Origin of the sequence: Alkalicoccobacillus plakortidis (assembly GCF_023703085.1) — a bacterium.
GTDB lineage: Bacteria > Bacillota > Bacilli > Bacillales > Bacillaceae_D > Alkalicoccobacillus > Alkalicoccobacillus plakortidis.
Genome location: NZ_JAMQJY010000001.1, coordinates 115,344 through 346,029 on the forward strand (window position 1 = coordinate 115,344; position 230,686 = coordinate 346,029).

At 38.8% G+C, this 230,686-nt stretch carries 235 protein-coding genes, 33 pseudogenes, 3 riboswitches and 1 other annotated feature (1 of these 272 running past the window's edge); of the genes and pseudogenes, 210 read left to right on the forward strand and 58 right to left on the reverse strand.

The window, feature by feature from the left end; translation table 11 throughout:
• From NDM98_RS00705 to NDM98_RS00720, 4 genes and pseudogenes are all read left to right on the forward strand, one after another.
• Positions 1-327 (forward strand): annotated as a pseudogene (locus NDM98_RS00705) (ABC transporter permease) (it extends 635 nt beyond the left edge of the window).
• 16 nt (positions 328-343) lie between these two features.
• Complete coding sequence (locus tag NDM98_RS00710) at positions 344-1,258, forward strand: carbohydrate ABC transporter permease (RefSeq protein WP_251603318.1); 915 nt, start codon at positions 344-346, stop codon at positions 1,256-1,258.
• Positions 1,259-1,274: 16 nt separating this feature from the next.
• On the forward strand, positions 1,275-2,939 hold the full coding sequence (locus NDM98_RS00715; RefSeq protein WP_251603333.1) for an ABC transporter substrate-binding protein: 1,665 nt from the start codon (positions 1,275-1,277) through the stop codon (positions 2,937-2,939).
• Between the two features lie 71 nt (positions 2,940-3,010).
• Entirely contained in the window at positions 3,011-4,672 is a 1,662-nt protein-coding gene (locus NDM98_RS00720; protein ID WP_251603336.1) for an ABC transporter substrate-binding protein, read from the forward strand.
• 54 nt (positions 4,673-4,726) lie between these two features.
• Here the strand turns inward: NDM98_RS00720 and NDM98_RS00725 are convergent, their stop codons facing one another.
• The 3 genes from NDM98_RS00725 to NDM98_RS00735 are packed head-to-tail and all read right to left on the reverse strand — an operon-like array spanning position 4,727 to position 7,494.
• Positions 4,727-5,161 (reverse strand): hypothetical protein, encoded by a 435-nt coding sequence (locus NDM98_RS00725; RefSeq protein WP_251603340.1) that lies wholly within the window; start codon positions 5,159-5,161, stop codon positions 4,727-4,729.
• Positions 5,161-6,741, reverse strand: a complete 1,581-nt coding sequence (locus NDM98_RS00730; RefSeq protein ID WP_251603344.1) for a glutathione ABC transporter substrate-binding protein — start codon at positions 6,739-6,741, stop codon at positions 5,161-5,163. Before NDM98_RS00730 ends, NDM98_RS00725 begins: the two co-directional genes overlap by 1 nt.
• Positions 6,742-6,771: 30 nt before the next feature.
• Positions 6,772-7,494 carry a FadR/GntR family transcriptional regulator gene (locus NDM98_RS00735; protein ID WP_251608835.1) on the reverse strand — a complete coding sequence of 241 codons (723 nt, stop codon included), beginning with the start codon at positions 7,492-7,494 and terminating at the stop codon, positions 6,772-6,774.
• Between the two features lie 271 nt (positions 7,495-7,765).
• Here NDM98_RS00735 and NDM98_RS00740 point away from each other — a divergent pair, with 271 nt between their 5' ends.
• From NDM98_RS00740 to NDM98_RS00765, 6 genes are all read left to right on the forward strand, one after another.
• Complete coding sequence (locus tag NDM98_RS00740) at positions 7,766-9,346, forward strand: GGDEF domain-containing response regulator (protein ID WP_251603346.1); 1,581 nt, start codon at positions 7,766-7,768, stop codon at positions 9,344-9,346.
• Between the two features lie 24 nt (positions 9,347-9,370).
• Entirely contained in the window at positions 9,371-9,733 is a 363-nt protein-coding gene (locus NDM98_RS00745; protein ID WP_251603349.1) for a response regulator, read from the forward strand.
• Entirely contained in the window at positions 9,730-12,588 is a 2,859-nt protein-coding gene (locus NDM98_RS00750) for an ATP-binding protein (RefSeq protein WP_251603354.1), read from the forward strand. Before NDM98_RS00745 ends, NDM98_RS00750 begins: the two co-directional genes overlap by 4 nt.
• A gap of 100 nt (positions 12,589-12,688) precedes the next feature.
• Complete coding sequence (locus tag NDM98_RS00755; protein ID WP_251603368.1) at positions 12,689-14,185, forward strand: phytoene desaturase family protein; 1,497 nt, start codon at positions 12,689-12,691, stop codon at positions 14,183-14,185.
• Positions 14,182-15,651: a phytoene desaturase family protein gene (locus tag NDM98_RS00760; protein WP_251603371.1), complete on the forward strand. Its 1,470-nt coding sequence runs from the start codon at positions 14,182-14,184 to the stop codon at positions 15,649-15,651. Before NDM98_RS00755 ends, NDM98_RS00760 begins: the two co-directional genes overlap by 4 nt.
• Complete coding sequence (locus NDM98_RS00765; protein ID WP_285803862.1) at positions 15,648-16,481, forward strand: phytoene/squalene synthase family protein; 834 nt, start codon at positions 15,648-15,650, stop codon at positions 16,479-16,481. The genes NDM98_RS00760 and NDM98_RS00765 overlap by 4 nt, the downstream gene beginning before the upstream one ends.
• A 59-nt stretch (positions 16,482-16,540) precedes the next feature.
• Here the strand turns inward: NDM98_RS00765 and NDM98_RS00770 are convergent, their stop codons facing one another.
• From NDM98_RS00770 to NDM98_RS00790, 6 genes are read right to left on the reverse strand one after another with little or no spacing between them, the layout of a single operon-like run.
• Positions 16,541-17,956, reverse strand: a complete 1,416-nt coding sequence (locus tag NDM98_RS00770) for a phytoene desaturase family protein (protein ID WP_308807726.1) — start codon at positions 17,954-17,956, stop codon at positions 16,541-16,543.
• A gap of 48 nt (positions 17,957-18,004) precedes the next feature.
• Complete coding sequence (locus NDM98_RS00775; protein ID WP_251603374.1) at positions 18,005-18,817, reverse strand: glycosyltransferase family 2 protein; 813 nt, start codon at positions 18,815-18,817, stop codon at positions 18,005-18,007.
• Positions 18,717-19,115: a glycosyltransferase family 2 protein gene (locus NDM98_RS24495; protein ID WP_373370342.1), complete on the reverse strand. Its 399-nt coding sequence runs from the start codon at positions 19,113-19,115 to the stop codon at positions 18,717-18,719. The genes NDM98_RS00775 and NDM98_RS24495 overlap by 101 nt, the downstream gene beginning before the upstream one ends.
• Positions 19,112-19,615: a lysophospholipid acyltransferase family protein gene (locus tag NDM98_RS00780; RefSeq protein WP_251603377.1), complete on the reverse strand. Its 504-nt coding sequence runs from the start codon at positions 19,613-19,615 to the stop codon at positions 19,112-19,114. The genes NDM98_RS24495 and NDM98_RS00780 overlap by 4 nt, the downstream gene beginning before the upstream one ends.
• Before the next feature lie 32 nt (positions 19,616-19,647).
• Positions 19,648-19,830, reverse strand: a complete 183-nt coding sequence (locus NDM98_RS00785; protein WP_251603380.1) for a lysophospholipid acyltransferase family protein — start codon at positions 19,828-19,830, stop codon at positions 19,648-19,650.
• The gene (locus tag NDM98_RS00790) at positions 19,827-20,618 is read right to left on the reverse strand and encodes a carotenoid biosynthesis protein (RefSeq protein ID WP_251603383.1); all 792 of its coding nucleotides are present in this window, start codon (positions 20,616-20,618) and stop codon (positions 19,827-19,829) included. The genes NDM98_RS00785 and NDM98_RS00790 overlap by 4 nt, the downstream gene beginning before the upstream one ends.
• Before the next feature lie 69 nt (positions 20,619-20,687).
• Between NDM98_RS00790 and NDM98_RS00795 the strand changes: the two genes are divergently transcribed.
• Both NDM98_RS00795 and NDM98_RS00800 read left to right on the forward strand, forming a co-directional pair.
• Positions 20,688-21,437, forward strand: a complete 750-nt coding sequence (locus NDM98_RS00795; RefSeq protein ID WP_251603385.1) for an SDR family NAD(P)-dependent oxidoreductase — start codon at positions 20,688-20,690, stop codon at positions 21,435-21,437.
• 96 nt (positions 21,438-21,533) lie between these two features.
• Positions 21,534-21,830: a metal-sulfur cluster assembly factor gene (locus tag NDM98_RS00800; RefSeq protein WP_251608840.1), complete on the forward strand. Its 297-nt coding sequence runs from the start codon at positions 21,534-21,536 to the stop codon at positions 21,828-21,830.
• A 46-nt stretch (positions 21,831-21,876) separates the two neighbouring features.
• Here NDM98_RS00800 and NDM98_RS00805 read toward each other — a convergent pair.
• Positions 21,877-22,417 (reverse strand): annotated as a pseudogene (locus NDM98_RS00805) (GbsR/MarR family transcriptional regulator).
• Between the two features lie 169 nt (positions 22,418-22,586).
• Here NDM98_RS00805 and NDM98_RS00810 point away from each other — a divergent pair.
• The 4 genes and pseudogenes from NDM98_RS00810 to NDM98_RS00825 all read left to right on the forward strand — a co-directional run bounded on the left by NDM98_RS00810 (position 22,587) and on the right by NDM98_RS00825 (position 25,999).
• A complete protein-coding gene (locus NDM98_RS00810) occupies positions 22,587-23,732 on the forward strand; it encodes an ABC transporter ATP-binding protein (RefSeq protein ID WP_251603388.1) in 1,146 nt (381 codons plus the stop codon).
• A gap of 3 nt (positions 23,733-23,735) precedes the next feature.
• A pseudogene (locus NDM98_RS00815) lies at positions 23,736-24,390 on the forward strand (ABC transporter permease).
• 19 nt (positions 24,391-24,409) lie between these two features.
• Positions 24,410-25,324 carry an osmoprotectant ABC transporter substrate-binding protein gene (locus tag NDM98_RS00820; protein WP_251603391.1) on the forward strand — a complete coding sequence of 305 codons (915 nt, stop codon included), beginning with the start codon at positions 24,410-24,412 and terminating at the stop codon, positions 25,322-25,324.
• Entirely contained in the window at positions 25,325-25,999 is a 675-nt protein-coding gene (locus NDM98_RS00825) for an ABC transporter permease (RefSeq protein ID WP_251603394.1), read from the forward strand. It abuts the gene before it with no gap.
• 108 nt (positions 26,000-26,107) lie between these two features.
• Here NDM98_RS00825 and NDM98_RS00830 read toward each other — a convergent pair whose 3' ends face one another.
• A complete protein-coding gene (locus tag NDM98_RS00830) occupies positions 26,108-26,194 on the reverse strand; it encodes a YjcZ family sporulation protein (protein WP_251608843.1) in 87 nt (28 codons plus the stop codon).
• Between the two features lie 181 nt (positions 26,195-26,375).
• Between NDM98_RS00830 and NDM98_RS00835 the strand changes: the two genes are divergently transcribed.
• Together NDM98_RS00835 and NDM98_RS00840 are read left to right on the forward strand one after the other, a co-directional pair.
• Complete coding sequence (locus NDM98_RS00835) at positions 26,376-26,900, forward strand: PTS sugar transporter subunit IIA (protein ID WP_251603398.1); 525 nt, start codon at positions 26,376-26,378, stop codon at positions 26,898-26,900.
• A gap of 116 nt (positions 26,901-27,016) precedes the next feature.
• Entirely contained in the window at positions 27,017-27,571 is a 555-nt protein-coding gene (locus NDM98_RS00840; RefSeq protein WP_251603401.1) for a DUF2179 domain-containing protein, read from the forward strand.
• Between the two features lie 53 nt (positions 27,572-27,624).
• Here the strand turns inward: NDM98_RS00840 and uppP are convergent, their stop codons facing one another.
• Positions 27,625-28,458: an undecaprenyl-diphosphatase UppP gene (gene uppP / locus NDM98_RS00845; RefSeq protein ID WP_251603404.1), complete on the reverse strand. Its 834-nt coding sequence runs from the start codon at positions 28,456-28,458 to the stop codon at positions 27,625-27,627.
• A 186-nt stretch (positions 28,459-28,644) separates the two neighbouring features.
• Here uppP and NDM98_RS00850 point away from each other — a divergent pair, with 186 nt between their 5' ends.
• Together NDM98_RS00850 and NDM98_RS00855 are read left to right on the forward strand one after the other, a co-directional pair.
• Positions 28,645-29,178: a TlpA disulfide reductase family protein gene (locus NDM98_RS00850; protein WP_251603407.1), complete on the forward strand. Its 534-nt coding sequence runs from the start codon at positions 28,645-28,647 to the stop codon at positions 29,176-29,178.
• 293 nt (positions 29,179-29,471) lie between these two features.
• Complete coding sequence (locus NDM98_RS00855) at positions 29,472-30,545, forward strand: DUF3866 family protein (protein ID WP_251603410.1); 1,074 nt, start codon at positions 29,472-29,474, stop codon at positions 30,543-30,545.
• An 11-nt stretch (positions 30,546-30,556) separates the two neighbouring features.
• On the opposite strand, the pseudogene mciZ reads toward NDM98_RS00855, so the two are convergent.
• Positions 30,557-30,655 (reverse strand): annotated as a pseudogene (mciZ, locus tag NDM98_RS23380) (Z-ring formation inhibitor MciZ); the annotation flags it as partial.
• A gap of 76 nt (positions 30,656-30,731) precedes the next feature.
• Between mciZ and NDM98_RS00860 the strand changes: the two are divergent.
• The 9 genes and pseudogenes from NDM98_RS00860 (at position 30,732) to NDM98_RS00900 (ending at position 38,229) form a co-directional block, all read left to right on the forward strand.
• Positions 30,732-31,268 carry an NUDIX hydrolase gene (locus tag NDM98_RS00860; RefSeq protein ID WP_251603412.1) on the forward strand — a complete coding sequence of 179 codons (537 nt, stop codon included), beginning with the start codon at positions 30,732-30,734 and terminating at the stop codon, positions 31,266-31,268.
• Positions 31,269-31,334: 66 nt separating this feature from the next.
• Positions 31,335-31,967, forward strand: a complete 633-nt coding sequence (spoIIM, locus tag NDM98_RS00865) for a stage II sporulation protein M (protein WP_251603415.1) — start codon at positions 31,335-31,337, stop codon at positions 31,965-31,967.
• Between the two features lie 127 nt (positions 31,968-32,094).
• Entirely contained in the window at positions 32,095-32,583 is a 489-nt protein-coding gene (fur, locus tag NDM98_RS00870; RefSeq protein ID WP_251603418.1) for a ferric iron uptake transcriptional regulator, read from the forward strand.
• 220 nt (positions 32,584-32,803) lie between these two features.
• Entirely contained in the window at positions 32,804-33,037 is a 234-nt protein-coding gene (locus tag NDM98_RS00875; protein WP_251603421.1) for a YqzK family protein, read from the forward strand.
• A 29-nt stretch (positions 33,038-33,066) separates the two neighbouring features.
• Positions 33,067-33,956 (forward strand): annotated as a pseudogene (xerD, locus tag NDM98_RS00880) (site-specific tyrosine recombinase XerD).
• A gap of 50 nt (positions 33,957-34,006) precedes the next feature.
• Positions 34,007-35,203 carry a phosphopentomutase gene (gene deoB, locus NDM98_RS00885; protein WP_251603424.1) on the forward strand — a complete coding sequence of 399 codons (1,197 nt, stop codon included), beginning with the start codon at positions 34,007-34,009 and terminating at the stop codon, positions 35,201-35,203.
• Positions 35,204-35,223: 20 nt separating this feature from the next.
• Positions 35,224-36,036 carry a purine-nucleoside phosphorylase gene (locus tag NDM98_RS00890; RefSeq protein WP_251603425.1) on the forward strand — a complete coding sequence of 271 codons (813 nt, stop codon included), beginning with the start codon at positions 35,224-35,226 and terminating at the stop codon, positions 36,034-36,036.
• An 18-nt stretch (positions 36,037-36,054) separates the two neighbouring features.
• Complete coding sequence (locus NDM98_RS00895) at positions 36,055-36,882, forward strand: purine-nucleoside phosphorylase (RefSeq protein ID WP_251603428.1); 828 nt, start codon at positions 36,055-36,057, stop codon at positions 36,880-36,882.
• 18 nt (positions 36,883-36,900) lie between these two features.
• Positions 36,901-38,229: a pyrimidine-nucleoside phosphorylase gene (locus NDM98_RS00900; RefSeq protein ID WP_251603431.1), complete on the forward strand. Its 1,329-nt coding sequence runs from the start codon at positions 36,901-36,903 to the stop codon at positions 38,227-38,229.
• Between the two features lie 66 nt (positions 38,230-38,295).
• On the opposite strand, the gene NDM98_RS00905 is transcribed toward NDM98_RS00900, so the two are convergent.
• From NDM98_RS00905 to phaQ, 3 genes are all read right to left on the reverse strand, one after another.
• The gene (locus tag NDM98_RS00905; protein WP_251603434.1) at positions 38,296-39,036 is read right to left on the reverse strand and encodes an SDR family NAD(P)-dependent oxidoreductase; all 741 of its coding nucleotides are present in this window, start codon (positions 39,034-39,036) and stop codon (positions 38,296-38,298) included.
• Positions 39,037-39,118: 82 nt separating this feature from the next.
• The gene (phaP, locus tag NDM98_RS00910; RefSeq protein WP_251603437.1) at positions 39,119-39,673 is read right to left on the reverse strand and encodes a polyhydroxyalkanoic acid inclusion protein PhaP; all 555 of its coding nucleotides are present in this window, start codon (positions 39,671-39,673) and stop codon (positions 39,119-39,121) included.
• 60 nt (positions 39,674-39,733) lie between these two features.
• Positions 39,734-40,132, reverse strand: coding sequence for a poly-beta-hydroxybutyrate-responsive repressor (gene phaQ, locus NDM98_RS00915; RefSeq protein ID WP_251603440.1), 399 nt, complete (start codon positions 40,130-40,132; stop codon positions 39,734-39,736).
• A gap of 289 nt (positions 40,133-40,421) precedes the next feature.
• On the opposite strand from phaQ, the gene phaR reads away from it, so the two are divergent.
• From phaR to NDM98_RS00935, 4 genes and pseudogenes are all read left to right on the forward strand, one after another.
• The gene (gene phaR, locus NDM98_RS00920) at positions 40,422-40,886 is read left to right on the forward strand and encodes a polyhydroxyalkanoic acid synthase subunit PhaR (RefSeq protein WP_251603443.1); all 465 of its coding nucleotides are present in this window, start codon (positions 40,422-40,424) and stop codon (positions 40,884-40,886) included.
• A 51-nt stretch (positions 40,887-40,937) separates the two neighbouring features.
• A complete protein-coding gene (locus NDM98_RS00925; protein ID WP_251603446.1) occupies positions 40,938-41,681 on the forward strand; it encodes a 3-oxoacyl-ACP reductase in 744 nt (247 codons plus the stop codon).
• 99 nt (positions 41,682-41,780) lie between these two features.
• Positions 41,781-42,849, forward strand: a pseudogene (gene phaC / locus NDM98_RS00930) (class III poly(R)-hydroxyalkanoic acid synthase subunit PhaC).
• 48 nt (positions 42,850-42,897) lie between these two features.
• Positions 42,898-44,085 carry an acetyl-CoA C-acetyltransferase gene (locus NDM98_RS00935; protein WP_251603449.1) on the forward strand — a complete coding sequence of 396 codons (1,188 nt, stop codon included), beginning with the start codon at positions 42,898-42,900 and terminating at the stop codon, positions 44,083-44,085.
• Between the two features lie 48 nt (positions 44,086-44,133).
• Here the strand turns inward: NDM98_RS00935 and NDM98_RS00940 are convergent, their stop codons facing one another.
• Positions 44,134-44,910 carry an alpha/beta fold hydrolase gene (locus tag NDM98_RS00940; protein WP_251603464.1) on the reverse strand — a complete coding sequence of 259 codons (777 nt, stop codon included), beginning with the start codon at positions 44,908-44,910 and terminating at the stop codon, positions 44,134-44,136.
• 305 nt (positions 44,911-45,215) lie between these two features.
• Positions 45,216-45,638 carry a pyridoxamine 5'-phosphate oxidase family protein gene (locus NDM98_RS00945; protein WP_251603467.1) on the reverse strand — a complete coding sequence of 141 codons (423 nt, stop codon included), beginning with the start codon at positions 45,636-45,638 and terminating at the stop codon, positions 45,216-45,218.
• 144 nt (positions 45,639-45,782) lie between these two features.
• Here NDM98_RS00945 and NDM98_RS00950 point away from each other — a divergent pair, with 144 nt between their 5' ends.
• From NDM98_RS00950 to NDM98_RS00975, 6 genes and pseudogenes are all read left to right on the forward strand, one after another.
• Positions 45,783-46,193: an organic hydroperoxide resistance protein gene (locus NDM98_RS00950; protein WP_251603470.1), complete on the forward strand. Its 411-nt coding sequence runs from the start codon at positions 45,783-45,785 to the stop codon at positions 46,191-46,193.
• A gap of 255 nt (positions 46,194-46,448) precedes the next feature.
• Positions 46,449-47,231: a VLRF1 family aeRF1-type release factor gene (locus NDM98_RS00955; protein WP_251603473.1), complete on the forward strand. Its 783-nt coding sequence runs from the start codon at positions 46,449-46,451 to the stop codon at positions 47,229-47,231.
• A gap of 156 nt (positions 47,232-47,387) precedes the next feature.
• Positions 47,388-48,278: a TetR/AcrR family transcriptional regulator gene (locus NDM98_RS00960; RefSeq protein ID WP_251603476.1), complete on the forward strand. Its 891-nt coding sequence runs from the start codon at positions 47,388-47,390 to the stop codon at positions 48,276-48,278.
• A pseudogene (locus tag NDM98_RS00965) lies at positions 48,275-49,751 on the forward strand (MDR family MFS transporter). Before NDM98_RS00960 ends, NDM98_RS00965 begins: the two are co-directional and overlap by 4 nt.
• A gap of 83 nt (positions 49,752-49,834) precedes the next feature.
• A complete protein-coding gene (locus NDM98_RS00970; RefSeq protein WP_251603478.1) occupies positions 49,835-50,035 on the forward strand; it encodes a DUF2188 domain-containing protein in 201 nt (66 codons plus the stop codon).
• A 174-nt stretch (positions 50,036-50,209) separates the two neighbouring features.
• Entirely contained in the window at positions 50,210-50,698 is a 489-nt protein-coding gene (locus tag NDM98_RS00975; RefSeq protein ID WP_251603481.1) for a metal-dependent hydrolase, read from the forward strand.
• 47 nt (positions 50,699-50,745) lie between these two features.
• Here NDM98_RS00975 and NDM98_RS00980 read toward each other — a convergent pair whose 3' ends face one another.
• Positions 50,746-51,546 carry an alpha/beta hydrolase family protein gene (locus NDM98_RS00980; protein WP_251603484.1) on the reverse strand — a complete coding sequence of 267 codons (801 nt, stop codon included), beginning with the start codon at positions 51,544-51,546 and terminating at the stop codon, positions 50,746-50,748.
• Between the two features lie 163 nt (positions 51,547-51,709).
• Between NDM98_RS00980 and NDM98_RS00985 the strand changes: the two genes are divergently transcribed.
• The 18 genes and pseudogenes from NDM98_RS00985 to NDM98_RS01070 all read left to right on the forward strand — a co-directional run bounded on the left by NDM98_RS00985 (position 51,710) and on the right by NDM98_RS01070 (position 65,618).
• Complete coding sequence (locus tag NDM98_RS00985; protein ID WP_251603487.1) at positions 51,710-52,498, forward strand: polysaccharide deacetylase family protein; 789 nt, start codon at positions 51,710-51,712, stop codon at positions 52,496-52,498.
• A 118-nt stretch (positions 52,499-52,616) separates the two neighbouring features.
• On the forward strand, positions 52,617-53,789 hold the full coding sequence (locus NDM98_RS00990) for a D-alanyl-D-alanine carboxypeptidase family protein (protein ID WP_251603490.1): 1,173 nt from the start codon (positions 52,617-52,619) through the stop codon (positions 53,787-53,789).
• 131 nt (positions 53,790-53,920) lie between these two features.
• Entirely contained in the window at positions 53,921-54,271 is a 351-nt protein-coding gene (spoIIAA, locus tag NDM98_RS00995; protein ID WP_251603493.1) for an anti-sigma F factor antagonist, read from the forward strand.
• A gap of 1 nt (position 54,272) precedes the next feature.
• Complete coding sequence (gene spoIIAB / locus NDM98_RS01000; protein ID WP_251603512.1) at positions 54,273-54,713, forward strand: anti-sigma F factor; 441 nt, start codon at positions 54,273-54,275, stop codon at positions 54,711-54,713.
• A gap of 12 nt (positions 54,714-54,725) precedes the next feature.
• Positions 54,726-55,494: pseudogene (sigF, locus tag NDM98_RS01005) on the forward strand (RNA polymerase sporulation sigma factor SigF).
• 227 nt (positions 55,495-55,721) lie between these two features.
• Entirely contained in the window at positions 55,722-56,345 is a 624-nt protein-coding gene (locus NDM98_RS01010) for a TetR/AcrR family transcriptional regulator (RefSeq protein ID WP_251603516.1), read from the forward strand.
• Positions 56,346-56,397: 52 nt separating this feature from the next.
• A complete protein-coding gene (locus NDM98_RS01015) occupies positions 56,398-57,138 on the forward strand; it encodes a TspO-related membrane protein (RefSeq protein ID WP_251603519.1) in 741 nt (246 codons plus the stop codon).
• Between the two features lie 9 nt (positions 57,139-57,147).
• A complete protein-coding gene (locus tag NDM98_RS01020; protein WP_251603522.1) occupies positions 57,148-57,855 on the forward strand; it encodes an alpha/beta hydrolase in 708 nt (235 codons plus the stop codon).
• A 139-nt stretch (positions 57,856-57,994) separates the two neighbouring features.
• Positions 57,995-58,576, forward strand: a complete 582-nt coding sequence (locus tag NDM98_RS01025) for a stage V sporulation protein AA (protein WP_307728583.1) — start codon at positions 57,995-57,997, stop codon at positions 58,574-58,576.
• Positions 58,566-58,984: pseudogene (locus NDM98_RS01030) on the forward strand (stage V sporulation protein AB). The gene NDM98_RS01025 and the pseudogene NDM98_RS01030 overlap by 11 nt, the downstream one beginning before the upstream one ends.
• Positions 58,985-59,000: 16 nt before the next feature.
• A complete protein-coding gene (locus NDM98_RS01035; protein WP_251603524.1) occupies positions 59,001-59,429 on the forward strand; it encodes a SpoVA/SpoVAEb family sporulation membrane protein in 429 nt (142 codons plus the stop codon).
• 55 nt (positions 59,430-59,484) lie between these two features.
• The gene (gene spoVAD, locus NDM98_RS01040) at positions 59,485-60,495 is read left to right on the forward strand and encodes a stage V sporulation protein AD (RefSeq protein ID WP_251603526.1); all 1,011 of its coding nucleotides are present in this window, start codon (positions 59,485-59,487) and stop codon (positions 60,493-60,495) included.
• Positions 60,496-60,497: 2 nt separating this feature from the next.
• Positions 60,498-60,848 carry a SpoVA/SpoVAEb family sporulation membrane protein gene (locus NDM98_RS01045; protein WP_251603528.1) on the forward strand — a complete coding sequence of 117 codons (351 nt, stop codon included), beginning with the start codon at positions 60,498-60,500 and terminating at the stop codon, positions 60,846-60,848.
• A gap of 4 nt (positions 60,849-60,852) precedes the next feature.
• On the forward strand, positions 60,853-61,431 hold the full coding sequence (gene spoVAEA, locus NDM98_RS01050) for a stage V sporulation protein SpoVABEA (protein ID WP_251603530.1): 579 nt from the start codon (positions 60,853-60,855) through the stop codon (positions 61,429-61,431).
• Positions 61,415-62,905: a spore germination protein gene (locus tag NDM98_RS01055; RefSeq protein WP_251603533.1), complete on the forward strand. Its 1,491-nt coding sequence runs from the start codon at positions 61,415-61,417 to the stop codon at positions 62,903-62,905. Before spoVAEA ends, NDM98_RS01055 begins: the two co-directional genes overlap by 17 nt.
• Before the next feature lie 122 nt (positions 62,906-63,027).
• Positions 63,028-64,349, forward strand: a pseudogene (gene lysA / locus NDM98_RS01060) (diaminopimelate decarboxylase).
• Positions 64,350-64,460: 111 nt separating this feature from the next.
• Positions 64,461-64,895 carry a peptidylprolyl isomerase gene (locus NDM98_RS01065; RefSeq protein ID WP_251603536.1) on the forward strand — a complete coding sequence of 145 codons (435 nt, stop codon included), beginning with the start codon at positions 64,461-64,463 and terminating at the stop codon, positions 64,893-64,895.
• 486 nt (positions 64,896-65,381) lie between these two features.
• Entirely contained in the window at positions 65,382-65,618 is a 237-nt protein-coding gene (locus NDM98_RS01070; RefSeq protein WP_251603539.1) for a hypothetical protein, read from the forward strand.
• 61 nt (positions 65,619-65,679) lie between these two features.
• Here NDM98_RS01070 and NDM98_RS01075 read toward each other — a convergent pair whose 3' ends face one another.
• Complete coding sequence (locus tag NDM98_RS01075; RefSeq protein ID WP_251603541.1) at positions 65,680-66,219, reverse strand: hypothetical protein; 540 nt, start codon at positions 66,217-66,219, stop codon at positions 65,680-65,682.
• A gap of 998 nt (positions 66,220-67,217) precedes the next feature.
• Between NDM98_RS01075 and NDM98_RS01080 the strand changes: the two genes are divergently transcribed.
• The 3 genes from NDM98_RS01080 to NDM98_RS01090 all read left to right on the forward strand — a co-directional run bounded on the left by NDM98_RS01080 (position 67,218) and on the right by NDM98_RS01090 (position 68,348).
• The gene (locus NDM98_RS01080) at positions 67,218-67,364 is read left to right on the forward strand and encodes a hypothetical protein (protein ID WP_251603544.1); all 147 of its coding nucleotides are present in this window, start codon (positions 67,218-67,220) and stop codon (positions 67,362-67,364) included.
• Positions 67,365-67,555: 191 nt separating this feature from the next.
• Complete coding sequence (locus tag NDM98_RS01085; protein ID WP_251608849.1) at positions 67,556-67,966, forward strand: GNAT family N-acetyltransferase; 411 nt, start codon at positions 67,556-67,558, stop codon at positions 67,964-67,966.
• Between the two features lie 136 nt (positions 67,967-68,102).
• A complete protein-coding gene (locus NDM98_RS01090) occupies positions 68,103-68,348 on the forward strand; it encodes a hypothetical protein (protein WP_251603547.1) in 246 nt (81 codons plus the stop codon).
• Between the two features lie 34 nt (positions 68,349-68,382).
• Here the strand turns inward: NDM98_RS01090 and NDM98_RS01095 are convergent, their stop codons facing one another.
• The 7 genes from NDM98_RS01095 to tlp all read right to left on the reverse strand — a co-directional run bounded on the left by NDM98_RS01095 (position 68,383) and on the right by tlp (position 70,672).
• Positions 68,383-68,586, reverse strand: a complete 204-nt coding sequence (locus NDM98_RS01095) for a hypothetical protein (protein WP_251603550.1) — start codon at positions 68,584-68,586, stop codon at positions 68,383-68,385.
• A gap of 14 nt (positions 68,587-68,600) precedes the next feature.
• Positions 68,601-68,771, reverse strand: coding sequence for a hypothetical protein (locus NDM98_RS01100; protein WP_251603553.1), 171 nt, complete (start codon positions 68,769-68,771; stop codon positions 68,601-68,603).
• A gap of 197 nt (positions 68,772-68,968) precedes the next feature.
• Complete coding sequence (locus tag NDM98_RS23385) at positions 68,969-69,100, reverse strand: hypothetical protein (protein ID WP_285803864.1); 132 nt, start codon at positions 69,098-69,100, stop codon at positions 68,969-68,971.
• Between the two features lie 20 nt (positions 69,101-69,120).
• Positions 69,121-69,294 carry a hypothetical protein gene (locus NDM98_RS01105; RefSeq protein WP_251603556.1) on the reverse strand — a complete coding sequence of 58 codons (174 nt, stop codon included), beginning with the start codon at positions 69,292-69,294 and terminating at the stop codon, positions 69,121-69,123.
• A gap of 37 nt (positions 69,295-69,331) precedes the next feature.
• Entirely contained in the window at positions 69,332-69,862 is a 531-nt protein-coding gene (locus NDM98_RS01110) for an RDD family protein (RefSeq protein ID WP_251603560.1), read from the reverse strand.
• Positions 69,863-69,885: 23 nt separating this feature from the next.
• Positions 69,886-70,311 carry a cytidine deaminase gene (locus NDM98_RS01115; RefSeq protein ID WP_251603563.1) on the reverse strand — a complete coding sequence of 142 codons (426 nt, stop codon included), beginning with the start codon at positions 70,309-70,311 and terminating at the stop codon, positions 69,886-69,888.
• 151 nt (positions 70,312-70,462) lie between these two features.
• A complete protein-coding gene (tlp, locus tag NDM98_RS01120; RefSeq protein ID WP_251603566.1) occupies positions 70,463-70,672 on the reverse strand; it encodes a small acid-soluble spore protein Tlp in 210 nt (69 codons plus the stop codon).
• A gap of 152 nt (positions 70,673-70,824) precedes the next feature.
• Between tlp and NDM98_RS01125 the strand changes: the two genes are divergently transcribed.
• From NDM98_RS01125 to NDM98_RS01155, 7 genes and pseudogenes are all read left to right on the forward strand, one after another.
• Positions 70,825-71,940, forward strand: coding sequence for an amidase (locus NDM98_RS01125; RefSeq protein ID WP_307728584.1), 1,116 nt, complete (start codon positions 70,825-70,827; stop codon positions 71,938-71,940).
• Between the two features lie 138 nt (positions 71,941-72,078).
• Positions 72,079-72,351: a holin gene (locus tag NDM98_RS01130; RefSeq protein ID WP_251603569.1), complete on the forward strand. Its 273-nt coding sequence runs from the start codon at positions 72,079-72,081 to the stop codon at positions 72,349-72,351.
• Positions 72,352-72,520: 169 nt separating this feature from the next.
• Positions 72,521-73,147, forward strand: coding sequence for a class I SAM-dependent methyltransferase (locus NDM98_RS01135; RefSeq protein WP_251608852.1), 627 nt, complete (start codon positions 72,521-72,523; stop codon positions 73,145-73,147).
• 179 nt (positions 73,148-73,326) lie between these two features.
• Positions 73,327-74,463: a citrate synthase gene (gene mmgD, locus NDM98_RS01140; RefSeq protein ID WP_251608855.1), complete on the forward strand. Its 1,137-nt coding sequence runs from the start codon at positions 73,327-73,329 to the stop codon at positions 74,461-74,463.
• A gap of 18 nt (positions 74,464-74,481) precedes the next feature.
• A pseudogene (locus NDM98_RS01145) lies at positions 74,482-75,922 on the forward strand (bifunctional 2-methylcitrate dehydratase/aconitate hydratase).
• Positions 75,923-75,945: 23 nt separating this feature from the next.
• Entirely contained in the window at positions 75,946-76,854 is a 909-nt protein-coding gene (prpB, locus tag NDM98_RS01150; protein ID WP_251603572.1) for a methylisocitrate lyase, read from the forward strand.
• Between the two features lie 238 nt (positions 76,855-77,092).
• Positions 77,093-77,257, forward strand: coding sequence for a hypothetical protein (locus tag NDM98_RS01155; RefSeq protein ID WP_251603575.1), 165 nt, complete (start codon positions 77,093-77,095; stop codon positions 77,255-77,257).
• A gap of 385 nt (positions 77,258-77,642) precedes the next feature.
• Here NDM98_RS01155 and NDM98_RS01160 read toward each other — a convergent pair whose 3' ends face one another.
• From NDM98_RS01160 to NDM98_RS24500, 3 genes are all read right to left on the reverse strand, one after another.
• Entirely contained in the window at positions 77,643-78,431 is a 789-nt protein-coding gene (locus tag NDM98_RS01160; protein ID WP_251603578.1) for a hypothetical protein, read from the reverse strand.
• Entirely contained in the window at positions 78,421-78,948 is a 528-nt protein-coding gene (locus tag NDM98_RS01165; protein WP_251603581.1) for a sigma-70 family RNA polymerase sigma factor, read from the reverse strand. Before NDM98_RS01165 ends, NDM98_RS01160 begins: the two co-directional genes overlap by 11 nt.
• 154 nt (positions 78,949-79,102) lie before the next feature.
• The gene (locus NDM98_RS24500) at positions 79,103-79,264 is read right to left on the reverse strand and encodes an IS3 family transposase (RefSeq protein WP_373370343.1); all 162 of its coding nucleotides are present in this window, start codon (positions 79,262-79,264) and stop codon (positions 79,103-79,105) included.
• Between the two features lie 222 nt (positions 79,265-79,486).
• Positions 79,487-79,638: riboswitch (FMN riboswitch) on the forward strand.
• A 172-nt stretch (positions 79,639-79,810) separates the two neighbouring features.
• On the opposite strand from NDM98_RS24500, the pseudogene ribD reads away from it, so the two are divergent.
• The 4 genes and pseudogenes from ribD to ribH all read left to right on the forward strand — a co-directional run bounded on the left by ribD (position 79,811) and on the right by ribH (position 83,267).
• Positions 79,811-80,897: pseudogene (ribD, locus tag NDM98_RS01170) on the forward strand (bifunctional diaminohydroxyphosphoribosylaminopyrimidine deaminase/5-amino-6-(5-phosphoribosylamino)uracil reductase RibD).
• A 1-nt stretch (position 80,898) separates the two neighbouring features.
• Positions 80,899-81,540 (forward strand): riboflavin synthase, encoded by a 642-nt coding sequence (gene ribE, locus NDM98_RS01175; protein WP_251603584.1) that lies wholly within the window; start codon positions 80,899-80,901, stop codon positions 81,538-81,540.
• Between the two features lie 23 nt (positions 81,541-81,563).
• Positions 81,564-82,769: a bifunctional 3,4-dihydroxy-2-butanone-4-phosphate synthase/GTP cyclohydrolase II gene (locus tag NDM98_RS01180; protein ID WP_251603587.1), complete on the forward strand. Its 1,206-nt coding sequence runs from the start codon at positions 81,564-81,566 to the stop codon at positions 82,767-82,769.
• 27 nt (positions 82,770-82,796) lie between these two features.
• Positions 82,797-83,267 (forward strand): 6,7-dimethyl-8-ribityllumazine synthase, encoded by a 471-nt coding sequence (gene ribH, locus NDM98_RS01185; protein ID WP_251603590.1) that lies wholly within the window; start codon positions 82,797-82,799, stop codon positions 83,265-83,267.
• 28 nt (positions 83,268-83,295) lie between these two features.
• On the opposite strand, the gene NDM98_RS01190 is transcribed toward ribH, so the two are convergent.
• Entirely contained in the window at positions 83,296-83,835 is a 540-nt protein-coding gene (locus NDM98_RS01190; RefSeq protein WP_251603593.1) for a DUF309 domain-containing protein, read from the reverse strand.
• 146 nt (positions 83,836-83,981) lie between these two features.
• Between NDM98_RS01190 and NDM98_RS01195 the strand changes: the two genes are divergently transcribed.
• The 3 genes from NDM98_RS01195 to NDM98_RS01205 all read left to right on the forward strand — a co-directional run bounded on the left by NDM98_RS01195 (position 83,982) and on the right by NDM98_RS01205 (position 86,333).
• Entirely contained in the window at positions 83,982-84,746 is a 765-nt protein-coding gene (locus tag NDM98_RS01195) for a segregation/condensation protein A (RefSeq protein WP_251603596.1), read from the forward strand.
• Positions 84,743-85,333, forward strand: a complete 591-nt coding sequence (scpB, locus tag NDM98_RS01200) for an SMC-Scp complex subunit ScpB (RefSeq protein WP_251603599.1) — start codon at positions 84,743-84,745, stop codon at positions 85,331-85,333. The genes NDM98_RS01195 and scpB overlap by 4 nt, the downstream gene beginning before the upstream one ends.
• 121 nt (positions 85,334-85,454) lie before the next feature.
• A complete protein-coding gene (locus tag NDM98_RS01205; protein ID WP_307728585.1) occupies positions 85,455-86,333 on the forward strand; it encodes a superoxide dismutase in 879 nt (292 codons plus the stop codon).
• A 46-nt stretch (positions 86,334-86,379) separates the two neighbouring features.
• On the opposite strand, the pseudogene NDM98_RS01210 reads toward NDM98_RS01205, so the two are convergent.
• Positions 86,380-87,343: pseudogene (locus tag NDM98_RS01210) on the reverse strand (DMT family transporter).
• An 83-nt stretch (positions 87,344-87,426) separates the two neighbouring features.
• On the opposite strand from NDM98_RS01210, the gene NDM98_RS01215 reads away from it, so the two are divergent.
• Positions 87,427-87,996 carry a helix-turn-helix domain-containing protein gene (locus NDM98_RS01215; protein WP_251603601.1) on the forward strand — a complete coding sequence of 190 codons (570 nt, stop codon included), beginning with the start codon at positions 87,427-87,429 and terminating at the stop codon, positions 87,994-87,996.
• Positions 87,997-88,585: 589 nt separating this feature from the next.
• Here NDM98_RS01215 and cls read toward each other — a convergent pair.
• The 6 genes and pseudogenes from cls to NDM98_RS23730 all read right to left on the reverse strand — a co-directional run bounded on the left by cls (position 88,586) and on the right by NDM98_RS23730 (position 92,967).
• Positions 88,586-90,052 carry a cardiolipin synthase gene (gene cls / locus NDM98_RS01220; protein ID WP_373370344.1) on the reverse strand — a complete coding sequence of 489 codons (1,467 nt, stop codon included), beginning with the start codon at positions 90,050-90,052 and terminating at the stop codon, positions 88,586-88,588.
• 30 nt (positions 90,053-90,082) lie between these two features.
• The gene (locus NDM98_RS24865) at positions 90,083-90,811 is read right to left on the reverse strand and encodes an AarF/ABC1/UbiB kinase family protein (RefSeq protein ID WP_506324399.1); all 729 of its coding nucleotides are present in this window, start codon (positions 90,809-90,811) and stop codon (positions 90,083-90,085) included.
• Positions 90,806-91,743 (reverse strand): annotated as a pseudogene (locus tag NDM98_RS24870) (ABC1 kinase family protein); the annotation flags it as partial. The pseudogene NDM98_RS24870 and the gene NDM98_RS24865, both read right to left, overlap by 6 nt.
• A 102-nt stretch (positions 91,744-91,845) precedes the next feature.
• On the reverse strand, positions 91,846-92,148 hold the full coding sequence (locus tag NDM98_RS01235; protein ID WP_251603610.1) for a phasin family protein: 303 nt from the start codon (positions 92,146-92,148) through the stop codon (positions 91,846-91,848).
• Between the two features lie 119 nt (positions 92,149-92,267).
• Positions 92,268-92,651, reverse strand: a complete 384-nt coding sequence (locus NDM98_RS23725) for a DUF421 domain-containing protein (RefSeq protein WP_307728586.1) — start codon at positions 92,649-92,651, stop codon at positions 92,268-92,270.
• A complete protein-coding gene (locus NDM98_RS23730; protein ID WP_307728587.1) occupies positions 92,593-92,967 on the reverse strand; it encodes a DUF421 domain-containing protein in 375 nt (124 codons plus the stop codon). The genes NDM98_RS23725 and NDM98_RS23730 overlap by 59 nt, the downstream gene beginning before the upstream one ends.
• A gap of 159 nt (positions 92,968-93,126) precedes the next feature.
• Here NDM98_RS23730 and NDM98_RS01245 point away from each other — a divergent pair, with 159 nt between their 5' ends.
• Genes NDM98_RS01245 through spoVAE form a run of 4 tightly spaced genes read left to right on the forward strand, consistent with a single transcriptional unit; the run spans position 93,127 to position 95,398 of the window.
• Positions 93,127-93,558: a hypothetical protein gene (locus NDM98_RS01245; protein WP_251603613.1), complete on the forward strand. Its 432-nt coding sequence runs from the start codon at positions 93,127-93,129 to the stop codon at positions 93,556-93,558.
• An 8-nt stretch (positions 93,559-93,566) separates the two neighbouring features.
• Entirely contained in the window at positions 93,567-94,034 is a 468-nt protein-coding gene (gene spoVAC / locus NDM98_RS01250; RefSeq protein WP_251603629.1) for a stage V sporulation protein AC, read from the forward strand.
• Positions 94,035-95,051 carry a stage V sporulation protein AD gene (gene spoVAD, locus NDM98_RS01255; RefSeq protein ID WP_251603632.1) on the forward strand — a complete coding sequence of 339 codons (1,017 nt, stop codon included), beginning with the start codon at positions 94,035-94,037 and terminating at the stop codon, positions 95,049-95,051. It begins immediately after the preceding gene.
• Positions 95,048-95,398, forward strand: a complete 351-nt coding sequence (spoVAE, locus tag NDM98_RS01260) for a stage V sporulation protein AE (RefSeq protein ID WP_251603650.1) — start codon at positions 95,048-95,050, stop codon at positions 95,396-95,398. The genes spoVAD (NDM98_RS01255) and spoVAE overlap by 4 nt, the downstream gene beginning before the upstream one ends.
• Here spoVAE and NDM98_RS01265 read toward each other — a convergent pair.
• Complete coding sequence (locus NDM98_RS01265) at positions 95,395-96,117, reverse strand: DUF421 domain-containing protein (RefSeq protein ID WP_251603654.1); 723 nt, start codon at positions 96,115-96,117, stop codon at positions 95,395-95,397. The two genes, spoVAE and NDM98_RS01265, sit on opposite strands and share 4 nt — an antisense overlap.
• Before the next feature lie 160 nt (positions 96,118-96,277).
• Here NDM98_RS01265 and NDM98_RS01270 point away from each other — a divergent pair.
• The 16 genes and pseudogenes from NDM98_RS01270 (at position 96,278) to NDM98_RS01340 (ending at position 109,812) form a co-directional block, all read left to right on the forward strand.
• Positions 96,278-97,413 (forward strand): annotated as a pseudogene (locus NDM98_RS01270) (D-alanyl-D-alanine carboxypeptidase family protein).
• Entirely contained in the window at positions 97,406-98,002 is a 597-nt protein-coding gene (locus NDM98_RS01275) for a nucleoside recognition domain-containing protein (RefSeq protein WP_251603657.1), read from the forward strand. Before NDM98_RS01270 ends, NDM98_RS01275 begins: the two are co-directional and overlap by 8 nt.
• A complete protein-coding gene (locus tag NDM98_RS01280) occupies positions 97,999-98,532 on the forward strand; it encodes a spore maturation protein (RefSeq protein ID WP_251603660.1) in 534 nt (177 codons plus the stop codon). Before NDM98_RS01275 ends, NDM98_RS01280 begins: the two co-directional genes overlap by 4 nt.
• Before the next feature lie 365 nt (positions 98,533-98,897).
• Complete coding sequence (locus NDM98_RS01285) at positions 98,898-99,626, forward strand: pseudouridine synthase (protein WP_251603662.1); 729 nt, start codon at positions 98,898-98,900, stop codon at positions 99,624-99,626.
• Positions 99,627-99,748: 122 nt separating this feature from the next.
• A complete protein-coding gene (locus NDM98_RS23735) occupies positions 99,749-99,877 on the forward strand; it encodes a thioredoxin domain-containing protein (protein ID WP_307728588.1) in 129 nt (42 codons plus the stop codon).
• A complete protein-coding gene (resA, locus tag NDM98_RS01290; protein WP_307728589.1) occupies positions 99,849-100,277 on the forward strand; it encodes a thiol-disulfide oxidoreductase ResA in 429 nt (142 codons plus the stop codon). Before NDM98_RS23735 ends, resA begins: the two co-directional genes overlap by 29 nt.
• A gap of 14 nt (positions 100,278-100,291) precedes the next feature.
• Positions 100,292-101,941, forward strand: a complete 1,650-nt coding sequence (resB, locus tag NDM98_RS01295) for a cytochrome c biogenesis protein ResB (RefSeq protein WP_251603664.1) — start codon at positions 100,292-100,294, stop codon at positions 101,939-101,941.
• Between the two features lie 2 nt (positions 101,942-101,943).
• Positions 101,944-103,131, forward strand: a complete 1,188-nt coding sequence (ccsB, locus tag NDM98_RS01300; protein ID WP_251603667.1) for a c-type cytochrome biogenesis protein CcsB — start codon at positions 101,944-101,946, stop codon at positions 103,129-103,131.
• Positions 103,132-103,216: 85 nt separating this feature from the next.
• A complete protein-coding gene (locus tag NDM98_RS01305) occupies positions 103,217-103,936 on the forward strand; it encodes a response regulator transcription factor (RefSeq protein WP_251603670.1) in 720 nt (239 codons plus the stop codon).
• Complete coding sequence (locus NDM98_RS01310; protein ID WP_251603673.1) at positions 103,936-105,714, forward strand: ATP-binding protein; 1,779 nt, start codon at positions 103,936-103,938, stop codon at positions 105,712-105,714. The genes NDM98_RS01305 and NDM98_RS01310 overlap by 1 nt, the downstream gene beginning before the upstream one ends.
• Before the next feature lie 45 nt (positions 105,715-105,759).
• Positions 105,760-106,713 carry an ABC transporter substrate-binding protein gene (locus NDM98_RS01315; RefSeq protein WP_251603676.1) on the forward strand — a complete coding sequence of 318 codons (954 nt, stop codon included), beginning with the start codon at positions 105,760-105,762 and terminating at the stop codon, positions 106,711-106,713.
• A 69-nt stretch (positions 106,714-106,782) separates the two neighbouring features.
• On the forward strand, positions 106,783-107,364 hold the full coding sequence (locus tag NDM98_RS01320; RefSeq protein WP_251603694.1) for a cob(I)yrinic acid a,c-diamide adenosyltransferase: 582 nt from the start codon (positions 106,783-106,785) through the stop codon (positions 107,362-107,364).
• Positions 107,365-107,421: 57 nt separating this feature from the next.
• Positions 107,422-108,348, forward strand: coding sequence for a VanW family protein (locus NDM98_RS01325; protein WP_251603697.1), 927 nt, complete (start codon positions 107,422-107,424; stop codon positions 108,346-108,348).
• Between the two features lie 22 nt (positions 108,349-108,370).
• Positions 108,371-108,532 carry a hypothetical protein gene (locus tag NDM98_RS01330; protein WP_251603700.1) on the forward strand — a complete coding sequence of 54 codons (162 nt, stop codon included), beginning with the start codon at positions 108,371-108,373 and terminating at the stop codon, positions 108,530-108,532.
• A gap of 28 nt (positions 108,533-108,560) precedes the next feature.
• Positions 108,561-108,944: a hypothetical protein gene (locus tag NDM98_RS01335; RefSeq protein ID WP_251603703.1), complete on the forward strand. Its 384-nt coding sequence runs from the start codon at positions 108,561-108,563 to the stop codon at positions 108,942-108,944.
• 94 nt (positions 108,945-109,038) lie between these two features.
• Positions 109,039-109,812, forward strand: a complete 774-nt coding sequence (locus NDM98_RS01340; RefSeq protein WP_251603706.1) for a MeeY/MeeF family manganese export membrane protein — start codon at positions 109,039-109,041, stop codon at positions 109,810-109,812.
• Between the two features lie 141 nt (positions 109,813-109,953).
• Here NDM98_RS01340 and serA read toward each other — a convergent pair.
• Positions 109,954-111,575: pseudogene (gene serA, locus NDM98_RS01345) on the reverse strand (phosphoglycerate dehydrogenase).
• 98 nt (positions 111,576-111,673) lie between these two features.
• Positions 111,674-111,897: a binding site (T-box leader), on the reverse strand.
• 119 nt (positions 111,898-112,016) lie between these two features.
• Between serA and NDM98_RS01350 the strand changes: the two are divergent.
• A complete protein-coding gene (locus tag NDM98_RS01350; RefSeq protein ID WP_251603709.1) occupies positions 112,017-113,072 on the forward strand; it encodes a M14 family metallopeptidase in 1,056 nt (351 codons plus the stop codon).
• A 43-nt stretch (positions 113,073-113,115) separates the two neighbouring features.
• On the opposite strand, the gene NDM98_RS01355 is transcribed toward NDM98_RS01350, so the two are convergent.
• Positions 113,116-113,364, reverse strand: coding sequence for a ferredoxin (locus NDM98_RS01355; protein ID WP_251603712.1), 249 nt, complete (start codon positions 113,362-113,364; stop codon positions 113,116-113,118).
• A 240-nt stretch (positions 113,365-113,604) separates the two neighbouring features.
• Here NDM98_RS01355 and NDM98_RS01360 point away from each other — a divergent pair, with 240 nt between their 5' ends.
• The 68 genes and pseudogenes from NDM98_RS01360 (at position 113,605) to NDM98_RS01690 (ending at position 174,262) form a co-directional block, all read left to right on the forward strand.
• Positions 113,605-114,657, forward strand: coding sequence for a YpbB family protein (locus NDM98_RS01360; RefSeq protein WP_251603715.1), 1,053 nt, complete (start codon positions 113,605-113,607; stop codon positions 114,655-114,657).
• Positions 114,644-116,155, forward strand: a complete 1,512-nt coding sequence (locus NDM98_RS01365; RefSeq protein ID WP_251603718.1) for a RecQ family ATP-dependent DNA helicase — start codon at positions 114,644-114,646, stop codon at positions 116,153-116,155. The genes NDM98_RS01360 and NDM98_RS01365 overlap by 14 nt, the downstream gene beginning before the upstream one ends.
• On the forward strand, positions 116,152-116,739 hold the full coding sequence (locus NDM98_RS01370; RefSeq protein ID WP_251603720.1) for a CPBP family intramembrane glutamic endopeptidase: 588 nt from the start codon (positions 116,152-116,154) through the stop codon (positions 116,737-116,739). Before NDM98_RS01365 ends, NDM98_RS01370 begins: the two co-directional genes overlap by 4 nt.
• A 5-nt stretch (positions 116,740-116,744) precedes the next feature.
• On the forward strand, positions 116,745-116,945 hold the full coding sequence (locus NDM98_RS01375) for a hypothetical protein (protein ID WP_251603723.1): 201 nt from the start codon (positions 116,745-116,747) through the stop codon (positions 116,943-116,945).
• 45 nt (positions 116,946-116,990) lie between these two features.
• Positions 116,991-117,419 carry a DUF2663 family protein gene (locus NDM98_RS01380; RefSeq protein ID WP_251603726.1) on the forward strand — a complete coding sequence of 143 codons (429 nt, stop codon included), beginning with the start codon at positions 116,991-116,993 and terminating at the stop codon, positions 117,417-117,419.
• A gap of 270 nt (positions 117,420-117,689) precedes the next feature.
• Positions 117,690-118,862 (forward strand): M20 family metallopeptidase, encoded by a 1,173-nt coding sequence (locus NDM98_RS01385; RefSeq protein WP_251603729.1) that lies wholly within the window; start codon positions 117,690-117,692, stop codon positions 118,860-118,862.
• Between the two features lie 73 nt (positions 118,863-118,935).
• Positions 118,936-119,319 carry a metallophosphoesterase family protein gene (locus NDM98_RS01390; protein WP_251603732.1) on the forward strand — a complete coding sequence of 128 codons (384 nt, stop codon included), beginning with the start codon at positions 118,936-118,938 and terminating at the stop codon, positions 119,317-119,319.
• A gap of 87 nt (positions 119,320-119,406) precedes the next feature.
• Entirely contained in the window at positions 119,407-119,736 is a 330-nt protein-coding gene (locus tag NDM98_RS01395) for a metallophosphoesterase family protein (RefSeq protein ID WP_251603735.1), read from the forward strand.
• Between the two features lie 44 nt (positions 119,737-119,780).
• Positions 119,781-120,680, forward strand: coding sequence for a MerR family transcriptional regulator (locus tag NDM98_RS01400; RefSeq protein WP_251603737.1), 900 nt, complete (start codon positions 119,781-119,783; stop codon positions 120,678-120,680).
• A 117-nt stretch (positions 120,681-120,797) separates the two neighbouring features.
• Positions 120,798-121,397, forward strand: coding sequence for a genetic competence negative regulator (locus NDM98_RS01405; RefSeq protein ID WP_251603740.1), 600 nt, complete (start codon positions 120,798-120,800; stop codon positions 121,395-121,397).
• 594 nt (positions 121,398-121,991) lie between these two features.
• Positions 121,992-122,618: a response regulator transcription factor gene (locus NDM98_RS24425; RefSeq protein WP_251603743.1), complete on the forward strand. Its 627-nt coding sequence runs from the start codon at positions 121,992-121,994 to the stop codon at positions 122,616-122,618.
• Positions 122,546-122,707, forward strand: a complete 162-nt coding sequence (locus NDM98_RS01415) for a winged helix-turn-helix domain-containing protein (protein ID WP_251608864.1) — start codon at positions 122,546-122,548, stop codon at positions 122,705-122,707. The genes NDM98_RS24425 and NDM98_RS01415 overlap by 73 nt, the downstream gene beginning before the upstream one ends.
• Positions 122,691-124,142: a sensor histidine kinase gene (locus NDM98_RS01420; RefSeq protein ID WP_251603746.1), complete on the forward strand. Its 1,452-nt coding sequence runs from the start codon at positions 122,691-122,693 to the stop codon at positions 124,140-124,142. Before NDM98_RS01415 ends, NDM98_RS01420 begins: the two co-directional genes overlap by 17 nt.
• Positions 124,139-125,182, forward strand: coding sequence for a LolA family protein (locus tag NDM98_RS01425; RefSeq protein ID WP_251603748.1), 1,044 nt, complete (start codon positions 124,139-124,141; stop codon positions 125,180-125,182). Before NDM98_RS01420 ends, NDM98_RS01425 begins: the two co-directional genes overlap by 4 nt.
• A gap of 95 nt (positions 125,183-125,277) precedes the next feature.
• Positions 125,278-126,204 carry a D-alanine--D-alanine ligase gene (locus tag NDM98_RS01430; RefSeq protein WP_251603751.1) on the forward strand — a complete coding sequence of 309 codons (927 nt, stop codon included), beginning with the start codon at positions 125,278-125,280 and terminating at the stop codon, positions 126,202-126,204.
• 537 nt (positions 126,205-126,741) lie between these two features.
• Positions 126,742-128,004, forward strand: a complete 1,263-nt coding sequence (locus NDM98_RS01435) for a Glu/Leu/Phe/Val family dehydrogenase (RefSeq protein ID WP_251603754.1) — start codon at positions 126,742-126,744, stop codon at positions 128,002-128,004.
• Positions 128,005-128,191: 187 nt separating this feature from the next.
• Positions 128,192-129,184: a YpdA family putative bacillithiol disulfide reductase gene (locus NDM98_RS01440; protein ID WP_251608868.1), complete on the forward strand. Its 993-nt coding sequence runs from the start codon at positions 128,192-128,194 to the stop codon at positions 129,182-129,184.
• On the forward strand, positions 129,181-130,140 hold the full coding sequence (locus NDM98_RS01445) for an asparaginase (protein ID WP_251603757.1): 960 nt from the start codon (positions 129,181-129,183) through the stop codon (positions 130,138-130,140). The genes NDM98_RS01440 and NDM98_RS01445 overlap by 4 nt, the downstream gene beginning before the upstream one ends.
• A 145-nt stretch (positions 130,141-130,285) precedes the next feature.
• Positions 130,286-130,426, forward strand: a complete 141-nt coding sequence (locus tag NDM98_RS01450) for a hypothetical protein (RefSeq protein WP_251603760.1) — start codon at positions 130,286-130,288, stop codon at positions 130,424-130,426.
• 69 nt (positions 130,427-130,495) lie between these two features.
• Positions 130,496-130,957, forward strand: a complete 462-nt coding sequence (locus NDM98_RS01455; RefSeq protein ID WP_285803868.1) for a PrsW family glutamic-type intramembrane protease — start codon at positions 130,496-130,498, stop codon at positions 130,955-130,957.
• Between the two features lie 3 nt (positions 130,958-130,960).
• Positions 130,961-131,125: a hypothetical protein gene (locus NDM98_RS01460; RefSeq protein WP_251603765.1), complete on the forward strand. Its 165-nt coding sequence runs from the start codon at positions 130,961-130,963 to the stop codon at positions 131,123-131,125.
• 68 nt (positions 131,126-131,193) lie between these two features.
• A riboswitch (SAM riboswitch) is annotated at positions 131,194-131,297 on the forward strand.
• Between the two features lie 84 nt (positions 131,298-131,381).
• Positions 131,382-132,486 (forward strand): annotated as a pseudogene (locus tag NDM98_RS01465) (methionine biosynthesis PLP-dependent protein).
• A gap of 34 nt (positions 132,487-132,520) precedes the next feature.
• Positions 132,521-134,357: pseudogene (locus NDM98_RS01470) on the forward strand (bifunctional homocysteine S-methyltransferase/methylenetetrahydrofolate reductase).
• A gap of 134 nt (positions 134,358-134,491) precedes the next feature.
• Positions 134,492-135,430: a spore cortex-lytic enzyme gene (gene sleB, locus NDM98_RS01475; protein ID WP_373370345.1), complete on the forward strand. Its 939-nt coding sequence runs from the start codon at positions 134,492-134,494 to the stop codon at positions 135,428-135,430.
• Between the two features lie 20 nt (positions 135,431-135,450).
• Positions 135,451-136,791, forward strand: a complete 1,341-nt coding sequence (gene ypeB / locus NDM98_RS01480) for a germination protein YpeB (RefSeq protein WP_251603768.1) — start codon at positions 135,451-135,453, stop codon at positions 136,789-136,791.
• A gap of 146 nt (positions 136,792-136,937) precedes the next feature.
• Complete coding sequence (locus NDM98_RS01485; protein WP_251603771.1) at positions 136,938-137,606, forward strand: flagellar brake protein; 669 nt, start codon at positions 136,938-136,940, stop codon at positions 137,604-137,606.
• 153 nt (positions 137,607-137,759) lie between these two features.
• A complete protein-coding gene (gene cmk, locus NDM98_RS01490; protein WP_251603774.1) occupies positions 137,760-138,434 on the forward strand; it encodes a (d)CMP kinase in 675 nt (224 codons plus the stop codon).
• A 1-nt stretch (position 138,435) separates the two neighbouring features.
• Positions 138,436-139,030 (forward strand): annotated as a pseudogene (locus tag NDM98_RS01495) (lysophospholipid acyltransferase family protein).
• A gap of 86 nt (positions 139,031-139,116) precedes the next feature.
• A complete protein-coding gene (gene rpsA, locus NDM98_RS01500) occupies positions 139,117-140,271 on the forward strand; it encodes a 30S ribosomal protein S1 (RefSeq protein ID WP_251603778.1) in 1,155 nt (384 codons plus the stop codon).
• 496 nt (positions 140,272-140,767) lie between these two features.
• The gene (locus tag NDM98_RS01505; RefSeq protein ID WP_251603781.1) at positions 140,768-141,370 is read left to right on the forward strand and encodes a YphA family membrane protein; all 603 of its coding nucleotides are present in this window, start codon (positions 140,768-140,770) and stop codon (positions 141,368-141,370) included.
• Between the two features lie 177 nt (positions 141,371-141,547).
• Positions 141,548-142,864 (forward strand): ribosome biogenesis GTPase Der, encoded by a 1,317-nt coding sequence (gene der, locus NDM98_RS01510; protein WP_251603784.1) that lies wholly within the window; start codon positions 141,548-141,550, stop codon positions 142,862-142,864.
• A gap of 30 nt (positions 142,865-142,894) precedes the next feature.
• A complete protein-coding gene (gene plsY, locus NDM98_RS01515; protein ID WP_251603787.1) occupies positions 142,895-143,512 on the forward strand; it encodes a glycerol-3-phosphate 1-O-acyltransferase PlsY in 618 nt (205 codons plus the stop codon).
• A 27-nt stretch (positions 143,513-143,539) separates the two neighbouring features.
• The gene (locus NDM98_RS01520; RefSeq protein ID WP_251603791.1) at positions 143,540-144,559 is read left to right on the forward strand and encodes an NAD(P)H-dependent glycerol-3-phosphate dehydrogenase; all 1,020 of its coding nucleotides are present in this window, start codon (positions 143,540-143,542) and stop codon (positions 144,557-144,559) included.
• A gap of 81 nt (positions 144,560-144,640) precedes the next feature.
• Entirely contained in the window at positions 144,641-144,907 is a 267-nt protein-coding gene (locus NDM98_RS01525; RefSeq protein ID WP_251603794.1) for a stage VI sporulation protein F, read from the forward strand.
• Between the two features lie 190 nt (positions 144,908-145,097).
• Positions 145,098-145,304, forward strand: coding sequence for a DUF2768 domain-containing protein (locus NDM98_RS01530; protein ID WP_251603796.1), 207 nt, complete (start codon positions 145,098-145,100; stop codon positions 145,302-145,304).
• A 15-nt stretch (positions 145,305-145,319) separates the two neighbouring features.
• Positions 145,320-146,054, forward strand: coding sequence for a YphF family lipoprotein (locus tag NDM98_RS01535; protein ID WP_251603799.1), 735 nt, complete (start codon positions 145,320-145,322; stop codon positions 146,052-146,054).
• A gap of 226 nt (positions 146,055-146,280) precedes the next feature.
• Positions 146,281-147,759 (forward strand): stage IV sporulation protein A, encoded by a 1,479-nt coding sequence (gene spoIVA, locus NDM98_RS01540; protein WP_251603801.1) that lies wholly within the window; start codon positions 146,281-146,283, stop codon positions 147,757-147,759.
• A gap of 118 nt (positions 147,760-147,877) precedes the next feature.
• On the forward strand, positions 147,878-148,102 hold the full coding sequence (gene mtrB, locus NDM98_RS01545) for a trp RNA-binding attenuation protein MtrB (protein ID WP_251603805.1): 225 nt from the start codon (positions 147,878-147,880) through the stop codon (positions 148,100-148,102).
• Positions 148,103-148,204: 102 nt separating this feature from the next.
• Positions 148,205-148,990, forward strand: coding sequence for a heptaprenyl diphosphate synthase component 1 (locus NDM98_RS01550; protein ID WP_251603808.1), 786 nt, complete (start codon positions 148,205-148,207; stop codon positions 148,988-148,990).
• Positions 148,991-149,704: a demethylmenaquinone methyltransferase gene (locus NDM98_RS01555; protein ID WP_251603810.1), complete on the forward strand. Its 714-nt coding sequence runs from the start codon at positions 148,991-148,993 to the stop codon at positions 149,702-149,704.
• Positions 149,705-149,764: 60 nt separating this feature from the next.
• Positions 149,765-150,632: pseudogene (locus NDM98_RS01560) on the forward strand (UbiA-like polyprenyltransferase).
• A complete protein-coding gene (locus tag NDM98_RS01565) occupies positions 150,629-151,231 on the forward strand; it encodes a UbiX family flavin prenyltransferase (RefSeq protein WP_251603813.1) in 603 nt (200 codons plus the stop codon). The pseudogene NDM98_RS01560 and the gene NDM98_RS01565 overlap by 4 nt, the downstream one beginning before the upstream one ends.
• A complete protein-coding gene (locus NDM98_RS01570) occupies positions 151,228-152,070 on the forward strand; it encodes a menaquinone biosynthesis protein (RefSeq protein WP_251603816.1) in 843 nt (280 codons plus the stop codon). Before NDM98_RS01565 ends, NDM98_RS01570 begins: the two co-directional genes overlap by 4 nt.
• Before the next feature lie 26 nt (positions 152,071-152,096).
• Positions 152,097-153,064: pseudogene (gene hepT, locus NDM98_RS01575) on the forward strand (heptaprenyl diphosphate synthase component II).
• A gap of 108 nt (positions 153,065-153,172) precedes the next feature.
• A complete protein-coding gene (ndk, locus tag NDM98_RS01580) occupies positions 153,173-153,616 on the forward strand; it encodes a nucleoside-diphosphate kinase (protein WP_251603819.1) in 444 nt (147 codons plus the stop codon).
• A 115-nt stretch (positions 153,617-153,731) separates the two neighbouring features.
• Positions 153,732-154,511 carry a CheR family methyltransferase gene (locus NDM98_RS01585; protein ID WP_251603823.1) on the forward strand — a complete coding sequence of 260 codons (780 nt, stop codon included), beginning with the start codon at positions 153,732-153,734 and terminating at the stop codon, positions 154,509-154,511.
• A gap of 115 nt (positions 154,512-154,626) precedes the next feature.
• Positions 154,627-155,800: pseudogene (gene aroC, locus NDM98_RS01590) on the forward strand (chorismate synthase).
• Positions 155,801-156,899 (forward strand): annotated as a pseudogene (gene aroB, locus NDM98_RS01595) (3-dehydroquinate synthase).
• Positions 156,892-157,269, forward strand: a complete 378-nt coding sequence (gene aroH, locus NDM98_RS01600; RefSeq protein ID WP_251603829.1) for a chorismate mutase — start codon at positions 156,892-156,894, stop codon at positions 157,267-157,269. The pseudogene aroB and the gene aroH overlap by 8 nt, the downstream one beginning before the upstream one ends.
• A gap of 259 nt (positions 157,270-157,528) precedes the next feature.
• A complete protein-coding gene (gene trpE, locus NDM98_RS01605) occupies positions 157,529-159,040 on the forward strand; it encodes an anthranilate synthase component I (RefSeq protein ID WP_251603833.1) in 1,512 nt (503 codons plus the stop codon).
• The gene (gene trpD, locus NDM98_RS01610) at positions 159,033-160,058 is read left to right on the forward strand and encodes an anthranilate phosphoribosyltransferase (RefSeq protein ID WP_251603836.1); all 1,026 of its coding nucleotides are present in this window, start codon (positions 159,033-159,035) and stop codon (positions 160,056-160,058) included. The genes trpE and trpD overlap by 8 nt, the downstream gene beginning before the upstream one ends.
• Entirely contained in the window at positions 160,051-160,824 is a 774-nt protein-coding gene (gene trpC, locus NDM98_RS01615) for an indole-3-glycerol phosphate synthase TrpC (protein ID WP_251603839.1), read from the forward strand. Before trpD ends, trpC begins: the two co-directional genes overlap by 8 nt.
• Entirely contained in the window at positions 160,808-161,464 is a 657-nt protein-coding gene (locus NDM98_RS01620) for a phosphoribosylanthranilate isomerase (RefSeq protein WP_251603842.1), read from the forward strand. The genes trpC and NDM98_RS01620 overlap by 17 nt, the downstream gene beginning before the upstream one ends.
• Positions 161,445-162,644 carry a tryptophan synthase subunit beta gene (gene trpB, locus NDM98_RS01625; RefSeq protein ID WP_251603845.1) on the forward strand — a complete coding sequence of 400 codons (1,200 nt, stop codon included), beginning with the start codon at positions 161,445-161,447 and terminating at the stop codon, positions 162,642-162,644. The genes NDM98_RS01620 and trpB overlap by 20 nt, the downstream gene beginning before the upstream one ends.
• Positions 162,641-163,445, forward strand: a pseudogene (gene trpA, locus NDM98_RS01630) (tryptophan synthase subunit alpha). The gene trpB and the pseudogene trpA overlap by 4 nt, the downstream one beginning before the upstream one ends.
• Positions 163,446-163,486: 41 nt before the next feature.
• Complete coding sequence (gene hisC / locus NDM98_RS01635) at positions 163,487-164,596, forward strand: histidinol-phosphate transaminase (RefSeq protein WP_251603860.1); 1,110 nt, start codon at positions 163,487-163,489, stop codon at positions 164,594-164,596.
• A 26-nt stretch (positions 164,597-164,622) separates the two neighbouring features.
• Positions 164,623-165,716 (forward strand): annotated as a pseudogene (locus tag NDM98_RS01640) (prephenate dehydrogenase).
• Positions 165,717-166,321: 605 nt separating this feature from the next.
• Positions 166,322-167,164: a hypothetical protein gene (locus tag NDM98_RS01645; RefSeq protein ID WP_251603863.1), complete on the forward strand. Its 843-nt coding sequence runs from the start codon at positions 166,322-166,324 to the stop codon at positions 167,162-167,164.
• Positions 167,165-167,269: 105 nt separating this feature from the next.
• On the forward strand, positions 167,270-168,544 hold the full coding sequence (locus NDM98_RS01650) for a tetratricopeptide repeat protein (protein ID WP_444546309.1): 1,275 nt from the start codon (positions 167,270-167,272) through the stop codon (positions 168,542-168,544).
• 116 nt (positions 168,545-168,660) lie between these two features.
• On the forward strand, positions 168,661-169,119 hold the full coding sequence (locus NDM98_RS01655; protein ID WP_307728593.1) for a ReoY family proteolytic degradation factor: 459 nt from the start codon (positions 168,661-168,663) through the stop codon (positions 169,117-169,119).
• 5 nt (positions 169,120-169,124) lie between these two features.
• Complete coding sequence (locus NDM98_RS23740) at positions 169,125-169,217, forward strand: IDEAL domain-containing protein (protein ID WP_308807728.1); 93 nt, start codon at positions 169,125-169,127, stop codon at positions 169,215-169,217.
• Positions 169,218-169,271: 54 nt separating this feature from the next.
• Entirely contained in the window at positions 169,272-169,727 is a 456-nt protein-coding gene (locus NDM98_RS01660) for a DUF2487 family protein (protein WP_251603869.1), read from the forward strand.
• A gap of 148 nt (positions 169,728-169,875) precedes the next feature.
• Positions 169,876-170,367 (forward strand): Rieske (2Fe-2S) protein, encoded by a 492-nt coding sequence (locus NDM98_RS01665; RefSeq protein ID WP_251603872.1) that lies wholly within the window; start codon positions 169,876-169,878, stop codon positions 170,365-170,367.
• A gap of 15 nt (positions 170,368-170,382) precedes the next feature.
• Positions 170,383-171,054 (forward strand): menaquinol-cytochrome c reductase cytochrome b subunit, encoded by a 672-nt coding sequence (gene qcrB / locus NDM98_RS01670; protein WP_203086765.1) that lies wholly within the window; start codon positions 170,383-170,385, stop codon positions 171,052-171,054.
• Between the two features lie 41 nt (positions 171,055-171,095).
• Positions 171,096-171,882 (forward strand): annotated as a pseudogene (locus NDM98_RS01675) (c-type cytochrome).
• Positions 171,883-172,004: 122 nt separating this feature from the next.
• Positions 172,005-172,600, forward strand: a pseudogene (locus NDM98_RS01680) (DUF1405 domain-containing protein).
• A gap of 77 nt (positions 172,601-172,677) precedes the next feature.
• The gene (locus NDM98_RS01685) at positions 172,678-173,469 is read left to right on the forward strand and encodes a sporulation protein YpjB (RefSeq protein WP_251603875.1); all 792 of its coding nucleotides are present in this window, start codon (positions 172,678-172,680) and stop codon (positions 173,467-173,469) included.
• Between the two features lie 118 nt (positions 173,470-173,587).
• On the forward strand, positions 173,588-174,262 hold the full coding sequence (locus NDM98_RS01690) for a zinc metallopeptidase (protein ID WP_251608873.1): 675 nt from the start codon (positions 173,588-173,590) through the stop codon (positions 174,260-174,262).
• A gap of 45 nt (positions 174,263-174,307) precedes the next feature.
• Here NDM98_RS01690 and NDM98_RS24875 read toward each other — a convergent pair whose 3' ends face one another.
• From NDM98_RS24875 to NDM98_RS24885, 3 genes are read right to left on the reverse strand one after another with little or no spacing between them, the layout of a single operon-like run.
• Positions 174,308-174,805, reverse strand: coding sequence for a YitT family protein (locus NDM98_RS24875; protein ID WP_506324393.1), 498 nt, complete (start codon positions 174,803-174,805; stop codon positions 174,308-174,310).
• Positions 174,705-174,983 carry a YitT family protein gene (locus NDM98_RS24880; protein WP_506324401.1) on the reverse strand — a complete coding sequence of 93 codons (279 nt, stop codon included), beginning with the start codon at positions 174,981-174,983 and terminating at the stop codon, positions 174,705-174,707. The genes NDM98_RS24875 and NDM98_RS24880 overlap by 101 nt, the downstream gene beginning before the upstream one ends.
• Positions 174,865-175,176 (reverse strand): YitT family protein, encoded by a 312-nt coding sequence (locus NDM98_RS24885; RefSeq protein WP_506324400.1) that lies wholly within the window; start codon positions 175,174-175,176, stop codon positions 174,865-174,867. Before NDM98_RS24885 ends, NDM98_RS24880 begins: the two co-directional genes overlap by 119 nt.
• Positions 175,177-175,312: 136 nt before the next feature.
• Here NDM98_RS24885 and NDM98_RS01700 point away from each other — a divergent pair, with 136 nt between their 5' ends.
• The 16 genes and pseudogenes from NDM98_RS01700 (at position 175,313) to NDM98_RS01775 (ending at position 189,338) form a co-directional block, all read left to right on the forward strand.
• Positions 175,313-175,513 carry a hypothetical protein gene (locus tag NDM98_RS01700; RefSeq protein ID WP_251603877.1) on the forward strand — a complete coding sequence of 67 codons (201 nt, stop codon included), beginning with the start codon at positions 175,313-175,315 and terminating at the stop codon, positions 175,511-175,513.
• Between the two features lie 120 nt (positions 175,514-175,633).
• Entirely contained in the window at positions 175,634-175,807 is a 174-nt protein-coding gene (gene sda, locus NDM98_RS01705; protein WP_251603891.1) for a sporulation histidine kinase inhibitor Sda, read from the forward strand.
• A gap of 804 nt (positions 175,808-176,611) precedes the next feature.
• A complete protein-coding gene (dapB, locus tag NDM98_RS01710; RefSeq protein WP_251603909.1) occupies positions 176,612-177,412 on the forward strand; it encodes a 4-hydroxy-tetrahydrodipicolinate reductase in 801 nt (266 codons plus the stop codon).
• A gap of 13 nt (positions 177,413-177,425) precedes the next feature.
• Positions 177,426-177,830, forward strand: a complete 405-nt coding sequence (gene mgsA / locus NDM98_RS01715; RefSeq protein WP_251603912.1) for a methylglyoxal synthase — start codon at positions 177,426-177,428, stop codon at positions 177,828-177,830.
• Complete coding sequence (gene bshB1, locus NDM98_RS01720; protein WP_251603916.1) at positions 177,817-178,545, forward strand: bacillithiol biosynthesis deacetylase BshB1; 729 nt, start codon at positions 177,817-177,819, stop codon at positions 178,543-178,545. Before mgsA ends, bshB1 begins: the two co-directional genes overlap by 14 nt.
• A 5-nt stretch (positions 178,546-178,550) precedes the next feature.
• Entirely contained in the window at positions 178,551-179,693 is a 1,143-nt protein-coding gene (gene bshA / locus NDM98_RS01725) for an N-acetyl-alpha-D-glucosaminyl L-malate synthase BshA (RefSeq protein WP_251603919.1), read from the forward strand.
• Positions 179,694-179,695: 2 nt separating this feature from the next.
• A complete protein-coding gene (locus NDM98_RS01730; RefSeq protein ID WP_251608875.1) occupies positions 179,696-180,835 on the forward strand; it encodes a CCA tRNA nucleotidyltransferase in 1,140 nt (379 codons plus the stop codon).
• Positions 180,825-181,787, forward strand: a complete 963-nt coding sequence (locus tag NDM98_RS01735; RefSeq protein ID WP_251603922.1) for a biotin--[acetyl-CoA-carboxylase] ligase — start codon at positions 180,825-180,827, stop codon at positions 181,785-181,787. Before NDM98_RS01730 ends, NDM98_RS01735 begins: the two co-directional genes overlap by 11 nt.
• A 248-nt stretch (positions 181,788-182,035) precedes the next feature.
• Positions 182,036-182,872, forward strand: a pseudogene (panB, locus tag NDM98_RS01740) (3-methyl-2-oxobutanoate hydroxymethyltransferase).
• Positions 182,869-183,712 (forward strand): annotated as a pseudogene (panC, locus tag NDM98_RS01745) (pantoate--beta-alanine ligase). The pseudogenes panB and panC overlap by 4 nt, the downstream one beginning before the upstream one ends.
• Positions 183,713-183,725: 13 nt before the next feature.
• Positions 183,726-184,109 (forward strand): aspartate 1-decarboxylase, encoded by a 384-nt coding sequence (gene panD / locus NDM98_RS01750; protein WP_251603925.1) that lies wholly within the window; start codon positions 183,726-183,728, stop codon positions 184,107-184,109.
• A 61-nt stretch (positions 184,110-184,170) separates the two neighbouring features.
• Positions 184,171-184,407 carry a hypothetical protein gene (locus NDM98_RS01755; protein ID WP_251603928.1) on the forward strand — a complete coding sequence of 79 codons (237 nt, stop codon included), beginning with the start codon at positions 184,171-184,173 and terminating at the stop codon, positions 184,405-184,407.
• On the forward strand, positions 184,334-185,152 hold the full coding sequence (locus NDM98_RS01760) for a tetratricopeptide repeat protein (protein WP_251603930.1): 819 nt from the start codon (positions 184,334-184,336) through the stop codon (positions 185,150-185,152). Before NDM98_RS01755 ends, NDM98_RS01760 begins: the two co-directional genes overlap by 74 nt.
• A gap of 58 nt (positions 185,153-185,210) precedes the next feature.
• On the forward strand, positions 185,211-187,997 hold the full coding sequence (dinG, locus tag NDM98_RS01765) for an ATP-dependent DNA helicase DinG, 3'-5' exoribonuclease type (RefSeq protein ID WP_251603933.1): 2,787 nt from the start codon (positions 185,211-185,213) through the stop codon (positions 187,995-187,997).
• 23 nt (positions 187,998-188,020) lie between these two features.
• Positions 188,021-188,308: an amidohydrolase family protein gene (locus NDM98_RS01770; RefSeq protein ID WP_251603936.1), complete on the forward strand. Its 288-nt coding sequence runs from the start codon at positions 188,021-188,023 to the stop codon at positions 188,306-188,308.
• A 46-nt stretch (positions 188,309-188,354) separates the two neighbouring features.
• A complete protein-coding gene (locus tag NDM98_RS01775) occupies positions 188,355-189,338 on the forward strand; it encodes an amidohydrolase (protein WP_251603939.1) in 984 nt (327 codons plus the stop codon).
• Positions 189,339-189,413: 75 nt separating this feature from the next.
• Here the strand turns inward: NDM98_RS01775 and NDM98_RS01780 are convergent, their stop codons facing one another.
• Positions 189,414-189,593, reverse strand: coding sequence for a hypothetical protein (locus NDM98_RS01780; RefSeq protein ID WP_251603942.1), 180 nt, complete (start codon positions 189,591-189,593; stop codon positions 189,414-189,416).
• A 113-nt stretch (positions 189,594-189,706) separates the two neighbouring features.
• Here NDM98_RS01780 and NDM98_RS01785 point away from each other — a divergent pair, with 113 nt between their 5' ends.
• The 8 genes from NDM98_RS01785 (at position 189,707) to NDM98_RS01820 (ending at position 198,556) form a co-directional block, all read left to right on the forward strand.
• Positions 189,707-189,877 carry a YpmA family protein gene (locus tag NDM98_RS01785; RefSeq protein ID WP_143848178.1) on the forward strand — a complete coding sequence of 57 codons (171 nt, stop codon included), beginning with the start codon at positions 189,707-189,709 and terminating at the stop codon, positions 189,875-189,877.
• A gap of 12 nt (positions 189,878-189,889) precedes the next feature.
• Positions 189,890-190,375 (forward strand): cell wall elongation regulator TseB-like domain-containing protein, encoded by a 486-nt coding sequence (locus NDM98_RS01790; RefSeq protein ID WP_251603945.1) that lies wholly within the window; start codon positions 189,890-189,892, stop codon positions 190,373-190,375.
• Between the two features lie 59 nt (positions 190,376-190,434).
• Positions 190,435-191,622, forward strand: coding sequence for a pyridoxal phosphate-dependent aminotransferase (locus NDM98_RS01795; protein WP_251603948.1), 1,188 nt, complete (start codon positions 190,435-190,437; stop codon positions 191,620-191,622).
• 58 nt (positions 191,623-191,680) lie between these two features.
• Positions 191,681-192,973 (forward strand): asparagine--tRNA ligase, encoded by a 1,293-nt coding sequence (asnS, locus tag NDM98_RS01800; RefSeq protein ID WP_251603951.1) that lies wholly within the window; start codon positions 191,681-191,683, stop codon positions 192,971-192,973.
• A 112-nt stretch (positions 192,974-193,085) separates the two neighbouring features.
• The gene (locus NDM98_RS01805; RefSeq protein ID WP_251603954.1) at positions 193,086-193,778 is read left to right on the forward strand and encodes a DnaD domain-containing protein; all 693 of its coding nucleotides are present in this window, start codon (positions 193,086-193,088) and stop codon (positions 193,776-193,778) included.
• Positions 193,779-193,806: 28 nt separating this feature from the next.
• Positions 193,807-194,463 carry an endonuclease III gene (gene nth / locus NDM98_RS01810; protein ID WP_251603957.1) on the forward strand — a complete coding sequence of 219 codons (657 nt, stop codon included), beginning with the start codon at positions 193,807-193,809 and terminating at the stop codon, positions 194,461-194,463.
• Positions 194,460-194,966: a YpoC family protein gene (locus tag NDM98_RS01815; protein ID WP_251603960.1), complete on the forward strand. Its 507-nt coding sequence runs from the start codon at positions 194,460-194,462 to the stop codon at positions 194,964-194,966. The genes nth and NDM98_RS01815 overlap by 4 nt, the downstream gene beginning before the upstream one ends.
• Before the next feature lie 20 nt (positions 194,967-194,986).
• Positions 194,987-198,556 (forward strand): dynamin family protein, encoded by a 3,570-nt coding sequence (locus tag NDM98_RS01820; RefSeq protein ID WP_251603963.1) that lies wholly within the window; start codon positions 194,987-194,989, stop codon positions 198,554-198,556.
• Positions 198,557-198,701: 145 nt separating this feature from the next.
• On the opposite strand, the gene NDM98_RS01825 is transcribed toward NDM98_RS01820, so the two are convergent.
• The 4 genes from NDM98_RS01825 to recU are packed head-to-tail and all read right to left on the reverse strand — an operon-like array spanning position 198,702 to position 202,086.
• Positions 198,702-199,238, reverse strand: a complete 537-nt coding sequence (locus NDM98_RS01825) for a hypothetical protein (protein ID WP_251603965.1) — start codon at positions 199,236-199,238, stop codon at positions 198,702-198,704.
• Between the two features lie 14 nt (positions 199,239-199,252).
• The gene (locus NDM98_RS01830) at positions 199,253-201,094 is read right to left on the reverse strand and encodes a transglycosylase domain-containing protein (protein ID WP_251603968.1); all 1,842 of its coding nucleotides are present in this window, start codon (positions 201,092-201,094) and stop codon (positions 199,253-199,255) included.
• Complete coding sequence (locus NDM98_RS01835) at positions 201,018-201,455, reverse strand: transglycosylase domain-containing protein (protein WP_251603971.1); 438 nt, start codon at positions 201,453-201,455, stop codon at positions 201,018-201,020. The genes NDM98_RS01830 and NDM98_RS01835 overlap by 77 nt, the downstream gene beginning before the upstream one ends.
• 25 nt (positions 201,456-201,480) lie before the next feature.
• Positions 201,481-202,086, reverse strand: coding sequence for a Holliday junction resolvase RecU (gene recU, locus NDM98_RS01840; RefSeq protein WP_251603974.1), 606 nt, complete (start codon positions 202,084-202,086; stop codon positions 201,481-201,483).
• Positions 202,087-202,242: 156 nt separating this feature from the next.
• Here recU and NDM98_RS01845 point away from each other — a divergent pair, with 156 nt between their 5' ends.
• A complete protein-coding gene (locus tag NDM98_RS01845; RefSeq protein ID WP_251603977.1) occupies positions 202,243-203,250 on the forward strand; it encodes a DUF2515 family protein in 1,008 nt (335 codons plus the stop codon).
• A gap of 21 nt (positions 203,251-203,271) precedes the next feature.
• Here the strand turns inward: NDM98_RS01845 and NDM98_RS01850 are convergent, their stop codons facing one another.
• Complete coding sequence (locus tag NDM98_RS01850; RefSeq protein WP_251603980.1) at positions 203,272-203,385, reverse strand: spore protein; 114 nt, start codon at positions 203,383-203,385, stop codon at positions 203,272-203,274.
• A gap of 214 nt (positions 203,386-203,599) precedes the next feature.
• Between NDM98_RS01850 and racA the strand changes: the two genes are divergently transcribed.
• Complete coding sequence (gene racA, locus NDM98_RS01855; RefSeq protein ID WP_251603983.1) at positions 203,600-204,139, forward strand: chromosome-anchoring protein RacA; 540 nt, start codon at positions 203,600-203,602, stop codon at positions 204,137-204,139.
• 42 nt (positions 204,140-204,181) lie between these two features.
• On the forward strand, positions 204,182-204,556 hold the full coding sequence (locus tag NDM98_RS01860) for a YppE family protein (RefSeq protein ID WP_251603986.1): 375 nt from the start codon (positions 204,182-204,184) through the stop codon (positions 204,554-204,556).
• A 307-nt stretch (positions 204,557-204,863) separates the two neighbouring features.
• On the opposite strand, the gene NDM98_RS01865 is transcribed toward NDM98_RS01860, so the two are convergent.
• Complete coding sequence (locus tag NDM98_RS01865; RefSeq protein WP_251603989.1) at positions 204,864-205,052, reverse strand: hypothetical protein; 189 nt, start codon at positions 205,050-205,052, stop codon at positions 204,864-204,866.
• Positions 205,053-205,279: 227 nt separating this feature from the next.
• Between NDM98_RS01865 and ilvA the strand changes: the two are divergent.
• The 6 genes and pseudogenes from ilvA to NDM98_RS01895 all read left to right on the forward strand — a co-directional run bounded on the left by ilvA (position 205,280) and on the right by NDM98_RS01895 (position 209,393).
• A pseudogene (ilvA, locus tag NDM98_RS01870) lies at positions 205,280-206,528 on the forward strand (threonine ammonia-lyase IlvA).
• 138 nt (positions 206,529-206,666) lie between these two features.
• A complete protein-coding gene (locus tag NDM98_RS01875) occupies positions 206,667-207,191 on the forward strand; it encodes a type 1 glutamine amidotransferase domain-containing protein (RefSeq protein WP_251604002.1) in 525 nt (174 codons plus the stop codon).
• 25 nt (positions 207,192-207,216) lie between these two features.
• Positions 207,217-208,144, forward strand: a pseudogene (rnz, locus tag NDM98_RS01880) (ribonuclease Z).
• A gap of 24 nt (positions 208,145-208,168) precedes the next feature.
• Positions 208,169-208,492: a thioredoxin family protein gene (locus NDM98_RS01885; RefSeq protein WP_251604005.1), complete on the forward strand. Its 324-nt coding sequence runs from the start codon at positions 208,169-208,171 to the stop codon at positions 208,490-208,492.
• 35 nt (positions 208,493-208,527) lie between these two features.
• Positions 208,528-208,971, forward strand: a complete 444-nt coding sequence (locus tag NDM98_RS01890) for a BrxA/BrxB family bacilliredoxin (protein ID WP_251604008.1) — start codon at positions 208,528-208,530, stop codon at positions 208,969-208,971.
• Between the two features lie 2 nt (positions 208,972-208,973).
• Positions 208,974-209,393 carry a TlpA family protein disulfide reductase gene (locus NDM98_RS01895; protein ID WP_251604011.1) on the forward strand — a complete coding sequence of 140 codons (420 nt, stop codon included), beginning with the start codon at positions 208,974-208,976 and terminating at the stop codon, positions 209,391-209,393.
• A gap of 57 nt (positions 209,394-209,450) precedes the next feature.
• On the opposite strand, the gene NDM98_RS01900 is transcribed toward NDM98_RS01895, so the two are convergent.
• Positions 209,451-210,173, reverse strand: a complete 723-nt coding sequence (locus NDM98_RS01900; RefSeq protein ID WP_251604014.1) for a metallophosphoesterase family protein — start codon at positions 210,171-210,173, stop codon at positions 209,451-209,453.
• A gap of 148 nt (positions 210,174-210,321) precedes the next feature.
• Between NDM98_RS01900 and NDM98_RS01905 the strand changes: the two genes are divergently transcribed.
• Genes NDM98_RS01905 through NDM98_RS01920 form a run of 4 tightly spaced genes read left to right on the forward strand, consistent with a single transcriptional unit; the run spans position 210,322 to position 213,617 of the window.
• Positions 210,322-211,455: a conserved virulence factor C family protein gene (locus NDM98_RS01905; protein WP_251604017.1), complete on the forward strand. Its 1,134-nt coding sequence runs from the start codon at positions 210,322-210,324 to the stop codon at positions 211,453-211,455.
• Positions 211,455-211,679 carry a hypothetical protein gene (locus tag NDM98_RS01910; RefSeq protein ID WP_251604020.1) on the forward strand — a complete coding sequence of 75 codons (225 nt, stop codon included), beginning with the start codon at positions 211,455-211,457 and terminating at the stop codon, positions 211,677-211,679. The genes NDM98_RS01905 and NDM98_RS01910 overlap by 1 nt, the downstream gene beginning before the upstream one ends.
• Complete coding sequence (locus NDM98_RS01915) at positions 211,679-212,155, forward strand: PH domain-containing protein (RefSeq protein WP_251604023.1); 477 nt, start codon at positions 211,679-211,681, stop codon at positions 212,153-212,155. Before NDM98_RS01910 ends, NDM98_RS01915 begins: the two co-directional genes overlap by 1 nt.
• Positions 212,148-213,617: a PH domain-containing protein gene (locus NDM98_RS01920; protein ID WP_251604026.1), complete on the forward strand. Its 1,470-nt coding sequence runs from the start codon at positions 212,148-212,150 to the stop codon at positions 213,615-213,617. The genes NDM98_RS01915 and NDM98_RS01920 overlap by 8 nt, the downstream gene beginning before the upstream one ends.
• Positions 213,618-213,639: 22 nt before the next feature.
• Here the strand turns inward: NDM98_RS01920 and NDM98_RS01925 are convergent, their stop codons facing one another.
• From NDM98_RS01925 to NDM98_RS24510, 4 genes are all read right to left on the reverse strand, one after another.
• Positions 213,640-214,638 (reverse strand): DUF2777 family protein, encoded by a 999-nt coding sequence (locus NDM98_RS01925; protein WP_251604029.1) that lies wholly within the window; start codon positions 214,636-214,638, stop codon positions 213,640-213,642.
• Between the two features lie 148 nt (positions 214,639-214,786).
• Positions 214,787-215,701, reverse strand: coding sequence for a hypothetical protein (locus NDM98_RS01930; protein ID WP_251604031.1), 915 nt, complete (start codon positions 215,699-215,701; stop codon positions 214,787-214,789).
• Between the two features lie 37 nt (positions 215,702-215,738).
• Complete coding sequence (locus NDM98_RS01935) at positions 215,739-216,581, reverse strand: toxic anion resistance protein (protein ID WP_373370386.1); 843 nt, start codon at positions 216,579-216,581, stop codon at positions 215,739-215,741.
• On the reverse strand, positions 216,547-216,753 hold the full coding sequence (locus NDM98_RS24510; RefSeq protein WP_373370346.1) for a hypothetical protein: 207 nt from the start codon (positions 216,751-216,753) through the stop codon (positions 216,547-216,549). The genes NDM98_RS01935 and NDM98_RS24510 overlap by 35 nt, the downstream gene beginning before the upstream one ends.
• A gap of 581 nt (positions 216,754-217,334) precedes the next feature.
• On the opposite strand from NDM98_RS24510, the pseudogene gltB reads away from it, so the two are divergent.
• The 6 genes and pseudogenes from gltB (at position 217,335) to NDM98_RS01965 (ending at position 225,972) form a co-directional block, all read left to right on the forward strand.
• Positions 217,335-221,932 (forward strand): annotated as a pseudogene (gene gltB, locus NDM98_RS01940) (glutamate synthase large subunit).
• Positions 221,933-222,005: 73 nt separating this feature from the next.
• Positions 222,006-223,493, forward strand: coding sequence for a glutamate synthase subunit beta (locus NDM98_RS01945; protein ID WP_251604034.1), 1,488 nt, complete (start codon positions 222,006-222,008; stop codon positions 223,491-223,493).
• Positions 223,494-223,539: 46 nt separating this feature from the next.
• Positions 223,540-224,178, forward strand: coding sequence for a YpjP family protein (locus NDM98_RS01950; protein ID WP_251604037.1), 639 nt, complete (start codon positions 223,540-223,542; stop codon positions 224,176-224,178).
• 152 nt (positions 224,179-224,330) lie between these two features.
• Entirely contained in the window at positions 224,331-224,600 is a 270-nt protein-coding gene (locus NDM98_RS01955; RefSeq protein WP_251604040.1) for a hypothetical protein, read from the forward strand.
• Between the two features lie 39 nt (positions 224,601-224,639).
• Positions 224,640-225,014, forward strand: a complete 375-nt coding sequence (gene kapB, locus NDM98_RS01960; protein WP_251604043.1) for a kinase-associated lipoprotein KapB — start codon at positions 224,640-224,642, stop codon at positions 225,012-225,014.
• Between the two features lie 37 nt (positions 225,015-225,051).
• The gene (locus tag NDM98_RS01965) at positions 225,052-225,972 is read left to right on the forward strand and encodes a DMT family transporter (protein WP_251604045.1); all 921 of its coding nucleotides are present in this window, start codon (positions 225,052-225,054) and stop codon (positions 225,970-225,972) included.
• 49 nt (positions 225,973-226,021) lie between these two features.
• Here NDM98_RS01965 and dapA read toward each other — a convergent pair.
• Positions 226,022-226,914: pseudogene (dapA, locus tag NDM98_RS01970) on the reverse strand (4-hydroxy-tetrahydrodipicolinate synthase).
• A gap of 117 nt (positions 226,915-227,031) precedes the next feature.
• Positions 227,032-227,211, reverse strand: a riboswitch (Lysine riboswitch).
• A 71-nt stretch (positions 227,212-227,282) separates the two neighbouring features.
• A complete protein-coding gene (locus NDM98_RS01975; protein WP_251608877.1) occupies positions 227,283-227,465 on the reverse strand; it encodes an aspartyl-phosphate phosphatase Spo0E family protein in 183 nt (60 codons plus the stop codon).
• A gap of 198 nt (positions 227,466-227,663) precedes the next feature.
• On the opposite strand from NDM98_RS01975, the gene NDM98_RS01980 reads away from it, so the two are divergent.
• The 3 genes from NDM98_RS01980 (at position 227,664) to NDM98_RS01990 (ending at position 230,649) form a co-directional block, all read left to right on the forward strand.
• Positions 227,664-228,545, forward strand: coding sequence for an HAD family hydrolase (locus tag NDM98_RS01980; RefSeq protein ID WP_251604048.1), 882 nt, complete (start codon positions 227,664-227,666; stop codon positions 228,543-228,545).
• A 1,142-nt stretch (positions 228,546-229,687) separates the two neighbouring features.
• Positions 229,688-229,846 (forward strand): hypothetical protein, encoded by a 159-nt coding sequence (locus NDM98_RS01985; RefSeq protein WP_251604051.1) that lies wholly within the window; start codon positions 229,688-229,690, stop codon positions 229,844-229,846.
• 218 nt (positions 229,847-230,064) lie between these two features.
• Positions 230,065-230,649, forward strand: coding sequence for a ThuA domain-containing protein (locus NDM98_RS01990; RefSeq protein ID WP_251604054.1), 585 nt, complete (start codon positions 230,065-230,067; stop codon positions 230,647-230,649).
• Positions 230,650-230,686: the final 37 nt, after the last annotated feature.

A 230,686-nucleotide genomic window follows, 5' to 3' on the forward strand; every position in this document is an offset into this window, starting at 1 on the left:
GAAGCAGCAAAAGTGGACGGGGCAAGTCGTTTTAGACAGATTTGGCATATTACTTTAACAGGGATTAGACCAACGATTTTAGTTGTATTAATTCTTTCTATAGGAAATCTAATTACAATTGGTTTTGAGAAGCAATTTTTACTTGGAAATCCAACAGTTGTTAATTTCTCGGAAGTATTAGAACTTTATGCATTGAATTACGGAATTGGTTTAGGTAGATTCTCATATGGTACAGCCATAGGGATCTTTAATTCATTAGTCAGTATTATGCTGTTGTTCTTAGCTAATGGAATCTTTAAACGATTCGCGAATCAAAGTGTTATGTAGAAGGGAGGGTGAACCTATGAAAAAGCTACTAGCAAGTAATAGAACAACGGTTAATGATCGATTGTTTGACATCTTTAATTATACATTTTTAACCATCGTTTTTGTGGTTACATTGTATCCATTTCTTAATGTACTGGCTATTTCATTAAACGATTCTACAGATACGGTACGAGGCGGCATTCATATTTGGCCGAGGGCTTTTACTCTTGAAAATTACAAAACAATCTTTGAATATGACAACCTAGTAACGGGATTAATCAATTCAGTGCTCCGTACTGTTATTGGAACTATATTAGGTGTTCTTTCCTCAGCTATGGTGGCGTTTACATTAAGTCGAGCAGACTTTCAAGGTAGAAAGTTTGTCTCTATCTTTATTGTCTTAACTCTCTATTTCTCTGGTGGGTTAATTCCAGGTTATATGTTAATGAGAGAATTGAACTTAATTAATACCTTTTGGGTGTATATCTTACCAGGTATGGTAAATGCCTTTAACATCATCATTGTAAGGTCGTTTATGGATGGGCTTCCATATTCGCTTCAAGAGTCAGCAAAAATTGATGGTGCTAGTGACTTCACTATTTTTTGGCGAATTGTTATGCCTCTTTGTATGCCTGTTTTAGCAACAATTGCATTATTTGTGGCAGTAGGGCAGTGGAATGCTTGGTTTGACACCTATCTCTATAACAGTTCAAATCCTGCGTTAACGACCCTTCAGTATGAATTGATGAAGATTCTACAGAACACAAATATGGGAGCATCGGATCCTAATGCTTTCAGGGGAGTGGTTGGAGAAGAAGCGGCTAAGCAAGTTTCTCCAGAGTCGATTAAAATGGCGATTTCTATGGTCACCATCATCCCTATCTTATTAGTCTATCCATTCTTACAAAAGTACTTTGTTCAAGGAATGACGTTGGGTGCAGTGAAAAGCTAACGATAGGAGGCAGAAGATGAACAAATATTTGAGGAATGGGTTGTTCTTCACTTCAATTGTTTTAATAGCTGGTGTAACAGGATGTAGCAAAGATTCAGCGAATGTAGAGGATGAGGATCCTGATGGTGATATTACACTGAGTTTATTTGGTGCAGACATGCATTCTCAGTGGGATAACATGGAGAGCCCTGTAAGTCAGATTGTTAAAGAAGAGACTGGCGTCACATTGAACGCTGAATTTGATGTTAATGGAGGAGACCAAAAAATCTCCTTGATGGCAGCAAGCGGTGATTATCCAGACTTAATTTTACCAAAGGGAAATGCTAGCACACTTGTTGATTCAGGAGCGTTGCTAGATTTGACTGATCTAATTGATGAGCATGCTCCTAATCTTAAAAAAATCTACGGAGAATACTATGACCGGTTGAAATGGAGTAATGAGGATGAGTCCATCTATATCCTTGCGACCCCTCCGGTGGATCAAACGTATTGGCAGCCTGGGACCGGATTTATGCTGCAGCATGATGTAGTTGAAGAACTTGGCTATCCTGATATTCGAACTGTGCAAGACTTTGAAGATGCAATAAAAGAATATAAGGATATTAATCCGACGATTGATGGGCAGCCAACAATTGGGTTATCCCTGCTTGCTGATGATTGGAGAATAATGATTTCCACGACAGATCCTGCTGCCTTTGCTACAGGCTCAACAGGAGATGGAGAGTTTTACGTTGATCCAGAAACATATGAAGCTAAATTACATTATCGTAGAAGTGAAGAAAAAGACTATTTTCGTTGGTTAAACCACATGAATGATATCGATTTGTTAGATCCTGAGAGTTTTGTACAAAAGTATGATCAGTACCTTGCGAAAATATCTTCAGGTCGTATATTAGGACTAATTGATTCAGATTGGCAAGTAGGAGAAGCGCAAAGGGCTTTGAGAGAAGCAGGAATGGAAAACCGGATGCATGGTATGTATCCTGTCACATTAACAGAAGAATTTAAACACCCTAATTTTCAAGATACAGGATATCTTGGAGGGTGGGGAATCGGTATTTCCGTTGATTGTGAAAATCCTGTTAGAGCTATTAAATTCTTAGATTATCTTGCATCAGATGAAGCTCAGATTCTTCAAAACTGGGGGATTGAAGGCGAACATTATACGATTGAAGACGGAAAACGTGTGATTAGTGAAGAAGAAATGGATGAACGTGATAATAATGCAAACTACCAAAAACAAACGGGAATCGGTGTTTTGAAAGGGTTTGCACCTGCTTACGGTGATGGAGTTGAAGATTCAACAGGTCAGACTTACACCATAGCTAGTCCTGAACAGATTAAAGACTCGTATACGGATAAAGAAAAAGAGGTTCTTGGTGAATATGGAGCTGAATTGTGGAAGGATCTTTACCCGCAAGAAGATGAATTTCCAGCTAAACCATGGGGCGCAGCTTATAATATGGCCGTTCCGTCAGGATCTAGTTTAGAACTAACGTTGCAAAGATGTTTAGACATTATGAAACGTAAAGTTCCAGAAGCGATCTTGGCAGACCCGAACGATTTTGACAAGGTTTGGGATGAGTTTATGAGTGAACTTGAAGCAGCGGGAGTAGAAGAGGCAGAGAAAGAATACACTGAACTGATTAAAAATAGAGTTGAGCTTTGGGGAGGGAGTTAATAGCTGAACGTTCATAATGATAGGTACTAATTATTCCAATAGATTAAATCTAATCATAAGGGGAGAGTTGAATGAACAAACATTGGAGAAGAGGCATGTTCCTAAGTTCAGTCATATTGGTTGGGGGGATTTTGGGATGTAGTAAGGATACAGCCAATCTGGAGGATGAAGATCCAGATGGTGAGATAACTTTAAATTTGTTCAGTGGTGACATGCATTCCCAGTGGGATAACATGGAGAGTCCGGTTAGTCAAAAAGTTAAAGAAGCAACAGGAGTGACCATCAATGGCGAGTTTGATGTCAACGGTGGAGATCAAAAGATTGCTCTGATGGCAGCAAGTGGAGATTATCCAGATTTAATCTGGCCAAAAGGTAATGCAGGTACACTAGTTGATGCAGGAGCATTTCTAGATTTAACGGATTTAATTGAAGAACATGCACCAAACTTAAAGGAAATCTATGGTGATTATTTTGACCGTCTTAAATGGAGTAATGATGACGAATCGATTTATATCTTGCCAACTGCTGAAGTTGATCACACTTATTGGGAACCAGGAACAGGCTTCATGCTGCAGCATGCAGTAGTAGAAGAGCTTGGTTACCCTGAGATTAGAACCGTTGATGATTTTGAAAACGCAATCAGAGAATATAAAGAAAAAAATCCCACCATTGATGGTCAACCAACAGTTGGATTATCGCTTTTAGCAGATGACTGGAGAATCATGATCTCCACAACAAACCCTGCATTCTTTGCAACGGGCGCTCCGGATGATGGAGAATTTTATATTGACCCTGATACCTATGAAGCGAAATTCCATTATCGTCGTGCCGAAGAAAAAGAGTACTTCCGTTGGTTAAACCATATGAATGATGAAGAATTGTTAGATCCAGAGAGTTTTGTTCAAAAATATGATCAATACCTTGCAAAAATATCATCTGGTCGTGTTCTAGGTTTAATTGACGCTGACTGGGAAGTAGATGAAGCGCAAAGAGCATTAAGAGAAGCAGGAATGTCAGAACGTATGCATGGCATGTATCCTGTTACGTTAACAGAAGAATTTAAACACCCTAATTTCCAAGATACAGGTTATTTAGGTGGCTTGGGAATCGGCATTACAGTTGATTGTGAAAATCCTGTTCGAGCTATTAAGTTCCTAGATTATCTTGCTTCAGAAGAGGGTCAAATCTTGCAGAACTGGGGTATTGAAGGAGAACACTATACAATTGAGGATGGGAAACGTGTCATTAGTGAAGAGCAGATGGATGAGCGTAATAACAATGCGAATCATTCCAAACAAACAGGTATCGGTGTCTTAAGAGGATTTGCTCCTGTTTATGGTAATGGCGTTGAAGATTCAACAGGTCAAACGTTTACTGTTGCTAGTCCTGATCAAATCAAAGATTCTTATACAGATGTAGAAAAAGAAGTTTTAGATGCGTATGGAGCAGAGTTCTGGAAGGATTTATATCCTCAAGAAGATGAGTTCCCGGTAAAACCTTGGGGAGCTGCATATAATATGGCTGTTCCAGCAGGATCTAATCTAGAGCTAGTTATGCAAAGATGCCTTGACATCATGAAACGTAAAATTCCAGAAGCTATCTTGGCCGATCCAGAAAAATTTGACGTCGTTTGGGATGAATTCCAAGACGAACTACTTGCTGCAGGTGCTGAAGAAGCAGAGGCAGAATATACAGAACTGATCAAGGACCGCATTGAATTATGGGGTGAATAATTATTGACATCAAAAAAGCCGTGAGAGGTAACACTTCTCACGGCTTTTTCTTCATTAAAATTTTGATTGAATCATTACTGAATCCCTATTACTATTCGAAACCACATTCCATCGACTTTGTATGAGAGTAGCTAATTCAACCTTCTCTGCTGTTGTTAGGATCAAGTTAGAAAGAACAAAATTTTGCTCTTTGTAATGGATATCTTCTAGCTTGTTGAAACGTAGCTTTAAAAGCTTTTTGACGCCATTCATGTGAAGAAATTTAAATTGATAACCATCTAGCAGTGCCTTCTCCCAGGGCTCATTAAGATCTTCAGCTGTTTGAATACGTTCAATAAAATCCATGTTTGGTTCAATAACGAGATCAGCGATGGGTTCGAAGTCTCGTTTTTTTATTAAAGTCACAAGTTCTTGATCTGTCAAACCACTTGTCCTGCAATTCTCAATTAAAAAAGCAATCGGCATAGAAAGTTGTACAGTGGATGTCATTATTGATCAACTACCTTAACATCTTTTAATAGAACTACACCAGATGGTAGTGTTTTGACTCCAGTAATTTGATCAGACACACCTAATAAATCTACTGGATAGTACAAAAAGTCAAACGGCACATCATTTGCTACGATATCCTGAGCCTCTTGGAATAATGCATTTCTTTCAGCTTCGTCCTCTGTTTGAATCGACTGATCAACGAGTTGATCGAATTCAGGATTTGCGTAGGTATAACGTAACTGGTTACTGCTTTGCTTATTTGAGTGAAGGATGGTGAATAACGCATTATAACCATCACCTGTAGGACTAGAACGACCTAATAGGAATAAATCAGCTTCACCTTGACCAGTATACTCAACAAAAGAAGCAAACTCCATTTGACTGATTTCAACTGTAACTCCAATATCCTGTAACGCTTGTTGGATGTACGTTGCGATATCTACACGGGTACGGTCATCATTAACAGATAGCTCAAGAGTAAGATTACTTTGTCCGGCTTCTTCTAGCAACTCTTTTGCAGCGTCTGGATCAAATGGCAATGCGTCGACATCTGCAAAGCCAAAATCATTTGGCGAAAGTGGACTGTTTGCGACTGTGCCGATTCCGTTTAAAATGGAATCCACAATCACATCCTTATCAATGGCCATTGAGATGGCTTGTCTTACACGAATATCATCAAATGGTTTTTTGTTTGTGTTAAAGCCCAGGAAATTCACATAGGTTGAATCGGTTTCGATGATTGAAGCTGCATCACTATTCTCAATTTGTTCCATACTATTTGGGTTGATTGAATCAATGATATCAGAAGCTTGTGTTTCTAAATCAGCCACTCGAGTAAGCTCTTCTGGAACAATTTTATAAGTGACCCCTTCAATATCGGGAGCACCACCCCAATAGTCTTCATTTCGTACCAATTTTATTTCTGAACCTGGACTCCAAGATTCAAATTTAAATGGGCCAGTTCCAATTGGTTTCTCTGCTACTATACTGCCTGGGTCAGCACCGTTTGCGACTGCTTCGTTATCTTCTTTAATTACTTCAGGGCTAAGCATAGAACCTCCATACTGAGCTAAATGAGCCGGTAAGGAAGCAAAGGGTTCACTTAAATGGAATCGAACAGTATATGGATCAACGACCTCAACTTCTTCAATTCGATCATATAAATAAGCTGTTGGAGAAATGGTTTCTTCTGCTAGGCTCCGATCTAAATTAGCTTTTACAGCATCGGCATTAAATTCAGTACCATCATGGAACGTCACATCATCGCGAAGTTTAAACTCCCAAGTGGTAGGGTCGATTGTCTGCCATTCCGTTGCTAGTCCTGGTTCAAGATCCATGGACTCATTTTGTGTAACTAGTCGATCATATACGTTAAAACCAACCTTCCAGTTTACAACAACATTTTCGGTATGTGGGTCAAGCTTTTGAATATCTGTTGCCAAGGAGTAGTTAATTGTGCGACCAGGTTCGTTTGATTCTGCTTCTGGTGATTGAGCTGTATCGTCATTACTATCACTTGAGCAAGCACTTAAGAGCAGGGTAAAGGTCAATAGAGTTAACGTTAAGTATTTTTTCAAATAGAAAACCTTCTTTCATATTATGTTTTTTCATAGATGGTTTTGTTGAGAGATTCTTTTTGCAATGGCCAAAGAGGTTCCACTAATGTGTGCATACATGGTTTCTTTTGCGAGCCTTGAATCCTTTTTAATGAAGGCTTCTACAAGTTGTTTATGGTGATTGATTGTATTTAACTTAACCTCATCACTATATGGCATTAGATCAAGCGCAGGATTAATACTCGTTCTTATTTTGCGTATTGCATTTGCAATATATGCGTTTTGGGAAGCAGCTCCAATCAAGAGGTGAAACTTAACATCAATAGAACGGAATTCTTCACGCATTATTGACTCACTTTGACTTTGGTGAAGTAGTTGTTCTAATTGTTGCAGGTCTCTTGGTAAGATTCGGTCCGCTGCAAGGCGTGCCGCTTCAGGTTCTACCATTAGCCTGTATTCAAAAATCTCGAGTAAATCTTGCCAAGAGGATTCAATGTCCTCTTTTGTTCTTGTATTTGAACGTTGTGTGACGGGTAGAACAAATGTACCGCCTTTTGCTCCTAATCGCTTTTCTATTAAGCCTTGAGTCTCTAAAGTAGATAGAGCTTCACGAAGGGCTAAGCGACTGCAATTAAAAGCGGCAGCAAGCTCTCTTTCAGACGGAAGCTGTTCATTAGATAAAAACTCTTTTAGTATGATGGCTTCTTCTAGCTGTTCGAGAATAAAATCACTTACTTTTTTAGATTGAACCTGTCTAAAGAATGGATGACTAATAGAGTTGCCCCTCCTTTTGTTTAAGGTTTAAACCTTAAACCATTCAAAATAAAAACAACAATTCCCACAAAAATACCCGGGTTTGAATAAGCAAATCCTAGCATACCACTAAAGAGCTGTCAATAAACTTATTTTTTAAAATCAGGCAAACTCACCAGTAAAAATCTAAGTAAACCATGATTTCTTACTCAATTTTTACTATAATAGGGACTATCAATGGATAATACATCCATTATATAGTTCTTGTGAAATGGTTATAAGGGAGTTGGCTATGAAGAAATATCAATATAAATTCCAAATGAAAATAGAGCGTACACTAGAAGAGTGGAAAGAACATAATAGGGTTTCGTATGATGAACTTTATCGATTTCTACATTCAATAGCCGGTACTGGATCATCCATCGGCCTTCCACAACATTCAGTTGAAGCAAGGGAACGTCTTGAAAGGCTTGATCCTAATAAAAAAATCTGGTTATATGAAGACATTTATACATACTTATCAGATACAATTCTACTAGTAAAAAAAGCAGGGGTTACTCGAAGTGAGAATCAAGAACTCTCATTAATTTTAGTAATCTCTGAACATGCGGAGTATTTAGCTTATCTAAAGGATCATTTAGAGAAGTATCAGTTTATGGTTACTGGTGCGATTACGCTAGAAAAGGGAAATCAATTGTTTAACGATCAAAAACCTGATTGCGTTCTCTTAGACTACCCCTATGAATATGAACATGCACCAGCAGAGTTAGATGCTCTAGCTCAAAAAGCATTCTCAGAGATTGTTCCGGTCATGATTTTAAGTGAACTATCTAATCGGAGGATTCAGAATCAAGCCTATAAAAAAGGAGTGACTGATTACTTTGTTAAACCAGTTCATTTTGAAGAGTTATCTATTCGTATAACAAATCGGATTAAGCTCAGAAGTATTTTCGAAAATTCAATTATGTATGATGAATTGACAGGTGTATTTACAAGAAGATATTTACGTTTGGAAGGAACAAGACAATTAGAATTATACCATCGTTATGGAACGGTATTTTCACTTGTATTAATGGATTTAGATTTCTTTAAGAAGATTAATGATACGTATGGTCATCAAACTGGCGATGATGTTCTAAGGGGATTTGCTGATTTTCTCACTAGTGTAAAAAGAGAAGGTGATCTAGTCATTCGATTAGGAGGAGAGGAGTTTGTCTTGCTACTGCCTAATACAAATGCAGAACAGGCTCTCATCATGACTGAACGATTTAGAGAAGGCTTTCAAAAGGTTCAATTTCCATATCAACATGATTCTTTTCGCGTAACGTTTTCAGCTGGAATCTCAGAAGTATCAAAGTCTATTAGTAAAGTGGAAGAATTAAGTGATCAGGCAGATAAAGCGTTATATGCGGCAAAACGTACTGGGAGAAATAAGACCCTAATGTACGATCCATTAGAGGTCTATGAGGCTGAACAAGTTGTTACTATTTGTATTGTTGATGACGATGAAATATTAAGACAGTTGGTAGAGGAACAACTTCAAAAAATAAGTGTAAGTGGATTCAGATTTCAAATATTAACGTTTGAAAGTGGCAAAGCGTTCCTTGATACAGATTGGTATCAACCAAGGCAAAAGTTTTTAGTGATTCTTGATCGAATGATGCCAGGAATAAATGGCCTTGACGTTTTAAATCAGATTCGAACAAATTACCCGGAATTAGATATTATGGTTGTGATGTTAACGGGACAATCAAACGAAACAGAAATTGTTCAAGCGCTAAATGCAGGGGCGGATGACTATATTACTAAACCATTCCAACCAGATGAATTACGTGCTCGCATACAGAGATTACTTCAACGAACTTTATTATAAAAGGTATAGGAATGAGGGATTGGTATGAAAAAGGTATTAGTTGCAGACGATGAAGAAGTTCTAAGAATGTTAATTACAGATACATTAGAAGACTTAGATTTAGATGTGTATGAAGCAACAGATGGTAAAGAAGCACTAGATCTAATACAAGAGCATGATTTTGATCTTCTTGTATTAGATTATATGATGCCTGAGATGACAGGAATTGAGGTTATAGAGAAAGTAAGAACGATTGAGAATAAGAAGCAGGTCTTAATTATGATGCTAACGGCAAAAAGTCAGCAAGCGGACCAAGAGGAAATTTTAAAAAAGGGTGCAGATTTCTTCTTGGCAAAACCCTTTAGTCCAATAACCTTAATGGATCGTGTGCAGGAGATATTAAAATGAAGGAGTATTTTCAAAAAAGCTTAAATCGACAATTAGTGTCATTTATGGCCATTATTATATTTGTCACATTAATTCTTGGTACAGGTTTAATCTATTATGTTAGTGCAAATCAAACGAGCTACATTGATAATAGACAGGAATTAGTTGAAAAACAAGATCTTGCTTTTCAGATAGATACGAAAGTCAATCAGATGTTAATCCATTTAAGAGGCTATTTTGCATTTCAATCTGATAAAGAGTATTCACTTTTAATAAGTGATTTAGAATCTATAAGTCAATCTATAGATGAGTTCTCATATATGAACCTGGAGTCAGAAGAGGTTGAATTTATTGATGCGGTGGATATATTAATCGAACAAGTAGAAAGTTTTATTCCTACAGCAGTAGAACTAATAAATAATGAGAACTTAGAAGAATTAAGGGAAATCGGAAACTCAAGTGGAGGAGAAGTTGTTAATCAATTAACAGCACTAACTACTGAAAATCTAAAACAAACAAATGACAAGCTTGCTAATCTGAGCTCAGATTATACGAAAGCAAACAATACCGTCTTATGGCTACTATTTGGCTTTATAGTCATCTTTATAGCGGCATTGTTTTTAATTATTCGTCGGATTTTCACAAAAATTGGTAAGCCACTAGGTGATTTAACGTTAGCAAGTCAACAACTTGCAGCTGGTAAGGATGTTAACCTTATTGAGAGTAATAGGGAAGACGAGGTAGGAATTCTTTCGCGTACATTTAATGGGATGGTGTACACCTTACAAGAAAAAGAAGAAGAATTAATTGCTCAAAATGAAGAATTAATTAGCCAACAGGAAGAACTCGAACATCAGCAATTTAAGCTCCGTTCATCTTTAGAAGAAACGGAATCAGTTAGGCAAGTATTAGAAAAATACAATCGATTAAACCACTCTATTTCAGTTACCTTAAATGAACAAGAGCTTCTTGAACAAATTATTGATCATATGGGTGAACTATATCCTGTTGAACGAATGGGATTTGTTTTATTAAAAGGAAGTAAGAGAGTCGCGGTACGTGGGATTAGTGACAATCTTATGAAAGTATTATCTGAGACCTTTCACGATGGAATGGGTGTCTTGCTTAACGAGAAAAAAACATGTCATCAAGTGAAACGAAAATCATCGAAATATGAGCAAGGTATTGCAGAAGAACCAATTGATGTGTATGACCTGTATGTACCTGTCTACTCTTCTTCTAAAGATCTTACTGCAGTGTTTTGTGCAACTAGAGTTGGTACTAGTTTTTCTGGCAAGGAGCAGAAGGAACTACAGGGAGTTATGGGACATATAGCAATAGCCGTTGAACGAGTTATGTTATATGAACAAACTGAACAGGATCGACAACTAAATCAAGATATCATTGATAATGTTAATGAAGGCATTCAATTTATGGATCGTGAGGGGATGCTACTAAGATCTAATGAACTATTTAGAGAGATGGTCAATCTACCGCAGGATGGTTTTGAATTAGAATATAAGCAGTACGATTCCTGGAAACATCAGTGGTTAGATCATGTAGAAGAGGCGGATAAATTAGCGTCATTTTTGGATCAAGTATTGCTCGCAGAAACGGATGAAATCCTTTCAATGAAATACAAATTAATTGAAGGGTCACGGATGATTGAAGTATATGCTGAACCTGTTTATCAAGATGAAGTACGAAAAGGAACAATTCTTGTACATCGTGATATTACAAAAGAGCATGAAGTCGATCAAATGAAGTCCGAACTCGTAAGTACTGTAAGTCACGAGCTTCGAACACCTTTATCGAGTATTCTTGGCTTTACCGAATTAATGATTGAGCGCGAATTAAAACAAGCTCGTCAAGAAAAATATCTGAAAACCATTCATAAAGAAGCAAACAGATTAACAAATCTAATTAATGATTTTTTGGATTTGCAGCGAATGGAATCCAATGTTCAAACGTATAACAAAAATTCAGTAGACCTTAAGGAACTTCTTGTACAAGTGATTGCAAAATATGAGCCGACCTACAAAGATCATCAATTTATGATTCGAGACTTGGCGAATCAAACAGTTGTATGGGCAGATGCAGATCGAATGGAGCAGGTGTTCATTAACATCATCAGTAATGCCGTTAAGTTCTCTCCAAATGGTGGGCATGTAGAGGTTGTACTTTTAAATAAAGTGGATTCTTTATATATTCATATAAATGACGAAGGACTTGGTATTCCTGAAGCGGAATTAGGAAAAATGTTTACAAAGTTTCATCGAATTGATAATTCTGATAGAAGAAAAATCGGAGGAACAGGACTGGGACTACCAATTACAAAAGAAATTTTAGAAGCACACGGTGGGTCTATTTCAGTTAAATCTGAACTTGGAGTTGGTAGTACCTTTATTTTAGCCCTCCCATATGAAATTCAGTCATCACTGCTTCCAATCTCAACAATTAATGCTGATGATATGAATCGATTCAGAGTGGCTATTATTGAAGATGACCAAAGTCTTGCTTTACTACTTGCAGAGGAACTGAAGCAAAGTGGCTTTGAGGTTCAACATTTCCTTAATCCTCAAAAAGCTCTTGATCAAATTAAAACCCAACAGATTGATGCAGTTGTTGTAGATTTAATGCTAGGTGATGAAATGGATGGTTGGGAATTTATAAAGGCACTCAAGCAATCCGATGAAACTAAGAATCTACCTGTATTCATCTCATCTGCACTTAACGAAATTAGCGGACGAGCAGCAGAATTTGACGTAAGTAAATATTTAACAAAGCCTTATCCACCGCATGAATTATCTACTGTAATTAAAAATACCTTATCAAGTGATAAAAAAATTGGTCAAATCGTTATGCCAGAGGAGTAAAAAGGTTTATTATATAAAATAAGAGGGAAATTTTAAGACATGCTCTTGCATGTCTTTTTTTCTTAATATGATCTTCTATACACAGACAGGGTGAAAATGAATGACTAAACATATAGCAGTAGTTGGGGCAGGGCCAGGTGGATTAGCTTGTGCAATGCTACTAGCCGGTCGAGGATATCACGTGGATGTCTATGAAAAGCAGCCATACCTTGGTGGTCGTACGTCCGCATTTAAGAAAGATGGATATACCTTTGATCGCGGCCCAACATTTCTAAGCATGCCGTACATATTGGAAGAGTTATTTGATTTTGTTGGTAGAAAACTAGATGACTATCTTGATCTATTAAAAGTTGAGCCAATGTATGAATTACGGTTTAAAGACCTAGTATTTAGTCCTTCTGCTACCTTCCAATCGACCTTTGAACAAATCCAGTCCTTGTTCCCCGGAGATGAGCTTGGATATAAGCGGTTTATGGAAGATACAAGACGGAAAATGAATGCACTTCTTCCGGTCTTGCAGAATCGTCATAGCTCCTTACTCGATTACGCCAGATGGAGAACCATTAAAGCTCTACCGGAGTTATCATTAAATCAGTCTTTATATGAGGTATTAGATTCATATTTTACAGATGAGCGTTTAAAGCTATCTTTCACCTTTCAGTCGAAGTATCTGGGAATGTCCCCGTGGGAGTGCCCAGGTGCGTTTAGTATCCTGTCTTATATGGAACATGAGTATGGGGTCTGGCATCCAAGAGGTGGATTAAACCAGATCTCAGAGGCAATGGCCAAAGTTGTTCAAGAGTATGGTGGACGTATTCACCTGAACACACCAATTAAACAAATCCTTACCAAAAATAAATCAGTCTATGGCCTTGAACTAGAAAATGGTGAAGCGTATCAATACGATGATGTCGTTATAAATGCAGATTTTGCTTATGCGATGACTGAGTTATTTTCAGAAACGAAGCTAAAACAGCATACAAAAGCAAAGCTAGATAAAAAGAACTATTCTTGTTCGTCGTTTATGATTTATATTGGCTTAGACAAGCAATATGACCAAACGCACCATACCGTCGTTTTCTCAGAGGATTACAAAAAAAATGTAGAAGAAATCACTAAAAGTAAAACGTTATCCGCGGATCCATCTATCTATATTCAAAACCCTGTTGTGACTGATTCAAGTTTGGCACCTTCAGGAAAGTCAGGTCTCTATATTCTTGCACCAGTCCCGAATAACTTTAGTCTATTAGATTGGGAAAGACATAAATACGAGTTTAGAGACTTGATTTACGATATTATTGAGCAACGAACGGAATTTGAAAATCTAAGAGATCATGTAGTATTTGAAGAACTACTAACGCCAGATGATTGGCAAAATCATCATAATATTTATCAAGGTGCGACATTTAACCTTGCTCATAATTTAGGACAAATGATGTACTTTAGGCCTCATAATCAATTTCAGGAGCTTAATAACTGCTGGTTAGTAGGAGGCGGAACACATCCAGGAAGCGGTTTGCCGACCATTTTTGAATCGGCTCGAATTACTGCCAACTCGTTAATGGATGCAGACAAAAAGGGGTTATACAAACAATGAAAACCATTATAGTTGGCGGAGGAATTGGTGGTTTAATTACTGCCCTTTACTTAACAAAACGAGGCGAACAAGTAGCCATAATTGAAAAAGAAGAAATGCTCGGTGGGCGATTGGCTTTTATTCAAAAAGATGGGTTCACGATTGATAAAGGACCTACCATCGTTTTGCTTCCTGAGATGATCAGGTCCATATTGGAAGAAGTAGGGGTTGACCCTAACAGTTTGGAAATGGTTCGAATAGACCCACTTTATTCGTTGACCTATTCTGATGGCACAACATTTATGAAGTGGAGTAACAAAGAGAAGCAGCTTGCTGAAATAAATCGGGTTTTTCCAGGGGAAGAGCAATCTTTTTTATCGTACCTTGATACGATGAATAAGCGCTTTACACTTGGAAAATCAGTTTTTTTAGATCGTCAATTTATAAAAAAGCGTGATTTTTTCAGTTTTCCATCTTTAGTGGCTTTAATGAAGTTGAAGGCTTATCAATCCGTAGAAAAACAGACAGCACAATTCTTTAAGGATCAACGTCTTCAAGAGGCTTTTTCTTTACAGACTTTGTATATTGGTGGGGCACCGTCTACGTCTCCTGCCTTATATTCACTTGTATCATTTAGTGAGCACTATCATGGTATTTGGTATGTGAAGGGTGGATACGGAAGTCTAATTCCAATTCTTGAAAAAGAATTAAAAATGCGTGGTGTAGAGATCTACCTAAATACAACAATTAACCGGATTGAAGAAAAAGATAATAGAGTATCTGCTGTTCATTCTGAAGATCAGTGCTTTGAAGCAGATCGCTTTGTCATGAATGGAGAAATTCCACTTGTAAAAGCAATGCTTCCCGAGAAACAGCCTAAAAGACCAGCATATATCTCTTCGTCATCTTGTCTATTGCTTTATTTTGGCCTAAATAAAACGTATGAAGAAGCAAACGTACATCAATTTTATATGTCAGAGGATTTCAAAAAGAATATGAAAGAGATTTTTGCGGATAAAAGGTTACCGTCGAATCCATCTCTTTATGCGTTTCACCCATCTAAAATAGATGACACTTTGGCACCATCAGGGAAAGCTGTGCTATACGTTCTAATTCCAGTGCCTTCTGGTTCTGAAATTGATTGGAAGGACGTGGATGCGTTTATAGATTCTTGTATCGAAACATTAGAATCATGGCATTTCCCTAACCTGCGAGAGCATATGGAATGGATGGAGGTTCGAACTCCACAAGATGCAGAAGAAGACGGACTGTTTCAGGGTGGAAGCTTTGGGCTCGCACCAGTTTTAAAACAGTCTGGAGTTTTTAGGCCACAGATAAAACCGTTTGGCAGAGATAATTTATATGCCGTTGGAGCGTCTGTTCATCCTGGAGGAGGCATTCCAATAGTGATGCAGGGAGCAAAGCTTTTGTCTGATTATCTTGCTAATGAGACAGAACCAGCTATAAGGAAGGAGAAATCTGTTTGAAGACGTTAGAAGACGCCTATCAGGATTGCCACAAGATTATAAATCGTCATTCGAAAACCTTTTCTAAAGCCTTTAGCTTGCTGCCTGCAGCAAAAAGAAAAGCTGTATGGGCAATCTATGCCTTTTGTCGAAGTGTTGATGATATTGTGGATGAGGGAGCAAATCCTCATGAGGAACTGGCTGAATTCGAAAAACAATTTGAACTGTTTTTGAATCAGGAATTACCACTTGAGCAATCGATGTGGTTAGCTTTAGATGATGTATTTAAGAAATTTGACGTTAATAAACAAGCTTTTACCGATATGATTAAAGGACAACAAATGGACCTTGTCAAAAATCGCTATTATACAATGGAGGAAGTGGAAGAGTATTCGTATTATGTTGCAGGAACAGTAGGGTTAATGCTATTACCTGTTCTTGCTCCAAATAACCATAAGCAGCTTGAAGCGGGTGGTAAGTCTCTAGGGACGGCTATGCAGATTACGAATATCCTGCGAGATATTGGTGAAGATATCCAGCGAGGTAGAATTTATTTGCCCTCAGATCTAATGGATTTATTCGGAGTCACAGAAGAGCAAATCAAGGCTAGTGAGGTAACGGACTCCTTCATAGAGTTGTGGGAACACATGGCTACACGTGCTGAAGATCTGTACAAGCTTGCATTAGAATCTATTGAATACTATCCAATAGATGCACGTATGCCAGTAAAGGGTGCTGCGTACATGTATCGAGCCATATTAAATTCTGTAAGAAGAAATCAATATCAAGTATTCACTACTCGATCATTCATTACTCAAGAAGAGAAACAAAATATTCTTTCGCAATTATAAACGTTTAAAAACGATTGATTCTCAAATGAGATTCAATCGTTTTTTGTTGGCGATGTATATTAATTTTGATTACTTAACAATTTAGCTACATTCAGTCCACTTAACACTACCATTGGAGAGCCTCCACCTGGGTGCGTAGAACCACCTACAAAATAGATATTCTCTAAGTCACGCGCTTTATTAGCAGGACGGAGAAAAGCGTTCTTTTTTGTATTGGCAGATACACCGTAAAGAGCGCCACGATAGGCATGATAATCTTGATGAATCTGGTCAGGTGAGATTATTTGGTCTTCAATGATATGAGGCCCCAAATTCAGACCGTAGGAAGTTAAAAGTGTATAAATGTGTTGCTTATAATCCTCAAGACTAATCTGATTATCGTGCTTGTTTAGGGCGGGTGCATTAACCAGGATAAATAAATTGTCTCCATCAGGTGAAGCAGTTGGGTCAGTGTAAGACGAGTTGCTAATATAGATAGTCGGGTGTTCACTGTATGTTTTCTTTGAGAATAGGTCATCAAACTCCTGCTGATAATTAGAGCTAAAATAAACCTGGTGATGAACCAATTCAGGCAATCGCTTGTCTAAGGCAGCAAGGATAACAAAAGCTGAGATTGATGGTTCAAGCTTGTCTCTTTGTAGATTTGTAAAAGATGGTCTATCTTTTTCTTCAATAAGATCAGGAAATACCTTTAATAAATCACCATTAATGATCACATCATCACAGCAGACAAAGGAACCGTCCGAGAATTCAACACCTTCTGCTCTCTGATCAGCTACTTGAATACGAACAGCTTCCATACTCGGGTACAGCTCTACACCTAATTCGTTTGCTCTCCTCGTAAAACCTTCTGCAATACTAGGATTACCGCCCTCAGCATAATAAACTCCTTGTATCAACTCAAGATAGGCAATCATTGAAAAGGTCGCCGGTGTTAAATACGGGGATGAACCAATGTAGGTCGCATATCGGTTTAACATTTGTACAACATTAGGGTGCTTAAAAAAACGACGATGAAAGGAGTCTAGAGTTGTGAATGGATACACTTTGAACAAGGCCTTAGATAACGATGGAGACAGATAGTCCTTCCAGCTTGTGAAGGTCCGTGGAAAAAAATAATCAGTAGATAATTTATACAGATCATTTACTTCTTTTAGATAGCGATCATAGGCTGCTTCAGTTACGCCAAATGAGGCAAGGTTTTGTTTCATTTTCTCTGAATCGGCTGTCATATCTAAATACGTACCGTCAGCAAAGTGATTTCTTGTATGTATATCTAAGCGTTTGAATGTGAAATAATCCCTTGGTTCGGCGCCTGACTCACTAATGACTCGATTGAAGACTTCTGGCATGGTCATCGTGTTAGGACCAAAATCAAAAGAAGCCATTCCGAGCCGATACCTGCGCATCTTGCCACCCATATGGCTGTTTTTTTCAAAAAGTTTAACCTTAAATCCTTTAGACGCAAGTGAAATAGCCGAACTAAGTCCAAGCTAAGCCACCTCCAATTATGACAATGGTTTTCATGAATATGTGCGTCCTTTCCAGGTGAATCCTGATTTGTTTAGAGAAAGATACATGGAGCGTATGAGAATGATGATAAAAGATAGTGCTGAAAAAGGCATAAATAACCCAATCCATATTTTCTGATTCGATAACCAATCAATAAGTAGACGAATCATAAGACTAATGACCAAAGGCAGTGCCCATAGCCAGTGCAGTGTAAAAGCAAACCAAAGCAGAAGCAATGGTAGCACAAACGCAAGACTGTAGAAGCTAATTACAATAACGGCTAACAAGAAGGAGCGACCAATACCTGGGAAAGCATTTTTGGAGAACCCATTCCACACTTCACGGTTACTGTGATACATATAACACGTAGCATGACTTGTCATGTTAGCGAGACATGTTCGTTCACCAGATTGTTTCACCGCTCTTGTAAGGTGAACATCTTCCACAAGTGAACTTTTAACTGCTTGATGCCCACCAAATGATCGATAGATTTTAGAATCAAAAAACATAAAACTCCCATGTGCGGCACTTGCTGCAGCATATGTTGTATAGTTCGCTAGATACAGAGGTAGGTGCAAATAAATTAAGACATGCTGCATTGGGACAAGTAAACTAGCTAAAAACCCATCGACCGGAAATTTCGGAAATCCTGAGAGTAGGCCAACACGTTTCTTATCTAATAACTCGAGCGATAGTTCAATTGTATTAGGTTCTAATCTGACATCAGCATCTAGAAAAAGCAAGTATTCTCCTGATGCTTGTTGACTTAGCTGATGACAAGCATACACTTTGCCAACCCAAGCCTTTTGGGAGTGACTTTCCATTGATTAGTTTGCTGTTTGCAAGTTGATGACTTTGTTGTCTCAGTAACTCTTGTGTACGATCCGATGATTGATCATCTAAAAAAATGAATTCCAAGTTGGGATATGTTAGCTTTTTAAGATTTTTTACTAAAGCTTCAACGTTCTTCTGCTCGTTCCGTAACGGAACCAGCACCGATACGAGTGAAGTTTTTTTAGTGGGAAACACGTTTTTAAGCCTAGGCATAAATGATTGATTAATCATAACCCAGATTAGAAGACCAACAAGAAAAAAGATAAGAAAATAAAGGAGCATAATCATTTCTTAGGACCAAACAGTAGTCCAAACCAATCACTAACAGATCGATTTCCGGATAATAGGAGGGAGTAATCTGATAAAGCAGAGTTTGCAATTGCTAAACGCTGTTGATCAAGTTGTTCAGTCATTTTACGTTCCAACAAAATGTTCACTTCCTTACGTGTCTGCGTGGTATAGTCATCTGGATTTATAGGTGAGCTGATCTCAATATACAGACGAGGTTTTTGTTCATGTAACAGTGTGTAGTAATAGGTTACGATATATATAGGTACATGAGGAGCTTTTAATGCTAAGTATGCTGAACCAGGTTGAAAATGGAGTGGTCTTTTTTCCAGAGGTTGCTCAGACCCTTGTGGAAACATCCAAACCGCTTTTTTGTTTATTAATAAATCTGTTGAATAACTAAGCGTTTCAATCACTGAGCGAGGTTTTGTGACATCTACAGAAAAAGCTCCAATACGTCTAAAAAAAGGGAAATCCTTTATACCAGCTTCACTCATCATTGCATAGCTCTCAAGGTGACAAGCTGTCTGAGTTAAAAAAAGGTAACTAAGCCATCCCACCAGCTTGAATGATTCACTAAAATTAAAGCGGATGTATCTCTTTTACTAAATGATCCTTTTATATAAATGCTTGAAAAGGACCGTTTTAAAAGCCAGTACGTATTATATAGGTGAAAGCCTTTGCTGAAGCTCCGACTTTTTTTTGCAGTAATCATAAAGTCGGATTCTCCTTCCATTTAAAATAACCAATAAACAAAATGATACTAAGAAGAACGGATATACCTACAGCTAGCCATAATCCATGTGTAACAGCTAGAACAAGAAACATGACTAAGACCATGACATAGAGCCATACCATCCTTGGCTGCCAATATCGATGAACAAAACCAGTCCATCTTTTAGTGAGATGAAGCGTAAGGAAAACAACCGTATGCAAAATAAATGCTAAGACAAACCAACCCACAAAATTAGACAGTGGAATGTCATAATAAAAGCCACCGGCTGTCCATACCCAGTACTCTTTTACTTGAAAAGCGACGGGGTCGAGTACGATATCCATGATTACTGCTGCAACAGAGCCCACGATAGTATAGACAAACCACTCTAACATCTTATTTGGAACTCTAAACGAAAAAGCTCTTGCTATGACATGAGTTGTTGAGATAACCATTAACCAAGCGGACCCAATTGTAAAAGGGACTTCAAACAGGATTAAACCAAAGTCTGGATTGTAATAATAATCACCAAACAGAATACCGTAATGAACACCAGCACCTTCAATTAAAAAGGTAATGATAACAATTAAAAAAGATAAAACTAAGCCAATACTTACACCGTATTGGCGAATGAGAAATACGGCACCTAATACACCTGTAAGAACTAAAAATACGGCATTTGCCCATTCTAAACTAGGTGGAAGAATATCAAATGTGAGCAGAATTAATCCACACCCATACCAGAAAACAAAAAAACGAAAAAGCCAGTGATCAAAGTGCTCTAACATGACAACCTCCCATACGTCCCCTAAAATATATGTATATATTATGCTCATTGTACAATGAGCGAGGGAGGAATGGCTATGAATAACCGTGTAGTACTTGTAACAGGAGCCGGAAATGGAATTGGAGCTGAAGTATCATCAGCATTTGCCAAACAAGGAGATCGAGTTATTGTAACAGATTTAAATGAGGCGGATGCGAAACGCACTCAAAAACAAATTGTTGATGCAGGAGGACAAGCCACAGCTTATACATGTGATGTTTCAAAACCGGAACAGATCCAGAGCTTGATGAATTGGATTGACAAAACGTTTGGGCGCTTAGATGTTTGCATTAACAATGCAGGTATTTCAAAGTGGATTTCTCCATTAGAACTAAGTGTGGAGGATTGGGACAAAGTCATGAATACCAATGCTAGGGGAACTTTTTTATGTAGTCGTGAAGCGGCAAAGATGATGAAAGAGCAGAATCAAGGTGGATCTATTGTAAATATTTCTTCCACTAGGGCTGCGATGTCTGAACCGAATTCTGAAGCGTATGCTGCTTCAAAAGGTGCCATTGTTTCCCTTACACATGCTCTTGCTGCATCTCTGCAAGAAGAAGGAATTCAAGTGAATAGCATTAGTCCTGGATGGATTCATACTGGTGATGATAGTGAGTTGCGTGAAATAGATCATAACCAGCATTTTTCTAAAAGGGTTGGAGAACCTTCAGATATTGCACGAGCTTGTCTATTCTTAACCGATCCCAAAAACACATTTATAACAGGAGAAAACCTAACCATTGATGGAGGAATGACGAAAAAAATGATCTATGAGCATTAAAAAAAGGTTTTGCTTTTGCACAATGAGGGAAATATATAGTGGTGAGGTGATTATGTGAGTCAAGAAATTGAAAGACAACAAACCAAAGATCAAGTAATGGGACAGTTAGAACAAGTGATTGATCCCGAATTAGGCATTGATATTGTTAATCTTGGCCTTGTATATGAGATTAAGCTTGATGATGAAAATAATGTAACGGTTGTGATGACATTAACAGCAATGGGTTGTCCTCTTGCTGGTGAGATTAATCAATCTGTTAAGCAATCCCTTAGTGAATTGCAGGAAATAGGGGACATTGGGAATGTTGAAGTTGATATTGTATGGAACCCACCTTGGTCTAAAAGTATGATGTCTAGATACGCGAAGATTGCTTTAAATGTTCACGAATCATAGGATATAAAAACCCCGCCAGGACTCGTGGCGGGGTTCGTTGTTCGCATTATTCGGGTTTAGGAACATGCTTAAAGATTTCTCCACTTTCGAAAAAATCGACTAAATGATCAAGCCATTGATAATAATTCATCCATTGTCTTGTCTCATCGAGCCATACATTGAGTTCATTTTCAGTCTCCTCAGTTAAATTGCCTGATTCTAGCTCTTTGTTTAACTGATTTGCTAAACGTTTGCCGATAATCTTGTTTTTTTGAATGACTTTTTGCCAATTAGAGGTGAAAAGTGAGATGAAGGTTTGATAATAATCCTCTTCGACATTATACAAATCTTTTCTGACGCCTTTTTCATATACCTTGCTTGGCGATGTTTAAATCAATCATTTCTCTTACTACTTGACTCATTCTTGTTTTGCTCATGCCGGTTTCAGCCGATAGCTCCTCAAGCGTCATCGGCTTTCGATTTGTATAAATAACACCTAATACTCGACCAACTGTAGCAGACACTCCGTATGTCCGCATATTATCAGCAATTCCCTCGATGTATTGTTCTTCAATTTTTTGTAAGAATACAGAAGAAGACCCTTCCATTCCCGCGCACCTCATTCACTTATTGTCAGAGATAATGTACCATATTTTTTTCTGTAAAAGAAGTATCAAATTAAAAAATGACCAAAAATAAATTTTATAAACTTTTTGTAAACTTTTTATTGTATATAGTTTATAATGAAAACTGTTAGATTATTCGGAGGTGCAGAAAATGTTACGAATTGAAAATGTTACAAAAACGTATAAAGGTGGGAAAAAAGCTGTAGATAACTTCTCTATCGATATTAAAAAAGGAGAATTTATTTGTATTATTGGACCAAGTGGGTGCGGTAAAACAACAACCATGAAAATGATCAATCGTTTAATAGAGCCAACAAGTGGCAAGATTCTTGTTAATGACGAAGACTTATTAAAACAAGATGCTGTAAAGCTAAGAAGGAAAATTGGCTATGTTATTCAGCAAATTGGTTTATTTCCTCACATGACCATTTCGGAAAATATCTCGTTAGTTCCTCGTTTATTAAAGTGGACTTCAAGTAAAAAGGTAAAACGAGCAGAGGAATTATTACAATTGGTTGATATGCCTAAAGAATATCTTGATCGATATCCTCATGAATTAAGTGGTGGTCAACAGCAACGTATAGGAGTGCTAAGGGCACTTGCTGCAAATCCTCCATTAATTTTAATGGACGAGCCTTTTGGTGCATTAGATCCAATTACACGTGATTCTCTTCAAGAAGAGTTCAAGAGACTTCAACGTTCTTTAGATAAAACGATTGTATTTGTGACTCATGACATGGATGAGGCCATCAAATTAGCAGATCGTATCGTTATTATGAAAGACGGGAAGATTGTTCAGGTTGATTCACCTGAAGAAATTTTGCGAAATCCTGCTAATGAATTTGTTGAGGATTTTATTGGAAAAGAACGGTTACTGCAAGGGAAACCAAATGTTCAAACGATTGGCCAGATCATGAATAAAAAGCCGATTTCTATTACTGGTAAACAAACTCCTGCTACTGCACTAAAGGTAATGAAGGAAGCTCGAGTCGACTCATTATTAGTTACGGATGAATTAGGATTGTTAAAAGGATACATTGATCTTGAAGCGATTGATCGAAATCGTTCACTTGAATCCATTGATTCACTACTTAAACCTTGCCCAAATAAAGTGCATGAGAACTCACTTCTGAGGGATACAATTCATCGATTATTAAAACGTGGTGTAAGTTATGCACCTGTTGTCAACGAGCAAGATCAGTTGGTTGGTATTGTTACAAGAGCTAGCTTAGTTGATATGGTGTACGACTCCATATGGGGTGAAGAAGAATTGCCGGCAGAACAGTTGGAGGTGTAAGAGATGAATGCAGTAACTGAATTTCTTCAAAACAACGGCAGTGAGTTGATGTTGAAGACATGGGAGCATATCTACATTTCATATCTTGCTGTGTTTTTAGGAATTATTGTTGCAATACCACTAGGAGTAGCTTTGACTCGAGTTCCTAGAATAGCTCAATGGGTAATTGGCTCTGTTAGTGTGCTGCAAACCATTCCTAGTCTTGCGATTCTTGCTTTTTTTATACCTTTCTTAGGGATTGGTACAGTTCCAGCAGTGGTTGCACTATTTTTGTATTCGGTATTGCCGATTTTGCGCAACACATACACAAGTGTTAAAGAAGTGGATGCGAGCTTAATTGAAGCTTGGACGAGGTATGGGTATGACAACTTGGGAACGGATCAAAGGAATTGAACTACCACTAGCTTCACCTATCATCATGTCAGGGATCAGAGTATCTTCTGTTTACCTGATTGGTTGGGCGGCCCTTGCATCATTTATAGGAGCTGGTGGATTAGGTGACTTTATTTTTAGTGGGTTAAACCTATATGATACGGCTTTTATAATAGCAGGTGCTATTCCAGTTACAATTTTGGCTATATTGACAGATATCATCTTTGGAAGAATTGAAAAGGTTGTTACGCCAAAAGGGATTCGAAGTAATGAAAAAACAGCGTAGCAGGAGGAGTCACCATAAAATGAAGACAAAAACAGCGATGATCTTTACGTTAACAGGTATCGTATTGTCAGGTTGTTCATTGCCTGGGTTAAGTGGACCGTCAAGCGAAACCGTTAAAATAGGGGCATTAAATACAACAGAGTCAATGATAATTGGCAATATGGTAAAAGAAGTCATTGAAAAAGAAACAGATTTACAAGTAGAAATGATTAATAACCTAGGGTCCTCCATTGTTATGCATCAAGCGATGCTAAACGGAGATGTTGACATTGCAGCTACTCGTTATACGGGCACAGATATAGCAGGTGCCCTTGATTTGGAGCCTGTTATGGACCCGGATGAAGCATTACAAGTTGTACAAACTGAATTCCCAGACCGTTATGATCAGACGTGGTTTGATTCATACGGTTTTGCAAATTCATATGCTTTCACTGTGACAAATGAAATGGCTGAGCAAGAGGGAATAGAGACGATTAGTGATCTTGAAGATTTAGCAGGAGAGATTCGTGTTGGAGTAGATAGTTCATGGATTAATAGAGCGGGTGATGGATACGGTGGATTCACAGACGCCTATTTTGAATTTGAGAACATTTCTCCGATGCAGATCGGCTTAGTGTATGATGCTTTAGCCAATGATCGAATGGATGCCGTTCTTGCCTATACAACGGATGGACGGATTGCTGCTTACGATCTGAAGATATTAGAGGACGATAAACAGTTTTTCCCTCCTTATGACACATCAATGGTTGCAGATAATCAATTATTACGTGATCATCCAGAATTAGAGTCAGTTCTTAATAGACTTGTTGATAAAATTGATACAGCAACCATGCAGGAGCTTAATTATGAATCAGATGGGCAGATGAAAGAGCCTGCTATTGTTGCGAGAGAATTCTTGGAGCAACATGATTTTTTTGACGAGGAGGTTGAATAGATGGACACATTAAGAGAATTAATCATTTATTATTCACAAAATGGTGGATATGTGTGGACAGAGTTTACTCGTCACTTTTTAATGTCTGCTTACGGTGTTTTGTTTGCCGCGCTTGTTGCCATACCACTCGGCATTTTGATTGCACGTTATGGGAAGCTGAGCGGAATTGTTTTGAGCATAACAAATGTCATTCAAACGATTCCGGCGCTTGCGATGCTCGCTGTGTTAATGCTTGTTCTTGGATTAGGAGCAAATACGGTTGTTTTAGCTTTATTCCTATACTCATTGCTCCCAATTTTAAGAAATACGTACACTGGAATAAAAAATGTCGACCAAGCACTTGTTGAGTCAGGCAAAGCGATGGGTATGACGAGATGGCAGCTTTTATATATGCTTGAGCTTCCACTTGCATTATCTGTCATAATGGCAGGCCTGAGAACAGCTCTTGTGTTCTCAATTGGTATAGCAACGATTGGTACATTCATCGGAGCAGGAGGACTAGGTGACATCGTTATAAGAGGAACAAATGCAACCGATGGTACAGCGATCATCCTCGCAGGAGCAATACCAACTGCCTTAATGGCCATTATGGCTGATGTCGTTATGGGATGGTTTGAACGTTTATTATCACCAACAAGAAAACACGTCAAACAAACAGTAACTACCGCTTCATAATAAGAGGAAGACAAAAAACCGAATCATTATGTGAGAAAACAACATAATGATTCGGTTTTTCTGATACGAAAACATTTTTGGCCAAGCCTCTATTTTTTTTCAGATGGCCTAGTAGCTATACGCCGAGCCAACGATGATAAGAAGGATGAAAAGAACAACGATAAAAGCGAATCCACTTTCGTTACCATATCCCATTGTCAACACTCCTTTATTGTAGCCTACAGTATACTATGTTGGTTAAGTGAAAGAGCGTGGGCTAAAGTTGCCCAATTCTAAAGGTTATGGCTAATCATTAGGCATGGGCTTGTTGATGTAGTACACTATTAATGAATGGTTTCACAATGTGTGGAATGAGAATGTAAGGGAGTGTTTTTAAATGTTTAAAAAATTATTTGGATTAGACAAAAAAGAAGAACAAGAGACTCACGCTAAACCTACAGAAGAAATCATTTTTTCTGTTGCTAATGGGACATTATTACCTATCGACCAAGTGCCAGACCCAACATTTAGCCAAAAAATGATTGGAGATGGAGCTGCGATTGAGCCAACAGACGGCAAAGTGGTTTCACCAGTAGCAGGAGAAGTATTACAAGTATTCCCAACAAAACATGCAATCGGAATCCGTGCAATTGGTGGCGCAGAAATCCTTATTCACATAGGCTTAGAAACCGTAAATATGGATGGTGAAGGTTTTACCGCTCATGTAAAAGAAGGCGATAAGGTTGAAGTTGGAGATGCGCTTGTTGATTATGATCTAGAATTAGTAAAAGAAAAAGCAGCGAGTACCATTATTCCAATTGTTGTGACGAACCATGAGGAACTAGAAAGTGTTACCTCTGTCACTACAGGTGATTCACAAGCAGGTACGACTACTCATCTAACTGTCAAATACAAGCGTTAAATGTTTTGAACACCGGGGGATTTAAGGTGATGTATTTGCCAAAAAAATCATGCTAGTTTTTCCCCATCTTTCCTGTTACACTACGGTAGTTGTATGTATAAAGAAAGGGTGTTTGCATGTCGGCTATATTGGTTTTTATTGTACAGCTTCTTTATGTGCCTATCCTGACAATTAGAACGATCATGATGGTTAAAGGTATGAAAGAGCGTGCGGCAGCAATGGGCATGCTTGAAGGAATTATTTATGTAGTGGCCCTAGGGATTGTGTTTAGTGATTTAAGTAACTATTATAATATGATTGCTTATGCACTTGGTTTTGCAGTTGGTCTCTATATAGGAGCTATTATAGAAGAGAAACTGGCCATTGGGTATCTAACGTTTGAAGTAAACATCCCTACTCGAAATCAGGAATTAATTGATCGATTACGAGAAGTAGGTTTTAGTGTTTCTACATCAGCTGTAGAAGGTATGAGTTCTACTCGTTATCAGCTTGATTGTACGGCTAGGCGAGATCGAGAGAAAGAATTTATTCGAGTTGTCAGTGAGTATGAACCAGCTGCATTTATTGTTTCGTTTGAACCAAGAAGCTTTAAAGGTGGTTATATCACAAAGGCAATGAAACGTCGTCGTGAAAAATATCTTAAAAAGAAAAAGAATTCTGAGCAACCATAAATAAAAACAGCTTCTGCCAGTCATTATGACCGGTAGAAGCTGTTTTTGATTTCTTAAAATAAATCAGGATCCACATCACCAAGAAAGATGAATACAAATAATGCGAGAACAAAACAGTAGATTGCAAAATAGATAAGTTTACTTTTCTTCAGGAAGTTTATAAACCAAACAATGCCAAGAAGAGAAGATATAAATGTAACAATAAACGCGACAATTAGTGGAAAGGCACCTGCAACGGCAAGCAATTCACCGTTTAATAAATCTTTGATTGCAAGCACGGTAGAACCAAGAATAACGGGTATTGATAGTAAAAACGAATATCTTACAGCCGTTTCTTTTGTTAATCCAGCAAACATTCCAACAACAAGAGTAGTCCCAGAACGAGACAAACCAGGAATTAAAGCAAGTGATTGACCAATTCCAATAATAACTGAATCAAAAAGTGTCATATCTTTCTCTGTACGGCCACCTGTTCTCACAGCACGTTCAATGATAATTAGGAATATACCTGTAATGGTAAGTGAGATCGCAATCATCGTTGGTCCTTTTAAGGCAGTAGAGATATAGTCTTCGAATAGAATACCTGATACACCAGTAATAATCGTAGCAACAAGGATGTAAATAGAGAACCAGAAGTTTGTTTTGTTCTCTTCTGAGCGGTTTTTTATGTAGCTGAAAAAACCAATAATTAATTCAATCAGATCCTTACGATAATAAATAATCACCGCCAAAACTGATCCAAGGTGAAGCAGGATTTCAAATCCAAAACCAGGAAATGAAATATTAAAAAGCATTTGAGTTATCACAAGATGTGCAGAGCTCGAAATAGGCAGGAATTCTGTTAATCCTTGAACTAATCCTAGAACGAGTGCTTCTATTAATGTCATCGTAAAATTCCTTTCCATAAAACTCATTTGTTTTTATATTCATATGTACGTCTAGCTGCTTCATTCTAGCAAAATATTACTGATTCGTGAAGTGTTTTTCAAATAAATACGGTTTCATGGAGCCTTGCCCAAACTTTAGTCTACTTATATACTAAATTATATACTGACTAATGGAGCGTATTCTACATGAAAAGAAACTTCAGCATCATAATTATAAGTATTGCTGTCTGCTTAGCTGCTACTTTGTTCATAATGAATGTATTAAATGGATCGAAGCAAATAGGTATACATGAAGGCATGACAGCAGAATCAATCGTTTTAGAGCAATTTGACGGGGAATCTATTGAAGTGTTTGAACAAACGAATCAAGTAACCATTCTAAATATATGGGCTACGTGGTGTGAGCCTTGTGTAAGAGAACTACCAGATTTGATGGATTTAGAAGAAGATTACCGTGATGAAGGCTTGTCTGTATTAACTTTAAATGCGCAAAAGTTTGAGAGAGTACCAGAGAATACATATGATTTTATTCGGGAACATGAATTGACTCTACCTGTTTTTCTTGATGCTGAAGGAGAGTTTTTTCAACTGTATCAAGTTCAAGGTATGCCAACGACACTTGTTCTAGATCAGGATCACGTAATCATCAAACGCATTGAAGGAGAAGTTCATTACGGGATGCTTGAGGAGATTATCCTACCTCTGCTTAACGAATCATAAGAAATAAGGAAACTACATACATCAAAGGTCACTGAAAAAGTTAGCTAGAGATAAGTTCATGTTATTCGGATGTTCACCTATTTATAGTTAGAAATATCTATCCATATAAAAGCAGCCTTCCATTTCTAAAAAAAGAAAAGGTAAGGCTGTTTTATCTTTATAAGAAAACACCTAACTAAATATCTCATTTTTTAGTGGCCTTCATACTTCATGTGGCCTCTTTTTTGTGTAACAGACTTACGCATATATAGAAAGGTTAATGGAATAAAGATAAATAGAAAGGAGTTGTTTGCGTGGACTTAGAGTGCTTGGCGACGATTGCAGAAGTGTACTTTGAAGATGATACCATTCAACTTTTAAGAACAACAAATACTAAGTACCCTGCGATTTTATATAAACGCTTTTTTCCTACCGTTACAAAAGGAACACTTATCAAACTAAATCACACGGCAACTGAATTAGGCTTGGGCACGGGAGGGTATGATCTAGTAAAAGAAGTACTCGCAAGCAAACGAATCCAAGAGAATATCGATGGTCATATCATGAAGTTGCGGTATACGCCTATGCAGCAAGCAATGATGAGCATCGAAGAACCTGGAAGTCTTTATCACTCATTATTTCAAAAATCGTTTACATTAGAAGGAAAAAAAGTTCTTCTAGCAGAACTCCATAGCATGGTTCCACTAATCTATTATCTCGCACAAGAGATCGAGCCTACTATAACATGCTGTGTCATTTTTGATGATTCAGCATCATTATTATTAGAAGGCAGTCAGCATGTGCGGTTGCTTCAAAAAGAAGTGTGGTTTCACTCCATTACAATCGGGCAATGTGTTGGGGGAGAGTATGAGGCCATTAGTCTTCCGAGTGCCCTACAATTTGCGTCGACATGTTTGAAAGCAGATCTGATTATCATCTCAGTAGGTCCGGGAGTTGTGGGCACAGGAACTGAATATGGGCATTCTGCGATGGAGATGGCGAATTGGGCAAATGTTGTTGGGGCATTAGGGGGTTGTCCTGTTTGGATACCGCGTTTGTCATTTGCAGACAAACGCAATCGTCATTATGGACTGAGCCATCACACCATCACGCCTCTGTATTCGTTCACCTACTGCTCATGTGTACTCGTATTTCCTTTGTTGGTTCATGAGCAAAAGTCGCTAATTGCCAAACAACTAAATTCCAATAGCCTAGCAACTCATCTTATAACGTATCAAGAAAAGCCTGTTGACCGTGATCTTTTAGAGCGAGCATTTTCAAGAATAGAAGGACTCACAACAATGGGGCGTGGGTATACTGATGATCCGCTTTTTTTTGAAGCAGTTGCTGAGGCGGTTTGTTTTTGTATAGAAGGAAAAACCTCCTGAACCCACTCTGACACATATTCTTGTTTTTTTAATTGTTGTTTTAATCGGGCCTTTATTTCCCATGCCTTGCCTACAAGCAGGATGCCTTGTTCGTGTACATGGATATCCATTATGCCACTCCTTTCTCTCACGTATGGTACACTTTTATGAGAGATTTAATACAAGTAGACCAAAGGAGTGGCTGTATTGACAAAGTTTGAAGAGAAAACAATCGCTACAGAGAAGATATTTGAAGGAAAAGTGATCAATGTTCAAGTTGATACGGTAAAACTACCCAATGGGAATGAAAGCAAAAGGGAGCTAGTTAAACACCCTGGAGCTGTTGCCGTTATCGCTGTGACTAATGACGATAAGCTTGTATTAGTAAGACAATTTCGCAAACCACTCGAAAAAACAATTCTTGAAATTCCTGCGGGTAAAATTGATCCAGGTGAAGAGCCGATTAAAACAGCGGCACGTGAATTAAAAGAAGAGACCGGTTATGAAGCTGCTGAGTTAGAGCTTGTCACTTCATTTTATACGTCACCTGGTTTTGCTGATGAAATCATTTATTTGTATGAAGCTAAAGGATTAACACATGGTGATGCCGAACCAGATGAAGACGAGTTTGTAGAAATTGAGGAAGTAACGATCGAGCAAGCGAGAAGCTATGTCGCTGATCAGACGATCCATGATGCTAAAACGGCATATGCTGTAATGTACCTGCAATTAAACCAAGCCTAACAAGTGTTGTCATAAGAGATGGCCTGTCCTCATATTCTAGAAAAGGTAGAATAGGAGGGCAATAGGATGAAAACTCGCAGACTACATGATCAGATTGTGACTCATGTTGAAGAAAACAGAACGATTTATCTATTTACAACAGTTCTTTTTTTTATTGGTATTGTATTTGGTGCTATTATCGTTAATAGCTTAAATCTAACTCAGAAAAATGATCTATATATGTATCTAAGTCAATTTTTTGTGCAGGTGCAAGATGGGCGCATTGCAGGTTCAAAAGAAATCTTTAGTCAAAGTTATATTCATTATGGAAAGTATTTTGCATTAATGTGGATACTAGGATTGTCGCTCATTGGATTGCCGGTCATTTTAATTCTATTATTCTTGAAAGGTGTAGTCGTTGGTTTTACAGTTGGGTTTCTTGTGAATCAAATGGGTTTTCAAGGATTTTTGCTTGCAATGGTATCAATTCTTCCACAGAACCTTCTACTTGTGCCGGCTTTTATTATTGTCGGAACGGCAAGTGTGTCTTTTGGTTTGAAAATGCTCAGGCAGCAATTTGCTAAAAAAGTCTATCAGCCTGTATTCCCTCAATTTCTTCGTTATACGTTGCTTCTTTTATGTGTGGGGGCTGCGTTATCAGTGGCAGCTGCTTTTGAAGCCTATGTGTCACCTTATCTGATGAAATTTGTTGTCGGCTAAAGCGATACTCATTTTCATTTAATAATGATTATTACTTAAAACTTAATAATCATTATCAATTGACACTCTTTTTTAATAACATTATAATGAACGTATAGTAATGGAAGTCCGGTTAGGAGGAGTACTGATGGAAAATCGTCTAGAGAGAATTAAGAAGCACCTTCATTCTCAAAGCTATAAGCTGACCCCTCAACGAGAAGCCACAGTTATGGTGTTGCTTGAACATGAAGAGGACCACTTAAGTGCTGAGGATGTCTACCTCCTTGTAAAGGATAAAGCACCTGAGATCGGATTAGCAACAGTCTATCGGACGTTAGAACTTCTAGCAGAATTAAAAATTGTTGATAAAATAAACTTTGGTGACGGGGTATCCCGATTTGATCTTCGTAAAGAAGGAGCTGCTCATTTTCATCATCATTTAGTGTGTATTGAATGTGGTGCAGTTGATGAGATTGAAGATGACTTACTCGGAGACGTGGAAAAGGTAGTAGAACGTGATTATGATTTTAAAATTATGGATCACCGATTAACTTTCCACGGAATCTGTTATCGTTGCAAGGAAAAGCACGAAGCAGAACAAGAAGAAGGACCTAAAGAAATGCAAAATCAGGTTTAGGTTCAACTAGATGAAAAAGGCACAGTGGTCTTTCATATAGACTGCAGTGCCTTTTTTACGTCATTCTAAGCCATTTTTTTATGATGTAAATCCTTTAATCCTAAAAGATAAAAGATTAAATCGTTTTTAACGTGAAAAGTACAACGATCCAGGTATATTCCTCTTAGAAAATGGCATACCTTAACTAGAAGGCTTGTTTCAGAGAGGAGGAACACCTATAATGCGAGACTGGTTTAGGTCGTTATTACAAACATTTAAGGTTATGCTATTATTTATTGGATGCACGTTATTCTTTTATTATGGTATTCTATGGGTAAGTCAAGAATATGAGAGTTACTATCGATACGATACTCCTGAGGGTAATGCGATCAAAGTAACCACAGATTCAGCTCAGGATCGTGATGATCCCACCATTCTTACTAGACTTGGCTTGTTTTATAAACTAGGAGAATGAGTGTTATTAAGGGATGGAGTGTGTCAGCATTGTTTGATGATATTGAAGACTTTATCCATTATTTGCGCATTGAGCGAGGCTATTCATTGAATACGATCTCATCGTATCAAAATGACCTGAAATCTTATTCGACGTATATTAAAAATGTTGAAACGATTGCTCACTTTTCTGACGTTGATCGTTCATCCATTGTGAATTATCTTTTTTTCTTATGGAGAAAGGGCGTGCAGAAACAACCATTGCACGGAGTATTGCTTCCATACGTGGACTTCATCAATTTTTATTACGTGAAGGTAGGGTCAAACATGATCCAAGTGTACACTTAGAAATTCCTAAAGCACCAAAACGGTTACCAAAAATTTTATCACCTGATGAAGTTGAGGCATTACTTGAGGCTCCTGGGAATGATGATCCAATGGCTATTCGTAATCAGGCAATGCTTGAAGTCATGTATGCAACAGGTATTCGTGTTAGTGAATTAATAGGACTGTCGACGTCTGATTGTCATTTGACGATGGGTTTTTTGCGATGCGTAGGAAAAGGGAATAAGGAGCGAATTATTCCGCTTGGTTCAAAGGCGACAGAGGCAGTACATACATATTTAGAGAAATCTCGCTCTGTATTAATGAAACAAAACCGCCATGACACCTTATTTGTGAATCACCGCGGAAGTTCGTTATCTAGGCAGGGGTTTTGGAAAATTCTAAAGCAACTTGCAGTAAAAGCTCATATTGATAAGCCTTTAACACCGCATACCCTACGACACTCATTTGCCACTCATTTGTTAGAAAATGGTGCAGATCTACGAGCTGTCCAGGAGATGCTTGGACATGTAGATATATCAACAACACAAATTTATACTCATGTCACCAAAAGCCGTATGAAAGATGTTTATTCTATGTACCATCCAAGGGCATAGATCGTAAATGGATAGTTGTCTGACATCAGACATGAGAAAGGGGTAATAATATGAGTGAACAGCCTTTTAAACGGGTGTTCTTAATTGTAATGGATTCAGTAGGTATTGGTGCAGCACCAGACGCAGCTGAGTTTGGTGACGTGGGTTCAGACACACTGGGCCATATAGCTGAGTCAATGAACGGTATCGGGCTTCCTACACTTGAAAAAATGGGTATAGCGAATATTAAAGAAGTACAAGGACTTACAGCCGTAGAAAACCCAAAAGCTCATTATGGGAAAATGCAAGAAGCTTCAAATGGAAAAGATACAATGACGGGACATTGGGAGATTATGGGCCTTAGAATTGATGAACCGTTTCGTGTGTTCCCAGAAGGCTTTCCAGATGAGTTACTTACTGCATTAGAACAAGAAGTAGGCAGAGGTTTTCTTGGTAATAAAGTAGCATCTGGTACAGAGATTCTAGATGAACTTGCAGAAGAACATGTCAACACAGGCAAACTTATTGTGTATACATCAGCAGATTCTGTACTTCAGATCGCCGCTCATGAAGATGTTGTTCCGATAGACGAGCTTTATGACATCTGTGAAAAGGCAAGAAAATTAACACTTCAGCCTGAGTATATGATTGGTCGCGTAATCGCAAGACCATTTGTTGGTGAAAAGGGAAATTGGAAAAGGACGCCAAACCGCCATGATTATGCACTAAAACCGTTTGGTAGAACTGTGATGAATGAGCTTGAAGATGGCGGCTTTGATTCAATAGCTATTGGAAAGATCTCAGATATCTATGATGGCGAAGGAATTACGGATACGTACCGTACAACATCTAATGATGATGGAATGGACAAGTTGTTTGAAAGCATGGAAAAGGATTTCACTGGTTTAAGCTTTTTAAACTTAGTTGATTTTGACGCATTGTTTGGACATAGACGTGATCCACTAGGTTATGGTCAGGCATTAGAGGAGTTTGATATTCGCTTGAAGGAAGTATTAGAACGCCTTCAGAGTGGAGATCTTTTAATTGTCACAGCCGATCACGGTAATGATCCAGTCCATAAGGGTACAGATCACACAAGAGAGTATGTGCCTTTATTAGCTTATGACGCTAACCAACCTCAAGCGATTGATCTCGGTGTTCGTTCCACTTTTGCTGATATTGGTGCAACAATTGCTCACAACTTTGGAGTCAAGGCACCAGGCTATGGAACAAGCTTTTTAGATGAAATCGTTAAGAATAAGCAATAAACGGAGAGGGACGATAAGGGATGAAAATAGAGTTGAAGCAAACGGCAGATTATATTAAAGAACGTCTTATTGACACACCTAAAATTGGACTCATCTTAGGTTCAGGGCTAGGCGTTTTGGCTGAGGAGATTGAAAACCCTACCACTTTATCATATGAAGATATTCCAAATTTTCCTGTATCAACTGTAGAAGGGCATGCAGGTCAATTGGTAGCTGGAACAATAGAAGGCAAACAAGTTATTGCCATGCAAGGACGCTTTCATTTTTATGAGGGATACACAATGGAGGAAGTTGTTTTTCCAGTTCGTGTTATGAAAGAACTTGGAGTGGAACAGCTAGTAGTCACAAATGCTGCTGGAGCAGTAAATGAAAGCTTTTCGGTCGGTGATCTTATGATTATTAAGGATCATATTAATAATCAAAGTGCGAACCCACTGATTGGACCAAATGACGCGGCACTTGGATTACGTTTTACGGATATGTCTAATGCCTATTCAAAACAACTTCGTGCAATTGCTCATGAACAAGCAAGTATTCTTGGGATCAACATTCAAGAAGGCGTATATGTAGCAAATACTGGACCATGTTACGAAACACCAGCAGAGGTCCGTATGGCTCGTAAATTGGGTGGGGATGCTGTTGGGATGTCAACAGTTCCGGAAGTAATCGCAGCAAGACACGCAGGACTTGAAGTGTTGGGAATCTCCTGCTTATCCAATATGGGAGCTGGCATCTTACCACAGCCACTAAATCATGAGGAAGTTATTGAAGTAACAGAAAAAGTACGTTCATCTTTTCTAGGACTAGTAAAAGCTATTTTAAAAGAAATGTAGATAAAGGGGAGTATTTATATGACAACAATTGTAGAAAAAATTAAAGAATCAGCAGCTTATTTGCAATCATTCATTCAAACACAGCCTGAAGTTGGACTAATCCTTGGTTCAGGACTTGGTGAGTTAGCGGATGAAATTGAAGGTGCAGCAAAAATTCCATATGAAGATATTCCAAATTTCCCGGTTTCAACAGTTGAAGGTCATGCTGGACAATTAGTTATTGGACAACTTCAAGGTAAAACCGTTGTAGCTATGCAAGGTCGTTTTCATTTCTATGAAGGATATCCACTTGAGCAAGTGACATTCCCTGTTCGTGTGATGAAAGAGCTAGGGGTAAACCTGCTATTTGTAACAAACGCTTGTGGTGGAATGAATAAATCGTTCCAACCGGGTGATTTAATGATTATTACTGATCACCTTAATATGACCGGAGTAAATCCTTTAATTGGGCCAAATGCACCTGAACTTGGACCACGTTTTCCTGATATGAGTCAGGCTTATACAAAAAAATATGTTGATCTAGCTTTAGAAACAGCAAAATCACTAGATATAAAGGTTCAGCAAGGAGTATATGCTGGTGTCAGTGGTCCAACCTATATGTCAGGTGCAGAGCTTATTATGCTTCGTACTCTTGGTGGAGATGTTGTCGGTATGTCAACGGTTCCAGAGGTAATAGTAGCAAGTCATGCTGGTATGGATGTCTTGGGAATATCTTGTGTAACGGATATGGCTATTGGAGAAGAGATAGCAGGAATTACACATGAGGAAGTAATGGAAGTAGCAACTAGGACAAAACCATTATTTATTAAGTTAGTTAAAGAATTAGTCGCGCAAGCTAAGCCTTAAAAAAGGGGATGTGTTGACATGAGAATGGTCGACTTAATTGAAAAAAAACGTAATGGCGAAGTACTATCTGAGAGCGAAATTCATTTCATCATTAATGGCTACACAAATGATGAAATTCCAGATTATCAGATGTCTGCTTGGGCAATGGCTGTATTTTTTCAAGATATGAATGATAAAGAACGAGCAGACCTTACCATGGCAATGGTCAAGTCTGGTGAAGAGATTGACCTATCAGCCGTAGAAGGTATTAAAGTAGATAAACACTCAACAGGCGGAGTTGGTGATAAGACAACCATTGCACTTGCTCCACTTGTTGCATCTCTTGGTGTACCTGTTGCAAAGATGTCTGGACGTGGGCTTGGACACACAGGCGGCACGTTAGACAAGCTTGAATCAATTCCAGGTTTTCATATTGAGTTAACAACACAGGAGTTTATCGATAAAGTCAATGAAAACAAACTAGCTGTCATTGGTCAAACTGGTAATTTGACTCCTGCAGATAAAAAATTATACGGATTACGTGATGTAACGGGAACGGTGAACTCCATTCCGTTGATTGCAAGCTCAATCATGAGTAAGAAGCTTGCATCCGGTGCTGACGGTATCGTGCTTGATGTAAAAACGGGTACAGGAGCTTTTATGAAAGAGCTCTCGGATTCCAAGGAACTGGCTCAGGCCATGGTGAAGATTGGGACAAAGCTCGGTAAAAAAACTATGGCTGTGATTTCTGATATGAACCAACCTCTTGGCCTGGCTGTTGGGAATGCACTTGAGGTAAAAGAAGCCATTGCAATGTTAAAAGGAGAAGGACCTGAGGATGTCTTAGAGTTATGTTTAACTTTAGGTAGCCACATGGTAGTCATGGCGAAAAAAGCAAACTCAGTAGATGAAGCGCGTGAAGCACTTCAAGAAGCAATTACGTCTGGAAAAGCCATTGCTACCTTAAAGACATTCATTGAGGCACAAGGCGGAGATTCATCGGTTGTGGATGATTTGTCTACATTTCCAGAAGCCCCATTCAAAATTGAAGTGAAAGCACAATCGGAAGGTATGGTTAAATCAATTGAAGCCGACCGTATTGGAACAGCTGCCATGATGCTTGGTGCAGGTCGTGCAACCAAGGATGATGACATTCTTTTAGATGTGGGATTAATTTTGCATAAAAAAATTGGGGATGCCGTGAAAAAAGGCGATACTCTTGTTACATTACACAGCAGAACTGAACAAGCAGCAGAAGTTGAAGCAATTGTTCAAAAAGCATACGAAGTAGCAAATGAACACATTGAAGCTCCAACCTTGATCTATGAAGAAATTACGGCTTCATCTGGAACAGGATTTGTCTTATAAAAAGTGAATACTAAAACCGGCAACCTACTTTTCTGTAGATTGCCGGTTTTTTGATCATCATCATTATTATAGGGTAACGCCGCCATCAACACTTAAAATCGTCCCGGTAATGAATGACGCTTCATCAGATGCAAGAAAGGCATAGCCATTGGCAACATCCTCAGGATTCCCAAGTCGATTCAAAAGTGCCTTGTCCTTCATCATCATAAGCACTTTTTCTGGCATCTTTTTCACCATAGGAGTTGAGATAAAACCAGGGGCAACTGCGTTTACACGTATATTAAAACGTCCAAGCTCCCGAGCCCAGGTCTTGGTCATACCATTCACACCCCACTTTGATGCAGCGTAGTTAGTTTGGCCAAAGTTTCCATAGGTACCAACAACAGATGAGGCATTTAAAATAACCCCGCTTTGTTGCTCTTTCATAATTTTGGCTGCAGCTTGACCAATCTGAAAAACCCCTTTGACATTTACATTCATCACTTTATCAAATTGTTCTTCTGTCATCTTTATTAGCTGGGCATCTTGAGTAACACCAGCATTGTTCACGACAATATCTAATCGTCCATAATGCTCAAGTGTTTTTTTCATTAAATGCTCAACATCTTTACTGCTTGTTACATCAACGGAAACACCGATTGCATCGCTTCCATTTTCATTAAGCGCAGCGACCACTGAACTGATCACATCTGCTTTTACATCGGCAATGACTACTTTGGCACCCTCAGCACAGAACTTCTCAGCTGTAGCTTTGCCTATTCCACTCCCGGCACCCGTGATAATAGCGACTTTGTCTTTTAATTTCATGGTAAATCCTCCTGAAAAACAAAGTGAATAACGTTAAAGAATAAGAACCTCTGTCCTTACAGAGGTTCTCTAGAAAACAATGTTATTGTTTGAAAAAGTTATAGGCAGTTTGTCTATTTTGTTCAGCTACTTCAAGCAAACTATTTTGTGAGTTCTTGATTTGTTTTGTGAAATTCTCCACTAAAGGAGTCAATTCATCACGGTTTTTTTGTTGCTGATCCACAGTTTTTTTAATTGTATCGTGAAACTGTTCCTGCGTTTTGTGTAATACATTGTACCCTTCGCGATAGGGGGTAACAGATAACTGTTGGAAACGACTGAAGACTTCATCAAAACGATCATTCCATTGATCAACCGTTTTTTTGGTCTCAGTTCCAGCTGTTTTTTCTATATTCTCTAGAACATTTTTCTGAAGCTCATTACGAAGCTTCTGTTGTTGATCGTTAATCTTATCTAGATGATTGTTGAACTGTTCCAATGAGTCTTTTTGATCCTCAATTGCCTGCAGAACAAATTGGTCTGCTTCTTTTTGCGAAGAGTAAAACAAATTAACTGTGTTAGACCATGTATCCCATACAGAATCAATAAACGTTGTAGCGGCTTGATTTTCTTCTTGAGTTTTTTTTGCGGTTGCCATTCGAAAAAACCTCCTATTTAAGTGAAAATCTATTGTGTATGCAGATGAACTGCAGAATCACTATTCTTTATCTTTATCATTCCGGTCAAAAAATGGGTTCGTCATCATACTTGAATACATTGTAAAGAAATGATCAACAATTGATTGATATTGCTGAAGGGAATCAGCCCAAACTTTTAGATAATCTTCACCAGCGTCTGTTAATGAATAGATTCGTTTAGCGGGACCACCGGTTGAGGTATCCCACTCAGATTCAACCATATTGTCCTTTTCTAGTTGTCTAAGAATTCGATAAACATTACCTTGGTCAATGGACGTGAAACCGTAATTGTTTAGTTGTTCAATTAATTTATACCCGTGAAGGTCCAAGCCACGCAGACTCATCAAAAGCATTGGCACCATTAGGTTTTTTGGAGCGCTGTTTTTGACCTTGTCTTCATTTTTTTTTTGATCGGTCATTTCATCCACCTACTCTGTTGTTTATATCACCTATATGTAATTTACACCTATGTGTTTTGTTTGTCAACACGAGTGGTTCTTTGGAATTGAAAAGAAAATAAGAAGTTTTGTCTAAGTTTGTTGAATAAGATAAGGTTTTGTCTTATTGTCGTATCATTTGAAAAATTTAGATAATTAAGTGGTAAACAGTGTATTTTTTTGTGTTATACTCGCCTTAATCGGGTGGGAGAAGGTCCAAGTTATATTTCCATCTGGTTCAGAGGTTAATCTAAAATAACAGGAGGTAATCATGAGCGACCAAAAAAGTTTTGATCCTTTTACGTTATGGAAAGACGTCTACCAGCAGTCAGAATCTTATTGGGGAAATGTGTTGGACGAGAAAATGAAAGAAGATCAGTTCTCCGAATGGATGGGAAAAACGTTAGAAATGAACCTTCTGTATAAAAAAGCACAGGACGAGATTACGAATAAGTATCTCGAGCAGGTAAATGTGCCAACAAGATCTGATTTAGCGAATATTGCATCACTTGTTGTGAATGTGGAATCAAAGGTTGATCATCTTGAAGACCTTGTAGAAGAAACAGATCTTACTCAAATGAAATCTGAATTAAAACGAGAAATGACGCTCATGAAAAAAGATATGAAGCAGCTTGATAGTAAATTGGATCAAATCCTTTCTGAGTTAAACAAAAATGCCTCAAATTCTACGAATCAACAAACCTCAACAACAGCAAAATCAAAACAATCCAAATAACTTACGTAATACTGTTCTTTACACATTATCAATCTGACTAGGAGTGATTACATGGTAGAGTTAACGGACAAAGTAGCAATCGTCACAGGAGGTTCAAGAGGAATTGGTTCTGCCATCTCGTCTGAACTAGCTAGAAACGGAGTAAAGGTTGTTGTTAATTATCAATCCAACTCGGAATCAGCAGAAAAAGTTGTACATGCAATCAAGGAATCCGGTGGTCAGGCTATTGCCGTAAAAGCGGATGTCTCAAAATCTGATGATGTGCTGAATTTAATTAATGAGACGATTAATCAATTTGGTAAGATTGATATTCTTGTTAATAATGCTGGGATCACCAAGGATCGTACATTCAGAAAGCTCAGCCAAGATGATTGGAATCAAGTCATTAATGTAAATTTGAATAGCGTTTATAACACGATATCTAGTGCTCTACCTCATTTAATGGAATCAGAGGCAGGTCGTATCATTAATATTTCATCCATTATTGGTCAAACTGGTGGGTTCGGACAAACCAATTATTCAGCAGCCAAAGCCGGCTTGATCGGATATACAAAGTCGCTTGCTTTAGAGCTTGCTAGAAAACGTGTAACAGTTAATGCCGTATGCCCTGGTTTTATTGAAACTGAAATGGTTCAAGAAATGCCTGATAAAGTTCGTGAGCAAATCATTGCGAGTGTGCCAGTACAACGTCTTGGTCAAGCTATTGAAGTTGCAAGAAGTGTGTTGTTCCTATGTAAAGATGGAGAATACATCACTGGTCAACAGTTAAATATTAATGGTGGCTTATATATGTAAAGGTAGTTGGATTCAAGTTAAGCAGTTGGATTCAAGTTATGCAGTTGGATCTAAGTTAAGCAGTTGGATTCAAGTTCTATAGAAGGAGTGGGTGGGTAAATGAAACCTTTTATGAATCAAGATTTAAATGATACACTCCCAGAATCTTATGCACGGTTTAAGCGGGCAGTTGAAGTTGTCACAACAGATCCTGCCCCAGAAGTTGGCCCAACTCCTAAACAAGCGATTTGGACCAAAAACAAAGCAACCTTGTATCGCTATGTTCCAGAAAAAGAAAAAAAGTTTCGTATTCCCATTCTAATGGTGTATGCGCTAATCAATAAACCGTATATCCTAGACCTAACAAAAGGTAACAGTTTGGTAGAGTACTTAACGGATCAAGGTTTTGATGTGTACTTACTTGAGTGGGGCACACCGGGTTACGAAGACAAACATATGTTGCTGGATGATTACATAATGGACTATATTCCACGTGCCATCCGAAAAGTTCTTCGTACATCAGGAGCATCTGAATGTTCAATACTGGGTTATTGCATGGGAGGCACGATGAGCTCCATTTTTTCAGCCCTTCATCCAGATGAACCGATTCGAAATATTGTCTTTATGACTAGCCCGTTTGACTTTGAAAAAACAGGTTTATATGGCTCGTTTGTTGACGAACGATTTTTTGATGTAGATAAGGTTGTAGAAACACTTGGATTAGTTCCCGGCGACATGATAGACTTTGGGAATAAGATGCTGAAACCGATTACGAATTTCTATGGTCCCTATGTCAGTTTGGTTGATCGAGCGGATAATGAAGCGTATGTTGAAAGCTTGGAAACTGATGCAAAAGTGGGTCTCTGACGGGGTTCCATTTGCAGGTGGCGCTTATAGGCAGTGGATTCGTGATTTCTATCAAAATAACAAATTAATAAAAGGAGAATTAGAGATTCGCGGTCAACGGGTTGATCTAAAAAAGATTACTGCGAATGTGCTTAATCTATCTGCTGAGAAAGATCATATTGCCCAACCGCACCAAGTTGAAGCACTTATGGATGTGATATCTAGTGATGATAAGACATATAAGTCGCTACCAACCGGACATGTCTCGGTTATTTTCGGGAAAAAAGCTGTTAAAATCACCTATCCAACAATAGGAGATTGGCTTGCAGAACGTTCTTCTTAAAGCGTTAACATGACAAGTCACTTTAGATGAATGGGGTTGTTTTTGAATATGGCTAATCATGAAGTTGTTATTGTGAGTGCGGTTAGAACGGCAATTGGAAATTTTGGAGGTAGTTTAAAAGATACTCCTGCTACAACATTAGGTGCACATGTTATTCAAAAAGCACTTGAGAAAGCAGGAGTATCGGCAGATCAGGTTGATGAAGTGATTATGGGTAATGTGTTGCAAGCAGGACTTGGTCAGAATCCTGCTAGACAATCTGCTCTCAAAGCTGGTATACCTCAAGAAGTATCAGCATTAACTATTAACAAGGTATGCGGATCTGGACTGAAATCTGTGCATCTTGCAAGCCAATCGATTTTACTTGGAGATGCAGAGATTATTGTGGCTGGTGGAATGGAGAATATGAGTCTTGCACCTTATCTAATGGAAGGGGCGCGAACTGGATATCGAATGGGCGACAAAACCGTTGTTGATAGCATGGTTCATGATGGCTTAACATGTGCCTTTAATGATTATCATATGGGCATTACCGCAGAAAATATATGTGAACAATACGGATTAAATAGAGAAGAGCTTGATCAGTTTGCAGGCCGCAGTCAAGAGCGAGCAGTTGCTGCAATTAAGGCGGGAAGATTTGAAGATGAGATTGTCCCATTTGAGATCCCACAACGCAAAGGTGATCCGATCGTTTTTGCTCGGGATGAGTTTCCAAAGGCTGATTCAAATGCTGAAAAACTAGGAAAACTTCGTCCGGCATTTAAAAAAGACGGAGTGGTTACGGCTTGGAATTCTTCTGGAATTAACGATGGAGCTGCAGCGTTTGTTCTTACAAGCAGACAAAAGGCTGAAGAACTCGGACTCGAGATTCTTGCGACAATTCGCGCTAATGCCTCTGCAGGAGTTGATCCAAGCATAATGGGAATTGGCCCAGTTCCTGCTACAAAAAAAGCATTAGAAAAAGCATCACTCACTGTTGAAGAGCTTGATTTAATTGAAGCGAATGAAGCGTTTGCCGCTCAATCGTTAGCAGTTGGTAAAGATCTTAACTTTAACGATGACATTCTGAATGTTAATGGAGGGGCAATTGCTCTTGGACACCCAATTGGGGCAAGTGGTGCCCGCGTTTTAGTTACATTAGTACATGAACTCAAACGTCGTGAACAAAGATATGGATTAGCTACACTTTGTATAGGTGGTGGTCAGGGCGTTGCCACCATAATAGAGAGAGGCTAATAACCAATAGGCTCTGGCCCATAAAGAAAACGGGTCTAGAGCCTATTTTTATGAAGTGATCCTTTGTTTTTGCGGAATGCCCTGGATAAATTTAAGAATGATTGAGTTATAAGCCTGAGGTTCTTCAACATTTGGAATGTGACCGGAAGCACAGAATGTTTCTAATTGTGAGAACGGAGCAGAACATTTAATGGTTAAAGCGTTAACATAATAGGTGATGCGATCGTTAATTGAGCCGATGATAAGAATGGGTTTTGGTGAGAGCATCAATGTACTTGTATAGTTAATACCAACTGCGGCCTCAGCTGTTTCGATATAGGTTTCGCGGTTTATTTTAAAATAAAACGATCGTATCTCATCAAGCACAAACGCCTCAGCTGGTTTATTTAGACACATAGAAAGCACATGACGCTCATATTCATCGTCAGTTAAACGGTCTAATTTTCTACGTCTTTCATCTACTGCCATCCAACCAAGTATTGGTGGAATGTAAGAGGTAGTATTAGATAAAATCAAAGACCTTACAATACTTGGCTGAAGGTGAAGAATTTCTTGAGCGACAATTCCCCCAAGTGACAGCCCACAGAAATGAGCCTGGTCTATCTCTAAAGTTTGAAGTAATGTGATGATATCATTCGCAAAGTTCAGTATTGAAATGTCTTCATTATTGATAGAGTCACCATGTCCTCTTAAATCTGGAGCAATCACTCGGTAATGCTGAGCTAGCTCAAATTGATATTTCCAAGACTCCTTTTTACTTCCTAATCCGTGAATAAGAACAAGAACATCATTGCTTTTGTCCCCGATATCCAAATATGAGTCCATAATGCAACTTCCTTTCTTTACTGGTTCTTATCCAGTATCGCCGTTAAAAACAAGACTCATTCACAAAAGAATGACTTCACCTATTAGTGTATGTCAGAGTATGAAAAGTGCTCATAGATGAAAAAACAGCTAAAACCTATAGCTAGGCTAAAAAAATGACTGTAATAGATGCGAGCAGTTAGGATCGCTACCTAGGATCATGTCGCGGCTGCAACCCAAGAGTGAAATTGAAGCACCATCAAAAAACGGCACCACTAATTAAAGTGATACCGTTTTTACGTTCCTGCTATGAATGTAAAAAAGATCTACAGATCAAGTGATTGAGGGGGTTCTCCTGATTTATTCATTAACCGTATGTTAGTAGGGGTCAATTCTAGAAATACCAGTTTGGGATCATCAGGACCATCAAAATAAGCTTTTAGGCTATCGTTCCATAGTGAATGTTTAGTCTCCGCATCCTCTTTAATTTTTGCTTGTCCTTCGAATTCAATAAACGTGTCATTGAATCCATCACCAGTGTAACCTAACAATACATGAACGTTTGGATTTGCATCAATTTCATCTGCTTTATGTGTATCAATACTGGTTGGAGTATATAAAGTTAACCCTTTATGAAAAAAAGTCATATAACGCGTGAACGGTTTGTTAGAGACGACAGTTGCAAGCGTACCAGTATAATGTTCATCCATGATCTTTTCAATAGATTGTTTTAATTCAGATTGATTCATTATTACTCCTCCTCAATTTGTAACTAGTAGTAGTATTCCTGAAAAAATAAAAACAAAACATATCTATTTTTATGTTTAAAACACTCACATAAAGTGAATAGTTATCTGTGTGGCAACAATATGAAAAAAGGGAGAGAGATAAAAATGTCAGATGTTTTATATACTTCAAAAGCAACAGCAGTTGGTGGAAGAGAAGGACATGTTAAATCGAGCGATTCCAACATTGATATTGACCTAGTAAAACCAGGAACATCTGGTGGGACAAACCCTGAACAGTTGTTTGCTGCGGGTTACTCTTCTTGCTTTGATGGAGCATTAAACTTAATTGCATCAAAGGAAAAGAAAGAAATTGATTCAGAAATTACTGCGGCAGTTAGCCTTGTAAAAGATCAATCTGATGATGGATTTAAAATCGCTGTAGAGTTAAAGGCTGTAATTGGAGGCGTTTCTCAAAGTGAAGCAGAAGATCTAGTTGAAAAAGCTCATGAATTCTGCCCATACTCAAAAGCAACACGTGGAAATATCGATGTAAAACTATCGGTTGAAACAAAATAAAAGATCATAGCCAATTGTGTATTGGTATAAGATTGTATACAAGAAACCTCTGAGAATTTCTCAGAGGTTTCTTACATGTAATGGTTAATGTTTCCTTCTAGTAAGACTTGCCCGTTACTAATTTGTTGAAAAGGCTGTATCATATTTAGATTTTTTATTGGGAAAGTTCAGATTATGGGTTTAACTAGTCGTATATTAAGGAATGCTGTCCGTGTAACACAAATTGAGATCGACAATTCAAGGAGGACTAGTTATATGAAGGAATCAGAAGAACTCCAACAATTGAGAGACCATGAGTGTGAGAATGGATGCTTAACCATTTATTTAAACACAAATCAAGCACAAGTTGACCAGAAAAAAGGTGAATGGAAAATTCGTCTGAAAAACGGGTTGAAGAAGTTAGATGAATATTTAGAGAGTAGCTCGCCGGATGAATTAAATGGATATAAAGAAATTCGAAAAATTGCTGAAGAACAAATTCTGAATGCACAAACGTCATTACCTCGTTCCCTTGTTTTTGTTGGCTCCTCAAAAGGTGAGTGGACTTTAAAGAAATTGCAAGTTACAGTAGAAAGTGATTTTAGATGGGAGAAAACGCCTGTACTTGATCAGTTAGAAGAGAAAATAAATAAGTTCCCAAAAACAGGGATCCTGTTAATCCAGAAACAAGATGTAGTAGCTGTGGAGACCAGTTTGGGTGAAGTAGACTCAGAATCTGTTTACTCATGGGATGCTGAATCAGAGGATTGGAAAATGTATCAAGGATCTGGTTCAAGCGACAAAGTGGGACCTGCCATTCACAAAGACCAATTTGATCAACGTTTTGATGCCAATCAACAAAGGTGGTTTAAGCAACTAGCAGGTAAAATCCAGAAAAAAGCGAAGAAAAACGGTTGGAATGGTGTGTATCTTGTAGGTTCGCCAGATCAAACGAGTGAGTTTGAAAAGCAATTAACCTTAAACAATGTTGAGGTTGTGAAAAAGAATTTAACGAAGCTTAAGTCACATCAAATCATTGATGAACTTTTTGCTTCATAATCATAAAAAAGACCAACAGCACATGATGAGCTGTTGGTCTTTATTTTGCATTTAAATCATTGACTATATTTCGTGAGTCTAATATAATCTCAGAAGTGGAAACTGTTCGGTTTTTATATAACCGGTGAGTTACAAGTGGAAAGTGGGACAATCTGGATGAAGGAAACAATCATAGATTCTGCGCTACGATTATTTTCAAATGAAGGGTACACGTCCACCTCTATGCAAAGTATTGCTGAGGCGTGTGGTATCTCAAAAGCATCTCTGTATAAGCATTTTGAATCAAAAGAGGACTTGCTAATACAGGTGTTTGAACATAGTCTGCAAAGAATGTTTCAACGAGCACAGGAGATTGCTGTTGACGAAACGATTTCTCCAAAAGAACGATTTACCCAAAAAATCATTTTAGAGCTTGAAGTGAATCAGGAACAGCGAGCATTTGTTAATTTAATCATCAGGGCTATGCCTATCCATCAGAACCCAAAGGTACGGGAACTAATGAAGCGAACAAAAGCCGCATTAATGAACTGGCATAAAATCTGTCTTCTTGAAGCGTATGGTGAGCTCATACGACCATATATTTGGGATATAGTTGTTGTGTTTCAGGGAACACTACGTGAGTATATCGTGTTAATGATGGATGATTATAAGTTGATGGACAAAAGCAAGGTAGCTGCGTTACTTGTGTCACATCTTGATGCAATAGTAGAATCAACAGATAAGCCAGCTGCGATTTTAACACCGTCTTTGATGAATGATTATGAACGGTTCGATCTGTTTGATAAAAAGATGTCTGAGGAAGAGATCTTTAACGACATCCTGACGCAACTGGTATATAAAAAAGATCAAAGCCCACAAAACAAACAGAACGAATTAAGAGAAGCGATTGAACGTTTGGAGACTTGTTTTTATCAAGGGGGAGATCAGCAGGTGTTTATTGAAGCACTTTGTCTGTATATAGATGCTCGTATCCCTATTAAAGAAGAGATTCAACGGATTCAACACCTCTTGAAAAATAGGAAATGTAAAGAAGGTATAAGCAAATGAATAACGAACAAAACGATACTTTAAAAAATGCAAGTAAAATCCCGATGATTGCTGTCCTTTTAACTGGGGCATTTATTGCTATCCTCAATCAAACACTTTTAACAACAGCGTTACCAAGTTTGATGACGGATTTAGAGATTGATGCGAATCTTGGCCAATGGGTAACAACAGCCTTTATGCTTGTAAATGGGGTAATGATTCCAATTACCGCCTTTTTGATTGAAAAATTCACTTCTCGCAGGTTATTTATCACCGCTATGGTGTTATTTGGTATTGGTACACTAGTCTGTGCCATCGCACCAACGTTTGGTGTATTAATTACAGGTCGAATGATTCAAGCTGCTGGTGCAGGTATTGCCATGCCGTTAATGCAAACTATTTTATTGTTGATTTTTCCAGTAGAAAAACGTGGAGCGGCTATGGGGATGGTTGGTTTAGTGATATCCTTTGCTCCTGCGATTGGACCAACATTATCTGGTTGGTTAGTGCAAAGCTATCATTGGTCTATCTTGTTCTGGATTCTTCTACCGATCGTCATTATTGATATAATCGCTGCGTTTTTTGTTTTGAAGAATGTAACAACACTACGATCTCCAAAATTGGACACGTTATCGATTATCTTGTCTTCACTAGGGTTCGGTGGGTTACTATTCGGGTTCAGTAATGCAGGTGCAAATGGATGGCTAGAACTAACAGTGCTTCTACCAACAATTGTTGGTGTGATATCTCTTACATGGTTTATCTTAAGACAGCTTAAGTTACCTCAACCAATATTGGAGTTCCGTGTATTCAAATATTGGGTATTTACGTTAACAACCATTATTGGCATGATTGTGTTTATGTCGATGATAGGTGCTGCCACAATCTTTCCAATTTATATGCAAACCATGCACAATTTCACAGCGTTAGAATCAGGATTAATGTTACTTCCTGGAGCTGTTGTAATGGGTATTATGTCGCCGATAACCGGTAGGATTTTTGATAAAATCGGTGCCAGATATTTAGGAATTATTGGTCTTGGAATGATCTTTTTAACAACTGCATTATTTACGAATCTGTCTGATAGTACATCTATGACTTATGTGACGGTTATCTATTCATTCCGTATGCTTGGTGTAGCTCTTGTTATGATGCCTATAACAACTGCTGGAATTAACGTGTTACCACGTCATCTTATTCCACATGGTACAGCAATGAATAATACGATGCGTCAGATAGCTTGGTTCAATTGGGACAGCGGTGCTTGTATCTGTTATGACAGCTGTTGCCCTTAATCAGGGTGAATTAGGTAATGTAGGAATGATCGATGCACAAATTAAAGGAGTAAATACGGCGTTTATGGTTGCAACAGCCATTTCCTTTGTTGGATTTGTTTTAGCTTTCTTTATTAAGTCTAAACCAAAAGAAAAAGTAAATGCTGAAACGTATGGAGCGAATTCAGCTCAACAAAAAAACGCAACCGATCATTCATAAAAATTCTTCTAAAAATAACGTTTTAGCTTCCTTTAATCTGGGAACATAATAAGTATAAACAGATTTAAAGGAGAGTTTTACTGATGAAGGAATTTAGTGTAGTTGCAAACAAAGATGCTACAACGTGGATGATTAAAGCGGAGGATGTAGCACCAATTCATGAGTTTGATAAACGTGATGATGCAGTTGAAAAAGCAAAAGAATTAGCATCTGAAAATCAACCAAGTAAGGTAGAAATTTTTGATGCAGCTAATGAGCTAGTTGAAAAACAAGTATTTGAATAATTGCTAGACCATTATAAACAGGAGTGACGGATAGGATATCCGTTTCTCCTGTTTTTTTATGATGTTTAATTTTGAGTGTCAGCATTCACTTATTAATTTATATTTCACCATTACAGAACGTCTGTTCCGTGATATAATAAATTCTTATCTTTTACATAGATCGGAGTCAAAAGTATGAATGGAAAAACCCATTTAATGGGGGGACTGGCTGCTTGTGCCGTCGTTGAAACGGTGGTAGATGGTAGTGATCTTAGTCCGCTGTTTTATTTAAGTGGCATGGTAGGTGCATTTCTGCCTGATATTTGTCATGTGCACTCAACAATTGGTCGAAGACTTCCGCTACTTTCAAGAATCGTATCTTTTTTATTTGGTCATCGAACATTTACACACAGCATCCTTTTTTTAGCAGTTGTTTATGGTCTGTTACATGTTTTTCTTCCAGATGCAAGAAATGTACAGCTAGGGTTATTTGCAGGAATGATTAGCCATATTATTCTTGATATGGCGACAGTACGAGGGGTTAAATTATTCTTTCCTTTTTCGTTAAGAGTTCGTCTGCCTCTGTTTATTCGTACAGGAGGTAAATTCGAAGGTATTGTCCAATTTGCTTTAGTTATCTGGTTAGTAATATGGAGCTATCAGTTCGTCCAAACATGGATGTAAAAGAAGCCTCAGTCTCGATTAGAGATTGAGGCTTCTTATTTTATGGACTAAATCATTTCAACTGACTTATGCCCACGATGAGTCTGGTGATTAGATAGCCAATTAGCTGTTTGTTCAAATAGCTTATGTTCCCATGAGGTTGATGCAAATGTATGATTAGCTTTTTTTATATAAATAGGAGTACTAGGAGTTTGTGTAGCTTTTGCATAAGACTCTGCGTGTGTTACTGCTACATCCTCATCCTGTTCTGCATGAAGAATAAGAACATTACCTTTAAATGCAGAAATCGCTTCTAACGGTTGATGAATTCGTAAGTCTTGAAAAAAAGAGTGGCTGATCTCAAAACCATGATAATCAAAAACCCCTTCTTTTTGCGCTATTTTAACAGCAGAGTTTCCTGTAATTCGTACGATATCTTGATAGGGCTGTGCCACAGCTGACCATAAAATGAGTTGGTGGATATTTGCTTGAGCTGCTACTAAAGCTGAAGTAGCTCCTCCTAAACTATGTCCAATTAATGTAACTTGGTTCTCATTAATTAAAGGATGGTTTTTCACATAATCAATGATCGTAAGAAGTTCTTGAATTTGTTTACTAACCGTTAAGTGTCGGTAATCCCCGCTGCTTTCTCCACAACCACTAAAATCAAATCGAAAGCTTGCATAGCCTTTTTGAGCTAAATAACGTGATGCCTTTACAAAAAGACGGTGTTCTCCAACTTTACTTCCAACAAAACCATGAATAAATATAACTGCAGGATATGTTTTAGATAATGAGTGATCAGGGAGATGAACAGCTCCAGAGAGATGTTCATTTTTAACTTGAAGCGATACTAAAGAATGTGCCACAAAAATCCCTTCTTTCTATTAATCCGATATGTTTACTTGTGATTATTAAACTATAGCATATAATCGCCTGTTTGACAATCATTCAACGAAGTTTGAGTATATCTGAATCTAATCATGTGAATAGTAAATCATAGGTTATTTATTAAAACGAGGGAGGATTTTTATGAAAGGGTGGAAGGTATTCTGCTTCGTAGTTATAGTAGCATTTCTTTCTAGCTGCGGAGGCAGAAATGAAGGATCTGAATTTATTTTACATGCACAAGCAAAAGATGTTGTAGAGCAGACGAATACTGAGACCCCAGAGCCAGTTAATAATGGCAAGCTATCAAAACTCTTTCCAGATACCGTGTTTTTATCGGGACCAACTACAGAGAAAAAAGTTGCATTAACATTTGATGATGGTCCAGATCCGCGAGTTACAGGGTTTTTATTAGATGTGCTAAAAGAGGAAAATGTACCAACTACTTTCTTTTTAATGGGAGTTCGAGTGGATGCCTATCCTGATTTAGCCAAACGCATAAGTGATGAAGGACATAGTATTGGAAGTCATGGATATTGGCATACTCCAATTATAAATTTAACAGACAAACAGGCTACGTATGATTTAGAAAAAGCAAAACAAGCCATTACTCATGCAGTTGGCCAAGATACCAACTTGTTCAGACCACCATTTGGTTTGCTAAATGAACAGAAAGTTGAGTTATTAAAAGAGCTAAATTATTCGGTGATTCTTTGGTCTGTAGACTCTGAGGATTGGAAGATGCCCTCACCAGATGAAATGGCAAACGACGTAATCGAGAATGTGAAACCTGGTTCTATCATACTCCATCATGATGGTGCGAATTGGAACATCGACTTATCTGGCACAGTTACAGCAGTGAAAAAAGAAATAGAAGAACTAAAGAAACAGGGTTATACATTTGTGACAGTTCAAGAATTGCTAGGGTTATAAAAGCAATCAACCTGAACTGTCTTTTTTCTATGAGAATACGTATAAGGAGCTTTAAAAATGGGAAAAATGGCTGATAGTTTGAAGAATGTTGAGCTATATTGAGATGGAGGACATTGTTATGAAAAAAGTGATAGCTGGTTTAATCAGTTTTACGATGATACTAAGTTTAATGGTTCCAATAGCAGGGGCAGCGGAAAAAGAAAACAAAACAGATTTAATATTTGCAGAAAAGGCTTCCTCCGCAATCATAATGGAACGCGATACAGGTGAAGTGCTTTATGAGAAGAATAGTGAAGAATCGTTACCACCAGCAAGTATGACAAAGATAATGACGATGCTACTAATCATGGAAGCCATCGATAAGAAGCAACTTAAGTATGAAGATATGATTCGAGTCAGTGATAACGCAGCGTCAATGGGAGGATCACAGATCTTCTTAGAGCCAGGCGAGGAGATGTCCGTTCAAGACATGTTAAAAGGCATTGCGGTAGCATCGGGAAATGATGCTTCTGTAGCAATGGCTGAGCACCTTGGAGGAACGGAAGCTGGATTTGCTGAAATGATGAATGAAAAGGCGCAAGAGCTTGGTTTAACAAAAACACATTTCTCTAATTCAAATGGTCTGCCAGTTGAAAATCATTACACATCTGCTCATGATTTAGCGGTGATGTCTAAAGAACTTTTAAAGTACGAAGACATTACAAAATTTACGGGTATCTATGAGGATTATTTACGGTCAGACACAGAAAAACCATTTTGGTTAGTGAATACAAATAAACTTGTTCGATTCTATCCAGGTGTTGATGGATTAAAAACAGGTTACACAAAAGAAGCGAAATATGGGTTAACAGCAACGGCTGAAAAAGATGGGATGCGAATTATTGCTGTTGTGATGGGATCTCCTTCTCCTAAGGAAAGAAATGCAGATGTGACAACAATGCTTGATTTTGCATTTAGTCAATTTAAAACCCATAAGCTGCATGAGAGAAATGACTCAGTTGCAGAAGTGAAGATTAGTAAAGGGCAAAAACGAAATGTACAGGCTGTAACAGGCGAATCTGTCTCCATTCTGACGAAAAAAGGCGAATCTGTTGAAGAAGTGAAAGAGAGAGTTGAACTAGCAGAAAATATAAAAGCTCCCGTTCACAAAGGTGATGAGATAGGTACATTGATCATTGAGAATGGCGATAAAGTTGTGAGTGAAACCCCGTTAGTTGCAGAAGAAGAGATAGCGGAAGCATCGTGGTGGACGTTATTTAAGCGAGTTCTTGGCGGTTTTGGCGGAAACTAAGCGGATAGGCGAATAATTTTTAATATAATGACTAGTTTTGTCATGGTGCAGGAGGCAGGCAGGTGTAGAGCGAATGTTCTAAACTAGGAAAAACAGGACAGCCTGTTCACCATGTTAAGGAGGGATCTACATTGAGCTTGCTTATTGACCTTGAACGAAAAGACAGTGTGTTGCTCGTGCGCCTTGAAGGAGAACTAGATCATCATTCAGCTGCAAGATTACGCGCTAATGTTGAGGAACAATTAGAAACTGGTCAAGTGAAGCATCTTGTATTAAATCTTGAATTGCTATCATTTATGGATAGCTCTGGCTTAGGAGTCATTCTTGGCCGTTATAAACAGGTCCGTGCTAATGGAGGCGAGATGGTTGTTTGTGCCATTTCTCCAGCAGTCCGCCGATTATTTGAAATGTCCGGTTTGTTTAAAATTGTTCGACTTGAGGCGAACGAACAGTTTGCATTAGAAACACTGGGGGTGGCTTAGTATGCAGAACAGGATGGAGCTTAGTTTTTCGGCTATCAGTTCAAATGAGTCCTTTGCACGTGTGACAGTGGCTGCCTTTATTGCTCAAATTGATCCAACCATGGAAGAGATAACGGAAATTAAAACAGTTGTTTCTGAGGCTGTAACAAATTCAATCATTCATGGGTACCACAACCAATCTGAAGGTAAGGTCTATATCACAGCTTCCATAGAAAATGAATGCTTAGAGCTTATCATTCGTGATGAAGGTATGGGAATCACCGATTTAGAAGAAGCGAGACAACCTCTTTATACAACAAAACCAGAACTTGAGAGATCAGGAATGGGTTTTACGATTATGGAAAACTTTTGTGATGAGATGAAAGTTGTGTCAGAGCCAATGCTTGGAACTTCGATTTTCTTAAAGAAGCAACTATCAACTAAAAAAGCAATTTATAATTAAGGGGCTTTGCCTATGGACGTGGAGGTAAAACGTAAAAAGGCTCAGAAAGGTCAGCTAACAGACACAGAAGTCAAAGAGCTCATCAAAGCCAGTCAAGACGGTGATATTGAAGCTCGTAACAAAATTGTCAGTCGAAACACAAGACTGGTCTGGTCTGTTGTTCAACGTTTTATGAATCGTGGTTATGAGGCTGATGACTTATTCCAAATTGGATGCATTGGCTTAATTAAATCCGTTGATAAGTTTGATTTAAGTTATGATGTGAAGTTCTCTACGTATGCTGTACCCATGATTATTGGTGAAATACAACGATTTTTACGCGATGATGGGACTGTAAAAGTAAGTCGTTCCATTAAAGAACTTGGTAATCGAATTCGAAAAATGAAGGACGAATTGACAAAAACCCTCGGGCGTACGCCTACGGTAAATGAAATGGCTAAGCAGCTTGGAGGTTTCACCTGAAGAAATTGTTTTTGCAGGTGAAGCAAGTCGGCCACTTACCTCCATTCATGAAACTGTTTACGAAAACGATGGCGACCCAATCACTGTATTAGATCAAATGGCAGATCAATCAGAAAGTCGTTGGTTTGATAAGATTGCGTTAAAAGAAGTGATAAAGGATCTAGAGGATCGAGAACGCCTTATTGTTTATCTAAGATATTATAAAGATCAAACTCAATCTGAGGTGGCAGAAAGGCTTGGCATCTCTCAAGTTCAGGTTTCAAGGCTTGAAAAAAAGATACTGGAACATATGAAACATGAGATGGATGGATATCAATAAGGTATGGCATACAACGAATGATCCAGATTTCAGGATCGTTCGTTGTTTTGTTTGGTGAAGAACAGGTGAACGTGAAAGGGAAGCGATCTCAACCATCTCCAATGAATTCGTTTATCCTTTTATACCCCCAAGCCGAACACATTTTCTAATATTCTCTCAAAAAATAGGTTTAGATTTGATTGAATTGGTGAATTAGCTTATCATGTGATAAGTGAGGGATCCTAACTATGAAAAATAAAAAAAATGAAGAAACAAAAACAAAGCATGACACCTCTCTCCATATCATTCAAACAGCACACCAGTTGTTTATGGAGAAAGGATTTGCAGGAGTTTCAACACGATTGATTGCAAGTGAGTGTGGCATTACACAGCCTGCTCTTTATCATCATTTTCCGAATAAAGTGAGTATCTATCTTGCTGTGCTGCAGACGGATTTAGGGAAAACGGAAGAGGCCATTCATGCAATTGTTGCGAGTCAGGGTTCGGTGCGAGATGCCCTACTTGAAGTAACCATCTATATATTATTAAATCGTCCGAAGAATTTAGGGCAAATTAATAGTGACATGAAACAACATATGGATCTGGAGCAACAACTCACGATCCGGCATCATTGGACAAGTGCATATCTGACTCCTATCGAACAGTTGTTAAAAGGTACTTTAATAAACGAACGATTAATTGAAGAAGATTCCACCCATCTGGCTAAACTCGCACATGTTTATCTTGGCATGGTTCATCAGCAGCTTCCTGAAATGGATAGACTGGCAAAAGTTGAGGAATCAGATGCACGTAAAAGAGCAGAGTTTCTCGTCAATGTTTATTTAGATGGCATTATGAATAACGGTGATTAAAATCACTTTCTCTCCTTATCACATGAAATAAGGATTAATAGGAGGAAATCGTATGAATAATGTACGAAAACTTGCGTTGATTAATATCGCCGCTTTTATTATTGCTTTAGGAATGAATTACATCTTTCCTTCTTCACAAAATGTAGGTAATGTTGCTGATGCACTAGGGTCAATTATTCAACCTGAAGGCTACGCTTTCTCGATTTGGGGATTTATCTATCTGTTGATCACAATTTGGATCATCCGTATGTTTTTTGCAAACGATATAGAAATAAAAAGCTACAAAAATATAGGCGGCTGGTTTGCTGCTAATATTCTTTTAAATAGCTTGTGGATCTTAGTATTTGAAAATGAATGGATTGGTTTATCTATTTTTGTCATTTTAGGTGTGTTTTTAACTGTCTTAACGATCTACCTAAAAATCGAATCGATCCCAGGCACACCTTGGTGGCATAGACTACCGTTTTCAGCTTATCTAGGATGGATAACAGTCGCGGTTATTGTAAATGTATTTGCTTGGATGAACGCTTCTGGAATTGAGTCGTTTTTGGGATTAGATGAGCTTACATGGACAATCATCATGTTAATTGTTGCAACGCTTGTCACTTTATTTGTGACACTTAGACATCGAGATATCATGTATCCACTTATCGTGATTTGGGCATTCGTTGGAATCATTGTGAAAGAACAAGATAGAACAGGCCTGGTAACACTGTTATGGATCTTAATTGCGTCGATCACTTTGGGTGTTGTCTATCAAATTATCCGCTTCTTTCGATCAAAGACAGCATAAGGAGAACGTATGAAAAAGGTATGGACTAGGCTACTGACAATTGTAGCGGCTATTGTTTTAATCATTTTAATATCTGCTGTAATTTGGGCATCATTTACGTACGATGCAACAGATGCAGCAAAAGAGATGGCTGGGGAAGAAGTAAATCATGGATTGGCGTTTGGAAGCCAAGAGGCTGAAAAAGGGGTTATTTTCTATCAGGGAGCTAAGGTGGAACCAGATGCCTACAATTATTTAGGGCATAAATTAAGTGAAGAGGGCTACTTTGTTTTTATTCCTCAAATGCCATTTAATCTAGCCGTGCTGAGTCCATCCAAAGCGACGTCTGTAATGGAGCAGTATCCTGACATTTCTGATTGGTACATCGGTGGACATTCACTTGGTGGTGCGATGGCAGCTTCTTTTGCGGGCGACCATGAAACTTCGATTGCGGGTTTATTTTTATTAGGTGCTTATTCAGCTAGTGATTTGTCTGAAACAAATCTTTCAGTATTAGATATAGCTGGTGGATTAGATGGCCTTTCAACACCTGAGAAAATGGCTGAGTACGAGGATAACCTCCCTAGTGAAACCTTAAAAGTTGTCATTGAAGAGGGGAACCATGCGAACTTTGGAGATTATGGTCCACAAAAAGGGGATCAAGTTAGTCCTCTAATACCAGAAGAACAGCATGATATTGTTGTAAATGAGCTAGAAGAGTGGCTTGCAAATGAATAGAAGAAAAAACGTATCCGCAAAATTTGTGGTGCGTTTTTTTGTTTTGTCCGAAATATTCGCATGAAGTATAGCAACTCATAGCATACTAATGGAGAAGCTCATAGAAGGTCGTGATAGTTTGGAGGACACAACTCTTTTTTTGCGGATGAGACCGAGGATTGATGCAGCCGTTCAACAAGTATTACAACTAGATCAATTAGCAAAACTGTCTGGAGATCCAACCATCGTGAGGCGAATTCAGCGTTTAGCCATATATCAAATTAATAAAAAAGACGGTTCACGTGTCACAATCGATGTCATGTCGGTGTTAACCTCTATTAGGTCAATCTATCCGCAGTTGGATATTCAGATTATAGGGAGTGTAAATACGGTTGTGTACGTAAGACAACCTCAAAAGACGTTAAGACCACTCTATATTGCGTTAGTGTGGATATTACTATTTGTTGGATCGGCATTAGCGGTCATGAATTTTCATGAGGATGTCAGTATGCGAGCGGTTCATATTCGCCTCTATTATTTATTAACAGGTGATGAAACCCTCTATCCACTTTGGCTGCAAATTCCCTATTCCATTGGGTTAGGGATCGGAATGGTATTGTTTTTTAATCATTTCTTTAAGAAACGTTTTAATGACGAACCTAGTCCTCTTGATGTGGAGATGTTTAATTACCAACAAAACTTAGATCAGTATGTCGTTCAGAAAGACCATCATGATCATTAGTTGGATGATTAGCGTGATCTTGGGACTTGGAGGGGGTTTAGCAGTAGGAGGAGGCCTAGTTGCGTTTATTACCGTTTTAGGAGTAATACCCAGGCTAGCTCAACTATCCCGTTCAGAATCAATGATCCGTTTCTATGAATGGGCCGGTATTATTGGTATTCAAATTGGAACCTGGGCAAGCTTTTATAGCTTTAGTATTTCCTCCATGCGAGGAGTAGCGGCGATTATTGGACTTTTTTTGGTGTTTTTGTCGGCATGTTAGCAGCAGCCTTAACGGAGGTATTAAATGTTTGGCCAATTCTCGTCAAAAGAATGGGTATGGGCTCACAAATAATCTTTTTACTCATGGCCATTGCATTAGGAAAAATAGCAGGATCATTGTTCCAGTGGATTTGGTTTACGTTATAGAAGGGATATCAGATTTATGGCATCAGAAAAGCAAAAACAATATCAGAAAAATATTATGATCTATCAATCCAAGCCTTCCATTTTAAAGTCTGGTGGAAAAGCATTTTTAATTGGAGGACTTATATGTTTAGTGGGGCAAGTGATTATTAATCTTTATGATGTGTTTCTTGTTGATACGAGAGAGGATGCTGTGCAATGGATGCTTGTGACGCTTATCCTTCTTTCTTCTATGTTTACCGGACTTGGTTGGTACAAAAAAGGAGCTGCTTTTTCTGGAGCGGGTTTGCTTGTACCCATTATGGGGCTAACCAACCTTATGACGAGTGCAGGAATGGAGCATCGACATGAAGGCATAATTGAGGGAGTTGCAAGTCATCTTTTAAAACTAGCTTGGAGCTGTTGTTGTTGTAGGAGTTGTGATGGCATATGTGATAAGTGCAGTTAGATTAGTCATTCATGCAATCATCAGGTAAAGATTTGATAAGAGAGGAACCGGAATTATGAAGAAGCTTGGAAAACATACATGGCAGTATTCAAATCCGGTATATATTCAAGCATCCGGTACAGCTGTGGGACCAAATGAGGGCAAAGGACCGCTTGGAAAGTGGTTTGATCAATCGTATCCAAGCTTATATTGTGGAGAACCTAACTTTATGAAGGCAGAACGGCAGCTTATGAAATCAGCTTTCCAGTCTTGTCTCAATAAAAGTGGGATAAGGCAGGATCAAATTGATTATTTTCTAGCTGGTGATTTAGATCATCAATTAACGTCCTCAGCATTTACAGCAAGAGATCTAGAGGTGCCTTTTCTTGGTATGTATGCTGCTTGTGCAACAGTTGCACAAACTTTGATAACAGCCTCTCTGTTAATTGAAACAAAACTCGCCACACATGCAATAGCTGGAGCAAGTAGTCATTACGGGATTGCAGAAAATCAATTTCGTTACCCTACGGAGGTAGCTTTTCAAAAAAAACAAACAGCGCAATATACCGTTACTGGAGCTGGTGCAGCCCTACTTGGTCGCAAAAGGAGCCAGGTTCAAGTGACAACAGCTACAATTGGGCAAATTGTTGATATGGGGATAAAAGACACAGCAAATTTAGGCGCAGTGATGGCACCTGCAGCAGGACATACGTTATTAACTCATTTACGCGAATCGGGACGTCAGTTATCAGATTATGATTTGATTTTAACTGGAGATTTAGGTCGAATCGGCAGTGCGATTTTTCGGAAATGGATGAGGGAGCACGGTTTTAAACTAGATGAATGCCATGAAGATGGCGGGGCGAGAATATTCCGCTCTACTAACGTTTTTTTATCTGGTGGCAGTGGTGCAGGTTGTGCGGCCGTTGTCACCTATAGCTATATCCTTGAAAAATTAAAAGAAGGAAGCTTAAATCGGGTTCTCCTCCTTGCAACAGGAGCATTATTTAGTCAAAACTCGGCAAAGCAAGGAGATACAATCCCAGCTGTTGCGCATGCAGTTGCACTTGAAAGGGTTGAGATGTAGCAATGGAATATTTGATGGCATTCCTCATCGGTGGCAGCATTTGTTTTATTGGACAATGTTTGCTTGTTTTTGCTCGAGTGACACCCGTACAATGCCTTGCCATTCTAGTTATCATTGGTGCTTGCTTAGATGGTTTCCACTTATATGACTCATTGCTTTTGTTATCAGAGGCTGGAGCAATTATTCCTGTTACGAGTATTGGCCACGCTCTTGTACATGGGGCAATGAGTGAAGGTGGAGATCATGGCTTTTTAGGAATAGGGACAGGGTTGTTTACTCTCGCTTCCACTAGTATCTTTTTTTCCATTGTCATTAGTTTTGGAGTTGCGTTGATATTTAAACCAAGGGGGTGAGCCAGTGCAGCAAAAACGAGATGTAATCTATATCACAGATGGAGATGCTGCCGCAAAAAAGACAGTAGAGTGGGTGGCAAGAGAGCTAGGATGCAGAAGCATAAGTGCTTCTGCAGGAAATCCCTCATTTTTATCTGGACAAGATTTATTAACCCTTATTCTCCAAACTCCAGACAAACCTATATTAGTAATGTTTGATGATTGTGGCTATCGAGATGAGGGTCCTGGCGAGGCGTTAATGCGCTTTCTGCATAAATGTGAGGAGATTCAAGTACTTGGAGCTGTAGCCGTTGCCTCCGCAACTCATTCAAGTGAGTGGTCAAATGTACACTTTAGCATTGATCGTTATGGTGAAGTGACCCATTTTGGAGTAGATAAAGAAGGGCTTGCAGATATCGAGATCAATCGAATAAATGGAGACACCGTGTATATTTTAGATGAATTAAAGCTACCTGTTGTGATTGGAATTGGTGATATTGGAAAAATGAGAGGTCAGGATGATGTGAAAAAAGGGTGCCCTGTAACAAAAAAAGCCGTTCAACTGATTCTTGAAAGGAGTGGATACCTTGACACAGGATTATAAAAAGAAAGAAGAGAAATTTTCGGAGTCTTATACAGAGAACCGTGAAAGGTTAAAAGACCGATTAGCATTAGATATTTCATTTGATGTTGGAGTCCGTGACCTGACGATCCTTGGTAAACAAATTGGAATCTATTATGTAACAGGTCTAACAGACAATGAGTATCTGATTGAAATTTTAAAAGAACTCATGGACCTTGACGCTAGAGGACGAAAAACTAGTGATGTTCATAAAGCGATCGAAAATCACCTAACTCATGTTCAAGTTGAGCAGACAGATTCAATGGATGATGCCATTACACAAATGCTTTCGGGTCTTGTTTTTGTTCTTCTTGAAGGTTCAACGAATGTTTTTGTTGTAGATGTGAGGAATTATCCTGGTCGAGGGCCTGAAGAGCCGGATACTGAACGGGTAGTACGTGGCGCAAGAGATGGATATACTGAAAATATAATTATGAATACAGGATTAACGAGAAGACGAATCCGTGATGAACGTTTAAGGCATGAAATTCTTCAAGTTGGCGTTCGTTCTAAAACGGACATTTGTGTTTCATATATAGAAGGAATAGCGGATCCAGATTTAGTGAACATCGTAAAGAAAGAATTAAAAGCGATCAATATTGATGGCATAACAATGGCAGATAAAGTAGTAGAAGAGTATATTGTCAAACAGGGCTATAATCCTTTTCCGCTTGTAAGGTACACAGAGCGTCCGGACGTTGCAGCCACTCATTTACTTGAGGGGCATATTGTATTAATTGTCGATACAACACCGAGTGTTATTATTACACCAACGACTTTATTTCATCATGTGCAACATGCAGAGGAATACAGACAATCTGCGGCGGTAGGTAGTTTTCTACGATTTATGAGATTTACAGGAATCATGTTTTCACTCTTTATTTTACCGTTTTGGTTATTACTCGCTACAAACCAAGATCTTCTCCCGCAATCACTGGAGTTTATCGGTCCTGAGGAAACAAAACATATTCCCATTGTCCTCCAGATTGTTTTTGGTGAAATGGGTATTGAGTTATTAAGAATGGCAGCGATACATACACCTTCACCACTTGCAACGGCATTAGGATTAGTGGCAGCTTTACTAATAGGTGATATGGCTGTCCAAGTAGGGTATCTCACTCCTGAAGTGATTTTGTATGTCTCTTTAGGTGCAATTGGCATGTTTGCGACCCCAAGCTATGAGCTAGGAGTTGCTCTCCGAATGGTTCGCTATCTCTTTTTGTTCTCGGTTGCCTTTTTTAAAGTGCCAGGATTGGTTATTGCCTTTCTAGTATTTGTACTGTTTCTTTGCTCAACCAAACCGTTTAATAAGCCTTATCTGTGGCCGTTTCTGCCGTTCTCTCCTCCAGAAATGTGGCAAATCCTGATACGTGCAACTGTGCCTTCACTTAAGTGGAGACCTTCGATTGTGAATCCACAAGACAAAATCCGTCAAAAGGAAGAAAACTCTCAATAGCAAGGACGAGGAAAATATGATAAAGTGAAATAAAAATGGACACTTGCATAATCGGGAAATGTGAGGACAGTTGGTGGTCGGCATCAGCTGTTTTTCAGCTTGGCAAGAGGAGAGAGGTTAACATGTATTTGCACGGAACAAGTCAAATTAATGTTCATGGTCATCTAGAAATTGGAGGCGTGGATACGGTCGCTTTGGCTCAGGATCACGGTACGCCTTTGTACGTATATGATGTAGCACTCATTCGCCAAAAGGCAACAGAATTTAAAGAGGCTTTTGAGAAAGAAAATGTACCTTATCAAGTCGCTTATGCGAGTAAAGCATTCAGCTGTATAGCTATGTATCAATTAGCAGATGAGCTTGGTTTAAGCTTTGATGTTGTTTCAGGTGGAGAGCTGTACACAGCAATTAAGGCAGAGGTGCCTATGAATAAAGTTCATTTTCATGGAAACAACAAAAGTCGTGCTGAGCTAGAGTTAGCAGTAAAAGCAGGAATTGGCTGTGTAGTTGTTGATAATTTTTATGAAATGACTTTACTTGAAGACATTTGTGCTCGTTTTGGAAAAACAATGGATGTGTTGCTGCGTATCACACCAGGTGTTGAAGCTCATACCCATGATTACATTTCAACAGGTCAAGAGGATTCAAAATTTGGCTTTGATTTAACAAATGGTCAAGTTGACCAAGCGATTAAACAAGCTCTTGCAAGTACCACTATGAACCTGCTAGGTATTCACAGTCATATTGGGTCTCAAATTTTTGAAACAAAAGGCTTTGTTATGGCCGTTGAGAAAATCTTTGAATACATTGAGCACTGGCGTACGGAACTCGAATTTATTCCTCGTGTGCTTAACCTTGGTGGTGGCTTTGGTATTCGTTATGTAGAAGGAGACGAACCATTACCAAGCGGGAGAGTACGTGTATCAAATGATCAAGGTGATGAAGCAATACGCAGAACAATTTGAGATGGCTTTGCCGGAAATTTGGATCGAACCAGGTCGTTCTCTAGTTGGTGATGCAGGCAGCACACTTTATACAGTTGGATCACAAAAGGATATTCCAAACGTTCGTCATTATTTAGCAGTTGATGGGGGTATGAGCGATAACCTACGTCCATCTTTGTATCAAGCTGAATATGAAGGCATTCTTGCAAATCGAGCAAATGAAGAAGCAACAGATACGTTCTCGATTGCCGGAAAATGCTGTGAAAGTGGAGACATGCTGATCTGGGACCTTCCGTTACCTAAAGCAAATCACGAAGATATTCTTGCTGTTTTTTGCACAGGAGCTTACGGATATTCAATGGCCAACAATTACAACCGAATTCCACGACCACCTGTCGTATTTGTAGAAAATGGAGAGGTCCAAGCTAGTTGTGAAAAGAGAAGAGTATGATGATCTAGTCCGTTTAGATGTACCGTTAACTAAAACGGTGGAACTCTAGAAGGCTCATCAGTTCATATTTTACAAAAGATAGTGTACAATAGGTGCTGGCTGTATCATTCAGCAGAACGAACGAAAAAAAGAACCCTTAAAAGAAATGAGGCTGATTTATATGAAAAAAGGACACATTGCATTTGAAAACGGCGAAAAATTAGTTATTGAATTTTATCCAGAAGCAGCACCAGGACACGTTGAGAACTTTGAAAAACTAGCGAACAGCGGTTTTTATAACGGACTAACGTTCCACCGTGTTATTCCTGGTTTTGTTGCACAAGGCGGAGACCCTGCTGGTAACGGTACAGGCGGCCCTGGCTACACAATCAAATGTGAAACAGAAGGAAACCCACACAAACACGTGAAGGGTGCACTATCTATGGCTCACGTTGGTAAAGATACAGGCGGCAGCCAATTCTTCGTTGTTCACGAATCACAACCTCACCTTGATGGCGTTCACACTGTTTTTGGACAAGTGATCGAAGGCGAAGACCTTATTACTCGCATCAAGCAAGGCGATGTAATGAGCGACGTTAAAGTTTGGGAAGAATAAGAGTTAATGTTTGAGACCTATCCTTTGAGGATGGGTCTTTTTTTGTTTCAGAATGGAGAAAAACGACTATTAATTTTAATATGATTAAAATTAATAGTGTAAATCATCACTCACTAAAGCTGATAATATGTATTATGGAAAAAGTATCAAACGAAGCAAAAGATAAAACTTCAGATACGCAGAACAGCGATCAAGTCACTCTATTGATAGAAGTAAATGAAGATGGTTCACCGAGCGATACGTAGGTGCAGGAATGATTAAATCAGTTGCATCTAATGTAAAATGGTAGAGTTTCTCAAAAAAATACAAATCAACTTAATGGATATCATTTATTGGTGCTTTTTTTTGTTCCCTGCAAACTGAATATCAATAAAATACCCCTTACTAGATGGGGCACTAGTCATTTAAGGCAGCATTGGTGTGTGGTTTGGATTCGAATAAATTTAGAAGGAAAATGACCCTTACTGTCGAATAAGGTGGCAGGGGGTGGAAGAAATAGAATTTTACAAACTTCACAGTCATGAATTTTATGAAACGAATCATAATGGCGAAGATTATATATGGGAAGTTAAAGTCATAAACATTCATGGGTCGTCTCATTATCAAGCAAAAATCATTCAAGATGAGTTAGGAATAAAAACAAAGTGGACGGTAGTGCGTGGGGAATATCTTACAGTTGATGTGAATTTAATGATTAGAAAAGAAATTAAGAATTTAAAATAAAATTACCAAAGTTAAATACATAAAAAGAGTGCTACCTACATGGCAGTCCTCTTCATGCGCGTTATCTAAAAATTGATGTTATTAATAATGACGTAAATATAACAAATAAATATATTTTTATTAATGATTTTTGTTTCAAACTAAAACGAGCCATTATTCCTAAAAAGAAAACTAATAATCCTATTAAAATTATGTTAATGGCTAAGAATGGTAAAGAAAGTGAAAAGAAATAATTCCAAAAAGGGAAAAAGAAAGCCACAATTAAAAGAATAAGATATAGGCAATAAACGAATAAATCATATTTCTTAGCTATAGCCGTTGCGCATTCTTTACTAAGCGCTAAATTGTTCTCGTTGCTTGGCTCATTATCTTCGTACTTCATTAAAATTTCTGTGAGCTCCTGTTGTTTTCGGGTGAGAGGCTTTCTTCCTTTTAATTTTTGTGTGACAGTAAGTTGTCTAAGTTCCTCGCTGATGTCCTTAATGTTGCGGAATGTTTTTTCAATATTAACTTTCTTATTATTCATATAGTCGCTTACAGAACCCATTAGAGTTATTTGATAAACAACTAAAAATATATTTAAATACAATTTACGCAGCATGTGTAAATCATCCTTCAAAAATTAGAATGGGTAAATCTTAAAATATTAACCTCTGTATTATATCGGTAAAGGGAATCAAGATGACAGAAGCGTGTATGATTTATAATGTAATGTTTGATCCTTCAAAGAATCAAGAAAAAATGTCTCCGATAGATGATGCACTTATCTATACTGTGTAGAAAAAGTCAGTATCACGTTATCCTAGGAGGGTTAATAGTCGTGACTGAACCTAAGCCTCTGGCAGAGAACGTGACCATATCTAATCAGCTAACATCGTTTGTGTGAGGAAGGTTGGAAGGACGAAATATTCATTTTCATGTTTATTTAGGTAGCATCGTACTTTTACATTATGTTCGGTAAAAGCACGTTCATGAAAAAGAAATAACCTAAAACACCAATCGAAAAACCGACTGCAAACTTTAAAATTGTTTTTGATTTTGTTGACATTATTAAATCACCTCTGATGCAAGGGTAACATAGAATCCGTCTTTACTGATGGGACTGATATAGACAATAAATTGATTGGTAGCAGGAAGAAACCTCTCCCTTGGGGGATGATCACGTTCTTTTTATCGCAAACTGAAGCACGGTCCAAGCGACAGCAAAGCATGCTGAAAAAAGTAACCGATCCAGCAATATTGTTCCGACGCTATCATCAGTGAGAAGCAAACCAAACAGAGTAGAGCAAATTAAAAGGATTGCAAAACTAAGTAAAACGTGAATAAAAAAGCTTTTATATAGCATAATGACCTCCAACTGATTGTTAGCACTCTGTACCCTGACAGGAGCTTACAAAACATAGGAGGATCTACTAAAGGAGACACTCTACTTGTCATAAACTGGACGAGAGGAGTCTAGAACTCTTTGAGATGACAAGGCATAATGGTTCTCTTCTCAGAAAGCTTGGGCTGTTTTTGTGAAGAGGAAAGGACAGAGAAAATAGAGGATTTTAAAGATTATTGTCGAAAGTAAGTTTGTTAGCTTTGGGGGTGAATTGAATGAATGCAAAAGTAATTACGGCAGCCACTAGAAAAGGATTTGAGACGAAGATAAATGAGGCTTTAAAAGAGATAGGGGATCGTTATGAGGATCTAAAGTTTACTGATAAAAGTAGCGATTATGTAGCAGTTATTTTATATAAATAATTAATCACTACGGTAAGAGGTGGTATTTATTTCCCATTTAAATTACAAATAAAAAGGAATCCATATATTTTTGTCGAATACCATATAGTATTCCAAAAGAAATAGTCGGAGGTCATGTTTTGTTACTTTATTATTAATCTATATCTTCTACCTAATCATCAAAAAACGAGTCAATTAGGAGCTGATATATGATGATCTATAAAAACAGTGTTGAGAAGATTTCGCCTGAGATGTTAAAGGGATTTTTTGTGGATTGGCCAGACCATCCTACGCCAGAAACCCACTTAAAACTGTTACTAAACAGCAGTCATGTGGTTATTGCGTTAGATGAAAATACAAACAAAGTCGTTGGCTTTATAACAGCCATAAGCGATGGTGTTTTATCTGCCTACATTCCATTCCTAGAAGTATTGCCAGAGTATAAAAACAAAGGCATTGGCAAGCAGTTAGTAGAACGTATGTTAAATGAGCTTGATCAAATTTATATGGTTGATTTGTGTTGTGATGACGACTTAGTTCCTTATTATGAGAAATACGGAATGACAAAATCAAATGCGATGCTCATCAGAAATTACACTATGCAATCAGGTAGTACAAACTAATGAAATGATAGAAAAACGTTTGGATGATGTCCGAGCGTTTTTTAATCATTTTATTAATGACTTTTTAAATGTCTCTCTTTCGAAACGTTACATTTTAAAAAAGGTTTATGTTAGGATCGGGATGAGAGGTGAGAGTTTGAAGTTAATTGCTAAGTTCTGGCCGTTATTTGCGTTTATAAGCATTGCTATTATTATCATTAATTTCTTTACGGAAATTGCGTACTTAGATGGGGTGTGGTATCTACTAGTCGCCACCACATATGCATTAATCTTCTTGGATATTCATGTTCATTCAAAAAGCAATCTTAGTGGATGGTGGTATATTTTAGGTGCTGCTTGTATTATATCGCTTGCAGTTGTTGGAGTCATGCGATTTATGTAAATGGGGCTTGCGCAGTGCGCTTGTCTTTTTATTTTTATGAATGATATAAGTGCTCTTCTAAATAAGCCTCCCTTTTTTCGTCTGCTTTATGTGTATAAATGATACTTGCGATAATCGGTACAAACCATAATTCAAAATCAACTATAGCAAGAGGGATAGCTATTAAAGCAAGAAAAAAACAAGGGAGTATATGCATACTTGCTCTAAAATAGATCTTTGCTTCTTCTTTTTTTGACATGGGAGTGCCTCCAATCAATTTTTGAATCTAATTTGATTCTTTTTCTTCTCAAGTAGACCTAAAGCAAAAAAGCATACTGCTAATCCAAATGTTGAGAGATAGAAAAGAGGATCTGAGGTTGTTACTACTTTAATGATAGCAATAAGCAGGAAGATGACAGAAGAAATAAAGTATAACTTACGCATCGACACACTCCTTAAAATACGTATTATGGATTAATTATACAGGTTCTTGATAATAATTAGAAGGAAAATCATAAGAGTCTTTGAAATCAGGTGTTAATAATTATATTATGTAAACTAATATCTTAGTAGCCAACATAAGTTATATAAAAGTAGAGCAAGTAGACACTGTAGGCTGTCTACTTGCTCTGTTTTTAAAATTAATTTCGATTGTACTTACTTAGAGCTTTTATCCCTTTAAAAACGACATAAAAAATTACACATAATACAGCAAAGGCAATAAGTTGAAAAAAGATTGAACCAAAAGGAACTTCGATCATTGTTTCGTTCATCAATTGACCTCCAAGAGTTATTAAGATAAACCTTTTTCTTTTCCTCGTTCTTTTGACTCCATCATCCAAGTTAGCCCTGCACAAACGCTTAAACCAATAAAGGAAATATAACTGAGTGGCCTACCATCAAGTACGAACAATATAATAGCTATTATTAAAAAGAAAAAGGTAGAAAACATGTACATTTTCTTCAAAGTAATACCTCCTATATTAAATTTAAAATTTTGAGTATTATTGATTCGGTCGTGTGTTTTCTCTTATCACATACGTTTTGGTCAGTAGGTCGTACAAGGATTGTTTCTTTTTAGTGAAAATCGCTGTACCGATATAAATAAACATAAGTAAATAGACCAGTCCGCCGATTAGGTAATACGTGACAGGAACATCCCCATCACCAATTGAGACAAGTCGATAAACAAGAAAGTGTGACAGTTCCCATGGTAAGAATTTTAAAATAGTTCTGCATGTTATACGAAAAACAGACGGAGATTCGCCATTTTCTCCTACTACTTGGATGCGAGCTTTCTTTTTACCGAATGACTGTCCGATTATGTTTGAATCACTTATGATGAAATAAATAGAAATAGGTAAGGTGACCATTATAAATCCTGTTAGCTGAGCCGTGATCAGTGAACCGGAAAAAAAGTTTTGTAAGCCAGGAAAAAGGAAGACATTCACGATAAATAGAAGCACTAAGTATAAAAATAATAGGATGTAATCATACATAAAAGCTTTTAATCGAATGAAAAAAGTCGCATTCACTCCAACACCTCTTTCTCATCAAATTAGTCTTCTCGTGAATATTTAAATGGAAGTAAGGATTGAATGGGCACCTTTATAAGAGAACGGCCTTCCTCAATAATAACCATGCATTTTGGAGAATAATCAGCAATTAATTCTCGACAAATCCCACATGGACTCACAACTTTTACTTCTTGGTCTTGTTCATCTGAGGATGGATGTAAAACAGCAACAATTGTAGTGAACTCCTTTTCTCCGCTTGAGATCATGCTTCCGATGGTTATCGCTTCAGCACAAATAGCAACTCTACCGATATAGGCTTCAAGATGAACCCCAGATATGATCTTACCAGTGCTTGTGCGTAATGCAGCTCCAACATGATGTTTGTTTTCTTCATAGAGATTGGAGATTTTTTGCTTTGCTTCCTCAACTAACAACAAATCGTCTGGATTTAGTGGCACTGTCTTCATTTTATTTCACCTCTTTTTAACAGTAGCTTAATTTCATTAATATGGAAAGGGTAATTGATAAGTATTTAACCTGAATTTGATATCGGTTACAATGGTAGTGGTATAAAAAAAGGAACCATCTAGTTTTAGATGATTCTCTCGTCTTAATCCTTTATGATTCGTCTTCAATCTCATGACGTAAGCTGTTTATGCTTGTTTCTCTGCGTTTGTTTTTGTCTGTGATGTCTTGTTTATCGTGATCATCCATTTCGTCACCATGTGCAGCGATAAAATGCTCTGTCTCGTTGATTTTTTGCTCGGTGTGATTAATGATTTCCTTTATTTTTTGCGCGTTATCTGTACGATTATCTGGATTAGCCATATTAAGAACCTCCTAGGATTAAGGTGTTTTTAGTATGGCTTGTTGTATCATAAAATATGTGTAAAGCGTGTAAGAAATCTTAACAAACGAACACATGAGTTCATGGGTTTTCGTTATGGTTAAAAGGAAGTATCAGAAAGGAGTGTCGTGTATTGACTCAACTTCGTGCGTACATGGATCAATCCGTCCACGTACATCCAACGGCAAAGGGAAAGCTGAATGAATTAGTATTTGCGGTTAAGGACGTTTTTAATGTAAAAGGAGTCATATCAAGCGTTGGTAATCCAGATTGGTTACATACACATAAACCAGCAAAAAGTCATGCGAAGTCGATTGAACTCTTATTAGAGCAAGGAGCTACCTTAAAGGGCACAACACATACAGATGAACTTATGTACAGTTTAAATGGAGAAAATGCTCATTATGGAACTCCGTTAAACCCAAGTTTGCCTGGACATATCCCAGGTGGATCTTCAAGTGGTTCTGCTTCAGTTGCAGCTGCTGGAGATGTTGATTTTTCAATAGGAACGGATACGGGTGGTTCTGTTAGAATCCCAGCAGCTTATTGTGGGATCTATGGAATGAGGCCCACTCATGGTGTTGTTCCGATTGAAGGGGTTATTCCATTGGCCACTAGCTTTGATACAATAGGTTGGATGGCGAGGGATCCAGAAATTTTGGAGCGAGTCGGTCAAGTACTTTTACCCAAACAAAAGAATACAGGTGATTTTAATCGAGTTCTTTTACCTGAGGATGCCTGGTCTTTAGCAGATAAAAAGTGTGTGGAACAGTTAACACCTCTTGCTCAAATAATAAAAGATAGTATGGGTGAGGAAGAGACGATTCAATTATCACATGAAGGGTTAAACAGTTGGAAAGAAACCTTTAGGATTGCACAAGCGTTTGAGGTATGGTCTGCTCATGGGCAATGGGTGAAAGCTGCTCAACCTCAATTTGGGCCAGGTATAGCCGAACGATTTGCCATGGCGGAGACCATCACCAAAGAGATGTATAATCATGCTTTAAAGGAATTGGCAGCTGTACGTGAGAATATGGTTGGACTACTTCCAGAGAATACGATTATGATTGTGCCAACTGTACCTGGCCAAGCACCACTACTCAATCTTCCAGAAGAGCAAATTGAACAGAGAAGATCTCAAACATTACAATTAAGCTGTATTGCAGGCTTAGCTGGATTGCCGCAGATTACGATTCCAGTACAGACTAACGATGGACCAGTAGGGCTTTCATTGATTGCTTGGGGCTAACCAGGATTTACGACTATTACGACTTGTGAATCAACTGATCAAAGAAAAACGATTGGTCTAATTTTATAGTAGCTGCTCCATTCGCCGTCTCCCTTTTAATATTTTTACATGTACTAATAAAAAAGGGGTTCTGCTAAAATGGAGATCATTCTCATGCTAGCTACAGTTATTAGTCCTGTTGTCCTTGCAATCATTGAATTGCTTAAACGAACAGTGAATCTGCCTAAACGCTTTTTACCTTTAATCGCTGTTGGAGTTGGTTTAATTGTCGGGGGATTGTCGTTTCCGTTTACTGATTTGGATCTTGCTATGCGCTTATGGGCAGGAGGTCTTGCAGGATTATCAGCTACTGGTTTGTTTGAAATAAGCAAAAATAGAGAAGGATCAACCTTCGACAAACACGATGAATGAATCAAATAAACAGCGAGTTTTTCTCGCTGTTTTTCTCAAGTGGTTAATCAAAACATTAAAGAAAGTGAGAATACATATATGATTCCTTTAGTTTATGATCAAGTAAACAGCTTGGGGAAAAGATGATGAGTTTTTCCTAGAACTTCTAAAACGTACAAATGCGAAACAAATCGCTGATCTTGGCTGCGGCACGGGTCGCTTAACTACATATTTTGCAAAAGCGGGCTATCAGATTACAGCCATTGATCCTAATGAAGAAGCGATAGAAGAAGCAAAAAGAAAGCCACATGTTGAAGGTGTTACGTGGATTTTAGGAGATAGTAAAGATCTCAAAACCAATGAGTACGATGTGGTTATTATGACGGCTAATGTGGCTCAGGTTTTTCTGACAGATTCAAGCTGGCAAGAGATGATTTCTGATGTCTATCGGGCATTAAAACCAGGTGGACATTTTGTTTTTGATACTCGGAATCCACTCGCAAAAGTTTGGGAAGAATGGGAGAAAGACACCACGCCTGATCTTGCGGAACATCTGGAGACAGGTGAGCAACTGGCGATTTATACAGAGTATGAGGGGTTTAGCGAGGACGTATTTACGTTTTATGAAATTGTGAAAAATGTCCAAACAGATGAAGTACTTATTCATGAAAAAATGCAACTACGTTTTAGATCGCAAGAAGATATCACTGATACATTATTGCAAGTAGGTTTCACAGAGGTTCAAGCATACGATGATTGGCAATTTAAACAAGCTCGCTCAGAAACAAGATCGTTTGTTTTTCAGGGTGTGAAGTAAAAATGATTGGTAAAAAGCGTATTCACTTTATATTGAATACGCTTTTTTTATTGTGAGAATTAGTCGGAATTTGTTGAATGATCAATCGAGTGTTGAGCCTTAATTTCACCTATGTTAGAGTGAAAGAGGAGAGAAATGAAAGCGCTTTATTTAAATCGTTATACGGTTTCTGAGTTTTGATAAAATGGGAGGGATTCTATTGCGAAGCCGAACCATTGTTCAAACCAGGATTGCAGGATGTAGTCGCACTTGAGACTTCCATCTCCTTCCTTGACACAGAAAGTGAACGTATTTTGATTAAAGGCTTTGATTTAATTGAATTATCACAAGAAATTGGTTATGTGGAAATGATTCATTTATTACTTGAAGGTAGTTTACCTGATCGGGTGCAAACAGAGAACATTAGCCAACGATTAAACAAGGAGTGTGATATTGCAGAAGAAGTCTGGACGATCTTGTCACAGTTGCCACAAACAACACATCCAATGGATGCACAAAGAACCGCGCTATCAGTGCTTGCAGGTTTTGATGCTGATTTAGAGGATCGTTCGGTACAAACCAATGTCAAGCGAGCCTACCAACTCTTGGCGCAACTACCTGACTTGACAGCCAATTCGTATCATCTTCTTCAAGGAAGGGCAAGAATTGTTCCAGATTCAAGCTTATCTTACACTGCAAACTTCCTATACTTACTAACTGGTCATATTCCATCAAAGCTTGAGGAACGTATTTTTGATCTGTCGTTACTGCTGTATTCAGAGCATGAGTTACCAAATTCCACGTTTACTGCACGTGTTATTGCTTCTACATTATCAGATATGTACGGAGCTTTAACAGGGGCAGTCTCATCACTAAAAGGACAACTACATGGTGGAGCTAATGAGGCAGTGATGAAGCTACTACTTGAGGTTGATTCACCAGTTGGCTTTGTCGAATTACTGCAGGAGAAGCTTAAGAATAAAGAAAAAATTATGGGATTTGGGCATCGTGTCTATGCCAAAAAGATGGATCCAAGAGCCTTGATTATGAAGCGTGCCCTCGTCGATCTTAGTGAGCACCGTGGAGATGATCGTTTTTTGCAGATGTGTGAGGCGGGGGAGGCACTAATGGAGAAGGAGAAGGGGCTTTATCCAAATTTAGACTATTATGCTGCACCTGTTTATTACATGCTCGGTATTCCTATTGCTTTGTATACACCGATATTCTTCTGTTCAAGAACGGCAGGACTTACAGCTCACATCATTGAGCAGCATGATCATAACCGGTTATTCAGACCGCGAGTTCATTATACAGGCACAGCTTACAGCTCGCTGTAGCACAGAAGGAGGATTTTTATGACAATGGTAAACCAAACAAGCACATCTGATTTACTTTTAGAGCAAATTGCTGACTATGCACTGTCTAAGCGAACATTTAGTCAGGAAGCGTATGCAACAGCTAGGTACGTGCTTGCAGATACACTTGGCTGCGGAATATTAGCATTAAAATATCCTGAATGTACAAAACTACTTGGTCCGGTTGTTACAGGTACGGTTGTTCCAAATGGGTCACGTGTTCCAGGTACAGCTCATGTATTAGATCCAATTCGAGCTGCTTTTAACATTGGGACAATGATCCGCTTGGTTGGATTATAATGACACGTGGCTTGCAGCTGAATGGGGGCATCCATCTGATAATCTTGGGGGCATATTGGCAGTAAGTGATTATCTTAGCCAGGTGCTTGTATCAGAAGGCAAAAAACCAATGCAGCTCAAAGAGTTGCTTGATTACATCATTAAAGCACATGAAATTCAAGGTGTACTTGCACTTGAAAATAGCCTAAACAGAGTTGGACTCGATCATGTTTTATTCGTAAAAGTGGCGACCACTGCGGTCACGTGTGCAATGCTTGGTGGAACAAAAGATGAGGTTATGAACGCTGTCTCACATGCTTGGATAGATAATTCTAGTCTTAGAACCTATCGTCATACTCCAAACACCGGATCGCGTAAATCTTGGGCAGCAGGAGATGCAACGAGTCGTGGAGTCTTTTTAGCGATGACTGCCTTAAAAGGTGAAATGGGTTACCAAACAGCACTAAGTGCACCAGGATGGGGTTTTCAGGATGTCTTGTTTAAAGGGGCAGAGCTTGTATTATCACGTGAGTTAGATGATTATGTGATGAATAATGTGCTGTTTAAAGTATCTTTCCAAGCTGAATTTCATGCACAAACTGCGGCGGAATGTGCAATTGAATTGCACGATGATGTGGTAGACAGAATCAATGAGATTGATCGGATCGAGATACAAACGCATGAATCGGCAATCAGAATCATTGATAAAAAAGGACCGCTTCATAATCCTGCAGATCGAGATCATTGCTTGCAATATATTACAGCGATTGGTCTGTTAAAAGGGTCCATTACTGCGGATGATTATGAGCAAAAGCAGGCGGACGATCCACGTGTTGATAGGCTTCGTGATCACATGCATGTGATTGAAAATAAAGACTATACATCCGATTATCTAGATCCAAAGAAACGGTCCATCGCGAATGCTGTCCAAGTATTTTTTGAGGATGGCAGTAAAACATCCTGGGTCGAACGAGAATACCCGCTTGGACACCGCTTTAGACGGGAAGAAGCGATTCCTCATATCGAACGTAAATTTGAACATAATTTGCGAGTGCACTACACTAGTAAACAAAGTGAGCGCATCCTTAAGGCTTTTTCCACTCAATCTGATTTAGAAAGATTAAGTGTGCCAACGCTTGTTCAATTATTTGTTCCATCGTAAAAAAGAGAAAGGGAGTGCGAGAGATGGCGTGGATTGTGAACCAAACAAGAAGTCAAAAAGAGCTAGCAGACGAGTTTAGCAAGTTAGTAACTGATCCAACGATATTGCAAATTCCGGGATCCCATGACCCAATGGCAGGATTAATGGCCAAGGAAGCAGGGTTTTCCTCATTGTATTTATCAGGTGCGGCCTATACAGCTAGTCGAGGACTACCGGACTTGGGTATGATTACATCAACTGAAGTAGCAGAGCGAGCTCGTGACATTATTCGAGCAACAAATTTACCGTTATTAGTAGATATTGATACAGGTTTTGGTGGCGTCTTAAATGTTGCGAGAACGGCAGTGGAAATGGTTGAAGCGAACGTTGCTGCTGTGCAAATAGAGGATCAGCAATTACCTAAAAAATGCGGACATCTTAATGGCAAACGACTCGTTTCTACGGAGGAAATGGCTCAAAAAATACAGGCAATTAAACAGGTCTCTCCTTCACTATATGTAGTCGCCAGAACGGATGCCAGAGCTGTTGAAGGAATAGAAGCTACGATCATTCGTGCGAAAGCGTATGTAGAAGCAGGAGCAGATGCAATATTCCCAGAAGCCTTAGAAGGTGTCGATGAGTTTCAATGGATGGCAGAGCAGATTCATGTACCGCTACTTGCCAACATGACGGAATTCGGTAAAACCCCTTACTACAGCGCAACCGAGTTCAGTGAAATGGGTTTTCAAATGGTGATATATCCTGTAACCTCAATGCGAGTTGCAGCTAAAGCGTATGAGGAAGTGTTTGCTCAGATTCGAGATACTGGAACGCAAAAACATAGCTTGGATCACATGCAAAAGCGGAGTGAACTCTATCAAACCATTTCATATGAACAATTTGAAGAACTAGACAAAAACGTAGCGAGAACGGTTTTATCAAAGGATCAATAAATGAAATGTAAGGAATCACACATAGTGGTTCCTTATTTGTGTGAGAAATTTTTTATAATACGAAGGCATTGAGGAGCTAGTCGAATCAAGCAATCTAGAACACGAGGCGATACATATGGAAATAAGAACGAATATGCGTTAAACCGTGCAGAACAAACAGGTGCTCGTTTTGATACAATGCAGGTACAGGATGGTGAGAGAATTCTAATTTCAATCTATAAAATAGGGGCGTGATTAGATGAATGAAAAGCAGCGAGAAGAACACTTGGTAAAAAAACTAAAAGAATACAATAAACTATTTAAAGAGGTTAATCCAAACCCAAAGACACTCGTGGCTAACAAACGTGGAAACCTTGTGTTGGATCTAAATGACCCTTCTGATCGTCGTTGGTATGAAGGATAAGTTATAGGCGGTTTTGAATCGAGTATTATAATGAGCTTCTTGTGGAATCTGGGGAAACTCGACCTGTAATGTTGGTCACGAAGCAAGATGAACAATGCAAAGTCGCACAGATCAGAGACATTTCAATCTCTAATCATAGAAGCGGGTTTGAAATGAAGGATTGGCAAGAAGTTGGTCTTTGAAAGGCATATTTTGTGAATTGTCACCAAAAGATGCCCGAAGTCAGAGAATATTAATCTAATAGCTGTTTGTTCTTTACCACCAGTGGCTCTCGACTCCGCGCTTACTGAATTGATCGTCTGCAAATCGTGGTTCAAAACCCCGAACTACTGGTGCATTTCGTCCGTAAAACTTAGACCGAGAATTAAAGGATAAGGGCTAAGCCCTACTCATCTTGAATATCATCAATGTCGATTGGGGTATTATCTATTTTATGATAATTCCCACTAAATTCTATCATCTCTTTAAGATGATTAATGTCAATGGGGGTACTCGTTACATCATAATAGTTTCCATTCCATTGTAGTATGCGGTTTTCGTACAAATTGAGCATAATCGGTGTGTTTCTATTGCTCTTATAAAATGTAATCAGAACTCCATTTTCGTTCGATACATCATCATCCCATTCAGAATCATGCATTTTTTTAATCGTGTACTGACTTAAAAAATCAATTAATTCATTTGCATCAGTAACATCATTTAATTCATATGCTTCTTCAGATGTTATATCAATTATCATCGATTCAAAATTCGTTGAATTGTAATTGAACAAACTGTCTAATGATTTCTCTTTATTCTCATTTATCATTTTTACTGAAAAAAGAACAATAGGAATTAGGATTAATAACGTACTGAAAATGATAAAGCTCTTTTGATCCCGAAGTACCTTAAATAATAGATAACTTGAAAGCTTTTCAGATAGGAATGCTGCTAATGGGATAATTCCTAAAAGATAAATGGAAATAGTAGTCAACGTGCTTAGGAGTCCAGTTTTCCAAGGGATATAATAATAATAGATAGCTCCATATAGATAAGTATTAATAACTAAGAAAATCACTAAAAAAGTGTAAAATAGAAACTTTCCTTTAGCTTGGTTAATTCCAATTCCACTTCTTTCACTTAATTCTTTGGGGACTTTAATTTTATTTATTTCATCTTTTATATTATTGCTCATTAAAACCACCTCTTTCTATGTTCTTTCTAAGTTTTTCTAAAGCACGATAGAGGATCGTTTTTACAGTCCCTAAAGATAAATCAAGTACATGTGAAATTTCTTTTAGAGTTAAGTCTTCATAAAATCTTAAGATAACAACACTTTTCTCAGACTCATTCAGATGATCTATTAAATCCTTCACTGTAATTTCTAAGTCTATATCTTCGTTAACATCGATAGGTATGTAATCTTTAATATTATCTTCGAATTGTACCTCCATGTTTTTCTTTCTAAGTAAGTCTATAGAAGAGTTTATTGCTATTCTAAGTAGCCAAGTTTTGAAATATCTAGGCTCTTTTAAGCTTGAAACTTTTTTAAATGAACGGCATGCCGTCTCTTGAACGACTTCAAGGGCATCATCTTCATTTTTCATATATATAAAGGCCATTTTATATATATCTACCTCATGTGCTTGAAATAATTCCAAAAAAGCTTTTGAATTACCTCTTTGAGCTTTTTTGATTAGTTTCAATTCCAAAATCTATACACCCCCCGCATTATCTATAAATTAGACGTAACAATAAGCCATTTGGCTTTCATAATTTAAAATAAATTTTAAAATGATCGACTTCACTTTAATTTTTATGAATGATCGACATTAAATTAGTCAGAAAAGATAAGATCTGCAATCTTTAATCCAGAGAAGCTTTGTAACCGAGCGTGCCGTGGCTTCTGATCATATTATACCAGTTTATGTAATCGTCTAGTTTAAGGATTAGTTGGTCTAAACTGATATGGTGCGCGTTGTTCGTATAACAGTGCCTGATTTTCTTTTCGTAGTTTAGTGAATACATTCTCTTCTAGGGTCTGGTAATCTTTCTCATTAAACGAACCAGAATTTTGGCTTTTAAATTTGGCGTAAATATACTTCTAGCGCTCTTCAGTGAGTAAGACAATGAAAAAGAATAAGCCATCATTATTTGATTCGATACGAAAGTGCTTTACTTGCAATTTTTAAAAGCCAGTGATATTATTCTCACAACTTCACTTATATAAGTGATGACAACTTTATACTTTTTTTGCTTCGGGGCCGGGTGAAAATCCCGACCGGCGGTGATGAGACTTTGTGTCTCTTAGTCCGTGACCCGTTATTCATTTTACATGTATAACGGTGGATCTGGTGTAATTCCAGAGCCGACAGTTAAAGTCTGGATGGGAGAAGGAAAAAAGCTACAGGCAGTATACTATCGCAATTTGTGATAGAGCACTGTCTATTCGAGCAGCACATTTTTAATATTAACAGTTAAAAATGTTTATTTGCTGTACGATTGTATGCTTATAAACCCAAACCTTGGAGCACTTGCTTCAAGGTTTTTTTATTGGAAATGGCGGTGTATGTATTGGTGGATCAGGATTTTATGGGACTTGCTTTAACGTTAGCTGAATCGGCGAAGGGTCAAACGTCACCTAATCCAATGGTTGGTGCTGTGGTGGTTAAGCATGGCAGAATTATTGGAATTGGTGCTCATCTTAAGGCTGGTGAGGCACATGCAGAAGTTCATGCACTTAACATGGCAGGTGATGCAGCGCGTCATGCAACGATTTATGTCACGCTTGAGCCATGTAGCCACTATGGGAGGACTCCACCTTGTGCGGAACGGATTATAGCATCTGGAATTAAGCGAGTTGTAGTTGCCGTTGTAGACAGTAATCCTGAGGTTGGTGGCAAGGGAGTAAAGATGCTTCAGGAAGCTTGGAATCGAAGTAGAGGTTGGTATTTGTGAAGAGCAAGCGAAAGAATTAAATTGTGCTTTTTTTCATTATATAAATAAGCGTCAACCTTATGTGACACTTAAAGCGGCATCATCATTGGATGGGAAAACAGCTACGGTTGCAGGGCAGAGTAAGTGGATTACCGGCGATGCGGCGAGAGCTGATGGGCATCTGCTGCGCCACGTAAATGACGCTATTTTAGTTGGTGTTGGAACAGTATTGGCTGATAATCCCTCCTTAACGACTCGATTACCAAATGGTGCAGGTCGTCATCCATTGCGAGTGATCCTGGATTCACAATTACGCACTCCAACAGATGCACAAATTGTGACAGATCAGATGGCTGATACACTAATCTTCACCTTGAAATCGGCTTCTGTTGAACATGAAAACCACTTGAAAAAATCAGGCGTAACCATTATCAGACTGGATAGAATAGATATTCAAAGTGTGCTAAATGAACTTGGTTCACGTGAAATTCAAACCCTACTTGTTGAGGGTGGTGCCGAAGTTCATGGTAGTTTTGTCAAAGAGAAAAGTGTGAATGAAGTGGTGCAATATATAGCCCCTAAACTAATAGGTGGTAGATCCGCCTCACCTGTAGTAGGTGGAGAAGGTATTGCGCAAATAAATGAAGTTTTACAGCTTTCAATTAAGTCGGTCACTCAGCTAGGAGAAGACGTTCGTATTATTTCTAAAGTAAGGAGAGATTAAGATGTTTACTGGAATTATTGAAGAAGTTGGTACGATAAAACAAATTAAAGAGTCTGGTGAAGCAGTTGAGATGACCATTGCTGCGTCAACGGTTTTGACCGATGTTCATGAGGGTGACAGTATTGCGGTTAATGGCGTTTGTCTTACCGTTACGTCTTTTACAGACATTGAATTTGTGGTTGACCTAATGCCAGAAACAGTAAGAGCGTCGAGCCTTCAGTCACTGAATACCAACTCAAAAGTTAATTTAGAGAGAGCGATGCATGCCCAGGGTCGATTTGGAGGCCATTTTGTTTCTGGTCACGTTGACGGACTAGGGACCATCGTTCGCAAAACCCCGGAACAAAATGCAATTTATTATACGATCCAAGTATCAAAGGAATTACGACGCTACATGATCAACAAAGGTTCTGTGACTGTTGATGGAACAAGCCTGACTATTTTTGGTGTAGATGATTCTTCCTTTACGATTTCTATTATTCCACATACAGTCGATCAGACCATTATTGGCGATAAACAGGTTGGAGATATCGTTAATATAGAATGTGACCTTGTTGGAAAATATATTGAACAATTTATTCAGAATCCGCGAAAAGAAGGCGTGACATCAGGATTTTTAGCAGAGCATGGTTTTACGACATAACGCCTAGAGAGGAAATGAGAGATATGGACGATACGCCATTTGATTTAATTGAAGAAGCGATTGCTGATTTAAAGCAAGGGAAAGCTGTTATCGTTTGTGATGATGAAGACCGTGAGAACGAGGGGGACTTTGTTGCATTAGCAGAAAAAGCCACACCTGAAGTGATTAATTTTATGGCGGTTCATGGACGTGGATTAATTTGTGCACCTATTAGTGAAGAGTTAGCAAAACGTCTTGAGCTTAATCCGATGGTTCAACATAGTACAGATCCTCACGAGACAGCTTTTACTGTTTCAATCGATCACATGACAAGTACGACAGGTATTTCCGCACATGAGCGTTCAGATACGGTAAAGGCGTTAGTTGATCCGAACACACGAGCAACGGACTTTAAGCGTCCAGGTCACATCTTTCCGTTAATTGCGAAAGATGGTGGGGTACTACGTAGAATTGGACATACGGAAGCGGCAATTGATCTAGCCATATTATCAGGTTCTGCGCCTGCGGGTGTTATTTGTGAGATTATGAATGAAGATGGAACAATGGCACGAGTGCCTCAGCTTCGCAAGCTAGCCGATGAACATAACTTAAAAATGATTACGATTAAGGACTTAGTTCGTTATCGTCATCGTAAAGACACCTTAATTAAGCGAGAAATTGAATCGGTTTTGCCAACTGATTTTGGCGAATTTAATATTGTTGGATTTTCAGATATTCTAGAAGGCAAAGAAAGTGTTGCGATGGTTAAAGGCGACATTACGACTGATGAACCAGTCCTAGTACGTGTTCATTCAGAATGTCTGACAGGTGATGTGTTTGGATCTCACAGATGTGATTGTGGGCCACAGCTACATGCAGCACTTAAACAAATTGAAACAGAAGGTCGCGGTGTGTTACTTTATCTAAGGCAAGAAGGGCGTGGCATTGGTTTGATAAATAAATTACGTGCCTACAAACTTCAAGATGAGGGTTATGACACAGTTGAAGCAAATGAAAAACTTGGGTTTCCAGCTGATTTAAGAGAATACGGAATTGGTGCTCAAATTTTACGTGATTTGGGGATCAGACAAATGAGGCTACTAACTAACAATCCGCGCAAAATTACCGGGTTGTCTGGATACGACCTTGAAGTGGTGGAACGTGTTCCGATTCAGCTTCCCCACCATAAAGAAAGTGAACGTTATCTAAAAACAAAGTCAGATAAGCTAGGACATATTTTAAAATTCTAAATAAAGAATGCAGGAGGAGAGATACGTATGGGAACAGTATTTGAAGGTAAAATGAATGGTGAAAACTTAAAAGTAGGAATCGTGGTTGCGCGCTTTAATGAATTTATAACAAGTAAACTGTTAAGTGGTGCTGAAGACGTATTTAGAAGACATGGCGTGGCAGAGGCAGATGTAGATATTGCGTGGGTACCGGGAGCATTTGAAATTCCGTTTGCTGCAAAAAAACTAGCCGATACAGGTAAATATGATGCGATTTTAACACTTGGTACGGTAATTAGAGGTTCAACTCCTCACTTTGATTATGTGTGTAATGAAGCAGCAAAAGGTGTAGGTTCTCTTGCCCTCTCATCAGGGATCCCGGTTATCTTTGGTGTTCTAACAACCAATACGATTGAGCAAGCCATTGAACGAGCCGGAACAAAAGCTGGTAACAAAGGGGCAGAGACCGCAATCGCTGCGATCGAAATGGCGAATTTAAGCCGCTCAATAGATGCATAAGTAAAAAGTCTAACCCGCATTGCAACGATTAGCAATGCGGGTTTTGTGTGTTCTGTCTGCGTTTTTCTAGTTGATAAGCACGCTCATTAATAACCTCTTTCCGATCTCGTAACGTATGCTTATGGATAAGCTGTTTATTGGAAAGTACACTCGGCTTACACCAGGTTAGCTTAAGCTCTTTGCATTTGTTTTGACAAAGAGTGAGTAATTGCGAATCGTGTATAGGTAGATTGATATCTTCAAAATCAGTAGCGGTTTCTAACTGATTTAATCGGTCATTTAATGTTTGCATGAGAAATTGTGGTTCTATTCCTAAATCTTGAATGGACGTTGTGTCTCGCTTAATTAATCTCAAGGCATTTGAAAGCATTTTTTTGGCACCATTTAGGTTACCACGCCTTTGATGATAGAGACCAACAGCAATTTGAATTAGTGCAACCCAATAGGCATCTTCTTCTGTTTGAGCTGTCGTTTTCCAATGTTCCTCTAGTACTTCATGACATTCAAAATAATCTCTTTCGGCATGAAAGTATATCAAGTACTCAAGATAAGCTGATGCATACTTCATGAAAAACCCCCTTGCCGGCACGTAGACCTCATCAAATGATTTGTGTTACTAAAATATATCAACTAAACCTCATAAATAGCAAGCGTTCCACCTGAATCACAAGTATGGTATACTCCAATTGAACGTAAACAAAGGCCGTGATAAGAATGAATTCCTATAGTGTAAAAGTCGATGCATTTGAAGGACCACTAGATCTTCTTTTGCACCTGATTAATCAAGAAGAGTTAGATATATATGATATTCCCGTTGCTCGCATAACGGACCAATATCTACAATATATTCATACGATGAAAATCCTTGAATTAGATATTGCGAGTGAGTATTTGGTGATGGCTGCGACACTTTTAGCGATTAAAAGTAAAATGCTATTGCCTAAAGAGTCAACGGAGCTCTTTGATGAAGAGTGGTCAATGGAAGAAGAAGACGATCCGCGTGAAGAGCTGATGTATCAACTGATTGAATACAGAAAATATAAGGAAGCAGCGTCTGTTCTTCAAGAAAAAGAGCAGGAGCGTAGTTTAATACATACAAAGGCACCAGAGGATCTTGATCCGTACATCACAGAAGAAGAACGTAGAGACCTTGCTATCCAAGGAGTTTCACTGTTTGATATGCTCTCAGCTTATCAAAAACTAATGAAACGTAAAACATTTACCACACCACATACTAGAACAATTAAAAGTCAGGAATATTCAATTGAAGAAAAAATGGATGAAGTGATGACTCGTATTTTGTCATCAACCGGACCTCAGAGATTTGAAGAATTCTTTGAATCCGGTGAAAAAGGTCAGCTTGTTGTAACATTTTTAGCTGTTCTTGAGCTCATGAAAACCAACGTGATTCGCTGTGAGCAACATGGACATTTTTCAGATATTATGATTTACCAGGCTGGCGGAGGGGTTAGTGCATGAAGAAGGAAGATTTACATGCAGCCATAGAAGGGCTGCTTTTTGTTACAGGAGATGAGGGGTTAACCTATAAACAGCTTTCAGAGGTTCTTGAATTAGAAGAAAGCCAAATTAATGAAGCGGTTAGTTCTTTAAAGCAGCTATTTGCCGAATCAAATCGTGGAATACAAATTATAGAAACAGCTGGAATCTTAAAGCTTGCAACATTATCAGAGCATACAGCTTATTTTAAAAAACTGGCATCATCACCTGTCCACTCTGGCTTATCAAGAGCAGCCTTAGAGACGTTAGCTATCGTTGCATATAAGCAACCTATTACTCGTTTAGACATTGATGAGGTACGAGGTGTAAAATCTGAGAAGTCACTACAGTCACTTGTATCAAAACTGCTGGTAACGGATGTTGGTAGGGTTTCTGGTACAGGACGAGCCATTTTATACGGGACCACATCGTACTTTTTGGATCACTTTGGCTTAAGCAGTATCGATGAGCTGCCACCTCTACCAGAAAATGAAGAAGATGATTTAATGGAAGACGAAGCGGATCTCTTTTTTAAGAAGATGAGTGAAACCGAGTTCCAAAATGAATAAATAGGAATAAGTAAAGAGAGTCGGCCTGGTGCTGGTTCTCTTTTTGGTTTGCTGAATAAAAGCACAAACTAGTCATCTATACATAGAATAGTGCATTCGAACAATTGGGGAGGGCATAGCTTTGAGTGATTACATTCAATCTATCATGAGCTGGGGACAGCATTTAGAAAGCATGTGGCTCGAAAAAAGAGTGGAGTTAAAAAGAAATCAGGTCGCTACCGATTCATTTGAGCAGGCGTTATTTCGCTTACATGAAGGGCTCGTTCATCACGCGCATGATGAAGCTTTAATTATGGCTGCGGCTGATGAAGCCTATCGACAATGGCAGCTTCTACAATCATTTAGTACCCAAAACGGTGTCGCTGATTTAGCGCCAGTACCTATTGGAGGTCATACTCTGCCGCCGCTACCTTACGCAACAAATGCCTTGGAACCTTATATTGATGCGGAAACGATGCGTATTCATCATGATATACTGCATAAAAAATACGTTGATGATCTCAATAAGGCTGAACTAGAGCTGCAACAGGCAAGGAAGACGGGTAATTATGATTTGGTGAAGCATTGGGAGAGAGAGTTAGCTTTTAACGGTGCTGGACACTATTTGCATACCTTATTCTGGACCGTTATGAGTCCAGACGGGGGCGGGTTTCCAATGGGAGAACTGTCTACTCAGATTCAACAAGATTTTGGCAGCTTTGAACAGTTTAAAGCACAATTCTCAGCCGCAGCTGAAAAGGTTGAAGGAGCAGGTTGGGCTCTTTTAGTTTGGTCCCCTCGAGCACACCATTTAGAAATTCTTCAAGCAGAGAAGCATCAAAATCTTTCGCAACAGGACCAAGTGCCGTTGCTTGCACTAGATGTATGGGAGCATGCGTATTATCTAAAATACAAAAATGTCCGAAAAGACTATATCGATCAATGGTGGAATGTGGTGAACTGGCCTGAGGTATCAAAACGATTTGCTTTAGCAAAAAAACTACGCTGGCAACCTTATTAAATGGGCTACGAAATAGAACTGGCTAAAAACCAAGATTGTTTGATTTTTAGCCAGTTTTTCTTTGTTTTAATACATTTTTCTTGGTTTGTTTATACGTAAGAAAGCTATGTAGAAGCAAACCTACAATGATGATGACGATGCCAGCTAGCGCAATTCCTTTTGGCGGAGAAACAGATAATAAAAGCATCTCTCCAATAATGACAAAGATCACTTGCATAGATTGTGTTGCCTCTACAGATGCGAGTTGACCTTGATGGTGGCGAACACGATTTGTCGCGTAAAATAAAAGACTAGTTGCAATCACACCGGAGCTTAAGCCAACAATGCTGGATTGAGTAACCTGTGAGGCACTCGGAAGACCCGTTTTAAAAAACGCAACCAATGCAATGATAAGCCAAAATGGAATACTGGCGAGTGTCATTCCAAGAACTCGTTGAAGCGTTTCAATCCGACCTCCACAAAGCTCCATCATCTTTCTGTTTCCAAGAGGAAAGGCAAAAGCAGCAATGACAACTGGTCCAATTCCAAGTATAATTTCAGTAGTTGAAAGGGTTTTGGCATTAGGCAGCTGTATAAGAATGACACCAACTAAGATCAATAGTGAAACAGATAATGTTGACAGTGGGATAATGGATCGTTTCATGGAATTTCCTTGTTTGACCATAAAAAATGGGGCAAGTAGTGCACCGCAAATAATGGTTAGCTGCCAGGTTCCTGCAAGTAGCCAAGCCCGGTCCATACGAAGCAGCAAATGTAATAGGTGCGTAAAATAAGACAAAGCCAACAAAACTCCATAATAACCATTGCCCTGGATTTTTACGCATCTCAATAATTAATGTGTGAAGATTGCGACGGATAAGGACAAGCAAAAGCAAAAAAGGTAGCATGGAGAAAAAACGTAAAGAGGATGACCACATCCAACTGCCACCTTCAAGATCCATTGAACGATTTAAAACAAACGTAACAGCAAAAAATGCGGAAGCAATGATACCAATCACTAATTCTCTCATAGTAACCCCCTTTTTATATATTATAATATATGTTGTGTATAATATAACATATAAATATGATCGGAAGGAGTGTTTTTAAAACATTGACCACTCATCGAGACGAAAAACAATTAGCCAATCAAATTGGAGCGATGTTACGAAAGGTTAGAACGGAAAAGCATCTGAGTTTGCAGGAGCTTGCTGATCAATCTTCTGTCAGTACATTAACACTTGGAAATATCGAGCGAGGGGAAGCGAATCCTTCCTTAGCAGTCATTTGGAAAATCGCTAATGCACTGCGAATCCCGATTTCGTCTTTACTACAAGAAGCAGAAGAGATTGTTGTCTCTCGCAGTCATACTGGGAGCCGAGTGTATAGTCCAGGAGAAGTGTGTTTGCTTGAACCAATGTTTGATGATCGAGTCTATGGACCGGTTGAGGTTCACCGTGCCTTTTTAAAACCAAATAGTACATATTCACCAGGTGAACACCAAACAGGAGTAGTTGAATATGTAACGGTCATGAAAGGTGATGTGACTGTTTTAATTGAAGGTCAATCCACTCAACTAGCCACCTATGACGCAGTGAAGTTTGAAGCAGATGTTGAACATGCTTATGTGAATAACACTAATGAAGAAGCTGTCCTGCATTTTGTTATGACGTATTCGAAGTGATTTTGATAAATGACCAAATTATCTAAATAAACAAACCCATATAACTATTATTAACAGTACAGTTTTTTTCGAGCAATACACCCGCTCCCGGGATGGGGCACGCTTTCCGGGGGCGGACCTTGAACTAAACTGGCTACACCAGTGTATTTCAAGTTTGCCCGTACTTCCCCTCGGAGTCGGCCCCATCCCGTCCGCTATGAGATAGCGTCATAATTTTTTACTTGCTTACTTAAATTTAGTTAGGGTTTTTTGGTCAAGGAACGATTTACAAGTGTGCGAATGAATCAACATAGAAAACAACCTATCTCAAAGACAATAATGTTGCCAATTGGCCTGCATGAGCAAGCTACTAAAGTTTGAAACATGTATAATGAATTGAACGAATACTATTTAATATACTTGCTAATTCGTAAGTAAATGAATCCTGTTACAAATTAGCCTAAACAAGCGGAGTGCATATCCACAGCGGTAGGCAACCATACACTTTCTTTTAGATGAACAAATAAACCGAGCGATTATGATGTGAGTTTAACATCATAATCGCTCGGTTTTGATGATTCTTAAACATTTCTAACACGGCTCGCCATACTTACAAAATAGGAGATAGCAATCTTGATATGGATTCTTTAAAACGCATCGTTTTAGAACGTTTCTCGTAGTCTTCCCAAGTGAACAGTTTTGAGAGCATTAGATCTTCGTCAAATTTTGCGAGGAGCTTCTCAGCTGTTTCTTCTTCGTAAATAAAGGCATTCACCTCAAAATTAAGCTTAAAGCTACGCATATCAATATTAGCTGTTCCAACAGAGCTAATCTTCCGGTCAACAATTAACGTTTTGGCATGAATAAATCCATTTTCATACGTATAAACCTTAGCACCTACTTTTAATAGCTCGCCAACATGAGAGGTGGTGGCCCAATAAACAAACATGTGGTCTGGTTTATTTGGAATGATAATTTGAACATTAATGCCACTCAAACATGCTACTTTTAAAGCGTCAAGAAGTGTTTGATCGGGAATAAAATAAGGTGTTTGAATATAGATCGAATCTTGAGCCATCATAATCATCTTCAGATAACCACTTTTAATTTGTTCCCATTCAGAATCAGGCCCACTTGACACAATCTGAATTGCACTTGAACCCTGAGCTTCAATTGAAGGAAAGTATCGATCTTCGTACGAAATATGATATTTTTTGGCTGCTTGATTCCAATCCAAGATAAATCGTGTTTGAATGGAGTGGACGGCAGGGCCAATTATTCGTAAATGTGTATCTCGCCAGTAGCCAAATTTTTTGCTTTTTCCAAGATACTCATCTCCAACATTAAATCCTCCGACATATCCTAAATAACCATCGATATTAGTGAGCTTTCGGTGATTCCGATAATTAAGCCTTAGATTAATAGGAGAGAGCTTGGAAGGGAAAAAGACCCCAATCTCTCCTCCGGCTTTTTCAAGCTCAGCGAGGTGTTTGTGCTTTAGCTGTCGTGAACCTAAATCATCATAGAGAAAGCGGACCTTAACACCTTGACGAGCTTTCTCTGTTAAAGCTTGAATAATCTCTTTACCAATTCCATCGTTACGAAAAATATAGTATTGCATATGAATGAATGTTTTGGCTTGTTTAATATCTTTAAGTAGCTGATCAAATTTTTCTTTTCCGTCTGTATAAAGATCAATCTTGTTTTCCTTAGTTAATACCGCATCATTATTAATAAGCATCATATAAATAAGATCGCGACTTTCATCAACCATTGGCTCATTAAACGTGAAGTCAGGGTCAATAATTTGTTCTTTTTGTTCTTCAATTAAACTTTCAATCCCTATTTTCTGAATACCTTCCCATTCAAACATTTTTCTTCTTGTTAATGTTTGCCCGATAAGTAGATAAATAATAAAACCAAAAAAAGGAACAAAGTACAAGACTAACAACCAAGCCCACGTTGATGTAGCGTCTTTTCGTTCAATAAAAATTAATACGATCGCTAAAAGAAGATTAACGATAAATAAAATAATTGCGAGTGCTGTTAGGACATCAAATTCAATCGTCATACACATACCTGCCATATTCGAATTTTTGAGTGCAAGCTAGAATCGTCCCGAGCGAATAATGGAGAAAATAATCCAAATAAACATTAGAATAGCAATGACAAATCCAATCTCAATTGCTGGAAGCTGTAATAAAATCGTTGGTTCGCTAGTAAGTGAAGCACCAACAATAATACCTACCATAATAATGCTAAAAGACATTAATACAATGGCAAACGAAACCTTATTGCTGACTTTATCAATTTTGTTTATTAATCGATCGACTTCTGGGACAGAAATTTCTACTTTTACTTTACCGTGCTGCACAGATTTCGATAACGCTCTTAGTTCTCGAGGGAGGTCCCTAATTAAATCAATAGAATCTACAACCTCATCTTTTAGAAGAGACGTTAATCTGCGTGGATCGTACCGTTCTTTGATCAATGTTTTTCCAAACGGTTCAATCAAGTCCATAATACGTAAATCAGGATCTAACGTTGAGACAATCCGTTCAACAGATAATAAGGATTTCCCGAGTATTGTTAAGTCGGAGGGGACTTTACATTGATGTTTGTTTGCAACAGCAAATAAATCTTGAACTGCTTCACCAAGGCTAATCTCACTGATGGGCAAATCATAATACCTGAGTCGTAATGCATCAAGGTCGTCCCTGAGTAACTCTTGATTGACATGATCTTGGACAATGTTTGTATTTTTTAATGCCTTTAATACTTTATCTGTATGTCGACTTTTTAGACCAATGACTAGTAATGCTAAATTTTGACGCATCTCAACCGAAAGTCGTCCCACCATCCCAAAATCTATAAGCGCAATTTTGCCATCACTTTTGACAAAGATATTCCCTGGGTGTGGATCGCCATGGAAAAACCCGTGAACAAAAATTTGCTGAACAAACCTTTAGCAAAATGTTCGGCTACTTGACTAAGGTTATATCCATCTTCTTCTTTTATTGAAGTGATTTTTGTACCTTCTACAAACGCGATAGTGATGATTCGTTTTGTTGAGAAGTCTTTATAGATCTCAGGTACCTCTACATACTGATCATCCTCAGATTGACGAAGGATTCGCTCCGTATTTTGCGCCTCTTCTCGGTAATTCATTTCCAATTTTAACGCTTCGGCAAATTCGTGAAATACATCAAGAAGATTAAATCGTTTTGCCCAGATTAATCTTTCTTCCGCTAGTCCAATTAGATCTTCTAGGATAGCTAAATCGGTTAGTACTAATTTTTCAATATGGGGACGCCTTACTTTTACAACTACTTTTTCTCCAGTGGGGAGCACAGCTTTATGTACTTGACCAATTGAAGCCGCTGCAATCGGCTCTTCTTCAAACTGTTTGAAAATATCAAGCAGAGGAGCACGTAGATCCTCTTCAATGATGGATTTTACTTCTTTAAACGGAAAAGGGGGGACATGATCTTGCAGCCTGCTTAATTCATTGATTAAATAGTCAGGGAAAATATCAGATCGAGTACTTGCCACTTGACCTAACTTGATGAATGTTGGCCCAAGCTCCTCCAAAAGTAAGCGCAATCTCTCAGCTGTGGAGCGGTAATAGTTTGGATCTTTCTTTTTTTTAGGTGTACGAACAAAATCCAATAAACCAAGGTCACGAACTAAATGGCCAAACCCATAGTGAAAGAGAGCTGTAAGTATATCTTGATATCGCTGAATGTAGCGTATTCGTTTTTTAATCATGTAAGGTCACCTCCAACCGCCAAACTAAACAGACAGAAACGCAAAGCGGCGGATCTATAGTAAGAACCGCCTTTAGGATGCTTGCATAATAATGCTGTCTCGTTAGTTATTTTGATTTGCTTGTTCTAGTTCTCTGATTCTGCGTTCAAGAGCAGTAATCTCTTCCTTAGTGGCGATGTTCATTGATGCAAGAACTTGTTTTACACGTTCTTGAACGATCCCATCAATTTGTTTCTGAGTTTGTGAACCTTTTTCAATCAGGTCCTCCACTAGGTTTTCGGATTCGGATCGTTTGATCTCGCCTTTTTTGACTAAGTCGTCTACCGCTTTTTCAATTTGTTCCTTGCTTGCAACGGCAGCACCTAAACCAAGTGAATAAACATTATTTAATATACTTCTGACCATACGCACATTCCTCCTGGTTGATTTCAAATGGTGACGAGATTTGTAAGCTATCTTCTCTTTATACTACCTTACTTTCATCGAAAATAAAATCATTAGCTTTTAGTGTGTCATTGCATGATTTAGGATTGCTGCATTTTTGAGTGAAGCTGAATATAAAGTCCATCAGCTTCAGTCCATTCTGCAAATAAAATATCTTTTGGGTCTGGTGTTCCTTGTCTAGTAATTTCCTCTAACAACCACTTTTCGCTAAGACCTACAGTCTCAATGTTTTTAGGTGATATTTCTCCGTCCAACACAAGCAACAAAGGTAAGGGAACAGTAGTCGGTTTGATATTTAATGACTGATTAGTAGGAGTATCATAGGCATGCTTTTTTAATATCGTTATCTTTCCATCTGTCTCAAGCACCCCATGTTCCACTTCCTTTAATGAAAAAGCCCCTTTATCACGAAGTAAATGCTGGAGTTGATTGAGGTCCAAGCTTGTTTTTTTTGAGTTCCTCATATTTCACTTTTCCTTTATAGATAACGATTGATGGACTACCTTCAAGGACTGATCTTGTTCTTCGGATTTTTTGTGTAAGTAGTTCAATTAAATAAATTAGAGCTCCCCAAATAGCAATTGCACAAAGAACTCTCATTAATCCAACTTCATCATCGTAGATCGCGTTCCCCACCAATTCTCCAACAACTAAAGCTGATACAAAGTCAAAGGGTGAGAGCTGTGACAATTGATTCTTGCCTAGTATTTTAGTTAGTAGTAATAATGCAAAAAAACCTACAACTAGTTCAATGGCAAGTGATCCGTACGTAGAGTTCATCCTAAGTCAAATCCTCTCTTATACTGACTGTTTATTAGTGTTGGCAAAAAAACAGTCACTATCCAAAGAATTAAAAAAGAGAATTTGTAATAAAAATGGTCGTTCTATCTCATCCTAAGTAAATCAATAGAAGCAATAAAAAGGCGAAGGGTGGATGTCATGAAGAGTCGTTCAATGTCCATAATGGTAGTTGTTTTACTTTTATTATCTGGTTGCGGGGGAGCGGATCAAGTCAAACCACTCTCATTTGAAGAGATAGAACCTGTAGAGAGACAAGCGGAAATAGACAGAGCAAAAGAAATCGTACTTGAAATGGAAGAAGTCATTGATGTGAAGGGTGTTCAATTTACTCATCTATTGTTTTTGGCACCAGAGGTTAAGCAATTCGACCGAATGAAGTTGAAGCATATAAGGCAAGACGCATTTAAACGAGTAAAGGATGAGTTCCCTAAGTCAAAGGTTCACGTATCGACGGATAAAAAAATCTACATGGAGTTAGAGAAGATTGAAGAGCAGTTATACAACGGAGATATTACAGCAGAAGATTTAAAGAAAAAATTAATGAAACTTGAAGAAGATATGAAAGGATAGATAATCAAATGGGCTCAAAAAAGCAACTGACACCAGAACAGCAGCAGTATCAGCAATTAGCAAAAAAACATGAGAAAAAAAGACCCGTCTTAATGAATTGTATTCGTGCGTTTCTAGTTGGTGGTTTTATTTGTATCATTGGTCAGGCTATTACAATATTTTTCTATACGTTTTTTGACTTCACGGAAAAAACAGCTGGAAATCCAACTGTTGCCGTTTTAATTTTAATTTCTACATTACTTACAGGCTTTGGTGTATATGATCGCTTTGCGCAGTTTTCTGGGGCCGGAACAGCGGTACCAGTAACTGGATTCGCTAACTCGATTGCCTCTGCTGCAATCGAACACCGTACAGAAGGTTATGTATTGGGCGTAGGCGGAAATATGTTTAAGCTAGCAGGTTCAGTTATTGTATTTGGAACGGTTGCTGCTTTTTTTGTAGCAATCATAAAAACGATCATTCAAGGAGGGCTCTAGATGCTAGTTGGTCAACAGAGCTGGGTATTTGAAAGTAAGCCTATTATTCGCTCTACAGGTGTGATTGGTGGACCGTTTGAAGCGAAGGGTCGTTTAGCAGATGAATTTGATATGACTCATGATAATTTGTGGATGGGGCAAGGCTCATATGAAAAGGCGCAAACGGTTTTAATTGAACAGGCGTGTGAGACAGCGATCCAAAAGAGCGGCTTAAATAAAGAGCAAATCCAATTTATGCTTTCAGGGGACCTAGTCAATCAGCTTACCCCATCAACATTTGCGGGACGTAGCTTAAAGATTCCTTATCTTGGCTTGTTTGGAGCATGCTCAACATCGATGGAAGGTTTGGCAATGGCTGCTTATTTGGTTCATACCAAAGGTGCAAATCATGTAGTGGCCGTCGCTTCGAGTCATAATGCAGCAACTGAAAAGCAGTTCCGTTATCCAACTGAGTATGGTGGACAGAAACCACCAACCTCACAATGGACCGTGACAGCAGCAGGTGCGGCCGTAGTGTCTAATGAGGGAAATGGACCTCGTGTTACCTCAGCAACCATTGGACGTATTGTTGATATGGGACTTTCTGATCCATTTAATATGGGTGGGGCAATGGCTCCGGCTGCTGTTGATACACTAGAGGCGCACTTTCGTGATACGAAAACGAGTCCAGAAGATTATGATCTAATTGTTAGTGGTGATCTAGGGGAGATTGGGCTAGCAATCGCTAAAGAATTATGTGAGCAAAAAGGAATACAGTTAAAAGAGAATCAATTTAAAGATTGTGGACTTATGATCTACCGAGAAGGTCAGCCGGTTCTTGCTGGAGCAAGTGGACCTGGATGTTCAGCTGTCGTTACATATGGACATCTATTAAATCGTATGAAACGAGGAGAACTGAAACGAATTCTTGTGATTGCGACGGGTGCCTTATTATCACCTCTATCGTTTCAGCAAAAAGAATCGATTCCATGTATTGCCCATGCTGTTTCTATCGAAGCTGCGGAGGTGAGAGCATGATTTTTCTTTGGGCTTTTCTTGTTGGAGGCTTAATCTGTGTGATTGGTCAGTTATTAATGGATGTATGTGGATTAACTCCTGCCCATACGATGTCTGCGTTAGTTGTGAGTGGAGCAGTCTTAAATGGATTTGGTATTTACGATCGTTTAATTGATTTTGCTGGTGCAGGTGTAACTGTACCTATTACAAGCTTTGGGAACTCATTAGTAACAGGAGCCATGAATGAAGTAGCTCAAAATGGTATTATTGGTGTGTTGACTGGAATATTTGAAGTCACAAGTGCAGGTATTTCAGCGGCCATTATATTTGGTTTTTTAGCTTCCCTTGTTTTTAAACCAAAAGGTTAATGTTGGATCGATTCATAGCGCCGATCCTCTGTATTATAGGCAAGGTGCAAATCGCAAGCTGAATTGATTGTACACAAGAAAATAGAAGTATAGGACTGTATACCCTTCTGGCTAAGTTTATCTAGGAGGGTTTTTCGATTTAGCTGTATGCTTTTTAAAATCTCCTCTTGAATAACTCCCTCTATGATGACTGGGTATGATAGTCCACCTGTCTTTTTAATGAGTCCTAAATCCTCCATAGCTGGTGTTTGTTTTGACGCTTTTTTATATAAGCTTAGTTCACCACTAGCTTCAATAATTCCAAGATGAACATCATTAATATCGAATACATCTTTTTCTCGCAACATTTCTAAGATGTTATCAAGAGAATAACGGATGCTTTTTAAGTTTTTAACTAATATTTCACCGTTTCTGATCACAACGGTTGGTTCAAATGTAATCCATTTTCCGAATTTTCTGTTGCTGATAGCGAGCCTTGAAACAAGAACTTGGAATAGGCAAATGCATATGATGGCAAATCCAGTAGGAAGGTGCTTCACGTTAGGATCTGCAATATCTGCACCTACAACTGAAGCAAGTGAAATAATAATGAGGAAATCAAAAATGGGTAGTTCACCTATTGACCGTTTTCCCATATACATCGTCATAGCGAGCAGTAATGGGAAAATGGTTACAATTCTCCCGAGTATTAGAGCTAAATTCTTTAGTTCCTCTAACATTTTTGGTAACTCTCCCTTTTTTACTAGCTAGTCTAAACAATAAGCACTTACTCTAAACAATTGAGCACTCGCTTCGTCATAAAAAAGGTTGTCCTGCATAGATATGGTGATAAGAAGTCAGGGGACAATCCTGCAAAACAGGAACGAGGCGAGGAGATAGATGATCAGGAAATTAATTCAACTGCTGGTCTGTGTAGTACTTATTGGCGGGATTTTCACATCTCAGGTCAGTTATGCCCAACCGAATATTGGCGTTTCAGCACAGGCAGCTGTCCTAATGGAACAATCTACTGGCAGAATTCTGTATGGGAAAAATGAACATGAACCGATGCGTATAGCAAGTATAACCAAAATCATGACGGCCATATTAGCCATTGAATCCGGCCAATTAAATGAAACAGTAACGGTTTCGGACCAAGCTTTTGGTACAGAAGGATCGTCCTTATATCTTCAAGCTGGGAAAAAGTTCGGTTAGATGATTTGGTTTATGGACTGATGATGCGCAGTGGAAACGATGCGGCTGTGGCCATTGCTGAACATGTTGGTGGCAGTCTAGACGGTTTTGTTTTATTAATGAATCAAAAAGCAGAAGAAATTGGAATGGATCATACTCTATTCGAAAATCCCCACGGTTTAGATGACCATGAAAATCATCGTTCAAGTGCCTATGATATGGCTCTACTTACACAGTACGCCATGATGAATGACACATTTAAAACGATCTCTGGAACAAGTGATTATCGGACAAAAGAAGGGCAAATTCGAGTCTTTCATAACAAAAATAAGCTGCTTACTCAACTATATAAGTATTCTACTGGTGGGAAAACGGGGTATACCAAATTAGCGCATCGTACATTGGTTTCCACAGCTAGTAAAAATGATCTGGATCTGATTGTAGTGACACTTGATGCTTCAAGTGATTGGGACGATCATATGAATTTATTTAACTGGGCTTTTGATCAAGTCAAACTCCAAGAGGTTGTGAAGGAAGGGGCCATTTCTGAAGTAGAGGATGAGTATTATAAGGGCCGGGTTTTCTCAAGGCAATCTTATTTTTATCCAATTCAAAAGAATGAATGGAATAAGCTAAATCAGGACATCACGTTACTGAAACCACCTGTTATGGATGAACAGATCGATGAACCGGTGGGGAAGCTTACCGTGAAAATTGATCAAAAAATAGTTGCTAGCGTTCCTTTATATTACGAACCGCCAACAGAGCAAGAAAAGCAATCGTTTTGGCAAAGACTGTTTGGTGTCATTTCCATTGTAGTGGGGGTCTCTCAAAATGATTAATAAAATATGGGTATCAATGTTTCTGATTGGTCTTTTATTTGCTGCTTGGAATGGAACAATGGACAAGGTGAACGCTGCTATATTTTCAGGGGCAAAAGAAGGTGTAGCCATTTGTTTAGGTTTAATTAGTATACTTGCATTTTGGTTAGGCTTAATGAAAATTGCAGAGGTCTCTGGTCTTTTGGGTTCATTTGCAAAGTTGTTGCGTCCAATTGCTACAAAAATCTTTCCTGAGGTACCGGCAAATCATCCTGCTATGGGATACATTTTAAGTAATGTGACCGCCAATATGTTTGGGTTAGGTAATGCTGCTACACCAATGGGAATTAAAGCGATGGAACAATTAAAGCAGCTTAATCAAAATCGCGACTCAGCTAGTAGGTCGATGGTAACGTTACTCGCTTTGAATACGGCATGTATTACGTTTATTCCAACAACCGTCATTTCGATCAGAATGAGTTATGGTTCTGCTTCTCCTACAGATATAGTGGGTCCGACAATTATGGCTTCTGCTTGTGCGTTTATGGGGGCGATTATCATTGACCGGCTGTTTTATGCTAGACAAATAAGAAAGCAAAGAAGAATATGAATTGGTTAACCGAGCTGTCGATCTGGTTTATCCCTTTTTTAATTGGCGGCATTTTAGTATATGGAACGATCAAAAAAGTACCCACTTATGAAACGTTTGTAGAGGGTGCCAAAGAAGGCTTCGGAATGGCCGTATCCATTATCCCTTATTTAGTTGGAATGATGGTTGCCATCTCCGTTTTTCGTGCCTCTGGCGCATTAGACTTTATTATGAGTTCTTTATCACCGTTTTTTTACGCCATTGGTGTACCAGCAGAAGTAGTTCCACTCGCTCTCTTACGCCCCATTTCCGGAACAGGTGCCCTTGCATTAATGAGTGATCTAATAGCTACTCACGGACCCGATTCCTTTATCGGACGCGTAGCCGCCACCATGCAAGGTAGTACGGACACTACTTTCTATATTTTGACAGTCTACTTCGGAGCAGTTGGAGTCAAAAAAATGGGCGACGCCTTAAAAGTCGGTCTACTTGCCGATGCAGTAGGTATCATAGCCTCCATTGTTATCATTACGATATTATTTCATGGATAAAACTGACATACACACCGCAGTGAGAAAGGTGGCCACTGAAAAAGTCAGCTAGAAATAAGCTCATGAGCACCGCACCAGGAGAAACATCCGCTACTGTTCTGATCAACCAAACGGAGAACGTTCCTTATTAAGGATAGTCGTCATTTGGGTCTGCCTCCAACAGGAGGAGATGGCAGGTGGAAATCCACTGGCACAGGCGGTTAGTTCCACGCCCGCCTGACGAGACTTGCCTGCATCCCAGGAGCAATAACGCTCTACCTACATTTCCTCACCACCCCGAGTCCTCCAAAAGAGGCTCTTTTTTTTTCGACAAATCTTGTTTATTGACGTACACAGCGTTATGATGGTACGTGAGGTGAAGGATAATGGAACGGTTACAAAAAGTGATAGCCCATGCAGGCATCGCATCACGACGCAAGGCAGAAGAATTAATCCTGCAAGGACGGGTGACAGTGAACGGAAAACCCGTGACTGAACTGGGCGTCAAAGTACAAGCAAATCGAGACAAAATTGAAGTTGATGGAGTGCCAATTGATAAAGAGGAACCTGTTTATTTCTTGTTGTACAAGCCAAGTGGCGTTATTTCAAGTGTCAGTGACGATCGAGATCGGACAGTTGTTACAGATTTTCTCCATGTTGAACAGCGTGTATTTCCTGTTGGACGACTAGACTATGAAACATCAGGACTAATCCTGCTAACAAATGACGGCGAATTCGCTAACTTATTAATGCACCCGCGTCATACCATTAATAAGGTCTATGTGGCAAAAGTAGAAGGTATCCCGAGTAAAGAAAGCCTGAAACAGCTTGAACGAGGTGTCATGCTTGAAGATGGAAAAACGGCTCCAGCTCAAGTCAAACTCATGACAGTTGATAAGAAAAAGAACACTGCCATTGTTCGATTAAGCATTCATGAAGGGCGTAATCGCCAAGTTCGTCGTATGTTTGAAGCAGTAGGACATCAAGTACGAAAGCTTAAGCGTGAAGAATATAGTTTCCTGACTTTAAAGGGAATGAACCCAGGTGATGTAAGACCACTTAAACCAATTGAAGTGAAACATTTACGCGAGTTGGCTGTCACGAAACCGTCATAAAACCAAAAGTACAGGCGCGTGTAGTGACGTTATACTAGAAACAGGCTGGTTATCTAGCCTGTTTTATCTAATCATATGATGATATTATACTTGGCGTTATGTAGGGTAGAGGAGGTAGCACCTTGAAAAGAAAACGGCTAATTATGAGAACGCTTATACTTACAGCAATTGCTGTGGCTGTTGCCTTGACTTTATATTTTAACTATTTTAAGGATCATAGTGTTGCTCAAGCTTGGAAACGCGACGATTGATTTTTCTTTAGAGGACCTAGCAGGTGACAAGCATCAGCTATCAGACTATGAAGGACAAGGTGTCATGCTTAATTTTTGGGGTACATACTGTGCACCATGTGAAAGAGAAATGCCTTATATGGAATCACTGTATCAAGAATACAGCAATAAAGGTGTAGAAATACTTGCTGTTAATGTAAATGAAGCACCACTTGCAGTTAATACATTTGTGAACCGTTATGATCTTAGTTTTCCAATTTTATTAGATAGAGGCATGGATGTAACCGGTGCATACGGAGTTCGTCCGCTTCCAACCACTATCCTCATAAATGAAAGCGGTATGATTACAAAGGTTCATCAAGGTGAAATGACAGAAACCATGATCGATGAATTTCTTGAATCCATTGTGCCAGAAGAGTAAGCGAGGTGTTGAAAATGGAAAACGTACGTTGTGAATGTGGACAATCAAATTCTGAAGGTACGCTAATCTGCCAAAGATGTGGGAAACCTCTTGAACAACAGGAAGCAGAAGCGTCATTACTAAATATGCGATATGAAGGAGCAGCACGTCGCTCCATAACCTATAGACGTACAATTATAGATAAGATCTGGGTGTTTTTTTCTTCTGTAAAAGTCGGGATATGGATATTAGTCATTCTTCTTTTGGCTTCAGCCTTAGGTAGTGTGTTTCCTCAGGAAGTATTTATTCCACCTGATCAGAATGCGTCTGTTTATTATAAACAAGAATATGGATTTTTAGGACAATTATATTACGATTTAGGGTTTCATAATTTATATGGTTCATGGTGGTACATGCTCCTGCTAGCTTCACTTGGAATCTCATTAATTATCGCAAGTCTAGATCGAGTTGTACCGTTGTATAAATCATTATCAAAACAACGTATTACTAGACATCCTATGTTTTTAAAAAAACAACGGGTCTTTTCAAAGACTGCTGCCGAATCATCAGAGCAAGACCACATGATTCAAGTGTTTAAAGCAAACCTAACAAAAAAGCATTACAAGATTAGAGAAGAAAATGGCAACCTGTTGGCCGAAAAAAATCGATTTGCTAGATGGGGACCATATGTAAACCATGTAGGCATAATTATTTTTCTTATTGGCTGTATGCTGCGATATTTTCCGGGAATGTATGTAGATGAAACGATGTGGGTACGAGAGGGAGAAGAAGCAAAAGTACCTGCAACCGATTCCACATTATACCTACACAATGAACAATTCTTTGTCGAATATTATGATGAGGCAGATCCAACTTTTCAGGATGCACTTGAACGAAATGGCGATCCAGTTGTCAAAACCTTTCAGACTGACGCCGTTTTATTAGAAACAGATGAAACAAACGTTATCGGGCTAGCTGGAGAGAAAAAAGAAGTAGCTAGACATGAGATTCGAGTGAATGAACCATTAACCTATGAAGGTTTATCCTTATATCAAACACAATATAAATTAAACGAACTTAATGAACTATCCTTTACGTTAGAAAATAAAGAGTCAGGTGAAACATATGGTCGAATGGATGTGGATTTGTTTGACCCTGAAGAAGTATATGAGCTTGAAGACGGTTATCGAGTAGAAGTAATGGGCTATTTTCCAGATTATTTTATGAATGATCAGAATCAGCCTGCTACTCGCTCTCGAGTGCCTGATAACCCGTATTTTTTCTTTAAGATGTTCACACCTGAGACACCTGAAGGAGAAGTGAGTTTTGTTGGTATACAAGATAATCGGGAGCCGCTTGGTGAGACCGAGTACAAGATGACATTTGTTGATGTTGTGATGAAAAACGTTAGTATTTTAACGGTTCGAAAAGATTATACCATTCCATTTTTAATCGTTGGTGCTTCTATTTTTATGATTGGTCTGATACAAGGAGCCTATTGGACTCACAGACGAATTTGGTTGCAAAAAGTAGAGGATGAATGGTGGATGGCTGGTCATACAAATAAAAGCTGGATTGCATTGCAGCGAGAGATGTCCTTTGTAACAGAAGGAACAGACCTTCAAAAACCAGTTGATCAATCAGAGAAAAAATCAACAGAGCAGAACCAATCTCAGGAGGGTTAATAATGGCGGCGACAAGTGGGACTTTAATGCTGATCGCCTTTTTTCTTTATCTCGCATCGACAATTGCATTTGCCGTTGCTGTAACAGGGAAAAAATGGCGAAACAAACAAGGGGAAATGAAAGGGAATCAATGGGGACGTTTTGGCTTTATTTTTAGTATTCTCGCATCCATTTGCTCTTTAGGATACTTTGTTATCCGTTGGACCGTTGCGGGACACCCGCCCGTAAGTAATATGTTTGAATATATGACGTTCCTTGGTATTGCCATGGGACTAGCCTTTATTTTAATATTTAGCCTCTACAGAAATAATGTCATTGGCATGTTTACAATGCCAACCGTGATGCTTTTAATTGCGTATGCTTCGTTGTTTCCAAGAGAAGTTGCACCGCTTATTCCGGCTCTACAAAGTAACTGGTTAAAGATTCACGTCATTACCACTGCACTTGGTCAAGGCATCTTAGCCATTGGTTTTGCTGCTGGACTTGTATATCTTATTCGCACAATTGACTATACAAAACCAGGATTAAAAACAGCAGCACTTGAATGGATTATGTATGCGATTACTAGTTTAATTGGTTATATTGGTGTTGGCTATCTTTTTAGAATGTTTAATTACGAAGCGATTTTTACTTACATAAATGAACTAGATGTAGAAGCAGAAATGACTTATACGTTACCTGCATTAGTTGGTCCAAACGAAGGGCAGCTGCTAACAGATGGTCGAATGGATCCTTTATTTAATGTGTGGGCATCTATCCGAAGTGATGACTTAAATACGGTCATTTGGTCGTTTATTTCAGGAGCGGTTGTCTATTTCCTATTGCGCATTGTATTGCGTAAACGAATTGGACATGCGATCCAACCGTTATTAAAGTCGGTTAATCCTGAACAAGTTGATGAAGTCAGCTATCGTGCGATTGCCATTGGCTTCCCTGTGTTTGCATTAGGTGGCCTTGTTTTTGCGATGATTTGGGCGCAAATTGCCTGGACGAGATTTTGGGGTTGGGACCCTAAAGAAGTATGGGCATTAATTACGTTCTTATTTTATGCGGTATATTTACATTTACGATTATCAAATGGATGGCACGGAGAGAAATCAGCATGGCTATGTGTAATCGGATTTGCCATTATTATGTTTAACCTTGTTTTTGTAAACTTGGTGATAGTTGGTCTACATTCTTACGCTTAGGACCACATCAAGTGACTGAAATATCGTAGACATGGTACACTACAGGGTATAGATCTTGTAAGTACTTGAAGGAGGCCCAAGCCTTATGGAACAACATGAAGCCAATATATTAGTAGTAGATGATGAAGAAAGAATCAGACGTTTATTACGCATGTACTTAGAACGAGAGAATTATATTATTGAAGAAGCCGTAAATGGTCAGCAGGCGTTAGAAATGGCTCTGGAATCGGAGTATGACCTCATTCTGTTGGATGTTATGATGCCTGAAATGGATGGCGTTGAAATGTGTCAAGAACTGCGCAAAACAAAAGCAACTCCAGTTATGATGCTGACAGCAAAAGGGGAAGAGGGAAATCGAGTCCAAGGATTTGAAGTGGGTGCTGATGATTATATCGTTAAACCCTTTAGTCCTAGAGAAGTTGTGCTACGAGTAAAAGCATTACTTAGAAGATCATCAACAACTAAGTTTTTGCAAACCGATGTACAAACAAAAGATTTACTCGTTTTTAACCAATTAACCATTGATAATGATGCACATAGAGTGAGCGTTGATGGACAAGATATTGGCTTAACCCCTAAGGAGTATGAGTTATTGTATTATTTGGCTCAATCACCGGATAAGGTGTTTTCACGTGAGCAGTTATTAAAAGACGTATGGAATTATGAGTTTTTTGGTGATCTACGTACAGTTGATACGCATATTAAAAGGCTTAGAGAAAAATTAAATCGAGTATCTGAAGAAACGGCTGCTATGATTGCGACCGTGTGGGGTGTAGGCTATAAATTCGAGGCAGTGAGAGCCTAATGCTGTGGCAAAGTGTAGTTGGAAAGCTTTGGTTTACCATTTTACTTCTGGTATCCGCGGTTCTGGCTATCTTAATGGTTCTGTTGCTTCAGTCACTAGAGCAGTTTAACTTAAAAGAAGCAGAAACTCAGCTGCAAAAACACACGGCAATGGTTGCATCGATTTATGAGGAACAAGGAGATGTTCCTGAGGGTAGGGAAATGATTAGTAATTATGGGGCTAATTTTGATACAAATATCGCTATTTTTGAAGAAGGACAAAAGGTTTGGGGTTCTGAGAATCACCTAGAAGTAATGCTGCCACCATCAATCTTTAGTGAAGATGAAGATCTAAATAAAGTTTTCCGAGACGGTGAAGTGGTCGTTAAAGAAGGTGATTTCTCGTTGCCATCTTCTGATAATGCTGAGATTATGGTTGTTGGAGTTCCCCTTGCTGATCGTTCTGGCGGTGTTTTTATGTATCAAACGTTATCTGCCTTTGAGCAAACGTCTAACGAAACAAGAAGGCTTGTTTATTTGTCTGCAGGTATCGCCATTATCCTTACGACGATTTTTGCTTTTTTCTTATCGTCAAGAGTTACAGCTCCTTTACGCAAGATGCGTCAGGCCGCATTAGAAGTAGCAGAAGGTAATTTCCAAACAAAAGTGCCGATTCTGACACATGATGAAATCGGACAACTTGCCATAGCCTTTAACAGAATGAGACGAGAGCTCAACCGAAATATCGCCGCTCTGAATCAAGAAAAAGAACAGCTTGCTAGGATTCTAAGCAGTATGGCAGATGGTGTTATGACCTTTAACCGTAAAGGCGAAGTTGTCGTTATGAATCCTCCTGCTGAACGTTTCTTTGAAGATTGGCGTTATGAGATGGAGTTCAACACAACCGAGGCGGGCAATCTTCCTCAAGAAATGAATGAACTCTTTCTTAAAGTTGTGGAAGAAGAACATGAAGAGCTGATTGAAATCGTTGTACAAGGTAGAAGTTGGGCTATTCTGATGGCACCTCTATATGATCAAGAGGATGTTAGAGGTACGGTTGCGGTTATCCGCGATATGACTGAAGAACGGCTACACGACAAGCTTAGAAAAGATTTCATCGCAAATGTTTCTCATGAACTGCGTACACCGATCTCCCTGTTACAGGGTTATAGTGAAGCAATCGTAGACGATGTTGCTGGGACAGAAGAAGATCAAAAAGAGATTGCTAAAATTATCTATGATGAATCACTTCGTATGGGCAGATTAGTAAATGAACTACTTGATTTAGCGCGGATGGAAGCAGGGCACACAGAACTAAACAAATCAAATGTTAACATTGAAGATTTTTGTGGACGTGTGATTCGTAAATTCCATGGATATGCAAAGGATGACGGGTTAACGTTATCAACAAATACAGTTGGAGCAAATCCTGAATTATTTATAGATGTCGATCGTATGGAACAAGTACTTACTAACCTTCTCCACAATGCGATTAGGCATACGGAACAAGGTGGTACGGTCGCTCTAAACGTTCGTTTACATGCAGATTCTGTCGAGATGGATGTGACGGATACGGGCAGTGGAATAAAAGAAGAGGATCTACCCTTTGTTTTTGAACGTTTTTATAAAGGGGATAAAGCCCGCACAAGAGGACGTTCTGGCACAGGACTTGGCTTAGCTATTGCTAAAAATATCATCGAAGCACACAAAGGAGAGCTATCTGTTCATAGTAGAATGAACAAAGGCACAACGTTTTCGATTGTTCTGCCACGAAAATCAGTCTTTCCTAGCGAAAATTAAAGAAAAATATTGTTTCATACGTAACAGGTGGAGGTTTGGGTTAGATTGAAAAGAAAGATTTTTATCAATGCACTTGTTGTTATCTGTAGTGTTTTAATGATTTCAGGCTGCCAGGATATGCCTGAACAAGAAAGTAATAATGATCAGAGTACAGATGCTACTATATCTGAACACGAAACAAGTTATCCAATAGAACGAACAGATGCTAATGAGCGAAACGTTGTCATTGAGCAAGAACCACAATCAATTGTATCCCTTATTCCAAGCAATACTGAAATTGTCTATGCACTTGGAGCTGGTGATCGAATGGTGGGACGCTCTGAATTTGATGATTATCCTGAAGAAGTTTTGGATATTCAAAGTATTGGTGGCATGGAATTTGATGTAGAGCAAATCATTGAGCTTGAACCAGATATCATACTCGCACATGAATCTGGATCAACTCAGGCAGAACATGCATTTGAACAGCTTGAAAAAGCAGGATATCCCGTTTTTGTTGTTGAGGATGCACAAACAATTGACGCAGTATATGAATCAATTGAAGAAATTGCTGAGCTACTTAATCGACAGACTGAAGCAGAACAGATCATCGAGCAGATGACTACATCATTTGCACAACTAGAGGATATAACAGAAAAAGACTCGGATGAGCAACACTCCGTGTGGGTAGAAATCTCCCCGCAGCCTATTTATGTTGCTGGTAAAGAAACATTTATCGATGAATTATTGCGAGTATCTCATGCGACAAATGCTGCTGAGGACCAAACAGGTTGGGTTGAGATTAGTGAAGAAATTGGAGTGACGTATGATCCTGATGTGATTATTTCCACATATGGTGGAGCTGAATCAATAAGTGAAAAACCGGCGTGGCAGCGTGTTTCTGCTATTCAAAAGGATCGTGTATTTGACATTGATCCAAACCTTGTGAGCCGTCCTGGACCACGATTGGTTGAAGGCGCGTGGCAGCTGGCTGAATTAATCTACCCAGAGGATTTTTAGTATAAGGCTTTTTGACCTGATATAAGGTTAAAAAGCCTTTTTTCCTATAAAATATGAGGAGTGATAAAGATGAAAATCTACACAAAACAAGGCGATACAGGAACAACGTCAATTGTTGGTGGGAGAGTACCAAAACATGACATACAAGTTGAGGTAATCGGAATAATGGATGAATTAAATAGCTATACTGGGCTTGCGATGACAGAAGTAAAGGATCAAGAACTTTATCATGAATTGCTAACCATTCAGCATGAATTATTTGATTGTGGTAGTGATCTTTCCTTTGTCGAATCAAAAAAAGACGTACATTATAAAGTGACGCCTGAGATGACAGAGTGGTTAGAAACTAGAATCGATCACTGGATGTCTATGACACCACCAATTAAACGATTTATCCTTCCTGGAGGCACAAAGGCAGCGGCGTCGTTGCATGTTTGTAGAACGATTACTCGAAAAGCGGAGCGAATGCTGTCAAAGCTACAAGAAGATAAAGGTGGAGTACCAGAGCCTGTACAACGTTATCTTAATCGATTATCCGATTATTTTTTTGCGATAGCTAGAGTAGCAAATCATCTAGAATCAACTACAGATGTTGAATATATTCGTGGAAAAGATGTATTTACGTTCTCTAACGAAGAAAAGAATAAGTAGCTTTCACTCATTAAATTCTCCCCCCTAACATACCTATAGCTGAGGGGGAGAAATAAAATGTATAAATCGTATGTGCTCATGACGGTATGGATCATGTCGATTAGTGTATTAATCGCATGTCAATCAGATCCTGCTCAAATCAGCAAACCACTACCAAAAAGAGAAAATTATGAACGAACTACTAAAGAGCGACTCGTATGGGATCAGCTGGAGTTAATTGATCACAAACAACAAACGGAAACTATTCAATTATCTGACCTTGGTTTTTCAGAAACAGATCTGTCCACAGAATTAGACTCAGAAACGGTTACAGCCTTTGCTTCAGAGTTAGCAGCCGACATAGATACACCTATGAGGAATCCAAGTTTCAATGAAAAAGGTGAGGAGATCAAAGGAGAAAATCGTGTCATTTTGGCTGAAGATGAATTGATAAACCAACTTTATTCTCTTACACCTCGAAACAAGAAGCTCCAATTACCCATTTATGAAACAGAACCAACAGTCACTAAGGAACAGCTTAACGGAATAGATGAGTTTGAGCGAGCAAGCTTTCGTACATATTTTGATTCATCGGTAAACGGGCGGGTGAACAATATTCAACAATCCGCAGACGCAATCAATCATTATGTACTTGGTCCAGGTGATCAATTTTCATTTAATAAAGTAGTAGGGGAACGGACAAAAGAACGTGGATATGAAGAGGCATTAGAAATTGTAAACAAGGAATTTGTTTTAGGAATTGGTGGGGGCATTTGCCAAACTTCATCAACGTTGTTTAATGCAATTGAAGCAGCTGGTTTAGATATTGTGCACAGATATACACATTCAAGAGAAGTCGGTTATGTTCCAGCAGGAAGAGATGCAACTGTTTCTTGGGGAGGACCTGATTTTGTTTTCCAGAACTCATTAGAGCAACCAGTTATGATACGAACAGAAGTTAATCAAGGTGAACTAGTCGTAAAAGTATTGTCACATACTCCATAACGCAAAGGATTGGGAGGCTTACATGGTTGATTATATAAGAAGAGTTTGTATAGCTCTTGTATTGGCTTTTTTTATTGGTGTATTATTTTTGGGGGCACAAACGGTAAACGCCAAAGAACTAGAGACGCAGGATAGCCAAATAGTGAGCCAACTGGCTTTTTCTTATGATAAACTGTATATATAGACTGTGATTTAAGAAAGGTTTTCGTTCCATGACAGATGAACGTTTAAAAGCTGAACTACTTTCGTGGTTTAATCAGCAAATGGATTTATCGAGTGCGCAAGTTGATATTGTGGATGGCTTTGTTTTTATGCTTAAAAAAATTGGTTCACAGTCAAACCTGAGAATTGTGGGGAGCTCAACGCTACATCCGAGGTTTTGGAAGGCTCACTACCGGGCATTTGGCTATCGGCTACGTACAAAAGCAGATCAGCACGCGGCTAAACAAATGCACGAATTCTATATACGAGTGGCACTAACTGACGGTTTTATTTCTTTTGAAGAAAAAAAGGTGAGTGTAACTGCAAAAGGAATCGAGTATTTATCGCAACAAAAAGAACAACAGCTTGAGCAAATCTTAACCCATATCTGGTAATGAATAGACCCGTTAAAGAAGCGCAAACTAATCCAATCAAATAACAAAAGGACTAATAAAAAAGTTCTATTGTTTGGTTGGGGGTACACATAGTATGGATACCGCAGTTTTACTTGAATACGCATGGGTACTATTAGTTTTGATTGGTCTTGAAGGGGTACTCGCGGCTGATAATGCTGTTGTATTAGCAATGGTTATAAGGCATTTGCCTGAAGAACAACGCAAAAAAGCATTGTTTTACGGATTGGCGGGTGCGTTTGTTTTCAGGTTTGCGTCGTTATTCCTCATTTCGTACCTTATTGATGTTTGGCAAATTCAGGCGATCGGTGCAATCTATCTTCTATATTTGTCCTTGCATTATATTTGGAGGAAATTTATTTTACACAAAACAAAATCGGCAAAGTCAGTAAAAGCACCAGCTAGCTTTTGGAAAACTGTTTTAAAAGTAGAGTTAGCCGATTTTGCATTTGCTGTGGATTCTATTTTAGCAGCTGTCGCTTTGGCAATGACCTTACCTGAGACTGCGCTACCTACAATTGGCCAAATGGATGGCGGGCAGTTTATTGTGGTGCTATTAGGTGGAATTGTTGGGATTGTAATCATGAGATTTGCTGCGAGTAAGTTTGTCAGCTTACTTGAAAAACGGCCAAACTTGGAAACGGGTGCTTATATTATTGTAGGTTGGGTCGGGGTTAAACTCGCAGTTTTTACAATAAGTCATCCGGACCTCGGAATCCTTCCAGAACATTTTCCTGAGTCTACACCATGGAAGCTCATATTTTGGAGTGTATTAGTTTTAATCATAATTATAAGCTGGATCGCATCAGGCAAGGGGAAGAAGCCGGAACAGGAACACTCGATAACATAGACAAATTAAAAAGGCGAACAATCCTTAGGAAGGATCGTTCGCCTTTTTGTTTTATAGAGATTGTTTAGATCATGATACTCTCAATTGTAATAAGACGAGTCTAATTTATAACAGTAACTTCGTTTTTCACGGGCTCCTATATTAACATTCAATTGTTTCTGCAAATTGGATTTCATCAATTTGAAGTAGACCGTCAATGACTTCTTGGTTAACCAGTTTATCGACGGTTACTAGCATAATGGCTTGCCCGCCTTCTTCTTGTCTTCCGACTTGCATCGTAGCAATGTTGACATCGTGTGTTGCCAAGAGTTGCCCCATTTTTCCGATTACACCTGGTTTATCATTATGCTGGATATAAAGGATATGACCTTCAGGAACAAAGTCAACTGAAAATCCATTCATATTCACAATTCTAGCTCCATATTCCTTAACATATGTTCCTTGAATGGAAAATGAACGATCTTCTCCTTTCACAACAGCATGAATAAGGTTCGCATATCCGTATGAATCTGATACGTGTTTTTCCCCAAAACTGATGCCACGTTCTTTAGCAATTAAAGATGCATTGACGTCATTTACTGCTGCGTCTACTCTTGGCTGAAGGAAACCAGCCATTAAGCTCCGGGTTGTAATTGTGGTTTCAAAGTCAGCAACATTTCCACTGTAATGGACATCGATCTCTTGAACAGGTGTGCGCATAACTTGTGAAAGAATGTTCCCCATTTTTTTTGTTAATTGATAATATGGTTTTACTTTCTCATATACTTCTTTTGAGAGAGTAGGTAAATTGATGGAATTTGTTGCAGGTGATCCTTGAAGAAAATGAAGCACTTCTTCAGAAACCTGTGATGCTACGTTTAATTGAGCCTCTTTTGTAGAAGCTGCGATATGTGGTGTAGCTATAACATTGTCGTAATCAAGAAGGTCCCGATCCGTTGCTGGTTCTTCAACAAATACATCAAGTGCAGCACCAGCTACATGTCCAGTTCCGAGATAGTGTTTTAGTGCTTGTTCATCGATGATACCGCCGCGAGCACAGTTAATTAAAAAGACACCAGGTTTAGTTTTGGCTATATTTTCCATACCTAAAAGTCCTTTTGTTTCTTTTGTAAGCGGAGTGTGAACAGTAATAATATCAGCCACAGCTAATACGTCTTCTACAGAACCAAGTTCCACACCTAACTTTTCAGCACGGTCTTTTGTTAAAAATGGATCAAACACTAGAAGTTTCATCTCAAACGCTTTTGCTCTTTGTGCAATTTGAGTACCAATTCGTCCAAAGCCGATAATACCTAATGTTTTTAGACGAAGTTCAGAGCCTTGATATTTGCTACGATTCCACTGGCCAGCTTTAATTGATGCATTTGCCTGAGGGATGTTTCTAAGTAATGAACTCATCATCGCAAACGTATGCTCTGCTGTCGAAATCGTGTTACCGTCTGGAGCATTTACAACAACAACACCGTGTTTAGTTGCGGCGTCAAGATCTATATTGTCAACTCCAACACCAGCCTTGCAACTATTTTTAAGTTAGGCATTTTCACTAACAAATCTTCAGTAACAGTGGTTGCGCTTCGAACAAGTAATGCGTCAAATCTCGATAAGTCATCCACTTCGTCTACATTCTGCTGCACACACTCAACTAGATTGCTTTCGAGCAAGGGCTGTAAGCCTTCTTTGCTCATTGAGTCAGATACTAAAATGTGATAAACACCGGTTGCATTCTTTTCATTTGTTGTCTCTGCTACCACTTGCTGTTCCATTCTCTTGTCCACTCCCTTTAAGATACTGTAATGCTTTGTCGCGGCGCTGTGAAAGCGTCAAACTATCAAAAAAACTCCGCCCCTCACAACAATTTGTCGTGAGGGGCGGAAGTCCGCGGTACCACCCTCATGATATGAACATGAATGTCCAACTCTACTGGAGAATTTCTCCAAAGACGATAACGGGTTAACCCGAATACACCTACTAAAAGTTCAATGTATTAACTCGGAAGGGCTATCCAAAAAGGCTCTTACTGACTTTCACCAACCGTCAGCTCTCTAAAAAGAGATTCTTTTTTTCATTCTTCCTCAATGTTTTTATTCATATGAATGATTAAAAGTTCTAATTGTAAGATAACTTATCACACTCGAACTGTAGCTGTCAACAGACCAAATGTCTAGAATAAACGTAATAAATATAGACAAAAGGAGTGAACGTAAATGGTAACATACACAGTACGTAAGGGTGATACTGTTTCATTAATTGCCTATAAACACCGTATTCGTCCTATTGATTTAGTCATGCATAACCCAATGATTCGATTTGAACTGGATTATGTGGTTCCTGGACAAAACATTACGCTTCCAGAACATGCACCATCTAATAGTAAACTTACCGAAGAAGAAGATTTATTATGTGAGTTTGGTTTACAGCAGCTTGAGGAAGACCGCTTAAGCATTGAACAATTAGGTATTAAAGCGTCTGTCATCGGTTTTTCTGTCATGGGGCAGCCTATTTATGCGTGGACGATTGGAACAGGAAAGAAAAAGTGTTTTTATTCAGGTGGTTGGCATGCAAACGAATGGCATACATCAAAATTTTTAAGTCGTTTTCTACTTCAGTGTGTTCAAAAATGTGTAACTTCGGATCATTGGCATGGATATTCCCTCGTAGAGATCTTTAAGAATATTCAACTGCATATTGTTCCAATGGTTAATCCAGATGGAATTGATTTAGTTTTGCAGGGTGTGTATGAAGATCACCCATATAAAAAGCAAATAGTCGAGATCAATCAAGGAATGTCTAGATTTAATCATTGGTCTGCTAATATACGTGGAGTCGACTTAAATCATCAGTGGCCAGGGTGGGAAAAGGAGGCACAAGGCAGTCCGACTAAGCCTTGGCCACGACATTATGGCGGTCCTCATCCTTTATCAGAACCAGAATCGATTGCTATTTTTCAATATGTAAAAAAAATAAAACCAGATTATGTGTTGGCCTTTCACTCGCAGGGGCAGGTTATATACTGGGGATACCGAAATCTCGAACCACCGGAAAGTAAGGAAATGGTGAATAAGCTTTGCCAAGCAAGCTCATACTCAGCCATTCACACAGCTGAAAGTGATGCAGGATTTAAGGATTGGTTTATAAAGGACACCCGTAAATCAGGCTTCACAATTGAGGTGGGTACAGGCACGAACCCTCTCCCTGCACAATCATTTACAGAAATATGGACAAATAACGTCACACTTGCTTTAAAAGGATTAACTCTTTAAACAAAATAAAAAAGGCTTCCCCAAGAGGGGATAGCCTTTTTTTCTATTCGTACTTTAGTGCATCTCCATCAAATGATTCATCTGCAACTTTAATGGATTCAGTTGGACAACCTTCGTGAGCGTCAATCAAATCTTCTTCTAATTCTTCCGGAACCGCAGTTGTTCCAGCATTATCATCGAGAATGACAAATGCAATGCCTTCATCATCATAATCGTAAATATCTGGAGCTGCAGCACCACAGGCGCCACAAGCGATACAGGTATCTTTATCTACAATTGTATATTTAGCCATTTAAATAAACCTCCATTTCAAGCGAACTATCCTATCTAGACTGTATGTCGTTCATAGGGAGTGTATTTTCTTTATCTATTGTAAAGTCTACCCGTTATTTTTTCAACTGAATCCGATTAAGAAATAAGAGAAACCATTGAAAAGACAAGAATATCCTCGAAATTACTACTATTTTCACTATCACTTTAAGAAATTTGGTACAATAGTAAGAATAGGTTTTAGCAAAATGGGGGACCAAAGATGAAAGAAGAGTTGCTTCTGACAGTCTTACACGCATTCAAAGGAGAGCGGACAATATATGGTGCGCTCCATATTTTGCAAGGGACAAAATCAGCCCAGGCTATTCAAGACTGTCACTTTTTTTCACTGTTTTCCTATTATCATCTGTTTCCTAAGATAACGAGAGCAGAAGTAGAAAGCTTAGTTAAACGGCTTGAAGAAAAAGGCCTACTAAACGTAACAGAGGACGATCGGGCACAGCTGACAAATAAGGGTATAAATCACACTCTACAATTTTTACAACGTCATCCATTTCTTAAACAACTAAATGGTTGGAAGTACCTTCGGCTAACAGAGTCTTTTTGGCTTCGACTTACACTACTTATCCAAACATTTACTCATCTTAAAGTAGGGCATACTCAATTTATTCCGCTGACATCAAATAAAGAAATTCAAGTATGGGTAAAAAAACAAGTGCGAAACCAACACGAACAAGTTGACCTAGTTTTAGAAAATGTATACTCAGATATTGCTGGATTTTTGCATACGTGTACGGAAAAACAAGCTCAAACCTTTGTGATGCAGCTTAGTTCACCAGTCCAAATTGGTCTGACTCTTTTTCAAACAGCTGCAAAACTCAATTTGGAGTCTGATCATATCACGATATTGCATAAGGCTACTTTACATAAACTATTTGATGCGTTACATGAAGGTGCCTTTCCCGCTCTTTATCCGTGTATGGACGGAATAGAGAAACAGTATTTCACCACTGAAACAGCGGCAAAAACAGCACATTTAATTAAACAGGGATTAACCATTGAGCAAGTTGTTCGTAAGAGAGAATTAAAGCGGAGCACAATTGAAGATCACCTTGTTGAGCTTGCTCTCTACGACTCTTCATTTTCTATTAAACCGTATCTAACCGCTGATGATTACCACACGATTGTGAAGGTATCTAAAAATCTTGATACGTTTAAATTAAAACAACTAAGAACTCACCTAGGTGATCAGTTCAGTTATTTTAAGATTCGGTTAGCACTCACTCGAAAGGATTCCTCCTATGGACCTTCATAAGGAACTAAAACATTGGTTTGGATACTCAGAATTTAGAATGGGGCAGAAGGACATTATTGAATCGTTATTAAAAGGTCAAGATGTTCTCGCGATGCTTCCGACTGGAACAGGGAAGTCGATTTGCTATCAGCTACCAGGATTTTTATCAAACGGCTTAACAATTGTTGTATCGCCGCTACTTTCTTTAATGCAGGATCAAGTCCAGGAATTAAAAAGTAATGGATTAAAACAAATAGCTGCACTCAACAGTATGGTTTCGAATGAAGAGCGTCAGTTTGTTTTAAATCATCTTCACGATTATCGGCTCCTTTATCTTTCTCCAGAAATGCTTCAATCTGAGTATGTGTTGTCGAAACTCAAACAAACAAAAGTCAGTTTTTTTATAGTGGATGAAGCTCACTGTATTTCTCATTGGGGGAAGTCATTTAGAACGGATTATCGTAAGTTGGCGCCTGTCAGAAGAGCTCTAGCTAATCCACCTTGCCTCGCGATTACAGCAACGGCAACAGAGGTGGTCAGAGATGATATTCGAGAACAACTACAGCTGAATAATGTTCAAAGTTATATATACAGTGTAGATCGACCAACGATTGCACTTGATATCAAAGAAACAAGTTCAAATAGTACGAAGCTAAAAGAACTGAATGAGTATGTACGTTCCTTAGAGGGGCCAGGTTTAATTTATTTTCAAACTCGCAAGTGGGCTGAAGCAGCGTCGAGCTATCTTCAACAACAAGGTCACGCAAATGTAAGCTATTACCATGGAGGTATGGTGCATGAAGATCGACTATTAATTCAGCAGCAGTTTATGAAAGATCAGTTAGATCTTATTTGTTGTACTAGTGCGTTTGGTATGGGGGTTAACAAGTCAAACATCCGTTATGTCATTCATTTTCAGCCCCCACTTGATCTAGAATCGTTTCTTCAAGAGATTGGCCGTGCTGGACGTGATGGTGAAAATAGTCTTTCCTTGCTTTTATATAGCGCTGAAGACCGTCAAATGGCTAAAACAATGATTAAAAAAGATCTTCTTGATAAAAGTCAATTGATACACATCCTCTCTGCATTATCAACTGGTGGTAAGTTGACCTATGCGGAAGAAAAGTTAATTTATTTACCTGTAAATTGTTCAGATACAGCTTATTCCGTATTACGTTATCAGCTTGAAATGGAAAACTACGTGATACGTGATCAATGGCAATCGTTTGATGTTCAGACGGTCTATCCAAAAATAGAAAAAGCACTTACTGAATATGGTCAGGTATTAGAGCAGAGATTGAACAAAATTTGGGAGTGGATTGAGTCCAATAGCTGCAAGCGACAACAGATCCTTCGTTATTTTGATGAGATTATGCAGAGTAGACCAGATGCATGCTGTTCTTATTGTGGCTTAGATCGTCTAGAATTAACAAATTCTAAGGTGCACAATCAACAAGCTTCTTCTTTTGAATGGGTAGATCACCTAAATTATGTTTTTCTTAAAGGACACCAACAATGAACGAAAAACGAAGTACAATTGAGAATATGCCAACTAACATTCTTTATTTAAATGCGTATCTGACTCAGCTGTTTCTGCTATGCGTGTCGGGTATCCTTATTTGGTTGTTTTATGATTCAGTAGCAAATGTCTTTTTAATCCGTATGTTTGATGTAAGTCAGGCTATGATTTTAGGCAGTGCTTTTGCTATTGGTATCATGGTGTGTGAGTGGATTTTAATGAAACGTGTAAGCAAGGACGCACTTGATGATGGTGGGATTAACAAACGTTTATTAGGTCAGATGTCGTTGATTCATATGGTATTCTTTTGTTTATTTGTGAGTATTGTAGAAGAGCTATTATTTCGAGCTGTACTTCAATCTCTAATTGGGTTAATTGGAGCAAGTCTTTTGTTTGCAATCGTTCATGTACGATATGTAACAAAACCAATTTTATTTAGTGTCATGATTGCAGTGAGTTTTAGCCTTGGTCTACTTTTTCATTGGACTAATAATATACTAGCGCCAATTACAGCACATTTTTTGATTAATTTTATATCGGGTTTGTATATTAAATTTTCTAATAAGCCACATTTGGAAGGGTGATTTACTTGAGTTCAGCAGAAAAAAAAACACGGTCAACACATTTTGATGATCAGGAGACTGCATCACTTCCGCCTCGTGGTGAGGTTGGACAGCGCAAGAGACAACGACGGAAAAAAGCATCCGCATTCCCGTTAGCTAAGATCTTGTTAATTTTATTTTTATTACTTGTTGGGTTAATGATCTTTTTTGGTCCTCGATTGTTCTAAGTTGTAAGTAGGCTCATAAAATGAGTCTAAAAGGGGACAACATATATGAGCGTTCATCTTGAATTAAAGGACAACCCCGTTGCAAAAGTGATGATCGATGAATTAATCGTTCGTAAAAAAAAGCTTGATACTATGGAGAAACTAAAAACCAGAACCTCTATTAGTGTTATCGTTGTCAGTGTAGCATTATTATTATTCGGATTTAATTGGACTGGATATGGAGTATTGGGATTGCCTTTTTCAATAAATGGTTCATTTGGTATTATCCTTTTTTTGTGTTCGGCGCTTGGCGTTGCAAGGTTACTTCACTTAAACAAAAAAACAGATAAGGCAGATCAAGAGTTTGAAGAGTTAAGAGAAGAATTTATTCAACGCTCAGAAGACTTTTGGAAAGAAGACCATCAGTGGAAAAAAAGAGAATTCACCTTCAATCAATTATTAAAAAAATATGATATTAACGTATTTTATCGATAACAGGGGTGATCTAGTAAATCGGCTTTGACAAGCGCTTAATAGATCAGCTAAACTAGATGTAAGATGATGTTAGGGAGTGATCAATTATGTCAATGGGTCAATTTTTGGCAGTTCTTGGTTTTGGGGGACTAGCGGTTATACTTGCACTATTCATGGCTATTGGTTTATTGAAACTGTCACAGAAAACAGATTAACCAGGTTGATACTCTAAAGCAGGGTATCAGCTTTTTTTCATATATTCTTGTAAATCACCTGAGGAGGAATACATAAATGAGTACAATATTTAAACGCTTAGAAGAGTTATATCCAGAGATGGTTGATATCAGAAGGAAACTACATGCTGAACCTGAACTTTCTTTTCATGAAGTGAAAACACCGGCATTTATTGCTAACTATCTAGAGGATCTTGGGGTCGAGGTAAAACGGGGTGTTGGTGGTCGAGGTGTAGTTGGTTATATAAAAGGCGAATTGCCAGGTAAAACCGTAGCATTACGCGCAGACTTTGATGCACTACCTATTCATGAAGACACTGGATTAGACTTTTCATCTAATGTGCCTGGTGTGATGCATGCTTGTGGACATGATGGTCATACTGCCACACTTCTTGTCTGTGCAAAAGTACTAATGGAACATCGTGATCAGCTAAAAGGTACAATTGTTTTAATTCATCAATTTGCAGAAGAACTAGCTCCTGGTGGTGCTATTGAAATGATTAAAGATGGTTGCCTTGAAGGAGTCGATGTGATCTATGGAACGCATCTCTGGAATCCGCTTCCTTTAGGTGAAGTTGGGTACCGTTCTGGACCAATTATGGCTGCATCCGACCGGTTTGAAGTAACGATACAAGGACGAGGTGGACATGGAGCGGCACCTCACGAAACAATTGACGCAGTTACTGTAGGATCATCTGTGGTGCAAAATCTGCAACATGTTGTTAGCCGACAAGTAGATCCACTAAAATCTGCAGTTGTCACAACGGCTTCATTTCAGGCAGGTGGACCATTTAATGTTATTGCTGATACTGCTGAGCTCATTGGAACCGCTCGTAGTTTTGAAGAAGATGTTCAAGAACTAGTAATCGATAAAATGGAGCAAATGATAAAGGGTGTATGTGAAGGAATGGGGGCTAGTTACACATTTAAGTATGTAAAAGGCTACCCTGCCGTTGTAAATGATGGATTTGAAACCGAGCGATTTGCAAAGGTTGCAAAAGAAATTCATTCACCTGAACTTGTTGTGGAGACAGCACCAGTTATGGGTGGAGAAGATTTTGCTTATTACCTTAAAGAGGTGCCAGGAACCTTTTTCTTTACTGGATCAGGAAACCCAAGTGTTGGAGCAGATTATCCACACCATCACCCTAAGTTTACATTTGATGAACAAGCCATGCTATTAGCAGGGAAATTGTTAGTTCAAGCTGCGATAACTTATCAAGATCAATAAGATACTAATCATATTACGGGCATTTGTCGCGTGTGTATTGTATATTGGATAAGTAAGAAAAGAGGAGAGACTGTTGAAATGGTTCCCTTTAGTGCCGCTAGCAGGTTTGCTTGCGATTCCACTTTTTAAACGGATGTATGCTACTGCGCATCTAAATCGATTAGTAAAACAAACGATATATTTGGAAGAACTGCCCGCAGATTTTGATGAGTATAAACTGTTTTTTATCTCAGATGTTCATCGACGTGTCATTTCAACTGAGCTGTTAGATGAGGTTGGTTCATGCGATATGGTTATCATTGGAGGAGACTTATTAGAAAAAGGTGTGCCATTAAAACGAATTGAGCAGAATCTACGTTCTTTAGCCTCATGTGGTCCAACTTATTTTGTATGGGGCAATAATGATGTAGAGATAGATGAAGATACAGTTCGATCCATTCTTCATGCTGCTGTATAAAAGAATTAAATAATTCAACAGATCTGATAAAGAGAAATAATAATAGCATGTTGGTAGCTTGGTGGAATAGAGCCTACAGAAGCTGATATGTATACGGATTTGTTAAATGAAGCATCTAAAAGCGAATTTTCAATGTTTGTTTGTCATTTTCCGGAGGCATTTAAGCAATTACCATATGATCACCCTTTTTCTTTTTTGCTTGTTGGTCATACGCATGGTGGACAAATTAGAATATCAGGTTTAAGCGTTGCTCCACATGGTTCGATTAAAAAAGTTGGAGATGCAGTTCATTTTGTGAGTAATGGATATGGTACGAGTAAACTTCCTTTACGATTAGGCGCATTACCGGAAACGCATTTATTCACACTAAAATCAGGTCCAACCTCAATTAAAAGTCCGATTGTTTATCATTTTTAAGAGCTGAATAAACAAGTTGTCTATGAGCTTGGAGGGGAACGAATATGACTACATCAGATGGGAAATATAATATTAAGGCCATATCCACTAAGCTGGGTATCCAACCTGGTACTTTACGCGCCTGGGAGCGTAGATATAAAGTGATACAGCCTACCCGTAATGCTGCAGGCCATAGACTATATTCTGAACAGCAGCTTCACGTCTTAAACTGGCTTATAGACAAAGTTGAACAAGGTTTTACAATTGGACAAGCGGTTGAGTTACTGGTTTTAGATAAAAATAAGTCGAGCTCCAACATGTTTAAGAAAGAAGAGGATTATGCCTCTCAATTAGCATTTGACATACAAGAGGCTTTATTACATTTTAATGAGTCCGAAGCCTCGCAGCTGTTGAATAAGGCGTTTAGCATTTATAGCATTGAAAAAGTGGCTAGTGATATATTGGGTACTGTATTTAGAAACGTTAAAAAAATGAAATTGAATAATAAAGTGACAGCTGCACATGAATATATTACTATCTCTTTTATTGAGACAAAAATTAAACATATTCTTGTCAATCTTCCAGTTGATGGTCGTCTTCCGAAAGTTGTAACATTTTTATATGGATCCCAGAAACAAAATAGCTTGCAATGGTTACTTTATACATTGTTTCTAAGACATAAAGGGTTTGAAGTCATTCATTTAGGGGAAGGAATTTCCTTTGAGGATGTCGAATTAGTCTTGCGAGAAATAAAACCAGGATTATTCTTTTCCTTCTGTCAGAGAGAAGAGCAAATAAACGAACTTACCCATTTTACACGTTCTATGCAGACGTTATTCCCTGAAATGAGTGTAGGGATTGGCGGAGAAGGCTGTTCACAAATTGCAGACTCACATTGTTCTTTAATAGGGTCCAATCAAGGTGAATGGGAGGAATGGATCAACAATTGGTTTATCTCTTCATAATGCATGAAAGAAGGGCTTTAAAATAAGCACCATATGACGCTTGTAAACATACCGTATGATATGAGAAACGGTTTTTGCGGTTATGAGTAATGGTTTCGTGATAAGGGAGGGACCAATATGCGTCTTGAACGTTTAGCTGTAGATAAATTTAAAGTGTTTCTAACTTTTGACGATATGCATGATCGTGGCATTACAAAAGAAGATTTGTGGCAGGATGTTCCAAAAGTTCATGATTTATTCCGTGATATGATGCTAGAAGCAGATGATGAGCTAGGGTTCAAAGTAGATGGTCCTATCGCTGTTGAAGTATTTGCGATGCCAGCTCAAGGTATGGTTTTTATTGTTAGCAAAGGCCAAGCTGATGATGATTTTGATGATGAAGGTTTTGAAGAAGGCTATATTGAAATGCAGGTTACACTAGATGAAACAGATGAAATATTTTATGAATTATTTCATTTTGAAGCGGCTATTGGTTTAGCCTCAAGACTTTATTCGTTTGGAGTAAAAGGCGGGAAATTATACTCTTTTCAAAATCGCTATTTTATCAAATTTGATGAATTTGAAATAGAAGATGTGAATGAAGGGGCATTTATTTCCTTATTAGCCGAATTTGGTAATCCGTCAACGATCTCGTCATATAGAGTGGATGAATACGGAAAGCAACTAATGGCAGACAATGCTGTAGAAAGTTTATATCATTACTTTATAAAGAAATAGCAGCTAGGACAGTCATGTTTTAGCTACCACACTAACCGAACCATTATGTTGTTTCACTCACATAATGATTCGGTTTTTTGTCATTGGAGGCTACATTAATTTTGGCTAATTGTAAGCATAGTTGAGCTACTTTCAAATAAGCGAAGTTCTATAATAGTTGCTCGATTAATTTAAATTGTTCATCTGATTATTCAATCTTCTCGTTAGGTCAAAATTAATTCCTTATTGATATTCTATTATTTTTGCAACGAAGATCTGCTTTAAGTAATCAAGTACATAAATCCTGTAAAAAGTTTTGATGCTCCCAACTAGCGGACGGGATGGGGGAGGCCGACTCCAGTGGGATTTACGGGCAGTGTTGAAATGATTTGGCAAAGCCAAATTAGGCGGGCGCCCGCCCACGGAAAGCGTGCCCCCCATTCCGGGAGCGGAGTTCCTGCAGATTCCCCTTTTCTATGACTTATGTTTTTTAGCTTTTCTGTTTTACACTTACGTCCCATATTTCATTATTTTGGATTAAACCGAATAAATTTCAAAAAAACCAAGTCGAATGAATTATAATTTGCTAAAATGTAAAATGAGGTGAATATACAATTGGATAATTCTATACTGATTATTGAAGATGATGCAGAGATTGCAAAGATCATACAAGACTACCTAGAAAGAGAAGGATTTTCAGTTGTTTGGCAAGATGCAGGAGATAAAGGCTTAGCAACTTTCAAAGAACATTCTTTTTCATTAGTTTTGGTAGATCTAATGCTTCCTGGGAAAAATGGATTTGAAGTTTGCCAAGAAATTAGAGAATCGAGCGATATACCAATTATTGTTGTTAGTGCAAAACAAAGTGACCTAGATAAAATACATAGCTTGGGAATTGGAGCGGATGATTATGTAACAAAACCATTTAGCCCCTTAGAACTTGTTGCTAGAATTAGAGCACAAATTCGCCGATATCAAAACTATGAATCTAAGCTACATCAACAAAATCAAAGAGAGTTGGTTTTTCAAGATGTAGTCGTCGATCAGAGTGGTAGAACGGTCTCAATTGGTGGAAATTATGTTCCTATGACCGCTAAAGAATATGAGTTATTTATTTTTTGGCTAAAAACCCTGGTCGAGTTTTTACGAAAGAGCAGCTGTACAGACAAATTTGGAATCAAGCTGATTATGAAGATATTCGTACGGTCACTGTTCACATTAAAAATATTCGCCATAAATTAAAAGATGGAAAGAAATTTCCTAAATATATAGAAACCGTTTGGGGTGTTGGGTACAAATTTATAGGACATCAACATGAGTATACGACTTAATTTATATATCATTTTAATTATCACGGCGATTGCACCTTTTATTGTCACTTTACTTTTCTATTTTCAACTAAATGAATGGTATAAACACGAACAATCTGATTCCAAGATAGAAGCTATGGTGAGAGTGAATGAGTTAAGTGCTTTTATGGGTAGTCATAGCGACTTGGTTCATCGGGTTGGTACATTAAAAAAAGCTGTAAGTGATGAGCTTAATCAAAATGAAAGTGTAACGGTATACTCAGATAACTTCAATCCACTATTTACAACAAAGGATCATGCCATTTCGTCTGAAAACAGAAATCCTAATCAAGTGATGAGAGGATTATTTGAACTGAAAACAACGATTAGGGGTCATACATATAAAGAACCAATTTTTAATGAAGATCGATCGATCCTTGCTTATTTTGTTGTGGAAATTGAACGTACGGCCGTAGAAGAAAAAACGCAAGAGACATACTGGTTGGCTATCATAATCTTCATTTTTGCTTTAGTAGGTACAATTACATTGGTTCACTTTTGGTTAAAACGTCGAATGATCTTTCCGATAAATTATTTACTCGCTGAAATGAGAGGGATCGGACAAGGAACGTTACATGAGGACGCACAACTACTAAAAAAACAAAAGGGTGAAATGGGTCAATTAATTGCTGGATTTCGCGATATGAATAGTCGACTGATAGAGGCGAAAGAAAATGAAGAAGAAGAGATTGCCAATCAACAACGTTTAATTGCTGCAATCTCTCATGACCTTCGTACACCACTTACCTCTATTCGGGCTTACGCAGAGGGTATGGGTATACATCTTGATAAACAAGAAGATTATGCACAAGTTATTCTTTCTAAAACTGCTTTTATGCAAAAGTTAATTGATGATTTGTTGGCTTATTCTGCGATTCAGGCCTCAAGCTTCACATTAGACCGAACAGAAGTAGAAGCAGAAGAGCTAGCAGAATTGTTAGTAGATGGCTATGAAGAGCAGGAGATGGGTGTTGAATTTTCATCTACGATTGCGGTTGAACCGGCAATGGTTAATTGTGATGTCAATCGCTTGATTCAAGTAATTGATAACTTAGTAATGAATGCCGTTCGATATTCTGATGAACGTGGGGAAGTATCTATCCTCATTACGAATAAGGGTTCATTTCTACCGACATTTGTATCATATTCACCAGATCGCCTTTATTTTATTGTCACTGATCGAGGACGAGGTATTCCTAAAGAGGAGCAAGAAAGAATCTTTTCCTCCTTTTATCAAATTGAGCATGCAAGGAAACAAAACAAATCAAGTGGAGTAGGCTTAGGTTTATCAATTTGCCAAGAGCTTGTTGAAAAACACAATGGAACCATGCATGTTTACTCAAAAGGCATAGGAAGTACATTTTATTTTTCAATTCCAACTTTGAATGATGGAAATAGAGAGGATGAAGAGCTATGAAACGATTGTTAACACTTATTCCTGTATGTGTTCTTCTTACAGGGTGTTTTCAAGAGATGAAAGCAGAGGACATTTTTTATGAGGTGTTTGAGAATGATGAAAACCAACAAACGTATAAGATTGAATTCACAACAAAATCAGATGGTGAAGATCAAAATAGCGCATTTTTAGAATGGAGAGATGAGGATGGCAACTATCGATCTGAATCGTATGAAAATGATGAGATAAATTTTATTAGTGTACGCAAAGATGGGAATTCATCACATAAGGATTATGAGAATGAATCCATTATGTATACTAATTTTGAAGAGGATCAAGTAAACCCTTCTCCTAACCCTAGTGAGGAAATCCAAGAGATCATTAAGTTTTATAGTGGTGATTTTGACATTAAATTAATCGGCACGGAAGATATTCTTGACCGCAAAACGTATCACTTACGATTTGATGTGAAAGAAGAACATAATATCGGTATGATTGGTGAGATTGATCTTTGGGTTGATTCAAGTACATGGGTAATTCTAAAGGAAACGATAAAAGATGGAGAAACCTTATTTGAGAGAGAAGCCAAAAACTTCGAAACACTGTCAGACTTTCCAGAGGGAATCTTTGAATTAGATAACGATGAGGGTTTCACTGAAGATGATTTTGAGGATGAATTCCAATCAGAGCCTACTACTTTAGAAGAAGCAAGTGAAACATTTCCAGTTCCTTTTCTTATTCTCAATGAAGATTTTGACTTTGAATCAGGAAATATAAGACCTGATTACATGTTTGATGACTACTATACATTGCAGTTTGATTTTAGAGACGATCGTGGTTTGATTGACGTCTATATTGAACATGAGTGGGGACTTGAAGATATTCTCGGTCTTGCAATAGAGACCACCGTTCGCGATCAACCTGCGCTGTTGATAGACGAAGAATCCTTACTTTCTGTTAATTGGCAGGAGAATGGCTTACAGTATTTACTTACATTCAATGGTGATTACACGAGAGAAGACGCGGAAAATATTATCTCTGATATGGAATTTATGGAGTAACCAAAAGATATTAGTTGATTTTTGACGTGACAAGTTTCACTATTAAGGTTGGTGAATAGAGTAAAAAAGAACAGCTAGGCAGGAGAGTGGATGAAATGAAAGTAGCCGTATTATATGGTGGAATATCAGCAGAACGTGAGGTGTCATTGTCTTCAGGTAAGGGGATAATGGATGCTTTAACAAGTAAAGGGCATGAGGTCAGTGGAATCGATTTTCATCCTGAGCGATTACAGGATGTCATTGAATTAGATGTAGATATCGTCTACATTGCGCTTCATGGACGATTTGGTGAAGATGGTAAAGTGCAAGCCTTACTTGACTTGCTTAATATTCCTTATGTTGGGTCTGGTGTTCAAGGATCTGCGCTTGCATTAGATAAAGCAAAGTCAAAATTGTTCTTCCATCAAGAAGGTACACGTGTAGCAAAAGAACAAATTTTATATAAACACACATTCTCTGAAGAGACATTTAAACTTGAGTTGGACTTCCCAGTTGTTGTTAAACCGAATTTAGAAGGTTCAACAATCGGATTAACAATCGCTGAAGATGAATCCACTTTAAAGGTTGGTATTAAACAGGCATTTGAATTCGATCAAACCATTATGCTTGAGGAATTTATTAGTGGGAAAGAAGTAACCGTTGCGGTCCAAGGGGCAAAAGGAGAAGAACAAGCCTTACCTGTCATTGAAATCGTTCCAAAAAATAAATTCTACGATTATGAAGCGAAGTATGCAGTTGGTGGAAGCGAGCATATTATTCCAGCAAGATTAAGTGCGGAACAAACAGCCTATGTCCAAAAACACGCTGTACGTGCGCACCAAACATTAGGATGCGAGGTTTACTCCCGTGTTGACTTTATCGTACCAGAAGACGAAACACAGCTTCCGGTTATCCTTGAAGTAAACACACTTCCTGGAATGACGCCAACAAGTCTATACCCAGATGCAGCCAAAGAGATTGGCCTTTCATACGAGGATATGGTTGAAAAGCTTATCCAACTATCATTAGCAAAACGTAACTAAAAGAAACATTTCTGAATGCCTGTGAGAATAAATTTTCTCGCAGGTGTTTTTTTGTGCTGAAGATAGAAGAACATCTGGAATCAGCCGAAAAAAATTGTACGAGTGAGCAGTACCACAATTCGATAATCACGATACATCCACTGGAAGAAATCACAAGAGATAAAGTTCTCATGAGCGGAGATGGAAATCTTAAGAGCGAATCTGCAGTCCCCATGAGCGGAGAACTCCAACTTAAGAGCGGCCACAGCTCCCTATGAGCGGAGAAGGAAATCTTATGATCGAATCCGCAGTTCCCATGAGCGGAGAACCCCAACTTAAGAGCGAAAACATTTCACCTTTCTGCTAGCAGGGCAGAAGCAAAAGTTCTGATAACAAGCTAAAATATTGCTATTAGACGATTCTAAAAAAACTTTTGATAGATTATCTAGAAAAAATCCTCAAAATGGTGGAAATCTAACACGTTGTTCATTATAGTTAGGAGGAGAGGCTTGCTTGGGAAAATAAAAGCAAGCGATACACAGCTCAGAGGTGAAAGAAATGGATGATTATGACAAACAGATTGATCAGCTTGATGTACTAGGATCGACTCAAACAGTTGTTAAACAAGCACTAACAAAGCTTGGCTATCCCAATGAAATGTATGAGTTATTAAGCGAGCCACTACGGATGCTAACAGTTCGTATACCTATCCGTATGGATGATGGATCCACCAAAATTTTTACCGGGTATAGAGCTCAACACAATGACTCTGTAGGACCAACAAAAGGTGGGGTTCGGTTTCATCCAGATGTAACCGAACGCGAAGTAAAAGCATTATCGATTTGGATGAGCTTAAAAGCAGGTATCGTGGATCTGCCTTACGGTGGAGGAAAAGGTGGGATTGTTTGTGATCCTAGAGAAATGTCATTCCGCGAGCTTGAACGATTAAGTCGAGGCTATGTAAGAGCAATCAGTCAGGTTGTAGGTCCAACAAAGGATATACCAGCACCAGATGTATTCACGAACTCGCAGATTATGGCGTGGATGTTGGATGAGTACAGTAAAATTCGTGAATTTGATTCTCCGAATTTCATTACCGGTAAACCTTTAGTTCTTGGTGGTTCGCACGGTAGAGAATCGGCAACCGCACGAGGTGTTACAATTTGTATTAACGAGGCAACAAAAAAAGTAGGAATTGATCTAACTGATGCAAAAGTTGTGATCCAAGGTTTTGGTAATGCAGGAAGCTTTTTAGCTAAATTCCTCCACGATGCAGGTGCAAAGGTAGTTGGAATCGGGGATGCGTATGGTGCACTTTACGAGCCGGACGGATTGGATGTTGATTATCTATTAGACCGTAGAGATAGTTTTGGAACAGTTACAAAACTATTTAAGAACACGATCACAAACGAAGAACTACTTGAGCTTGATTGTGATATCTTAGTTCCAGCGGCAATTGAAAATCAAATTACAAAGGATAATGCGCACAACATTAAGGCATCTATTATCGTCGAAGCTGCTAATGGTCCAACTACTATGGAAGCGACTGAAATTCTAGCAGAACGAGGTGTACTGTTAGTTCCTGATGTACTAGCTAGCTCGGGAGGCGTCACAGTATCATATTTTGAATGGGTGCAAAATAATCAAGGGTACTATTGGACAGACGAAGAAGTTGAAGGAAAGCTTGAAATCGTTATTAAAAATGCCTTCAATAGTATTTATCAGCTTTCCAAAACCCGTAGAGTTAACATGAGATTAGCAGCTTATATGATCGGCGTTCGCAAAATGGCGGAAGCGTCAAGATTTAGAGGTTGGGTTTAAATAGAAGTTTAAAGCAGCAAAAAGACAGTGGAGTCTCCTGATTCCGCTGTTTTTTTATTAGACCCTAATACCTGCATGGCCTATACAGAATATGCTATACTTCTTCTGTGAAAAAGCGGCATATTAAGAAGTTGAAAAGAACAGCTCATCTCGCTTATTATGCAGGATTGGAGTGTGCATGGTTTTGGTGAAAAAAGAAGAGGTAATTATCATTGGCGGTGGGCCTTGTGGGTTAGCGGCAGCGATAGCTTGTCAGGATAAAGGCTTAAAACCACTCGTACTTGAAAAAGATCATATTGTGAGTTCGATTTACAAGTATCCAACTCATCAGACCTTTTTTAGTACAAGTGAAAAATTAGAAATCGGTGATGTTGCGTTTGTGACTGAAGAAAGAAAACCACATCGCAATCAAGCACTAGCCTATTATCGAAGCGTAGCAGAACGTAAAAACCTACGTATTCACTCCCATGAAAAGGTTCTAGAAGTGACAAAACAAACGAATGGACGATTTGTTTTAAAAACGGATAAACAGACGTATGAAGCGGCTTTTGTTATTATTGCTACTGGCTATTATGACTCGCCTAATTATATGGATATCCCAGGAGAAGATCTCCCACATGTGTATCATTATTTCAAAGAGGCACATCCTTATTTTAAGCAGAACGTTGTTGTTATAGGTGGGAAGAACTCTGCCATTGATGCTGCTCTTGAGCTAGAAAAAGCAGGGGCATACGTTACAGCACTATATCGTGGCGATGATTATTCTGCTAGTGTAAAACCGTGGATTTTGCCAGAGTATGTATCTCTCGTGAAGAACAATAAAATCACTCTAGAATTTCAAGCAGAAGTAACTCAAATAACGAGCACAGACGTAAACTACACAGTATTGGGAAAATCTAAGTCTGTAAAAGCAGATTACGTTTTTGCAATGACCGGATATCACCCTGATCATCAATTTATTAAAAGCATGGGTGTACATGTTGATGATGGAACTGGAAGACCAGAATATAATCCGGATACGTTTGAAACAAATATTGATGGGCTTTTTATTGCAGGGGTAATTGCTGCTGGTAATAACGCCAATGAGATTTTTATTGAAAACGGGCGTTGGCACGGTAGTGGGATAGCCTCAAGAATAGTAGATATCCTTGCAAACGAACATGAGGGGTTGGTTGAATGAAAAAGGTAATTTTAATTACAACTGGTGGAACGATTGCAAGTACTGAGAATGAAGATGGAAAATTAGTAGCTGGTGAACTTACGGGCGAAGAGCTAGCAGATTTATGTCAGCTTCCAAGTGATATTCATGTTACTGTTCGGTCTATGTTGCAAAAACCTAGTATTCATATTACGCTAGATGATTGGTTGGAATTAAAAAAAGAAGTTGAACTTGCATTTAGTGATGAAGATGTTTCAGGGGTTGTTGTAACTCACGGTACAGATACGCTAGAAGAGACGGCTTATTTTCTTGATCTAGTGATAACGGACGATCGTCCAGTGATTGTGACTGGCTCACAGCGCGGTCCTGAACAATTAGGCAGTGATGCTTTTATTAATTTGCGACATGCCGTCTATGCTGCTTGTCATGATGACTTGAAGCAAGTTGGAACGGTTGTTGTATTTAATGAACGGATCTTTGCAGCGAGATACGTCAAAAAAGAACATGCTTCGAATATTCAGGGTTTTAATGCATTTGGATTCGGTTATTTAGGTATTATTGATAATGATACAATTTTCTTATATCAAAAACCAATTCATCGAGACACGTACGTACTTACAAAAAAGCTGCCGGATGTGGCAATTGCTAAGATTTATCTTGGGATGCACAGTCGGATTCTTGAGAGTATCCTACAAAATTCAGATGCGGTTGTGCTTGAAGGTGTAGGACGTGGACAAGTCCCCCCACATTTAGTGAATGTCCTTAATGAATCAATATCTCAAGGAAAAACAGTTGTTATGACGACATCAGCTGAAGAAGGAAAGGTGTACCCAACTTACGAATATGAAGGCAGTGCACATGATCTAGAGCAAAAGGGAGTTATTTTAGGTTCAGATTATGATAGTAAAAAAGCACGTATCAAAACGTTGGTGCTGTTAGCTGCTGAGTCTGATGTGAACCTAGGGTTTAAACACTAAAGCCTTTTTCTTGAAAAGCATAACAGATAGGAATATAATGGTTTTATTGAATGTAATGAACAGGTTCAAGTCAGGTTCCGGTAATGAGTAGGGTGCAAAGCAATGTGTGCAACGGACCTGTACTTTGTGGAAAGGCAGGTTGTAGATGTTTTCGTTGCTAACGGCTGCAATAGCACCTGCAATTGGGTTATTAACCTATTTTTATTTGAAGACTGATTATCGGCGAAAGTTACATGGTACAATCATTCGAACGTTTTTAATTGGAATATTGTTGTTTTTCCTGTGATGGTTTTACAATATGCTTTTATTGAGGAAAAGGTCTTTCCTGAAGAATGGCAGCAAGCTCTTATTTTATATGGATTTACTGAGGAATTTTTTAAGTGGTTTATCCTTTATATCTTCGCTTTCCAGGCATGGTACGATTAATCGTAGGAATGATGGCATTGTGTATGGAGTGTCGTTGTCACTTGGCTTTGCGACGATGGAAAACATCTTTTATTTAATAGCTCATGGTATTGAAACAGCGGTAGGTCGAGCATTAATGCCTGTATCAAGTCATGCATTGTTTGGCATAATCATGGGGTATTATATGGGAAATGCCAAGCTCCTTCCAACAAACAGAAGAAGATTATTAACCTTGTCCCTAGGTATACCGATTGTCCTACATAGTTCATATGATTACATTGTTTTTTTATTTGATCACTATGTTTTGTTTGGAATAATTCCTTTCATGCTGATGCTTTGGGCGTTTGCAATTTACAAAATTAAACTCGCTCGGAGGCTAGATCAACAATCACCACGTATAAGGAGGAATTAAACCATGTCAGAAGAACGGTATAGGATTGTCATTCGCTGTCCTGATTGCAAAGAAAAGTATATTCTCCGCGGAAGGCTGAACGAGAATGGTGAATATGAGACAGGATTTAAACGATGTGTATGTGGTAATGAAGATCGTCTTAACATAGAAGCATCTCTAGAGACATGATAAAAAAGTCTTGCCTTTTTATAAAATGTCCTGTATGTTAAAGTGAATATTCAAAATTAAATGATGTATTCTTATCAAGAGAGATGGAGGGAAAGGCCCTGCGAAGTCTCAGCAACCAAGCCAAATTGCGGCAAGGTGCTAAATCCGGCAGTTATAGCTGCTAAGATAAGAGGAAGCTTATATGGAATTGATAAGCACCTTTCTCTTATGACGAGAAAGGTGCTTTTTATTTTACAAAAGTGATGGGGGAATTAAAATGAGTAAAAGAGCTCTGGAAACAACGTTGGTTCAAATTGGGAATCGTGTCGACAATCGAACGGGTGCGGTAAATGCTCCTGTCTATTTCTCTACTGCTTACCGACATACAGGTATTGGGGAATCAACGGGATATGATTATGCGAGAACAGGGAATCCGACTAGAGAAGTATTAGAAAATGCTATTGCTGAACTAGAACTTGGAGATAGAGGATTTGCATGCAGCTCAGGAATGGCTGCAGTACAAACAGTCCTTTCACTGTTTAAAAACGGAGATGAAATCCTTGCTTCGAAAGATCTTTATGGTGGAACGTATCGATTATTTGAAGAAGGATGGAATCATTGGGGATTAACATTCCACTATTCAGATCCTCGTGATCTAGTCGAGTTTGAGGCAGCGATTACACAAGCAACAAAAGCATTATTTATTGAAACACCAACAAACCCTTTGATGCAAGAAGCGTCTATTTCAGAACTTGCAGAGATTGCAAAAAAACACCAATTGCTTTTAATCGTGGATAATACGTTTTACACACCAATTATTCAGCAGCCGATTGCTTTAGGAGCGGATATCGTCATTCATAGCGCATCTAAGTACATAAGTGGTCATAATGACGTTATTGCGGGCTTAATTGTTTCAAAAGGCCAGGAGTTATCTGAAAGAATTGGTTATTTTCACAACGGAATTGGAGCTACCCTTTCAGCGTTTGATTCATGGTTAGTTGTAAGAGGTATGAAAACATTGGCACTACGCATGGAAAAACATGAACAAAACGCTCAGGAAATTGTTCGTTTTTTAGAAGAATCATCTGAAGTAGAAGAGGTTCTTTATCCAGGAAGAGGAGGAATGATCTCATTTAGAGTGGGTGATGAAACATGGATTAATCCAATCCTTCAAAATCTCAAATTAATTTCTTTTGCAGAAAGTTTAGGTGGGGTAGAAAGCTTAATGACTTATCCAAGCTACACAAACACATGCAGATATTCCAGAAGAGATCCGCATTGCTAATGGAGTAGATAATCGATTACTTCGCTTTTCAGTTGGAATTGAGCGATGTCAAGATCTAATCGATGATTTGAAGCAAGCCTTTTCAGCTGTTAAGTAGGTGCGAGCCAACAATAAAGCGGGGGGAGATACATGTGGATTTATTAGAGCGTTTAAAAAATGACATATTAGTTGGAGACGGGGCTATGGGTACGCTTCTATATGAACGAGGTATCGAGCAGCAATGCTTTGAAGAAATTAATATCAGTCAACCAGAAGTCATTGTCTCTATTCACAAGGAATATCTCAATGCTGGTGCAGAAGTTATACAAACCAATACGTATGCTGCCAATCGATTAAAACTAAGTAAATATGGTTTAGAAGATAAAACGGCTGAAATTAACCGACGAGCAGTTGCCTTAGCAAAACAGGCTGTAGAACAAAAAGCATTTGTAGTAGGCACAGTTGGAGGCATTCGACGCTTCCAAATGGAAGAATCAACATTAGATGAAATAGAAGAAGCACTAACGGAACAGATTTTAGTGTTGTTAGATGAAGGTGTGGATGGGCTTTTATTTGAAACCTTTTATGATTTAGAAGAAGCGTTACTGGTTACGGAAATCGCCAAAAAACACAGCTCCCTTCCAGTCATAGTAAACGTTAGTTTAGGTGACATTGGAGTGATGAGTGGCGGCATCATAGCTGCGGATGCATTCTCTCGTTTAACAGAGGTTGGAGCTGATATTGTCGGTTTAAATTGTCGGATGGGTCAAGCCCATATGTTACGCTCATTTGAAGAAATACCGATTCCGAGTCAAAATTATTTAGCGGTATATCCAAATGCTAGTTTACCCGATTACCGGGATGGTCGCTTTTTTTATTCATCGAATCCAGACTATTTCGCCAATATGACAAGTCGATTTATTGATCAAGGAGTTCGTTTAATTGGCGGTTGCTGTGGAACAACGCCAGAGCATATAAGGGCCATTTCAGAAGCAGCAAGATCGAGAAACCCTGTTCTTGAAAAAAAGATAAAGATCTCATTACGTCAGCCAATTCCTAAATCTAATCCAGTGAGTACGGAAAAAAAACTGCCAGATATAGTGAAGAAGCGTAGATCAATCATTGTTGAATTAGATCCACCAAAAAAATTAAATACAAATCGATTTATGGAAGGCGCAAAAGCATTAAAAGCAGCTGGAATTGATGCATTAACGCTTGCTGATAACTCACTTGCCTCACCGAGAGTAGACAATCTTGCTCTTGGAACAATGATAAAAGAACAAATAGGAATGAGACCACTCGTGCATCTGACGTGTCGAGATCGGAATTTAATTGGATTGCAGTCGCATTTAATGGGAATGCATGCATTAGGGTTAACGGACGTCTTAACAATTACAGGGGATCCAACTAAAATAGGTGACTTCCCAGGTGCAAGCTCTGTATACGACTTAGCATCATATCAACTAATTTCAATGATTAAACAGTTAAATGAAGGATTATCTTTTTCAGGTAAAGAGCTTGGTGAACGAGCTGATTTTACAGTTGGTGCTGCTTTTAATCCAAATGTTAAATATATCGATAAGGCAGTTAAGCGACTTGAAAAAAAGATCGATAGCGGAGCAGATTATTTTATGAGTCAGCCAGTATATGATGTAAATCAGTTAAAAGCTATATATGATGAAACCAAACATTTGGACCAAGCCTATCTACATTGGAATTATGCCATTGGTGAGTTCACGGAATGCTGAATTTCTTCATAATGAAGTGCCAGGCATAAAATTAACTGACCAGATCAGAGAAGTAATGGCAAGACACGAAGGAGATTCAGAATCTTCAAAACGTGAAGGCCTTGCCATTGCGAAGGATCTCATAGATGCAGCATGTGAATGGTTTAATGGGATCTATCTCATTACTCCGTTTATGCATTATGATCTAACTGTTGAATTATCAACATATATCAATGAAAAAACAAAGCTTTTTCAATCATAAAACCAACCACTTGAAACTCAGTGCAAAACTGAGTTTCTTTTTTTGTGTAAAACAGATGAATAAATCCTTTTTTCCAACAAAGACTAAAACCACGCAGAAATATTTAGCGGATAATTGTAATAGGAGGGAAAAAGGTGAGCAAGCTTAGACGGTATTTCAACATAAAATGTGTCTTAATAAGTCTCATTACAGCTCTATGTGTATCAACTGTTCTGACAGAGGATGCTTTTGCTTTCTCTGAACGAATCGTCCAAAAAGGATCAACAGGTGATGATGTCGTAGAGCTACAAGCTAGACTACAGTATAACGGCTTTTATAACGGAAAGATTGATGGAGTTTACGGATGGGGCACGTATTGGGCAGTTCGAAACTTCCAAAATGACTTTGGGATGACAGTGGATGGATTGGTTGGAGACGATATGAAAGCCCGTCTAGCAAAGTCAACTAAATACGATGAGGGATTTGTGCAAAATGCGCTAAAAGAAGGTAGAAAATTCACTCATTATGGTGGAACATCAAAAGAAAAACAGCAAGGACCTAAGGGCAGCGCGAAAGGTGGATCCAAATCGGGATCAGGCAAAAAAGGAAATGCACCTAATACGCAACCACCAAATAATCAGGGTTCTACAAACGAAGGAACGGGTGGTGATGAACAGCCACAGCAGCCTGAGAATGATGAACCAACCATTGAAAAAGCAAATAATGTTCCATCAGGATATTCAGACAATGACATCCGTTTAATGGCACAAGCTGTTTATGGAGAAGCACGAGGAGAGCCTTACGTCGGTCAAGTTGCTGTTGCGGCCGTAATCGTTAATCGAATTAATAGTGCTACATTTCCTAATACGGTGTCGGAAGTCATCTTTGAGCCAAGAGCTTTTACCGCAGTTGCAGACGGACAAATTTACAATGAGCCAGATGAATCAGCAAGAAAAGCGGTAATAGATGCGTTAAATGGTCAAGACCCAACAGGAAATGCAATTTATTATTTTAACCCAGCAACCGCTACATCTGATTGGATTTGGTCAAGAGAACAGATTAAACGAATTGGTAAACATATCTTTTGTTATTAGGATTATGGAGGTGAAGGATTTTGTTACGAACAATCATAATTGGAATTGCCGCTGCCGCAGTGATTGGAACTGGATGGTGGGGCTATCAGCAAAAAAGTGATGGAGATCAACTCAGGATTCAAGCAGAAAATAATTATCAAAGGGCGTTCCATGATTTAACATTTAATCTTGATCAAATTGAAGATGAACTTGGTAAAACACTTGCCATGAATACGAGAAGACAGTTAACACCTTCTTTAGCTGAGGTATGGCGGATTACAAGTTTGGCTCAAAAAAACCTAGCTGAATTACCCGTACAATCAGTCAAAACAAGTAATGCTGAAGAGTTCCTATATAAAATTGGAGACTTTAGTTATCGCACTTCAGTTCGTGATTTGGATAAAGAACCTTTAACAGAAAAGGAATACCAAACCTTAACGGATTTGCATAAACACGCAGGAACCATTCGAGAAAGTATGCGCAAAATGCAGGCACAAGCAATGAACGATAAACATCGATGGGTGGAAGCAACGTTAAATGAAAACAGTCCTCAAGGCGAAGAAAGTGTGCCTGGACAGTTTGAATTAATGAATAAGTCAGTTGAAGGTTTTAGTGAAGTAGATTGGGGCGCCAGTAAAGACGCAATTAGAGACATAAATGGTGAATTAAAAGAAGCGCTAAAAGGCAAAGATATCACTGAAGAAGAAGCGCAGGATATCGGCAGAAGTTATGCGGGTGTTGGAAAAGGTGCAAAAGTAGACATAACTCAAACAGGAAAAGGATTAGAGTACCCGGCTTACACATTAGTCATTGATGATCCGGATCATGACGCAAATTATTATATGGATTTGAGTATTAAAGGCGGAGAACCAATTTGGTTTATGCAGGAGCGCCAAACAGGCAAACAAACAATTGGGTTAAATGAAGCGGCTGAAATTGCTAGTAACTATTTAGATAACCATGGAAAAAAAGGGATGGAGCTTGTTGACAGTACGCAGTATGACACAATTGGCGTGTTTGAATATGTGTACAAACAAGATGATGTCCGTATCTATCCAGACTCCATATTAATTGAAGTGGCACTTGATAATGGTGATGTTGTTAGCTATGAAGCAAAAGGATACCTGATCAATCATGAGGATAAGCGAGAAATAGTCACACCAAAGTTGAGTCGTGAAGAAGCGCAAACTAAAGTGAATCCTAGAGTTGATATTATGGAAGAACACATTGGTGTGATCAAAAATAATATAAATGAAGAAGTTCTATGTTATGAATTTCTTGGTGTGTTAGATGACGATTCTTATCGGATCTTCATTAATGCAGAAGATGGTCAAGAGGAAAAAGTAGAACGACTCATTCAGTCGGAACCTGTGTATCAATAGAAACCAGAATCTAAGTAGAATCCAAAAGCCGGTGCGACTCGCTTTTGGATTCTTTATTTAGATTTGGGATATTGGCTTGAAGCCTTGCGATTTTGCCATTTCGTGCGATAATAAAAGTAAATATGTAAAGAAGGGACGGCGAATTTGTGGAAGTAGGAATGACATTATATCTTGAGGCAAAGCATCAAGAAATGGAAAAACCAGTACCAGTTTATCGCTGTCGAGTTGTTGATATTGAGGATGGTCGATTGATCATTGATTATCCAATTAATGAAGCAACAAAAAAACCAGCTTTTTTTTATGACGGAACTCAATTTAAAGCATGGTGGGTATCAAAAGAAGAAGCAGTGTATTCATTTGAAGCAACCATTCTTGGTAGGAAAAAGTCTGAGATTCCTGTTTTGATTCTGAACCAACCGCTTCCTGACCAATTGATGAAACTGCAGCGCCGTGAATATGTTCGAATTTCAGCGAGAGCAGATGTTGCTGTTCATCCGGTTCATTCAGCCTATTACCCATTTGCTTCAACTACTGTAGATATTAGTGGTGGAGGCTGTGCCGTTTCAATACCTAGAAACTATCAATGCCCCGATGTCGGCGAGTTGGTTATGCTTTATTTAGTGTTACATCGACCATCTGGAACAGTGGACTACCTTCAGGTCAAGGCAGATATTGTTCGAGTGATTCAACCAACAGAGCATTCTCAAGAACGCATTTCATTTGAATTTCTACAGCTGTCTAAAAGAGACCGTGAAAAGATTATGACATATATCTTTGAGAAGCAGTTAGTGGAAAAAAAGAAAATGAAATTATGATGGTTTTATCTAAGAGAATAGGTCAGTGTTTCATTAGACCAGTTTCTTTATATATGCTACAATTAATGCGTAGAAATACTCTCGTATTGGATCAGAAGAAAGAATGAAAATCTTATTGTAACAGGTGTTGCGAAATAATTTGAGGTGTAGGAAATGAGTGATTCGGTGAATATTGCGATTGATGGACCTGCTGGTGCCGGGAAAAGTACAGTAGCTAAATTAGTATCAGAAGAACTTGGTTTTTTGTATATTGATACAGGAGCTATGTATAGAACTTTGACGCTAGCTGCTCTAAGAAAAAATGTAAACACACTTAATGAAATTGAATTAAGTCATTTGTTAAGCACATGCCATATTCAGTTATTAGTCGATCAGAAGGGGTCTAGAGTACTCCTTAATGAAGAAGATGTTACGGAAGATATCCGTTCCACTGAAGTAAATCAAAATGTATCACTAGTTTCAAGCTATCAATCAGTTCGTGAAGAAATGGTTGAACGTCAACGCCAACTTGCTATTAAAACAAATAGTGTACTTGATGGTCGCGATATTGGTACTTACGTGCTTCCTAATGCACAGCTTAAGATCTTTTTAACTGCATCTGTAACAGAGCGAGCACGTCGACGCCATGAAGAGCAGTTAAGCAAAGGTATGCCATCAGATTATGAACAGTTAAAAGCAGATATCGCAAAACGTGATGAGTTAGATTCTACTAGAGCGTTTGCTCCACTTAAAAAAGCAGAAGACGCAATAGAGATTGACACAACGACCTTATCTATTTCCGAAGTTGCCCAAGCTATTACGGATTTGGCGAAGGAGCGAACGAGATAGGATGGGAATATACCAATTTGGTCAATTTGTTTGCCGAACCTATTTATCATCCTTTTATAAGGTTGAGATTGAAGGCAAAGAGAACATTCCTGAACATGGTGGAGTCCTGCTTTGTTGTAATCACATTAGTAATTTTGACCCACCTTTTTTAGGTGCATATCTAAAACGTCCAACAAGGTATATGGCTAAGCAAGAATTGTTTGAGAAGCCGATCTTAAAACAGTTGCTTCCAAAGCTAGGTGCATTTCCTGTTAAGCGTGGGGGTGCAGATAAACAGACGCTACGTAAAGGTATTTCATATCTTAATGATCATGAAATCTTAGGTTTGTTCCCAGAAGGTACTAGAAGCAAAGACGGCAAGTTAGGAAAAGGATTGGCTTGGAGCAGGTTTTTTTGCATTAAAAACAGATGCTGTAGTCATCCCTTGTGCCATTATTGGTCGTTATCAGCGTGGAAAACCGTTAAAACTCATTTATGGAAAACCAATTGATCTTAGTGAGAAGCGTCAAGAAAAAGCGAATTCAGCAGAAGTCACTGAGATTATTATGAGTGAAATACAAAACCTATTGAATCAACACAAACAACCTCAAGATTAAAACTCTTTCATTAAGTTGAAAGTTTTTTATAAAACTAGTTTCATACCGCTTTGAAAGTTTGCGGGTACTGAAGGAGGCAGATGTCAATGGTCGAAGATATGAATAATGAAGTATCTGAATTGAAATCATTTTCTGTAGGAGACATTGTGACTGGTAAAGTAACAAAGGTAGAGGAAAAGCAAGCCTTTGTTGATGTAGGTTTCAAGGTAGATGGCATTGTGCCAATTAGTGAACTATCAAGCCTGCATGTTGAAACAGTCGGTGATGTTTTAGCCGTAGATGACGAACTCGAACTCAAAATTCAAAAAGTCACTGATGACGAATTGGTTCTATCCAAGCGAGCCGTTTTGGCCGAACAAGCATGGGAACGACTCCAAGAGGCCTATCATTCAGAAGAAATTATTGAGGCTGAGGTAGCAGATGTTGTAAAGGGTGGATTGGTCGTTGATGTTGGCGTCCGTGGATTTATCCCTGCTTCCTTAGTAGAACGTCACTTTGTAGAGGATTTTACTGACTATAAAGGACGTACACTTCGCTTAAAAGTAGCGGAAATTGATAAGGAACATAATAAACTCATCCTTTCTCAACGAGCTGTACTTGATGAAGAATTAGAGTTGAACAAGCGTCAAGTTCTTGATTCACTTAAACCAGGAGATACAGTGGATGGTACAGTACAACGAATAACAAACTTTGGTGCTTTTGTTGATGTTGGAGGGGTAGATGGACTTGTTCATATCTCACAACTTGCACATTATAGAGTTGAAACCCCATCTGAAATTGTATCTGAAGGTGATAAGGTCAAAGTGAAAATTCTCTCAGTAGATACAAATAGTGAACGTGTCTCTCTTTCAATTAAAGACACAGAACCTGGTCCATGGGAGAAAGTGGCTCAACAGTTTTCAGTTGGTGATGTTGTAGAAGGAACTGTAAAACGCCTTGTTTCGTTTGGCGCATTTGTCGAGATTGCACCTGGTATTGAAGGACTTGTTCACATTTCCCAAATTGCAAACCGCCACATTGGAACACCAGGTGAGGTGTTATCGGAAGAAGAAACTGTTCAAGTGAAAGTACTTGAAGTAAGTGCTGAAGATAAACGAGTCTCCTTAAGTATCAGAGAATTATTAACTGATGATCAAGGAAGTCAAGAATATGCCCAATATGACAAGAACCGAGAAGAAGATTCTGGTGGCTTTTCATTAGGCGACATGATTGGCGACCAACTAAAAAAATACAAACAATAGAAGCTAGAATATAAATGTTTTAGCTATCAATTATACCGAACCATTATGTTGATTAACTCACATCATAATGGTTCGGTTTTTTTGTGTAGCTCCGTGTATGTCATGGCTAGTGTCTATTCATTATTTATTAGGGTGTAGATTACTACTGTCCTTTGGTAGCTGTATAATTAGTATATTTTGATTGTCATTTATCCTCTTTCCAATAATTTGTTTGTAAAATGCTACCACGGAATATTAAAATGTGAATAAGTATTAAAAAACTAAATATAATTCATTTACTAAGCTACTATTCCCATTAATAATCTACTAAAAATCACGACGCTCCTACATCCCGGTAGCGGTGAGACTGCAGATACCCATTCTCGCATTAAAAATTTTTAATGAAAACACGATCGTTCCTCTTTACAGGTCAACCGTATTCCATTCCCCCTCCATCATCAGGTTTAACGATCCCAAACCCTGCCCATACTAGTTTATGAAACTAGGGGGAATAGCGATGGAAGGATTAGTGATGTTTTGGCTCGGCTGGACAGCCTGGGTTGTTGTCACATTTTTAGTGCCAAAAACAAGTAATAGATATGGTTTTGCACTGTTTATTTTATTGTTTATTATTTTTTACTCAATAAACATTAACATGTTGTCAGGGTCAATAAACCTTGGGTTCATTTGGCTAACTGTTAGCTGTTATTGGTTTTTTCATAGACAGACTAAAAGAAATTTAATTTCATCATTTTTTTGGGTTTGGGTAATAACAGCCATTTACGCAGGGTTCACACTTTGGTCAATCTTTGATCCTATTATCTTGATTGCGAACAAAGAATGGATGGTAGCAGGACTTTTATATGTTGTTTCGTCCTTACTCATCAAATCAACATACGTACGTTTAATTGCCGTAACACTTGGTATTATGCATGGTGAGCTGTTGCTTAATCTCGTATTATCAAAAATATGGGGTACTTACGAGGTCGGAAGTGGGTTGTTCTTTGATGGATTAGCAGCAAGTTTACTCATTTTATTTGTACATCTTCTCCTCCAAAACACCCTTCGATTCTTGCGGCGTTTAACTGAAAATAGCTCCCAGGCTACACAGAGCCTATAAAACCTTTGAGATAGGGTCGACAAGCACGGTCAGATTTAGTAAGATGAGTAAGTTAGAAACGGCAAAGAATGCACTCTTTTCGAGTGGATGCTCGTGTCGTTTTTTCGTATGAACAATGACTGTTATGATTTGTGAAAGAAAAATTCATGCAGCATTTTAGAGAAAGGTTGTGGCGCTGTGACTAAACCAGTCGTGGCCATTGTAGGACGTCCTAACGTCGGAAAATCTACAATTTTTAATCGTATTGTTGGAGAAAGAATTGCGATTGTGGAAGATATTCCTGGAGTAACACGTGATCGAATCTATAGCAAAGGTGAATGGTTGGATACGGAATTTCAGGTGATCGATACAGGCGGTATTGAAATTGGAGACGAACCTCTACTTGTTCAGATGCGTGCTCAAGCAGAATTAGCAATTAAAGAATCAGATGTTATTATTTTTATGGTTAATGGGCGTGAAGGCATAACGAATGCTGATCAGGAAGTAGCTAAACTTTTGTTCCGTTCTAAGAAACCTGTTGTTCTTGCTGTGAATAAAATTGATAACGTCGAAATGCAACAGCAACTATATGAATTTTATTCATTAGGAATGGGAGAGCCATTTGGTATTTCTGGTTCACATGGATTAGGTCTGGGAGATCTTCTAGATGAGGTTAAGAGCCATTTTCCAGATGAAGAAGACGATTCGTACGACCCTGATACGATTCGTATTGCATTAATCGGTCGACCAAATGTGGGGAAATCTTCTCTCGTAAATGGCATGCTTGGAGAAGACCGAGTTATTGTCAGTGATATCGCTGGAACGACAAGAGACGCAATTGATACTCCTTTTTCTAAGGATGATCAAGACTATGTTGTCATTGATACAGCAGGTATGCGCAAACGTGGGAAAGTGTATGAATCAACGGAGAAATATAGTGTGCTTCGAGCATTAAAAGCAATTGAGCGAGCTGATGTCGTGTTAGTTGTATTAAATGCTGAAGAAGGTATTATCGAGCAAGACAAAAAAATCGCAGGTTATGCCCATGAAGCGGGACGAGCCATTGTGTTTGTTGTTAATAAATGGGATGCGGTTCTAGACAAAGATGATAAAACGATGCAAAATTTCGAACGTAAAATTCGTGAAGAGTTTCTATTCTTAACATATGCACCGATTCTATTTTTATCTGCGTTGACACGTCAACGTATGCAGCATTTGTTACCACTTGTTAATAAAGTAGCTGAAAATCACACACTACGAGTTCCAACTCATGTGCTTAACGACATGATTATGGATGCAGTTGTGATGAATCCAACTCCAACTGACAAAGGGAAACGTCTGAAGATTAATTATGTTACTCAGGTTGCTGTTGGACCACCAACCTTTGTCTTTTTTGTGAATGAGCCTGAACTCATGCACTTTTCTTATCAGAGGTTCTTAGAAAATCGACTGCGTGCTACATTTGAGCTTGAAGGAACACCAGTTAAAATCATTTCTAGAAAGAAAAATGATTAATAGAATAAAGGCAATGGGAGGAGAACGTAAATGGGACTAGCCCTTCTGGTTTCCATAATTATTGGCTATTTATTAGGTTCCGTTAGCTTTAGTTATCTCATTGGTAGAAAGCTACTCAAGCTAGACATCCGGACCATGGGAAGCGGCAATGCAGGAGCAACAAACACACTGAGAATAATGGGCAAAGGCCCGGCTATCTCCGTTTTGGTCTTGGATATTCTAAAAGGTATCATTGCGGTATGGATTGGTGTTTGGCTTGGAGATGGCAATGCCTGGGTGCCGGCGCTTGCAGGTCTTGCAGCGATTCTTGGACATAATTGGCCCATCTATTTTGGTTTTCGAGGAGGCAAGGGAGCGGCAACGACAATCGGTGTCATTGCTACTCTTGTCTTAATTCCTGCACTAACAGCAGGTGTCATTGCTATTTTAAGTATTGTTCTTACACGTTATGTTTCACTTGGGTCGCTCCTTTTTGTGATATTGACCCCTTTAACTACATGGTTATTTATGAATCATTATGATTATCCAATTGAGTATATTTATTTAACTTTAGCAGTAGCAATGCTTTCTTTATGGAAACATCGTACAAATATTAAACGTTTGGCTACTGGAACAGAAAATAAGCTAGGGTCAAAAAAAGGTGCATAATAAGAGTAGTGTGAGGAGATGAGTCGCATGACAACAATTGCTGTTTTAGGATCTGGAAGTTGGGGTACTGCACTTGGTATGGTTCTAGCTGACAACGGACATGATGTTCGAATGTGGGCGAGAAGGTCAGATCAAATTGAAGAAATAAACACCAAAAAGACAAATGCTCGCTATTTGCCGGATGTTATCCTTCCAGAAAACATGGTAGGTTTCACAAGCTTGCAAGAAGCTGTTCATCCAGTCGACGTTGTGGTATTAGCTGTACCCGTTAAAGCCATTCGAGAAGAGACAAAAAAGCTACTTGAGGTTGCTGTTCATCCACTTACGATTATTCATGTAAGTAAAGGAATTGAACCTGGTACTCAAAAGCGTGTATCTGAAATGATTGAAGAAGAAGCGGCAGGTCATTCATTACTTAAAGCGGTTGTTGCGTTGTCTGGTCCTAGCCATGCAGAAGAGGTAAGTCGTCGACAGCCTACTACGGTTACTGTTTCTTCTTTACAAACGGATGCGTCTCAACAGGCGCAAGATCTTTTTATGAATCAAAATTTTCGAGTCTACACACATACTGACCTTGTTGGAGTTGAACTTGGTGGAGCCTTAAAAAATATTATTGCTCTTGTATGTGGAGTAACAAATGGACTTGGCTATGGTGATAATACAAAAGCGGCTATTATGACTCGAGGTCTTGCTGAAATTACTCGGATGGGTGTAAAGCTTGGAGCAGATCCACTCACTTTTTCGGGGTTGTCAGGTCTAGGGGATTTAATTGTTACTTGCACAAGTGTTCATTCTAGAAACTTCCGAGCAGGAAAAATGATTGGTCAAGGTTTGTCATTAGATGAAGTCCTCGATCAAATGGGTATGGCTGTAGAGGGAGTTAGAACAACACAAGCTGCTTTTGAGATGGCCAAACGTTTTGAAGTTGAGATGCCAATTACAAATGCAATATATAATGTTCTCTTTAATGATGTGTTACCTCATGACGCAGCTGGTGAACTAATGGGTCGTGTGAAAAAGCATGAAGAAGAGCAACTAGGTAAGTAAAAAAAGACTAGGCGGCAACATGCACCATCTTTCTCCGTACGCATACGATATGTTGATACTACGTACGGAGGAGGAGAGTCGATGTCTCAAAATAAGGATTCATCTTTTTTTGATCAAATTCAAAAAAATACAAAAGTTAGACCAGACGAATTGCTGAAGTTGGCTAATTCAGTAAGTAAATCAAACTTAAAAGACGAAGCAACAGTAAGAAAATTAATACATCAGGTCTCACAGCTAGCGGGTAAACCAGTTACTAAAGAAAAAGAAGATCAGCTTGTTCAAGCGATTATAAAGAATAATGTACCTGCTGATTTTGCATCCCTTTCAAAAATGTTTAATAAAAAATAACGCTCCGATAGGCAGATGTTCGTGCAAATGCACGAATAGCGCATATACTTTTAAAGAACACAAATTTAGGGCTTGCAAAATCAGGGTTTTGTCAAGAATTGGAGAAGAGGCCCCTCTTTTCTCCAATTTTTACAATGATGATGGACAGGCTTATTGTATAATCGTTAATAGATAGTAAAGGAGGAGCAAGATGTCACAGGCAATGCTTCACATGTATATTTCTTTTGCTGGAATGATATTGATGTTTGTGTCTGCTGCCCTAGCCTTATTTAGTCGAACAAAATTAAAGGGTATTATTCAAAAGATTGTGTTATCCATCTCATTTATGTGTTTAATGGTTTCAGGTATAATCGTTTTTTATATTGTGATAGGTGGACCAACCTCAACATTTGAATAAGTAGGAGGTGCGACATTGGAACGAACTCTTTTGAAAGCGTTGTTTTTGTGTAGTCTCTGTTTTCTTTCAGGTTGTTTTTATCCTCAAAGTGAGCGGCAGGCATCACAAGCAGCTTATCTTGATCAAATGGCATCCGTTCAATCGGCCATTAACAATTTTCAAGAAGATACAGGCGTTTTACCTATTCAAACTTTTGACGAGAACACGCCTACTTATCAGCGTTACATTATTGATTTTAGGCAGTTGGTTCCACGATATATGCAGGAGCCACCAGGAACAGCCTTTGAAAGTGGTGGGATGTACCAATATGCTCTAGTTGATGTAGAAGAAAATCCAACAGTTAAAGTGATTGATCTTCATGCTGTTCAAACTATTCAGGAATTAACTAGTCGAATTAACAATTATCGATCTCAACATACATATGCACCTGTAAAAGAAATTGTAGCAAAAGGTTTGTTTGAACTTGATTATGAAATGCTCTCGTATAAGGAGGCGCCTGTAGTCATCAGTCCCTATACAGGTAATACGCTGCCATTGCTTTATTCAAATACAGGGGAGATTATTATTGATTATGCAAGTGATATAAACCAGCTGCTGCAAGAAGGAGAAGAGGTTAATGAAGGTGAGGACTTGCGTCCATTATTGTATAAAGACGCACCATTTGTTCCATTTCACTCTGTTCCCTATACGTTAAATGAATCTGGTGAGCCTGAATTAAATCCACCTTTTACGGAAACCTCAAATAATTAAATAGAAAAGTGGTCTAATCTGTCCCTTCCATTGATATATATACGATAATGGAAGGGGCATTTTTTGTGGATCGGGCTCCCCTTCCCGAAAAAAACAGAGTGTACTATTTTGTTTGCGAATCCAAAAACTAGATCATATTTTTGGGACAACGCTCATAGCATGAAGTATGTGAGGTTTCGCAAACATTCGGACAGCTCTTACATTGACTTGATCGGGAGGGGATCACGTGGAAAAGGTAGACATCTTCAAGGATATTGCAGAACGTACAGGCGGGGATATTTATTTAGGAGTAGTGGGAGCCGTTCGCACGGGTAAATCAACGTTTATTAAGAAGTTTATGGAACTAGTTGTCCTGCCAAACATTGAAAATGAATCCGAAAAGGTTCGAGCGCAGGATGAACTGCCTCAATCAGCAGCTGGTAAAACAATTATGACCACAGAGCCAAAATTTGTACCAAATCAGGCCGTATCTATTCATGTAGGGGACGGTCTTGATGTAAACATCCGATTGGTTGACTGTGTCGGCTATGCAGTACCTGGTGCCAAGGGATATGAGGATGAAAATGGTCCGAGGATGATTAATACACCTTGGTATGAAGAACCAATCCCATTTCAGGAAGCCGCTGAAATTGGCACGAGAAAAGTCATTCAGGAACACTCAACTTTAGGGGTAGTCATTACAAGCGATGGAACGATCGGGGACATCCCGCGTTATGACTATGTGGATTCAGAAACAAGAGTGATTGAAGAGCTTAAAGAAGTCGGAAAGCCGTTCATCATGGTTGTAAACAGTGTGAGACCGTATCATCCGGAAACGGAAAAATTACGAGCTCAGCTTGCAGAGGAACATGATATTCCGGTACTATCTATGAGTATTGAGAGTATGACTGATCAAGATATTCAAAATGTCCTGAGAGAAGTATTGTTTGAATTCCCAGTACATGAAGTGAATGTGAACCTGCCAAGCTGGGTTATGGTTCTACACCAAGAGCATTGGCTGCGCCAAAGCTATGAGGAATCAGTAAGGGAAACCGTCAAGGATATCAAACGACTCAGAGATGTAGACCGAGTAGTTGGACACTTTACGGAGTTTGACTTTATAGATGATGCTAGACTGGTTGGTATTGAAATGGGGCATGGCATAGCCGAAATTGATCTCTACGCACCAGATACCCTTTATGACGAGGTACTAAAAGAAGTGGTTGGTGTAGAAATTCGTGGCAAAGACCATCTGCTTTCATTAATGCAGGATTTTGCACATGCCAAGTCAGAGTATGACCAAGTTTCAGATGCCTTACAGATGGTTAAGCAAACAGGTTATGGGATTGCGGCCCCTGCCTTATCAGATATGAGCTTAGATGAACCGGAAATCATTCGACAAGGTGCACGCTTTGGTGTCCGTTTAAAAGCTGTTGCCCCATCGATTCATATGATTAAGGTAGATGTAGAATCAGAATTTGCACCGATTATCGGTACAGAGAAGCAAAGCGAAGAGCTTGTGCGATATTTAATGCAGGATTTTGAAGAAAATCCTTTATCCATTTGGAATTCGGATATCTTTGGACGGTCTCTCAACTCAATTGTTCGCGAGGGAATCTCCGCCAAGCTATCACTGATGCCTGAAAATGCACGCTACAAACTCAAAGAAACACTAGAGAGAATTATAAATGAAGGATCGGGTGGCTTAATAGCGATCATTCTGTAGCATACAACGGGACTCTGTAAAGGGTTCCTTTTTGCTTTTGGTTGTTTATATATGCTAAGATTTACACCAGAATAGCAAATGGTAGGGTTGATCTATTTGGCAAACAGGAGCGATGAAAATGAGTAACGAAAAGGAATATATTGTAATTAAAGCAAAAGAAAATGGTGTGACCGTTATCGGTCTAACGAGAGGAACGGATACACGCTTTCATCATTCTGAGAAGCTTGATAAAGGCGAGGTAATGGTGGCGCAGTTCACGGAACATACTTCTGCTATAAAGGTACGGGGAAATGCAGAAATTCAAACGAGTCACGGCTCTGTTGTTTCAGGTGAAGAGAAATAGAGTTAAAAGTAGCTTATGGATGTCCGGACATTTGATGTTGGGGCTTTACGGCTATGCTATAATTAAGAAGATGAATTTGTTAAACACTGGAGGATACATATTATGGTGAATCCCAGCCATTTACATGGAGAGGTATCAGCAATTATAGAGAAATTTAATCAACTTACTTATCATCCATATATAGAAAAGTATATTCCTGGTGTTGGAATTGATGAGGAAAAATGTCGATTGTTTTACGCGGCGTTATCTAAAAAAGCAACGAAAGAAGATGCTTTTGTTGTTACTTTGTGTGCCTTGCTTGTTCAGGCTGCACTAGATGTACATGAACAGGTATCGCTTCATCCGATTCATTCAGATGATACACGTAAAAACCGACAACTGCATGTTTTAATTGGAGATTATTATAGTAGCCTCTATTACAACTTGCTTGCTGAAGCGGATCATGTCCCGTTAACGAGGATTTTCAGCTATACGCTTCAAGAAATTAATGAACAGAAAATGGATGTGTATGAGGCAAGTGAAGTCAGCTATGAAGAAATTGCCGCTCGTCTAACATTTATTCAATCAGGGTTATACGGAAAACTACTCGAAGAATTTGAGCTAACACAGTATAAAGAAGTCTTTGAATCACTGTTTTTTTACGCTCGATATATAGATGAGTGGAACAACTGGACAAGTGGTCAAGGCTCATTGTTAATGAAAACAATTGCATCAAATGACAAGACTGTTGATGAACAGGAAGCCTTTACTCGCAAACAGGATTCGCTTTTAACAGACCTAGATTTGCTCATGGAAAAGCATGTTGATCTTCGAGAACACATAGAGAGGTTTCTCTCAGATTCCATTGGGCCAACACCAATCGGTTCTACAAAAAGAAAGGTGAGATAGATGGTTCAACAATCGAAAGAAGAACGTGTCCATCAAGTATTTGAATCAATTTCATCACAGTATGACCGTATGAACTCGGTAATTAGTTTGCAACTTCATAAAGTATGGCGTAAGGACGTCATGAAGATGATGAATGTTCAGGCAGGAGATTCATCTCTAGATGTTTGCTGTGGTACGGCTGATTGGACAATTGCGCTTGGACAAGCTGCAGGTCAAGATGGCCGAACAGAGGGACTGGATTTCAGTCAAAATATGCTAAAAGTAGGGCAAGTAAAACTCAAGGAAAAGCAATTAGAGTACATACAGTTACATCATGGGAATGCGATGGAGCTTCCATTTGAAGATAACCAGTTTGATTATGTCACAATTGGTTTTGGTCTGCGTAACGTTCCTGATTATCTTCAAGTACTAAAGGAAATGGAACGCGTTGCTAAACCAGGGGGTATGATTGTTTGTTTAGAAACGTCTAATCCAACACTACCTGTATATAAACAGGTATATCAACTGTACTTTAGACATCTTATGCCGTTAGCTGGTAGAATCTTTGCTCGTAGCCACAAAGAATATTCTTGGTTACAAGAGTCGACTCAGACCTTCCCTTCAAAAGAAGAGCTTGCCAAACTTTTTAAAGAGGTTGGTTTGTCAAAAGTAAAATACAAAAGTTACTCAGGTGGAGCAGCAGCTGTACATTGTGGAATTAAAACGAATCACTAGATTTATGATAAAAAAACGGCCATTCACAGGGCCGTTTCGCATACGTAAGGAGCAGATATTGTGATACGGAAGTTAAAAATCATTTTAGAAATGATTAAGTTTGAACATACGGTGTTTGCATTACCGTTTGCATTTATGGGGACCATCTTAGGAAGTTTACTTATTAATGACCGTTTTCCACTTTGGACAGATTGGATCTGGATCATTGTAGCTATGTTCGGTGCAAGAAGCGCTGCCATGTCTCTCAATCGATTAATAGATGAAAAGATTGACCGGCATAACCCACGTACTGCTGAACGGGCGATTCCAAGCTGGTTTAGTGTCAAAGGTTGAAGTGTTGGTCTTTATTGTGGCATCTTTTGCGTTATTATTTATCGCTGCGTTTCAATTAAATCCTTTAGCGGTTGTCTTTTTACCATTGGCAGTATTTCTTTTAGTGTTTTATTCATACACAAAACGTTTCACATGGGCTTGCCACATCGTGTTAGGGTTAACGATTGGATTTGCTCCACTTGGGGGTTGGATTGCTGTAACAGGCGAGATTAGTTGGGTTATTATTGTGCTATATCTAGCAGTAACCTTTTGGTTAGCTGGATTTGATACGGTTTATGCAACACAAGATGCTGATTATGATCGTGAACGTGGTTTGTATTCAATCCCAAGCCGTTTTGGAGTAGCCAAAGCATTAATCATTGCACGAGCATTTCATGTGATTAGCTTCTGTGCCTTTTTAGCCTTGTTTTTTATGACTGGCCTTTTAGGTTGGATCTATCTTACTGGTGTGATTATTGCAGGTGTTATGATGATTTATCAGCATACACTCGTTTCAAAAGATGATCTTTCTAGAGTGATGTTTGCCTTCTTCCCAATGAATGGCACACTTAGCGTGGTTATGTTCCTCTTTACGTTAGGAGATATTCTACTATGAGTTTTAATCATCCGTACATCGTCGGTATAACTGGTGCAAGCGGAGGGATTTATGGGATACGCCTAGTACAGGAGCTTTTAAAGCTTGAAAAAGAAGTGCACCTTGTGCTAACTGAGGCGGCATGGCAAGTTTTTAAAGCTGAGATGCAGCTTGATACATCAGATCGAGAAAAATTGCTTCATTCCTTATTTGAAAGAAACAGGCATATGCTTCACATTCATGATCTTCATGATTATGCAGCTCCTATTGCTAGTGGTTCCTTTAAAACGCAAGGAATGATTGTAATGCCATGTTCAATGGGTTCTCTCTCCGGTATGGCAATAGGCGCCTCGGGTAACCTGATTGAGAGAGCGGCAGATGTTATGTTAAAAGAACATCGAAAGTTAATTATTGTTCCAAGGGAAACGCCGCTTCATCAGATCCAACTAGAGAATATGCTGAAGCTTTCAAAAGCGGGGGCAATTATTCTACCTGCTATGCCTGGATTTTATCATTCACCGAAGTCTCTTGATGATTTAATTGATTTTGTTGTTGGCAAAGCCCTTGATATGTTGGATGTTGAGCATGAGTTGTTTAAAAGATGGGGGTCAAAATCATGACGTTACGAATTGGGGAAATTGAATATGCAAATATCCAACCATTTTTTGATAAGTTGGATCGTCCGCAATTAGTAGCTGAAGGCTTTCAACTGACGACTGATGTTCCAAGCCGTATTAATCAAAAATTAGCTGGAGGATCAGTTGACCTAGCAGGGATTTCCTCTTTTTCGTATGCACAGCATGCTGAAGACTACTCTATTCTACCTGACCTGTCCGTTTCATCTAAAGGAGAAGTCAGGTCCCTGTATCTCTTTTCAAAAGTTCCAATCGATCAGCTTAATGAAAAGGGTGTGGCTTTAACAGCAAGCTCGGCAACAACCGTGCATTTGCTTAAGATCATTTTGCTTTCATTTTATGAACTCAATGTGCAGTACCATACGATGAAACCGAACTTAGATGAGATGCTACTTACTCATGATGCGGCTTTGTTAATAGGTGATGATGCAATTAGGGCAGCTCGCACAGCGAATAACTTATACATGTATGATTTAGGCGAACTATGGTATCAGCATACAGGACTTCCGATGTCTTATGCGGTTTTTGCGGTTCGTAATGAAGTGCTAAGTACTCACGAAAACGAGCTAGAAAAAATCTACCAGGCGCTTGTAAACAGTAAGCAACTTAGTGAGTCTAATCAATATCAGGATCTTTCAAAACGTTTTACGTTAAAACAAGGTGGAACATTTGATTTTTGGCAATCATATTTTCAAAATCTATGGTATCATTTTAACGAAGAAAACAAACGTGGATTATTATATTATTATAAGCTGGCTTATGAGTATGGATTCTTGTCAAAGTCAATTCACTCAATCAGTGTGTGGAGTAAGGTTCACTCCTGATATGGCGGGCAGGATAAGGTGGAAGAATGAAACTAGCAGATATCTATGGGCATTTTCAATCCGATATTAAAGTCATTGAAAAAGAATTAGAAGAAACCATTCAAGCAAGACATGAAGTGTTACGGAAGGCTTCAACCGATTTACTCCATGCGGGGGGAAACGCATTAGACCGGTGTTTGTTCTGTTGGCTGCTAGATTTGGGACATACGATATACATGCGTTAAAGCATATTGCCGTTTCGTTGGAACTTATTCATATGGCATCACTAGTTCATGATGATGTTATTGATGATGCGGAGCTGCGACGTGGTCGAAAAACGATCAAATCACAATGGGACAACCGTGTGGCAATGTATGCAGGGGATTATATTTTTGCAAAAGCCGTTCAAACGGCTACATACTTCGATAATCGCTCCATTCATTTAATTATCTCTGATGCGATCATGGAAATGTGTATTGGTGAAGTCGAACAAATTCGAGACCAATTTAATTGGGATCAAAACATTCGCACGTATTTCCGCAGAATCAAAAGGAAAACAGCTCTACTGATTGCGGTTAGCTGCAAACTTGGAGCCATTGCTGCAGACACAAGCGATGAGATTCAACGCCGTTTGTACCTCTTCGGCTATTATGTTGGAATGTCATTTCAAATAACGGATGATATCTTGGATTTTGTTGGAACGATGGAACAGATTGGTAAGCCTGCAGGTGGAGACTTACGTCAAGGCAATGTTACTCTTCCGGCCTTATACGCAATGCATCAAAAACCTGAGCTAAAAGCAGAGATTATGCAAAAGCTATCTAAGGATCAGCATCATGATGATATGGGACGGATTATCCAGGATATCAAGGATTCAGGTGGGATAGAATATGCCGTATCCATTAGTGATAAGTATTTAGCTAAAGCATTTAAGCAGCTTGATGCACTTCCGGATGTAGAAGCGAAAACATATTTCTTGCAACTGACTTCTTACATTGGTAGACGTAAATTTTAAAACGGATAAGAGCCCGTTGTTGTTATTGTCAATGACTGGCTCTTTTGTTATACTAATTAATGTAAGCGGATGCAAACTATATTTTCATAGAGAAGCGAGGCTATACATATGGAGCGTACATACTTAATGATTAAGCCAGACGGAGTACAAAGAGGCTTAATTGGAGAAATCATTTCGCGATTTGAAGCAAAAGGCTTTACACTTGTTGCAGGTAAGTTCACTCAGTTAACAAGAGAGCTTGCCGAGACTCATTATGGCGAGCATAAGGAACGGCCCTTTTTCGGAGAGCTAGTTGATTTTATTACCTCTGGCCCTGTGTTCGCAATGGTGTGGGAAGGTGAAAATGTCATCAAATCTTCTCGCACTCTAATTGGTGTAACGAACCCAATCGAAGCAGCTCCAGGTACGATTAGAGGCGATTACGGTGTTCATGTGGGAATGAATATCATTCATGGTTCAGACTCAGAAGAAAGTGCAAAAAGGGAAATTGATCTCTTTTTCACAAGCAATGAACTTGTTACATACGAAAAAACACTCAAGCAGTGGATTTAATTCATCTTGCCTGTTCCTTTTTTTAAGGAGCAGGTTTTGTTGTTTTCAAAGATTGGTTGAGAGATATACATAAAATAAGGTATGATGAGCAAAAGATATAGAAAAGGGAGCACACATGAACGGCGACGACTATGAACTTTTTACTATTGCGATGAAACAAATGACAGGTATTGATTTAGCTTCATATAAGGAAGCGCAAATGAAACGACGGTTAACGTCCTTCCGAGAAAAAAAGGGCTATTCAGACTTTCATTCTTACATTCGGGCTCTTAAAGAAAATCAGCAGCTACTTGAAGAATGTCTAGAGAGAATGACAATTAATGTGTCTGAATTCTATCGCAACCGCTCAAGGTGGGAAGTTTTAGATAAGCAAATTATTCCCTCCTTATTAAAGACATCTCGCTCTTTAAAGACATGGAGTGCAGCTTGCTCATCAGGTGAAGAGCCTTATACATTGGCCATGCTTTTATTAAACCATCTTAGACCAAATGATTTTTCTATTCTTGCAACAGATCTTGATCGTGTGATTTTAGAGCGAGCTCAGCTTGGTTTATATGGGGAGAGGTCAATAAAAGAAGTACCAGAAAAAATGTTACATACTTATTTTACAAAAAAAGAGTCAATCTATGAGGTAGACTCCTCACTCAAAAAACAGGTTACCTTTAAAAATCAAAATTTACTGACTGACTCCTTTGAATCGCAGTTTGATTTGATTATTTGCAGAAATGTGATGATTTATTTTACGGAAGAAGCGAAACATATTCTTTATAAGAAGTTCAGTAAGGCATTACGTCCGGGCGGTATCTTATTTGTTGGTAGTACGGAACAGATCTTTAATCCAGATACGTATAACTTCAAAAGTAAAGAAACCTTTTTTTATGAGAAGATAGAGTAATAAATGTCGGTTTTCAAGTTCGAGACAAGACAGTACTCTAAAAATATGTTATAATTTAACGCATAAAAGCGATAAAGAATAAACGTCAAAGCTATAATTTATGGGGGGCATATAGATGAGGTATTTAACAGCAGGTGAATCACATGGACCACAGCTTACAACTATTATAGAAGGCTTACCAAGCTCAGCTTGAGCTATTGGCAGAGGATATTAATACGGAGCTTGCTAGACGTCAAGGTGGATATGGTCGAGGACGACGTATGCAAATTGAGAAAGATCAGGTTCAAATTACAAGTGGAGTGCGCCATGGTAAAACAACAGGAGCGCCTGTCGCGTTAGTCGTAGAAAACAAAGATTGGACTCACTGGACAAAAGTAATGGGAGCAGAACCAATCTCAGAAGATGAGGAAAAGGAAGTTAAACGTAAACTCACTAGACCTAGACCAGGGCATGCAGATCTTAATGGAGCCATAAAATATGGGCATCGAGATATGCGTAATGTGTTAGAACGTTCTTCTGCTCGAGAAACAACCGTGCGTGTAGCTGCTGGAGCAGTGGCTAAAAAAATTCTAAAAACATTTGGCATTGAAGTAGCTGGGCATGTGCTTGAAATTGGTGGTGTTCGTGCTGTTGAAACCGAGTATCAATCTGTTCGTGACTTGAAAGAACGTTCTGAGGCATCACAAGTACGGTGCTTAGATGAACAAGCTTCTGACCAAATGATTGCAGCCATTGATCAAGCTAAAAAAGATGGGGATTCAATTGGTGGCGTGGTAGAAGTAGTCGTGGAAGGTGTACCAATTGGACTTGGTAGTCACGTACAATATGACCGTAAGCTAGATGCTAAGATTGCTGGTGCAATTATGAGCATTAATGCCTTTAAAGGTGTTGAAATCGGGATTGGATTTGAAGCAGCTCGTTTGCCAGGTAGCCGAGTTCACGATGAGATTCTCTGGAGTGAAGAAAGCGGTTATACACGTAAAACGAACAATCTTGGTGGATTTGAAGGTGGCATGACAAACGGAATGCCAATTGTGGTGAAGGGTGTTATGAAACCTATTCCAACTCTATACAAACCACTACAAAGTGTTGATATTGATTCAAAGGAGCCATTCCAAGCTAGCATCGAACGTTCTGACAGCTGTGCCGTTCCGGCAGCCTCTGTTGTTGCAGAAGCTGTTGTTGCATGGGAAGTAGCCAATGCTCTATTAGAGACATTTGGTCAGGACCGGGTTGACGCTATTTCAGAAAACATCCGTAAACACCAAGATGAAGCGAAGGGCTTTTAAATGAAAAAAGTTCAAGTGAACACAAAGAATCACGAGTATCATGTCTATCTTGATAAAGGGATCAGGTTTCGTGTTGGTGAATTATTGTCAGAGTGCTTAAAAGATAAGCCTTCTTCCGTTTTTATTGTCTCTGATTCAACGGTCGCTCCGCTTTATCTTAAAGACGTGATGAATAGCCTACCAACGGATCTCAGTGTTTCCTCAGTTATTATCCCAAGTGGTGAGCAATCAAAATCATTTAGTGAGTATGAACGTTTGCATACAGAAGCCCTAAAAGCTGGCCTAGATCGAAAATCGGTCCTGATTGCTTTAGGTGGTGGAGTGGTTGGAGATATTGCTGGATTTGTGGCAGCAACTTATATGCGTGGTATTCGTTTTATTCAGATGCCTACAACACTTCTGGCTCATGATAGCAGCGTGGGTGGAAAAGTCGCAATTAATCATGCGTTAGGAAAAAATATGATTGGGGCTTTCCATCAACCGGAAGCTGTGTTTTATGATACTGAGATGTTATTTTCACTTCCAGAAAGAGAGTGGAGAGCAGGTTTTGCAGAAGTATTTAAGCATGGTTTGATACTCGATCACTCATTTTTTGAATGGCTTAAAGAAAATGTCACCGACTTTACTTCAATAAATGAAGACTTAATAACGGATGTGCTTGCGCGCTCGATTGCGATAAAAGCAAAGGTTGTTTCAGAAGACGAACGAGAACAAGGTATACGCGCATATCTTAATTTAGGTCATACACTTGGTCATGCTATTGAAGCTGTATCAGGTTATGGGAAAATTACACATGGAGAAGCAGTAGTGATTGGCTTTGTTTTTGCGATGAAACTGAGTGAAAAGCATTTTCATACAAACCTTGACATTCCTTCCCTTATAACATGGGTAGAGACATTTGGTTATGAGACCGTAATTCCAAGCTGAGTTAGATCGAAACAAATTATTAGATGCTATGAAAAAAGATAAAAAAACAGAGGCCGGTAGTATTCGGATGGTCCTATTGAAGAAACTTGGAGAAGCCTGTGTTGAAAAAATAGAGACTGATGTTATTCGTTCTCTTCTGAACGAGAATGAAGGAGGCGGGCAGAATGGTTAGAGGCATACGGGGAGCAACAACCGTAATAAATAATAATGAATCCCAAATTCTCAATGAAACGGAATCGTTGTTTTTGGCCATTGCAGATCAAAATGATATTGATCCGGAAGATGTAGCACAGGTTTTAATCACTGTGACTGGTGACATCGATGCCGCTTTTCCGGCAAAAGCAATGAGAAGATTAGAGGGATGGGATTTTGTTCCTGTCACATGTGCACAAGAAATTAATGTTCCAGGTGGCATGCCACTCTGTATCCGAATTTTAATGACAGTGAATACAGAGAAGTCACAAAGAGAAATCAATCATATTTATTTAAATGATGCAGTTAAACTTCGTCCTGATTTGGTAAAGTCAAAGGTTGATAGTTGACGTACGAAAGTGATTTAGGTACAATTTACAAAAGTGTACGGACCAGAGGGTCTGTAGCTTCAGTTGAGTGAACAAGTTGAGTTATTTTAAATAATGAGAAGAGCTGAGTTGAGAAGAGCAGAGCCTGAGCGGAGACGAGATCTATTTGTCTTTAACACGCCCACTGAGTCTGTCTCAGTGGGCGTTTTTGTCTATAAAACGCCTCTATTACTCCATCCTTTTCCTCTACAGCCCTCAAAATTGAGGAGCGAATAATCTGATGAAGCAAAAATCCTTTGAAACGTTTTCAAATGCAGTTCAAACGTATGACACGGTTACTTATACAGCTAGATATTTTGCAGATGGTTTAACACCCATCCATATTGTTCAAAAATTACATGATCAAGTCGCTTTTTTACTTGAAAGTAAGGATGAGCAGTCTACATGGTCGCGGTATTCTTTTATTGGATTGGATCCTTTGTATAGCTTAAAAGAAACTGGTGGTCGTTATCTAACAACGGATCGCCAAGGCAAACAAATTGTAGACGAAGCAAGTTTTAACCAAGCGTTAGAAGAGACGATGAATATTCTTCATGTTGAACCCGTTGACCTACCTATTCCATTTCGTGGAGGGGCAGTAGGTTATATGAGCTATGACGCAATTGAAACGATTGAGCCAAAATTAAAAAGAGAGCTTGAGAATCAAGTGCCTCATTACCATTTTATTTTTTGTGAGACGTTAATTGCCTATGATCATTTACAAAAAGAACTAATCATTATTGTTCATCTACCAGTTGTGGATCGATTAGATGCAAACCAGCTTTATCAACAAGGTAAAGACAAAGTGAGCAAGATTCTTACTGAATTAGAGCAGTCATCGTCGTCGTTTTTATCAGCGGGGGTTCCAGCGAGTCATGAAGAAGTATCATTTGAGGATGTAAGCTCAAATTACACAAAACAAGCATTTATTAAAGATGTGGAAACGATCCAAGAATACATCAAAGCAGGAGATGTGTTTCAAACTGTACTCTCACAGCAGTTTACAATGCCTGTAACGGTTGGAGCGTTGGACATTTACCGAGTACTTCGTTTAATTAATCCGTCTCCTTATTTATTTTATCTGCGTTATGATGGGCTTGAAATTGTCGGCAGTTCTCCGGAACGGTTAGTCCAGGTTCAAGATGACCATGTAGAGATTCATCCGATTGCCGGGACTAGACGACGAGGCAAAACGCCAGAGGAAGATCTCGCATTAAGCTCAGAGTTATTAGCCGATGAAAAAGAACGTGCAGAGCACTATATGCTTGTTGACTTAGCACGTAATGATGTTGGACGAATTGCTAAATACGGATCCGTCAAAACACCGCAGCTTTTAGAAATTGGTTTGTTTTCACATGTGATGCATATCGTGTCTAAAGTGACAGGAGAACTACATCCAAAAACAAAACCTTTGGAAGCATTAATGGCATCCTTCCCTGCTGGTACTGTTTCTGGTGCTCCTAAAATTCGTGCGATGGAAATATTGCAAGAACTTGAGCCTACAAGAAGAGGCATTTATGCAGGAGCTATTGGCTACTTAGGATATGATGGCAACATTGATTCCTGTATCGCCATTCGAACGATGACCATACAAGATGGAATAGCAACGATTCAAGCAGGTGCAGGTGTTGTGGCAGACTCAAATCCGGAATCAGAGTATGAAGAAACACAAAACAAAGCAAAAGCGTTAATTCGAGCGGTGCAGGTAGCAGAGGGTATGTTTCAAGCAGAGGGGGCGCCATTAAATGTTTAAACAATTGCTAGCTAAATGTGCTGAGGGACAGCACTTACTTGAAGATGAAGCGTATGTAGCAATGGATTTGATTATGAAAGATAAGGTTGAGGTTAGTCAAATTGCTAGTCTAATTAGCATGATGAGGCTTCGTGGTGAGACAGTTGAGGAGTTGATTGGATTCACCAAAGCAATGAGAGCACATGCAGTCTCTATCCCTCACACCTTAGATGTAGTATTGGATACATGCGGAACGGGCGGGGACAATCTTGGCACATTTAATATTTCAACAGCCGTTTCGTTTGTCGCAGCAACCGCAGGCGTTCCGGTTGCAAAACATGGAAACCGAGCTGTTACCTCCAAAAGTGGTAGTGCCGATGTTTTAGAATACCTAGGAATTGATATTCAGAAAAGTCCTGAAGCCGCAGCCCAGGCACTTGAGCAGACTGGTTTAAGCTTCTTATTTGCGCCACTTTATCATTCATCAATGAAATTTGCTGCACCCGCAAGAAAACAAATTGGTTTTCGAACCATTTTTAATCTACTTGGACCAATGACAAACCCTGCAGGTGCCGATCATCAATTAATTGGAGTGTCTGGTCGCGAGCATGCTTTAAAAATGGGAGAAGCCATTCGAAGACTTGGTACAACACACACGGTGCTTGTTACCGGAGCAGATAATCTTGATGAATGTTCAGTGCATGGATCAACACAAATTGTTGATGTGCAAAATGATGAGATCCATGTCTACGAAATAACACCTGAAGAGGTAGGAATAAAACCAGGTTTACTAGCAGAGATTCAAGTGAATAGTGTGCAAGAAAGCGCAAATCTGATCAGACGTGTATTTGATGGTACGGCCAATCAATCTGCTATTTCTATAGTCATCTTTAATGCTGGTGTGGCCTTATATGCCGCTAATCACGTCCAGTCGATTCAAGAAGGTGTTGCCCTAGCCAAAGATCTATTACAGAGTAACAAAGTCCTAAACTATACAAGTGAACGACAACCACACCAGGAGGGCTACAAACATGCTTGAAACGATATTAAATACAAAAAAACAAGAAATCGCTACCCTTGTTATGCCCGAGTCAACGAAGGTAGAAAGACGTTCACTCTATCAAGCAATTAAACAGCCAAATCGAGAGCTTGGTTTGATTGCTGAGGTAAAGAAGGCGTCTCCCTCAAAAGGACTGATTAGAGAGGATTTTCAGCCTGTTGAGATCGCTAAAGCTTATGAGGCCGCCAATGCGGATGCAATCTCTGTCTTAACAGATCAACAATATTTTCAAGGTCATCGAGATTTCTTAACGGCGATTAAAAAAGAAACAAATATACCGATCATGAGAAAAGATTTTATCATTGATGAACAACAAGTAGAGGAAAGTTTTCGTATTGGGGCTGACGCAATCCTGTTAATAGCAGGCACTGTTTCGGACGAAGAGCTTTTTCAATTGTATCAATCGTCTCATCAAAAAGGGATGGAATGTTTAGTAGAAGTTCACGCTGCAAGTGAACTCTCAAGCCTACTAACGGTTTTTACCCCTGAATTAATTGGAATTAACAATCGTAATCTTAAAACCTTTTCAACATCCCTCGCGCAAACAGAGGACATTGCAAAACTGGTTCCAGAGGGCAGCTTATTTGTCAGTGAAAGTGGTATACATGGTTATGAGGATGTGAAACGAGTACAAAAAGCCGGTGCAGGTGCAATTTTAGTTGGAGAATCATTGATGCGTGCTGAATCTCCGAATCTTGGCATCAAACATTTATTTGGGGAGCTCACTCATGACTCCACTTCTTAAATATTGTGGGAATAAAAGCAGTGAGGATCTAGCTGTAACTACATCAAGTAAGGCTGATTATCTTGGATTTGTTTTTGTACCTGGAACAAAACGGTATGTAGAGCCAAAAAAGGTGAACACATGGCTTGAAAAAAACCGTATCAATCCCAAAAAACTGGTTGCATTGTTTGTTAATGAATCTCCCCATATGATAGAGGAAATATGTACACTATTACCTATTGATGTCATTCAATGCCACGGCACTGAATCTCCTACATTTGTTACTAATATTAAACAAAAAACAGGAAAAGAAGTCTGGAAGGTGATTCATCATCATCCGGAGGCTATCAGTCAAATGCAAACATTTAATGGTATTGCTGATGGGTATATTGTTGATACAAAGGTAGCAGGTAGCTTGGGTGGAACGGGTCAAACGTTTGATTGGGAGCAGATTCCTGGTTATATTAAAGAAGGAAAAAGACAGTCCGTACCTGTTTTTATTGCAGGCGGCGTGGATGCTACTAATATTGCTAGACTAGCTTCTTATTCACCAGATGGGATCGACCTATCAAGTGGAATTGAGGTAAATGGTCACAAGTCCCCAGAATCCATTAGAGAATTAGAGAAGGAGTTGTTAAGGCATGACCATACACTATCCTGATGCAAAAGGACGGTTCGCAGAGTTTGGCGGCAAATATGTGCCGGAAACATTAATGAGTGTCATTGAAGAATTAGAAGAGGCACTAGACGAGGCCATGAAGGATCAATCATTTATTGATGAATATCATGAGCATCTACGTGAATACGCAGGTCGTCCTACTGCTCTTTCCTATGCCAAAAATATAAGTGAACAAATAGGCGGGGCTAAGATTTATTTGAAGCGAGAAGATCTACTTCATACGGGTGCGCACAAATTAAACAATGCGATGGGTCAAGCCCTGCTTGCAAAAAGAATGGGTAAAACAAAAATTGTCGCTGAGACAGGTGCTGGACAACACGGTGTGGCCACAGCGACAATCGCTGCTCGTTTTGGATTAGAATGTAAGGTATTTATGGGAACAGAGGACATTGAGCGCCAGTCTTTAAATGTGTTCAGAATGGAACTGCTTGGAGCAGAGGTTATTCCAGCTGAATCTGGAAGCAAAACGTTAAAAGATGCCACAAATGAAGCGATTCGTTATTGGGTAGCAAATGCTGAGGACACCTTCTATTTAATTGGTTCCGTTGTTGGTCCACATCCTTATCCGAAGATGGTCCGTGATTTCCAACGAATAATTGGTGACGAAGCAAAAGTCCAAATGCTTGCTGCGGAGGACCGTTTACCTAGTGAAATTATTGCTTGCGTAGGCGGAGGCAGTAATGCGATTGGTACCTTTTATCCGTATTTGAATGATGATGTGAAGCTGACAGGTGTAGAGGCAGCTGGATTGGGAGTTGATACAGATCAACATGCTGCAACGATTACAAAAGGTACACCAGGTGTGATTCACGGGTCCTTAACCTATCTAATCCAAGACGAGGCCGGACAGATTATTGAGCCTTATTCGATTTCAGCTGGCTTAGATTATCCTGGAGTAGGACCAGAGCACGCTCACCTCGCCAAAAGTGGCAGAGTTCAATACAAAGCAGTAACGGATGAACAAGCGTTAGATGCACTAATACGCTTGTCAAAAGAAGAGGGAATCATTCCAGCCATTGAATCGGCGCATGCGTTAGCCATTGCATTTGAGCACGCTGCAGAGCGATCAAAAGATGACATCATTCTAGTCTGCTTATCTGGTCGAGGGGATAAAGATGTGCATACAATTCGTAAGCATGTGGAAGGGAGGCAGACAACATGAGTAGTAAACGACTAGAGGCTACATTAAAACAAGAGTCAAACTTATTTATACCATTTATAACGGCAGGTGACCCAACTGCTGAAGCGACCGTTGATATCGCACTGACATTGCAGGAGGCAGGTGCTTCTATTCTAGAGTTAGGTATCCCATACTCAGACCCTCTAGCAGATGGACCAACGATTCAAGCGGCTTCAAAACGCGCATTAAAAAACGGCATGTCTCTTTCTGCTGCTCTTCAATTGGTACCGGTGATGCGAGAGCGTGGGTTAACGATCCCGGTTATCATATTTACATATGTCAATCCACTGCTGCAATACGGTGTAAAGCGATTTACTGAAGAAGCTGCTGCTCTTGGTATAGACGGAATATTAGTGCCTGACCTTCCTTTTGAAGAGAGTGATGAACTCAGTAACTACTGTGAAAAGGAGAATCTAGCTCTAATATCGCTTGTTGCACCAACTTCAAACGAAAGAATCAAAAAAATTGCTAGCCGTGCCCAAGGCTTTTTATATTGTGTCTCCTCACTTGGAGTAACTGGGGCAAGGAAAGATCTTGATCCAAGAATTGAAGAGTTTTTAAAAACGGTAAGAGGGTCTAGCCACGTGCCTATTGCTGTTGGCTTTGGCATCTCAACCTCAGCTCAAGTGCAAACGATCCAAGGATTAGCTGATGGAGTTGTTGTTGGGAGTGCCCTTGTCCAAGCAAATAGGTGAGCTAGAGCAAAGTTTAAAAAACGCCGATGAAAAAGAGTTAGCGCTTCAACGCATTAAATCATTTGTCAAAGCATTGATTTCAGAGTAACATAGTCTAGGAAGTAACTTAGACTATAAAGAGGTGCAATTATGCAGGCGAAACCGCAACTTTATGGACTTCCCGCTTACAAACCGGGTAAGCCAATTAGCGAAGTCAAAAAGGAATTAGGATTAGACAAAGTGATCAAACTTGCATCAAATGAAAATCCATACGGATCATCTGAAAAGGCGAAACAGGCTGTCATTGATGCCGTGATGGATTCAGCTATTTATCCAGATGGTTATTCTAGCGTACTCAGACATAAAGTTGCTGACCATTTAGGTGTGAAAGAAGAGCAACTTATTTTTGGAAATGGAACGGATGAAGTGATTCAATTTCTTTGTCGTGCTTTTTTATCCCCAACGGATAATACGGTTATGGCAGACCCAACGTTTTCACAATATAAGCTAAATGCTGCCATTGAAGGTGCTGAAATTCGTGAAGTACCTTTAACAGAAGCAGGAGACCATAATTTAGATGAAATGCTTAATCAAATTGATGAGCACACAAAAATTGTTTGGGTATGTAACCCGAATAATCCATCTGGAAACTACATTGGAAAAGAAGCATTTATGCGCTTTTTAAGTCAGGTACCAGAACATGTCATTGTTGCAAGTGATGAAGCGTATATTGAGTACACAATTGCAGAGGACTATCCTGATACCATTTCGTTATTAAATCAATATAAAAACCTAGTGATTCTTCGTACTTTTTCTAAGGCGTATGGACTTGCGTCTCTTCGAATTGGATATGGAGTGGCGGGAAGTGAGCTTATTCAAGTCATGGAGCCTCTTCGTCCAGCCTTTAATACAACGGCCTATGCACACGCTGCTGCGGTTGCAGCAATTGATGATCAGGAATTTGTCCAAAAATCATCAAGAAAAAATCGTGAGGAATTAGAGAAATTTGAAGCGTTTTGTAAAGAACATGATCTTTTCTATTATCCATCTCAAACAAACTTTATTTTAATTGATTTTGGTATACCTGGAGATGAGATCTTTACTTACCTGCTATCAAAGGGCTATATTACTCGATCTGGGCAAGCACTTGGGTTCCCAACGTGTATTCGAATTTCAATAGGCTCAGAGGAGGAGAACAAAGGGGTCATTCAAGCAATGCAAAACCTGCTAGATGAGCGTACCCCGGGTACTAAATCATAGGAACAAAGAGTGTTGGAGTGAACAGGATGAAACGAGAAGTATTAATGATTGGGCTAGGATTAATTGGCGGCTCAATTGCATTAGGCATTCGAAAAGAACATGATGTAAAAATGGTTGGATTTGATATAAATGAAGAACAGGTCAGAATGGCTATTTCATTAGGAATTGTAGACGAGAGGGCGGAGTCATTAGAAAAAGCGGTTAGCTCTGCTGATTTAATTGTGCTAGCCGTTCCGGTTGCAGCATCTGAGCGTCTAATTTCTGAGATGAATACTTTTTCATTTAAATCTGGTGCCATTATGACTGATGTCGGCAGTACAAAGCTAACAATCTGTAATAAAGCTAAGGAATTAAGTAATAAAATAGCATTTGTCGGTGGACATCCAATGGCAGGTTCACATAAAAGTGGAGTAAGTGCAGCGAAGGTTCATTTATTTGAGAATGCTTTTTATGTATTTACCCCCGATGCTGATACAGTGTCATCAGTGATGTCTACATTAAAAGATTGGTTAAAGGGTACAAAAGCAAATTTCATCGAGATGAGCCCAAAGGAACATGATGAAATTACAGGAGCGATAAGTCATTTTCCTCACATTATAGCAGCCAGTCTTGTTCATCATGTGGAATCTGAAGAGAATCGTGATACCAATGTAACAAGACTTGCTGCAGGTGGTTTCCGTGATATCACACGGATTGCCTCATCAAGCCCTGAGATGTGGCGGGATATCTTGCTACTTAATCAATCAAGTTTGCTTAGATTATTAGATAGCTGGACAACGAAATGCAACAAGTTAGAACGTTATTAGAAACAAAAGACAGTGATGGCATTTTTCAATATTTCAAGCAAGCTAAAGACTTTCGTGAAAAACTACCAGAACGAAAAAAGGGTGCAATCCCTGCTTTTTACGATTTATTTGTTGATGTTCCTGACCATCCTGGGGCAATCTCAGATGTTACCGGAATCTTGGCCGAAGCGGAAATTAGCTTAACAAACATCAGAATTCTCGAAACACGTGAGGACATTATGGGTGTGCTTCGTTTAAGCTTCCGCTCAGAAGAAGATCGCGAACAAGCAAAATATCAACTAAGTCTGCATACATTTGAAAGTTATACCTTGTAAGAATAAGGCGCGCATAAGTATATAAATTTATCTGAATTAGCTTGGACAGAAGTGTTTTAGCTATCAAAAAAATGAACCATAATGACGTGAGAAACATCATTATGGTTCATTTTTTGTCTATTAAAAGTCGCTTGATTAAGACTTTACTATATAAAAGTTTTTTTATAATTTAATGATCTTTTCCACCGCGTTTGAAATTCGAAGAGAACATTTTCAGATTTTCTTGATCACAACTTAACATCAATTAGGTAGGGTAGAATTACATTTGAAAATTGCATGTCATTGAGGTTTTTAATCATGGAGAAACTATCCAGTATGTTAATGTGAATTTCGTTGTTCTGATTTCAAATAGTCACACTCTTTTTCGAACAAAAAAAACCTGCAACCCAAAGCGTAAACGCTTTCAATTACAGGATCAGCTAATTGCTGAATTCAATAGTATGGATAGGAGTGGAGAGAAACCATACGCTTAATATTTATTATATAGAAAACGCTTTCATTGTCAACACATCTAGAAAAAATAATAGAGATTTTTTTGTTCTTAGCTTCTTATCAACAGCATAGCTTGTCTTAATAAGATCTTCAACACTTGGGGAGGACTGCTAATGTATTTGTTGAATGAAGCGTTACGAATCAAACAACAGCAAGTATCTCGTCAATCGTATGTCATTGCAGATGGAAAAATCGCGTATATAAAAGAACGAATGCCGTATTGGAAAAAATGGCGAGTAGATTTACGTAACCTTGTGCTCGCACCTGCAAAGATTGGAATGGACGAGCAGTTTCTAGAAGTAGAAACAACAGAAGAGAGGAACAATCTTGAGCGTTCGTGGATCAAACAAGGCGTAACAACACTTGCTGTATCACAACAAATTAAAAGCGAAAGAAGTCTTCCTACAGCTTACAAAAATGCATGCTTAAAAATGGAGCAATGCTCACTTGATTATGTCATTGGCATTACAATACCCTTTCGCTTACTTAACCCCTCACTGCTTCATCAATGTCGTAGGCTTCAGATTCCGTTTATTCAAGTAGAAATGAATGTAGATGCTTTGTTAGACGGCGTGCCATGGACTCGGTTGGCAGATGCACTCCTAACCTATCCATCTATGTTAATTCCTAAAATCAAGGATCTCACTAATCAAAAATCAAGCGTTGAATTATCATGGATAAGACATTGTGAGCTAGTTGGTATTTCAAGTGTCACTCCTACGTTGATTTGGACAAAGGAGCACGCACAAAAAAGCGGACTTTATCCCGAAAAAGGAGAATTATTAGTTGGTAGTGATGCAGATTATCTTTTGTACCACCAACGTATGAACCACTACATGACTAGGCAAGCACGAATGGTTGCGACAAGCGGCAATCTTGATTATGATAAGGATGAACCAAGCTGTTGTTTTTCAAAGAGGACAACTTTTAAAAGCAAACGATACGTATTTCCTTAACAAACAAGGAAATCAAATTCATGTTAAAAAACCAAAACGTTTATTTTCGATGGAGTTTGCACCAAAACAACAGCTTCCATTATTTGATTCGATTAGTGGATCTTACTGAACGGAGGATATGAATACAAGATGACATTAATTGAGGAAGCGATTCAGGCAATTGAAGCAGGACAAACGGAAGATGGGTTAAAAAAGCTAGAGCGAGCAAGTCATACAGATGATCATGAAGAGAAATTTACGGTCGTTGAGTTATTTTATGAGCTTGGTCATACTAAACGGGCACAAGCCTTATTAGATGAATTATTAGTTTTATATCCAGATGAAGGAAGCTTATCGGTTTTTTCAGCGGAGATGATGATTGATGATGAGAGGGAAGATGAAGCGATTGAGCTTCTGTTAGATATTCCTTCCTCTGATGAGGCCTTTTTGCAGGCACAAATTCTTTTAGCTGACTTATATCAAATGCAATCGCTTGATGAAGTGGCAGAGCAAAAGCTACTTGCAGCAAGTGAACATGCACCTGATGAGGTCATCATCACTTACGGTTTGGGAGAATTTTATTTAGATAGAGGCGATTATTCCAAAAGCATTCCTTATCTTAAAAAAGCCGTTTATCAAAAAGATGAGCTAAAGGGAGTACCTGTTGATTTAAAGCTAGCGGAAGCCTATAGTGCAACCGGAGAATTTGAAGAAGCCTTGCAGTATTATCAAAAAGGAATGGAAGATTCAATGACTCCAGATGCCTTATTCGGCTTTGGGTTTACAGCCTATCAAGCTGGAGACATGACGGTTGCAATAGAACAATTAGAAGCGCTAAAATCGCTTGATTCTGATTATACAAGTCTGTATCCGTATTTGGCTAAAGCATACGAGACTGACAACCGTTTGCAAGAAGCTTTAGAAGTGTTAAAAGACGGGATGTCTGCAGATGAATTTAATGATCAGCTTCATTTACTTGCAGGAAAAATAAGCTTTAAACAACAGGATCCCGAGCAAGGCGAAACACATCTTCGTCAAGCATTGGCTCTAAATCCTTCAAATATGGAAGCCCTACAAACATTGGCTGCTTATTTGCGCCATGAAGAGCAAATAGATGAGCTTCTAGAACTATGCACACATGCAAGGTCTTATGGTGAAGCAGATGCAATGTTGGATTGGTATGAAGCATTTGCATTACGGTCATTAGATGAATATGAAAAAGCTTATCCACTTTATGAAGAGGCACTTGCTGCATTTGCTGAAGACGCTGATTTCCTTGAAGAGTATGCGCATTTTCTAATGGAGTATGGTCAAAGGGAAAAGGCGGTCGAATTTTTCAGAAAGCTTGTTCAATTAAAACCCGACAGAATGGATATCATCGAACTACTTGAGGAATTCTAAATAAATCAAGCAAAAAAAAGGAATTCTATGCTCGGCAGAGAATGTAGTACTATCTAGATGATGTTTCTATGTGAAAATGATGAGGAATCTGATCAATCATTAAAGGAGGGTGCGGAATGGGTAATACAATTCCAGTTGTTGAAAAGAAGGATTTTCTAAAAAGCTTCTTAAAACAGTATGAGCTTAAGCGACGTGAATGCGCCTGGCTGTTAAACTACCTGATGAGTGATGATAACTTAATGGAGAAAGTTCATTTTATTGAACAAGCTGAACAAACACCTAAGTCTCTTGTTATTTCTGCTCAAGGCGTGAGCACCATTCCATTTTCATTTAGGAAACACCAGCATGTCACTACAGATGCTGAAAAAGCATTTCACGATATTCGCTTAAATCAAACAGAAGAGATCTACATTGAGCTTCATTTTAATGGGGCTAAATCATACTCCCTTTATTTAGCTGTATTAGAGGACAACCCTTATTTGCCAGAAAATCAAAAGCGAGCGGAAGTCATCGAGAATGAGGCTGAAAGATTGCTCTCTCATTCGTTGTATATGTTTACTCGAAACGGCTTTTAGAGCTAATTGACTCGGCATTAGATACAAGAAACCAAGCTTTATTTGAGAAATACACAGAAGAGCTGCGTGTATTAGATAACCGACAGCATGCTACGTAGGAGGCTCTTACAGGAGCCTTCTATTTTTTTTACATATAAAGGAGCGGGTGCAGCATGAAATGGACAACAAAGGATATAGATACGTTTCAACGTGAAAAAGAATACGTGGATACCGTTTTAATTCCACTATTACCACTTTCTTTTCAAAAAAACTTATCTAAAGCCGTAACTGCTGGAGAATATTCTGAGGCAATTTGTGAGGAGTTAGAACGAGTATATCAAGGCAGATTAATCTTAAGTCTTCCATTCACTTATCAATCAAGTGAATCATATGAAGGACATGTACAACAGCTTCAGTCCTGGATTGAATCGTGGAAAGAAGAAGGGGTTAAACACGTTGTTCTACTGACTAGTGATAGTGCATGGAGAGAGTTGGACCAAAAATTAAATGGTGTAATGATTTGGGTTCCGGCAATTAATTTACATTCTTTGAATCATAAAGATCGAGCAAATATGTGCTCAGAAATTGCTAAAGATCTTTCCTCAATTTTTACAAAAGAATGGTCATAAAGTCGAATTTACATGAAAACGGATCCAATCCTCTCGTGAAGAGATATTGCGCTATGAAACCGGTTGTAGTATCATTACATTGTCCTAGTTTTATTTAGTTTTATTGTCCAATGATTGGGCTTACAATCTGTTGGTAGGAGGGAGAACCGTGAGCGAGAAAGAGCATAAAGTGTCACGACGACAATTTTTGACGTATACGCTTACAGGTGTTGGTGGATTTATGGCGGCAGGAATGCTAATGCCAATGGCAAGATTTGCCCTTGATCCGGCGTTAAAAGCAAGTGCACAATCAGACATGCATTATGTGTGTGATCTGGATGACTTGACTGATGAACCGCAACGATTTGTTTTTTCGTATGATCAAGTAGACGCCTGGTATGAGTCAGAAGTGCAACACGAAGCGTACATATTCAGACAAGGTGATGATGTTATTGCCTTATCCTCTTCCTGTACACATTTAGGCTGTACCGTAGCTTATCAGGAAGATCAAGGAGAATTTGCGTGCCCATGTCATGGTGGAAGATTTGAGAAGGACGGTAAAAACGTACCGAACTTACCTCCACAAAGACCTCTGGATCGTTATGAAGTGTTAGTTGAGGATGGACGAGTATCAGTAGGACAAGTGAATCAGCAAACTTAGTGGGAGGCGTAGTAGATGCTTCAAAAAATTTATGATTACGTTGATGAACGTCTTGATATTACGCCAATGTGGCGGGATATCGCTGACCATGAAGTGCCTGAGCATGTCAATCCTGCTCATCATTTCTCAGCATTTGTTTATTGTTTTGGTGGATTGACGTTTTTTGTAACAGTCATTCAGATCTTATCTGGTATGTTTTTAACCATGTATTATGTTCCTGATATTATTAATGCCCATGCATCGGTTTATTATTTACAAAATGAAGTTGCATTTGGTGTCATTGTTCGGGGTATGCACCATTGGGGAGCCAGTTTGGTCATTGTGATGATGTTTTTACATACCTTACGTGTATTCTTCACCGGCTCTTATAAGAAGCCTCGTGAGTTAAACTGGGTCGTAGGTGTGCTCATCTTTTTTGTTATGCTAGGTTTAGGATTCACGGGTTATTTATTACCGTGGGATAACAAAGCATACTTTGCAACAGTTGTTGGGTTACAGATCGCAGAAAGTGTGCCGATTATTGGTGACTTTACGAAGACATTACTTGCAGGTGGAAATATTATTGGCGCTGCAACATTAACTCGTTTTTTTGCCATTCATGTATTCTTTCTACCGGCAGCACTTCTTGGCTTGCTAGGAGCTCACTTCTTTATGATTCGTAAACAAGGGATCTCTGGACCGTTATAAGAAATTAAAACATGTGATTCTCGGCAAAAGGAGGGGACAAGATGCATCGAGGAAAAGGAATGAAATTTGTTGGAGATTCTCGTGTGAAAGAGAACGGGAGAAAGCCGAATATTCCTAAGGATTACTCTGAATATCCGGGGAAAACAGAGGCATTCTGGCCCAACTTTTTACTTCGTGAGTGGATGGTTGGTGCGGTGTTTTTAATGGGTTATCTGTGCTTAACGGTTGCACATCCAAGCGCCATTAGAAGGACTAGCTGATCCAACTAACTCTGCTTACATACCATTGCCAGACTGGTACTTCTTATTCTTATACCAGTTATTGAAGTATACGTACGCATCTGGTGATTATAATGTACTTGGGACGGTCATCATTCCAGGTGTGGCATTTGGTGCCTTATTACTTGCACCATGGCTCGATACTGGAAAAGAACGACGTCCAATCAGACGACCAATTGCATCCTCTATGATGTTGCTTGGTGTCATCTCGACTATTTTTCTTACGTGGGAAGCGGTTGACCAGCATGACTGGGTATCTGCAGCTCAACAAGGACAATTAATCGAAGAAGGTGACGTGGATATTAATATGGAAGCCCAAGGCTATGAAATTTATTCTGGCCAGGATAGCTGTATTACCTGTCACGGTGAAACGTTGTCGGGGAGCACTATGGGAGTGAATCTACTTGAAACCGAAAAATCCGTTGATGAGATCATTGAAGTGATACACAATGGACAAGGTGCGATGCCAGCCGATCAATTTGAAGGTTCTGATGAAGAGCTTCAAATTTTGGCTGAATACATTGCTAACCACGGTGAAGTAGAAGAATAATCCCAAAATAAAAGATGTCTAATCAATCATATTCGAGTAAACTGGCAATAGGGTACAAATGCCCGGTTTACCCGTAAGGTTGTGTTAGGCATTTTTTTATTGTAAAGAAAGAAGGGTAGAACATGTTACTTCCTTGGCTGACTTATTTTAAAAAGCCGTATGTATTAGTTTTATTGCTACTTATCAATGTTCCTGGGACAATCTATGGCTACATCTGGTATTGGAATCAATTAAAAGCAACACCTTGGTACTTTACTCCGTTTGTACCAGACAGTCCAACGGCTAGTTTATTTTTTGTGTTTGTGTTGATTGCGTTTCTTATGAAAAAAATTGGCCGCTATTTGAAGCCCTTGCTGGTGTCACTTTATTGAAGTATGGGATCTGGGCAGTTGTGATGAATAGCTCTGCTGTAATCGCAGGAGCGCCACTAACTTCTGATATCATTATGTTAAACCTATCCCACGCTGGAATGGCCATTCAAGCGTTAATCTATGCGCCGTATTTTCGTTTGAAGGCGCGGCATCTGGTTGCTGCGTTAATTTGGACTGTACATAATGACATCATTGATTATGTGTTTTTAATGTTTCCATGGCTATCTTCTGGCTTGATGCCGTATGTTCCACAAATCGGTTACTTTACTTTTTTACTTGGTTTATTCTCGGTTGGTATGATCTACTGGTTATGTATCCGAAAAGATAGGTTGGTTCTAACGATGTAATTTACGCCTTTATCCCTCATTCCAGGTCTACTCTTGTCCTAGGTTTCATAGGATGCAAGTAATGGAGGAGGGATATTGTGCGATATGTCATGATGCTTATAGTATGTGTGATTTGTTTTATATGGCCAGCCTATTCATACGGCCAAGAGGGTCACACTACGGACAATGGGGCAGGTTTAAGTCGGATGGCCGACCTCGTCCTGCAATTAACAAAACAAGGAGATATTACTGAAGCCGATCAATTACTTGAATCATTCACTTATACATGGCAGAAGCAAAATCATGATGAACACCCATTTTTTAATGCTGAGGCGGAACAAGCGATTTGGCTAACTTATCATCAAGCACATCTTGCACTCAAATCATCAGATTTAGAAGATTTGGATCGTATTGATCGAGTTACTTCTTTTCGTCTTGCCGTTGATGCGGTATCAAATGATAGTCAGCCACTCTGGTTATATAGTGAATCCACTCTTCTTAAGGCAGCTGAAGAACTTAAAGAGATCGCTTTAGATCCAACATCTGACCAATTTTATCAGCAATTAAATGAAATTAATCGACAGTATCAAGTCATTCGCCCTGCACTCTCGATCCAGGCAGCGAGTGATCTTTATTTACTTGATCAGCAATTGGATGCAATTCTATCCTCAAAAGAACAACTAAATGCGGATACACGTACAGCGTATGCTGAGCAGCTTAAAGAAGATATCGAAACAATGTATGAAGATTACGACAAAGATGAGGCTGATCCGTCTCTCTGGTGGATTATGTTTACAATCGGTGGAATGATTCTTTTTTCCCTATCTTATGTGGGGTGGAGAAAATACCGCGCGGATCAATCGAAGCATCGTGAAAAGGGCAAAATGTAACGAATTTGTGAACGGATGCTTTTGTAGTAGTAGTTTCAGTCGTATACTTTGACTTTTCCTGACGTTTTACGTACACTTAATTTATCAAGTTAAAGGTTGAGGTGAGTATACAATGTCTATGTCGTTTCTTGTTTATTTTGCCTTGTTGCTGATTATTCCGATTGTTGCCAGCAGTCGTGTCAAAAAAGCGTATAACAAGTATTCAAAAATCCGAAATTCAGCAGATATGACGGGTGCTGAAGTAGCACGTAAAATTCTAGACGAAAATGGCTTGTTTGATGTAAGAGTGGAGGAAGTAAAAGGTCAACTATCTGATCATTATGATCCGCGCTCTAAAACGGTTCGTTTATCTTCTGATAATTTCCATAAGCCGTCAGTAGCTGGAGCTGCCATTGCCGCTCATGAGGTTGGACATGCGATTCAGGATGCTGAGGATTATTCATTTTTAAAATTTAGAAGTGCGTTAGTACCAGTTGCAACGTTTGGCTCAAATGCCTCGTTTTTCTTTATCATTGCAGGTATACTTTTTACTTGGCAAAACCTGCTTTTAGTCGGTATCGTCTTTATGGCTGCAGCTGTGTTATTCCAACTGGTGACGTTACCTGTTGAGTTTAATGCAAGTAGTCGAGCGATGGGACAGTTGGTTTCTACAGGCGTTATTCGTAATAACGAAGAACGTGAAACGAAAAAGGTCCTAGATGCAGCTGCCATGACGTATGTTGCGGGTGCGTTAGTTGCGTTACTTGAACTAGCACGCTTTGTATTTATGTTTATTGGCATGAATGATGATTAATTCAAAAAGGATGAACAGCTAATGGTTGGTCATCCTTTTTTGCGTTTACAAGTGTAATGGCTGTTTATTTTCATCTAGTGTAAATCCTTCACCGCTAACATCAGTAACGTTACTAATGGTAACAAATGCATGTGGGTCAATGCGTTGAACTAGATTCTTAAATCTCGTGAGCTCGTTTCGTGCGACCACACAATACAGGACATCCTTATCTGAACCTGTGAATGATCCCTTGCCTTTTAAAGAGGTAGCTCCTCTTCCCATTTCTCTTAGAATGGCTTCTGAGATGTCTGGAATGTGTTCAGAGATGATAAAGGCAGCTTTAGCAGAATAGGCTCCTTCTTGAATAAAATCAATCACGCGAGCGGCGATAAATACGAGAAGCAATGTATACATCACTTCGCGGTAATTGATATAGAGTAACGACGTCGCAATGACACATGCATCAAAAACAAACATGGTACGACCAATACTCCAACCAAAATATCGTAAACAAAGCTTCGCGATAATATCTACTCCACCTGTAGTTCCCCCATATCGAAACACCAAACCAAGTCCTACACCAATAAAAGCACCAAGCAAAAAGAGCAGCTAATGTAAGGTCATCATGAAGTGGAACATGTATAACGGGAAAACGTTGAAATAAGTCCAAAAACACAGAGACAGAAACCGTTCCAATGATTGTATAAATAAATGTGGTGCGTCCAAGTAGCTTCCAACCGATTAAAAATAAAGGAATATTTAATACCAGATTTGAGATCGCTTGGATTAATCTCAAACGCAAAATATAACAAAAGCGTTATTCCTGTAAATCCACCATCTGCGAGCGAATTCTCCATATTAAAGAAAACAAGACCAAACGACATCAAAGCTGCTCCGAAGATAACGAATATAATATTTCGTATATGTTGATACATCTACAAATTCCTCCTCTACCAACATTACTCTATAAGACAAGGCACAAAAAAGCTAGTATTCATTTAATTCAGTTTCTCCAATCATGCGAGAAAAAATCGACACATAGAATAAAGATAAAAGAAGGGTGGGATAGATATGCGAAAAACCATTTCTTTATTAGCTATTTTATTCATTAATTGCATCACTCTGGCGTTAGGTATCATGCTTGTTATTGCAAAATGGGGGGTTATAGATAAACAGACAGGTATGATTGTGTTATCAAGCTGTTTTGTTTTAGGCATATGGAATGCCATCTCATTTATAGATGTTTGTATTTCGACCCGCAGAAATCGTTAAAAGATTGCAATTAGATGTCAAAATGATTTCAATTTAGATATTAAGTATAAAATGGGTTTTATGACGTGTTAAGTTGGGAAATGAATGTTGTACTTAATCTATAGAAAAGAGGGTTAGCAAGTGGACAAACATTTATCTATTGATGTGTTAAGAGTAGCATATAGACAAGCTCTCCTTGAAGATCATAACCAAGATTTTATCCAATTGTTAAGAGAAGAACTCTTGAAAAAGGAAGCGCATTCTTCTGATAAAACACTTATTCATGTTGAACAGCTAATGGAGAATCGAAAATAAGAACACCCATACTCGTGTACATAGATATACTATTTTTCGATGCTGGGGTAGAAATGTCTTAGCTATCAAAACCGAACCATTATGTTATTTAATTAACATAATGATTCGGTTTTTTGTCTATAAGACATAAGAGATTAGTGCAACCACGCAGGACATACACTGGTTTATTATTATAACTAGGAGTGAATTACTTACAGATCAAAGAAGTTCTAAAATAGATGTGCGACTCATTCAAATTGTTCGACTCGAATTTTTTCATTCTTTTGTATTTACAGTCTCATTCCATATTTGAATTGTTCGTACACTTTCATTTTTTAAGACTAGATATTTCACTTTATAAATTAGAAATGTCTCTGTGCTGATAATACACCAAATTTAATTTATCAGGTATTATTACCATCGATGATCTGACGCTCTAAAAAGCGGACGGGATGGGGGAGAGGGCTACTCCTGTGGGACTTACGGGCAGGGTTGAAATGAAACGGCGTAGCCGGTTTAGGCGGGCGCCCGCCCACCCACGGAAAGCGTGCCCCCCATCCCTGGAGTGGCATGCAGATACCCCTTTTTCATATATACATATTAAACCCAAAAAGACGAACGACCCTAACTGATCGTTTGACTTTTTTGGTTATCCGTACATCCCTGCCCCAAGCCTCATAAGCAAGTCAATAATTTTAGCAAGAAATACATAGCTCTTACAATTGCGAAAATGCATCCAATTCGCTAACATAGTAGTAGATGCTCTATTATGGAGATTGAAACGACAAAAGATATGCGATGTTGAGATATAGAAGGGTGATAGAAATGAAAGAGATTACCATCATTATAGCTGGGCCAAGAGGGAATATGGGAATGGAAGCCGTGAAACTAACAGAGCAGACTGAGCATTTTAAGTTGCTTGCTGTGGTTGATACAAAAAATGAAGGAAAGCGCTTGTCTGAACTCGATGGCATGCCAAATCTTGATATCCCAATTTATACAGACATTGAAAAATGTTTTACCGAGCAACAGCCAGATGTTCTTATTGATTTAACTTCTCCTGAGTCTGGAAGAGTTCATTTAGAAGCGGCAATTGATCATGGCGTACGTCCTGTTATTGGTACAACAGGTTTTAGCCAAGAAGACATAGAGCGCTTACGTGCAAAGGCAGAGGATAAAGAAATTGGTGCCATTATTGCGCCGAACTTTGCAATTGGTGCTATCCTAATGATGAAGTTTGCACAAACAGCTGCTAGATATATGCCAGATGTAGAAATTTTAGAGATGCATCATGATAAAAAACTAGATGCTCCATCAGGTACTGCTCATAAAACGGCACAGCTAATCGCAGAAGTTAGAGAAGCAAAAAAACAAGGACATCCTCAAGAAACAGAAGACTTGCCAGGTGCTCGCGGAGCTGAACTGGATGGCATGCGTATTCATAGTATTCGTTTGCCTGGTTTGGTTGCACACCAGGAGGTTTTATTTGGAGGACCCGGACAAACGTTAACCATTCGTCACGATTCAATTAATCGAGCTTCATTTATGCCAGGTGTTCGCTTGTCAGTAGAAGCTGTTTTAACATTAAATACACTCGTATATGGATTAGAACATATTATTGAATAGAGGAGAACCTACTATGAGAATTGCATTGATTGCTCATGATAAGAAAAAAGACGATATGGTTGAATTTACGTTGGCATATAAAGATATCCTAGCCGAACATGAATTATATGCCACGGGCACAACTGGGACTAGAATTACAGCAGCAACTGGCTTACCAGTTACTCTTTTTAAATCAGGACCACTCGGCGGAGATCAGCAAATTGGAGCACGTGTAGCTGAGAATTTATTTGACTTGATTATATTTCTTAGAGATCCTTTAACAGCGCAGCCTCATGAACCGGATGTCACAGCTCTAGTAAGATTATGTGATTTACAAGCAGTACCATTGGCTACTAATTTAGGCACTGCAGATATTTTGATTAAAGGACTACAAAATGGTGACTTTAAATGGCGTGAGGTCGTGCATGAAAAGGAATAATAATTTGGAATCACTTGATATTCTTGCATTTGGTGCTCATCCTGATGATGTTGAAATTGGCATGGCAGGTACGCTTGCTAAGTACTCGGCTATGGGAAAAAGAGTTGGGATCTGTAATTTAACACGAGCTGAGCTTTCATCAAATGGAACAGTTGAAACACGCCAAGATGAAGCAGAAGAGGCGGCTAGACATATGGGACTTGACGTCCGTGTTCAGCTTGAGCTGCCTGACAGGGGTCTATTTCCGATCCAGCCAGAGGATATGGCAAAAGTGACTGCTGTTATCCGTAAATATAAGCCAACGATTGTGTTTGCTCCAGGAAGCCCAGATCGACATCCTGATCATATTCATGCAGGGAATATTGTCGAAGAAGCTGTATTTAATGCTCGAATATATAAGTATCAATGTGACGAAGAGTTATCAGCTCACAAAGTACGTGATTTATATACATATTATATAAATGGTGTTAGTCAACCGGATTTTGTGGTGGATATTACAGAATGGCAGGAGCAAAAAAGAAAGGCCTTAAGTTCTTATCGCAGTCAATTTGAGCAATTGGCTGGCTCCGTTGTGACACCATTAAATGCTGAGTATATTAAAAGTGTAGAGGCAAGAGACAAGGTGTTTGGAAGTCAAGCAGGTGTAAAAGCTGCAGAAGGCTTCCAAACAAAAAAGCCCTTTGTTGTCACTAACTTATTGGAAGGGACATTGTAACAATTATGAACTATCGAATTGGAATAAGCTGCTATCCAACGGTTGGGGGATCAGGTGTGGTTGCAACTGAATTGGGTAAGCAGCTTGCAGGTAAGGGTCACGACGTTCATTTTATTACGTCAAGTATTCCTTTCCGTCTAGATCGTGTTTATCCTAACGTCTATTATCACGAGGTTCAAGTGAATCAATATGCAGTGTTTCAGCATCCTCCTTATGATTTGACACTTGCAAGTAAAATGGCAGAAGTGATAGATCGGGAGAAGCTTGATATTTTACATGTGCATTATGCCGTACCTCATGCCATTTGTGCCATTTTGGCAAAGCAGATGGCGTCTCATCCGGTTAAGATCGTAACGACACTACACGGTACGGACATTACAATTCTTGGAGTGGACCGCACGTTAAAACCACTGATTAAATTCGGCATAGAAACCTCTGATGCAGTCACTGCGGTTTCCGATAATTTAATTAGCCAAACCCATGAATTGGTACAAACATCAAAAAAGATTCAAACAGTATACAATTTTATTGATGAACGAGAATATCGTCCTGTTGAATCAGGCGACCTAAAAGAGCGATATGGTATTCAGGAGCATGAGGCTGTTTTTATCCATATTTCTAATTTCCGACCAGTTAAACGAATTCAAGATGTCATTAGAAGTTTCTCGTTAATAAGGAAATCAATCAAAGCAAAATTGCTTTTAATTGGCGATGGACAAGACCTTCCAGCTGCAAGAGATTTAATTCGTCAACTAGAACTTGAGAACGAAGTGCTTGTGTTGGGCAGTCAAAAGCATTTAGCAGAATTATTGTCGATTAGTGATATTATGTTGTTATTAAGTGAAAAAGAAAGCTTTGGGCTAGTAGCTTTAGAAGCAATGGCTTGTGGTGTTCCTGTTATTGGGACCAATATCGGAGGAATTCCTGAAGTGATACGTGATGGTGTCACTGGTTATTTATGTGAAGTTGGAGATGTAGAAGCCGTCTCAAAAAAAGCAGTGCAGTTATTGGATGATCCTGTTATCCATAAGCAATTTAGACAAGCAGCAAGAGAAGATGTGTTGAAGCGATTTCATGCAGATAAAATCGTAGCAGAGTACGAAGCGATTTACAAACATGTAATAGAAGGAAATGAGGGACCGGTTTGAATGTGTTAGGTAAGCAGGAGGCAGACAATGTGATTCATCAGCTACATAAAGATGGTCATCGTGCTTATTTTGTTGGTGGAGCAGTTCGTGACGAGTTATTACAGCGTCACTCATCTGATATAGACATCACTACATCAGCAAAACCAGCAGAAATTTGTTTGTTGTTTGCTCGTGCTCATCAGATGAATACACAACATCAAACGGTACTAGTCCGGTCAGGAAATATTCAAGTAGAAGTTACCACAGAGCGTGGTGGATCGCTCGAAGATGATTTGTTGCATCGTGATTTTACAATGAATGCAATGGCAAAAACAGTTGATGGAACATTAATTGATCCATGTAATGGCCAAAAAGATCTTCAAAATAGAATGATTCGTTCTCTACATCCAAAGGAGCGAATGATGGAAGATCCACTTCGTATGCTTCGAGCTATTCGTTTTGTCAGTGAACTCGATTTTGAGATCGATCCAAAACTTCTTTCCGTATTAAAACAACAAGCATACTTGCTGAAAGAGGTTGCCCAGGAACGAGTCCTTCAGGAATGGGAAAAGCTATTAAAAGGAGTAGCGACACAAAAAGCGTTTCGTTATTTAAAGCGAACGACGTTGTTTCGCTATTTACCTGGCTTTTCATTGTCCAACAAAGAAATGGAGAAGCTGATTACTATGCCCAAATGGGATCAGCCAAACGAATCCATTTTTGCGTGGGTCCTTTTTTTAATATGGATTGACAAAGATTCAGAAGAAACCTTACGTATGCTCCTGCTATCGAATGAAAAAAAACGTCAGATAAAAGTCCGAATGCAGCTATTCTATACACGGCAGACAGAACAATTAGATGACTGGATGCTTTATCAGTCCGGATTCGATGTGGCACAAGATGTGGAAGAGATAAGACGTATACTTGGACTTGATTCAATCGAACCTGATCATATTTCAAAGCGATGGGATGCACTTCCTATACAGTCACGCCAAGAGCTTTGTATATCGGGTAGGGATCTTCTTAAAAGCCAACAACAAGCTGGACCATGGATCAAACAAGAACTAGAATGGCTTGAATACCAGGTTATAAATTGTGGGTTACACAATGCAAAGCAAGACCTTCTTCAGTGTATAGAAAGGAAGAGACAAGATGAGAAGTAAGCTCGTTCAAGAACTAGTTGAGCATCAGGGAACGTATCTCTCCGGAGAATCCTTAAGCCAAGCACTTGGAGTTTCAAGAACAGCCATATGGAAGCAGATTGACGTTTTAAAGAAAAGTGGTTATCAGATCGATTCTGTGCCTAAAAAAGGATATCAGCTTCTATCTCGTCCAGATGGCTTGCAGGAGCATGACCTACATCTGTATCTGAAATCAAAAAGACTAGGTCACACTGTTGCGTATTATGCCTCTGTACCAACAACTCAAGCCATTGCACACGATTTGGCTGAAGCGGGTTCTGAGGAAGGTCATCTTGTAGTCGCAGATGAACAGACAGGTGGACGCGGTCGATTTGGTCGAAATTGGAGTTCTGCACCTGGTACAAGCATCTCCATGAGTTTGCTTTTGCGACCAAAGCTTGCCCCGCAACAGGTTCCACAATTAACACTTGTTGCAGCGGTTGCCGTTACAAGAGCCATCGAAAAAGTAACACAGCTTAAAGCAGATATAAAATGGCCGAATGATATATTAATAAATGGCAAGAAGATTGTTGGCATTTTAACTGAAATGCAGTCTGAGCCAGGGCTTGCCAAAGTGGTGATTCTTGGGATTGGAATAAATGCAAACCAATCTGAATCAGAATTAAATCACGATAATAGAAATCGCTCAACCTCTCTAGCAATTGAAGCAGGTACGTCAATTAACCGTGCTAAACTTTTGGCGGCTGTGCTTGAAGAATTTGAATGGTTATATGATACGTATGTTGAAAAAGGCTTCGCTGAAATTAAATTACTATGGGAAGCGAGATCTATTAGTATCGGTAAACAATTAAAGGCACAAACGATAAATGGAACAATTACCGGTTTATCAACGGGAATATCAGCAGAGGGTGCATTATTGTTAGAAGATGATCAGGGCATTATTCATACTGTTTATTCAGCAGATATCGAATAAACGGATGAGTAGTCGATTTCTATTTCATTTGTTATAATTAAAACAGCGGGTTGTATTATTCAGATAAACAATACCGTTTTTACGACTAGGAAGACTCATGTGCTGCCTTGATCCAAATGGACAGGGACGGAAGGAATAGCTTGGCTGTCAATTCTGTGTGTAACACAGGTTTATTTGACTTGCCCACACCCTTCTTTCTCTAGGCAGAGAAGGTTTTTTTGCATGTACATGCAGAAAGGGGAAGTGGTATGAAAACAACAGCAGATTTTAAAAAGAGAAAAAAGAAAAAGAACCGATTTCAATGGTTACAGCATACGATGCACCTTCTGCCAAGTTAGCTGAATCAGCAGGCATTGATGCCATTTTAGTAGGTGATTCTTTAGGAATGGTTGTACTTGGTTACAACTCAACGATTCCTGTAACGATTGATGATATGGTTATGCACACTAAAGCTGCCCGGAGAGGTGCACCTAACACGTTTGTGGTAGCAGATTTGCCTCATCTAAGCTATCACGGCAGTATTGATTCAACACTTGCAAATGTGCGTAGACTTATTCAAGAAGCCGGTGCAGATGCTGTGAAGCTTGAAGGCGGAGCAACGGTTACAGATGAAATTCGAGCGTTGACGGATGTTGGTGTACCTGTAATGGGACATTTAGGCTTAACTCCCCAGTCTGTTGCTGTTATGGGTGGATATCGAGTTCAAGGGAAGGATCAAGCTGGAGCTAAAGCGTTACTTAATGATGCCTTAGCTGTAGAAGAAGCCGGTGCGTTTAGTCTGGTTCTTGAATGTGTTCCTAAAGAAGTGGCTGCACTTATTTCAGAACAGCTAATGATACCTGTTATAGGCATTGGAAGCTGGTCCAAATACGGACGGACAGGTGTTAGTGTATCATGATTTAATTGGCTACGGTGATGTGCATGTACCGAAGTTTGTGAAAGCATACGCCAATATCGGTGAGCATATCCAGTCTGCCTTAGAAGCCTACCACCAAGAGGTGAAGCAGCGTTCGTTTCCTGCCGAAGAGCATAGCTTTACGGTAAAAGAAGAAGTACTGGCTGGTTTATACGGAGGAAAGTCATGAAAGTTATTCATACTATTTTTGACCTACAGCAAAATCTTACGAGCTCTAGAAAACAAAATAAGAGCATTGGTTATGTGGCTACAATGGGAGCTCTCCATGAAGGTCATTTATCCTTAATAGAAAGAGCACGTAATGATCATGATGTAGTCGTTGTGAGCATTTTTGTTAATCCACTTCAATTTGGTGAAGGAGAAGATTTTGATTCTTACCCACGTGACTTTGACCGAGATCAACAGCTATGCAAAGAAGCTTGGAGTAGATTTCTTATTTTTCCCTTCTGTTGCAGAAATGTATCCAGATGAACCATCAGTTGAGATAAAAGTTATCCAAGGTGTAGATGTGTTATGTGGTAAAAGCAGACCTGGTCATTTTGATGGTGTTGCAACAGTTGTACTTAAATTGTTTCATATCATATCACCTGATGCAGCGTATTTTGGTCAAAAAGATGCGCAACAAGTAGCGGTTATTAAGCAAATGGTCAAAACTCTCTCTATGCCACTTGAAATCGTCGCCTGTCCTACGATTCGTGAAGAGGATGGCTTAGCGAAAAGCTCGAGAAACGTGTATTTAACGGATCAAGAACGAGCACTTGCTCCACATTTACATCAAACTCTACAACAAGCAAAATCGATGGCACTTTCCGGTTCAAATAGAGAAGAGTTGATGAGCTTTGTGGAAGAGCAATTAGCTTCGATTCAATTAGGGAAAATAGATTATGTTGATGTGTTAACATATCCAAAACTAGAACGACCATCTACTCATTCTGGTACGTTAATCATTGCGTTGGCTTACCATTTCAGTCAGGCTCGATTAATTGATCATGTCTTAATCGATTTATAAAGGAGAAATGAATATGTTTGTAACTATGATGAAATCAAAAATTCATCGTGCAACGATTACAGAATCAGATTTAAACTATGTTGGAAGCATCACAATTGATGAGAATATCATGAAAGCTGTCAACATCCTTGAAAACGAAAAGGTACAAATTGTTAATAATCATAATGGTGCTAGGTTTGAAACGTATGTTATTAAAGGCGAGGCAGGTAGTGGACAGATTTGTGTAAACGGAGCAGCTGCTCGCCTTGTTCAGCCCGGAGATACCATTATTATTATTGCGTATGCCATGATGGAAGCATTAGAAGCAAAAGAGTTTAAACCTCAAGTAGCCATTATGAATGCTGAAAACCAAATTGATCAATTGCTTGGAACAGAACCAGCTTATACCGTCTTATAAAACGCATAAAACCCCTCTACCGATGCAAACTGAGTAAAAGCGTGCGGAGAGGGGTTTTACTTTGGAGAATTGGGTTGCAAAATGGGAAGATTCGTATAAGGAAATATGTACCCTCATTCAGAATGGGGAAATAAGTAATATATGGGCGCAGATTGATCAGCTCGAAAAAAAATCGGCAAAAATTCTTGATTTATGGTCGGTAATGGATGAAAAGCTTGGTACACGTGAAACAGCATCTACAAACCACGGCTCAAACAGACAATACGATGTACCACTCACTCGGAACGATGTATTTTGAACAAAACCAAATTAAACGGGCCACTATTTCATTAGAGTCAGAAAAAGCAGAAGGACATCAAGAAGAGTGGAGACGATTATTTCTTGCGTACGCTTATTTAGTAAGTGGATATACAAACGATACCATTGAACAGTTTATTTATCTTATTCAAACAGCTAAACAAGAAAGTGTACGACATTTTAGTTATGCAGGGTTGGGTTGTTATTTTACTGTAAATGGGAATATTGATCGTGGTGCTGAAATGTTTGAACAAGCAAAATCTCTAACACCAACTTCTGATGTCGTGTATAATTTAGGTGTATGTTACTATTTATCCGGAGCCATGCAATTGTCAGCGGAATATTTTAAACGATATACCGATCATGTTGAAAAAGACGCAGAAGCAATCTGTTTTCATGGCTTGGTCAGGATTAAATTAAACGAGCAAGAGTATGCAAAAAAATTGTGGACACAAGCTCTAGATGTGTATACATCTGCTGATGACCTTATAAGGTTAGCATTGTTATGTGAATGGTATGGCTTTTTTGAGCTGGCTGTGAATTGTTATAGAAAAGCGATCGTTCTTGGGGCAGATCGAATTCAAGCTGAACATGGTTTAGCGTGGAACTTAGCACTTGATGATCAGCTGCGAGTAGCCTGGCCGATATTTAATCGTTTAATTAAAGAACAACCTCATAACCCACATATCAGAAGGTCACTTCAACATCTTGGCAGATTATTTGAGGAGAAACAAAATACAAAGTAGCTTACGTGAATGGTAAATAGAGGTGGGAAAATGAGTAAGCAATACGTCGTACTTGATCTTGAAACAACGGGTCATTCTCCAAGCTAAAGGAGACCGGATTATTCAGATCGGAGCAGTGAAAATAAAAAATGACAGCATTATCGATCGCTTTGTAACATTTGTTAATCCAGAGCAGCCCATTAGCCCGTTTATTCAGGAACTGACAGGCATTTCAGATCATGATGTGATAGAAGCACCCTTATTTCGTGATGTTGCATCAGATTTACTTGACTTCATGAAGGATTGTGCTTTTGTTGCACATAATGTGCAATTTGATTGGGGGTTTCTTTCTAATCAATTAAAATTAGAAGGGTATGTTGTTCCTAAAACACCCATTTATGACACAGTTGAACTAGCGAGAATTTTGATGCCTTATGAGGAAAGCTACAAATTAGGTATGCTTGCTGACGGTATGGGTTTTAGCCATGATCGTCCCCATCAAGCTGACAGCGATGCTGAAGCTACAGCTATGATTTTTTTACATGTTCTAAAAAAACTTAGCCAGTTACCATTGTTGACTTTGCAGCAATTATTGCCATTAAGTAAAAGGTATAAAAGCCATATAGAGAGTAATATCCAAGAACTAATAGCAGATAAATTAAAGTCAGGGGATACGGGCGAACTCAGCTATGATTGTTTTCGCGGTCTGGCTTTAAAACGAGTATCAGATCAACAAATAGAAGAGATTCCTGAGCAAAGCACGATTGATCAAGCTAGAGAAACATTTATGACTGGGCATCATTCATTAGCCACAGCCTTTGAACAATATGAGCAAAGGCTTGGACAACAGCAAATGATTAACACGATTTATCAAGCTTTTACAGAAAACGAGCACGCCATGATTGAAGCTGGAACGGGAACTGGTAAAAGTTTGGCCTATCTAATTCCGTCCGCTTTTTATGCATTCGAAAGCAAAAAACCGGTTATTATTAGTACACAAACCATCCCATTACAAGACCAACTGCTTTCAAGAGATGTTCCGTTACTAAAAAAGCTCTTACCATTTCCCGTGCGTTTTACGTTGTTAAAGGGACGAAGCCATTATTTAGATCTGCGTAAATTTGAGCTTAGTTTAGACTCATCGCAAGAAAGCTCATATGATGTGATCTTAACAAAGTCACAAATTTTAATATGGTTAACTGAAACCGAATATGGGGATATTGAAGAGTTGAATTTACCTTCTGGTGGTAGGGGATATTGGTATGAAATTCAAAGCGATGCTGCTTCTGATTTAGGAAGGTATAGTCCTTGGTTCTCAAGATGTTTTTACCATCGAGCTAGGAAACGTGCTCATGATGCTCATATTATCATTACCAACCACTCGCTTTTATTAACGGACATTGTACATAATCAACAGCTACTTCCATCGTACAGTCATGTCGTGATTGATGAAGCTCATCATCTAGAAGACACGGCAAGTGAAAGACTCGGTTTGAAAACAGACTATCTCTCATTCTCATTCCTTCTTCAACGATTAGGAGATATAAGTGCGGAAGGTATTCTACAGAAAATGGCGACACTAGCCAAAAAAGCAGGCAACGATTCAGAAAAATGGTCTGAATCTGCACAGAAGCTTTGCGAAACAAAAGATGAACTCGACGATTTATTTCGTATGATTCATGCGTATGCACTTAAGGCTAAAAAGAAAGCTTCATCAGATACTGGCCGAACACGATATACGTATCGATCTTTTGATGAAAATAGTGAACTGTGGTCAGCAATTTTAGAGTGTGCAATGAGAGTCCATGCGTCTCTTTCGAATGTTTGCCTGAATTTAGAATCAATGGTTGCTTCCGTTGAGGCAAAGCGAGAAGAGCTTTCTTATCGCGATCGGGCACTTTGGGCAGATGGAAGTCGAATGATCTCTTCCTTGCTGGAAGAAGATGAACAGCTCTATGAATTGCTTCTTGAATATGATGAAAATCAGGTATATTGGATTGAAGCTGAACCAAAAGGAGCTAGAAATGCGACCTTTTTATATAGTAAACCAATTGATGTATCTGAGCGTTTGGCGGATGACTTTTTTGGTCGTAAAAAAAGTGTCATTCTTACCTCGGCTACCCTAACCGTCAACGGTTCTTTTGATTATCAGAAAAACAAGTTGGGACTAGAGGATTTTGGTATTATCACGTCGTTAATTGAATCTCCATTTCAATACCTTACTCAAGCAAAAGTGTTAATTCCATCTGATTTGCCGGCAATTAAGGATGTAAGTGATGAAGAGTTTGCTGTTGAAGTGGCGATTAAGATTTGGCGAATAGCAGAAGCAAGCAAGAGTAAATTGATGGTTTTATTCACGTCTTATGAGATGTTACGCACCGTTTATCAATTTGTGAAGGATTTTAATGAACATGAAGTATTTCAACTGGTAGGACAAGGCATTACAAGTGGAAGTCGAGCAAAGCTAATGAAAATGTTTAAGCAATCGGACTTAGGCATCTTATTTGGAACGAGTAGTTTCTGGGAAGGTATTGATTTGCCAGGGGATGAGTTAAAGCACGTCATTATTGTGCGCTTGCCATTTTCGCCACCAGATGAACCTTTATTAAAAGCTCAACTTGAACAAGCAAAGGAACATGGTCGAAATCCTTTTATGGACGTTTCATTACCTCAAGCGATTATTCGGTTTAAGCAAGGCTTTGGGCGATTAATTCGTACGCAGCATGATAAGGGCTGTGTCTTTGTTTTTGACAGACGAATTACCACAACACGATATGGTTCGTTGTTTATTAAATCATTACCTAATGTGCCTGTTCATGAAGGGAAACTAGAGGATTTGCTTGAGGAGCACCAGTCCTATTTATAAAAAAGACAGAGGGGGAACTTTCGGTGAATACATTGTTAACAAATGTGCGAATTGCAACAATGGATGATTCGTTTTCAATTATTGAATCAGGTTATGTGTTGATCAAAGGCTCTATTTTTTCAAAAGTAGAATCTGGTGAACCAAGCGAAGAAATTAGGAATCAAGCAGACAGAATTAGGGATATGGAAGGCAAATGGGTACTTCCTGGCCTTTATAATACTCATGGTCATGCTGCGATGACACTCATGCGTGGTTACGAGGATGATCTTCCATTAGATCGCTTGGTTAAAGGAAAAAATATGGCCATTTGAAGGTAAACTAGATCAACAAGCCGTCGCTTGCGGGCGAGCATTAGCGATGGCAGAAATGATTAAATCCGGTACCATTGGTTTTTTGGAGATGTATCATTTAAATATGGATGATTTTGCCGAAGAAATCGAGCGCGTTGGAATGAGAGCTGTATTGACTCGCTCAGTAATTGGACTTTGTTCTCGTGAAGAACAAGATGCAAAATTAGATGAATCAGCATCATTTGCAACACGTTGGAATGGTGCGGCAAATAAACGAATTCACACGATGCTTGCTCCACATGCTCCTTATACTTGTCCAATTGATTATATTGGGCGTATTGTAGAGAGAGCAAGAGATTTAAAGCTACCAGTCCATATGCATTTAGCTGAAACAAAAAAAGAAATTGACGATTATAAAGCTTCACACGGACTACATCCACTAGACCATCTTCATGAACAAGGCTTACTTGACGATATGCAGTGGTTGTTTGCTCATGGTGTTCATTTAGACGAATCACATATTCAATTACTAGCAGAAAAAAATGCTCACGTTAGTCATAATCCAATAAGTAATTTAAAGTTAGGTTCAGGCATGGCACCTCTAACTCAATTGTTACAAGCTGATGTATCTGTTTCAATTGGATGTGATGGAGTCTCGGCAAACAATACGTTAGATTTGTGGGAAGAGCTACGCATGGCCGTGTTATTACAAAAGGGCTTAACTCAGCAGGCAGATGCTATCTCTGTGCCAAAAGCCTTACGTATGGCAACAAGAGAAGGTGCAACAGCTCTACAAACAGGGCAACCTGCAGTAATTCGTGAGGGTGTTGAGGCAGATTTTATAGTGATTGATCAAACGGCTGCTCATTTACAGCCAGAACAGCATCTACATTCACATCTTGTGTATGCTGCGCGTGGATCCGATGTGTGTGATGTTTATGTACAAGGAAAAATTTTGATGGAAAACAGAGAGCTGAAAACGTTAGATGAAGAGAAAATTCGTTTCGAGGCAAATGATCAATATGAGAAAATTCTTCATTCTTTAACATAAATGGATGCGCGAGGACGTGTGTGTCACGCGCATCCGAATGAGGTATGGGCGAAGGTTTTTGAATTGGATCAGCCATTACTGTTCGGCAGCAGATTGTTCATGTGATTGAAAATAAGAATACGGAAATTCCGTCTGCCGAATACTTACCGGCCAAAGTGTATCCAGAGTATCACCTTGTCGGCTTAAAAGTGACATTGATTGTTTATGCTGCTGATACCAATCGGCTGTTTGCAGGCCGCCTTTGCCTTTTTTCATCTTGCGCGCCCCCCTTCACTGGCGTAAGCTTAGTATGAGTCATACTTCATGAGATATAACAGGCAATACCTACAATGTATAGAATTTAATGAGTACACATAGGAGGAAGCATTATGGGTTCAAAAAAAGAAGTTCTTTCAACAGTTAAAATTCAAAAAGCTCCAGATGTCTATAAAATGGTCGATTCATTAAATCGCACCTTAAAAGATCGCGACCTGCTTTTTGGTCTTGCGTTAGATGAAGAGGACGAGCAGAAAATGGTTTTTACTATTTATAAAACGTAAGTGGAGGATTTTATGAAAAAGTGGATTATCATAGGAATCATTGCGATGGTGGTGCTTTTAACTGGTGTTTCGGTTTATGCTTATTCGACCGTTCGCGCTCCGTTGACAGAAGGATATGAACAAGCTCGCCAAACGATATTGGATTCAGGTGAACTTCAATCTGTAGACGATGTTTCTTATTTTCACGGTGAGGATTCATTTTTTGTTGTAATGGGTCTAGACACAGAAGGTGATCAAGCAATCGCATGGGTCCCACAGGATCAAGAAGATTCTACGACTGTTTTAAAGGAATCAGATGGTATAACACCGGAAGAGGCCCAAAGCATAACAGAGTCAGCGGTTAACGCTTCTAAAATTCAATCCGTAAAATTAGGTAAAGAAGGTAATACTGCGCTGTATGAAGTGAAATATCTAACGGAATCTAATCAACAAGGGTATTATTACCTAACATTTCAAGATGGTTCGTTTATAAAACGATATAGTTTAAATAATGACTAACACTTGATTGTCGAACCTAGTCAACTTATAGTTAAAGAGGACTGTGAGAGGAGAAGATCATGAAATTAGCCAAAAGAGTAGATGCACTTACACCATCAAGTACATTAGCGATTACCGCTAAGGCAAAAGAATTAAAAGCACAAGGTCATGATGTGATTGGACTTGGAGCAGGGGAACCTGACTTTAACACGCCACAGTATATTATTGATGCTGCTGTAAAATCGATGGAAGAGGGGCATACCAAATATACACCCGCCGCCGGATTGCCAGCATTAAAGGATGCTATTATTGGTAAGCTTAAACAGGATCAAGGACTCGACTATCAAGCCCCTGAGGTTTTTGTAGGTACCGGTGCTAAACATGTATTATATACATTATTTCAAGCCTTGTTAGATGAAGGTGATGAGGTTATTATCCCTACACCATATTGGGTAAGCTATCCAGAGCAGGTAAAGCTTGCTTTTGGAGTACCTGTTTATGTAACAGGTCATGAGGAGTTTGGTTTTAAGCTAACGCCAGAGCAATTGGAAACAGCTGTCACAGATAAAACAAAAGCTGTCATCATTAATTCTCCAAGTAATCCAACAGGCGCAATGTATTCACCTGATGAATTAAAAGCGTTAGGAGAAGTCGCCCTTAAACATGATCTCATTATTGTTTCTGATGAAATATATGAAAAATTGATCTATGGTGGCGCATCTCACACATCGATAGCCGAATTAAGTCCTGAGCTGAAGGCACAAACGATTGTCATAAACGGGGTATCAAAATCTCATTCGATGACTGGTTGGAGAATTGGATATGCTGCAGGTGATGCAACGTTAATCAAAGCGATGACAAATCTAGCGAGCCACAGTACATCAAATCCAACAACAAGTGCACAATATGGAGCAATTGCCGCTTATACAAAAGACGATGGCTCTGTAGAAACGATGCGTAAAGCCTTCGAAGAGAGACTAAATGTCGCATATGAAAAGCTCATTCAAATTCCAGGCGTTTCATGTGTCAAACCTCAAGGTGCATTTTATCTTTTCCCAAATGTACGTGAGACGGTTTCATTATGTGGATTTCCAGATGTTGATACGTGGGTGGAAGCACTTCTAGAAGAAGAAAAAGTAGCGCTTGTACCGGGTTCAGGCTTTGGAGCACCAGATAATGTACGTTTGTCGTATGCAACGTCATTAGACCAATTTCTCGCAGCGCTTGAGCGCATTGAACGATTTGTTCTAAGCAAAACAAAAGGATAACACGTTTTATCCTTTTGTTTTAAATACATAGTATGTTTAATTAAATGGAGGATTTAGAATGAAAACAACGATTTCAAAAATTGGATTATATGCAGATCAGGAAGTCACACTTGGTGCCTGGTTAGCCAATAAACGATCAAGTGGTAAAATTGCCTTCTTACAACTACGTGATGGCACAGGCTTTATTCAAGGGGTAGTTGTGAAGGCTGATGTAGGCGAAGAGTTATTTGCCGCAGCCAAAAACTTAACACAGGAAAGTTCAATGTATGTGACAGGAACCGTTCGCACGGATGAGCGTTCTCCATCAGGTTTTGAATTAACAGTCACGAACTTTACAGTAATCAGTGAATCAAAAGATTATCCGATTACACCTAAAGAACATGGAACAGATTTCTTAATGGATCATCGTCATTTATGGCTCCGTTCCAAACGTCAGCAAGCGGTGATGAAGATTCGTGATCAAATTATCCATGCGACGTATGAATTTTTCCATGAGAATGATTTTTCAAAGCTTGATTCACCGATCTTAACTGGAAGTTCACCTGAAGGTACTTCAGAATTGTTTGCTACCAAATATTTTGATGAAGATGCGTTTCTTTCACAAAGTGGACAACTTTATGCAGAGGCAGGGGCTATGGCTCTTGGACGTGTGTTTACATTTGGACCAACATTCCGTGCTGAAAAATCAAAAACGCGCCGTCATCTCATTGAGTTTTGGATGATTGAACCGGAGATGGCATTTGTTGAGTTTGAAGAGAACCTTGAATGGCAAGAGAAGTATGTATCACATCTTGCGGCGTCTGTATTAAAACACAATCAGATTGAATTAAAAACACTTGGCCGTGATGTAACAAAGCTTGAGGCAATTGCTGCTCCATTTCCACGGATCACATATGATGATGCGTTAAAGCTATTACACGAAAAAGGTTTTGATGACATTAGCTGGGGTGATGATTTTGGTTCACCACACGAAACAGCGATTGCAGAGCATTATGAAAAACCAGTTTTTATTACTCACTATCCAACTTCTTTAAAACCATTTTACATGCAGCCTGATGCAAACCGTGATGATGTTGTATTATGTGCTGATTTAATTGCGCCAGAGGGTTATGGAGAAATCATTGGTGGTTCTGAACGAATTCACGATTATGAGCTTCTGAAGCAACGAATTGCTGAACATAATTTGTCAGAAGAAACGTATGAGTGGTATTTAGACCTGCGTAAATATGGTTCAGTGCCACACTCTGGTTTTGGCCTTGGTTTAGAACGTACCGTTGCCTGGCTTTCTGGTGTGGAGCATGTTCGTGAGACGATTCCATTCCCACGTCTGCTTAATCGTTTATACCCATAATAATAGAACTAAAAAAGAGGTCGGTGGTAATTCTAACCGATCTCTTTTTATTTTGCTTGTGTATCCAAGCTAACTTCCATACATGTTATAATAGCTGTTGAGGTGTTTAGAAATGAAGAAGAATCAACTTGTAAAATGGATGTCACAAAAGCAGGTTACCATTCCGGCTTTATTACTTGAGCATTATACTGAATTAGGATTAAATGAGCATGAGTTAATGGCGCTTTTACATATACAATCCTTTATAAATGAAGGTGATGAGTTTCTCACACCGATGCAGTTAAGTGAACGGATGACACTTACTCATGAAGAGTGTACAAAGCTATTAAGTAAACTCATTCGATCACAGTTGCTTTCATTAGAGAAAAAATCCGATGAGACGGGAATTTTATATGAAGCGTACTCTTTAGAACCACTATGGATTCGGTTCATTGAATTACTTGACCAAAAGGAGCACCAAACATCGCAACATGAGTCCAGTGAGCTTGAAGGTAAGCTGTACAAGCAGATGGAGCAAGAGTTTGGCCGCCCGCTATCGCCCATTGAGGGAGAAACTCTTTCTATGTGGCTTGATCAGGACCAGCATCAACCTGAATTGATTTTTGCAGCTTTAAAAGAGGCAGTTATCTCTGGAAAGCTAAACTTCAGATACATTGATCGTATTTTATTTGAATGGAAAAAGAACGGGATCCGAACTACAGATCAAGCACGGGCACATAGTGAGAAGTTTCGAAATCAGACTCAAACCAGGAAATCAAATAAAGAACCAGTTCAATCAGATCGTGTACCTGGGTTTAGCTGTTAGAGCAATCCTAAGAAGGAGTATCTATAAAATGCTAAGTAAAAAAGCAACACTTCATACAATAGAAGTGATGGGAGAATTGTTTCCAGAAGCAGAATGTGAACTAATTCATAAAAACCCATTTGAATTATTAATAGCCGTTGTCTTATCTGCTCAGTGTACTGATGCACTTGTTAACCGAGTGACACCTGGATTGTTTCAAAAATATCAAACACCAGCAGATTATCTCAGTGTACCGGTTGAGGAACTAGAAAATGATATTCGTTCCATTGGACTCTTCCGCAGTAAGGCAAAGAATATTCAAAAGCTGTCTCAATCATTAATTAATCAATATAATGGTGAGGTTCCAAAAACAAGAGATGAATTAGTTGAACTTGCCGGAGTTGGACGTAAAACAGCTAATGTAGTAACGTCTGTTGCGTTTGGAGTGCCTGCAATTGCTGTTGATACACATGTTGAACGTGTAAGTAAACGTTTAGGCATTTGTCGATGGAAGGACAACGTCAAAGTGGTTGAAGAGACCTTAATGAAAAAGCTACCTGAGAATCTTTGGTCAGATGCTCATCATCGTTTGATCTTTTTTGGTCGTTATCACTGCAAAGCCCAATCACCTCAATGTCCAACCTGTCCTTTATTAGAAGAATGTCGGGAAGGGAAAAAACGTATGAAGGAGAGGTTAATTGGATGAGTATTGATATCCCAGAACATTTTTGTCGTGCTCCTTTTTATGATTCAGGTGATCACGTCCTAAAACCAGATGAAACCAATCAATTTGAGCACGGCACATTGCCGCTTTTTTGGTTTGATCTGGTAGAAGGGCAAGATGCACAACACTGGGACAAGCATGAGCTGCTTCCAAAATTGTTTAAGAGGTGGCACGAGTTGGACGAGATATTATCTGTGTATCATGAACAAGAGAACAAACAAGAGGTCGCACGTTTCACCCCGGAATTTACAGCATTAGTGATAGAAGCGTTCTTTTGGATTAATGATAAACGTGTCCCCACATTAATAGAAGTGGAAGATGAGGTCGCTAAATTAGCGTATATACCGCCAAATAGTAAGGATCGTCTGGCCTTTGTACTAATCGCACCACATCGGTATCGCTGTTATATTCAGATGAGGTCTTTAATGGAAGAGCTAGAAAAACTAAATGCAAGGCTTAGAGTGATGGAGGCTAGGAGTAAGTAGAGAGAGGGGATCCAACTGTAATGGAACAACAGATGACACCTACGATCGAGTGGACAGAAGCAGAAAAACAACGATTTGCTATTATTAATCGAAAACAAACAGAAAAACGTTACCAAGTGGCTTTTTGTGGCCACTTTTCAGCTGGTAAATCCACCATATTAAATGAATTTATTGGCTCAGACGTATTGCCAACAAGCCCAATCCCAACAAGTGCAAATTTAATTTCGATTCAACATGGTGATTTAGGTTTAGTTGTTAAATCACGAGATGGGAACAATCAAAATTGGAAAGGGCAGATTCCATGGGAAAAAGTTGCGGAATGGGGCAGAGATGGAGTTGGAATTGAAGAAGTTGCGATTTATGCGCCACTCCCTTTTTTAGAAAACGATGCAGCTGTATTTGATACACCTGGAGTTGATTCAACGGACCCTACTCACCAATCGATTACGATGGAAGCGCTCTATTCGATGGATCTAATTGTCTATGTGATGGATTATAATCATGTGCAATCTGAAACGAATCTGTACTTTTTGAAGCAACTTAGTCAAGAGAAAAAGCCACTTTATATTGTGATAAATCAAGTCGATAAGCATGATGAATCAGAGCTCTCCTTTACTGAATTCAGTCAAAGTGTAAAATTGGTGTTTGAACAATGGAGTATTCGAACATCAAGAATTTTTTACACAAGCATGAAAAAAAGAGAGCATAAGCATAATCAATTTCCTGAATTTGAACAAGAGCTTAAAGCAATTATGTATCAAGGCAGACAGCTGGCTGAACAATCTGTAACTCGTTTAAAGCAAGGCTTTTATCTAAGCCAAGCAGCAAGGCTGACAGAAGAAGGGGAAGCAAGTGTTGAGCAGGTTGTTGAGCAAATGGAAGAACAAGGGTTTCAGGAATCTCAATTGGTCAAACAAGCCGAATTGATCGTAGAGAGAGATTGGTTACTAGGCGCAAAAAAACATTTTATCGATAGGTTTGAGAGTGAGTGGTCTCCTTTATTTAAGCAAGTCACAATTTTTCCAGCAACAACAACGGATTTAACTAGAAGCTGGTTAGAATCCATCGAACCATCATTTAAAATGGGTCTCTTATTTGCGAAGAAAAAAACAGAAGAAGAACGTGAGAACCGGTTACAGAAACTGATTCAAGAGACGCAGGATAAGGTGAACAGTCAGCTTGTGTTTCATTTGCAGCAATCGTTTGAACAGGTAGAGAGATATACGTTAAGTAATAGTGATGAAATTGATAAGCTAATCGAACATTTCTCATTTGAGATCACACCACGCTTTTTTCAGGAAAACGTAAAAACTGGAACTAAAAATCGCGAGTATGTGTATACCTTTACAAGAGAACGAACAGACGCAATTGTACGTGGAATGAGAGAGCAAGCGAGAATCATTGTTGAAAAGATGGCAGAAGGTCAAGAAACATATTGGGCAAAGCAACTGAAAGACGTTGAATCAGAACTTCGAACGTTAGAAGAAGTTGAGGCGTATGCAAAAAAAGTAACGAACATTAAACAGGAGTATGAAGAACTTGTCCATGAGTGTGAAAACATCGCAGCAACGTTTGATGATGAAGGCTTATTAGAACAGAAAATAGATCAAGCAAAACAACAGGATGTTCCAGAGGATAGAGGAACTGACATTGAGTGGATTCAAACGAATGATCACACATCTGTTGATAAAGCAAAAGAGCCTGATCACGAAGAGTTACAAGTCAATACGTCAACTTATGATGCCAGTTGGATCAGTCCGCTTAAAGAAATTGCTCACTTTAATCAGAAAACCGAAGCATTACAGTTTGACCGATCACAGCTATTATCTCGAATCAATCGAGTTGAAAACCAATCATTTATCATTTCGTTATTTGGTGCTTTTAGTGCGGGGAAATCGAGCTTTGCCAATGCACTTTTTGGTGCAAACGTTCTGCCCGTTTCACCTCATCCAACAACGGCTACAGTGAGTACAGTTAAACAATCGGATGACAAACATGAAACTGGAACAGCAACTGTTCAAGTGAAGTCAGAAACTGAATTGTCCGAGGAAATCCGGATGGTGGCAACTAAACTAGATCTAGATGTCACGTTAGAGTCCATTTCAAAATGGTCCTTTACGTCTTCCCAAAACTTATCAGGCTGGCAAAAAACATATGCTGAATATTTACATGTGTTAAAGAAAAGTTTGGCTCGTACGACATGGGACTTAGGTGAGAGTTTTGCAGTTAGCCATCAAGATTTACGAGAATTAGTTGCAGAAGAACAATTTGCATGCTTATTACATTCAGTAACGGTTTATCATGACTGTGAATTCACACTGAAAGGCCTCATCCTTGTTGATACGCCTGGTGTAAATTCAATTCATGGTAGACATACCAACGTTGCGTTTAATCAATTAAGGCAGTCGGATGCGATTTTTTATGTGACTTATTACAATCATGCTTTTTCAAAAACGGACCAGTTGTTTTTAGAGCAAATGGGTAAAATTAATGAGTCATTCCAAACGGATAAATTATATTTCATTGTAAATGCGGCTGATTTAGCGAGTGGTGAAAGAGAATTACAAGGGGTTAAGCAGCATGTATCTGAGCAGCTGCAAACATTAGGTATAAAACAACCTCGGCTTTACACAGTCTCCAGCAAACAAGGATTAAAAGCGAAACTGGATGAAACAAACTCAGTTACAGACTTTTCTCGTTTTGAGGAGTATTTTTATCAACAGATTGTGCAAGAGCTTAAATCATTAAGTTATCGACTTCTTGAGGATGAAACGAAACGATATCTTAATAAGTTACAAGAAAGTGTTCAATACGCACGTTCTGAAAAAGCACAGCAAGAGCAAATTCGTAATCAGCTTGCCATTGATATTCGTAAATGGAAAGAGGACATTGAGGAATCAAATGCCCAACCAATCGCAACCAAAATCAAACAGGAAGCAAGCCAACTATTTTTGTATTTACGAGAAAGAATGGGGTACAGACTTCGGGATGAATTCTCGGAATATCTAAATGTGGCAACGATTCGTGGGAAAAATAGAAAAGAAAAGCGGTTTGTGATTGAACAAATGATTGCAGAGTGGACGCAAGAAGCTGAATTCTTTCTAGAACAAGAATGCAGTGCAACTCATATTCGATTATCAGAAGCTCTCACACAGGCATGTAAACAATGGATGAAAGATTGGGAGAAACGACTGCAACAGAAAAGGCCAACATTTTATCTTTTGTCTGAACTTGAGCAAATGGACTTAGCTGTTCGGAAACCAGACTTTTCTTTAACAATTGAACCTGAGAAGTATTCATCAATTTATACAACAGATAAGGCGTTTTTTGAAGGACAACAGATTCGAACGTTAAAGGAACAATTAATTGCTGATGGCACAGATTCGGCAGGTGTGATCCTTTTAAAAGAAGAAGAAAAAACAAACCAACAGCTTGATTTAAACATGAATCAACTTGAAGGACATGTAAAGTCTTTATTAAAAGAAGCATTAACAAGAGAACTGGAGCAGCTTGATGCGTTAACTCACGAAGAGGTGATTACTTCGCTTGCGACTGAATATCAAGAGCTGAGTGAGTACGTTCCGAAGTAACAGGTCTATAACCAAGTGTATGTACGAAGCGAAAGCAATAGTATGTACTAATTATTGAACAAAAAAACGAACCGTGATGTTTGACCCACGGTTCGTTTTTTGCGTTAGCTAAAACATTTCTGTCTCAGCTTCTATTAACTTTTTTTTATTCATCTGATTCTTCATCTGGTGGAGTTTCGGGTTCTGAATCTGAAGGTTCGCCGTTGTCATCTCCGTTTGATCCATCATCTCCATTACCGTTTCCATTATCATTACCATTTCCGCCACCGTTGTTTCCATCGTCACCATTACCTGGGTTGTTTCCATTATTGTTGCCATTTCCCGAATCGCCTTCACCATTATCTGGTTGGTCTTCACCGTTGTCGGCATTTCCATCATCAGGTGTTCCATTATCGTTCTCATCAGGTGTTTCTTCTGGCTGATTCTCTTCCTCAGGAATTTCTTCCTCCACCGGTTCTTCTTCTTCCTCTTCTTCTTCAACAGCAGGCACACTCACACTTGCTGTAGCCGGGTTGCTGCGTAGGTCGGAATCTTCATTAGAGACAGCCGTGACAGAGAACTGATAGGTTGAGCCAGGTTCTGTATTTGTATAAATCGATTGTTCATCTGAGGTATTCTCAATGATTTGGTTACTGCCACCATCAGTTGAAACCTGTACCTCAAAGCTAACATCCACATCCACAGAATTTGGGTAATTCAGCTAACTATAATTTGCTCTGATGATTCATCATAGGAAGCTTGAAGTCCAGTAGGACTAGGTAGCTCTTCTAATTCTTCTTCCTCTTCTTCTTCATAGGTTTCCGATTCTTCTGTCGGTTCAGCGCCACGAACAAACAGCTCTGTCACAATTTCGCTTTGTGGTGTACCAGAACTCGGTAACTTCTCCGTACCACGTTCTACTCGACGTTCAATAACAGAATCTGGTTTCACAAAATCTGATGACTCTTTACCAGCAGAAATCTGCTCCATCACAGATTTAAAAATGTGCTGGGCAATTCGGTTTTCGTTGTTATCACGGTTGATGTAGTTACCTTCTTTTACACCATCATATCCAGTCCAAACAGCTGCTGTGTAGTTTGTTGAATAGCCAGCAAACCATGAATCTGGTGAACCGCTACTCGGGATGTTATGTTGCTCTCTCTGTGCTAGCGTAAAATTGGTTGTACCCGTTTTTCCCGCGAGAGGAACACCTGCTACATTAGCTTGTTGTCCTGTACCAGAAGAAACAACTGTTTTTAACATATCGGTGATCATATAGGCAGTATAATCTTCCATTGCTTTAACAGGTTCTGGTTCTAGATTAATTTCTCGGTCATCCGCAAACACAATTTTTCGGATAGTATGGGGTTCTGTAAAAGTACCACCATTTCCGAAGGCTGCATAAGCGCCGGCCATATCTTTAGTTGATACCCCTTTATCAAATCCACCTAATGCATAGGCTTCTTGAAAAGTCTCTTCATGATCAAGAGTAAGTAATTGTTTAGCAAATGGTTCTGCTCGTTCCAAGCCAACCTCTTGTAGTGCTTTAACAGCAGGTACGTTTTGTGAGCTAGAGAGGGCAGAGCGCATAGAAATGGCTCCTTTATATGTTCCTCCAAAGTTTCCAAATTCATCTCCATTTGAGTACTCATGTGGCTCATCTACAAGAACATGCGCCGTTGACCACTGTAAATATTCAATCGCAGGTGCATAATCTAGTATTGGCTTAATCGTTGAACCTGGCTGACGAGTAATATCTGTAGCATAGTTAAAGTCATTTCGGTTACTTGATTGCTGACGACCACTTCCAATCGCTTTAATTTGACCGTTTGTGGTGTCCATTAATGTAATACCTGCTTGGAAGTCAGGGTTGTCAGGGTAGTTTGTGATAATCTCATCACTTTCCAGCACATTTTCAACATGCTCCTGAGCATCTGTATCAAGACTTGTATAAACTTGTAATCCAGAATTATAGATATCGTTCACAGTAAAGTCGTCATTTTCTTCCAGCTCTTTAAGCACCTCACTATAAAAGGCAGCGTATGGAGAGGTAGTGTCAGTCTCTGTATAATCGATTTGATCTTCAATTGATACATTTCTTGCTTCTTCGGCTTCCTCTGCTGTGATTTTCCCTTGTTGTTCCATTAACCCGATAATGAGATTACGTCTAGATTCAGCATTCTCTGGATTTTGAATTGGATCATAATAGCTTGGGCGACGAGGAATACCCGCTAAAAGGGCAGCGTCAGCAATCGATAACTCATCCAATGATTTGTTAAAGTAGGTTTCGGCCGCAATTTTTACTCCATAACCTGCTCGTCCTAAATATATTTGATTTAAATACATGGTAAGTATTTGATCTTTTGAATATTGCTGCTCTAGCTTAATGGCTAGATACTGTTCTTGAACTTTTCGTGTTAAAGCTTTTTCGTTATTTAAAAATAGATTTTTAACTAGCTGTTGTGTAATTGTACTAGCACCTTCAGCCCCAAAGCCTTCTGTGATATTTGCACGAACAGCACCAAGCAAGTCGACGTAAATCAATCCCAAAATGATCATAAAAGCGCATATCCTCAACGGAAATAATGGCATCTTTTAAGTTCTCTGGTAATTCATCATAGGAAGCATTAATTCGTCTTTCACCTGTATCTAATAATGAAACCAATTCATCGTCCTGGTCATAAATTGAAATGGGTTGAGCAAGCATTAATTTTTCTTCATCAAGATCTGGAGCACCTGCAATAATCACTCCTGCGGTCACTCCACCAGCAATAATACCAACTGCTGCTAACACGACAAGAGTCATAAAAATCTTTTTAACTAAACCTCTTTTTGGTTTGCCATTTGATTTCTTTTTCTTATTAGATGACTCTTGCATACGTGCTTGTCTACGACCTTGCCTTGTATTTTGATCAGACATTTCGTATCTTCCTTTCATTGTTTGTTCAAGTTAGATAGATCTTTTGAACAATGCTTAAGTAATCAAGTCTTGGAGTAAGGCCTAAGGATATCTTGTGACCATAAGATTGGATATCTTTTTTAGGTATTGATTTTCGTTCTTCTTGGTTTTCATAGCAGTGGATCAATTGTTTAGCATCTACTAAAAAGACTTCATCCGTTAGTGAAAAGCGTAAAAGCACAAAACAGATGCCTTTTTGAGATAAGACTTGCTTCATATGTGTAATTTGGTGGTCGTGGAAGTTTTGCAAAGGAAAGGATGTTTTATTTTTGGTTTCCTTCGCTTCGAAATCTATATAGTGACCATTAAATACGCCATTATAATCTGTTGTAGACGCTTGTTTAAAATAAGCCTCCTTAATGACAGCTGCACTTCTTTTAGGATAATGCACATCAACAATTTGCACGGGCGTAGGTTTTTTGTGGATGACTGCAACTCCTCTATCTAAATAATAAGCATTGGAGTGGTTAATATCATCCTCAAGTGTCATTCCGCGATTGCTGTATGTGTTGGTTTTGCCCAAAGTTGGTTTCTTTTTTGTATCTGATTGAATAGCTGCGTATTTCTTTCCATTGGGGTAACGGATTGCCATACCGTAAATCACCCTTTCCAAGCTTGAATTGTATGTTTTGGCATGAAGACGTAGAACCTACCTAAGAAGGTTCAAACCGTATCATACCACATCACACATAAAAGTGTGTGTAATGAAAACATAAGTTCGTGAAAAAGTCATGAAAGGTGTAAATCAATGAGAAAAGAACCTCAGCCATTTCGGCAAGTTAAAAAAACGATTACAAATCAAGTTGATAAAGCAAATAAAGACAATCTTACTCGCACAGCTTTTTATGAACGATTTTATAAAAAACATCCAGAGATTAGATGGTCTCTACTCGCTGGTTTAGTCTCAAGAAATGCAGGCTGGAATATGACGGATCTCGCTAATCAGTGGTTTCAAGTGTTATTAAGTGAAAAAGACCGAACACGCTTGTTTTCCATTTATGAAACAGGAAACTGGACCATTTTTGATGATGCATGTCCACAATTACTCGTGTATGAACACTCAAAACGTGTAGGGCAGCCTTTGTTTGATTTGTTAGGTGAATTTGGTGTCTCTGCATTTATGGTTCAAGAATGGAACAGATTCTGGTTAGAACATGATGAAGAGAGACTTTGTACCGCTTTAATTATTAATGAACAGCATGTATTAGAATCAGCTGTTATTCAGAAGAAATTGTTTAAATCAATTATCTCCTCAAAATTATTTTTTCAAATAGAACAGCATACTCATTTTAGTTATGTGTTGCTTCCAACGATAGAAGGGCAGCTCTATACTTTATACGTACGGCAATTCGAGCAGGTTTCAAAACGAATTAAATTAGGTAAGCAGTTAGCGTATCTTTTGTTTCATCCTGACCTGCATCAGTCGATATCCTTTTTTATGGATCAGAATCCTCATTCTGGTTCGCGCAGAGATTATTTTAAACAAATGAGTTGGTCACCACGTGTGGAAAGTGCCTGCTTGCGTTTGGTCTATCCAAAAATAAATCACAAAATAGAAAGTCGAGTGGATTGGTATTCAAATCACAAGAACATCTCTGCATATTTTTTACCGATTAAAGAGTGGGTTCCCGTCCCCCGCGAAAAATGGGTAAAGCATAAGTGGATGATGATCTACATGGCAATGAAGACCAAAAAATGGGTAACGTCCATTGTCGAGTCAAAATCAGATAAACAAAACAAGCCAGCTCAGAAGTGAAGAGCTGGCTTGTTTTGTTTGTTATTCAGCAGGTTTATTGGGGCCGCCAAGTTTTTTGTCAGTAATGTTTGTAGGATTGATTGTAGTCTTCTGTTGTTTATCTGTCTGTTTATCACGATTTCGTTTTTCTTTCATGAAAATCACTCTCCTTTCTACTGTTTGATTTTAGTATGGCGAACCATTGCTAAAACATGTAGAAAAAGTCGAACAAAGCAATAGATATACTATGTTTGCCGAATGAATACTAGTTTTGTCAGCAGTGCAGGTGGATGGGGACATAAAGGAGAATGAAGAGAGCAAGAGCCAAAGACATAAAGGTATATTCGTAAAATAAAAAGGAGGAAGGCAGATGGACGGATCCATTAAAACGAAGGACATCTCTTTGAAAATAGGGGTGAATCCAACAACCGTGCAGCGTTGGACTAAATATTTTAACATTCGGTGTGAGCAAAACGAGCTTGGGCATTACTTTTATACGGAAGAACAAGTGAAAACACTACTTTTCATTAATCAGCAATTGAAGTCAGGTAAAAAAATGAAGGAAATCCAACTTGATCAGGGTTATACAAAGAAACAAGCAACACCTCAAACAAGTCCGTCGGTTTCTTCTGCTGAGTACCAAGAGAAATTACACGAGATGATGACACATATACAAGAAATTGATGCTAAACTTTCTCAAAAAGCAGATGAGGTCGTGAGTTATCAGTTACTCAAACACCGTTCAGAGATGGATGAAATGTCGGTTTTATTAAAGCGTCTGGAGAATCGATTAATTCGAATGGAAGCATGCCAATCCATTGAACGTGATAAAGAAGACTCACTTCCCATGGCGTCAGGTGGCACTAATCGAAAAGGTTGGAAAACGTTCCTTCATTTCTTTTCCTTTTAAGTAAGGCTATCCTTTGCTACACTTGTAGCTGGAGGGATCAGGATGGATTCAGAAAACAGAAATCAATTGATAAAACATACGAATCGTTTGTTGGAAATGAATCAGTATGCAGAAGATATATATTTAAATCACACGAGAACAGAAGGGTACGAGGTTGATTTTTTTGGCTTAGTTAAACCTTTTGCGGAAGAGGCAAAAGTAGTATCTGAGGAATGGTTACCACTAGCAGAAGAGTTAGTGAAAGAACATAACCCGAAAGATTTACATGCGAATCAGCTTGTACAAACTGTTGATAATTTTGAAGTCGTTGCGATAAAGTCGTTTTATCCAAAAACAAGTCGCAAAACTCAGATCGAAACATTTAAAGCCGTTGATTATGTTTTGAGACAGGTTGAGGATTTGTTGAAGACAGAGTAGTGACGCGAAGCTTGGCAGATTAAACAACGAAAGATCCTTAGTTGAGGATCTTTCGTTGTTTTGGTTTAGGTATCCTAATTAACATAAGGGGGGATAGCAGTCAATTCGCTCCCGGGATGAGGGGCACGCTTTCCGTGGGCGGCGCCCGCCCGCCTAATTTGGCTTAGTTAAATCATTTCAACCTTGCCCGTAATTCCCACTGGAGTCGACCTACATGTAAATTTGCGCAACTTGCAAATTAGCATTCGACCCTTAAAATCAAAAAAACGAACGATCCTCTTTAAAAGAATGCGTCCGTCGTTTGATATTAATTATTATCTCGTACAGAATAAAACATCATAAGTGCAAGTGTAGCAAAAGATAAAATGGCAAGTACTGTTACAAATGTTCCCATTGGTTCGGATTCTGCTGCTTCAGTTGCCGCGTTAACCGCTTTCAATGGAACCAAGGCTAAAAGAAGTGCAATAAGTGACATCCAGGTTGTTTTCATCCACATACCTAACCCCTCCGTTTCGTTTATCTCTTCATAAGTATAAAAAACAAATGAGCGTAAAGCAATGAGAATCGTTTTATTTCAAAAAGAGTGTAGAAACTATCAGGCTGTTACTTATCAAACCCATTTTAGTGTGTTAAAATGGATCATATTTACACGTAATGTATCGAAAATAAGATTAGTCACTGTCAGTAATCTTTACGGGCAAAGCGACGAAAGGATTTAGTAGAATGAGTACCGTTCATTTAGAAGACATTATGATTGCGCATCAACGGATTAAAGACGTTGTCACGCATACGCCTCTGCAGTTGGACCAGGTTTTATCAGAGCGGTATGACTGTAATGTGTATCTGAAAAGAGAAGACCTTCAAGTCGTTCGTTCCTTTAAAATAAGAGGAGCTTTTTATCAAATTTCAAGCCTAACTCAAGAAGAGTTGAGTAAAGGTGTTGTATGTGCAAGTGCAGGGAACCACGCACAGGGTGTCGCTTACTCCTGTCAGGCTCTGAAAATTAATGGTACCATTTTTATGCCAACCACTACTCCAAGGCAAAAGGTTGATCAAGTAAACTTTTTTGGTAAAGAATTTGTTAAGGTTGTTCTTGTTGGAGATACATTTGATGATTCTTATAATGAAGCGATGGTTTATTGTGATGAACATGATATGTCCTTTATCCATCCATTTAATCAAGAAAAAATCATTGTTGGCCAAGGCACAGTTGGAATGGAAATCTTAAATGATACCGAGTGTCAGATTGACTACATTTTTTCCTCTATCGGTGGTGGGGGATTAATAAGTGGCATCAGTACATATATAAAAAGTGTTAGCCCTTATACAAAAATGATCGGCTGTGAACCTCTAGGAGCTGCTTCGATGAAGGAATCCTTAAAGCAAGGAAAAGTTGTCGAGCTTGAACAAATAGACAAGTTTGTTGATGGTGCAGCTGTTAAACGCGTAGGGGATTTAGCATTCGATATCTGTAAAGAGACACTAGACGATATCATCTTAGTTCCTGAAGGGAAAATCTGTACCACCATTCTTGAACTCTATAATCAAAATGCGATAGTAGCTGAACCAGCAGGAGCGATGCCAATTGCAGCGTTAGACTTTTATCGTGAGCAGATAAAAGGAAAAACGGTTGTTTGTGTTGTGAGTGGAGGCAATAATGATATCGGGAGGATGGAAGAGATGCGTGAACGTTCATTAATTTATGAAGGACTTCAGCACTATTTCATGATTCAGTTTCCACAGAGAGCTTGGTGCACTACGTGAATTTATTCAAGAAGTGCTTGGACCTGAAGACGATATTACACGCTTTGAATACACCAAGAAGAATAATCGTTCAAATGGACCTGTTTTAATTGGGGTTGAACTTGCTTACAACAAGGATTATGGTCGCTTAATTGATCGATTAAAAGAGAGAAATTTTGAGTATCAGGAAATTAATAAGGACGAGAATCTATTTCATCTGTTAATTTGATAATGAGTTTAAAACAAACAGTACGGGAGTCTCATTCCGTACTGTGTTTTTTTGGGATTTTCAGTTGGTTCGGTTTTGGCTATAGCGTCGCTCGTGCTATACTAATAGGCAAATGATAGAGAAGGGGTTTGTTTAGATATGCGCTTAGAGAATAAAAAAGTTCTAGCTGTTGTTGATGAAGAATTTGAAGATCTAGAGTTATGGTACCCGATTCTTCGTCTGCAGGAAGAAGGCGCAACGGTAGAGCTTGTTGGGGAAAAGCAAAATCATACCTACATTGGTAAGTATGGTGTGCCCGCAACGACAATCTATTCATATGAGCAAGTAGAAGCAAGTGATTATGATGCGATTCTTGTTCCTGGTGGTTGGGCACCTGATAAATTAAGACGTTATCCAAAGCTTTTAGAAATTGTAAAAGAGATGGATCAAGCTCAAAAGCCGATTGGACAAATTTGTCATGCTTGCTGGGTATTGATCTCTGCCGGTATATTAAAAGGGAAAAAAGTAACGAGTACCCCAGGAATCCGCGATGATATGGTAAATGCAGGAGCCGAATGGGTAGATGAAGCAGTTGTTGTGGATGGTCATATTGTCTCAAGCCGCCGTCCCCCTGATCTACCTCCTTATGCAAAAAGATTTGCTGATCTTTTATCGGAATCCTAATAACGAATAATGGAGAACAAGACTCATGGAATTTCATTTTCTCGGTACCGGAGCAGGGGTTCCCTCGCTCCAACGAAATGTTAGTAGTTTAGCCATTCGTTTTTTACAAGAAAGAGGCACTCAATGGCTAATTGATTGTGGGGAAGCAACACAGCATCAGCTAATGAAATCGGCTATATCACCTTCACGAATTGATAAGGTTTTTATCACACATTTGCATGGTGACCATATTTACGGACTTCCAGGATTTTTGGGAACTCGCTCGTTTCAAGGAGCAAGTAGTCCGCTAACGATTTATGGACCTGCTGGCTTAGAATCCTTTATACATGCAGCCCTTTCTGTTTCAAGAACACAACTCAGGTATGAGCTAGATATTGTTGAAGTTCATCATGGGCTAACGATTGACGCTGGTTTTGCTACCGTAACGGTTTGTCAGCTCCAAGCATACAATTGATAGTTATGCCTACCGGTTGGAAGAGAATAATAAACCAGGTGAGCTTCATGTAGAGAAATTACGTTCATTAAATATCCCTCCCGGACCAATCTACCAACGAATTAAACAAGGTGAAATGGTTTCATTAGAGGATGGTCGTGCGATAAATGGGGCTGATTTTATTGGTTCGCCCAAAAAGGGACGCGTAGTTGTCATAGCTGGAGACACGCAGCCAATTCCTGAAATGGTTGAATTTGCAAAACATGCTGATTTATTAATACATGAGGCAACATTCCGTTCAGGATTGGAAGCTAATGCCCACGAATTTGGTCATTCTACTATTGCTGATGCGGCAAGCATTGCAAAAGAAGCACAGGTTAACCAATTAATTCTCACGCATATCAGTTCACGTTACTTAAATGAGGAAGATGAGTTTCAACAAGAAGCACTTGATTCTTTTGAAAACACGTGGATTGCGAAGGATTTGGCTGTCTTTCATCTAGACACCATTCAAGAGTAATGCCGAGCGTTTGTTTTAGGAGGAATGATGTTGATAGAACGATCTGAAGGTGAAATAACTAAACGGTTAGAAGAAAAAGATGAGCTAGTCATTGTGTTTGTTCATACACCATTATGTGGGACTTGTAAACGAGCTGCATCAATGCTTACCATCTTGGAGCAGACATATGAAGAGTTAGAGATTAATCAGTTAAATATTAATCAATATCCTTCCTTTGCGCAAACATGGCAAATTCAGAGTGTTCCTTGTTTGCTTATTTTTCAGAAGGGCTTAGGCGTTGAACGTCGATATGCATTTCAATCAATTCCAAGCCCTTCACTCATTACTTCAACCATACACAACAAATAAAATTAGTGTTACAACGACAAAAGGAGAGTGACAGTATGTCCATGCATTATGATGAATATATGAAACAAGTCGTATTACCAATGAGAGCCGAATTATCGGAGAATGGATTTAAAGAGTTATTATCTGCATCTGATGTGGATGAATACATGGAGCAGGCTGAAGGGACAACACTTGTTGTTGTTAATTCTGTATGTGGTTGTGCAGCTGGGTTGGCTCGCCCCTCAGCAGTAACTTCATTAATGCATGATCATAAACCAGATCATTTAGTGACGGTTTTTGCAGGACAGGACAAAGAAGCGACAGCACAGTTCCGTTCGTATATTTCTGAAGTACCACCTTCTTCACCCTCTATGGCTTTGTTTAAAGGAAAAGAATTGGTTCATTTTATTCCACGAGATGAAATTGAAGGTCATGAACCTGAATCGATTATTCGAAACCTAGCACTAGCTTATAATAAGTTTTGTGCAAACGAGGCATAACAATGCGACCGGCACCATCCTTTACTTTGCAAAACGATTTGACGAACGAGAGCTGTTCATTGCAGCAGTTCTCAGGTCAAGCTGTCATGCTGACATTTTGGACAAGCTGGTGTCCTGATTCGAGGGTAGACCTTGCTCTTAAACAACGTTTGTTTCAAGCGATGGATCAATCAAAAATGCAAATGCTCATGATTAATGTAACAGCAAGAGAGCGTATTGAAGATCTTAGTGCATTTGTACATGAACAAGGTTATACATTTCCTGTTTTGCTAGATGAGGGTCGAACGGTTTACGATTTATATAAATGCCAAGGGGTTCCGACTACGATCTTCATCAATTCGCAGCAAGAAATCGAATCAGTTTTAGGGGATCAAGCTTCGTTTCAAGAGGTAACAGAAGGGTTAGCGTCCTTATTAAAATGAAAAACGTCCTCAGGTCAATATAATGGCCTGAGGACGTTTTTTAATGTTAGCTAGCTTTTATGGACGAACGCCATAAAAAATGACCGTACCAAGTTGTTTTAGGTTTGGATAACCACTTTGGCGATACAACTCTACTACATGTTCTCTGTTATAAGGAACACGATTTAAATGAAAGCGGTGCCGACCTTCTTCGACATCAATAACTAGGTAAGAGGCGAGTGGGTGCCCGTCAAATGGCAGTCCAACACTACCTGTATTAATGACACTTTTTCCGTGAAGTGAACGTACATAAGGGATATGTGTGTGGCCGTATACATAGATATCGGCTTCATCTTTTTGCATAATGACATTTTCAATGGCTTCAGAGTCATCGACATTCACGATATCATATAAGCTATCAGGTGTAGCGTGGAAGGCGTGAATGATGGAATCCAATTCATCGAGTACAAATTCTTTTGGAAGTTGCTTCAAATATTCTAGATCCTCTTCGGATAACCTTTGCAAGGTCCAATTGCGTTCTTCGTTTAAAATCGTCAAAGCTTCTTCAGGGAAATCTCCCTCCCTAAAACCATCTGTAAGCCACTCGTCTGCATTTCCTTTAATTACTTCAACAGACTCAAGACCTTGGATTAACTCAAGCACTCTTTTAGGTTCAGGGCCTCTAAAACATAGGTCACCTAATATGTAAATCTTATCAATTTCCTGCTGGTTCAGTTCGTTTAGTACGGCTTCTAGTGCAGTAGCGTTTCCATGAATATCTGATAAAAAAGCGAGTTTCATATCTCTATTACCTCCTTTTAAGTATAGTGTAACAGAGAATCATAAAAAAAGCGTGTTCAAACCTATCACCTCAAGTGGGTACAATTGTTTATCAACCCAAACTTGTGTTAAAATCGGGCTATGCAACGTCGAGAAGGAGGAGATAGCATTGAAAATTATCTCAATTGAACCAACACCAAGTCCAAATACTATGAAGTTAATTTTAAGCGAACATCTAAAGGGTGGTTCCCAAAATACATATCACGTATCTAATTATGAAGGTGCACCAACTTTTATCCACTCTTTATTTGAGATAGAAGGAGTAAAGTCGGTTTATCATGTAGCAGACTTTTTAGCGATCGATCGCCATCCGAAAGCAGACTGGAAAGTGATTCTCCCTCAGGTCCGGGAGGTATTTGGGGAAGATGCCGAAGCAGTAAAAGATGAACAATCATCACTTGATGGATTTGGCGAAGTAACCGTTCAGCTTCAACTATTTAAACAAATTCCTATGCAAATAAAGTTAACAGATGGAGAACAAGAAAAAAGGCAAGGTCTGCCTGAACGATTTGCACTTGCGGTCGCAGATGCGCAGCAACCGGATGATAATGTAGTAATGGAAAGAAAGTGGCAGGACCACGGTATTCGTTACGGAGAGCTAGAGAGTATTGCACAAGAAATAGCAGAAGAAATCTCGGCTACCTATACACAACGTCGTTTGGATGCCCTTGTGAAGCAAGCAACATCTCCTGAAGAAACGGTATCTAATGCATTCCTTGATCGATATACAGTCACACTTGAAATGCTAGATGCAGAGGACTGGCGTGAGCGTTATGCAGCGCTTGATCAGATGGATCCAAAACCATCAGATCTACCAGTTTTAGAAAAAGCATTAGAAGATGAAAAAGCATCTATCCGCAGATTAGCTGTTGTTTATATCGGAATGCTTGAGGAATCGGATATTTTGCCTTACCTATATAAAGCACTTGAGGACCCTTCCATTACCGTAAGACGAACAGCAGGAGACTGTGTGTCTGATCTTGGAGATCCTGCTGCTATTCCAGCAATGATTAAATCGCTTCAAGACAAAAGTAAATTGGTTCGATGGAGAGCTGCAATGTTCCTATACGAAGAAGGAGACGAATCAGCACTAGAAGCATTAAAAGTATCTGAATCAGATCCTGAATTCGAAGTAGCTTTGCAAGCTAAAATGGCCTTAGAGCGTATTGCTGGTGGAGAAGAAGCCAAGGGTTCTGTGTGGAAACAAATGACAGAAGCTCGTAACCAACAGGAGGAATCTTAATGTCAGTCGAAGAAGAACTACTTAGTGAGTTTGAAGAAAAACAGATGAAAGATTTAATTGAAATGATGGAAGATGCAAAATCGGGTCATCTTAAAGAAGTCGAATTGGTCGAATCGATTGGTTTGTTATATGATCAAACATTAAATCAAAAACTTCTTACTTGGTTAAAAGAGCAAGGTGTAGAGCTTATTTATGTAACAGATGATGAAGAGGTAAATGAATAATGAGAGAAGAGCCGACACAGCGACTCTCCAAAAAATCAATTACGATATGGCGAATTCAGCGTAGTTTGGAGGGACTAATGCTGCTAATTTTGCCAATTGCATATGCGGTTTCTTTGAATTACTTTGACTGGCCAATCTGGATCCTTTTTGTTTTAATAGGCATTTTACTTTTATATATAGTAGCATTAATCCTCGTTTGGCCACCGATTCAATGGAGGCGTTTTCGGTACCAAGTGCTTGAACAAGAAATTGACATTGTGCAAGGGGTTTTAATTGTTCGTCGTACATTGGTACCCATGACTAGGATTCAACATGTAGAAACAGAGCAAGGCCCAATTCTTAGAAGGTATAAAATGGCTTCTGTTGAAATTCAAACAGCAGCAACCACGCATCGTATTCCAGTTCTTCCTATTGAAGAAGCGGATGAGTTACGAGATCAGATCGCCAGACTTGCGGCGGTGGCACTTGATGAATAATTTGAAGCGACTGCACCCGTCAGACATGCTTATATCACTTGTTTCAGCAATTAAAAGCTCTATCCTTCCTATTATCGCAACACTTGTTATTGGAGCAGGGAATGATAACTCGTATTTTAGTTATTTATGGATTTTGATTTTAGTGTTTGCGGTAGTCAGTTCTGTTCTAACATGGTTTACCTTCTACTATCGTTTGCAAGAAGGTGAACTATTTATTCAAAAAGGGATATTTGTAAAGAAAAAACGCTATATACAGCGCCAACGTGTACAGAGTATTGATATTACAGCTGGTGTTGTCCAACGGATATTCGGTATGGTGCGAATTGATATTGAGACAGCAGGTGGTAATTCAGAAGCAGAAGCGCGCTTAACGGCTGTTACAAAAGCAGAAGCCGAGGCCATTCGTAAGGAATTATTAGGCAGAGCTACTGGGGGAGAACAGGAGCAATCAGAGCTTGATTTAGAAGAATCTGATTCAAGTGACATTCCAACAGAACAAGGACCTGAATTCACCTGGAAACTTGGCACAGAAAGACTGGTCGCCATGGCTCTTACTTCAAGTGGAGTGGGACTTATTTTTTCTGCAGTTGGTGCATTGTTCGGTCAATCTTTTCAATTTATCCCAGATGAATGGTTTGACAATTCGTTTGGCTTTGTCACACGCCTAGGCATTTCTTCTGTTTTGACGATTATAGGACTGGTTTTCCTTGGATTACTTCTTTCGTGGGCGATTTCGAGTGTGATTTCCATCATTAAATATGGAGGATTTCAAATCGAACACTATGGTAGTGAGCTAGTTATTTCAAGGGGATTACTTGAGAGAAGGCAGTTAACTCTTCAGTTAAATCGCATTACAAGTGTACGACTTGTTCGTAATTTGCTACGCCAACCTCTAGGTTTTGTCTCCGTTTATGTAGAGAGTGCAGGAGGCGGCTCAAAGGATGAGCAAGCTTCAACGCTGTTAATCCCATTGGTTAAGCAATCAGATTTAGAATCAGTACTAACTGACATCCTTCCAAATTATTCATTTACTAGGCATTATCAGCCGTTACCATCACATGCATTATGGCGACTTCTCATTCGTTATATAAGCATACCAACGATTCTAACAGGCGTAGCTGTTTATTTCTTTTATCCGCTAGGTCTGCTTGGAGTCCTTGTGATTATGGCTAGCGCATGTCTTGCTTGGCTCACATATAAGTCCGGTGGATCTGGTGCGTATGAAGATTATGTGTGGATTCGATATCGTACATTCAGTTTAATAGAAGTTGTTGCACCTAAATGGAAAGTACAGTCAGCAGAAAAGCAAGTCTCTATTCTACAAGCTTGGCAAGGATTGGCAACCTATAAGATTACAGTGCAATCGAGTTTGTCAGGTAAATCATTCCAACTTCGTGATTTAACCGAGGATCATGCTGACCAAATGTTAGATTGGTACTCCTATACAGCAAAAAAAGGATAAGCATAAGCTCATCCTTTTTTTGTTATTTTGAAAAGGCGTTAGAATAAAACACAACAGAACGTTCGCCTTTATCGGTTGTAAATTCAAAGCGATCATAAATTTGATCTTCTTTATCCTTGTATAATGTTCGATCAAAGTGATGTTGAACTAATACATACATGTCAGGAGTAGTAAACGTTAAAAAGCTAACTCCTTTAAATACATCTGTTTGTTGGTTACCTAACAATTGATTTAAGAGAGAATTGTGGCAATGAGTTAATTCATCATCAGATAAACCAAATGCAGCCAAACTATTTTGGAATGCACTTAGAGCAGTTGGCTCAAGTTCATTTTTCCAAATGAAGTATGGATTAAATTGTTGCTCATCCATATAAAAGACATCGCCTTCTTTTGCAGTGAAACGCTGTCCTTCATGGCTAACAAAAATCCCATTTGCTTCATATTTCCCTCTATACCAAGAAGAATGGTGATTCCAAGTGAATTCAAATGTTGAACCTGTTAGTGGCAAAATTTCGCCATGGTCATTGATAAAATAAAAGGAAGAATCATTTGCTTGTAAAGTATATTTCGCCATCGATTCCGTTGGTTTTTCAACCGGTTTTTGTGGCCGATCAGGTCGTTGCTTAACCTGTTTAAGCTTATTCATATACTGTTCTAGAGTCTGCAACAATTCCGCTTGCCCTTCAGGTTGCTTTTTAAGTTGCTGATATTTTTTACGAAGTCCCGTTGCAATGGATTGTGCAAAAGATTCAATTTGAACGGTAGAAGCAGCCGCTTCAATCTTTTGACCTTGAACAACCGTCAGCTGTGACTCTTTATATTTCATTTTGTTGACATTAATTTGTCCTTTGCTAAACATACTTTGAGGAAGAACTAATACCGACGTAATTTTCACTTTGCCTTTCCATGGTCGTTTTGGTTCCGTGATTACTTCAAGCAATTCACCCAAGTAACGACCTTCCGAACCTTCGTCAACAATGACTTTTTTACCGATTGTTTTGTGTGCCTGTACTCGATCCATGGCGACCCTCACCTTTTCAACACGTTAATAACGTACTTTAATACATTCTGATTATAGTCTATTATGCCAATTGCTTAGTGAAATCGCAAGAGAGAAGCCTAAAAAAACACGATTCAGCCTGAAAGGTTAAATCGTGCTGGGATATACCTTAATCTGTAGGATTCCCATAACGTTTCGATTGAAGACGAATAAGGTGGTTCATATGTTCTAAGCGTACCTCTTCAAGGTATTGTGTATACGTGATAAGTGTGAGCTCCATCTTTGACAATGAGACAAAAACATTTTCCTTTTGTTCAAGTTGATGTTTAAGAGAGAGGCTTAAAAACATGTTCAAAAGCTTCGGAATATCCTCGCGTAACATTCTTCTGACGGTATGTCGTTGCTCAAAGTCAAGGAAATGGAAATCCTCTTGTAATTTTTGAGTATGTTGTATGATACGAATTAGCCGGTTTTCAATCAGTGCATCAATCGAAAATTGTTTAACCGTCTCCACGTAACGTTTTCCTTCCTCAACTAACAATCGTATATCATCCGTGTACGAGGCACTCAGTTGTTTTTCTTGATTTGAGAGCAGTTCAAGAGAGGATTTAACTTGCTTCCCACCGTGAACATAAGCTTGATCTAGTCTGAATAGCTGGTAAAATACACCTCTAAATTTTGGGGAATCCCGTAAGCTGCGAACGTGTGAGCGGCCATCCTTTAAAAAGTGAATTTTGGCCTCTTTAACAGCCGCAACACCGTTCTCTGCCTTTATATATTTCCTGTGACAGGTAATAGTAATTCTTTTGTGTACAGGGGAACTTGAGTATTTAGAGTCGATAATCTGCAATTTGATGAATTTGTATTGAATGCGCAGTTTAATGGTCCACTCTTTTTGTTTGCGTCGCAAATTGCGCTTTTGATTGCGTCCATCTGCCTTATCAACCAGCTTAGAAAGAAAACGTTCTGTATCAGCAATTAATCGAGACGTTGTATCATCGCTTAGCAGGTGTGCGTCAATTGTTTTTTTATATGAAGGTGTAAAAAAACGCATGAACGCAGAGTCTTGAATAGATTTAAGCATCACGTATTCCTCCTTATGCAAGTGCGATGAACGTCTTTTACTTGCCGATCAGTTTAGTTTTCATTTCTTTATTTAGCTCATCCATTTCAATGATAAATTGTTTACCACTTGTGACAATCCGCTCATTTGATTGTTCAGTTAACTCGATTGCATCAAATACATCCTGGTACGCTTTACGGAATGCTTCAAGTGCAATAGCGGGTTCCTCTAATGTCTTAAGAGTTTGCTCTGTATTTTGTTTTAACAGCGCAGCATTTGAGAGGAGCATCGATTCAGTTGCCTCATTCACATTACGAACGGCTTTAATGACTTTTTGTTGATTATTAAGCGCTAATTGGATAGAAGCGGTAACCGTAATGATATTTTTAGTCATAGTAATTGCATTAAATATCGCTTCTTCAAGCTTTTCGTTATTTTCAATAATAAGATCAACTGAAGCAAGGGATTCCTGGAGTACCATAACCGCTTGAGACATATTTTTAACTCTAGTTGTAATTTTAAGCTGACCCTTTTTTAATTCATTCGGGTTATCCTTCCACTGTTCGGAAGTCATTTCTTGTTCGAGTAACTCATGTAACTCAGTACCATGTTGAATCTGAATATTGAGCTTTTCAATTCGCTCCCGCGCAACACCTTTTAGTTGAATAAGCATTACATTATCTTCTTCTAACTTATCTTTTCCTGTAAGAAGACCTTCAATGATATGGTCTACCTGAGACTCAACGGTTTGATATTTCTTTGCATATTGCTCAACAGGATTACGGCGTAGTACTTTATCAAACCATTTTTTTAGTTGACCATCTTTTAAGTAATCTGGTTCAAGCATTGATACCATTTCACGGAGCTCATGCAGCTTGGTTAGGCAAAGCATTTGAGTCATCACCCATCATTTCTCTTACAGGTCGCTTAAGAGCTTCAAGTGATTCACCAGCTTCTCGTTGCTCTTCTTCTCCTAATGATTGTAGTGATTGAAGCAAGCTATCAAGATCCTCATCCTGCTTATATTTTTTCAGAGCTTCGCTTGGTATAGACGTAGATTGATTCTCACTCATATATAAATCCTCCTATAATAAGATGGCTAAAAGTTTTATCTATTGGTTGTATATACGATTATTGTAGAAAAATGTTTCAACATATTTGATCGACTTACTATTATTATGAAGCAATAGCCGTTGCTTTACAATCATTCTGCAGACGGAGAACATGATTACATGTTATTTAAGGGAAATGACTACACGAAACAGAATATATTTGATAAAATGTTCTCTAACCCTATAGATGGAGTAGAAATTTGTAAGTTGATGAGCAAAAAGATGCTTGTAGAAAGTGAATGATTTTTATATAATATCGATAATCGTTCGTGAATGTACACATGTCTACTCTACATGAACAAAAAAAGAAACTGAATGAACATGCGTTTCGGTATATAATTATGCATAATTTTATTTCGGTTTTTTGTATAGTATGTCATTGTTTGATGATGTGAAGACGTGCTTTTAATACGGATGGTGAGAATCATCATACTAATGTAAGTTTGCCGAAATGTCAGAAAAATGATAGGATACATGTATATTAACTCGAAGTTTAGTGGGGAGAGTTGATGACATAACTTTTTGGAGAGAGGTGGGTGCCTATGCGGAATGCAGGATATCCGAAGAAACAAGGGCTATATGACCCGCAATTTGAACATGATAATTGTGGAACTGGCTTTTTGGCGCACATGAAAGGAAAGAAGTCTCATCAGATCATTGAAGATGCACTTCATGTGTTACGTAATCTTGAACACCGTGGAGGGCAAGGTGATGAAGTGAATACTGGCGATGGAGCAGGTATTTTACTTCAAATTCCACATCGTTTTTTTGCTAGTATCAGTGATTCGATGGACATGCAGCTTCCGAGTGAGGGTGATTATGGCGTAGGGATGTTATTCTTGCCTCAAGATAAAAAGAAGAGAGGTACGTGTATTACCCGCGTCAATCAACTAGCTGAAGAAGAATCTCTTGAAGTACTTGGCTTGGAGAAAAGTTCCTACTAATTATAAGATGCTTGGTAATGCTGCAAGACTTTCAATGCCTGAAATTCAACAGGTTTTCATAAAAAAACCTGACTCTGTAAAAACGGAACTTGAGTTTGAGCGTAAGCTTTATATACTCAGAAGACGCGCTGAAAATGAATTGACCTCATTAGTTTTGGAGGATGAGTCTTTTTATTTCGCAAGTCTCTCAAGTAGAACAATAGTCTATAAAGGAATGCTAACAACTGAACAAGTTGGTCAGTTTTACCTTGATATAGAGAATTCATTGTTTGAATCGGCGATTGCACTTGTGCATTCTCGTTTTAGTACAAATACATTTCCTAGCTTGGGAACGTGCGCATCCTAATAGATACATGATTCATAACGGAGAAATAAATACTGTGCGTGGAAATGTGAATTGGATGCATGCACGTGAAGCTAAATTTGCTTCGTCTTTATATGGTGATTCGTTTGATCAATTGAAGCCAATCATTGATAAAGAGGGCAGCGATTCATCCATGTTTGATAATGCATTAGAATTTTTGTCGTTATCGGGTCGAACGCTTGCTCACTCTGCGATGATGATGATACCTGAACCATGGCAAAATAATTCAGAAATGAGTGCTAAGAAAAAAGCATTTTACCAATTCCATAGTACGTTAATGGAACCTTGGGATGGACCAACTTCAATCGTCTTCACAGATGGTCGCCAAATCGGAGCGTGCCTTGACCGAAACGGCTTGCGCCCATCTCGTTATTATGTAACAAAGGATGATTATATTATTCTATCTTCTGAAGTTGGTGTAGTGGATATAAAACCCGAGAATGTTCTATACAAAGAACGTTTGCACCCAGGACAATTACTATTAGTTGATATAGAATTAGGTAGAATTATTCCTGATGAAGAAATTAAAGAACAAATAATAAATGAACATCCTTACGAAGACTGGATTAGTGAGCAATATATTCAATTAGAGGATATGCTTGAATCTTCTGAGGTTCAACAAACTGATTTTGACAAGGCTAAAGCTAGACAGCAAGCATTTGGTTATACCTATGAAGAGTTATCAAAGGTTATTCTGCCAATGGCAAGGGATGCGGTTGATCCAGTCAGTTCGATGGGATATGACTCACCTTTAGCTGTACTTTCAAAAAAGCCGCAACTTTTATACAGCTATTTTAAGCAGCTGTTTGCCCAAGTAACAAATCCACCAATCGATGCGATTCGTGAAGAGATTGTAACGGCAATTGGAACAACTATTGGTGCAGAGGGTAACTTAATTGAACCTACTGCTTCAAGTGCACGTCATATTCATCTTCCTATGCCGATTATTAATAATGAAGAATTGGCGAAATTGCGTGATAATAAATTAGATGGATTTAAAGCAACGGTTCTTCCTATCCTTTTTGAAGCAACGAATAAGCCTGGTGAATTGGAAGCGGCGATGCAGAATTTGTTTGATCGAGCAGATGAAGCCATCCAAGCAGGACATACATTATTAATCTTAAGTGATAGAGATATGAACGAAACACAAGCTGCTATTCCAGCTCTTTTAGCTGTAGCTGGTTTGCATCATGAGTTAATTCGTAAAGGCACTCGTACGGATGTTAGCATCTTACTTGAGTCAGGTGAACCACGTGAAGTTCATCATCACGCTGTTTTACTTGGTTATGGGGCAGAAGCGATTAATCCTTATTTAGTGTTTGATTCCATTGATGAGATGATTCAAGATGGACTAATGGAATCAGTTTCTTATATAGAAGCAGTAAACCGTTACATTAAAACAGGTTCAAAAGCGGTTATGAAGGTCCTTTCAAAAATGGGGATTTCTACAATTCAAAGTTATCGTGGAGCACAAATCTTTGAAGCCGTTGGAATATCAAATGAAGTGATTGATAAGTATTTTACTTGGACGACTTCTAGAATTGGTGGAGTTACACTTGATTTGATTGCTGAAGAAGTGGTGGTTCGACATAACCGAGCATATTCAACTGCTGAAGGTAATGATGAAACACTTGAGCCAGGTGACGATCTGCAGTGGAGAAGAAATGGGGAACCACATCAATATAATCCTCATTCTATTCATATGCTACAAAATGCCTGTCGAAATAATAAATACGACCTTTTTAAAACGTACTCGTCTTCTATTAATGAGCAGACGGAACAGCAAACGACATTGCGTGGCTTATTCACATTTAAAAAATCTGATCAACCAATTCCGGTGCATGCGGTTGAACCAGTTGAAGACATTGTTAAACGATTCCGTACAGGAGCGATGTCATTTGGTTCGATTTCAGCTGAGGCACATGAAACACTCGCCATTGCGATGAACCGTTTAGGCGGCAAAAGTAATACGGGTGAAGGTGGAGAAGATCCGGATCGTTTTACACCAGATGAAAATGGTGACTTACGTAGAAGTTCTATCAAACAAGTTGCTTCTGGTAGATTTGGTGTAACTAGCCATTACCTTGTGAATGCTGATGAAATTCAAATTAAAGTTGCGCAAGGGGCGAAACCTGGTGAGGGTGGTCAACTTCCGGGGAACAAAGTCTATCCATGGGTAGCAGAAGTACGTGGTTCAACACCTGGTGTAGGCTTAATCTCACCACCGCCACATCATGATATCTATTCCATTGAGGATTTAGCTGAATTAATTCATGACCTGAAGAATGCTAATCCTAAAGCAAAAGTTAGTGTGAAATTAGTTGCAGGAACCGGTGTTGGAACAATTGCAGCTGGTGTAGCTAAAGGTCGAGCTGATGGTATTATTATCAGTGGTTATGATGGCGGTACTGGTGCAGCAGCTAGAACAAGCTTAAAGCATACAGGTTTACCATGGGAGATGGGTCTTGCAGAAACTCATCAGACATTGGTTTTAAATAATTTACGAGATCGTGTAACCATTGAAACTGATGGAAAACTCATGACAGGGAAAGATGTTGTGGTTGCAGCGCTTTTAGGAGCAGAAGAATATGCATTTTCAACGGCACCATTAGTTGTCTTGGGCTGTATTGTTATGCGTGTTTGTCATCTAGATACCTGCCCTGTTGGAATTGCTACCCAAAACCCTGAATTACGAAAAAAATACATGGGTCAGCCTGAACACGTTGAAACATTTATGCGATTTATTGCAGAAGAAATGCGTGAAATCATGGCCGATCTTGGCATAACGAAGCTTGATGATTTGATTGGACGTGCTGATTTACTGAAGGTACGTGATGGCATTGAGAACAAAAAAGTTCAACAGCTTGATCTATCTACTCTTCTGTATCAACCAGATCCTGCAAATCATAAGAAAAACTATAAAACAAAAGAGCAAGATCATCAGCTAGAGCTATCTTTAGACATGCGTGAATTACTTGAACCAAGTCTACCTGCTATTAATGATGGAAAACAGGTTCATATTTCCGCAAATGTGAAAAACGTTGATCGTGTAGTAGGAACGATTATCGGTAGCAAAATCACAGAGAAGTACGGCAAAAAAGGACTACCTGAAGATACGATTCAGATTGACCTTAAGGGTTCAGCAGGACAAAGTATGGGTGCGTTTTTGCCGGTTGGTGTGAGCATTTCACTAGAAGGAGATGCCAATGATTACACTGGAAAAGGACTATCTGGTGGTAAACTGGCAATTTTCCCTCCTAAAGAAAGCACGTATGTTGCAGAAAATAGCATTATAATAGGGAACACTTCTTTTTATGGTGCAACCTCAGGTGAAGCATACATTCGTGGTATTGCTGGAGAACGTTTTGCCGTGAGAAATTCAGGTGCAAAGGTAGTCGTTGAAGGAGTAGGAGACCACGGACTTGAATATATGACCGGTGGAATTGTTGTTAATATCGGTACATTTGGTCGTAACTTTGCTGCTGGTATGTCTGGTGGAGTTGCGTATGTATTTGATGAGAAGGGTTTATTCCACAACCGTTGTAATCAAGAAATGGTTCTACTAGAAGAAGTCATTGAATCTGCTGATCAAAATGAATTAAAACAGCTACTGGAAGAACATCTTCGTTTAACTGGTAGTACTCAGGCAAAACGTATCCTTGATCATTGGGAAGAATATTTATCACTGTTTGTAAAAGTGATACCTAAGGATTATAAACGTATGCTTGCAGCTATTGACCGAGTCAAGCAAGATGGAGTTCCGGAAAACGAAGCGATTATGGTTGCATTTGAAGAGAACAAAAGCGATAAGTCCAGAGTAGGTGGAAAATAAGCAATGGGACGCTTAATGCGTCCCGTTTTGTTAAATAAAATGTGATACTTAATGGGATTTGGAGTTGAGAGCGATGGGGAAGCCAACTGGTTTCATAGAGTACAAGAGAGAGAATCCTACAAAAAAAGATCCTTTTCAACGGACTAAAAACTGGAAAGAGTTTACGATCTTAACACCTGATCCGGTTCTTCGTGAACAGGCATCTAGATGTATGGATTGTGGTATTCCTTTTTGTCAGGCAGGAACGTCAATGGTTGGTTCTGGCGAGATTGGCTGTCCGGTATACAATTTGATACCAGAATGGAACGATTTGGTTTACCGTGGGAAGTGGAGAGAAGCATTAGATCGCCTTCACAAAACAAACAATTTTCCGGAATTCACTGGTAGAGTTTGTCCTGCTCCTTGTGAGGGTTCCTGTACTGTGGCAATTAGCGATGATGCTGTAACAATAAAAAATATTGAATACAGCATTATTGAAAAAGGGTTTCAAGAGGGATGGATTATCCCTGAACCACCTGCAAAACGAACAGGTAAACGTGTAGCAGTAGTTGGATCAGGTCCTGCTGGACTTGCAGCTGCAGCTCAATTAAACAAAGCAGGTCACTTAGTGACGGTGTTTGAACGTGAAGATCGTATTGGTGGATTGCTTACGTATGGCATCCCAGATGTAAAACTTGCTAACCATATCGTAGAACGTCGTATTGATATTTTGCGAAAAGAGGGCATTGAGTTTAAGACCAATGTTGAAATTGGCAAAGATATTACAACAAAAGAAATGGAAAAACAATATGATGCAACCATACTATGTACTGGAGCAACTAAACCGAGAAATGTAGGTTTAGAGGGACGTAATCTAAAAGGTATTGAGTTTGCAATGGACTTTTTAACTAGTAATACAAAAAGTTTATTAGACTCTAATCTTGAAGATGGAAACTATATTTCTGCAAAAGACAAACATGTTATTGTTATAGGTGGTGGAGATACAGGGGCAGATTGTATTACAACTTCTGTACGCCATGGCGCAAAATCCATTACACAGTTTGATATAAATAAAATGAAGTCTGAATTGCGAACAGATGATAATCAATGGCCAATGTTCCCGATTATTCACCAGAGTGAAGATGCACACAAAGAAGCAAAAGCAGTCTATGGTGAGGATCCACGTGCGTATCAAGTTAATACAACAAAGTTCACAGGTGATGAAAATGGTCATGTGAATACATTACACACTATCTCTGTTAACACAACAATCGATGAAAATGGTGTGAAGACACGTCATCCAATCGAAGGAACAGAAAAAGAATGGAAAGCAGATTTAATCTTGCTAGCTGTTGGTTTTACTGGACCAGAAGAAGAGATCATTCAATCTATGAAACTTAAAACAACAAAAAGATCTAACATAGATGCTGAATATGGTCGTTATGAAACAAGTAAAAAAGGTGTATTTGCAGCAGGAGACAACAGACGTGGACAAAGTTTAGTTGTTTGGGCAATACATGAAGGAAGAGAAGCTGCAAGGGAATGCGATCGTTACTTAATGGGTGCTTCCAACCTTCCATAACAACAATGTAGACAAGCGAAACCATTTATAGGAAGGGGGAGATTGTGTGCTGGGTTGGTTTAAGCAATTTTTTCTTGTGACGTCTGCATTAATGACTCTAGGACTCTCGGATTATGAAGAATCTTCTCATGCACTTTCTCCTTTCTCATCCGAGAAGAGTAATAATGAACCACAGGATGTCAAATCAATTGTCTATAAAATTAGTGAACAGGATTATGAGTTATTTCATGCGGTTCTTCCTTCACAGGTGCAGCAATACATCCACCGTGATGAAGAAAATGCGCGGTTACTAGCTAAACAATTTGTACAACGGGCAAAAGAGCAAAGCTATCTTAAGTTCGGGTCGTCTATTGAAGATCGAATTAGCCCTATTTTTGAGGGGACCGTATTAGATTCTTTAGAGGAAGCGATTACGCAAAGTGTAAATAACCTTTCAGTCGAAGAACAGCAACAGCTTCAGGTGACAAATCATCCTTCTTCAGGTCGTGGTGAAAAAATACTTCATGTTTTTTCTCAAAAAACAGGTGAAGATATCATCCGTTTCCATGTTCGAAGAGATCAACCACCTAAACAAGGTCATTGGTTTAATTTTCATTACCATATTGCCTCTGATAATTATGAACATCATTACCCCTTAGCGACAATTTATTGGGGCAAAGATGTTCCTCCTTTATGGAAGGCATAAACCGAAAACGGAGAACAGGTCTTTGCTTCTTCTGTCAAGTTGACAAAGAGTAAGGATCTGTTTTTTTCTGTTCAAGGATTAGTCAAAAAAAACTCTGTTTTTTTCCTATCCATTTGGTACGATAAGAAGAGACACTTATGGAGGGATTTTATATGGAAGTAAAGGCAACAAATGAAGACAAACAACTTAAACGACAAAAACCATTATGGTTAAAATGGCTTATTCGCCTCGTGTTAGGTTATGTTTTGCTTCTAGCTATTATTTTATCTGTTACAATCATTATTTTACTTGGAACATTTATATTAGTGATCATTGATACATTTTCGGATACATCTGGTTTAAGCGAATTTACCGAAACTAACTTAGTGCCACTAACAAATGCGCTTTGGAATCTATTTACGTGGTTAATACCAGGTTTGTAGTTGTATCTATCAACAACAAATGTCTCAAGGGAGGAATACATGTTGGGTTTAGAACAAGCTCATTATAAAACAGGCAAATATGTATGTGAACGAGTAGAAACAGATGAAGCAAATCGAAAGGCCCTTGTGAAAATTCGTGCTGTATTAAAGCATCCAACTCAAGGTGATCTACATAATCCGAAAAAAACAGATGTACCGTTGTTTCATGAGCGAAAGGCATTAGCTGAATTCGAAAAAACATGGGTACCATTATCCACGTTACGTCCATTTGAAGGTGAATGTCCAACTTATCAGGATTCACTCCGAGCAACATGGAGTGAGCAATTTGAGCAGCTTGAACAAGATGGTTCAGAGTGGGCTAAAAAGAGTCAAGAGGCATTGTTAGAATTACGAAACGAGTATCGCTTTAACTAAAAAGCGGCTCGTTTTTTTAAGTGAGGCGGACAAGATCGTGAAAAATCAACAAGGAACAACTGTGCATTATCTAATCGTCATGGTTGCTACGCTTCTTTGGGGAGTAAATATTGTATCTTTAAAAGTATTAGTAAGCTCTTTTGCACCAGTAACGATGACAGCTTTTCGTATTTTTACAGCTGGTTTAGTATTAACGTTCGGATTACTTTTGTGGAAACAAGGTAAAAAGATGTCAAAGTCTGAATGGATATATGTAAGTCTAGGAGGAGTGTTAGGTGTATTTGCTCACCATCTTTTTTTAGCGATAGGTTTAACAACCATTAATGCGTCTACAGCTGTTCTGTTGCTTGGTTTAGTACCTGTAGCGACAGCGTTATATAGTGTTCTTTTCTTAAAAGAAAGGTTCACTACTTGGAAAATAGTCGGAATGGGACTAGCTTTTATCGGAGTCCTTTTTGTACAAGGAGGTATTACTCAAATAGGGAAAGGCTCAATCTTCCTTTTGATTGCTGTTTTAGTCCAGGCTTTAAGTTTTTTATTTATTAGAAAAGCCTCTGAGACTATGCAGGCATTACAAGTAACAACGATTTCACTGCTTTTTGGTGCGATGCTGCTCTTTCTGTTTAGCTTATATATTGAGCCACAAGGTATACGTACGATGATGTCAGGAAATTTGACTATTTATAGTATTTTTCTTTTTTCGGCGATTGCATCTACAGCAGCAGGTCAATTTCTTTTTAATCTTTCTATTAGTCGAATTGGACCTAGTAAAAGTGCGTTGTTCCTCAATTTTGTCCCATTTTTTGGAGTTCTCAGTTCTGCCTTGCTCCTTAATGAAATGATAAGATGGTATCAATGGTGTGGATTTGTTTTTATTGTGTTAGGTGTTTTATTTGGAACTGGTTATGTTGAGAGAAGCATTATAAAATCAGTGAAACGAACAAAGAAAATGGCATAAAAAACAGCCACTGCTTCATATAGAAGTAGTGGCTGTTTGAGTGAATGACTTAACTGACAAACGTCGCACTCCAGATTGGTTCAAGAGTTGTACGTAAAGTTTGTTCCTGCTCTGTTGTTAGAGGTAGGAGAGGTAGTCGAACGGAACCAGCACGGATATGATACATTTCAAGTGCGGCTTTTACCGGCACAGGGTTCGGTGCAGCAAACAATGCTTTCATGCCTGGCAGAAGTTGACGATGCATTCTGGCTGCCGCTTGAACGTTTCCTTTCTCAAAAGAAAGGGCCATCTGTTGCATTTCGTTTCCAAAAATGTGAGAGGCCACAGATACAACACCTGCTCCACCAATAGCAAGCACCGGAAGCGTTAGACTGTCATCGCCACTGTACACGGTGAATCAGCAGGAGCTTGATCAATCAATAACGCCATCGCATCTAAATCTTCACTTGCTTCCTTCATAGAGACGATATTAGGTAGTTCTGCTAAACGTAACGTTGTTTCTACTTCAATGGTAACCGCTGAGCGTCCTGGAACATTATATAGCATTATCGGTAAGTTGGTTGAATCAGCAATAGCTTTAAAATGCTGATAAAGCCCTTCTTGACTAGGTCTATTATAATATGGGGCAACTAGCATCACAGCGTCGACACCTATGTTAGCTGCTTTAGCTGTAAGTTCAATCGATGCTTGAGTATTGTTTGAACCGGTACCCGCAATGACTGGTATCCGTCCATTTACAGCTGCTACAGCCGTCTTGAACACAAGCAGTTTTTCATCTGTTGTTAACGTTGGAGATTCGCCTGTAGTTCCACCAACAACTATCGCATCAGATCCGTTCTCAATTAGATGTTCGATCAAACGCTCGGTCGCCTCTACGTCTACTTGTGCAAACTCATTAAACGGTGTAATCATAGCTGTTATTACTTTTCCAAAATTCATCATAATCACCCTCGATTCTGTTTTTTATTGACTATATAAGTGGGCAGAATCTAAAAGATCACAAAAAAACAACAATGACAGGGACTCATTGCTGCATGGTGATACGTAAACCCATACCAATGTTTCGATAGCCCCCCATATAGTCTCTGACTATATGACAGTCCTGCACCTCTTAAATGCAGACCCAGCACTTGACCATGAGTAGTCGTATGCTTCGGCAAAATCCCCTTTCATCCTGTTTCAACAGAGCCCATTCTCCTCTACAAGTTTACTGATGGTTTTTGCACCTCTACCCTCACTTCAACGATTGAAGTAAAGATTTATTATATTACGTTCACCATACCAAATAGGTGACCTGAATGCAAATACTTTTATCGTATTGTTGAGATCACTGAAGAAGATACATTGTGCTGAATGTCATTTAAAAGCTCATCAAGCTCTTGACTACAGCGAATTGTACGTTCTGATGTCATCCCGTATTTTTGTGCTAAAAGAAACATTTGCATTCGTTTCTTTTCAATTTCATTATATTTCAATATACTCACCTCAATCATTACATAATAATATTGAACTAACATTCATTTTTCATCTCAAAATAAGTATACCCAATTTTCCCAACTGTGAAAGGGATTCTACGAAGACTGTCATAAGTCGCTAGAAAAAGTTGATTTTCGACACTGAGAAACATTCATTATTTGAACAAATGTTGTAAGAACGATAAGATAGAGGGAGAGAGAACAAGGAGGAAAATCATGATTCGATTAATTGCAACAGATATGGATGGAACACTTTTAAACGAATATCAAAAGGTATCATATGAAAATATTCAAGCGATCAAGGACGCGCAGAATAATGGTATAGAGGTTATTGTTGCTACTGGGAGAAGCAAACAAGAAGCTCTAGTTCCGTTAAATGAAGCAGGCTTAAAGTGCCCAATTATAAGCATAAATGGGGCGGAAACTTGGGATGTCGAGGGCAATGTGCAAGCCATTAAGCCAATCGATTTGCAAGCCACAAAAAAGGCTATGCAGCTATTACGGGATCATCATATTTATTTTGAGTTGTATTTAGGGTCAGGTTCATATAGTGACAGCAAGGAACACGCATTAGATGTTATCGTGAAATTAATGCAGACGACAGGTGCAGTAAGTACACAAAAAGAGATGAAAAGGCTCGCTGATTATCGAATTTCAAATGGTTCGATTACGTTTGTCGATCAATACGAGTCATTACTCGACAATGAAGAAGATCCTGTATTAAAATTACTCGCATTTTCAACAAACCTTGTCATTCTTGATCAAGTTGAAGAATTATTGGGAAAACAATCGGATCTAGCAGTTACAGCATCAGCAAGAGGCAACTTGGAGATTAATTCAATTGATGCACAAAAAGGGTTAGCAGTCCAAGAGTATGCCAAAAATACAGGAGTTCCACTAGATGATGTAATGGGACTAGGTGATAATTTAAATGATTTATCGATGATGAAATTGGTTGGCTATCCAGTAGCAATGGGTAATGCAGCATATGAAGTCAAACAAATCTGTCGGTATGAGACAAGCACAAATGATTTAAATGGAGTAGCAGAAGCCATTTATACACATACAAATCTGGCTAGACCTGAATCGAAAGTATGATGGTTAATGACAAATCGAAAAGCAAAAATAAAAACGATCCTGATAGTGGGATCGTTTTTATTTTTGCTTTTATGATAAAAATCAGCGTGAAGTGGGATCTTAATCAGCCGCTCCGCTAGTTGGAAGTGCCGAAATATAGCTGTCTTCGTGGTACAAAGACCAAGAAATATGTACCAAGGCCGACTCCAGCGGGACTAAAGGGCAAGGTTGAAAGGATTTGGCAAAGCCAAATTAGGCGGCGCCCTCCCTGCGAGACGTGCCCCCCATCCTTGGAGCGATAAGCCTGCAGATCACCCGTGATTTTACTTTGTTCAAATACCATACAGCCTATTTTTCATCAATCTGTTTTGTTATGTAACACAATAAATAGTTGTTGACTATTATAGTACAGAGTATTATACTATCTTTAAACATCAGTACTAAATCTTTTATCAGATAAGGAGGCAGCACAGATGAGATATGTGAGTAAAGAAAATGACCAACAAGAGGATCATGAGTCTCCGAGCATTTTAGAACAAATAAATGATTACTATCGCTGAGTGCAGACTCAGCTTTTTTTTGTTTAACAATCTGCTTATACGGGTACATATTCTTGAAGGCAGAAGGATACATAAAATGAACCTTGATTATTTTGTATTAATGATGTATGATAAAGAGTAACGGTTTGAAATCTTCCACAACGTTAGGCGTCTACATTCAGCTTGGCGCGGTCTTCGGAGCCGCAAGGATGAAAGAGAGGCAGGGCTTTCATTGTTTGGGAGAAGAAACTGGATCCTAATTACATGGCTTAACATATTGCTTTCTGTACTCATGCAGAAGAATATAAGTCATCTTTAACAACTGCGGGAAAGAATAACCCACTTTTAGAAGCAGAATGATCAATTTAGCGTATTGGTCTCATTTGAGATAAACGTATAATTAGTAGTAGATTCGGTTTTTTATTGAAGAGAGAAACACTATAATCACATTCTTCAACGCACTGATTAAAAAGAAGAATTCAAATCTGCCCGGCCATACATTGCAGCCGGGCCTCTTTATGTCTAAATTAAAAATTTCACGTACCGTAATGAATAAGATTAGGTTTACATTTAAACAAAAAAGGTAACTACATAACATAAACCAATATAGGGAGAAGGGATACTATGGCATCAGAACATACACCAAGCTTAAATGAGTTGAAAGAAAAAATTAATGTGATGAAACGAGACCAACGAGAATACAAAGCCGAAGCATTTATTGAGATTTATGATCAATATATTGCGAGACTAGAACAAGAGCTTGATCAATTACGGTCTAAATAGAGTATAAAAAGACTGTTCGCAAATTTGTGAACAGTCTTTTTTAAGATAATTGCTAAATGTAAGAGTTTGACGTAGGATAGAATAAATAGTGTAAACGCTATCATATAATAGAAGTGAGAATTATAGAGAGGTGGTTTTTATGAAAAAAGCATTGATTTTTCAAGGGGGATGGCAAGGACACGAGCCAAGCTGAAGTTGCTGAGATTTTAAGAGGAATATTGGAAGAAGAATCTTTTGAGGTAACGGTTACGGACACATTAGAAACTTTAGAGAATACAGACCTGCACCAATTTGATTTAATTGTCCCAAACTGGACACAGGATACAATAAAACAAGAACAATTAAAGCCATTAATTAAAGCTGTGGAAGATGGAACAGGACTAGCTGGATTACATGGAGGGATGGGAGATTCATTTCGTCAGGAAACCGACTATCAATTTATGGTAGGAGGGCAGTGGGTTTCACACCCTGGTAATGATGGGGTGAAGTATACAGTACGTATACATGATTCTAAACACCCATTAACAAAGGGCTTAGAAGATTTTGAAGTGGTAAGTGAGCAATATTATCTTCACGTTGACCCTGTTGTAACAGTACATGCCTCAACCGATTTTCCGCTTACAGATGGTCCTCACTCAGCAAATGGTCCGGTTCAGATGCCTGTTGTATGGTCTAAAAAGTGGGGAAAGGGAAATGTTTATTATTGTTCTTTAGGTCATGTAGCTGAGATTGTCAGGATGCCAGAAGTGATTAGTTTAATGCGTAATGGTATGATTTGGGCAGCAAGGTCTGAAAATAAATAAAGGGAGTGTGATCATAGTGGGTCAGGTGAAAACGGAG

Excerpts from the sequence above, each read along its gene's own strand:
- NDM98_RS00710 (WP_251603318.1), top strand. The coding sequence starts at position 344 with ATGAAAAAGCTACTAGCAAGTAATAGAACAACGGTTAATGATCGATTG.
- NDM98_RS00715 (WP_251603333.1), top strand. The coding sequence starts at position 1,275 with ATGAACAAATATTTGAGGAATGGGTTGTTCTTCACTTCAATTGTTTTA.
- NDM98_RS00720 (WP_251603336.1), top strand. The coding sequence starts at position 3,011 with ATGAACAAACATTGGAGAAGAGGCATGTTCCTAAGTTCAGTCATATTG.
- NDM98_RS00725 (WP_251603340.1), bottom strand. The coding sequence starts at position 5,161 with ATGACATCCACTGTACAACTTTCTATGCCGATTGCTTTTTTAATTGAG.
- NDM98_RS00740 (WP_251603346.1), top strand. The coding sequence starts at position 7,766 with ATGAAGAAATATCAATATAAATTCCAAATGAAAATAGAGCGTACACTA.
- NDM98_RS00745 (WP_251603349.1), top strand. The coding sequence starts at position 9,371 with ATGAAAAAGGTATTAGTTGCAGACGATGAAGAAGTTCTAAGAATGTTA.
- NDM98_RS00750 (WP_251603354.1), top strand. The coding sequence starts at position 9,730 with ATGAAGGAGTATTTTCAAAAAAGCTTAAATCGACAATTAGTGTCATTT.
- NDM98_RS00755 (WP_251603368.1), top strand. The coding sequence starts at position 12,689 with ATGACTAAACATATAGCAGTAGTTGGGGCAGGGCCAGGTGGATTAGCT.
- NDM98_RS00760 (WP_251603371.1), top strand. The coding sequence starts at position 14,182 with ATGAAAACCATTATAGTTGGCGGAGGAATTGGTGGTTTAATTACTGCC.
- NDM98_RS00775 (WP_251603374.1), bottom strand. The coding sequence starts at position 18,817 with ATGGAAAGTCACTCCCAAAAGGCTTGGGTTGGCAAAGTGTATGCTTGT.
- NDM98_RS24495 (WP_373370342.1), bottom strand. The coding sequence starts at position 19,115 with ATGATTATGCTCCTTTATTTTCTTATCTTTTTTCTTGTTGGTCTTCTA.
- NDM98_RS00780 (WP_251603377.1), bottom strand. The coding sequence starts at position 19,615 with ATGATGAGTGAAGCTGGTATAAAGGATTTCCCTTTTTTTAGACGTATT.
- NDM98_RS00785 (WP_251603380.1), bottom strand. The coding sequence starts at position 19,830 with ATGATTACTGCAAAAAAAAGTCGGAGCTTCAGCAAAGGCTTTCACCTA.
- NDM98_RS00790 (WP_251603383.1), bottom strand. The coding sequence starts at position 20,618 with ATGTTAGAGCACTTTGATCACTGGCTTTTTCGTTTTTTTGTTTTCTGG.
- NDM98_RS00795 (WP_251603385.1), top strand. The coding sequence starts at position 20,688 with ATGGCTATGAATAACCGTGTAGTACTTGTAACAGGAGCCGGAAATGGA.
- NDM98_RS00800 (WP_251608840.1), top strand. The coding sequence starts at position 21,534 with ATGGGACAGTTAGAACAAGTGATTGATCCCGAATTAGGCATTGATATT.
- NDM98_RS00810 (WP_251603388.1), top strand. The coding sequence starts at position 22,587 with ATGTTACGAATTGAAAATGTTACAAAAACGTATAAAGGTGGGAAAAAA.
- NDM98_RS00820 (WP_251603391.1), top strand. The coding sequence starts at position 24,410 with ATGAAGACAAAAACAGCGATGATCTTTACGTTAACAGGTATCGTATTG.
- NDM98_RS00825 (WP_251603394.1), top strand. The coding sequence starts at position 25,325 with ATGGACACATTAAGAGAATTAATCATTTATTATTCACAAAATGGTGGA.
- NDM98_RS00830 (WP_251608843.1), bottom strand. The coding sequence starts at position 26,194 with ATGGGATATGGTAACGAAAGTGGATTCGCTTTTATCGTTGTTCTTTTC.
- NDM98_RS00835 (WP_251603398.1), top strand. The coding sequence starts at position 26,376 with ATGTTTAAAAAATTATTTGGATTAGACAAAAAAGAAGAACAAGAGACT.
- NDM98_RS00840 (WP_251603401.1), top strand. The coding sequence starts at position 27,017 with ATGTCGGCTATATTGGTTTTTATTGTACAGCTTCTTTATGTGCCTATC.
- uppP (WP_251603404.1), bottom strand. The coding sequence starts at position 28,458 with ATGACATTAATAGAAGCACTCGTTCTAGGATTAGTTCAAGGATTAACA.
- NDM98_RS00850 (WP_251603407.1), top strand. The coding sequence starts at position 28,645 with ATGAAAAGAAACTTCAGCATCATAATTATAAGTATTGCTGTCTGCTTA.
- spoIIM (WP_251603415.1), top strand. The coding sequence starts at position 31,335 with ATGAAAACTCGCAGACTACATGATCAGATTGTGACTCATGTTGAAGAA.
- fur (WP_251603418.1), top strand. The coding sequence starts at position 32,095 with ATGGAAAATCGTCTAGAGAGAATTAAGAAGCACCTTCATTCTCAAAGC.
- NDM98_RS00875 (WP_251603421.1), top strand. The coding sequence starts at position 32,804 with ATGCGAGACTGGTTTAGGTCGTTATTACAAACATTTAAGGTTATGCTA.
- deoB (WP_251603424.1), top strand. The coding sequence starts at position 34,007 with ATGAGTGAACAGCCTTTTAAACGGGTGTTCTTAATTGTAATGGATTCA.
- NDM98_RS00890 (WP_251603425.1), top strand. The coding sequence starts at position 35,224 with ATGAAAATAGAGTTGAAGCAAACGGCAGATTATATTAAAGAACGTCTT.
- NDM98_RS00895 (WP_251603428.1), top strand. The coding sequence starts at position 36,055 with ATGACAACAATTGTAGAAAAAATTAAAGAATCAGCAGCTTATTTGCAA.
- NDM98_RS00900 (WP_251603431.1), top strand. The coding sequence starts at position 36,901 with ATGAGAATGGTCGACTTAATTGAAAAAAAACGTAATGGCGAAGTACTA.
- NDM98_RS00905 (WP_251603434.1), bottom strand. The coding sequence starts at position 39,036 with ATGAAATTAAAAGACAAAGTCGCTATTATCACGGGTGCCGGGAGTGGA.
- phaP (WP_251603437.1), bottom strand. The coding sequence starts at position 39,673 with ATGGCAACCGCAAAAAAAACTCAAGAAGAAAATCAAGCCGCTACAACG.
- phaQ (WP_251603440.1), bottom strand. The coding sequence starts at position 40,132 with ATGACCGATCAAAAAAAAAATGAAGACAAGGTCAAAAACAGCGCTCCA.
- phaR (WP_251603443.1), top strand. The coding sequence starts at position 40,422 with ATGAGCGACCAAAAAAGTTTTGATCCTTTTACGTTATGGAAAGACGTC.
- NDM98_RS00925 (WP_251603446.1), top strand. The coding sequence starts at position 40,938 with ATGGTAGAGTTAACGGACAAAGTAGCAATCGTCACAGGAGGTTCAAGA.
- NDM98_RS00935 (WP_251603449.1), top strand. The coding sequence starts at position 42,898 with ATGGCTAATCATGAAGTTGTTATTGTGAGTGCGGTTAGAACGGCAATT.
- NDM98_RS00940 (WP_251603464.1), bottom strand. The coding sequence starts at position 44,910 with ATGGACTCATATTTGGATATCGGGGACAAAAGCAATGATGTTCTTGTT.
- NDM98_RS00945 (WP_251603467.1), bottom strand. The coding sequence starts at position 45,638 with ATGAATCAATCTGAATTAAAACAATCTATTGAAAAGATCATGGATGAA.
- NDM98_RS00950 (WP_251603470.1), top strand. The coding sequence starts at position 45,783 with ATGTCAGATGTTTTATATACTTCAAAAGCAACAGCAGTTGGTGGAAGA.
- NDM98_RS00955 (WP_251603473.1), top strand. The coding sequence starts at position 46,449 with ATGAAGGAATCAGAAGAACTCCAACAATTGAGAGACCATGAGTGTGAG.
- NDM98_RS00960 (WP_251603476.1), top strand. The coding sequence starts at position 47,388 with ATGAAGGAAACAATCATAGATTCTGCGCTACGATTATTTTCAAATGAA.
- NDM98_RS00970 (WP_251603478.1), top strand. The coding sequence starts at position 49,835 with ATGAAGGAATTTAGTGTAGTTGCAAACAAAGATGCTACAACGTGGATG.
- NDM98_RS00975 (WP_251603481.1), top strand. The coding sequence starts at position 50,210 with ATGAATGGAAAAACCCATTTAATGGGGGGACTGGCTGCTTGTGCCGTC.
- NDM98_RS00985 (WP_251603487.1), top strand. The coding sequence starts at position 51,710 with ATGAAAGGGTGGAAGGTATTCTGCTTCGTAGTTATAGTAGCATTTCTT.
- NDM98_RS00990 (WP_251603490.1), top strand. The coding sequence starts at position 52,617 with ATGAAAAAAGTGATAGCTGGTTTAATCAGTTTTACGATGATACTAAGT.
- spoIIAB (WP_251603512.1), top strand. The coding sequence starts at position 54,273 with ATGCAGAACAGGATGGAGCTTAGTTTTTCGGCTATCAGTTCAAATGAG.
- NDM98_RS01010 (WP_251603516.1), top strand. The coding sequence starts at position 55,722 with ATGAAAAATAAAAAAAATGAAGAAACAAAAACAAAGCATGACACCTCT.
- NDM98_RS01015 (WP_251603519.1), top strand. The coding sequence starts at position 56,398 with ATGAATAATGTACGAAAACTTGCGTTGATTAATATCGCCGCTTTTATT.
- NDM98_RS01020 (WP_251603522.1), top strand. The coding sequence starts at position 57,148 with ATGAAAAAGGTATGGACTAGGCTACTGACAATTGTAGCGGCTATTGTT.
- NDM98_RS01035 (WP_251603524.1), top strand. The coding sequence starts at position 59,001 with ATGGCATCAGAAAAGCAAAAACAATATCAGAAAAATATTATGATCTAT.
- spoVAD (WP_251603526.1), top strand. The coding sequence starts at position 59,485 with ATGAAGAAGCTTGGAAAACATACATGGCAGTATTCAAATCCGGTATAT.
- NDM98_RS01045 (WP_251603528.1), top strand. The coding sequence starts at position 60,498 with ATGGAATATTTGATGGCATTCCTCATCGGTGGCAGCATTTGTTTTATT.
- NDM98_RS01065 (WP_251603536.1), top strand. The coding sequence starts at position 64,461 with ATGAAAAAAGGACACATTGCATTTGAAAACGGCGAAAAATTAGTTATT.
- NDM98_RS01075 (WP_251603541.1), bottom strand. The coding sequence starts at position 66,219 with ATGCTGCGTAAATTGTATTTAAATATATTTTTAGTTGTTTATCAAATA.
- NDM98_RS01080 (WP_251603544.1), top strand. The coding sequence starts at position 67,218 with ATGAATGCAAAAGTAATTACGGCAGCCACTAGAAAAGGATTTGAGACG.
- NDM98_RS01085 (WP_251608849.1), top strand. The coding sequence starts at position 67,556 with ATGATCTATAAAAACAGTGTTGAGAAGATTTCGCCTGAGATGTTAAAG.
- NDM98_RS01095 (WP_251603550.1), bottom strand. The coding sequence starts at position 68,586 with ATGTCAAAAAAAGAAGAAGCAAAGATCTATTTTAGAGCAAGTATGCAT.
- NDM98_RS01100 (WP_251603553.1), bottom strand. The coding sequence starts at position 68,771 with ATGCGTAAGTTATACTTTATTTCTTCTGTCATCTTCCTGCTTATTGCT.
- NDM98_RS23385 (WP_285803864.1), bottom strand. The coding sequence starts at position 69,100 with ATGAACGAAACAATGATCGAAGTTCCTTTTGGTTCAATCTTTTTTCAA.
- NDM98_RS01115 (WP_251603563.1), bottom strand. The coding sequence starts at position 70,311 with ATGAAGACAGTGCCACTAAATCCAGACGATTTGTTGTTAGTTGAGGAA.
- tlp (WP_251603566.1), bottom strand. The coding sequence starts at position 70,672 with ATGGCTAATCCAGATAATCGTACAGATAACGCGCAAAAAATAAAGGAA.
- NDM98_RS01130 (WP_251603569.1), top strand. The coding sequence starts at position 72,079 with ATGGAGATCATTCTCATGCTAGCTACAGTTATTAGTCCTGTTGTCCTT.
- prpB (WP_251603572.1), top strand. The coding sequence starts at position 75,946 with ATGGCGTGGATTGTGAACCAAACAAGAAGTCAAAAAGAGCTAGCAGAC.
- NDM98_RS01155 (WP_251603575.1), top strand. The coding sequence starts at position 77,093 with ATGAATGAAAAGCAGCGAGAAGAACACTTGGTAAAAAAACTAAAAGAA.
- NDM98_RS01160 (WP_251603578.1), bottom strand. The coding sequence starts at position 78,431 with ATGAGCAATAATATAAAAGATGAAATAAATAAAATTAAAGTCCCCAAA.
- NDM98_RS24500 (WP_373370343.1), bottom strand. The coding sequence starts at position 79,264 with ATGTATTCACTAAACTACGAAAAGAAAATCAGGCACTGTTATACGAAC.
- ribE (WP_251603584.1), top strand. The coding sequence starts at position 80,899 with ATGTTTACTGGAATTATTGAAGAAGTTGGTACGATAAAACAAATTAAA.
- NDM98_RS01180 (WP_251603587.1), top strand. The coding sequence starts at position 81,564 with ATGGACGATACGCCATTTGATTTAATTGAAGAAGCGATTGCTGATTTA.
- ribH (WP_251603590.1), top strand. The coding sequence starts at position 82,797 with ATGGGAACAGTATTTGAAGGTAAAATGAATGGTGAAAACTTAAAAGTA.
- NDM98_RS01190 (WP_251603593.1), bottom strand. The coding sequence starts at position 83,835 with ATGAAGTATGCATCAGCTTATCTTGAGTACTTGATATACTTTCATGCC.
- NDM98_RS01195 (WP_251603596.1), top strand. The coding sequence starts at position 83,982 with ATGAATTCCTATAGTGTAAAAGTCGATGCATTTGAAGGACCACTAGAT.
- scpB (WP_251603599.1), top strand. The coding sequence starts at position 84,743 with ATGAAGAAGGAAGATTTACATGCAGCCATAGAAGGGCTGCTTTTTGTT.
- cls (WP_373370344.1), bottom strand. The coding sequence starts at position 90,052 with ATGTGTATGACGATTGAATTTGATGTCCTAACAGCACTCGCAATTATT.
- NDM98_RS24865 (WP_506324399.1), bottom strand. The coding sequence starts at position 90,811 with ATGCGTCAAAATTTAGCATTACTAGTCATTGGTCTAAAAAGTCGACAT.
- NDM98_RS01235 (WP_251603610.1), bottom strand. The coding sequence starts at position 92,148 with ATGGTCAGAAGTATATTAAATAATGTTTATTCACTTGGTTTAGGTGCT.
- NDM98_RS23725 (WP_307728586.1), bottom strand. The coding sequence starts at position 92,651 with ATGAGGAACTCAAAAAAAACAAGCTTGGACCTCAATCAACTCCAGCAT.
- NDM98_RS23730 (WP_307728587.1), bottom strand. The coding sequence starts at position 92,967 with ATGAACTCTACGTACGGATCACTTGCCATTGAACTAGTTGTAGGTTTT.
- NDM98_RS01245 (WP_251603613.1), top strand. The coding sequence starts at position 93,127 with ATGAAGAGTCGTTCAATGTCCATAATGGTAGTTGTTTTACTTTTATTA.
- spoVAC (WP_251603629.1), top strand. The coding sequence starts at position 93,567 with ATGGGCTCAAAAAAGCAACTGACACCAGAACAGCAGCAGTATCAGCAA.
- spoVAD (WP_251603632.1), top strand. The coding sequence starts at position 94,035 with ATGCTAGTTGGTCAACAGAGCTGGGTATTTGAAAGTAAGCCTATTATT.
- spoVAE (WP_251603650.1), top strand. The coding sequence starts at position 95,048 with ATGATTTTTCTTTGGGCTTTTCTTGTTGGAGGCTTAATCTGTGTGATT.
- NDM98_RS01265 (WP_251603654.1), bottom strand. The coding sequence starts at position 96,117 with ATGTTAGAGGAACTAAAGAATTTAGCTCTAATACTCGGGAGAATTGTA.
- NDM98_RS01275 (WP_251603657.1), top strand. The coding sequence starts at position 97,406 with ATGATTAATAAAATATGGGTATCAATGTTTCTGATTGGTCTTTTATTT.
- NDM98_RS01280 (WP_251603660.1), top strand. The coding sequence starts at position 97,999 with ATGAATTGGTTAACCGAGCTGTCGATCTGGTTTATCCCTTTTTTAATT.
- NDM98_RS01285 (WP_251603662.1), top strand. The coding sequence starts at position 98,898 with ATGGAACGGTTACAAAAAGTGATAGCCCATGCAGGCATCGCATCACGA.
- resB (WP_251603664.1), top strand. The coding sequence starts at position 100,292 with ATGGAAAACGTACGTTGTGAATGTGGACAATCAAATTCTGAAGGTACG.
- ccsB (WP_251603667.1), top strand. The coding sequence starts at position 101,944 with ATGGCGGCGACAAGTGGGACTTTAATGCTGATCGCCTTTTTTCTTTAT.
- NDM98_RS01305 (WP_251603670.1), top strand. The coding sequence starts at position 103,217 with ATGGAACAACATGAAGCCAATATATTAGTAGTAGATGATGAAGAAAGA.
- NDM98_RS01310 (WP_251603673.1), top strand. The coding sequence starts at position 103,936 with ATGCTGTGGCAAAGTGTAGTTGGAAAGCTTTGGTTTACCATTTTACTT.
- NDM98_RS01320 (WP_251603694.1), top strand. The coding sequence starts at position 106,783 with ATGAAAATCTACACAAAACAAGGCGATACAGGAACAACGTCAATTGTT.
- NDM98_RS01325 (WP_251603697.1), top strand. The coding sequence starts at position 107,422 with ATGTATAAATCGTATGTGCTCATGACGGTATGGATCATGTCGATTAGT.
- NDM98_RS01330 (WP_251603700.1), top strand. The coding sequence starts at position 108,371 with ATGGTTGATTATATAAGAAGAGTTTGTATAGCTCTTGTATTGGCTTTT.
- NDM98_RS01335 (WP_251603703.1), top strand. The coding sequence starts at position 108,561 with ATGACAGATGAACGTTTAAAAGCTGAACTACTTTCGTGGTTTAATCAG.
- NDM98_RS01340 (WP_251603706.1), top strand. The coding sequence starts at position 109,039 with ATGGATACCGCAGTTTTACTTGAATACGCATGGGTACTATTAGTTTTG.
- NDM98_RS01350 (WP_251603709.1), top strand. The coding sequence starts at position 112,017 with ATGGTAACATACACAGTACGTAAGGGTGATACTGTTTCATTAATTGCC.
- NDM98_RS01355 (WP_251603712.1), bottom strand. The coding sequence starts at position 113,364 with ATGGCTAAATATACAATTGTAGATAAAGATACCTGTATCGCTTGTGGC.
- NDM98_RS01360 (WP_251603715.1), top strand. The coding sequence starts at position 113,605 with ATGAAAGAAGAGTTGCTTCTGACAGTCTTACACGCATTCAAAGGAGAG.
- NDM98_RS01365 (WP_251603718.1), top strand. The coding sequence starts at position 114,644 with ATGGACCTTCATAAGGAACTAAAACATTGGTTTGGATACTCAGAATTT.
- NDM98_RS01370 (WP_251603720.1), top strand. The coding sequence starts at position 116,152 with ATGAACGAAAAACGAAGTACAATTGAGAATATGCCAACTAACATTCTT.
- NDM98_RS01380 (WP_251603726.1), top strand. The coding sequence starts at position 116,991 with ATGAGCGTTCATCTTGAATTAAAGGACAACCCCGTTGCAAAAGTGATG.
- NDM98_RS01385 (WP_251603729.1), top strand. The coding sequence starts at position 117,690 with ATGAGTACAATATTTAAACGCTTAGAAGAGTTATATCCAGAGATGGTT.
- NDM98_RS01395 (WP_251603735.1), top strand. The coding sequence starts at position 119,407 with ATGTATACGGATTTGTTAAATGAAGCATCTAAAAGCGAATTTTCAATG.
- NDM98_RS01400 (WP_251603737.1), top strand. The coding sequence starts at position 119,781 with ATGACTACATCAGATGGGAAATATAATATTAAGGCCATATCCACTAAG.
- NDM98_RS01405 (WP_251603740.1), top strand. The coding sequence starts at position 120,798 with ATGCGTCTTGAACGTTTAGCTGTAGATAAATTTAAAGTGTTTCTAACT.
- NDM98_RS01420 (WP_251603746.1), top strand. The coding sequence starts at position 122,691 with ATGAGTATACGACTTAATTTATATATCATTTTAATTATCACGGCGATT.
- NDM98_RS01425 (WP_251603748.1), top strand. The coding sequence starts at position 124,139 with ATGAAACGATTGTTAACACTTATTCCTGTATGTGTTCTTCTTACAGGG.
- NDM98_RS01430 (WP_251603751.1), top strand. The coding sequence starts at position 125,278 with ATGAAAGTAGCCGTATTATATGGTGGAATATCAGCAGAACGTGAGGTG.
- NDM98_RS01435 (WP_251603754.1), top strand. The coding sequence starts at position 126,742 with ATGGATGATTATGACAAACAGATTGATCAGCTTGATGTACTAGGATCG.
- NDM98_RS01445 (WP_251603757.1), top strand. The coding sequence starts at position 129,181 with ATGAAAAAGGTAATTTTAATTACAACTGGTGGAACGATTGCAAGTACT.
- NDM98_RS01450 (WP_251603760.1), top strand. The coding sequence starts at position 130,286 with ATGTTTTCGTTGCTAACGGCTGCAATAGCACCTGCAATTGGGTTATTA.
- NDM98_RS01455 (WP_285803868.1), top strand. The coding sequence starts at position 130,496 with ATGGATTTACTGAGGAATTTTTTAAGTGGTTTATCCTTTATATCTTCG.
- NDM98_RS01460 (WP_251603765.1), top strand. The coding sequence starts at position 130,961 with ATGTCAGAAGAACGGTATAGGATTGTCATTCGCTGTCCTGATTGCAAA.
- cmk (WP_251603774.1), top strand. The coding sequence starts at position 137,760 with ATGAGTGATTCGGTGAATATTGCGATTGATGGACCTGCTGGTGCCGGG.
- rpsA (WP_251603778.1), top strand. The coding sequence starts at position 139,117 with ATGGTCGAAGATATGAATAATGAAGTATCTGAATTGAAATCATTTTCT.
- NDM98_RS01505 (WP_251603781.1), top strand. The coding sequence starts at position 140,768 with ATGGAAGGATTAGTGATGTTTTGGCTCGGCTGGACAGCCTGGGTTGTT.
- plsY (WP_251603787.1), top strand. The coding sequence starts at position 142,895 with ATGGGACTAGCCCTTCTGGTTTCCATAATTATTGGCTATTTATTAGGT.
- NDM98_RS01520 (WP_251603791.1), top strand. The coding sequence starts at position 143,540 with ATGACAACAATTGCTGTTTTAGGATCTGGAAGTTGGGGTACTGCACTT.
- NDM98_RS01525 (WP_251603794.1), top strand. The coding sequence starts at position 144,641 with ATGTCTCAAAATAAGGATTCATCTTTTTTTGATCAAATTCAAAAAAAT.
- NDM98_RS01530 (WP_251603796.1), top strand. The coding sequence starts at position 145,098 with ATGTCACAGGCAATGCTTCACATGTATATTTCTTTTGCTGGAATGATA.
- mtrB (WP_251603805.1), top strand. The coding sequence starts at position 147,878 with ATGAGTAACGAAAAGGAATATATTGTAATTAAAGCAAAAGAAAATGGT.
- NDM98_RS01550 (WP_251603808.1), top strand. The coding sequence starts at position 148,205 with ATGGTGAATCCCAGCCATTTACATGGAGAGGTATCAGCAATTATAGAG.
- NDM98_RS01555 (WP_251603810.1), top strand. The coding sequence starts at position 148,991 with ATGGTTCAACAATCGAAAGAAGAACGTGTCCATCAAGTATTTGAATCA.
- NDM98_RS01565 (WP_251603813.1), top strand. The coding sequence starts at position 150,629 with ATGAGTTTTAATCATCCGTACATCGTCGGTATAACTGGTGCAAGCGGA.
- NDM98_RS01570 (WP_251603816.1), top strand. The coding sequence starts at position 151,228 with ATGACGTTACGAATTGGGGAAATTGAATATGCAAATATCCAACCATTT.
- ndk (WP_251603819.1), top strand. The coding sequence starts at position 153,173 with ATGGAGCGTACATACTTAATGATTAAGCCAGACGGAGTACAAAGAGGC.
- NDM98_RS01585 (WP_251603823.1), top strand. The coding sequence starts at position 153,732 with ATGAACGGCGACGACTATGAACTTTTTACTATTGCGATGAAACAAATG.
- aroH (WP_251603829.1), top strand. The coding sequence starts at position 156,892 with ATGGTTAGAGGCATACGGGGAGCAACAACCGTAATAAATAATAATGAA.
- trpE (WP_251603833.1), top strand. The coding sequence starts at position 157,529 with ATGAAGCAAAAATCCTTTGAAACGTTTTCAAATGCAGTTCAAACGTAT.
- trpD (WP_251603836.1), top strand. The coding sequence starts at position 159,033 with ATGTTTAAACAATTGCTAGCTAAATGTGCTGAGGGACAGCACTTACTT.
- trpC (WP_251603839.1), top strand. The coding sequence starts at position 160,051 with ATGCTTGAAACGATATTAAATACAAAAAAACAAGAAATCGCTACCCTT.
- NDM98_RS01620 (WP_251603842.1), top strand. The coding sequence starts at position 160,808 with ATGACTCCACTTCTTAAATATTGTGGGAATAAAAGCAGTGAGGATCTA.
- trpB (WP_251603845.1), top strand. The coding sequence starts at position 161,445 with ATGACCATACACTATCCTGATGCAAAAGGACGGTTCGCAGAGTTTGGC.
- hisC (WP_251603860.1), top strand. The coding sequence starts at position 163,487 with ATGCAGGCGAAACCGCAACTTTATGGACTTCCCGCTTACAAACCGGGT.
- NDM98_RS01645 (WP_251603863.1), top strand. The coding sequence starts at position 166,322 with ATGTATTTGTTGAATGAAGCGTTACGAATCAAACAACAGCAAGTATCT.
- NDM98_RS01655 (WP_307728593.1), top strand. The coding sequence starts at position 168,661 with ATGGGTAATACAATTCCAGTTGTTGAAAAGAAGGATTTTCTAAAAAGC.
- NDM98_RS01660 (WP_251603869.1), top strand. The coding sequence starts at position 169,272 with ATGAAATGGACAACAAAGGATATAGATACGTTTCAACGTGAAAAAGAA.
- qcrB (WP_203086765.1), top strand. The coding sequence starts at position 170,383 with ATGCTTCAAAAAATTTATGATTACGTTGATGAACGTCTTGATATTACG.
- NDM98_RS01690 (WP_251608873.1), top strand. The coding sequence starts at position 173,588 with ATGTCGTTTCTTGTTTATTTTGCCTTGTTGCTGATTATTCCGATTGTT.
- NDM98_RS24885 (WP_506324400.1), bottom strand. The coding sequence starts at position 175,176 with ATGTATCAACATATACGAAATATTATATTCGTTATCTTCGGAGCAGCT.
- NDM98_RS01700 (WP_251603877.1), top strand. The coding sequence starts at position 175,313 with ATGCGAAAAACCATTTCTTTATTAGCTATTTTATTCATTAATTGCATC.
- dapB (WP_251603909.1), top strand. The coding sequence starts at position 176,612 with ATGAAAGAGATTACCATCATTATAGCTGGGCCAAGAGGGAATATGGGA.
- mgsA (WP_251603912.1), top strand. The coding sequence starts at position 177,426 with ATGAGAATTGCATTGATTGCTCATGATAAGAAAAAAGACGATATGGTT.
- bshB1 (WP_251603916.1), top strand. The coding sequence starts at position 177,817 with ATGAAAAGGAATAATAATTTGGAATCACTTGATATTCTTGCATTTGGT.
- bshA (WP_251603919.1), top strand. The coding sequence starts at position 178,551 with ATGAACTATCGAATTGGAATAAGCTGCTATCCAACGGTTGGGGGATCA.
- NDM98_RS01735 (WP_251603922.1), top strand. The coding sequence starts at position 180,825 with ATGAGAAGTAAGCTCGTTCAAGAACTAGTTGAGCATCAGGGAACGTAT.
- panD (WP_251603925.1), top strand. The coding sequence starts at position 183,726 with ATGTTTGTAACTATGATGAAATCAAAAATTCATCGTGCAACGATTACA.
- NDM98_RS01775 (WP_251603939.1), top strand. The coding sequence starts at position 188,355 with ATGGCAGAAATGATTAAATCCGGTACCATTGGTTTTTTGGAGATGTAT.
- NDM98_RS01780 (WP_251603942.1), bottom strand. The coding sequence starts at position 189,593 with ATGAAAAAAGGCAAAGGCGGCCTGCAAACAGCCGATTGGTATCAGCAG.
- NDM98_RS01785 (WP_143848178.1), top strand. The coding sequence starts at position 189,707 with ATGGGTTCAAAAAAAGAAGTTCTTTCAACAGTTAAAATTCAAAAAGCT.
- NDM98_RS01790 (WP_251603945.1), top strand. The coding sequence starts at position 189,890 with ATGAAAAAGTGGATTATCATAGGAATCATTGCGATGGTGGTGCTTTTA.
- NDM98_RS01795 (WP_251603948.1), top strand. The coding sequence starts at position 190,435 with ATGAAATTAGCCAAAAGAGTAGATGCACTTACACCATCAAGTACATTA.
- asnS (WP_251603951.1), top strand. The coding sequence starts at position 191,681 with ATGAAAACAACGATTTCAAAAATTGGATTATATGCAGATCAGGAAGTC.
- NDM98_RS01805 (WP_251603954.1), top strand. The coding sequence starts at position 193,086 with ATGAAGAAGAATCAACTTGTAAAATGGATGTCACAAAAGCAGGTTACC.
- nth (WP_251603957.1), top strand. The coding sequence starts at position 193,807 with ATGCTAAGTAAAAAAGCAACACTTCATACAATAGAAGTGATGGGAGAA.
- NDM98_RS01815 (WP_251603960.1), top strand. The coding sequence starts at position 194,460 with ATGAGTATTGATATCCCAGAACATTTTTGTCGTGCTCCTTTTTATGAT.
- NDM98_RS01820 (WP_251603963.1), top strand. The coding sequence starts at position 194,987 with ATGGAACAACAGATGACACCTACGATCGAGTGGACAGAAGCAGAAAAA.
- NDM98_RS01830 (WP_251603968.1), bottom strand. The coding sequence starts at position 201,094 with ATGATCATTTTGGGATTGATTTACGTCGACTTGCTTGGTGCTGTTCGT.
- NDM98_RS01835 (WP_251603971.1), bottom strand. The coding sequence starts at position 201,455 with ATGTCTGATCAAAATACAAGGCAAGGTCGTAGACAAGCACGTATGCAA.
- recU (WP_251603974.1), bottom strand. The coding sequence starts at position 202,086 with ATGGCAATCCGTTACCCCAATGGAAAGAAATACGCAGCTATTCAATCA.
- NDM98_RS01845 (WP_251603977.1), top strand. The coding sequence starts at position 202,243 with ATGAGAAAAGAACCTCAGCCATTTCGGCAAGTTAAAAAAACGATTACA.
- NDM98_RS01850 (WP_251603980.1), bottom strand. The coding sequence starts at position 203,385 with ATGAAAGAAAAACGAAATCGTGATAAACAGACAGATAAACAACAGAAG.
- racA (WP_251603983.1), top strand. The coding sequence starts at position 203,600 with ATGGACGGATCCATTAAAACGAAGGACATCTCTTTGAAAATAGGGGTG.
- NDM98_RS01860 (WP_251603986.1), top strand. The coding sequence starts at position 204,182 with ATGGATTCAGAAAACAGAAATCAATTGATAAAACATACGAATCGTTTG.
- NDM98_RS01865 (WP_251603989.1), bottom strand. The coding sequence starts at position 205,052 with ATGTGGATGAAAACAACCTGGATGTCACTTATTGCACTTCTTTTAGCC.
- NDM98_RS01875 (WP_251604002.1), top strand. The coding sequence starts at position 206,667 with ATGCGCTTAGAGAATAAAAAAGTTCTAGCTGTTGTTGATGAAGAATTT.
- NDM98_RS01885 (WP_251604005.1), top strand. The coding sequence starts at position 208,169 with ATGATGTTGATAGAACGATCTGAAGGTGAAATAACTAAACGGTTAGAA.
- NDM98_RS01890 (WP_251604008.1), top strand. The coding sequence starts at position 208,528 with ATGTCCATGCATTATGATGAATATATGAAACAAGTCGTATTACCAATG.
- NDM98_RS01895 (WP_251604011.1), top strand. The coding sequence starts at position 208,974 with ATGCGACCGGCACCATCCTTTACTTTGCAAAACGATTTGACGAACGAG.
- NDM98_RS01900 (WP_251604014.1), bottom strand. The coding sequence starts at position 210,173 with ATGAAACTCGCTTTTTTATCAGATATTCATGGAAACGCTACTGCACTA.
- NDM98_RS01910 (WP_251604020.1), top strand. The coding sequence starts at position 211,455 with ATGTCAGTCGAAGAAGAACTACTTAGTGAGTTTGAAGAAAAACAGATG.
- NDM98_RS01915 (WP_251604023.1), top strand. The coding sequence starts at position 211,679 with ATGAGAGAAGAGCCGACACAGCGACTCTCCAAAAAATCAATTACGATA.
- NDM98_RS01920 (WP_251604026.1), top strand. The coding sequence starts at position 212,148 with ATGAATAATTTGAAGCGACTGCACCCGTCAGACATGCTTATATCACTT.
- NDM98_RS01925 (WP_251604029.1), bottom strand. The coding sequence starts at position 214,638 with ATGGATCGAGTACAGGCACACAAAACAATCGGTAAAAAAGTCATTGTT.
- NDM98_RS01930 (WP_251604031.1), bottom strand. The coding sequence starts at position 215,701 with ATGCTTAAATCTATTCAAGACTCTGCGTTCATGCGTTTTTTTACACCT.
- NDM98_RS01935 (WP_373370386.1), bottom strand. The coding sequence starts at position 216,581 with ATGACTCAAATGCTTTGCCTAACCAAGCTGCATGAGCTCCGTGAAATG.
- NDM98_RS24510 (WP_373370346.1), bottom strand. The coding sequence starts at position 216,753 with ATGAGTGAGAATCAATCTACGTCTATACCAAGCGAAGCTCTGAAAAAA.
- NDM98_RS01945 (WP_251604034.1), top strand. The coding sequence starts at position 222,006 with ATGGGGAAGCCAACTGGTTTCATAGAGTACAAGAGAGAGAATCCTACA.
- NDM98_RS01955 (WP_251604040.1), top strand. The coding sequence starts at position 224,331 with ATGGAAGTAAAGGCAACAAATGAAGACAAACAACTTAAACGACAAAAA.
- kapB (WP_251604043.1), top strand. The coding sequence starts at position 224,640 with ATGTTGGGTTTAGAACAAGCTCATTATAAAACAGGCAAATATGTATGT.
- NDM98_RS01975 (WP_251608877.1), bottom strand. The coding sequence starts at position 227,465 with ATGATTGAGGTGAGTATATTGAAATATAATGAAATTGAAAAGAAACGA.
- NDM98_RS01980 (WP_251604048.1), top strand. The coding sequence starts at position 227,664 with ATGATTCGATTAATTGCAACAGATATGGATGGAACACTTTTAAACGAA.
- NDM98_RS01985 (WP_251604051.1), top strand. The coding sequence starts at position 229,688 with ATGGCATCAGAACATACACCAAGCTTAAATGAGTTGAAAGAAAAAATT.